This is a genomic window from Dysgonomonas hofstadii, from assembly GCF_014196915.1.
In the GTDB taxonomy this organism is placed as follows: domain Bacteria; phylum Bacteroidota; class Bacteroidia; order Bacteroidales; family Dysgonomonadaceae; genus Dysgonomonas; species Dysgonomonas hofstadii.
In genome coordinates, this window is the sequence record NZ_JACIEP010000005.1 from 115343 (window position 1) to 346028 (window position 230686).

At 39.4% G+C, this 230686-nt stretch carries 206 protein-coding genes and 5 tRNA genes (2 of these 211 cut by a window edge); 118 read left to right on the forward strand and 93 right to left on the reverse strand.

Translation table 11 applies throughout. The features are described from left to right. The 6 genes from GGR21_RS07955 to ruvA all read right to left on the reverse strand — a co-directional run. Positions 1 to 569, reverse strand: the beginning of a protein-coding gene (locus tag GGR21_RS07955) for an LIC_10190 family membrane protein (protein WP_183306682.1). 1162 nt of this gene lie to the left of the window's left edge; 569 of the gene's 1731 nt are visible here — the first part of the coding sequence; it begins with the start codon at positions 567 to 569; its stop codon lies beyond the left edge, outside the window. Between the two features lie 107 nt (positions 570 to 676). Beyond that, positions 677 to 1471, reverse strand: a complete 795-nt coding sequence (locus tag GGR21_RS07960; protein WP_183306683.1) for a thymidylate synthase — start codon at positions 1469 to 1471, stop codon at positions 677 to 679. Positions 1472 to 1572: 101 nt separating this feature from the next. Then, positions 1573 to 2286: a response regulator transcription factor RprY gene (gene rprY / locus GGR21_RS07965; protein ID WP_183306684.1), complete on the reverse strand. Its 714-nt coding sequence runs from the start codon at positions 2284 to 2286 to the stop codon at positions 1573 to 1575. A 36-nt stretch (positions 2287 to 2322) separates the two neighbouring features. Beyond that, positions 2323 to 3903 (reverse strand): sensor histidine kinase, encoded by a 1581-nt coding sequence (locus tag GGR21_RS07970; protein ID WP_183306685.1) that lies wholly within the window; start codon positions 3901 to 3903, stop codon positions 2323 to 2325. Between the two features lie 160 nt (positions 3904 to 4063). Beyond that, positions 4064 to 11578, reverse strand: a complete 7515-nt coding sequence (gene sov / locus GGR21_RS07975; protein ID WP_246348027.1) for a T9SS outer membrane translocon Sov/SprA — start codon at positions 11576 to 11578, stop codon at positions 4064 to 4066. A gap of 14 nt (positions 11579 to 11592) precedes the next feature. Continuing rightward, complete coding sequence (gene ruvA, locus GGR21_RS07980; RefSeq protein WP_183306686.1) at positions 11593 to 12174, reverse strand: Holliday junction branch migration protein RuvA; 582 nt, start codon at positions 12172 to 12174, stop codon at positions 11593 to 11595. Positions 12175 to 12729: 555 nt separating this feature from the next. On the opposite strand from ruvA, the gene GGR21_RS07985 reads away from it, so the two are divergent. From GGR21_RS07985 to GGR21_RS08005, 5 genes are all read left to right on the forward strand, one after another. Then, positions 12730 to 13461, forward strand: a complete 732-nt coding sequence (locus GGR21_RS07985) for a nitroreductase family protein (RefSeq protein ID WP_246348028.1) — start codon at positions 12730 to 12732, stop codon at positions 13459 to 13461. Positions 13462 to 13920: 459 nt separating this feature from the next. Beyond that, the gene (locus tag GGR21_RS07990; RefSeq protein WP_183306687.1) at positions 13921 to 16011 is read left to right on the forward strand and encodes a M3 family metallopeptidase; all 2091 of its coding nucleotides are present in this window, start codon (positions 13921 to 13923) and stop codon (positions 16009 to 16011) included. A gap of 177 nt (positions 16012 to 16188) precedes the next feature. Then, positions 16189 to 16380: a hypothetical protein gene (locus GGR21_RS07995; protein ID WP_183306688.1), complete on the forward strand. Its 192-nt coding sequence runs from the start codon at positions 16189 to 16191 to the stop codon at positions 16378 to 16380. A 95-nt stretch (positions 16381 to 16475) separates the two neighbouring features. Further along, the gene (locus GGR21_RS08000; protein ID WP_317169867.1) at positions 16476 to 17510 is read left to right on the forward strand and encodes a threonine aldolase family protein; all 1035 of its coding nucleotides are present in this window, start codon (positions 16476 to 16478) and stop codon (positions 17508 to 17510) included. 246 nt (positions 17511 to 17756) lie between these two features. Next, a complete protein-coding gene (locus GGR21_RS08005; protein ID WP_183306689.1) occupies positions 17757 to 18269 on the forward strand; it encodes an RNA polymerase sigma factor in 513 nt (170 codons plus the stop codon). Between the two features lie 435 nt (positions 18270 to 18704). On the opposite strand, the gene GGR21_RS08010 is transcribed toward GGR21_RS08005, so the two are convergent. Beyond that, a complete protein-coding gene (locus tag GGR21_RS08010) occupies positions 18705 to 19844 on the reverse strand; it encodes an adenylyltransferase/cytidyltransferase family protein (protein WP_183306690.1) in 1140 nt (379 codons plus the stop codon). A 362-nt stretch (positions 19845 to 20206) separates the two neighbouring features. Here GGR21_RS08010 and GGR21_RS08015 point away from each other — a divergent pair, with 362 nt between their 5' ends. From GGR21_RS08015 to GGR21_RS08035, 5 genes are all read left to right on the forward strand, one after another. Further along, positions 20207 to 22630, forward strand: a complete 2424-nt coding sequence (locus GGR21_RS08015) for an alpha/beta hydrolase family protein (protein WP_183306691.1) — start codon at positions 20207 to 20209, stop codon at positions 22628 to 22630. Positions 22631 to 22862: 232 nt separating this feature from the next. Next, positions 22863 to 23312, forward strand: a complete 450-nt coding sequence (locus GGR21_RS08020; protein WP_183306692.1) for a MarR family winged helix-turn-helix transcriptional regulator — start codon at positions 22863 to 22865, stop codon at positions 23310 to 23312. Next, on the forward strand, positions 23305 to 24486 hold the full coding sequence (locus tag GGR21_RS08025) for an MFS transporter (protein ID WP_183306693.1): 1182 nt from the start codon (positions 23305 to 23307) through the stop codon (positions 24484 to 24486). The genes GGR21_RS08020 and GGR21_RS08025 overlap by 8 nt, the downstream gene beginning before the upstream one ends. A gap of 715 nt (positions 24487 to 25201) precedes the next feature. Further along, entirely contained in the window at positions 25202 to 25732 is a 531-nt protein-coding gene (locus GGR21_RS08030) for a nitroreductase family protein (RefSeq protein ID WP_246348029.1), read from the forward strand. 31 nt (positions 25733 to 25763) lie between these two features. Then, positions 25764 to 26786 carry an L-dopachrome tautomerase-related protein gene (locus GGR21_RS08035; protein ID WP_183306695.1) on the forward strand — a complete coding sequence of 341 codons (1023 nt, stop codon included), beginning with the start codon at positions 25764 to 25766 and terminating at the stop codon, positions 26784 to 26786. Positions 26787 to 26862: 76 nt separating this feature from the next. On the opposite strand, the gene GGR21_RS08040 is transcribed toward GGR21_RS08035, so the two are convergent. Beyond that, positions 26863 to 27162: a hypothetical protein gene (locus tag GGR21_RS08040; RefSeq protein ID WP_183306696.1), complete on the reverse strand. Its 300-nt coding sequence runs from the start codon at positions 27160 to 27162 to the stop codon at positions 26863 to 26865. A 219-nt stretch (positions 27163 to 27381) separates the two neighbouring features. On the opposite strand from GGR21_RS08040, the gene GGR21_RS08045 reads away from it, so the two are divergent. Then, positions 27382 to 27690, forward strand: coding sequence for a DUF3861 domain-containing protein (locus tag GGR21_RS08045; RefSeq protein WP_183306697.1), 309 nt, complete (start codon positions 27382 to 27384; stop codon positions 27688 to 27690). A gap of 4 nt (positions 27691 to 27694) precedes the next feature. Here the strand turns inward: GGR21_RS08045 and GGR21_RS08050 are convergent, their stop codons facing one another. Continuing rightward, positions 27695 to 28423 (reverse strand): LytR/AlgR family response regulator transcription factor, encoded by a 729-nt coding sequence (locus GGR21_RS08050; protein ID WP_183306698.1) that lies wholly within the window; start codon positions 28421 to 28423, stop codon positions 27695 to 27697. Between the two features lie 19 nt (positions 28424 to 28442). Then, complete coding sequence (locus GGR21_RS08055; RefSeq protein ID WP_221232965.1) at positions 28443 to 29477, reverse strand: sensor histidine kinase; 1035 nt, start codon at positions 29475 to 29477, stop codon at positions 28443 to 28445. A 278-nt stretch (positions 29478 to 29755) separates the two neighbouring features. Between GGR21_RS08055 and GGR21_RS08060 the strand changes: the two genes are divergently transcribed. From GGR21_RS08060 to GGR21_RS08080, 5 genes are all read left to right on the forward strand, one after another. After that, the gene (locus tag GGR21_RS08060; protein WP_183306700.1) at positions 29756 to 30211 is read left to right on the forward strand and encodes a MarR family winged helix-turn-helix transcriptional regulator; all 456 of its coding nucleotides are present in this window, start codon (positions 29756 to 29758) and stop codon (positions 30209 to 30211) included. A gap of 7 nt (positions 30212 to 30218) precedes the next feature. Further along, entirely contained in the window at positions 30219 to 31343 is a 1125-nt protein-coding gene (locus tag GGR21_RS08065) for an efflux RND transporter periplasmic adaptor subunit (protein ID WP_183306701.1), read from the forward strand. 104 nt (positions 31344 to 31447) lie between these two features. Further along, a complete protein-coding gene (locus tag GGR21_RS08070) occupies positions 31448 to 34600 on the forward strand; it encodes an efflux RND transporter permease subunit (RefSeq protein WP_183306702.1) in 3153 nt (1050 codons plus the stop codon). Between the two features lie 115 nt (positions 34601 to 34715). Then, entirely contained in the window at positions 34716 to 36110 is a 1395-nt protein-coding gene (locus GGR21_RS08075; protein WP_183306703.1) for an efflux transporter outer membrane subunit, read from the forward strand. A 286-nt stretch (positions 36111 to 36396) separates the two neighbouring features. Then, positions 36397 to 37569, forward strand: a complete 1173-nt coding sequence (locus GGR21_RS08080; protein ID WP_183306704.1) for a reverse transcriptase family protein — start codon at positions 36397 to 36399, stop codon at positions 37567 to 37569. A 441-nt stretch (positions 37570 to 38010) separates the two neighbouring features. Here the strand turns inward: GGR21_RS08080 and GGR21_RS08085 are convergent. Beyond that, positions 38011 to 38084, reverse strand: a tRNA-Arg gene (locus GGR21_RS08085). Positions 38085 to 38336: 252 nt separating this feature from the next. On the opposite strand from GGR21_RS08085, the gene GGR21_RS08090 reads away from it, so the two are divergent. Next, positions 38337 to 38996: a DUF2975 domain-containing protein gene (locus GGR21_RS08090; RefSeq protein ID WP_183306705.1), complete on the forward strand. Its 660-nt coding sequence runs from the start codon at positions 38337 to 38339 to the stop codon at positions 38994 to 38996. Between the two features lie 14 nt (positions 38997 to 39010). Continuing rightward, complete coding sequence (locus tag GGR21_RS08095; RefSeq protein WP_183306706.1) at positions 39011 to 39220, forward strand: helix-turn-helix domain-containing protein; 210 nt, start codon at positions 39011 to 39013, stop codon at positions 39218 to 39220. 9 nt (positions 39221 to 39229) lie between these two features. Here the strand turns inward: GGR21_RS08095 and dapA are convergent, their stop codons facing one another. From dapA to gldG, 5 genes are all read right to left on the reverse strand, one after another. Beyond that, a complete protein-coding gene (gene dapA, locus GGR21_RS08100; RefSeq protein ID WP_183306707.1) occupies positions 39230 to 40123 on the reverse strand; it encodes a 4-hydroxy-tetrahydrodipicolinate synthase in 894 nt (297 codons plus the stop codon). A gap of 212 nt (positions 40124 to 40335) precedes the next feature. Then, positions 40336 to 42015, reverse strand: coding sequence for a DUF5722 domain-containing protein (locus GGR21_RS08105; protein WP_183306708.1), 1680 nt, complete (start codon positions 42013 to 42015; stop codon positions 40336 to 40338). 278 nt (positions 42016 to 42293) lie between these two features. After that, the gene (locus GGR21_RS08110) at positions 42294 to 42554 is read right to left on the reverse strand and encodes a hypothetical protein (RefSeq protein WP_183306709.1); all 261 of its coding nucleotides are present in this window, start codon (positions 42552 to 42554) and stop codon (positions 42294 to 42296) included. Positions 42555 to 42636: 82 nt separating this feature from the next. Then, a complete protein-coding gene (locus tag GGR21_RS08115; RefSeq protein WP_183306710.1) occupies positions 42637 to 43554 on the reverse strand; it encodes an alpha/beta hydrolase in 918 nt (305 codons plus the stop codon). Between the two features lie 63 nt (positions 43555 to 43617). Then, positions 43618 to 46008 (reverse strand): gliding motility-associated ABC transporter substrate-binding protein GldG, encoded by a 2391-nt coding sequence (gene gldG / locus GGR21_RS08120; RefSeq protein WP_183306711.1) that lies wholly within the window; start codon positions 46006 to 46008, stop codon positions 43618 to 43620. A 63-nt stretch (positions 46009 to 46071) separates the two neighbouring features. Here gldG and GGR21_RS08125 point away from each other — a divergent pair, with 63 nt between their 5' ends. From GGR21_RS08125 to GGR21_RS08135, 3 genes are read left to right on the forward strand one after another with little or no spacing between them, the layout of a single operon-like run. Then, positions 46072 to 46887 carry a hypothetical protein gene (locus GGR21_RS08125; protein ID WP_221232966.1) on the forward strand — a complete coding sequence of 272 codons (816 nt, stop codon included), beginning with the start codon at positions 46072 to 46074 and terminating at the stop codon, positions 46885 to 46887. A gap of 56 nt (positions 46888 to 46943) precedes the next feature. Beyond that, a complete protein-coding gene (mscL, locus tag GGR21_RS08130) occupies positions 46944 to 47354 on the forward strand; it encodes a large-conductance mechanosensitive channel protein MscL (protein WP_183306713.1) in 411 nt (136 codons plus the stop codon). A gap of 36 nt (positions 47355 to 47390) precedes the next feature. After that, complete coding sequence (locus tag GGR21_RS08135; protein WP_183306714.1) at positions 47391 to 48239, forward strand: M48 family metallopeptidase; 849 nt, start codon at positions 47391 to 47393, stop codon at positions 48237 to 48239. Positions 48240 to 48378: 139 nt separating this feature from the next. Here the strand turns inward: GGR21_RS08135 and GGR21_RS08140 are convergent, their stop codons facing one another. Next, entirely contained in the window at positions 48379 to 49014 is a 636-nt protein-coding gene (locus tag GGR21_RS08140; protein WP_183306715.1) for a hypothetical protein, read from the reverse strand. A gap of 7 nt (positions 49015 to 49021) precedes the next feature. After that, positions 49022 to 50407, reverse strand: a complete 1386-nt coding sequence (locus tag GGR21_RS08145; protein ID WP_183306716.1) for a BACON domain-containing protein — start codon at positions 50405 to 50407, stop codon at positions 49022 to 49024. A gap of 100 nt (positions 50408 to 50507) precedes the next feature. On the opposite strand from GGR21_RS08145, the gene GGR21_RS08150 reads away from it, so the two are divergent. Then, on the forward strand, positions 50508 to 50723 hold the full coding sequence (locus GGR21_RS08150; protein WP_183306717.1) for a helix-turn-helix domain-containing protein: 216 nt from the start codon (positions 50508 to 50510) through the stop codon (positions 50721 to 50723). Positions 50724 to 50787: 64 nt separating this feature from the next. Here GGR21_RS08150 and GGR21_RS08155 read toward each other — a convergent pair whose 3' ends face one another. Beyond that, the gene (locus GGR21_RS08155) at positions 50788 to 51363 is read right to left on the reverse strand and encodes a superoxide dismutase (RefSeq protein WP_183306891.1); all 576 of its coding nucleotides are present in this window, start codon (positions 51361 to 51363) and stop codon (positions 50788 to 50790) included. 344 nt (positions 51364 to 51707) lie between these two features. Here GGR21_RS08155 and GGR21_RS08160 point away from each other — a divergent pair, with 344 nt between their 5' ends. Further along, positions 51708 to 52586, forward strand: a complete 879-nt coding sequence (locus tag GGR21_RS08160; RefSeq protein WP_246348030.1) for a LuxR C-terminal-related transcriptional regulator — start codon at positions 51708 to 51710, stop codon at positions 52584 to 52586. Continuing rightward, a complete protein-coding gene (locus GGR21_RS08170) occupies positions 52586 to 53080 on the forward strand; it encodes a hypothetical protein (RefSeq protein ID WP_183306718.1) in 495 nt (164 codons plus the stop codon). Before GGR21_RS08160 ends, GGR21_RS08170 begins: the two co-directional genes overlap by 1 nt. 51 nt (positions 53081 to 53131) lie before the next feature. On the opposite strand, the gene ahpF is transcribed toward GGR21_RS08170, so the two are convergent. The 5 genes from ahpF to GGR21_RS08195 form a co-directional block, all read right to left on the reverse strand. Beyond that, entirely contained in the window at positions 53132 to 54688 is a 1557-nt protein-coding gene (gene ahpF, locus GGR21_RS08175) for an alkyl hydroperoxide reductase subunit F (RefSeq protein WP_183306719.1), read from the reverse strand. Between the two features lie 76 nt (positions 54689 to 54764). Then, positions 54765 to 55331, reverse strand: coding sequence for an alkyl hydroperoxide reductase subunit C (gene ahpC / locus GGR21_RS08180; protein ID WP_183306720.1), 567 nt, complete (start codon positions 55329 to 55331; stop codon positions 54765 to 54767). Positions 55332 to 55533: 202 nt separating this feature from the next. Next, entirely contained in the window at positions 55534 to 56361 is an 828-nt protein-coding gene (locus GGR21_RS08185) for a metallophosphoesterase (protein WP_246348031.1), read from the reverse strand. Next, positions 56351 to 56998 (reverse strand): inorganic pyrophosphatase, encoded by a 648-nt coding sequence (locus GGR21_RS08190; protein WP_246348032.1) that lies wholly within the window; start codon positions 56996 to 56998, stop codon positions 56351 to 56353. The genes GGR21_RS08185 and GGR21_RS08190 overlap by 11 nt, the downstream gene beginning before the upstream one ends. A 414-nt stretch (positions 56999 to 57412) precedes the next feature. Beyond that, positions 57413 to 57982, reverse strand: a complete 570-nt coding sequence (locus tag GGR21_RS08195; RefSeq protein WP_183306721.1) for a bacteriophage terminase small subunit — start codon at positions 57980 to 57982, stop codon at positions 57413 to 57415. Between the two features lie 219 nt (positions 57983 to 58201). Here GGR21_RS08195 and GGR21_RS08200 point away from each other — a divergent pair, with 219 nt between their 5' ends. The 6 genes from GGR21_RS08200 (at position 58202) to GGR21_RS08225 (ending at position 64653) form a co-directional block, all read left to right on the forward strand. Further along, a complete protein-coding gene (locus tag GGR21_RS08200) occupies positions 58202 to 58663 on the forward strand; it encodes a deoxycytidylate deaminase (RefSeq protein WP_183306722.1) in 462 nt (153 codons plus the stop codon). Beyond that, a complete protein-coding gene (locus GGR21_RS08205) occupies positions 58653 to 60491 on the forward strand; it encodes a S41 family peptidase (protein WP_183306723.1) in 1839 nt (612 codons plus the stop codon). Before GGR21_RS08200 ends, GGR21_RS08205 begins: the two co-directional genes overlap by 11 nt. Before the next feature lie 3 nt (positions 60492 to 60494). Then, positions 60495 to 61052 (forward strand): 5-formyltetrahydrofolate cyclo-ligase, encoded by a 558-nt coding sequence (locus GGR21_RS08210; RefSeq protein WP_183306724.1) that lies wholly within the window; start codon positions 60495 to 60497, stop codon positions 61050 to 61052. Positions 61053 to 61124: 72 nt separating this feature from the next. After that, positions 61125 to 62267: a hypothetical protein gene (locus GGR21_RS08215; protein ID WP_183306725.1), complete on the forward strand. Its 1143-nt coding sequence runs from the start codon at positions 61125 to 61127 to the stop codon at positions 62265 to 62267. Positions 62268 to 62442: 175 nt separating this feature from the next. Then, entirely contained in the window at positions 62443 to 63228 is a 786-nt protein-coding gene (locus tag GGR21_RS08220; RefSeq protein ID WP_183306726.1) for a cysteine hydrolase family protein, read from the forward strand. A 24-nt stretch (positions 63229 to 63252) separates the two neighbouring features. Continuing rightward, positions 63253 to 64653, forward strand: coding sequence for a sulfatase family protein (locus GGR21_RS08225; RefSeq protein ID WP_183306727.1), 1401 nt, complete (start codon positions 63253 to 63255; stop codon positions 64651 to 64653). A 2-nt stretch (positions 64654 to 64655) separates the two neighbouring features. On the opposite strand, the gene GGR21_RS08230 is transcribed toward GGR21_RS08225, so the two are convergent. From GGR21_RS08230 to GGR21_RS08240, 3 genes are all read right to left on the reverse strand, one after another. After that, positions 64656 to 65294, reverse strand: coding sequence for an EcsC family protein (locus GGR21_RS08230; RefSeq protein ID WP_183306728.1), 639 nt, complete (start codon positions 65292 to 65294; stop codon positions 64656 to 64658). A 140-nt stretch (positions 65295 to 65434) separates the two neighbouring features. Beyond that, complete coding sequence (locus tag GGR21_RS08235; RefSeq protein ID WP_183306729.1) at positions 65435 to 65935, reverse strand: peroxiredoxin family protein; 501 nt, start codon at positions 65933 to 65935, stop codon at positions 65435 to 65437. Positions 65936 to 66164: 229 nt separating this feature from the next. Then, entirely contained in the window at positions 66165 to 67196 is a 1032-nt protein-coding gene (locus GGR21_RS08240; RefSeq protein ID WP_183306730.1) for a hypothetical protein, read from the reverse strand. Positions 67197 to 67333: 137 nt separating this feature from the next. Here GGR21_RS08240 and GGR21_RS08245 point away from each other — a divergent pair, with 137 nt between their 5' ends. The 4 genes from GGR21_RS08245 to cydB all read left to right on the forward strand — a co-directional run bounded on the left by GGR21_RS08245 (position 67334) and on the right by cydB (position 71307). Then, positions 67334 to 67762 (forward strand): YbaN family protein, encoded by a 429-nt coding sequence (locus tag GGR21_RS08245; protein WP_183306731.1) that lies wholly within the window; start codon positions 67334 to 67336, stop codon positions 67760 to 67762. Positions 67763 to 67898: 136 nt separating this feature from the next. Next, positions 67899 to 68216 carry a DUF3467 domain-containing protein gene (locus tag GGR21_RS08250; protein ID WP_183306732.1) on the forward strand — a complete coding sequence of 106 codons (318 nt, stop codon included), beginning with the start codon at positions 67899 to 67901 and terminating at the stop codon, positions 68214 to 68216. Positions 68217 to 68520: 304 nt separating this feature from the next. Next, entirely contained in the window at positions 68521 to 70080 is a 1560-nt protein-coding gene (locus GGR21_RS08255; protein WP_183306733.1) for a cytochrome ubiquinol oxidase subunit I, read from the forward strand. Between the two features lie 81 nt (positions 70081 to 70161). Continuing rightward, positions 70162 to 71307: a cytochrome d ubiquinol oxidase subunit II gene (gene cydB, locus GGR21_RS08260; RefSeq protein WP_183306734.1), complete on the forward strand. Its 1146-nt coding sequence runs from the start codon at positions 70162 to 70164 to the stop codon at positions 71305 to 71307. Positions 71308 to 71440: 133 nt separating this feature from the next. Here the strand turns inward: cydB and GGR21_RS08265 are convergent, their stop codons facing one another. Beyond that, positions 71441 to 71608: a DUF362 domain-containing protein gene (locus tag GGR21_RS08265; protein ID WP_006799560.1), complete on the reverse strand. Its 168-nt coding sequence runs from the start codon at positions 71606 to 71608 to the stop codon at positions 71441 to 71443. A 282-nt stretch (positions 71609 to 71890) separates the two neighbouring features. On the opposite strand from GGR21_RS08265, the gene porT reads away from it, so the two are divergent. From porT to GGR21_RS08285, 4 genes are all read left to right on the forward strand, one after another. Continuing rightward, positions 71891 to 72601 (forward strand): type IX secretion/gliding motility protein PorT/SprT, encoded by a 711-nt coding sequence (gene porT, locus GGR21_RS08270; RefSeq protein ID WP_221232967.1) that lies wholly within the window; start codon positions 71891 to 71893, stop codon positions 72599 to 72601. Between the two features lie 8 nt (positions 72602 to 72609). Further along, positions 72610 to 73035 (forward strand): GNAT family N-acetyltransferase, encoded by a 426-nt coding sequence (locus GGR21_RS08275; protein ID WP_183306735.1) that lies wholly within the window; start codon positions 72610 to 72612, stop codon positions 73033 to 73035. Continuing rightward, positions 73032 to 73328 carry a nitrous oxide-stimulated promoter family protein gene (locus tag GGR21_RS08280; protein ID WP_183306736.1) on the forward strand — a complete coding sequence of 99 codons (297 nt, stop codon included), beginning with the start codon at positions 73032 to 73034 and terminating at the stop codon, positions 73326 to 73328. The genes GGR21_RS08275 and GGR21_RS08280 overlap by 4 nt, the downstream gene beginning before the upstream one ends. Before the next feature lie 170 nt (positions 73329 to 73498). Then, positions 73499 to 75001, forward strand: coding sequence for a glutamine synthetase family protein (locus GGR21_RS08285; RefSeq protein ID WP_183306737.1), 1503 nt, complete (start codon positions 73499 to 73501; stop codon positions 74999 to 75001). 127 nt (positions 75002 to 75128) lie between these two features. On the opposite strand, the gene GGR21_RS08290 is transcribed toward GGR21_RS08285, so the two are convergent. Continuing rightward, positions 75129 to 75425 carry a hypothetical protein gene (locus GGR21_RS08290; RefSeq protein ID WP_183306738.1) on the reverse strand — a complete coding sequence of 99 codons (297 nt, stop codon included), beginning with the start codon at positions 75423 to 75425 and terminating at the stop codon, positions 75129 to 75131. A 176-nt stretch (positions 75426 to 75601) separates the two neighbouring features. Further along, entirely contained in the window at positions 75602 to 76678 is a 1077-nt protein-coding gene (gene aroC / locus GGR21_RS08295) for a chorismate synthase (RefSeq protein WP_183306739.1), read from the reverse strand. A gap of 197 nt (positions 76679 to 76875) precedes the next feature. On the opposite strand from aroC, the gene GGR21_RS08300 reads away from it, so the two are divergent. Together GGR21_RS08300 and GGR21_RS08305 are read left to right on the forward strand one after the other, a co-directional pair. Further along, the gene (locus tag GGR21_RS08300; RefSeq protein WP_183306740.1) at positions 76876 to 78378 is read left to right on the forward strand and encodes a DUF3078 domain-containing protein; all 1503 of its coding nucleotides are present in this window, start codon (positions 76876 to 76878) and stop codon (positions 78376 to 78378) included. 126 nt (positions 78379 to 78504) lie between these two features. Further along, positions 78505 to 78576: transfer RNA gene (locus GGR21_RS08305), tRNA-Met, on the forward strand. Between the two features lie 111 nt (positions 78577 to 78687). Here the strand turns inward: GGR21_RS08305 and GGR21_RS08310 are convergent. The 4 genes from GGR21_RS08310 to GGR21_RS08325 form a co-directional block, all read right to left on the reverse strand. Then, positions 78688 to 79401: a DUF1796 family putative cysteine peptidase gene (locus tag GGR21_RS08310; protein ID WP_183306741.1), complete on the reverse strand. Its 714-nt coding sequence runs from the start codon at positions 79399 to 79401 to the stop codon at positions 78688 to 78690. A gap of 16 nt (positions 79402 to 79417) precedes the next feature. After that, on the reverse strand, positions 79418 to 79960 hold the full coding sequence (locus tag GGR21_RS08315; RefSeq protein ID WP_183306742.1) for a thymidine kinase: 543 nt from the start codon (positions 79958 to 79960) through the stop codon (positions 79418 to 79420). 130 nt (positions 79961 to 80090) lie between these two features. Further along, the gene (locus GGR21_RS08320) at positions 80091 to 80348 is read right to left on the reverse strand and encodes a membrane lipoprotein lipid attachment site-containing protein (protein WP_183306743.1); all 258 of its coding nucleotides are present in this window, start codon (positions 80346 to 80348) and stop codon (positions 80091 to 80093) included. Between the two features lie 268 nt (positions 80349 to 80616). Next, positions 80617 to 82494 (reverse strand): alpha-amylase family glycosyl hydrolase, encoded by a 1878-nt coding sequence (locus GGR21_RS08325; protein ID WP_183306744.1) that lies wholly within the window; start codon positions 82492 to 82494, stop codon positions 80617 to 80619. A 336-nt stretch (positions 82495 to 82830) separates the two neighbouring features. Here GGR21_RS08325 and GGR21_RS08330 point away from each other — a divergent pair, with 336 nt between their 5' ends. Both GGR21_RS08330 and GGR21_RS08335 read left to right on the forward strand, forming a co-directional pair. Further along, entirely contained in the window at positions 82831 to 84498 is a 1668-nt protein-coding gene (locus GGR21_RS08330; protein WP_183306745.1) for a coiled-coil domain-containing protein, read from the forward strand. A gap of 20 nt (positions 84499 to 84518) precedes the next feature. Further along, positions 84519 to 84989 carry a collagen-like triple helix repeat-containing protein gene (locus GGR21_RS08335; RefSeq protein WP_183306746.1) on the forward strand — a complete coding sequence of 157 codons (471 nt, stop codon included), beginning with the start codon at positions 84519 to 84521 and terminating at the stop codon, positions 84987 to 84989. A 59-nt stretch (positions 84990 to 85048) separates the two neighbouring features. Here the strand turns inward: GGR21_RS08335 and GGR21_RS08340 are convergent, their stop codons facing one another. Beyond that, a complete protein-coding gene (locus GGR21_RS08340; RefSeq protein WP_183306747.1) occupies positions 85049 to 86017 on the reverse strand; it encodes a hypothetical protein in 969 nt (322 codons plus the stop codon). A 308-nt stretch (positions 86018 to 86325) separates the two neighbouring features. On the opposite strand from GGR21_RS08340, the gene GGR21_RS08345 reads away from it, so the two are divergent. Genes GGR21_RS08345 through GGR21_RS08355 form a run of 3 tightly spaced genes read left to right on the forward strand, consistent with a single transcriptional unit; the run spans position 86326 to position 88974 of the window. Further along, positions 86326 to 87594, forward strand: coding sequence for a replication-associated recombination protein A (locus GGR21_RS08345; protein ID WP_183306748.1), 1269 nt, complete (start codon positions 86326 to 86328; stop codon positions 87592 to 87594). Between the two features lie 7 nt (positions 87595 to 87601). Beyond that, complete coding sequence (locus GGR21_RS08350; protein ID WP_183306749.1) at positions 87602 to 88399, forward strand: alpha/beta hydrolase; 798 nt, start codon at positions 87602 to 87604, stop codon at positions 88397 to 88399. Positions 88400 to 88413: 14 nt separating this feature from the next. Next, the gene (locus GGR21_RS08355) at positions 88414 to 88974 is read left to right on the forward strand and encodes a GrpB family protein (protein ID WP_317169868.1); all 561 of its coding nucleotides are present in this window, start codon (positions 88414 to 88416) and stop codon (positions 88972 to 88974) included. Positions 88975 to 89118: 144 nt separating this feature from the next. Here GGR21_RS08355 and GGR21_RS08360 read toward each other — a convergent pair whose 3' ends face one another. The 7 genes from GGR21_RS08360 to nusB all read right to left on the reverse strand — a co-directional run bounded on the left by GGR21_RS08360 (position 89119) and on the right by nusB (position 94399). Then, on the reverse strand, positions 89119 to 89904 hold the full coding sequence (locus GGR21_RS08360) for a metal ABC transporter ATP-binding protein (protein ID WP_183306750.1): 786 nt from the start codon (positions 89902 to 89904) through the stop codon (positions 89119 to 89121). Continuing rightward, on the reverse strand, positions 89897 to 90775 hold the full coding sequence (locus GGR21_RS08365) for a metal ABC transporter solute-binding protein, Zn/Mn family (RefSeq protein ID WP_183306751.1): 879 nt from the start codon (positions 90773 to 90775) through the stop codon (positions 89897 to 89899). Before GGR21_RS08365 ends, GGR21_RS08360 begins: the two co-directional genes overlap by 8 nt. Continuing rightward, the gene (locus GGR21_RS08370) at positions 90772 to 91416 is read right to left on the reverse strand and encodes a carbonic anhydrase (protein WP_183306752.1); all 645 of its coding nucleotides are present in this window, start codon (positions 91414 to 91416) and stop codon (positions 90772 to 90774) included. The genes GGR21_RS08365 and GGR21_RS08370 overlap by 4 nt, the downstream gene beginning before the upstream one ends. Before the next feature lie 6 nt (positions 91417 to 91422). Next, on the reverse strand, positions 91423 to 92004 hold the full coding sequence (gene coaE, locus GGR21_RS08375; RefSeq protein WP_183306753.1) for a dephospho-CoA kinase: 582 nt from the start codon (positions 92002 to 92004) through the stop codon (positions 91423 to 91425). 2 nt (positions 92005 to 92006) lie between these two features. Continuing rightward, a complete protein-coding gene (locus GGR21_RS08380) occupies positions 92007 to 92990 on the reverse strand; it encodes a YbbR-like domain-containing protein (protein ID WP_183306754.1) in 984 nt (327 codons plus the stop codon). A 36-nt stretch (positions 92991 to 93026) separates the two neighbouring features. Beyond that, positions 93027 to 93356, reverse strand: a complete 330-nt coding sequence (gene yajC / locus GGR21_RS08385) for a preprotein translocase subunit YajC (protein WP_183306755.1) — start codon at positions 93354 to 93356, stop codon at positions 93027 to 93029. 116 nt (positions 93357 to 93472) lie between these two features. Continuing rightward, positions 93473 to 94399, reverse strand: coding sequence for a transcription antitermination factor NusB (gene nusB, locus GGR21_RS08390; protein ID WP_183306756.1), 927 nt, complete (start codon positions 94397 to 94399; stop codon positions 93473 to 93475). Positions 94400 to 94726: 327 nt separating this feature from the next. On the opposite strand from nusB, the gene GGR21_RS08395 reads away from it, so the two are divergent. From GGR21_RS08395 to GGR21_RS08430, 8 genes are all read left to right on the forward strand, one after another. Next, positions 94727 to 95260 carry a GNAT family N-acetyltransferase gene (locus tag GGR21_RS08395; RefSeq protein ID WP_183306757.1) on the forward strand — a complete coding sequence of 178 codons (534 nt, stop codon included), beginning with the start codon at positions 94727 to 94729 and terminating at the stop codon, positions 95258 to 95260. A gap of 14 nt (positions 95261 to 95274) precedes the next feature. After that, entirely contained in the window at positions 95275 to 95676 is a 402-nt protein-coding gene (locus tag GGR21_RS08400) for a WG repeat-containing protein (RefSeq protein WP_183306758.1), read from the forward strand. Between the two features lie 83 nt (positions 95677 to 95759). After that, positions 95760 to 97913 carry a S9 family peptidase gene (locus tag GGR21_RS08405; protein WP_183306759.1) on the forward strand — a complete coding sequence of 718 codons (2154 nt, stop codon included), beginning with the start codon at positions 95760 to 95762 and terminating at the stop codon, positions 97911 to 97913. Between the two features lie 25 nt (positions 97914 to 97938). Beyond that, positions 97939 to 98169 (forward strand): hypothetical protein, encoded by a 231-nt coding sequence (locus tag GGR21_RS08410; protein WP_221232968.1) that lies wholly within the window; start codon positions 97939 to 97941, stop codon positions 98167 to 98169. A gap of 130 nt (positions 98170 to 98299) precedes the next feature. Further along, entirely contained in the window at positions 98300 to 99142 is an 843-nt protein-coding gene (lipA, locus tag GGR21_RS08415; protein WP_183306896.1) for a lipoyl synthase, read from the forward strand. A gap of 261 nt (positions 99143 to 99403) precedes the next feature. Then, the gene (locus GGR21_RS08420; RefSeq protein WP_246348034.1) at positions 99404 to 100474 is read left to right on the forward strand and encodes a (R)-mandelonitrile lyase; all 1071 of its coding nucleotides are present in this window, start codon (positions 99404 to 99406) and stop codon (positions 100472 to 100474) included. A 40-nt stretch (positions 100475 to 100514) separates the two neighbouring features. Then, positions 100515 to 101048, forward strand: coding sequence for a flavodoxin family protein (locus GGR21_RS08425; RefSeq protein WP_183306761.1), 534 nt, complete (start codon positions 100515 to 100517; stop codon positions 101046 to 101048). Between the two features lie 51 nt (positions 101049 to 101099). Next, complete coding sequence (locus tag GGR21_RS08430; RefSeq protein WP_183306762.1) at positions 101100 to 101927, forward strand: helix-turn-helix domain-containing protein; 828 nt, start codon at positions 101100 to 101102, stop codon at positions 101925 to 101927. A 41-nt stretch (positions 101928 to 101968) separates the two neighbouring features. Here GGR21_RS08430 and GGR21_RS08435 read toward each other — a convergent pair whose 3' ends face one another. Together GGR21_RS08435 and GGR21_RS08440 are read right to left on the reverse strand one after the other, a co-directional pair. After that, positions 101969 to 102832 (reverse strand): AraC family transcriptional regulator, encoded by an 864-nt coding sequence (locus GGR21_RS08435; RefSeq protein ID WP_183306763.1) that lies wholly within the window; start codon positions 102830 to 102832, stop codon positions 101969 to 101971. Between the two features lie 182 nt (positions 102833 to 103014). Continuing rightward, positions 103015 to 103254 (reverse strand): hypothetical protein, encoded by a 240-nt coding sequence (locus tag GGR21_RS08440; protein WP_183306764.1) that lies wholly within the window; start codon positions 103252 to 103254, stop codon positions 103015 to 103017. A 303-nt stretch (positions 103255 to 103557) separates the two neighbouring features. Between GGR21_RS08440 and fucI the strand changes: the two genes are divergently transcribed. From fucI to GGR21_RS08470, 6 genes are all read left to right on the forward strand, one after another. Further along, positions 103558 to 105282, forward strand: a complete 1725-nt coding sequence (gene fucI / locus GGR21_RS08445; protein WP_449390410.1) for an L-fucose isomerase — start codon at positions 103558 to 103560, stop codon at positions 105280 to 105282. Positions 105283 to 105305: 23 nt separating this feature from the next. Then, positions 105306 to 105701 (forward strand): L-rhamnose mutarotase, encoded by a 396-nt coding sequence (locus GGR21_RS08450; RefSeq protein WP_183306766.1) that lies wholly within the window; start codon positions 105306 to 105308, stop codon positions 105699 to 105701. Positions 105702 to 105724: 23 nt separating this feature from the next. Beyond that, positions 105725 to 106879, forward strand: a complete 1155-nt coding sequence (fucO, locus tag GGR21_RS08455) for a lactaldehyde reductase (protein WP_183306767.1) — start codon at positions 105725 to 105727, stop codon at positions 106877 to 106879. Next, positions 106876 to 107520: a class II aldolase/adducin family protein gene (locus GGR21_RS08460; RefSeq protein ID WP_183306768.1), complete on the forward strand. Its 645-nt coding sequence runs from the start codon at positions 106876 to 106878 to the stop codon at positions 107518 to 107520. Before fucO ends, GGR21_RS08460 begins: the two co-directional genes overlap by 4 nt. Before the next feature lie 526 nt (positions 107521 to 108046). Next, the gene (locus GGR21_RS08465; protein WP_183306769.1) at positions 108047 to 109516 is read left to right on the forward strand and encodes a rhamnulokinase; all 1470 of its coding nucleotides are present in this window, start codon (positions 108047 to 108049) and stop codon (positions 109514 to 109516) included. Positions 109517 to 109548: 32 nt separating this feature from the next. Beyond that, positions 109549 to 110790, forward strand: a complete 1242-nt coding sequence (locus tag GGR21_RS08470; protein WP_183306770.1) for a sugar MFS transporter — start codon at positions 109549 to 109551, stop codon at positions 110788 to 110790. A gap of 61 nt (positions 110791 to 110851) precedes the next feature. On the opposite strand, the gene GGR21_RS08475 is transcribed toward GGR21_RS08470, so the two are convergent. After that, a tRNA-Leu gene (locus tag GGR21_RS08475) sits at positions 110852 to 110933 on the reverse strand. A gap of 8 nt (positions 110934 to 110941) precedes the next feature. Beyond that, positions 110942 to 111014 (reverse strand) — tRNA-Gly (locus GGR21_RS08480). 168 nt (positions 111015 to 111182) lie between these two features. Between GGR21_RS08480 and GGR21_RS08485 the strand changes: the two genes are divergently transcribed. The 13 genes from GGR21_RS08485 to GGR21_RS08545 all read left to right on the forward strand — a co-directional run bounded on the left by GGR21_RS08485 (position 111183) and on the right by GGR21_RS08545 (position 124041). Then, the gene (locus GGR21_RS08485) at positions 111183 to 111344 is read left to right on the forward strand and encodes a hypothetical protein (RefSeq protein ID WP_183306771.1); all 162 of its coding nucleotides are present in this window, start codon (positions 111183 to 111185) and stop codon (positions 111342 to 111344) included. Positions 111345 to 111484: 140 nt separating this feature from the next. Next, on the forward strand, positions 111485 to 112135 hold the full coding sequence (locus GGR21_RS08490) for a hypothetical protein (RefSeq protein WP_183306772.1): 651 nt from the start codon (positions 111485 to 111487) through the stop codon (positions 112133 to 112135). Positions 112136 to 112162: 27 nt separating this feature from the next. Next, on the forward strand, positions 112163 to 112651 hold the full coding sequence (locus GGR21_RS08495) for a DUF456 domain-containing protein (protein ID WP_183306898.1): 489 nt from the start codon (positions 112163 to 112165) through the stop codon (positions 112649 to 112651). 130 nt (positions 112652 to 112781) lie between these two features. After that, positions 112782 to 115508: a DNA gyrase/topoisomerase IV subunit A gene (locus GGR21_RS08500; protein ID WP_183306773.1), complete on the forward strand. Its 2727-nt coding sequence runs from the start codon at positions 112782 to 112784 to the stop codon at positions 115506 to 115508. Next, positions 115480 to 116427 carry a DUF3316 domain-containing protein gene (locus GGR21_RS08505; RefSeq protein WP_183306774.1) on the forward strand — a complete coding sequence of 316 codons (948 nt, stop codon included), beginning with the start codon at positions 115480 to 115482 and terminating at the stop codon, positions 116425 to 116427. The genes GGR21_RS08500 and GGR21_RS08505 overlap by 29 nt, the downstream gene beginning before the upstream one ends. Continuing rightward, positions 116417 to 116785, forward strand: coding sequence for a hypothetical protein (locus tag GGR21_RS08510; RefSeq protein WP_183306775.1), 369 nt, complete (start codon positions 116417 to 116419; stop codon positions 116783 to 116785). Before GGR21_RS08505 ends, GGR21_RS08510 begins: the two co-directional genes overlap by 11 nt. A 79-nt stretch (positions 116786 to 116864) precedes the next feature. Beyond that, positions 116865 to 117620: a CPBP family intramembrane glutamic endopeptidase gene (locus GGR21_RS08515; RefSeq protein ID WP_183306776.1), complete on the forward strand. Its 756-nt coding sequence runs from the start codon at positions 116865 to 116867 to the stop codon at positions 117618 to 117620. Between the two features lie 5 nt (positions 117621 to 117625). Next, on the forward strand, positions 117626 to 118105 hold the full coding sequence (locus tag GGR21_RS08520; protein ID WP_183306777.1) for a pyridoxamine 5'-phosphate oxidase family protein: 480 nt from the start codon (positions 117626 to 117628) through the stop codon (positions 118103 to 118105). Positions 118106 to 118214: 109 nt separating this feature from the next. Then, complete coding sequence (locus GGR21_RS08525; RefSeq protein WP_317169869.1) at positions 118215 to 119597, forward strand: GDSL-type esterase/lipase family protein; 1383 nt, start codon at positions 118215 to 118217, stop codon at positions 119595 to 119597. A gap of 184 nt (positions 119598 to 119781) precedes the next feature. Then, positions 119782 to 121050 carry a LysM peptidoglycan-binding domain-containing protein gene (locus tag GGR21_RS08530; RefSeq protein ID WP_246348036.1) on the forward strand — a complete coding sequence of 423 codons (1269 nt, stop codon included), beginning with the start codon at positions 119782 to 119784 and terminating at the stop codon, positions 121048 to 121050. 44 nt (positions 121051 to 121094) lie between these two features. Continuing rightward, the gene (locus tag GGR21_RS08535) at positions 121095 to 122609 is read left to right on the forward strand and encodes an MBOAT family O-acyltransferase (protein WP_317169872.1); all 1515 of its coding nucleotides are present in this window, start codon (positions 121095 to 121097) and stop codon (positions 122607 to 122609) included. 87 nt (positions 122610 to 122696) lie between these two features. After that, the gene (locus GGR21_RS08540) at positions 122697 to 123563 is read left to right on the forward strand and encodes an AraC family transcriptional regulator (protein ID WP_183306780.1); all 867 of its coding nucleotides are present in this window, start codon (positions 122697 to 122699) and stop codon (positions 123561 to 123563) included. 88 nt (positions 123564 to 123651) lie between these two features. Further along, a complete protein-coding gene (locus GGR21_RS08545) occupies positions 123652 to 124041 on the forward strand; it encodes a YybH family protein (RefSeq protein WP_183306781.1) in 390 nt (129 codons plus the stop codon). Positions 124042 to 124082: 41 nt separating this feature from the next. Here GGR21_RS08545 and GGR21_RS08550 read toward each other — a convergent pair whose 3' ends face one another. Continuing rightward, on the reverse strand, positions 124083 to 124433 hold the full coding sequence (locus tag GGR21_RS08550) for a MerR family transcriptional regulator (protein WP_183306782.1): 351 nt from the start codon (positions 124431 to 124433) through the stop codon (positions 124083 to 124085). 4 nt (positions 124434 to 124437) lie between these two features. Continuing rightward, positions 124438 to 125409, reverse strand: coding sequence for a M23 family metallopeptidase (locus GGR21_RS08555; RefSeq protein ID WP_183306783.1), 972 nt, complete (start codon positions 125407 to 125409; stop codon positions 124438 to 124440). Positions 125410 to 125584: 175 nt separating this feature from the next. Between GGR21_RS08555 and alaS the strand changes: the two genes are divergently transcribed. The 4 genes from alaS (at position 125585) to GGR21_RS08575 (ending at position 131754) form a co-directional block, all read left to right on the forward strand. After that, positions 125585 to 128200 (forward strand): alanine--tRNA ligase, encoded by a 2616-nt coding sequence (alaS, locus tag GGR21_RS08560; RefSeq protein ID WP_183306784.1) that lies wholly within the window; start codon positions 125585 to 125587, stop codon positions 128198 to 128200. A gap of 346 nt (positions 128201 to 128546) precedes the next feature. Beyond that, positions 128547 to 130592: a M48 family metallopeptidase gene (locus GGR21_RS08565; RefSeq protein ID WP_183306785.1), complete on the forward strand. Its 2046-nt coding sequence runs from the start codon at positions 128547 to 128549 to the stop codon at positions 130590 to 130592. A gap of 35 nt (positions 130593 to 130627) precedes the next feature. Continuing rightward, the gene (locus GGR21_RS08570; protein WP_183306786.1) at positions 130628 to 131353 is read left to right on the forward strand and encodes an MBL fold metallo-hydrolase; all 726 of its coding nucleotides are present in this window, start codon (positions 130628 to 130630) and stop codon (positions 131351 to 131353) included. Between the two features lie 23 nt (positions 131354 to 131376). Next, positions 131377 to 131754 (forward strand): VOC family protein, encoded by a 378-nt coding sequence (locus tag GGR21_RS08575; protein ID WP_183306787.1) that lies wholly within the window; start codon positions 131377 to 131379, stop codon positions 131752 to 131754. Between the two features lie 16 nt (positions 131755 to 131770). Here GGR21_RS08575 and aroB read toward each other — a convergent pair whose 3' ends face one another. The 7 genes from aroB to GGR21_RS08610 form a co-directional block, all read right to left on the reverse strand. Next, positions 131771 to 132826, reverse strand: coding sequence for a 3-dehydroquinate synthase (aroB, locus tag GGR21_RS08580; RefSeq protein ID WP_183306788.1), 1056 nt, complete (start codon positions 132824 to 132826; stop codon positions 131771 to 131773). A gap of 212 nt (positions 132827 to 133038) precedes the next feature. Beyond that, positions 133039 to 134010: a methionyl-tRNA formyltransferase gene (fmt, locus tag GGR21_RS08585; RefSeq protein WP_183306789.1), complete on the reverse strand. Its 972-nt coding sequence runs from the start codon at positions 134008 to 134010 to the stop codon at positions 133039 to 133041. A gap of 117 nt (positions 134011 to 134127) precedes the next feature. Continuing rightward, the gene (locus tag GGR21_RS08590) at positions 134128 to 134358 is read right to left on the reverse strand and encodes a hypothetical protein (RefSeq protein ID WP_183306790.1); all 231 of its coding nucleotides are present in this window, start codon (positions 134356 to 134358) and stop codon (positions 134128 to 134130) included. 106 nt (positions 134359 to 134464) lie between these two features. Then, positions 134465 to 136261, reverse strand: coding sequence for a chloride channel protein (locus GGR21_RS08595; protein ID WP_183306791.1), 1797 nt, complete (start codon positions 136259 to 136261; stop codon positions 134465 to 134467). Between the two features lie 106 nt (positions 136262 to 136367). Continuing rightward, complete coding sequence (locus tag GGR21_RS08600; protein WP_183306792.1) at positions 136368 to 137465, reverse strand: LptF/LptG family permease; 1098 nt, start codon at positions 137463 to 137465, stop codon at positions 136368 to 136370. Positions 137466 to 137668: 203 nt separating this feature from the next. Then, complete coding sequence (tgt, locus tag GGR21_RS08605; RefSeq protein WP_183306793.1) at positions 137669 to 138799, reverse strand: tRNA guanosine(34) transglycosylase Tgt; 1131 nt, start codon at positions 138797 to 138799, stop codon at positions 137669 to 137671. Positions 138800 to 138884: 85 nt separating this feature from the next. Continuing rightward, positions 138885 to 140249: a hemolysin family protein gene (locus tag GGR21_RS08610; protein WP_183306794.1), complete on the reverse strand. Its 1365-nt coding sequence runs from the start codon at positions 140247 to 140249 to the stop codon at positions 138885 to 138887. Positions 140250 to 140528: 279 nt separating this feature from the next. Between GGR21_RS08610 and GGR21_RS08615 the strand changes: the two genes are divergently transcribed. Beyond that, complete coding sequence (locus GGR21_RS08615; protein WP_183306795.1) at positions 140529 to 141131, forward strand: porin family protein; 603 nt, start codon at positions 140529 to 140531, stop codon at positions 141129 to 141131. A gap of 54 nt (positions 141132 to 141185) precedes the next feature. On the opposite strand, the gene GGR21_RS08620 is transcribed toward GGR21_RS08615, so the two are convergent. From GGR21_RS08620 to GGR21_RS08635, 4 genes are all read right to left on the reverse strand, one after another. Then, positions 141186 to 143090, reverse strand: coding sequence for a RecQ family ATP-dependent DNA helicase (locus GGR21_RS08620; protein ID WP_183306796.1), 1905 nt, complete (start codon positions 143088 to 143090; stop codon positions 141186 to 141188). Between the two features lie 73 nt (positions 143091 to 143163). Further along, positions 143164 to 143961, reverse strand: a complete 798-nt coding sequence (locus GGR21_RS08625) for an MBL fold metallo-hydrolase (protein WP_183306797.1) — start codon at positions 143959 to 143961, stop codon at positions 143164 to 143166. Positions 143962 to 144084: 123 nt separating this feature from the next. Beyond that, positions 144085 to 145812 carry a single-stranded-DNA-specific exonuclease RecJ gene (gene recJ, locus GGR21_RS08630; protein ID WP_183306900.1) on the reverse strand — a complete coding sequence of 576 codons (1728 nt, stop codon included), beginning with the start codon at positions 145810 to 145812 and terminating at the stop codon, positions 144085 to 144087. Between the two features lie 541 nt (positions 145813 to 146353). After that, on the reverse strand, positions 146354 to 146629 hold the full coding sequence (locus GGR21_RS08635) for a hypothetical protein (protein WP_183306798.1): 276 nt from the start codon (positions 146627 to 146629) through the stop codon (positions 146354 to 146356). Positions 146630 to 147260: 631 nt separating this feature from the next. Here GGR21_RS08635 and GGR21_RS08640 point away from each other — a divergent pair. After that, complete coding sequence (locus GGR21_RS08640) at positions 147261 to 148331, forward strand: mechanosensitive ion channel family protein (protein WP_183306799.1); 1071 nt, start codon at positions 147261 to 147263, stop codon at positions 148329 to 148331. Between the two features lie 61 nt (positions 148332 to 148392). Here GGR21_RS08640 and GGR21_RS08645 read toward each other — a convergent pair whose 3' ends face one another. Together GGR21_RS08645 and GGR21_RS08650 are read right to left on the reverse strand one after the other, a co-directional pair. Beyond that, positions 148393 to 149709, reverse strand: a complete 1317-nt coding sequence (locus GGR21_RS08645; RefSeq protein WP_183306800.1) for a mechanosensitive ion channel family protein — start codon at positions 149707 to 149709, stop codon at positions 148393 to 148395. A gap of 18 nt (positions 149710 to 149727) precedes the next feature. Continuing rightward, positions 149728 to 150081: a hypothetical protein gene (locus GGR21_RS08650; protein WP_183306801.1), complete on the reverse strand. Its 354-nt coding sequence runs from the start codon at positions 150079 to 150081 to the stop codon at positions 149728 to 149730. A 226-nt stretch (positions 150082 to 150307) separates the two neighbouring features. Here GGR21_RS08650 and GGR21_RS08655 point away from each other — a divergent pair, with 226 nt between their 5' ends. Beyond that, positions 150308 to 151531, forward strand: coding sequence for a CinA family nicotinamide mononucleotide deamidase-related protein (locus tag GGR21_RS08655; protein WP_183306802.1), 1224 nt, complete (start codon positions 150308 to 150310; stop codon positions 151529 to 151531). An 82-nt stretch (positions 151532 to 151613) separates the two neighbouring features. On the opposite strand, the gene GGR21_RS08660 is transcribed toward GGR21_RS08655, so the two are convergent. Both GGR21_RS08660 and GGR21_RS08665 read right to left on the reverse strand, forming a co-directional pair. Beyond that, positions 151614 to 153944 (reverse strand): TonB-dependent receptor, encoded by a 2331-nt coding sequence (locus tag GGR21_RS08660; protein WP_246348038.1) that lies wholly within the window; start codon positions 153942 to 153944, stop codon positions 151614 to 151616. 150 nt (positions 153945 to 154094) lie between these two features. Next, positions 154095 to 154775 (reverse strand): response regulator transcription factor, encoded by a 681-nt coding sequence (locus tag GGR21_RS08665; protein WP_183306803.1) that lies wholly within the window; start codon positions 154773 to 154775, stop codon positions 154095 to 154097. A gap of 430 nt (positions 154776 to 155205) precedes the next feature. Here GGR21_RS08665 and rnpA point away from each other — a divergent pair, with 430 nt between their 5' ends. Further along, a complete protein-coding gene (rnpA, locus tag GGR21_RS08670) occupies positions 155206 to 155628 on the forward strand; it encodes a ribonuclease P protein component (RefSeq protein WP_183306804.1) in 423 nt (140 codons plus the stop codon). Beyond that, positions 155625 to 155846 carry a membrane protein insertion efficiency factor YidD gene (yidD, locus tag GGR21_RS08675; RefSeq protein WP_183306805.1) on the forward strand — a complete coding sequence of 74 codons (222 nt, stop codon included), beginning with the start codon at positions 155625 to 155627 and terminating at the stop codon, positions 155844 to 155846. The genes rnpA and yidD overlap by 4 nt, the downstream gene beginning before the upstream one ends. Positions 155847 to 155849: 3 nt before the next feature. On the opposite strand, the gene GGR21_RS08680 is transcribed toward yidD, so the two are convergent. The 5 genes from GGR21_RS08680 to GGR21_RS08700 are packed head-to-tail and all read right to left on the reverse strand — an operon-like array spanning position 155850 to position 160939. Continuing rightward, positions 155850 to 156665 (reverse strand): glycosyltransferase family 2 protein, encoded by an 816-nt coding sequence (locus tag GGR21_RS08680; RefSeq protein ID WP_183306806.1) that lies wholly within the window; start codon positions 156663 to 156665, stop codon positions 155850 to 155852. Continuing rightward, positions 156662 to 157645, reverse strand: coding sequence for a glycosyltransferase family 2 protein (locus GGR21_RS08685; RefSeq protein ID WP_183306807.1), 984 nt, complete (start codon positions 157643 to 157645; stop codon positions 156662 to 156664). The genes GGR21_RS08680 and GGR21_RS08685 overlap by 4 nt, the downstream gene beginning before the upstream one ends. A 3-nt stretch (positions 157646 to 157648) precedes the next feature. After that, complete coding sequence (locus GGR21_RS08690; RefSeq protein ID WP_183306808.1) at positions 157649 to 158941, reverse strand: glycosyltransferase; 1293 nt, start codon at positions 158939 to 158941, stop codon at positions 157649 to 157651. Position 158942: 1 nt separating this feature from the next. Continuing rightward, a complete protein-coding gene (locus GGR21_RS08695) occupies positions 158943 to 159740 on the reverse strand; it encodes a DUF5672 family protein (RefSeq protein WP_183306809.1) in 798 nt (265 codons plus the stop codon). A gap of 8 nt (positions 159741 to 159748) precedes the next feature. Next, positions 159749 to 160939 carry a glycosyltransferase family 4 protein gene (locus GGR21_RS08700; protein ID WP_183306810.1) on the reverse strand — a complete coding sequence of 397 codons (1191 nt, stop codon included), beginning with the start codon at positions 160937 to 160939 and terminating at the stop codon, positions 159749 to 159751. Positions 160940 to 161061: 122 nt separating this feature from the next. On the opposite strand from GGR21_RS08700, the gene GGR21_RS08705 reads away from it, so the two are divergent. Both GGR21_RS08705 and GGR21_RS08710 read left to right on the forward strand, forming a co-directional pair. After that, a complete protein-coding gene (locus GGR21_RS08705; RefSeq protein WP_183306811.1) occupies positions 161062 to 161910 on the forward strand; it encodes a hypothetical protein in 849 nt (282 codons plus the stop codon). Next, positions 161880 to 162650 carry a hypothetical protein gene (locus tag GGR21_RS08710; RefSeq protein ID WP_317169870.1) on the forward strand — a complete coding sequence of 257 codons (771 nt, stop codon included), beginning with the start codon at positions 161880 to 161882 and terminating at the stop codon, positions 162648 to 162650. The genes GGR21_RS08705 and GGR21_RS08710 overlap by 31 nt, the downstream gene beginning before the upstream one ends. Positions 162651 to 162656: 6 nt before the next feature. On the opposite strand, the gene GGR21_RS08715 is transcribed toward GGR21_RS08710, so the two are convergent. The 5 genes from GGR21_RS08715 to ileS form a co-directional block, all read right to left on the reverse strand. Next, on the reverse strand, positions 162657 to 162953 hold the full coding sequence (locus GGR21_RS08715) for a hypothetical protein (protein ID WP_183306812.1): 297 nt from the start codon (positions 162951 to 162953) through the stop codon (positions 162657 to 162659). Then, positions 162953 to 163810, reverse strand: coding sequence for a DUF4296 domain-containing protein (locus GGR21_RS08720; protein ID WP_183306813.1), 858 nt, complete (start codon positions 163808 to 163810; stop codon positions 162953 to 162955). Before GGR21_RS08720 ends, GGR21_RS08715 begins: the two co-directional genes overlap by 1 nt. A gap of 3 nt (positions 163811 to 163813) precedes the next feature. Next, positions 163814 to 164461 carry a lipoprotein signal peptidase gene (locus GGR21_RS08725; RefSeq protein ID WP_183306814.1) on the reverse strand — a complete coding sequence of 216 codons (648 nt, stop codon included), beginning with the start codon at positions 164459 to 164461 and terminating at the stop codon, positions 163814 to 163816. 97 nt (positions 164462 to 164558) lie between these two features. Beyond that, entirely contained in the window at positions 164559 to 164939 is a 381-nt protein-coding gene (locus GGR21_RS08730) for a TraR/DksA family transcriptional regulator (protein ID WP_183306815.1), read from the reverse strand. Between the two features lie 56 nt (positions 164940 to 164995). After that, positions 164996 to 168406 carry an isoleucine--tRNA ligase gene (gene ileS, locus GGR21_RS08735; RefSeq protein WP_183306816.1) on the reverse strand — a complete coding sequence of 1137 codons (3411 nt, stop codon included), beginning with the start codon at positions 168404 to 168406 and terminating at the stop codon, positions 164996 to 164998. 229 nt (positions 168407 to 168635) lie between these two features. Here ileS and GGR21_RS08740 point away from each other — a divergent pair, with 229 nt between their 5' ends. The 4 genes from GGR21_RS08740 to GGR21_RS08755 all read left to right on the forward strand — a co-directional run bounded on the left by GGR21_RS08740 (position 168636) and on the right by GGR21_RS08755 (position 171836). Then, positions 168636 to 169712, forward strand: a complete 1077-nt coding sequence (locus tag GGR21_RS08740) for a hypothetical protein (RefSeq protein WP_183306817.1) — start codon at positions 168636 to 168638, stop codon at positions 169710 to 169712. A gap of 101 nt (positions 169713 to 169813) precedes the next feature. Further along, a complete protein-coding gene (locus GGR21_RS08745) occupies positions 169814 to 170176 on the forward strand; it encodes a DUF488 domain-containing protein (protein WP_183306818.1) in 363 nt (120 codons plus the stop codon). Positions 170177 to 170257: 81 nt separating this feature from the next. Next, a complete protein-coding gene (gene proC / locus GGR21_RS08750; protein ID WP_183306819.1) occupies positions 170258 to 171040 on the forward strand; it encodes a pyrroline-5-carboxylate reductase in 783 nt (260 codons plus the stop codon). A gap of 355 nt (positions 171041 to 171395) precedes the next feature. Beyond that, positions 171396 to 171836: a DUF3836 domain-containing protein gene (locus GGR21_RS08755; protein ID WP_183306820.1), complete on the forward strand. Its 441-nt coding sequence runs from the start codon at positions 171396 to 171398 to the stop codon at positions 171834 to 171836. A 232-nt stretch (positions 171837 to 172068) separates the two neighbouring features. On the opposite strand, the gene GGR21_RS08760 is transcribed toward GGR21_RS08755, so the two are convergent. Further along, positions 172069 to 172245 (reverse strand): histone H1, encoded by a 177-nt coding sequence (locus GGR21_RS08760; protein ID WP_183306821.1) that lies wholly within the window; start codon positions 172243 to 172245, stop codon positions 172069 to 172071. Positions 172246 to 172473: 228 nt separating this feature from the next. Here GGR21_RS08760 and nadA point away from each other — a divergent pair, with 228 nt between their 5' ends. The 5 genes from nadA to nadC all read left to right on the forward strand — a co-directional run bounded on the left by nadA (position 172474) and on the right by nadC (position 177389). Beyond that, a complete protein-coding gene (gene nadA / locus GGR21_RS08765) occupies positions 172474 to 173478 on the forward strand; it encodes a quinolinate synthase NadA (protein ID WP_183306822.1) in 1005 nt (334 codons plus the stop codon). Positions 173479 to 173581: 103 nt separating this feature from the next. Next, positions 173582 to 174112 (forward strand): REP-associated tyrosine transposase, encoded by a 531-nt coding sequence (locus GGR21_RS08770; protein ID WP_183306823.1) that lies wholly within the window; start codon positions 173582 to 173584, stop codon positions 174110 to 174112. Positions 174113 to 174187: 75 nt separating this feature from the next. Then, positions 174188 to 174811 (forward strand): hypothetical protein, encoded by a 624-nt coding sequence (locus tag GGR21_RS08775; RefSeq protein ID WP_183306824.1) that lies wholly within the window; start codon positions 174188 to 174190, stop codon positions 174809 to 174811. A 141-nt stretch (positions 174812 to 174952) separates the two neighbouring features. Next, the gene (nadB, locus tag GGR21_RS08780) at positions 174953 to 176536 is read left to right on the forward strand and encodes an L-aspartate oxidase (protein ID WP_183306825.1); all 1584 of its coding nucleotides are present in this window, start codon (positions 174953 to 174955) and stop codon (positions 176534 to 176536) included. After that, on the forward strand, positions 176523 to 177389 hold the full coding sequence (nadC, locus tag GGR21_RS08785; RefSeq protein ID WP_183306826.1) for a carboxylating nicotinate-nucleotide diphosphorylase: 867 nt from the start codon (positions 176523 to 176525) through the stop codon (positions 177387 to 177389). The genes nadB and nadC overlap by 14 nt, the downstream gene beginning before the upstream one ends. Positions 177390 to 177394: 5 nt before the next feature. Here nadC and GGR21_RS08790 read toward each other — a convergent pair whose 3' ends face one another. The 4 genes from GGR21_RS08790 to GGR21_RS08805 form a co-directional block, all read right to left on the reverse strand. Continuing rightward, complete coding sequence (locus GGR21_RS08790; protein ID WP_183306827.1) at positions 177395 to 178039, reverse strand: HAD family hydrolase; 645 nt, start codon at positions 178037 to 178039, stop codon at positions 177395 to 177397. Between the two features lie 6 nt (positions 178040 to 178045). Beyond that, complete coding sequence (locus GGR21_RS08795; RefSeq protein ID WP_183306828.1) at positions 178046 to 178819, reverse strand: porin family protein; 774 nt, start codon at positions 178817 to 178819, stop codon at positions 178046 to 178048. A 20-nt stretch (positions 178820 to 178839) separates the two neighbouring features. Further along, the gene (locus tag GGR21_RS08800) at positions 178840 to 179982 is read right to left on the reverse strand and encodes a PCMD domain-containing protein (protein WP_183306829.1); all 1143 of its coding nucleotides are present in this window, start codon (positions 179980 to 179982) and stop codon (positions 178840 to 178842) included. 229 nt (positions 179983 to 180211) lie between these two features. Continuing rightward, positions 180212 to 180565 (reverse strand): DUF3836 domain-containing protein, encoded by a 354-nt coding sequence (locus tag GGR21_RS08805; protein ID WP_317169874.1) that lies wholly within the window; start codon positions 180563 to 180565, stop codon positions 180212 to 180214. Between the two features lie 390 nt (positions 180566 to 180955). Here GGR21_RS08805 and GGR21_RS08810 point away from each other — a divergent pair, with 390 nt between their 5' ends. Then, positions 180956 to 182602, forward strand: coding sequence for a diphosphate--fructose-6-phosphate 1-phosphotransferase (locus GGR21_RS08810; protein WP_183306831.1), 1647 nt, complete (start codon positions 180956 to 180958; stop codon positions 182600 to 182602). Positions 182603 to 182675: 73 nt separating this feature from the next. Here the strand turns inward: GGR21_RS08810 and mdh are convergent, their stop codons facing one another. Continuing rightward, positions 182676 to 183617, reverse strand: a complete 942-nt coding sequence (gene mdh, locus GGR21_RS08815) for a malate dehydrogenase (RefSeq protein WP_183306832.1) — start codon at positions 183615 to 183617, stop codon at positions 182676 to 182678. Between the two features lie 341 nt (positions 183618 to 183958). On the opposite strand from mdh, the gene GGR21_RS08820 reads away from it, so the two are divergent. From GGR21_RS08820 to GGR21_RS08835, 4 genes are all read left to right on the forward strand, one after another. Then, positions 183959 to 184849 carry an AAA family ATPase gene (locus tag GGR21_RS08820; RefSeq protein ID WP_183306833.1) on the forward strand — a complete coding sequence of 297 codons (891 nt, stop codon included), beginning with the start codon at positions 183959 to 183961 and terminating at the stop codon, positions 184847 to 184849. After that, positions 184849 to 185343 carry a GNAT family N-acetyltransferase gene (locus GGR21_RS08825; RefSeq protein WP_183306834.1) on the forward strand — a complete coding sequence of 165 codons (495 nt, stop codon included), beginning with the start codon at positions 184849 to 184851 and terminating at the stop codon, positions 185341 to 185343. Before GGR21_RS08820 ends, GGR21_RS08825 begins: the two co-directional genes overlap by 1 nt. A gap of 224 nt (positions 185344 to 185567) precedes the next feature. Further along, positions 185568 to 185864: a hypothetical protein gene (locus GGR21_RS08830; RefSeq protein WP_183306835.1), complete on the forward strand. Its 297-nt coding sequence runs from the start codon at positions 185568 to 185570 to the stop codon at positions 185862 to 185864. Between the two features lie 285 nt (positions 185865 to 186149). After that, positions 186150 to 188516 carry a sodium-translocating pyrophosphatase gene (locus GGR21_RS08835; protein WP_183306836.1) on the forward strand — a complete coding sequence of 789 codons (2367 nt, stop codon included), beginning with the start codon at positions 186150 to 186152 and terminating at the stop codon, positions 188514 to 188516. Between the two features lie 84 nt (positions 188517 to 188600). On the opposite strand, the gene GGR21_RS08840 is transcribed toward GGR21_RS08835, so the two are convergent. Together GGR21_RS08840 and GGR21_RS08845 are read right to left on the reverse strand one after the other, a co-directional pair. Next, on the reverse strand, positions 188601 to 189596 hold the full coding sequence (locus GGR21_RS08840; protein WP_183306837.1) for a class II fructose-bisphosphate aldolase: 996 nt from the start codon (positions 189594 to 189596) through the stop codon (positions 188601 to 188603). A gap of 110 nt (positions 189597 to 189706) precedes the next feature. Continuing rightward, positions 189707 to 190612, reverse strand: coding sequence for a sugar phosphate nucleotidyltransferase (locus tag GGR21_RS08845; protein WP_183306838.1), 906 nt, complete (start codon positions 190610 to 190612; stop codon positions 189707 to 189709). A gap of 222 nt (positions 190613 to 190834) precedes the next feature. On the opposite strand from GGR21_RS08845, the gene GGR21_RS08850 reads away from it, so the two are divergent. The 3 genes from GGR21_RS08850 to GGR21_RS08860 all read left to right on the forward strand — a co-directional run bounded on the left by GGR21_RS08850 (position 190835) and on the right by GGR21_RS08860 (position 194526). After that, entirely contained in the window at positions 190835 to 191971 is a 1137-nt protein-coding gene (locus GGR21_RS08850; protein WP_183306839.1) for an acyltransferase, read from the forward strand. Positions 191972 to 192343: 372 nt separating this feature from the next. Next, a complete protein-coding gene (locus GGR21_RS08855) occupies positions 192344 to 193006 on the forward strand; it encodes a B3/B4 domain-containing protein (protein ID WP_183306840.1) in 663 nt (220 codons plus the stop codon). 17 nt (positions 193007 to 193023) lie between these two features. Then, entirely contained in the window at positions 193024 to 194526 is a 1503-nt protein-coding gene (locus tag GGR21_RS08860) for an NAD(P)H-hydrate dehydratase (protein WP_183306841.1), read from the forward strand. A 54-nt stretch (positions 194527 to 194580) separates the two neighbouring features. Here GGR21_RS08860 and GGR21_RS08865 read toward each other — a convergent pair whose 3' ends face one another. The 6 genes from GGR21_RS08865 to GGR21_RS08890 form a co-directional block, all read right to left on the reverse strand. After that, positions 194581 to 195153 (reverse strand): 30S ribosomal protein S16, encoded by a 573-nt coding sequence (locus GGR21_RS08865; protein WP_183306842.1) that lies wholly within the window; start codon positions 195151 to 195153, stop codon positions 194581 to 194583. A gap of 180 nt (positions 195154 to 195333) precedes the next feature. Then, positions 195334 to 195585, reverse strand: a complete 252-nt coding sequence (rpsT, locus tag GGR21_RS08870) for a 30S ribosomal protein S20 (protein WP_183306843.1) — start codon at positions 195583 to 195585, stop codon at positions 195334 to 195336. 38 nt (positions 195586 to 195623) lie between these two features. Beyond that, positions 195624 to 195695 (reverse strand) — tRNA-Glu (locus GGR21_RS08875). 167 nt (positions 195696 to 195862) lie between these two features. Further along, positions 195863 to 197065 (reverse strand): glycosyltransferase family 87 protein, encoded by a 1203-nt coding sequence (locus GGR21_RS08880; RefSeq protein WP_183306844.1) that lies wholly within the window; start codon positions 197063 to 197065, stop codon positions 195863 to 195865. A 14-nt stretch (positions 197066 to 197079) separates the two neighbouring features. After that, complete coding sequence (locus GGR21_RS08885) at positions 197080 to 197871, reverse strand: polysaccharide deacetylase family protein (protein ID WP_183306845.1); 792 nt, start codon at positions 197869 to 197871, stop codon at positions 197080 to 197082. Then, a complete protein-coding gene (locus tag GGR21_RS08890) occupies positions 197868 to 198803 on the reverse strand; it encodes a glycosyltransferase family 2 protein (RefSeq protein WP_183306846.1) in 936 nt (311 codons plus the stop codon). The genes GGR21_RS08885 and GGR21_RS08890 overlap by 4 nt, the downstream gene beginning before the upstream one ends. 239 nt (positions 198804 to 199042) lie before the next feature. On the opposite strand from GGR21_RS08890, the gene GGR21_RS08895 reads away from it, so the two are divergent. After that, a complete protein-coding gene (locus GGR21_RS08895) occupies positions 199043 to 200731 on the forward strand; it encodes a M23 family metallopeptidase (RefSeq protein ID WP_183306847.1) in 1689 nt (562 codons plus the stop codon). 76 nt (positions 200732 to 200807) lie between these two features. Here GGR21_RS08895 and GGR21_RS08900 read toward each other — a convergent pair whose 3' ends face one another. Continuing rightward, positions 200808 to 202898, reverse strand: a complete 2091-nt coding sequence (locus GGR21_RS08900; RefSeq protein WP_246348039.1) for a S9 family peptidase — start codon at positions 202896 to 202898, stop codon at positions 200808 to 200810. Between the two features lie 567 nt (positions 202899 to 203465). On the opposite strand from GGR21_RS08900, the gene GGR21_RS08905 reads away from it, so the two are divergent. The 7 genes from GGR21_RS08905 to GGR21_RS08935 all read left to right on the forward strand — a co-directional run bounded on the left by GGR21_RS08905 (position 203466) and on the right by GGR21_RS08935 (position 211191). After that, positions 203466 to 203768 (forward strand): hypothetical protein, encoded by a 303-nt coding sequence (locus GGR21_RS08905; protein ID WP_183306848.1) that lies wholly within the window; start codon positions 203466 to 203468, stop codon positions 203766 to 203768. Between the two features lie 12 nt (positions 203769 to 203780). Further along, the gene (gene cobC / locus GGR21_RS08910; RefSeq protein ID WP_183306849.1) at positions 203781 to 204296 is read left to right on the forward strand and encodes an alpha-ribazole phosphatase; all 516 of its coding nucleotides are present in this window, start codon (positions 203781 to 203783) and stop codon (positions 204294 to 204296) included. A 40-nt stretch (positions 204297 to 204336) separates the two neighbouring features. After that, the gene (locus GGR21_RS08915) at positions 204337 to 205107 is read left to right on the forward strand and encodes an Ig-like domain-containing protein (RefSeq protein WP_183306850.1); all 771 of its coding nucleotides are present in this window, start codon (positions 204337 to 204339) and stop codon (positions 205105 to 205107) included. A 143-nt stretch (positions 205108 to 205250) separates the two neighbouring features. Continuing rightward, positions 205251 to 206150 (forward strand): SPFH domain-containing protein, encoded by a 900-nt coding sequence (locus GGR21_RS08920; RefSeq protein WP_183306851.1) that lies wholly within the window; start codon positions 205251 to 205253, stop codon positions 206148 to 206150. Between the two features lie 42 nt (positions 206151 to 206192). Next, on the forward strand, positions 206193 to 206384 hold the full coding sequence (locus GGR21_RS08925) for an Arc family DNA-binding protein (RefSeq protein WP_183306852.1): 192 nt from the start codon (positions 206193 to 206195) through the stop codon (positions 206382 to 206384). 171 nt (positions 206385 to 206555) lie between these two features. Continuing rightward, positions 206556 to 209063 (forward strand): tetratricopeptide repeat protein, encoded by a 2508-nt coding sequence (locus GGR21_RS08930; RefSeq protein WP_183306853.1) that lies wholly within the window; start codon positions 206556 to 206558, stop codon positions 209061 to 209063. A 139-nt stretch (positions 209064 to 209202) separates the two neighbouring features. Beyond that, entirely contained in the window at positions 209203 to 211191 is a 1989-nt protein-coding gene (locus tag GGR21_RS08935) for a DUF4954 family protein (RefSeq protein WP_183306904.1), read from the forward strand. A 56-nt stretch (positions 211192 to 211247) separates the two neighbouring features. Here the strand turns inward: GGR21_RS08935 and GGR21_RS08940 are convergent, their stop codons facing one another. Next, a complete protein-coding gene (locus tag GGR21_RS08940) occupies positions 211248 to 211904 on the reverse strand; it encodes an outer membrane beta-barrel protein (protein ID WP_183306854.1) in 657 nt (218 codons plus the stop codon). Between the two features lie 117 nt (positions 211905 to 212021). Then, a complete protein-coding gene (locus tag GGR21_RS08945) occupies positions 212022 to 212282 on the reverse strand; it encodes a type B 50S ribosomal protein L31 (protein ID WP_183306855.1) in 261 nt (86 codons plus the stop codon). A gap of 245 nt (positions 212283 to 212527) precedes the next feature. On the opposite strand from GGR21_RS08945, the gene GGR21_RS08950 reads away from it, so the two are divergent. The 6 genes from GGR21_RS08950 (at position 212528) to GGR21_RS08975 (ending at position 219824) form a co-directional block, all read left to right on the forward strand. Further along, the gene (locus GGR21_RS08950; protein WP_183306856.1) at positions 212528 to 213592 is read left to right on the forward strand and encodes a glycosyltransferase; all 1065 of its coding nucleotides are present in this window, start codon (positions 212528 to 212530) and stop codon (positions 213590 to 213592) included. A 20-nt stretch (positions 213593 to 213612) separates the two neighbouring features. After that, positions 213613 to 214809 (forward strand): lactonase family protein, encoded by a 1197-nt coding sequence (locus GGR21_RS08955; RefSeq protein ID WP_449390411.1) that lies wholly within the window; start codon positions 213613 to 213615, stop codon positions 214807 to 214809. 90 nt (positions 214810 to 214899) lie between these two features. Continuing rightward, positions 214900 to 215754: a hypothetical protein gene (locus GGR21_RS08960; protein WP_183306858.1), complete on the forward strand. Its 855-nt coding sequence runs from the start codon at positions 214900 to 214902 to the stop codon at positions 215752 to 215754. A 241-nt stretch (positions 215755 to 215995) separates the two neighbouring features. Further along, on the forward strand, positions 215996 to 217993 hold the full coding sequence (gene ligA, locus GGR21_RS08965; protein ID WP_183306859.1) for an NAD-dependent DNA ligase LigA: 1998 nt from the start codon (positions 215996 to 215998) through the stop codon (positions 217991 to 217993). A gap of 101 nt (positions 217994 to 218094) precedes the next feature. Then, positions 218095 to 219240 (forward strand): galactokinase, encoded by a 1146-nt coding sequence (gene galK, locus GGR21_RS08970; RefSeq protein ID WP_183306860.1) that lies wholly within the window; start codon positions 218095 to 218097, stop codon positions 219238 to 219240. A gap of 59 nt (positions 219241 to 219299) precedes the next feature. Further along, on the forward strand, positions 219300 to 219824 hold the full coding sequence (locus tag GGR21_RS08975) for a DUF6913 domain-containing protein (RefSeq protein ID WP_394353481.1): 525 nt from the start codon (positions 219300 to 219302) through the stop codon (positions 219822 to 219824). Positions 219825 to 219896: 72 nt separating this feature from the next. On the opposite strand, the gene GGR21_RS08980 is transcribed toward GGR21_RS08975, so the two are convergent. From GGR21_RS08980 to GGR21_RS08990, 3 genes are all read right to left on the reverse strand, one after another. Further along, positions 219897 to 221450: a peptide MFS transporter gene (locus tag GGR21_RS08980; RefSeq protein WP_183306862.1), complete on the reverse strand. Its 1554-nt coding sequence runs from the start codon at positions 221448 to 221450 to the stop codon at positions 219897 to 219899. 141 nt (positions 221451 to 221591) lie between these two features. Then, complete coding sequence (gene purU / locus GGR21_RS08985; protein WP_183306863.1) at positions 221592 to 222452, reverse strand: formyltetrahydrofolate deformylase; 861 nt, start codon at positions 222450 to 222452, stop codon at positions 221592 to 221594. 149 nt (positions 222453 to 222601) lie between these two features. Further along, a complete protein-coding gene (locus GGR21_RS08990; protein ID WP_183306864.1) occupies positions 222602 to 224461 on the reverse strand; it encodes a DNA topoisomerase IV subunit B in 1860 nt (619 codons plus the stop codon). A gap of 860 nt (positions 224462 to 225321) precedes the next feature. Here GGR21_RS08990 and GGR21_RS08995 point away from each other — a divergent pair. The 4 genes from GGR21_RS08995 to GGR21_RS09010 all read left to right on the forward strand — a co-directional run. Continuing rightward, positions 225322 to 226938 (forward strand): ABC-F family ATP-binding cassette domain-containing protein, encoded by a 1617-nt coding sequence (locus tag GGR21_RS08995; RefSeq protein ID WP_183306865.1) that lies wholly within the window; start codon positions 225322 to 225324, stop codon positions 226936 to 226938. A 76-nt stretch (positions 226939 to 227014) separates the two neighbouring features. After that, complete coding sequence (locus GGR21_RS09000; protein WP_183306866.1) at positions 227015 to 227497, forward strand: hypothetical protein; 483 nt, start codon at positions 227015 to 227017, stop codon at positions 227495 to 227497. Positions 227498 to 227848: 351 nt separating this feature from the next. Beyond that, positions 227849 to 230464, forward strand: a complete 2616-nt coding sequence (locus tag GGR21_RS09005) for a TonB-dependent receptor (RefSeq protein WP_183306867.1) — start codon at positions 227849 to 227851, stop codon at positions 230462 to 230464. Positions 230465 to 230493: 29 nt separating this feature from the next. Then, positions 230494 to 230686 carry the start of a choice-of-anchor J domain-containing protein gene (locus GGR21_RS09010; protein ID WP_183306868.1) on the forward strand. 1727 nt of this gene lie beyond the right edge of the window, so the window shows 193 of its 1920 coding nt (coding positions 1-193); the start codon lies at positions 230494 to 230496; its stop codon lies beyond the right edge, outside the window.

Here is a 230686-nt window from a genome sequence, read left to right on the forward strand (position 1 = left end):
GTTATTGTGGTGACAATCAGCGGCTGTAACGGATAGATGGCTTCGTGCAGGAAAAAGCGAAATGTGAATATGGCACTTATCAGGAAATAATTGGAATTGAATCCAAGTTTACCTTCCAGGTTTGCCAGTCCCGGAACGACGGCATATTCTTCGTTCCATCTTATATTCTGGAGATGGTAGAAAGCAGAGTCGTATACCTCGTGTTGCCATGTGAAAAAGAACGTTGATACCAGAATCGATATAACTAATATCGTAATCTGATAAGGGCTGAGTATTCCCCGGGTTTTCTTTTTCAGACCTGATAAAATATTGTTGGTTTTCCGGTAACTGATTCCCCGATATCCGATGCATACAAATAGTATAATCGCGAGAAAAATATGGTTGGATGGTAGCCAGAGAGACCATATGGATAGAGGTATTACAAGGAAAGATAGTCCCAGTAATAATTTATCGATGAAACCATAATTTTCTTTTGTTTTGCATACTTTATTATATATAACGATCAGCATATCCCCTGATGTATAGAGGATAAAGGATATGATCAGCCATGTAATGAAATATGCAAGCACTTATTAGAATTATGAATTATGAATGAGAAATTATGAATTATGAATTGATGAGAGTTATAAATTATGTTATTTCATTCATAATTCATAATTTCTCATTCATAATTCTTTTACACCGCCACTTCACCTTTAATATGCGGATGAGGATCATAACCGACCAACTCGAAATCTTCAAATTTAAAATCAAAGATACTTTTAACATCAGGATTTATCTTCATTACAGGCAACGGCCTGAAATCACGGGTTAATTGTAATTTGACCTGATCCAGATGGTTTGTGTAGATGTGCGCGTCGCCCAGCGTGTGAACGAATTCCCCGGCTTCAAGTCCTGTCACCTGTGCCATCATTTGCAGGAGCAGTGCGTAGGATGCTATATTGAACGGTACACCCAAAAAAATGTCAGCGCTGCGTTGGTAAAGATGCAGGCTTAGTTTTCCATTGGCTACATAGAACTGAAAAAATGCATGGCAGGGTGGGAGATTCATATTTTTAATGTCACCTACATTCCATGCGCTTACAATAATACGGCGCGAATCAGGATTGGTTTTTATTGTATTTACTACTTCGGTTATCTGGTCGATGTGTCCACCGTCGTAATCAGGCCACGACCGCCATTGGTAACCATAGATATGTCCGAGGTTTCCATTCTCATCGGCCCATTCGTTCCAGATGCGAACCCCATGATCTTGCAGGTATTTCGCATTGGTGTCGCCAGCCAGAAACCAGAGCAGTTCGTATATAATAGATTTTAAATGTAATTTCTTTGTTGTTAGTACAGGAAACCCGTCTGCCAGATTGTAACGGCTCTGATGCCCGAATACGCTTATTGTGCCTGTTCCTGTGCGGTCGCTTTTTTGTACGCCTTCATCGAGGACCCGCTCCAGTAAATCGTGATATTGTTTCATTTTATTTTCCTCAACTTTTATTAGAGTGCAAAGTTACTAAAAAAACAAAAGCTATACCTTTATAATTAGATATAGCTTTTATAATTTATTGAAACGAATGTTTACTCAGCACCTTCTTCTTCGTTCACAGGGGCTATCAGCTTATAACCTTTACCGTGTATGTTGATTATCTCAATACTAGGATCAGGTTTCAACAGTTTACGAAGTTTAGTAATGTACACGTCCATACTACGGGCATTGAAATAGTTATCGTCTACCCATATTTGTTTAAGGGCATGATTCCTTTCCAGAATGTCGTTAGCATGAGCGCACAACAATGCGAGAAGTTCAGCTTCTTTAGTTGTCAGTTTAGTGCTGTTGCCGTTAATAGTCAGAATTTGTTTCTGAGTATCAAAGTTCATACTTCCAAACTGGTAAATCTGCTGTTCTTTGCTTCTTTTGCCTTTTACCCGGCGGAAGATGGCTTCGATACGCAGTACAAGCTCTTCCATACTGAATGGCTTGGTTATATAGTCATCAGCGCCGGCTTTGAAACCTTCCAGAATATCGTCTTTCATATTCTTGGCTGTCAAGAATATGATCGGGATCTCTGTGTTTATAGCCCTGATTTCTTTAACCAAAGTGATACCATCCTTCTTGGGCATCATCACATCGAGTATGCACAGATCATATTTTTCTTTTACAAACCCCTTGTATCCGGCTTCCCCGTCGGTGTATAAGTCTGTGTCATAACCTTTTGCCTGAAGATACTCTCTCAGTAGCATGCCGAGATTCTCGTCATCTTCACATAAAAATAATTTCAATCTTTCTTCCATAACTTACTTATTTAACTTATTTACAATCTCCAATTTTTAATCACTATTTTTCATAACGGGCAGGCAAATTATAAATTTGGTGCCTTTGCCAAGTTCACTCTCGGCCTTTATTGTTCCTTTATGATCCTCTACTATTTTTCTTACATATGCCAGTCCCAGTCCGAAGCCTTTCACATCGTGCCTGTTACCGGTAGATACGCGGTAGAAACGTTCAAATATTTTCTTTACATATTCCTTCCTGATACCTATTCCATTATCTTCGATGGAAATGTAGATTTTATTACTATTGTTCCACGTCCGTATCATTAATTCCAACGGGACGTCTTCACGCCTGTATTTTACCGAATTGTCCAGCAGGTTGAATAACACATTCGTAAAGTGCATTTTGTCTGCATTTATTGTGGACTCGGTAGCTTCCAGATCGATGTCGAGGTTTCCTCCAAATTTTTCGACTTTTAACTGGAAGGTGTTAGCAACATGTACAACGATATCGTTTGCGTCGAGTTCTTTCATTTTGAGCGTCGCCTTTTGCTTTTCGAAAAGGGACATCTGCAAGACTTTCTCTACCTGCAGGCTCAAACGCTCGGTTTCGTCGTTTATAACCCCCGATATATGCTTAAATACCTCGGGCGATTTGGTTATCGAACCGTCTTTCAACATTTGCGCTGCCAACGAAATTGTCGACACCGGGGTTTTCAGCTCGTGAGTCATGTTGTTCATGAAATCACTCTTCATTTCCGATAAACGCTTTTGCCGGAATGTGATGAATATTGTTATAATAAATGTGACCAGCAGGATGAAGGAAAATCCGATTGCCGGATACAGGAAGTATATTTCCCGGAATATATATTTCGATTTATCGGGAAAGAATACCTTCAGGTAAACAACTTTATCAGGCCGGTCGTTTGGGAAAATAGGCCTTGAATAATAATCCTTTCTTCCTTCCATTGTAAAGAGAGGCTGCTGATATATTGGTTTATTGTTCCTGTCTACTACTTCATACTGGAATGGCAACTCTATGCCATTTACTTTTATTTCGTTTTTTATACTGGTCTCCAGTTCTTTAAAGTTCACACGTTCTTCGATAGGCACATTACTGGCCGTACTCATTAGCTGGGTTATGACCTCATCCACTATGTTGGTTTCATATATGAGCCTTTTTTTCTCCTCGTCCTGCATATCGAAAATCGTTTTCGATATGGCATTGGTTCGGTCTTTTGCCGGTGACTGGAATACCTGGCTCTTTGGTGGGGTCTGTATTGTACTCGAAATATTATATTCAATATTTACTTCAGAACCATCATCAGCTTTCATTTTTCCCCTTAGCTGGTGTGTAACCGTTTCTTCCTGATATTGCTGATTCTGAAGAGCTAATGCCCTGTTGTAAGCGGCTGCCTGCTTTTTCTGGTATTCCAGCGACTCTTCACTGAGATACTTTTTTACCTGGTCTTTTTGTATATCTGTCGAAACCTTCTCGAGGCTCCTGTTTATGGCTTCATCAAATTGTTCGTTTCGCCAGCCTATTGTTTCTTTCAGATACTCTATTTGTATGTATATGAGGCCGGAAAAAGCGACTGCCATTATTGCGGCTAATATCCAAATTGTCGATTTTCTCATTTTTTTGTGGCCTGTTCTTTAATTAAAAAGCTATATATATTTATATATATTAAATTACACATCTAATTTACTATTTAACAATTAAGCAAAGATATTGTTTAACATTTGAAAAAATAAACTTAACAGTATTTTTTTTTTTATGCAAGCAAATATACGTATTTTATTGTATAAGAGTAAATTTTAAGCTTATTCCAAAATTACTGTTAGTTGTTGCATACGCCGACGATGTAATGAGTGGCTTGTTCAGTATACGGTCGTAAAACGCCCGTAAAGTGAGTGCCCGGCTCATCGTATAATCGGCTGATACTTTTAATGTAACAATAGTCGTGCCACTTGTTGCCTGAGTGAAATTTTCCTGTATTTTTCGCAGCAGGGCAGCAGTTGTTTTATATGATATATCAGCTTTTATATTCAGATCATTATTGATTTGCGATGTCCCGCTCCTGTGAATTCCCAGTATCCTGTTAAACTCATTGATGCGGTACCCCAGTCCGACTACGAATTCTTTCTGCGTAGATTCTATTATCTGGTAAGATGACATATTAAGGGTTAACGTGCGTGCGTTGTTATAACGCGCGTTGATATTCATATTGTTATTTAATGTACCGTCGATCCCAAACAACGGATTAAATACTTCGGATATTCCCACCGATGAAATATCGTAAGGTGAGGACGGAACTGGATTTCCGTTTAGTACATCACGTATAAAACCGAGGTCGTCGCCTGTGTCCATCCATCCCGAATACGAACTGTAATTGCTTACCTGATAGTAACATGAATAGGCATGACTCAACCGCAGTGATTTTACCCTGTCTTTCAGGAACGATATTTTGGAGAGCCCGTCATAAGAAATCGTCCAGTTTGGCAGTAGGGCTAATAGCGAAGGAAATGCCGAAAGGGTAATTTTCCCTGCATCACGGCCTGTATACGCCGAGATGAATGCCGGAATGAGCACATCTGCCGAATTTATATCCACTTCTCCCAAGGCCGGGGTATACTGTTCTCCCTGAAATAATCCTCCGGCTACTTCTGCCATAAATCCACCGGAAGGATATGTTCTGCCTGCGTATTTAGCTTCCAGCCTGTTTTTTATAATGCGTCTGTTCTCCAGGAATGTTTCGAAAGCCTTCGAGTAATAATTATTATCGGCATTACTGCTCCTGAGGGCTGTCGATAGGGCTACTGTGGTCATGGAGAAACTACCTCCCAGATTGCGGGGCGAACCATCGTACATATATTGAACCTCTGTCCGCTTATTTCTTTCATAGTTGGCGTTTAGTTCTATCTTTAAGTCTTTGATTGGTTCCAGTTGCGCCCTGAACTCGAATTTTTCCATATTGTTATATATGGCTGGATTTATGTTGAGGCTATCATTCATAACAAGCCAGTTCCTTTCAAGAGACTTGTCTATAAAATCCTGTCCACCATCGAAGCCGAAAGCAAATCCTAATCCCGGAACCAGCCCGTAATCAGAGTTCTTTTGACCGAAAATGTCACCGATACCCGGACGGAATCCAGATATGTAAGTTTCGTTTCTTTTCGAATAATTAAAGTTAATGGTACGTACAGACATTAGTGCCCTTGCCGAATAATCGGCGATGTCTTTCAGTACTTTCGATCCTTCTCCGTCTTGCTTGTACTTGCCCACAATATTTATTTCTATATTGGCAGAATCCTTGTTGGTGATAAGAATCGTATTATCGTCTTTTTTCTTAAATTTTATAGGATATATTTTTCCGTCTTTGCGGGCGTTTACCTCTATGTCTTTTGTTTTCAGGTTGTGAGAGACTGTTATCGCAGAGTCTTTCGTCAGGGATACATTGTGTGAGAACCGACGCCTTTCAGGTTCCCGTTTTTGCCTTTCTCTTTCCCGTTGAGCTGGCGATTGAGGTCTTCTTCTGCCGTCGAAGCGTTCGTTCACTTGTTTCAGATATTCTATTTTATTATAGAAATTTGTCAGGTTCAGCCTGTTGGTGAAATCGAGCGTCATATTGTTACTGATGGTATTGCCTATTTCCACATCGTCGATTTTCGCTCCCCGGTCCCATTGATAACCGCTTTGATAGCTGGCATTAGAGTCTATCCAGTCCAGTACGGGTATACTGCGGAAAGGCAGTTGGTAGGTCAACCTGGTAACTTGCCTGTAAGACAGCGGATCGCCCAGGCTTTTGAGGCTGCGTATAACAGCATCTTTCCATATCTCGTAATCGTCAGGATTTTGTTTCTTATTTACTTGCAGGTATGGTTCTTCTATCTCGGCTCTTGTACCCGACTGGAAAGCAAACTTCAGGTTACGGGTAAAATCCCAGTTGATATTGAAATCCCTGTCCCACAGGAATGACTGGCTCCACGACAGGAATTGGTATTGATCGTTTGTCCCGCCCAGGGTATAGCTTTCTATGTCGCGTGTGGTGGTTTCGGTGTAGTAACGTGTAATATTCGAATCGAATGATATAGAACTAGGTAAATAATTGAAGCCTAGCGATTTCAGGAATTTGTTTGCTCCGCTACTATTTTTTATGTTTTTGAAAGGTTCCCATGTCTTACTCAACGGTACGTAAATATAACTGAGCGTTGCCTTATAATTTTTAGTCAGATCGTATACTGTGGTCGGATTTTTTGTTTCCGTCTGACTATATGAATAACCGAAACTGAAATTTGCCGGGTCGTAAGGCATAGGTGTTTTGCTCTGTATGTCTACTTTGACGTTATTGAAGCTAATGCTTTTTGTCGTGGTTTTATCTTGCGCCAGACTCTTTATCGAATCTTTTTGGGCCTTGGTATCCACAAGGCTCAGTGCTTCTTTCAGGGTTACGTCCTGGTCGAACGGGTCATATTCAGGAGTGGATGTCTGGTTGGAATAAGAGTAATATACAGGCAATTTCACTTTTGCCTGTTCGGGCAGAAAACGGCCCAGTTCCACGCTGGCTGCTATACTATAGCTGGTATAGTCGTCCATACGCCTTTCCATGAGACTTTGATCCAAAGCCCCGAATCCTACGGTCTCTTTTCGTCCCGATACGGAGATGGTACCTACATCCGACAATGCAATGTTGAGATTGCCTTGTGCAGCCCATCCGCCGTCTTCGTCAAAGTCGGTAAGGCGCAGTTCGTTTATCCATATTTCACCTGATTTGGTGGTGCGGGAGTTGTTTCTGACACCGACCATTATCACATTGATATCCGACAGCGAAGGATTACCTATTACGCTGACTTTGTTTTCCGGCTTTTCAGGATCGTATTCGTGATACAGGGTGGTATATGAAACGGACGATCCGGCTTTCCTTTTTTCCTTGTTGCGGTTAAGCTTTATATCTTTCAGTAATTCCAACGGAAAGTCGAACATATTGCCCGTAGGCCATACAGCATACCGGTCGTTTGTGTTATTGGTACTGTACGAACCTTCTGGTGTGATGCTCAGGGGAATTTCGTATTCATAATAGTTGTTTTTATAATCAGACCCCAGACGGAGGAAAACCGTCAGCTCTCCTTTCGAAACTTTTTCCTTGTCGATTACTTCCTCGGCATGAGTGAACAGTTGCAGGCGCTTGTATCTTCTCAGGTCGTAATATGTGTTTTTATAAATAGCACGGGCGTCGCCTGCATCCAGATCTAGAATCCGCAGAGAAAGAGCCTGTTCGTTTTCCCTTATGATTTGTGCCTGGTCGGGATCCTGTTGGCGGCTGATGCCTGGAGGAACGACATAATTCACAGGTTTTTTCTCCGAGTTTTCTTCTATGTTTACCGTTGCTATATCTATTGTTCCACTGCCCGATGGTTCATCGTTCTTGTTCAGTGTTTGTTCGTATGCACGCCAGTCGCCACGAACCAGCTGAAGCGTCCCGAAACGCAGGAAAGTGGTTTGCGCGAAGTTGTGTAAGTACATTCTCATGAAACGGATGCTCTTAAAATCCTGTATGTTTCCTACTCTTTTTTCATATTGACGCACAGGTACTTTGAACTGGTACCAGGTGATTTCCGAATCCTGCTCTTTGCCATTTCGAAGATTTACTTTTACTTTCCGGCTGTCGGCGATATAATTCTGCCCGACATTCATTTTATTCGGATCAAGCTCTATCTTGTATTGAAAGTAAGATTCGGTTTCGTTCAGGGTATTGTCCTGATCTATATCTTCTACATCGGGAACACTTTTTGCCGCTGTAGAATAGCTTTCGCCCGAGTCGCTGGTGTCAGGAGAGTTCCCTTCTGTGTTGTTGTAATATTTGTAACGGTCGAGAATGCTTACTTTATCGCGGTCGTAATCAGCTCCACGGTAGAAGTGATAGGTGTCTCCGGCCGGATCGTTGAGCGGAGAGAACGGATCGTTACGAAGAGCCTCTCTGGCAGAAGCATTCAATTTATTTTCGAATTGGGTTACATAATCACTGTAGGTGTTGTATTGGAATTCTTCTTCTGTGCTGAGTCCATTGAGTCCGACATCTTGTTTGCGGCGGCCCTCGGTTCCATTATTGTTATCGAATGCATAGACGGTTGATTGTCTTTTAGGTACTTTGCCCCATACTGTCCACTCTACGGCGTCGGGGTCATCATCTGTCGGCAAACCGTTTTCATAGAATTTTTTCCCATCTTTGAGAACATCTTCTGAAATTTCTCCCAGATTAATGTATAGGTCGCCCCCTTCGTTTTGTGTTATATTGTTATATACAAACGGGTCCATCAGCCAGAATTCAATGTATTCTACATTCGATGTTTCAAAGTCCCTTACGTCCATTTTGCGGGTGATACCTCCCCATTTTTCTTTTGGAGTAATAAATTTGCCATCAGAGCCTATGTCCGAGGCAACTACATTGTAAGGGCCTCTTTCTCCAGGGTAGAAAGACAGGTTCAGTGCCGAAATCGTGGCGGCTTCATTATATGCCAGGTCTTTGTTCGGATATATTTCATTAATATAAATCTCACGCACAAAGTGATTTGATAGTTGATCCAGATCATCTTTTATATGTTGAGGAGTCAGCGACGAACCTTTGCGGTTAAATAATCCGTCTATCGAAAACCATGACAGCAGCGCCCTGTTCTTCCCATAGTTTATGTCGTTGCTTAATTTCGATTCTTCAAACATACTTGGGGTTGACGATAATGTCCAGGCATACGGACTTTTTATGTCGATACGTGACTGGGATGATTCAAAATCGTCAAGATACGAATATCCACCGGCTTCTTTATTTTGGTAATGCCCGGCGATCAGATGCGCAAATTCGGCATTGAAGTTTATTTGCGACGGTTGTGTTGCGTTTACAAACGGCAGTTTATCAATCAGGTTGGTAAGCCACATCGATTCGGTTCGGAATGAGGTGTTTAGTCCCCACAGGGTATTTTTTACCGATTCGTTTCCGATTTCGGTTTTGGTGGTCAGCGGCTTTTCGTAATAGTGCATGATGGTACCGCCGATATTGAAATTTTTGGAAATATCGTAGCTCAGGTTAAGCCCTAGTAATGTTTTTCTTTGCATACTCAGTGACATGCCTTCGCTCGTTACCTGTATGGGGGTATTCGAATCTATCAGGTTCTGGTTGATGATGGTTACTTTACCTGCAATATAATCGACAATGTAGTCTACACCCTCTGTCAGCGGAGCTCCTGCTGCTGTGAGTACTACAGATCCTTGTGGGATATTTGTTGATCCAAGATCTATTTCCGCATTGTTTGTACCCGATCCCCTGTACGATCCAAATAGCTTGAACTTGTTTTTCTCTGCTATCTGGCGTGCAACAGTAAGTGTAGAGTCGTATAATTCGTCATAAACATATTTATCTGCTATTGCATCGTATCCTATCTTCTTTCGCAAGTGGTCACCGAATGGCTCTACCACAGGAAAGAAGATACGTCCGGTCTGGGAGTTGACGGTGAATCCTTCCACGAAGTCGAAAATACCATCGCCCGAGATCGTGTCGCCCCGGTTTACTTCATTGTTACGGGAATCCAGCCGGTCGAGGCTCATCACCTGCAACAGACGTTGGTTTTTTATCTTACCTTCGGGGATATAGTTGATATATGTACCCAGTGTATCTGATTGATAGGAGATATTCAGCCGGAAGCGGTCTTGCTGTATGGCGTTGTCGCTGATGCGGTAAACGTTTTTCATCATCAGATCCCATGAGTAAGAGGATGGAGTAAGAGAAACAGGCTTTAATAATTTTACGATAAGTGTTCCCAGATTACTGCTGTCTGAAGTATTGTTCTTGTCAATATTATCAGTTGATAGTTCTCCAACTCTGTAAGTATTGCCTTTCATCGTGTATTCGAATGCCACTGCAAGCACTTCGTCCGCCTGTAGTGCCGAACTTAGTGAGATATATCCTAATTGTGCATTGTAAGAGTATTCGGAAGAACTAAGCAGACGTGCGCTCTCTACTTTCTCATAATCTAAGCCAGTTTCCAGGTTTTGCTCACCTTGCAGATAAGATGTGATTTGCGTTATATCTCTTACCTTTGATTCGTCTTTATAGGTGCTATATAAGTTGTTGACTTTATTAGAAGGAATGTTTTCACTTCCTACCTTTGACCAGCGTATAGTATTTTTTATAGAATCATGCTCTGCCAGATCTGCAAAAGCTACAATGTTGCGCGATTGAGTATAATCGCCCCGCTTGTTGGTTATCCACACTTCCATTTTGGTAATGGTTACGGCCGACTGGACATAGGGAATCTTGCTCATCGCATAATCATAGTTGTCCCTGAAGTAATGCCCTAAGAAAAAGTGCCTGTTTTCGTCGTATTCGTCAGCCCTTATTTCATATTCAAGGTTTTGTACTCCGCCCTGAGAATTTGTCGTTTGCGACTGTGATTCCTGTTGTGAGACTACAGCGTTTACCCGTAGTTTTCCAAATTGTAGTTCTGTGTTTATTCCGAATAGGGCAGTACCTCCATTGATCAGGGAATTAGTGGTGCTCATGCTGACGTTACCTGCCTCTATTTTCTTTACTATTTCGTCTTCCTGACCTTCGTAGCCCAGTTTTAGCTTTTTTGAATCGAAGTCGTAGAGGGCTTTTGTGTCATAGTTCATCCCGAAATTGATCTTATCGCCTACGGATGCGGTTACGTTTAATTGTATATCCTGGTCGAAATCGAAAGCCGTGCGCTTACGGTTGCGTTCCGACAGGGTAGGGTTGTCCGAGCTATTGTATTTTACACCCATCTTGGCCTCAACATATCCCTGCGTTCTCACCTTTACACCTCCGGCGCCAAAAAGACGTTCGGCCGGGCCAATATTCAGTTGTATATCTTTCAATGAAAACTCGTCCTTATCTGCTTCCTCACCCGGAGTATAGGTATTGCGCCCTCTGAAATAGCTCGACATAGATTCTTTCAGTCTATAATCCATATATTCTTCAGGGGTCAGAGAGAAAGGGGTGGATATTTCTTCATCTCCTATTTTGGTGCGGAAGATGTAAAGACCGGTCTTCGGGTCGTATTCTATTGTCGTTTTCAGGTTCGAAGGATCTTTCAGATCCACTGGTGGTTTACCCTTCAGGTCTTTGTATGTGGTGATCTGTGTTTTTTTTACGGGATAACGGGGTGCTGTGTCATTGGCTTGGTGAGATATGTTTTCGGCTTCGGGAAAAGAAAAATCCGGCTTTCCGGATATGCCGGAAAACAAACTTACCGAACTAATGAACAGAGTTGTTATGAATAAATATTTACTATATTTTTTCAATTCCGTAAAAAAAATTAGAGCATTTTGAGTGCTGTCTTTATTATTTCTTCGACTACACTATCCGGCTTATCCTTTAATATTTTCGCTACCACTTTTTGCGATGCCTGTTGCGGGAATCCCAGCATTACAAGCGCTGCAATGGCTTCTTCACCCGAAGGATGAGAAACAGGAAATATGTCAGCTTGATCTATGCCTGTTGTTTTAATCTTGTCTTTCAGGTCGACGATCACACGCTGTGCTGTTTTCAATCCTATACCTTTCACTGTTTTCAGCATGTCGGCATTGCCCGATGCTATTACATTAGCCAGTTCCTGTGTGTTCATCGATGATAACATCACGCGCGCGGTTCCTGCTCCGATGCCCGAAACGCTGATAAGTAGAAGAAACATTTCACGCTCTTGTTTGTCTGTAAAGCCGAACAAAACGTGAGCATCCTCCCTAATGGATTCGTATACAAAGAGTTTAGCTTCTTTCTTTCCTGAAAGTCTGGTGTATGTATTTAGTGAAATATTGATGAAATAGCCTATATTATATGTTTCCAGAGTAACTGATGTTGGTGTAAGTTCAGCTATTTCACCTTTTATATAATCTATCATATTTGTAGTTCTTATTTATTCCAGAATTAATAACGCAAAAATACATTAAAAAGTATATTAATGTGTAAATTATTGTTGTTATAAATCGGTTGTTTATTTTTTACTACGCACAATCAAAGATTGCTTGTCATTCTTTTGACTCGCCTACGCTTCGTCGATCGTTGATTGGCCAAATCCCCAAAAGAATGCAAAAAGTCTTTGGTGGCTCGCCCTCCGTGTTACCCGCTACAGGCTCACGGACTAAATTAAAAGATTGTCCTATCGGATGCTTTTAATTTCACGTCCCTTTCACTTGACGGGTGCCCAGCACTCCGGCCTAATGCCACCGGGCGAAGCCACTAGTGCGTCAGCTTCCCGTGCATAGGTTTACAAGCCGGGCGCCTGACGGCTGAAGGCGGTGTGAAACCAAATACTGTTTGAGCCGTAGGCGAGTTTATCTGGTTTAGCCGGCAAAGCCAATGTCAGGTCGGCGGTAAACGAAGTAGCCTTTTGGTTCGTTTTGGGCAATGCCAAAATGAACAAAATAAACGACTTTTTTTATATTCCGATAAACTGATGAATCCCTTTTATTTGTCAGGCAAAGATAAAACATTCGGATTAGATTTTATACCTTTGTTTCTTTCATCTACATTAAATTATAATAGTAATATGCAATTAAAGGAAGTTAAAAGCAGGGAAAATCTATTGTTCATGGAACGGACTTCGATAAGAAAGTACGATCCGGCAGTGAAAATAAGTAAGGAAGAGATGGCAAATATATTGCAGGATGCCATGACGGCCCCATCATCTTTCAATCTGCAACCCTGGCGTTTTTTTGTGATAGACAGCAAAGAGGGCAAAGAAATGATAAAACCCTACATGATGTTCAACCAGATTCAGTGGGAGACATCGTCGGCCATCATAGCCATATATGGCGATATGGATAACTATACTTCTGCCGATAAGGTATTGTCGGCCAATGTGGAACACGGACTGATGACACAGGAATATAAAGATAAGATGCTGGAAATGATGACAGGCTACGGAGCCAGTTATACCGAAGACAGGTTGAAGAACTCGGTTTTTCTCGATTGCGGCTTTGTTATCATGCAACTGATGTTGTCGGCTAAAAATTATGGTTATGATACTAATCCTATAGGAGGATTCCAACGGAAAGAACTAACCGAAGCTTTAGGGCTGGATGCTAGCCGGTATATGCCTGTTCTTCTGTTATCTATAGGTAAAGCAGCAGAGGGTGGTAAGCCATCTGTCCGTTTTTCTGTGGACGAAGTTGCGCAGTGGAGATAAAAATGATGTGGATGAACAAATGGTTTTAATTGGAGTTCTATAATTGTATTATTGAGTGACAATTAAAATCAGGGAAGTTTATCTATAGTAATAGAGTAGTTAGTAGAAGCTCCCTCTGGCGCGGGGGAGAGAAACAGAGAGTATAAATAAAAATTGAACTTAGCGCCTTTGCAGGAAAATCTGTCAGGAGTGTCAGGTTTTTATACTTTGTCATACTGGAGCGAAGCGAAGCATCCAAAATATAGATCCTTCGTTTCTCAGGATGCCAAAATGGAAGATAAATAATTTGTCAGGAGGGTCAGGTTTTGGTCGAAAATGCTGCAAAAGTGTAACATTTTAGTAAAAAAGCTAATAGCTAACAGGTAAAAAGTGTCAGGTTTTGGTTATCGATTAGGACGCTATAAAGTGTAAATGTCAGATAAAGAGAAATTTAAAATTGTAACTTAATAATCATGGTGTATGAAGAAAATAATTATTTCAATTTTACTATTAATAATAGCAATGACAACAGTAGAAGCGCAAAATCCGTTTTTTAAGGCGTATAAGACTCCATACGAGACGCCACCGTTCGATAAGATTAAGAATGAGCATTACGAGCCTGCCATAGATAAAGGCATCGAAGAACATAAGAAAGAGATTAACAGTATTGTAGTTGTACGGTCTGTGCCGACGTTCGAAAATACAATCCTGCGACTGGAAGAATCCGGCAAACTTTTAAGCAAAGTAACGTCTGTATTCTTTAACTTGTTGAGTGCCGAGAGCGATGATGAAATGCTGGAGATAGCACAACGTATACAACCTAAATTGTCGGTACACTCTAACGAGATAACTTTAAATGAAGGCTTGTTTCAAAAGGTAAAAGCCGTTTATGACAAGCGTTTCGAATCGAATCTGACACCGGAACAGATCCGGCTGGTGGAGAAAACATATCAGGGATTTGAGGACAGCGGTGCAACTCTTACGGGTGCAGACCGGGATAAGTACAAAGAATTATCTACAAAATTGAGCCAACTCACATTGACTTTCGGACAGAATGCGCTGAAAGAGAATAATAAATATGAAATGTTGCTGACCAACGAGACCGATCTTGCAGGATTGCCACAAATGGTGAAAGATGCCGCAGCAGCAAAAGCAAAATCAAAAGACAAAGAGGGCTGGTTGTTCGACCTTTCGGCACCGAGCTATATCGCTTTTATGAAATACTCTTCGCGCCGCGACCTTCGCGAGAAGATTTACAGGGCTTATACCACCCAGTGCGTTTCGGGAGGGGAATTTGATAACCAAAATAATGTGAAGGAAATAGCTAAGACCCGTATGGAGATAGCAAATCTACTTGGTTATGAAGATTATGCGTCTTATGTGCTTCGCAACAAAATGGCTAAAGATAAAAAACATGTATATGGATTGCTCGATGACCTGTTCAACGCTTACGCTACTGCTGCCCGTCAGGATGTGAAAATGGTAGAGGGCTTTGCTGTAGGTATGGAAAGAAAGGGCATAGATCTGATGCCTTGGGACTGGTCTTATTATTCAGAAAAACTGAAAGATGCGAAGTATAGCGTGAGCGATGAGCTTGTACGCCCTTACTTTGAGCTGGAAAACGTAAAGAAAGGTGTTTTCGGGCTGGCAACAGATCTTTATGGAATCACATTTAAGAAAAATACAAATATCCCTGTCTATCATTCCGAAGTAGAAGCTTTTGATGTATTGGACGAGAAGGGAAATTTCCTGGCCGTTCTATATACAGACTTCCATCCTCGTGAAGGAAAGAGACAAGGTGCATGGATGTCTGAGTTTAAAGGCCAATATGTAGAAAAAGGAAAAGACTCTCGTCCGCATGTGATCATTGTGATGAATTTTACCCGTCCAACAGGAAATGAACCGGCATTGCTAACCTTTGATGAGGTAGAAACATTTTTGCACGAGTTTGGTCATGCATTGCATGGCATGCTGACCAAATGTACATACGAGTCACTGTCGGGTACCAATGTGTTGCACGACTTTGTTGAGCTTCCGTCACAGATAATGGAAAACTGGCTGACAGAAAAGGAATATCTCGATAAGTTTGCCGTGCACTATAAAACAGGAGAGAAGATTCCGGCCGGATTGGTACAGAAGCTGGTTGATGCAGCTAATTTCAATGCGGGGTATTTGTGCTACAGGCAGTTGTCGTTCGGATATCTTGATATGGGATGGCATACGCTGACAAAAGCTTATGAGGGGGATGTTATTTCATTCGAGCGCAATGCTATGGCAAAGACAGCCATGTTGCCACTTGTAGACGGTGCTGCTATGTCCACTTCATTCAGTCATATATTCTCGGGAGGATATGCTGCAGGCTATTATGGTTACAAATGGGCTGAGGTGCTCGATGCAGATGCTTTTGCTTTGTTTAAGGAAACCGGCATCTTTAATAAAGAAACAGCCGGATCTTTCCGTGAAAATATACTGGAAAAAGGTAATACCGAAGAGCCTATGAGCCTGTATGTGAAATTCAGAGGACAAGAGCCGTCTGTAGATGCATTATTGAAACGGAATGGTATAAAATGAGTAATGTAATTTGTTGATTGTGAAGAGGTACGTCCTGTGTGAGGTGCCTCTTCCTATTTTATGTGCAGAAAAATTTTATACCCTCTTGTTTTTAAGTTAAAATATTGTTGTTTTATTAGCATAAACTTTATCTTTGTTGCAGGGAAATCTAAGTTGTATTTTTTTGTATGTAGACCTATGAAAAACTTGATTACATACCTGTTTAGTAAAAAAAAGAAAACATATTCACTGATAGCAGGAGAGAATAAATGCAGTGCGTTAAGAGTGTGTGCTTTGGCTCATGGTGCAAAGGCTGTTAATAGTCAGGACTATGCAGTTATTCAGGCATTGGTAGCAAAAGGTATTGTTACCGGAGTCAGATTCGCATAACACTAATAAAAATTATATCACTTTCGTTTAATAAATATTCTGCTATTTTGTCTGTTTTATCATAGAAGCTATTACTTTTGCTGAAAAGTAATGGAATGGCTATGTTATATGATTTTTCGAACGATTACAGTGAAGGATGCCATCCTTCTATTCTAAAGGTATTGGCAGAAACAAACCTTATCCAACAGCACGGATATGGTGATGACGAATATTCCGGAAATGTTACTGCTGTGGTACGTAAATTAACCGGTAATGGAAGTTTGGACGTATATATGGTTGGTGGTGGGACTTTGGCTAATCTGGTTGTACTGTCCTCTCTTTTGAAACCATTCGAATCGGTCATTGCTGCGACAACAGGACATATATTTGCAAATGAAACCGGGGCAATAGAGGCTACGGGGCATAAGGTGGAAGCAGCCTGCACGACAGATGGCAAATTAAGACCGGAGGATATAAAACCTTTTTTAAATAAGGCAAGAGGGCATCATGTTGTCCGTTCCCGTGTCGTTTATATTTCTAATTCTACCGAATTGGGTACAGTGTATACAAAGCAGGAGTTGACATCTTTGTCTGAATTTTGCAAAGATAATAATCTGTTGCTTTATATGGATGGAGCCAGGTTGCCAATGGCTTTGACGGCAATATCTAACGATCTTACGATGGAAGATATTGCTTCCTTGACAGATGTGTTTTATATAGGAGGTACAAAATGTGGAGCATTGCTGGGTGAAGCTATTGTTATTGCCAACCCGCAATTGAGAGATGATTTTAAGTACCATCTGAAACAACGGGGAGCTCTGGCAGCCAAAAGCCGGACAATTGGAGTCCAGTTTGATCAGTTATTGCGCGATAATCTGATATTTGATTTGGCTGATCATGCAAATAAGATGGCGTTGAAATTAGCAGATGCTTTTAAGTCTTTAGATTATAGTTTGCTGGTTGAATCAGATACGAATCAGCTATTTCCTGTATTGCCAAATTCTCTGATAAGGGAATTGCAAAAGGAATATGGCTTTATCGTTTGGAATGTGATCGATGCTGATAACTCAGTCGTTCGCCTGATAACATCATGGGCGACTCCCGAAAAAGAAGTAGAACGATTCATAAATTATTTAAAAAAGACACATTAAGAAATGTGTAAAACAAACACGTGGGCAGATGTTAAATTAACAAATAGATATTATCTATGGCTTATTTTCCGAAACGTGCCTTTTTTATAAAACTCTGTTTGTTAGGTTTTTTGTGTTTTTGTGCAAACGATTGCGGAAAACGGTTCTATAATATATAGTTGTTCTTGCAAGTTTTATTGACAAATGTTAATATCTTTGTATTGTTAAACGATGGCAACGAGAGTTGTTATAAAAAAGACTAGAATTATGAACAAAGCTGCTAAGCAAACACTAGAAGACAATTTGGTTCAATTACAGGGGAATATGTTGAACTTTGCACTAAAACTTACGTCAGATATGGAAGATGCTCAGGATTTGACGCAGGAGACAACGTTGAAAGCATTAAATAATATTGATAAATATTATAATAATGTGAATTTTAAGGGCTGGGTATTTACAATTATGCACAATTTATTCGTTAATAATTACAGACGAGCCATACGCAATCAGACTATAGTTGATCAGACGGAGAATCTTTATCATTTAAATTTACCACAGGATTCAGGGCTTGATACACCTGAAGGCTCCTTCGCTTATTCTGAAATAACAAAAGTTTTGAATGGTTTTTCGGAAGAATATAAGGTGCCATTTTCATTACATGTATCTGGCTATAAATATGAAGAGATAGCTGAAAAATTATCATTGCCATTAGGTACTGTAAAGAGCCGTATATTCTTTGCCCGGAAAAGATTACAGGAAATACTGAAGGATTACAGGTAAATATATAAAGTCTTCAAATAAATTCATTTACACACTACTATCTTTTATTTGCACATACATAAATTCATTCACAACAACTGCAAATTTATTTAGGGAGGATGTGCAAAAACAAAATCCGCATACAAAATAAATAATAGATTATTAAATAGGGAGAAGTAAATAGTTCTTATACAGAATTTGCTTTCCCCTATTTATATTTATCTAAACTGATGATTCTTTTTTTTACTTAAAATTGTGATTGTTAAGGAAAAATGCAGAATATAATCAATCGTTTGTATGGCGTGTATACAAAAAAGAAGTCCGCAACATCACATCGCAGACTTCCATAACCTTAACACAAACTTTACAAAACTACACATTATTATAACGAAATAGTTTAGAAAATGTTCTGAAAACAAAAGTTAAATAATGATATTTGTTGTGAAACTGTTTGTGTCATATGTCGCTTCTGCGGATACGTATCTGTATCGCATTTTCCAAAGGAGTTTCGCTTATAAAAGTCAGATATCCGCCGCCCCCGGCTCCGCTGAGTTTCCAGCCCAGGGCTTTATCCTTATATTTATTCAATACTTCAAATATTTCCTTGTTGACCATGTGCGGGTACATTGCTATTTGCGCTTCAAAACTTTTGCGAATAGCTTTTCCTAAATTAGATATGTCTTTTTTTAATAGTGCGTTCCAGCATTCTGCGGCAGCAAGGCTAAGATTTTTTGCATTTTCTTTATTTATATTTGTATACGAAAGCACATCGTAATCATCATGGCGGGGATAGAGAGGGATAAGCCATAAACGGTTTTCCAGCCAATTCAGCAATTCATTATCATGTATACTTTCTATTTTCGAAGGCCAGAAATTTCCATCATAATGAAGATAGTTAAGGCCGGGTAAAACTATTCCTAATGAATCCTGTGACCCACTTATATATTTCGTTCCTGGAGGATTCTCGAAACAGAAAAGAGTCATGGCTAGTTTTTCTTTGTCTCCGCTGGGTATGTCGACCTGCCATAGCTCGATCGCTTTTTTTCGGGAACTGGTAGACATGCCGCTCCTGTCATTAAATTCATAATCGGGTTCTATTGATATAGTCAACACGGGTCCCGGGTATAAACTGCTGACATTAGGCTGATCGAGCCAGCCCCCAGCCAGGTCTATGCGGTATGGAATTCTACATTCTTCCCTTAAAGATGTTGTAGAACGCGAAGGTAAACTGGCATGAGGAACTCGTTTACTGACAATATATTCAATACCAAGTTCTTTACATAACTCTTCTTTGAGGGTACTATGCCCGTCACTGTTTACGAAGAAAATATCGGGTTTTAAATTTTTTATCTCTTCTAAAAAATCAATAAGGCCATTCCCCTTGTTAATCCATGCATCTTTTACAAATCTGAGAGACGATATCATATAGAGCCGTTCCTGTTCATTGTTAAACGTTTTTCGGGCTTTTAACTTGCTTATAGTATCATCCGATCCTATGCCAACATATAAGTCACCATGCCGGGAAGCTTCCTCAAAAAAAGCTACATGGCCACTGTGAAGCATATCATAGCATCCGCTTACAAAAACTTTTTTCATTGTATTATCTCATATCTTTTATTGCAGTAAAAATAAGCAACTTTTATCATTTATCCGATATAAGTATGATACTTTTCATATTTAATTAAAATCTGACAATTGAAAATCGCCGAAGCGTAGGCGAGGTAAACTCGTTACTGTTTCGAAAAACCTGACAAACCTGACAGATTCTTACTATTTTTTCAAAGAACTCTTTTTATTAGTGTATTGTCTCGCCCACACTTCAGCGATTGTTGTTTAATCTATTAATTAATCTATTCACAGATTATGTCCTATAGATAAATTTTCCAAATATTCATCATATAAAAAAAATATGTACTTTTGGTCAAATATTGCTAACAGGATATAAAACATTCTTAATTATGAAAAAACTAACGTTATTGATTTTAATTTTAGGCGTTCTGTCTTCTCATCTTACGGCACAGGAAGATCTGGTATATCAAAAACCTCCAAAAGAAATTCTTGAACTGGCTGATTTTGAAAGGGCTCCATCTTTGTCGATGGATAGTAAGCGTACAAAAATGTTATTCTCATATAGAAATACATATAAAACACTGGCACAACTGGCAGAAAAAGAAATGAGGCTGGCAGGATTGAGAATTAATCCTAAAACGAATATATCTAGTACTGTAACATACTCTAATAATTTAAAATATAAGCTTTTCGATGAAATTGAAGCAAAGCAGGTACAGGGGCTTCCTGAAAATGCACAGATAAGCAATCTAAGCTGGTCTCCGGACGAAACAAAGGTTGCTTTTACCAATACTACCGGTACCGGAGTAGAATTATGGTATTTCGATTTTGAGACAGGTATGGCAACCCGCTTGACAGAGGCAAATCTGAATGCCAATATGGGTAATCCTTATACATGGTTTCGTGATGGAAGTGCTTTCCTGGTGAGAATATTACCAGAGGATAAGCCGGCATTGATAGATGCAGCTCAGGCAATACCTACAGGGCCCACTGTATCAGTTAGTGAACAGGGACAAAAAGCTCAGAACCGCACATATCAGGATTTGTTGCAAAATGCAACTGATGAAGCTAATTTTGAAACTCTGATAACATCCGAATTATATAAAGTAGATTTGTCAGGAAATAAATTATTATGGAAGAGTAAGGATTTGTATGCGGGCGAGTCTTTCTCTCCGGACGGATCATATGTGCTCATTAGGACTATTCATCGTCCATATTCCTACATTGTACCATATTACCGTTTCCCGGTCGAAACATCAGTGTATGACATTAACGGAACCCTTGTCAGTAAATTTGATGATAAGCCATTAGAAGAAGTTCTCCCTAAAGGCTTTATGGCTACCAGTCCTGGTAAGCGCAATATTTCATGGAGATTTGACAGACCGGCTACACTTTATTGGGTAGAGGCATTAGATAAAGGAGATCCAGATGTGAAAGTTGATTTCAGGGATGAAATTTTTGAAGTATCGGCTCCATTCACAGGGCAGCCGCTAAGCCTGGCTAAAATTATAAACCGTTTTAACGGTGTAGCGTGGGGTAGTGAAACCACTGCTATTTTGTATGATAACTGGTGGAACACCCGCAATACAAAAGTATATCTGTTCGATCCGTCAAACCCTCAGCAGAGCCCCGTTATTTTATCCGACCGTAATTATCAGGATGTATACAGTGATCCGGGGTCTTTTGATATGAAAAGAAACGAATACGGGCGCTATATACTTAATATTGATGGAGATAAGGCCTATCTGATAGGAGAGGGTTTTACAGAAAAAGGACAGTTCCCGTTTGTTGATGAAGTGGATTTGAAGACTAAAGTAACCAAACGTCTGTATCAGTCCGGTTATACAGATAAAAAACTGGAGATAATATCTATTATGGATGTAAAACGGGGTGAATATCTGGTCAGTATACAATCTCCTACCGAATATCCTAACTATTATGTATTGAATACTAAGAAAAGAATAGCCCCGATGCCGGTTACTCATTTCGATAACCCATTCAAGAGTATTGTCAATATACACAAAGAGGTAGTTAAATATAAACGTCCCGATGGGGTGGAACTTACCGGAACTCTTTATCTGCCAGCCGGCTATGACATGCAGAAGAAAGAAAAACTGCCCATGATCATGTGGGCTTATCCTACCGAGTATAAAGATAAGGCCAGTGCCGGTCAGAATACAACGAATCCGAATGAATTTATATATCCGTATTATGGTTCACCGATCTATTGGGTGACACGGGGCTATGCTATATTGGACGATGCTGCATTTCCTATAGTAGGAGAAGGTGATGCCGAACCTAACGATACATTTATAGAACAGCTGGTGGCAAATGGCAAAGCTGCAATAGATGCCATTGATTCCATGGGGTATATCGATAAAAACAGAGTTGCAGTTGGCGGACACTCATATGGTGCATTTATGACTGCTAATCTGCTGACTCATTCTGACTTATTTGCAGCGGGTATTGCCCGTAGTGGTGCATACAACAGAACGTTAACCCCGTTCGGGTTTCAGGCCGAAGAGCGGAACTATTGGGAAGCCCCTGATGTTTACAACGCAATGTCTCCGTTTATGCATGCCGATAAAATGAAACATCCTCTATTGCTGATACATGGTGGGGATGATAACAATTCAGGAACTTTCACAATGCAGAGCGAGCGTTATTTCAATGCATTGAAAGGTTTCGGCGCTCCGGCCCGCCTTGTTATCCTGCCGAAGGAAAGTCACGGTTACGCTGCTAAAGAGTCTGTCCTGCATGTTTTGTGGGAACAGGATCAATGGCTGGAAAAATATGTGAAGAATAAGAAATAATCCGAAGAATATTGATTAAGAAAGGTCTGGAAATAAATTCATTTCCAGACCTTTTCTTTTATAAAAAAGCCCATTTCTTTGATGTTGTACTTGTATCCGGATTGAAAGTCTTGCTTTGCGAAGCATATTGAAATATATAGAAACGATACTTATATTCTAATTCTTAAAAATATGAAATAATTTGGATTTAGTTTACATGTAAACTAAATTTGCGTTGCTTTTAATTATAGATATGAAAGAGAAAATAAAAGAACCTGACGAACAATCGGGATATTTACTCACACAGGTAACCTTTTTGAAACAACGCATTGTTAATGCCGCATTAAAGGAACTGAATATAACATATATACAGTTTATCATTCTTGCGGGAACATTTGAACTGGGAACTGAAGGCGGGATGGTAACACAGCAGGATATCTCGACAAAGCGCAGGCTGGATAAGGCTATGGTTTCGAATGTGGTAAAAACTTTAATTGAAAAAGGACTAATGCTAAAGAATACCCATCCTGTAGATAAAAGAGCTTACACCTTGTCGTTGACAACAGCAGGAATAGAAAAGGCCAAAAAAGGAAAAGAAATCGCTTTAAAGATTGATGAATCCTTTTTCTCGGAAATAGATAAGGAAAAATTCCGTGAATCCCTGATGATATTATTAAAAAACGACAGTAATTCGCATGAATAATAATAAGCGCCCCCAACTGTGGACAAAGGATTTTATCCTTGTCTTTATTTCCAATCTACTTCTCTTTTTCTCTTTCTATATGCTTATTCCGGTATTGCCGCTCTACCTGATGGAAAATCTGGGAACAAGCGGATCGGTGGCAGGTATAGTGCTGGCGTTATATACAATATCGGCTTTGTGCATACGCCCGTTTTCAGGCTTTATGGTAGATATGTTTAGCCGCAAACCGCTATATCTGATCTGTTACGGGCTATTCTGCGTTATTTTTGCCGGATATGTAGTAGGCACGACCTTAGTATTATTTATCATTCTGCGCATTCTTCACGGATTGGCCTTTGGCATGAGTACGGTTAGCGGAAGCACTGTGGCTGTCGATATCATGACTTCCGAGCGGCGTGGAGAAGGTATCGGCTATTTCGGAATGGCTGCGAATATCGCGATGGCTGTGGGGCCTGTGGCCGGACTTGCCATATATAAATATTATTCCTTTGATGCCTTGTTCCTTACTGCATTATTTTCCAGCTTTATCGGGCTGATCACTATAATTCTGATAAAACCTATAAAGAAAGAACATGTAGTGCCAAAACAAACATTGTCTCTCGACCGGTTTATCCTTCTGAAAGCACTGCCGTGTGTCGCCTTGCTTTTCATTGCCGGATTGGGCTATGGCTCTGTTTTGAATTATGTGGGTTTATATACCGAAATGGTCGATTTTCAGAGTAGTGCAGGCTGGTTCTTTGTGATTATTGCTATCGGGATAATCTTAGCCCGTGTCTTGTCGGCCAAAGCGCTCAACAATGGGAAAATAGTATTATTAGTTAATACAGGAAGTGTTTTTCTGCTCGTTTCATTCGGGCTGTTCGCTATATGCACAAATGCTATTATGCTATACCTGATCGCTTTTTTATTGGGGATCGGCTTCGGATATATAAATCCGGCGTTCCAGACCATGTTGATCAATCTGGCAGACCATAACCAGCGGGGAACAGCCAACGCGACTTATTTCACTTTTTGGGATCTGGGAATCGGGATCGGAACAGCTATTGGCGGAACAATTATTGAAAAACTCAATTTCGGATGGATGTATGCTATTTGTGCGGGAGCTCTTATATTGGGTATTTTATACTTTTACGCAATCTCTGCTCCGTATTTTCAGAAGAATAAACTTCGTTGAATCTGCATTTTTATAGGATATGTTTATCTATAGAATGAGGAGTTAAAGGAGTTAAGTAACAAGTAGAAGCCCCTTTTGGCTCCCCGTGGGCAGGGCTGTTAAGTTCTGAAATTTATACCCTCTTTGTCATGTTGAACGGAGTGAATTGCAAATCGCCGAAGCGAAGGCGAGGCAAACATCTCTTGTAAGATAAGAGATCCTTCGTTTCGCTCAGGATGACAGCAGAAAATAACAGAACAAAGCAGAGAACTTAACAGCCCTACCCGTGGGGGGAGAAACAGAGAGAGATAAATAAAAATTGAACTTTGCGCCTTTGCGCGAAAATCTGTCAGGAGTGTCAGGTTTTTATACTTTGTCATGCTGGAGCGAAGCGAAGCATCCAAAATATAGATCCTTTGTTCCTCAGGACGGTAAAATGAAAGATAAATAATCTGTCAGGAGTGTCAGGTTTTGGTCGAAAATGCTGCAAAAGTGTAACATTTGCCTCGCCTTCGCTTCGGCGATCGTTGATTGTAACTTTTTTGCTAATAGTAAACGCGTCAGGTTCTAGTTAAAATATTAATCGCTATACTTGGAGTAGGGTAGTAATAACTTTTAATAATTGGCAAAGAATTAATAATAATAATATATGAACAGAAATTATTTTTTTAATGTTTTAATTATTATCATATCAGCTATGGTAATAACATCATGCAATTCGGATCAAGGTAAATCTATGGATTCAAAAACAGCGATCGACATCATTCACAAACGGACAAGCATCCGTAGTTTTCACGACAGGAAAGTGTCGAAAGAACAACTGGAAACAATCGTCAGGGCTGGTATGGCTGCACCTACAGCCATGAATAAGCAACCCTGGATGTTTATTGTAATTGAAGATAAAGAAGTGCTTCAGGCTTTGGGAAAAGATATTCCCACATCAAAAATGGTACAACAGGCTCCCGCCGCTATTATCGTTTGCGGTGATATGAAAAAAGCAGGAGAAGGCTGGTTACAGCAATACTGGATTCAGGATTGCTCGGTTGCTTCACAAAATATTCTGCTGGCGATAACTGACCTGGGGCTGGGCGGTGTCTGGACGAGTGTATATCCGGCAGAGAACAGGATGAAAATAGTATCGGAAATCCTGCATCTACCCGAACATCTTATTCCACTGAATATAATTCCGGTCGGTTATCCTGCCGAAAATAAAAGCCCGATGGATAAGTGGAAACCTGAAAATGTGCATTGGGGTGTATTCGAATGAAATAATTATTATTAATCTCAAAATATTTTATATGAAACTTAAAACAGCATTAATTATACTGATCCTTTTAGGAATATTCAATGCCTGTTCCGATAAACCGTCTTTGATAAAGGTCGCAGAATCGGATTATCAATGGACAGGAATTGCTGTGTCTGAAGAAGGGCGTATTTTTGTAAATTATCCGACATGGAAGGTTCCTTCTCCTTTTAAAGTTGCGGAAGTGATAGACGGGAAAGAAGTTGCCTATCCGTCAATGGAAGCAAATGAATTGTTTGTTTGCGTACAAAGTGTTGTCATCGATAAGCTGAACCGCCTATGGATACTCGATCCTGCGAATCCACAATTTAAAGGCGTGGTTGATGGCGGGCCTAAACTTTACCAGATAGATCTCCGTACCAATGAGATTGTCAGGACGTTCAGTTTTTCTGACAGTGCGTATACTGCTACCAGTTATCTGAATGATGTGAGGGTAGACACAAAAGATGATATAGCCTATATGACAGACTCAAAAGATGGGGCGATAGTCGTACTCGACTTGAAGTCAGGAAATTCGTGGCGGGCATTAGATAATAATTGTCCGGCTGTAATGGCCAATCTGGATGGTATTAACTTTAAATCGACCGGGAAGTCCAATGGTATAACAAACAGCGACGGTATCGAATTATCGGAAGATGGGAAAATGCTCTATTTTGCGGCGTTGACGGGTGATATTCTCTATCAGATACCCACATCGGTACTGAGAGATACAACTCTAGTCTGCGAGGATCGTTGCAAAGAAGTATCAATACTAAATGAGAAGAATGTACCAACAGACGGGATGATTTTGTATAATGGCAAACTTTATATGGCCGACCTGCCAAATGAAAGTGTGTGGTCGTTCGATCTGGCGACAAAACAAGGGCAAAATCTGGATTTCGGCCAGACGATCCGCTGGGCAGACAGTTTTGCCATAGATGCAGATGGTTATGTTTATTTTACTACATCCCAGATCAATTATCCGGAACAGGAGAGGGTCAAATATGAGATTTATAAATTCAGGCCTTTAGTCCCATAATCGAAATATCAGTTAAGTAATAAGGGCAATCAATAGTTGAAATTATTATGATTGTAAAAAATAATCGTTCTATTTTCTACTGCGCACAATCGAAGATTGCTTGCCATCCTTTTTTCCTAAGCAAAAAAAGGATGCAAAAATGCTTTGGTGGCTCATCCTGCGTGCGACCCGTTACAGGCTCAGGAGCTAAATGGAAAGATTGTCCTGCGGACGCTTCCCATTTCACGCCCCTCTCGCCTGACGGGTGCCCCGCACTACGGCTTAATGCCACCGGGCGAAGCCACCTCAAGGCAGGGCAATTCCCTATCGTGCGCCAGCTTTCCGTGCATAGGTTCCTACGACGGGCACCTGTCCGGTGAAGACGGCGTGAAACCAAATATTGTCTGAGCCGAAGGCGAGTTTATTTGGTTTAGCCGGCAAGCCGATGACAGGTCGGCGGGGAACCAGGTACTAGCCTTTTGTTTCGTTTTGGGCAATGCCAATCAACGATCGACGAAGCGAAGGCGAGTCAAAATGAAAAACAACCCCGAAGGGCGCGTTAGTAAAATTGAACGATTAAATCTAACTACTGATTCGTATTAATAATTAAATAGTAATGGAAAAGAAAGCATATCTGTATAAACTTACATTAGAAGCACTGAAAAATCCGGAAGGGGAGGCGTTGAATAAAGAGCCTCTGGAATTTGAATTCCGTAACCATGACGACCTGTTCAAAATCTTTGAAGTGATCAAGGGTAAAGATTTATTTGGTAGTCCGGCCGAAAGTATTGAATTCGCCTTAGGCTTAAAGCTTTTCAGTGAAGTGATGATACACAATCGCAACCATCCTTTGTTTGAAGAACTGGCTCCGGCATTCGGACAGTTTATGAAAAGGTTGAAAGGCAGATTGATTCAGGAAGATTGACTGTCTATTCAAATAATTTCATAAGATTATCTTTGTAACTACTGCCGACTGGTAGCTTCTTACCGGCAATATGAACAATGTTTTTATCAATTAATTCAATATGTTTGATTGATATAATATAAGATTTATGTATTCGCACAAATAAACCGGACGGTAGTTTTTCTTCCAGGTCCTTTAATGAAAAAAGAGTGGTGATATTTTGCTTTGTGGTATGGAAGGTAACGTATTCCCGTTGCCCTTCCACATAAAGCAAGTCAGCATAATTTATTTTGTATAACTTATATCCGCTTTTTACTACCATGCTGTCCTCTTCCTGATTATGGGGTAGTCGATACTCTGCAGTAAATAACGGATTATGGAAACTGTTGTTTTCCCTTTTTTCTATTACCCTGTTTATCGCTTGTAGAAATCGGGGAAATGCGATCGGCTTCAACAGGTAATCGGCCACATCCAGTTCGTAGCTTTCCACAGCATACTCCGAATATGCTGTCGTAAATATTACCACCGGTGGATTTTTCAGGCTACGGACAAATTCCAGGCCTGTGATCTCCGGCATCTGGATATCAGATAATAAAATATCGATCTTTTCTTTTCTTAGAATCTCCATAGCTTCGAAAACGTTTGCTCCGGTTCCTGCCAATTCAAGAAACGGTAGTTTTGAAACATACTCCGATAACAATTTCCGGGCATGATATTCATCATCTATAATTATGACTCTCAAAGTTTCGTTCATAGCCTGAATTTTATGAAGATTACAAATTTATAGATAATTCTACCCTGAACGAGTCGGAATTATCGAATATATTCAATGAATACTCATTTTCGAAATAAAGCTCGAGCCGTCTTTTCACGTTTTCAATACCTATACCACCTCCGTTCGACGCAGCTTTATTTTTGATCAATGGCTGGCTGTTTTCAGCGACGAAATATATTTGCTTCTCTTTCACTTCCAATAAGATATGAATGAAACTGTTTTCATCAACTTCAAGAGGTGTGTGTTTGAAGCAGTTCTCTACCAGTGGTTGGAAAATCATTGGAGGTACACTTATATTTGTCTCGTTTTCATTTATATAAGTAAAATTAATATTCTTGTCATTTTCAAATCTTAATTTTTGAAAATCGATAAAGTTTCTGATATAATCAATATCCTTTGACAGAGGAGTCAGTTCGGTTTCACAATCTTCCATCACATAACGCATCATTTGTGCCAGTTTCAGTACATATCCCGAAGTGTATTCGTCTTTGAAATATGTCATTGAATATATATTATTCAAAGCATTAAATATAAAATGTGAATTGATTTGAGATTTCAGAACTCTGGCTTCCAGCATTTTCTTCTCAGATAACAATTCTTCTTTTTGTCTGGCATCTTCGGCGGTCTTTCTTGTAAAGAAAATTATATTGGATATAGAATATGTTAATATAAAAATTGTGGCGTATCGTGATATCGAAAAAATAAACCTGAACTCATGTTCAACCTCTATGTTAAGGTTTTTAAACATATATATTTCGAACCGGGCGCAAATATTTGCAAACAGGACAACAAACGCAATAGAAAAAAGGAAAAACAATATCTTCTTCTCCTTTATCAGTAATTTAGGTATCAATATATTATATGTTAGATAATATATCATAATCATACAAATAAAGCTTAAGGAGCCCACTTTTATCGACCATTCAAAACTGATCCAGAGATTCTGAATAAATCCCAATATATAAATCCCTGTCCAGATAAGTATTGATTGAAGTTTTGTTGAAGAACGTATATGATTTAGTATTTTGATCATAAGTATAAGATTAGAAAACCTGATTAAATATAATAATAATCATTATATAAAAACAAATATATTCAACCAAATCCCTGAGAATATCTACCAACCGGCTGAGATCTTCAACGAAAGTATGTTTTGGGCGAAATATCTACTACATAAGATGATTGTTGAAAATTTGTAGCTGTTTCATACAGATAACTTTCCTGTTCGTTGAATAATTTTTGAGATGATAAGATACTTGGCGATTTTTGCCTCAGAAAATAAGAGTACTTATAATCTCAATTGATAATATAATGGAAAAAATCAGAGAAAACAGCATGAAGGGTGTCAATGTAGATTCGTTGATGCGACATGTTTTTAAGCTGTGGATGAGAAGTAAAAAACAAATATTGGATGAATTCAGGCTAACCGGTTCACAGTATGAAATATTATCGGCTATATATCATCTGAATACGTATAAAAAAGAGATAATTCAGATTGATCTGTCGGAGGAGACCGGAATAGACCCAATGACAGTTTCTACCATTCTGCGCAATCTGGAAAAGAATAATATGATTACCCGTGTCCGAGGAACAGTGAATACCCGTGTGATATATATCGAATTGACAGACAAGGGAAAATCCCTTTACAGTATGGCATCGTCCAAAATGCTATTATGCTGTAATAATCTCTACCGCAATATTGATGAAAGAAATTTCACGGCTCAATTACTTGTGTTGTCCAAAGAACTGAATAAACTTAATAATTAAAATAACAATGAAAACAAAGATGATTTTAAGCGGGGCTATCGCTCTGTTAGGGCTTGCCTCATGTGGAAACAGTGGTCAAACGAACCAAGAGGCACCAAGTCAGGAATATCCTGTGATGGTTTTGAACAAACAGGATGCAAATATGCAGTCTGTATATCCGGCAACAATCAAGGGGCAGGAAGATATTGAGATAAAGCCGCGTATCGATGGTTATATCGAAGCGATATATGTAGATGAAGGTTCGGTTGTCAGGGCAGGACAGATATTGTTTAAGATTAATTCTCCTTCATCGGAACAAGCGTTAACTTCAGCTAAAGCATCTGTAAGTAGCGAAAAAGCTCAGGTTAATACAGCAAAAGTAAATGTAGACCGTTACCGGCCTCTGGCAGAAAAAGGCATTGTTAGTGAAGTGCAATTACAGACCTATGAAAATGCCTATGAAACGGCTTTAGCATCGCTTGAACAAGCAGAAGCCACTCTGAAGAATGCACAGGCGACTATGAGTTGGACGACTGTTACCAGTCCTGTTGACGGGGTTGTCGGAGAAATACCTTATCGTAAGGGCAGCTTGGTTAACAATAGCAATACACTGACCACCATTGCCAATACAGGTAATGTGTATGCTTATTTTTCGTTGAACGAACGAAAGTTAATGAGTTTCCTGGATGGAGTGGAAGGTTCAACCCAGTCAGAGAAAATAAGGAATATGGAACCGGTTTCCCTGATTCTTGCCGATGGATCGGAGTATGAGGATAAAGGACGTATAGAAACAATCACCGGAACTGTAGATGTAACAACAGGATCTGCCAATTTCCGCGCAGAATTTTCTAATAAACAGGGTCGGCTGAGAAGTGGAACCAGCGGGAAAATAATTATTCCTAAAACGCTGGAAAATGTCTTTGTAATACCACAGAAAGCTACATTCAGTCAACAGGATAAAGTATTGGTCTATAAGCTTGAGGGCGACACTGTGAAACAGCAGCTTATTTCGGTGCAGACTATGCCTAACGGTCAGGATTATGCAGTAACCAGCGGCCTGTCGGACGGAGATAAAATAGTGTCGGATGGAGTAGCTACACTTAGGAATGGAATGAGGATCGCTACAAAACAAGAATATTTAAGTCAAAATTGAAAGTTGAAAATTGAAAGTTGAAAGTGTGTGTCCATAATTGAAAATTAACCAAGCATTTCGTTTTCAACTTTCCATTTTCCATTTTTCACTAAAAAATAAAAAACATGCTTAAAACATTTATAGAACGCCCGGTATTATCCACCGTTATATCAATAATAATAGTGGTATTGGGGATAATAGGACTAAATATGTTGCCGATAGAGCAATATCCCGACATTGCCCCTCCTACAGTACGGGTAGAAGCCTCTTATAGCGGGGCAAATGCCGATGTGATCATGAACAGCGTAGTGATTCCCCTGGAAGAGGCTATCAATGGTGTGGAAGGGATGACCTATATGACATCATCCGCAGCAACAGGATCTGCGACCATAACTGTTTATTTCGAACAGGGATCGGATCCCGATATGGCAACGGTAAACGTTCAGAATCTGGTAAATCAGGCATCGTCATTGCTGCCCGCCGAAGTAACACAGGCCGGGGTAACAGTTAGGAAGCAACAGACAAGTACCATCCTAATGATGTCGCTTTCATCTGATAATCCGGAATATGATGCTGCCTTCATTCAAAATTATGCGGACATTAATATTATTCCGCAGATAAAACGTGTTAATGGCGTGGGTAACGCTTCTGCATACGGATCGAAAGAATATTCTATGCGTATCTGGATGAAACCGGATGTAATGGCTTCGTATAAAATATCGACAAACGAAGTTATTGCCGCATTGCAGGATCAGAATATCGAAGCTGCTCCGGGCCAGTTGGGAGAAAACAGCAATCAGGCATTTCAGTATACATTGAAATATACCGGACGGCTATCTTCAACAGAAGAATTTGAAAATATAATTGTCCGCTCTAATGACGGGAAAATTGTTCGCCTGAGTGATGTGGCGGATGTAGAACTGGGTGGTTTGCAGTACAATATGTATATGACGACCGATGGAAATCCTGCCGTAATGATGGGTATTAACCAGACAGCAGGATCGAATGCACAGGAAGTGCTTACGAACGTAAAAGCAGAATTGGATAAGGCGGTAAAAGATTTTCCTCCCGGATTGAAACTAACTTATTTGATGGATATTAGTGATTTCCTGAACGCGTCTATCAATAAAGTTATCATGACATTGCTCGAAGCATTTTTGCTGGTTTTCCTTGTTGTGTTCATTTTCCTTCAGGATTTCAGTTCTACATTGATCCCTGCCATAGCGGTACCTGTTGCCATTGTCGGCACATTCTTCTTCCTGTGGGTAATGGGCTTCTCTATCAATCTGCTTACATTATTTGCCCTTGTTTTAGCCATCGGGATTGTCGTCGATGATGCAATAGTCGTCGTCGAGGCCGTACATGCCGAACTCGAACATGGAATAAAAGATCCTAAGCAGGCCTCTATTAAAGCCATGGGAGAAATCGCACCTGCCATTATATCCATTACATTGGTTATGGCATCGGTATTTATCCCGGTTAGTTTTATCGGTGGCACAAGTGGTATTTTCTATAAGCAGTTTGGTTTGACATTGGCTATTGCCATCTTTATTTCGGCTATCAATGCTTTGACTCTAAGCCCGGCTTTGTGTGCCCTCTTTTTGAAACCACATGATGAGGAGCATGGTAAAAAAAGTTTTCTGAAACGCTTTTACTATTATTTCAATATCGGGTTTAGCGCAACAACAACGAAATACAGGAAGTCTCTGGTCTTTTTAGGAAAAAGGGGGCACAGATGGATTACCGTAGGGATTATTCTGGTGAGCACATGTGTGCTGTTTGGACTGATGAAGGTAATACCTACCGGATTTGTTCCACAGGAAGACAGTGGTGGTGTTATGGGAAGTATCACTTTACCTCCCGGATCGTCACTGGAAAGATCAGATTCTGTAGTACATGCCGTTATGGAAATGGCTTTTGAAATACCGGAAGTAAAACACGCCGGAAGCCTTAGCGGGATGAGTTTTATGAGTGGTACCGGTAGTTCCTACGGATCGGTAATGATAAAAATGGATCATTGGGATAATAGGGATATAACCGCGAACGAAATTGCTGCGATATTGACCGAGAAAACAAGTTCTATCAAGAATGCTACATTCTTATTTTTCGGTACACCTACTATTCAGGGATTTGGTTTAAGTAGTGGTGTAGCTGTAAACCTGCAGGACCGTACGGGTGGTGATATTTATGATTTCTATAATGTAACGAATGACTTTATTGCGAAAATGAGCGCAAGAGAAGAAGTAATGACAGCCATGACAACATTTAACCCGAACTTTCCCCAAAAGCAACTGGAGGTTAATATGGCTAAGATCAAGGATGCAGGCATCACACTAAGTGATGTGATGGGTACTTTGCAGGCATACATCGGTAGCCAGTATATTTCAAACTTCAACCTGTATGGGAAACAATACCGGGTAATGATACAGGCTGCCCCCGAATATCGGTCTAAATTAGACGATCTGGATGGACTATATGTAAAAACGGCAAGCGGTGAAATGGCACCGGTTACAAGCTTTCTGACGATAACCGATGTTACTGGCCCTGAAACACGGACACGGTTCAACTTGTATTCTTCAATGGAATTGACAATTATTCCTAATTATGCAGGCGGATATAGTTCAGGGGATGTAATAAAAGCGATTGAAGAAATAACTCTCCCGACCGGATACAGCTATGAATTTTCAGATATGACACGTGAAGAAGCCGAAAGTAGCAGCCAGACTGTACTTATATTTGGATTGTGTCTGATATTTGTTTACCTGCTATTGGCAGCTTTATACGAAAGTTACATTTTACCATTAGCTGTGATCTTCTCTCTTCCTGTAGGATTGGCCGGAGTATTTATCTTCCTTTCGGCATTCGGATTGAGCCAGGGTATAACAAATAATATCTATGTACAGATATCGCTGATTATGCTTATCGGGCTATTGGCTAAGAATGCCATTCTGATAGTAGAATATGCTATTCAGCGCCGCCAACAGGGTATGAGTATCGTAGATGCAGCCGTTAACGGTGCAGTAGCCCGTTTCCGTCCGATATTAATGACATCATTCGCTTTTATATTCGGACTTTTACCTCTGGCTGTTTCCACAGGGGCAGGTGCTATCGGTAACCGCTCGATAGGTATCAGCGCCATTGGAGGTATGCTAATAGGTACGCTTATCGGAGTATTGGTGATTCCGTCTCTCTATATCATATTCCAGTCTATACAAGACAAATTCAGCAAGTCGGGTATGATAAATTCGAACGATGAGTTTATAAACAAACAACAATAAAGCCCCTTCAATCCCCCGTAGGGGGACTTTGGCAAAGCCACGAATAGAATTATTAAACAAATACCCTCTCTGTAGTCCCCCTTCGGGGGGATTAGGGGGGCTAATATAAATAGATATGAAAAATAAAATTGTTTTATTGGGATTTATCGCCCTGATAGGCTTCTCCTCCTGCCAGGTAACAAACAAATATAAAACACCTGAACTCAACACCGATAATTTGTATGGGGAGATAACCTCCGATGATACCACCTCTATAGCGAATATTCCATGGAAAGAATATTTTACTGACCCTTATCTTGTAGCTTTAATAGATGAAGGTATAGATAAGAATCTCGATCTACAGATAGCCTATACACGTATTCAGCAGGCCGAAGCTAATCTAAGTATGGCCAAAGCCGCTTATTTTCCCGATGTATCATTAGTCGGACAGGTAAATCATTCACGAAGCAGTGACGGAGGCAGAGGTAAAGATGTGCTGGGGTATCATTCCACAAATTACTCCCTCGGGGTTTCTGCCAGTTGGGAATTGGATATTTGGGGAAAGCTGAACAGACAGTCTAAGGCAAAATATGCTCAGTTTCTGAACAGCCATGCATATAAGAATTTAATACAGACATCTTTAGTTGCGAATATTGCCACATCATATTACTCGCTACTGGCGTTGGACGAAAAGCTGGCAGTAACTATAGAAACAGTGAAACTGTTAGAGGAAAATGTGGAAACAATGCAGGCATTAAAGGAATCGGGATTACAGAATGGCGCAGCAGTTGAGCAAAGTAAGTCATTGCTGTATAGCACACGTGCAAGTATTCCCGACCTGGAAAGCCAGATCAGGCAAATGGAAAACTCAATTTGTACTATGTTGGGCAGGAAACCGGGAACAATAGCCCGTTCTACTATTTTTGAACAGCAATATACTGAAAAGCTTGAATACGGTGTGCCTGTACAAATGTTAGCCAAGCGTCCGGATGTACAACAGGCTGAACTGTCTTTCCGTTCGGCATTTGAACTGACAAACGCCGCTCAGGCAAGTTTCTATCCATCTATAACACTTAGTTCGGGATCGATAGGATATGGAACAACGAATACATTGTCTAATTTCTTTAAGCCGGAGAATATTTTTGCCAGTATTATCGGAGGATTGACTCAACCGATCTTTGCGAAGAAGCAATTGACCGGAAACCTGAAGATAGCAAAAGCCCAGCAACAGGAGGCTTTATTGACTTTCGAACAGACAGTTTTAGCTGCAGGGCAGGAAATAGCTGATATTTTGTTCTCTTTCGAATCTTCTCTGAAAAAGAATGAAACACGGGATAAACAAATAGAGTCGTGCAAAAACTCTGTTTACTTTACTCAGGAATTGCTAAAGGCTGGTGATGCAAATTATACCGAGGTGCTTACAGCTGAACAAAATCTGCTGTCGGCATTACTCACTCAGGTGAATGATAAACTGGAACAGTTGCAATGTACTGTGGATCTATATAAAGCCTTAGGCGGAGGTACGGAATAGTATATCCGTTTATGGAAAGGTATTGGGGGATATTTATGATATCCTCCTTTATTTTTTATACTATTGTATGATAGCACTTGTACTGATAAAAGAAAAACAGTTATATTTGCATTCAGGAGGATGAGCTAAAGATTTAGCAAGAAAGAGGTGTAGTCGCCTCGATAGTTCATGCCTTTTCTGAGATTTAGGATTGTTCTGTATTACTGCCTAAATCTTTCAGATTTACAGGCGGTACTACAGAACAATCCTAAAAGTAAACACTTGTCCTCCTTTTAATTTTCAGACGATGAATATAGCCTTAGTCATACTTATCATATTCCTAGTATTATGGATATTCTACAAATTACTCAATTATAGCGGGGGTGACGAATACAGTCGCGACACCCGAAACTATAATCGAAATCCGGATAATTATGATAAAGGCGAAGAGGTTAAAACCACCCCCAAAAAGAGTATATTCTCTGTCTTTTCCCGGGAGAAGAAAGTAAAACAGGCGAAAAGGCAAAGCTTTTTTGAACGTATATTTTCAGCACCTTTACCTTTCGATGATGCAGCTATAACATGGTGTGCCAATTTTCTGGCAGTTGAAAAAAATGAATTGATCGATATACTGAAAAATACTTCAATTCAGTATTCTCATTTCAAACTGGGGAAACGGAGTGGAGGTTGTCGCACAATATCGGCACCAAACAATGTATTGCTGAATATTCAAAAAACGATTTACAAACGCATTTTACTCTCTGTAAGTATTCATTCCGCCGCTACCGGATTTCGGCAGAACGTATCAGTGATTCACAATGCTAAAGTACATCTGGGGAAAACACAGATAATAAAGGTTGATTTAGCTGATTTTTTCGGATCGATAAAGAAGCCCAGAATAATAACTGCTTTTGAGAAGATTGGTTATCCGTCTAATATATCAAAAGTACTGGCCGAATTATGCTCTCTTGACGGAAAACTACCTCAGGGGGCAGCTACAAGTCCTACTCTCAGCAATATTATTGCCTACGATATGGATGTAAAACTCATTGCTTTGGCACGGAAGCACAATCTGACATACAGCCGTTATGCGGATGACCTGACTTTTTCGGGAGAAGATATTGCTTTTGAACTTTTTCTTTCGGAGATAGATGGTATTGTAAGAGAAGAAAAATTTGTGATACAACGAAAAAAGACCCGTTTCTTAACAGAAAATAAAAAAAAGATCATTACTGGTGTTTCTGTCAGTTCCGGAGAAAAACTGACTATTCCAAAATCAAAAAAACGGGAGATTCGAAAAAATGTGCATTACATTCTAACCAAAGGACTAGCCGGACATCAGAAATTTATAGGCTCGACAGATCCCTCTTATCTGAAACGCATTGTCGGTTACCTCAACTTCTGGCTGATGGTAGAACCCGACAGTGAGTATGTGAAAAAATCACTTATCGCATTGAGTAAATTACAAGGCAAATCCTGATCCATATGAGTAAACCAACATAAAATATGTAATAAACAATTGCCTTAATCTTCTTCACTTAAATAGTGATTCAGGACACAATACACAAGGAAAGACAGGTAAGCTACAACAATTGTACCTGGTAAAATCAAATTCATTATATGTATATTCATGACATATATTTTTAGAATTATTCCTAAATGTATTTGTAAAATATTTTATTTCAGTTAAGACAATATTAATCTTTTGATAAGATTAAAACATTATTGGAAGGATTGATATAATAGAAGTAAGAATAACTTGTTTGTTAATTTAATAGTTGTAGATTATCTATGATTGTCAGATTAGATCGGGATTATTTCACATAATCATAACTACAGATGATTCTAAACCGCCTATAAAGCCATATTATCCCCAAAAAGAAAAGCACCTACTTGTTAATGTAAGTGCTTTATTTTCTTGTGACTCCGACAGGATTCAAACCTGTAACCTTCTGATCCGTAGTCAGATGCTCTATTCAGTTGAGCTACGGAGCCGTTTTCTTGAATGCGAGGACAAAGGTAAAATAGTTTTATATATAATCCAAATTTATCTATCTTATTTTTTGCTATAAAATCATTATTAATGCCTGTTTTGGCTATCTGTCTGTGTGTTTGATATTTATATATTTTTGTGGTTACAAAGCAATGCTTATTTATTGTTTTTCGATAAATAATTTGTTTTTATCGGAAAATATTTATTCTTTTGTATTGTTGTTTGATTTGCCATTAATTTAAACTTTATATATTATGAACACGCGAATTAAATTTTATTGTATTCTTATTGCTATCTGTTATGTCGGTTTCTTTGTAAACATGTTCTGTAACGATTTTGATGATATGAAGGAGAGCTTCATCGATGGAGCCAATTCAGCCAGAGAAAAGAGTAGTACCACCCCTCTTTCCGTATGGCTCGAACCTGTTGCAAAAGAAAATACAGCAATTACTTTATACAACAAAACAGGCAATGAAACTATAAATACACAATTTGAAGAAGCCCGTATTAAAGTAAATGTTCCGACAAAGGATGTTCCCGTATACCTTTTCATTGCTGAAATATTTTTTATGGCTATAGCTATTTTTCTTTTCATTGCTATTGTTGCTTTTCCTATTATGTTTTTTAATGTGGTGTATAATATCACAAAGAACAAAATAATTACAGATAATGTTATTTTCAAAATCCGTATTATGGGTTGGACTATGATAGCACTTTCCCTGTTTGATGCATTAATGAGGTATATCAATATTGCAACAGCAAAACAAGTTCTCAATATTGAAAACTATAAAATAGCAGGACCCGATCTCGAAAACAATATCATTTACCTTTCTCTTGGATTGGTCACACTATTATTAACCGAAATACTCAAAGTTTCGCTAAACTTAAAAGAAGAACAGTATCTCACCATTTAATATATAGATAAAGTATGGCAATTATCGTGAATCTGGATGTAATGATGGCTAAGCGGAAGATCTCGCTGAACGAACTTTCCGAAAAAGTGGATATAACCCCGGCCAATTTGTCTATATTAAAAACGGGTAAAGCTAAAGCAATACGTTTCGGTACGCTGGATGCGATCTGCAAAGTGCTGGAATGTCAGCCCGGAGATATACTCGAATTCAGAGAAGATGGATGATTAGGAATATCAGCACTTAATGTTCAGGTCGATAAGTACATTTCGTATCTGTTCGTAGGTAGTGATGCGTGTAGGAACAAGCGGCAGACGCAGCTTGTTTTCTATGTATCCCATCATATTGAGCATACATTTTACTCCGGCAGGATTACCGTCTACAAATAAGAGGTTGAACAGTTCATTGAAACTGTGATGTATAGTCAGCGCACTGGCATAATCACCCTCTAAGGCAAGGCGTGTCATGCGGCTGAACTCTTTAGGAAAGGCATTACCAATAACAGATATAACACCGATAGCGCCTAATGTAATAAGCGGGAATGTCACACCATCGTCCCCCGAAATAACATCAAAGTTTTCAGGTTTACGTTTGATGATCTCGTCCATCTGTGTCATATTACCGGAGGCTTCTTTTACAGCAACTATATTCGGAAAATCGCAGGCGATACGCAACGTGGTTTCTGCTGTCATATTTACTCCTGTGCGTCCGGGAACATTATATGCAACCACAGGTAGAGACGATGCTTCGGCAATAGCTTTATAATGCTGGTATATACCTTCCTGCGAAGGCTTATTATAATAAGGTACGACAGAAAGGATGCCGTCGATACCTGAATAATCATTTTTCTTTAGTTTATCAACAATCGAGCGGGTATTATTTCCCCCTTCTCCAAGGATAATAGGAATTTGTCCGTTTACCCTGCTGACGATCAGTTCCACGATCTGCTTTTTCTCATCTTCGGTCAGGGTAGGGGTTTCGGCAGTGGTTCCCAGTACAACCAGGTAATCGGTGCCGTTCTGTAATTGGTAATCAACGAGCTTGAGCAGCGCATCGTAATCGACACTCTCATCCTCTTTAAACGGAGTTATCAGTGCAACTCCCATCCCTCTCAGATTAATTCTAGGCATACAATCGTTTAAAACTTACTATTTTCCCGTTTAGGGGACTATTATATTTCAGATTGCACAAAATTAAGAATTAATTCGGGAAGATTTTCACAATGGAGAAAATTTATATTTACACCGTACAACTTTCTTCCTTATCTGAAGAGAAGAGCTTTGGCCGGAGAATTATCTGCCTTCCGGCTAAAGCTCTTCTTTTTTATTATCTTATCACTATTTCAGAAATTTTCAATAACATTCCAGTCAGAAATCCCTATCACAGGAAGGAATTGCTGAAAATAACTGTCCTCTTCTTCCGTGCCTGCTTTTTGGAACACAAACCATGAAGGCTTGGTTTCTGCATTATCGGTTTGTGGAAATTTACGTAATCCCAGACGGGCACCTCCTTCATCTGGGTGGTCGAACCAATTATGCCATTGTATACCGTCGATACCAGGAAGGCCATTGATCTTTTTCCAGGCGTAAGCTACTCCGGCAGCTTGCGTCAATAGATCCTGATCAGAATAAGTAGGTGAATTAACCCCGGCTTCGGACAACCATACAGAACGCTTGATCGTTCCCTTGTATTTGTTTTCCTTGGCGAGTGCCCATTTGCTCAGTACTTCCAGATTTTTGAAGGTAACAAATTTAGTATCCATGGAGTACGTCGCGTTCGGGTCGTCCCATGTGCGCGGATTATATACATCTTCAGGATAACTGTGGCAGGCCATAGCCCACTGAAAATCTCCCTCGGCACGACTATAGTCGTTGATCAGGTCGACTATCTCTCTGGTAGTGTGCCATCCCGGGTTAGAAGCTGCTGTCCATGAATGTGAGAAGGACGCAAATACTTCTGCATTATTGTCGTACTGCCGTACAATATTGTAACACAGTCTCATAGACTTCATGTAAGCATCGGTTACCAGTGTGACAGGTCTCACTCCCATATTGGTCCAGTCTATCGATCCGTCTATCTCGTTGTGCATGATCCAGTGAGAAATACGTCCGTACCGGTTGTCGGGCGTACAATACCTTTTGGCCAGAAAATCGAGTGCTGCCGCGTAACAATTGACAGCCTCGGGATTACTCATGTCGGGCATAGTAAAGGCGCCTTTTTCGTAATCGGGATGCTGCAACAATGCGCCTACGGCGGGATCTGCCGCCTGAGCGGCAGGCTCTATCAGCAAAATGGCTGCGATGGAAAGGTTACGGTCTTTGGTGGTTTCCTTCAGCATGGTATCATAAGTTCCTTCTACGAAGGCCATGTCGATGTAATAGGTTTTCCCGCCATAAGTATATTCGCTATATCCGTCTTTGGGTGTAAGATGTAGGAAACGGGTAATGGTGAGATTCAGCGTTCCGCTACTGGTGCCCAGCAAGGTGAGGTCGGAGATGAACTGGTTGACGAAAATTCCGCCAATCCCTTTTTTTGTAGTTAACGGAACCGGTTGTAACTGATGGAGAACCGGTATGTCGTCTGCATAACGGGCATGCGAAACAAGTTTACCGGTCGTGCCTTCGGTCTTAAAAACAGCCCATTTCGATAACAGGCGGTCATACGTAATGCCGCCTCTTTCTACCATGCGGTCGAGTTTAACCGTGAAGGGCGTGCCTTCGAGCTTTGTTTTGTACGGTGCCTCTTTTATCTGCGTAACATCTTCATAGGGAGGTATCTCTACTAAGTAGAAGTCGCCTTCTCCTGTCGATTTGCCTTTTATTTCCACAGTCTGATCCGTCACCGAAACCCGTTCGATGGCAGAAGGAAATGATTGTTGCAGATAGGATTTTAAAGATATTTCATCTTGAATATCTTCTTCACTGTATGGTGGCTGATATGGTTCGTTATCTTCGTCGTCACTACATGAAAAGAATAATGTCAGGCTGCAAAAAAATAAAAAATAAATAGATAATGATTTCATACGGGCATTTTTTAGTTATTAAAGATCTATAAAGAAAACGGAATTTCTTTTTACAAAAGTATAGTATTGCAATTGTATTATCTTTCCGGATTGCAAATTATTTCAGAATATTTGATAATGTTTCTTAATAATTCCAGATTCTCATATCTTGTTCATTTTGACAAGCAATTTCCGATTGCGTGTAGTTAAAGAAAATTGAAAGATTAAACCTGCTACCAATAAAAAAGAAGCCTTTGATGAGAAAGGCTTCTGTGCATTTTATTAAATCGGTTTATCTGTTACCTGGAAGCAGCGGCACCGACAACCATTGCGGCGATGGCTCCCCAGAAAATGACAACAAGTATAATACCTATTACCATCCATACTAATTGAGCTTTTGCCCAGTTGGCCTTACTTTCCGGCGTATTGCTACCGAAAGCCCATACGAACAGCATTATTAAATTTACAAGCGGAATGATCATTATAAGCATAGTTATAAGCCATTCTCCCATACTAACCACAGATTTATTGCCTTGGGCATACTGTTCTTGATTTTCCATAATAATGATTTTTTATAATTAAAAATAGCACAGCGAGCGACTCGCTGATAGATTAATTAATTTATTTTTTTAGATACTAATCCTAATTCATACCAATAATACCTATCTCATTAAGCCATTTCTCGAGCAATATCGTCCAACTGTTGGTGCTGCCAGGATTGTTTCGTGCAGCAATACTATGACCTCCCTGCGGATAGATATGCAATGACGCTTTTATTATATTGTGTTGTTTGAGAGCCGAATAATAAAGAATGCTGTTCAACGACGACACTGTTCTATCATCAGAGGCATGAACCATGAAGGCAGGAGGCGTTTTGTCCGTTACTCTTTTATTGCAGGAAAAAGCATCTTTTAGTTCCTGTGATGCATCCTTTCCCAGTAAATTGTCCCGGCTGCCTTTATGCACGTATTCGTTCATTGATATGACGGGGGATACCAATATTGTAAAATCTGGAATATATGGAACAGTATCCATACTATCGCCTGTTGCGGACCAATCTTCGGTAAAAGTGGACAGACAAGCGGCGAGGTGTCCTCCTGCCGAACTGCCCATCACCCCGACTTTGTTCGTGTCTATATTCCATTTTTTAGCATTGTAACGGATAAACTTTATAGCCCTTTGGGCATCTTGTAGCGGAGCCTTATGTGATTCGATCACATCGGGCGACAGGGGAAGGCGATGATTTAGGACAAAGGCTGTCACCCCAAAGGTATTGAACCATTTTGCCAGCTGGAAGCCACTTACCTGATAAGCCAGTCTCGCATATCCTCCTCCCGGAATAATCAGGACTGCCGTATTCTTATTTTCGGCAATAGAAGGTTCAAATACATAAATGCCGGGGGTTACTACCTGATAAACTCTCTCATTAGCAATACTGTCTTTCAATATAATTCCTTTGCTATTTGGTGTTTTTTTATCCCAAACCGGCAAAAATTCTTGTGCGAATGAGAATACACACACAAGGTTTATTAAGCATATAGTAGATACCTTCTTCGACATATTCTAAATCTTTGCATACAAATATAAAAATAAAAATATCTTAGAATAATAATTCTATTACTTTTACTCATATTTTCTTTTCCTGTACAGAACGGTTCCTCCCATAACTATCAGCATGAATATGACGGGGAATGCGATATTCAGAACGGTGTATTTGTCCCTGCTTTCGTACGCTGCTTTTTTATTGAGGATATACATCTGTTGCTGCTTGGTGCGCAAGGTCATAATGCCATCGTCGTCAGCCAGCCAGTTTATGGCGTTGACAATAAAATCACGGTTTCCAAACTGTGTTTGCGAAACCCGGTCGAATCCCATCGGTACTATTTGAGAATCGCTGCCCTGTCCTTGTATTCCGTTCGATATGATGTCAGACGACGAAACAACGATCATCTTGGTTTCCTTACTTTCAGCCAATCGTTCTTTTCTGGTATTGCTTATACTGTCGGGTACAGGACGGTTTATGAATGCCGAACCGAACTTGCCCTCAAGGCTTACGGCTACAGGAACAAAAGGCTGATTGAAATAGCCGGACTGGTTTTGTATCCGCTCCACGTCGAAGTCTATCGGCTCGGGTACTTTTACCAGGTGTGCGTTGGCCGAACTGGTCAGCAATACTTGCTTTTGTATTTCTCCCGAACTGTTTACAACATCGATCGAACTGGCGAATCCGGCTTTTATATCCCTTATGTTTTTTGTCACCGGATGACCGGGCGATGGTATCAGCAATGGCTGAAAATAGCTTGGTACAACTGCCGGTGCCTGTTTTTTATCGTCCGATACCAGGTGCGTGGAAACACACTGCTTGTCCTGTAACAGGTCAGGATTGATGCGTACTCCGTAATTGAACAGTATATCATCCAGATTCACATCGTTTTTCATACTCGGTGAATAACCTATGCCAGCCAGTTGCTGATGCGAATAATATGCACCGTCTACAAGCCACAGTATTTTTCCACCCTGCATGATATACTGGTCGATAATATATTTTTCTGTTTCGCTATATTTTTTCAGAGGCCCCGCGATGATAATGACATCAAAATTATCCAGGACTCCCGGCTCATTACCTATCTGGCCGCGATTTACGGAATAGTATTTAGAAAGAAGCTCTTCGGCGTCATAGACGTAAGTCCGTGGCAGTTCGTCATGTCCCTCGATAAAAGCTATGTTTTTCGGTTCCTTCTGTTGTAATAACCTGATAGCATCGATGAATTCAAATTCGAGGCTTTCAACCGAAGCGTTCAGGTTTTCTTCGGCGGTGTTTCCCATTACATTTTTCAGCAGATTCACGGTTAATGTGTCTTTCTCGTTCGAAATCCGGGCGTAAGGGTAGATAACTTTGCGGCTGTTTTTCCCCTCTTTATCGGTTTCGTTGAGTATGATGCCATCCATTCCGTTTCTGTACATCGTTTCGTATATCCGCTCCTGTGATTCTCCCGAAATATAGGGCGAGATATACCTGATATTTATATTATTATCCGAATAGCGGTTAAAATCGGCAAACAGGTTATCTGTTTCATTTTTAAGATGCTGGAATCCGTAATTAAGATCGCCGGTAAGATACATCTCGACATTCAACGGCTGACCCTTTACCTGTTTCAGCAACTCCACCGAATAGCCGCTTAATGTGTAACGATTATCCGCAGTAAAGTCCAGTCTGTAGTTGGGAATAAAGGTAGTAGTAATATTTATTGACAGAAGTAGTACAGACAGGTATATAAGTGCTTTTTTCTTATTCCTGACAAGTAATATAATTGTAAGAAAGCTGAAAATAGCGAGATAATTGATAATAACGATAATATCGCTCAGTTGTATGACTCCCCGCTGCATCAGCTTGTAGTGGTATGATAATCCGAGCGAAGATAATAGGGCATTTGTTTTTCCCGAGAGAAACAAGCCAGCCAGCATGTCGAAGCCATACAGGCAAAACAGGCAAAGCGAAATGGAGATAATAAATGCTACGACCTGATTTTTTGTCAGGGCCGAACCAAATAATCCGATAGAGATAAACACTGATACAAGTAGCAATAAGGATATATAAGATGCCACAATGCTATTTATATCTATATTGCCGACCGGATTAGCTAGTTGATGCAAAGAATATATGTAGATAAGTGTGGGTAGTAAAGTGACCGAGACAAAAACAAAAGTAGCTGTGAATTTACTGAAATATACAGAGGTAGCTTTTACAGGCCTTGCCAATAATATATCTAATGTCTTGTTGCGTTTCTCTTCCGAGAACAGGCGCATAGTTACCGCCGGTATCAGTATGGCAAAGAGGATAGACGATAAGCTGAAAAAGCGTTCCATGCTTGCATAGCCGCCATCTATAAGATTATAATTGCCGGAAAAGAACCAGAGCATTCCTCCGGCAGCCAGTAAATAAACCACGGAGAAAAAAGCTCCTGCGGGTGAACAAAAAATGATTTTAAGTTCTCTGGATATCAAAGCTTTCATATATCTTTGTGTGTGGGTTAGCCTTTGTTTTATGTTTACACAAACGTTTATGATTTCGATACAATGACCAAACGCCGGATAAAGATAATTATTTTATTTATTCTGATGACTACAATTCTTGTCGGCGGCTGGTTTATGTACAAACGGCTGGAATATAATAGGGAGTCTTATACTACAAATATCTATGAACATATTCCATCAACTGCTATCGAGGTATTCAATATCAACAGGAACTATAACTTAAAAGATGTTTTTGTTTACGATTCTGCATATGCCAGTTTGGTAAACATATTGCCCGAAGGATTTTCTTATCCGGTAGTTTTATGTAAAGACGCTGCAGATAACAGGATGCTATTGCTGAAAATAAGAAAAGAAGATGAATCGGTAATAGAAGGATATATAAAAGATAGTGTGGCTCTGTCTTATAGCCCGCAACACCGCATCTATAAAGGCAGTGAGATCGTATTATATGCACTTCCCGGCGACCGGTTTCTCGTTAGTACATTCCGCAAAGGGGTTTTCGCTGCCAGCAACAGCTACAGGGCAATACATGATTTTATTGAAACTGATTCCATAAATTCATTTTTCTGTCATATCCCGGAAAAAGATATGATGGAGAGAACAATAGCAGGCGCTTCTGTGAGTATGTTCACCAAAGTAGGGGATCAGCTTCTGGCTTTCGATTATAAGGCCGGGAACGATACAATCAGTCTGAATGGCTATGTAGTCAGCACAGGAAAAACAGAAAGAGACTCAGTGGATAATAGTCTGCTGCCTCACAAGATGAATATTCCGTATAATATATGTGTCGACAATTATGAAGTATCAGCAGAAAATAATACTTTGGCTATCCGGGTTGTTTTAAACAAAATACATTAATTTGCGTTTAAATTAATAGAAATAATATATTAACAAATTAGAAAAGATAAACTAAAATGGCAATTTTAAAAGAATTGAAGGCCTTTATGATGCGTGGTAACGTTGTCGATATGGCAGTCGGTGTTATCGTCGGTGGAGCTTTCGGAAAAATAGTATCATCACTGGTAAGCGATATTATTATGCCACCTATTGGCATTTTATTGGGAGGTATGAATTTTACAGAGTTAAAGTTTACGTTGAAAGATGCAGTCGGAGATGCTGCTGCCGTAACTATTAACTATGGAACATTTATCCAGACAATACTCGATTTTGTGATCATAGCAACTGCAATATTCTTTGCTATCAAAGGCATTAATGCATTGCAGAATAAGAAAGAAGAAGAACCTGCTACACCTCCTGCTCCCGGCAAGGAAGAAGTGCTGCTTACCGAAATACGTGATTTGTTGAAAGAACAAAATAAGAAATAAAGTAAATAACACTTTTACAAACAAAACTAGACAAGAATGAAAAAAGAACATCTGTTATTATCTGTCGTAGCGTCTGCGATTTTATTTGCAGGCTGTAGTAGTGTGCCTCTCACAGGACGAAAACAACTGTCTCTGGTTTCTAATCAGGAAGTGTTGACCCTGAGCTTACAACAATACGACGAGTTTATAAAATCTGCACCTGTTTCTACAGACAAGGCTAATACAGCATTGGTGCAAAAAGTGGGGAGAAATATTGCTAATGCAGTAGAAACCTATTTGAAAAATAACGGATATGCCGATGAATTGGCATCTTATTCGTGGGAATTCAACCTGGTAAAGAGTGCCGATGTAAATGCTTTCTGTATGCCGGGTGGAAAGATTGTGGTATATGAAGGTATTCTGCCATATACCCAAAATGAAACTGGACTTGCCGTAGTACTGGGGCATGAAGTAGCGCATGCTGTTGCCAAACACGCGAATGAACGTATGAGCAACCAGATGGCGGCACAGTATGGTACGGCAGCAGTTGGTGCGGCTCTTGGCGGCACTTCTGCAGGGGTACAACAGGCTGCCGCTGTAGCCATGGGACTTGGAGCCCAGTATGGTGTTTTATTGCCATATTCGCGTAAACAGGAGCTCGAAGCAGATCAGCTTGGACTGATATTTATGGCAATGGCCGGATATGATCCGAGCCAGGCCGCCGCATTTTGGCAACGTATGTCGCAGCAGGGTAGTAGTACACCCGAATTTATGAGTACCCACCCTTCGGATAATACCCGTATCCAGCAGATACAAAAAGACCTGCCCGAGGCCTTGAAATATTATAAAGGCGCCGGAGTGTCTACTTCCGGTTCGGCAAAGACGTCGGAGCAGTGGAAATTCTGATCTTAATTGATTCATATTGAACTGCTGATTCGCACAATATAAGAGTCTGTTCAAATTTTAGCGAAAATTTTTCTTACAGGCTCTAAGTTTCTGTCTGTTAAATAAATGTGTATTTGATATGTGTTTAAAAATAAAATAGTTAGAATCTGAAACCTAAATAAAACCGGGCGCCTGATGTTTTCAGTTTTTGCTTATAAGAAGTAGGTTCTTCATATTCATCCTCCTCATAGTCGAACTTATATTTTGCACTACCCCAACGGTTTTCTATACCAAGAGATATCAATTTATAAGATACCGATAGTCCTGAAACGAAAAAAGAGCCATATGTTCCGGAAAAATTCTCGGAATAATCGTCATATATGGCTGCATAAGAAGGGGCATAGCGAAAGTATCCACTTATATTTAGTCCATTGAGAGGGGTTACGGTGATTGACGGACCAACATGCATACCTGCTTCACCCTGATAGATTTTCACTTTATCATCTTCATAATCATCAAAATAGGTGTCGAAATATTGTGAAAAATTCAGGTCGAAAATAGTCCAGTCAATTCCAAAGCGAACCATATTCCATAATGGTTCTTTATGTAGATAAAAAGTATGTCCAATTGTTATGGCTGCACCATAATTGTTTTTTAACGAACTTTTATCTGATGTGTTTTTTAGTTTTGAAGACACATAGTTGAAATTCAAATATGTTCCTCTTGGCTTGGATGCCTGAGCTTGTATCGCAAGACAACAAAACAGTATAATAGCTAATAAATAAATCTTTCTCATCGGATAATTATTTTTTTACGACAAAAATGGAGTTGGCTTCTGAATAATCCGAATTACCTAGTTTTACTATTTTACCGTTTTTCCAATAGACTGCATTCAGCGACTCTGTTTTACTATTCCATACTGATCCTGCAACATACACATCATTGTCTACAACATATATAGAAGATGCCTCCTCCTCTGGGTCGGAATCGGAATAGTCTGTTAAAATAATAGCTTCCCTGTTTTTCCAGTATTTGGCGATATAAACATCTCCTCCTCCAGCAGATCGTTGAGCTCCAGCCATGTATACATCGTTGCCTGATACGAATAAAGACGTTCTATGAGTAGGACTATCACTTTCTTCTACTATTACTTCTTTTCCATTTTTCCAATATCTGACAAAACATGTTTGTTTGTCTTCATTATAGCCACCATCGCTAGCGACATAAACATCATTACCCGAAACAAAGATAGATGTCGCTACAGGGCAATAGCGGCTTTCGTCTAAAACGATCTGTTGTCCGTTTTTCCAGTAACAAGCTTGTTGATTATAAATGTCATACTCTCCACTTATACTATAACTTCCTCCTGCTACATATACATCATTACCTGAAACAAAAACAGAATTAGCGTCGTATCCTTTTCCATCCAATTGCATTTCCTTTCCATTTTTCCAATAACGGGCATTATAGCCCGCTCCAGATATTGTTCCTGCTACATATACATCATTTCCTGATACAAAAATAGAATTAACCGAATAAGCTGATAAAGATGTGCGTTGTCCATTTTTCCAGTAGCAGCTTACGGCACTGGATCCGTCCACACCCCATTCTCTTCCTGCCACATATACATCACTGCCAGATACAAAGATGGAATTAGCTTCAGACGATAGATTACTCAACACAACTTTATTTCCGTTTTTCCAATATACAGCCCGGTCACCATCTTCCCCCGCCACATAAATATCCACGTCATCATTCTCTTCTGGTATTTCACCTGTTGCGGTTTTGCCGGTCTGTGTTACTTTTATTTCAATTTTATCATTACCACAAACAATCGTAATGGTGGAAGAACGGTCGGCTCCCGTATAATTGGGACTTAGAGAGATAGAGATAGTATATGTTCCTGCCTTATTTCCGTTATCCGGACTTATGCTTACCCAATCAGCCTGGGTATTACCTGTCGATTTTTGTGTCGTTTCCACTATCGATGATGTCCAGGCTCCACTTGTAGTGAAGGTTACTCCACTCTTGCCTTCGGTGCCATCGGCGTAAACAGTTTGAACAAGCTGTTCCTTTTCCGGAACTTCGATGGCTTTCTCTTCGTTGTCATCACTGCTACATGCGGTAAAACCAAAAAAGTATACCAGAATTATCAGTACTGAATAATGTTTCAAATAATAGTTTTTCATACAATGGATATTTAGTTAATATTCAGATGTTATCATATATGATAACCATGTGCAAAGGTAATAATCTTTCCTTAGTTATCAAATATGATAATCGAAGGTTATGAAAAAAGAAGAATTGCTTATTGCTATAGGGCAGAATATCAAGAGGATAAGAGAGGAGAAAAATATTACGCAAGCAGAACTTGCTGCACGTTGTAATTATGAAAAGTCGAATATGAGCAGGATAGAGTCGGGGAGAACCAATCTCACCATCGGTACTTTGCTGAATATCGCGGAATCTTTAGATACTACTATTATTAATCTTATAAAGGTCTGAATGCGAAAAAGGCGATCTTTATTATAAAGATCGCCTTCTGTTTATATATTTTAATTTAATCAGATCAGTAGCGTGCTTCTACTGTGCTCCAGTCGATTATTTTCCAAAGCTCAGCCAAGTGGTCTGCACGGCGATTTTGGTAATCAAGATAGTAAGCATGTTCCCATACATCGAATCCTAATAGCGGAGTAAGACCTTTTGTGATCGGGTTTCCTGCGTTTGCTTCTTTAGTGATTTCCAGTTTACCCTCTTTATCTTTGGCTAGCCATACCCAGCCCGAACCGAATACTGCTGTTCCGGCAGCATTAAATTCTTTCTTGAATTCTTCGAAAGAACCCCATTTTGCATTAATAGCTTCCGCTAGTTTTCCTTTAGGCTCTCCGCCACCGTTAGGACTGAAAGTAAGGAAATATATATTGTGGTTTAACGTTTGTCCTGCATTGTTGAAAATAGCGCCATCGCTTTCTTTTACAATAGTTTCCAGATCAGCGTTTTCAAACTTGGTTCCCTGGATCAGGTTGTTCAGGTTATTGATGTAAGTCTGAAGGTGTTTGCCCCAGTGTAATTCTATTGTCTGTTTCCCGATAACCGGCTCTAATGCGTCTGTTGCATACGGCAACTTTGGTAATTCAAATTTCATAGCTTTTGTTTTTTGATTGTTATTATTGTCATTATCATTATTTTGTGCGTTTACATTACCTGTGATAAGTAAAGCAAACGTTATACATGCAAAAAATATTCTTTTCATAATAAAGAGTGTTTCTTATGTTGTTACAAATTTAACAATCATATTCCGATATTTGTTTAACACTTAGCCAATAATTACCATAAATTGTTTTTAACTCTATATTGTCAAAATCTATAACTGTGATTTGAATTATAGATTAAACTTATGATTTCGTGTGGCAGATAATTTGATTTTAAGAATACTATTCCAAATTAATATGTAATTTTGTTGTCGAAATTTTTTGAAGTCTGAGATCAATGCTTTTTTTAGAAACATCATCTATATTATCGGAAGTCGTTGAAGAAAATCACCAATTGATTCCTGTTATCAACCGCTTTGGGGTTAAACTTGGCCTGGGAGACAGGACTATAGGTGATATATGCCATACGGCTAATATCAATCCTGAATTCTTTCTGGCGATACTGAATACATTTCTCAATGAAGAATATTTCCCGGAAAAGAAACTTCAGAAATTCGACATAGAGATGGTTATCGGATATATCAAGCAAACCGACGCTTATCTGATACATGGGCAGTTGCACAATCTGGAGAAACACCTGAATGCTTTCCTGTCGATGAGTGACCAGAATAATGCACAATTGAAACTGATATGCAGGCTTTTTAATGAATTCAAACACGAACTGGTTGCCCAGATCGAGCAGGGTATGGTAAAGGGAGATACTCCGCTGGCGCTGCTCACCGATCTGAAGAGTATTATAATCAAGCATATTTCGGGGAACTTCAATGAAAACATGTGCTATGCTGTTATTTTTACGATAGATAGCTTTCAAAAAGATCTGGAAAAACACAACCGCATCAGGGAGAAGATATTGAAACCGATGATGGATGAACTGTCCGAATCGGGTATTGAAGACCTGCAAGGGCTGATAGCTGCCAATCATAACCAGAAATCGCACAGGGCACAGGCTCTCTCTCAGCGCGAGATGGATGTGTTGAGACTGGTGGCGCTCGGGTTTCTGAACAAGGAAATTGCCGACAAGCTGAACATCAGTCTGAATACCGTGCTTTCGCACCGCAAGAATATTACGGCCAAACTGGGTATAAAAACCGTATCGGGGCTTATATTTTATTGCATAACACACGGCTATATTTCGGCCGACGAAATAGAACTATAATGGAAAAAACTAACAGGTACGTCTCGTTCGAATTACTACTCGCATTGTTGTTTATTATTGCTTTTTTCCTGCCATGGCTCGACATGGGGCTGGTGAAGGTAGTAGGCTGGGATATTCCCGACATACAGAAAAAAATGACCAAAGTGACCAATTTTTTCAAATTCTTCTCTAAAAATAAAGAATCTGTTTATACTACTTATATAATATACCTGATACCCTTATTCAGCTTTATCGTGATGAGCCTGTGGCTTCTGGCAAAACCAAGGATAGCCCGCATCCTGTTGATGGTTACCGGTTTTTTTGCACTTATCGTATCGTTTAATCTGTTCTATAAATTGCCTAAGATCGGTTCGGGTGTTTACCTGCTATGCGGCGCATCCGTGGTAACGATTGTATATCTCATTATTATATTCAGGCGCAATAAGAAACGGAAAGCACAACTCATCGATACTCCTCCCGAGGTGGTGGAAGAGGATCTGGAAGAACAATTATAAACAAAAGCAACCCCATAAGGATTGCTTATTATTTAATTTTTTAGAGTTAACTTACGAAAGTACTCCACGGATACGGTCTTCAAAAGCTGATAAGGCAGCTTTCGCACCTTCTCCCATAGCAATTATTATTTGCTTGTAAGGTACATTCGTTACATCTCCGGCCGCATATACTCCCGGTATATTGGTACGGCAATGAGCATCTACCTCTATTTCACCGAAACGGTTTACAGCCACTACATCCTTAAATACCCCGCTATTGGCAGCCAGTCCGATCTGAACAAATATGCCATCAAGGTCATACTTCTTCGCTTCCTCTGTTTTGCGGTCTATAATATGAATGCCTGTAACCTTTTCCCCATTACCAGCGACTTCTGTAGTCTTCGCGCTAAGGATAATTTCTACATTTGGCAGGCTTTTGGCTTTTTCCTGTAACACCTTGTCGGCTTTCAGCTCGTCCATAAATTCAAACACAGTCACTTTCGAGCAGATCCCGGCCAAATCTATAGCAGCTTCTATTCCTGAATTTCCTCCGCCGACTACGGCCACATGTTTGCCTTTATAAAAAGGCCCGTCGCAATGTGGACAAAACGCCACCCCTTTACCGATATAATCTGTTTCGCCCGAAACATTCAGTTTACGCCAACTCGCTCCAGTAGCTATAATCAAAGCCGGAGCAATAAAGACTTCACCTCCTGTTACATATACTGTTTTCTGCAAACCTTCGGTCTCCACCCGTTCTACCTTGCGGTGTTCCAGTACATCAATCGGATAATCCTGTACATGAAGTTTTATGTTATTGGACAGTACTTCGCCTGTAGTTTTGGGTACGGAAATCAGGTTTTCAATCCCTACGGTTTCTTTTACCTGCCCGCCGATACGTTCAGCAAGCAAAGCCACACTCAATCCTTTACGTGCAGAGTATATAGCAGCGGCAGCTCCGGCAGGCCCGCCGCCAACGACTATCACATCATAATTCCTGATCTTTTCGGTATCTGATTCCTGCTCCTGAATACCATATTGATTTTCCAGTTTCGCAAGTAATTCGCCCAAATCGCCTCTGCCCACATGCAATAACTGACCATCGGCAAAAACAGCAGGTACACCTTGCAGTTTCAAAGCATCCACTTCTTCCTGGTTGATAGCCCCGTCTACCATCTCGTGTGAAATACCGGGATTAAGTATTGCCATTACATTCAAGGCTTGCACAATATCGGGACAATTTGTACAGGTCAGTGATACATAGGTTGTGAGGTGAATCGGAGTTTTCAGGGCATTTATCCTGCTTACTATAAATTCATCGGGGATATTTTTCCCTTTGCCGTCACTATTGAGAATGGCCAGAAGCAAAGATGTGAATTCGTGCCCGTTCGGCACTCCCCGGAATTTTACACCTGTGTTTTCCCCGTTTTTCAGAATAGAGAATTCCAGGGCATTACCAGTATTTATTTTAGTTGATATCTTATCCGAACATGAAGCTACATCATCCAGCAAACCAGTCAGTTCGTTGTAAGATTCATGCTGACCAGATACCGATATATCGAATATATAATCATTTTGGAGATCTGCGAAAAGTGTACGCAACTGATCTTTCAAAGAAGAGTCCAGCATAGTTGTTTTATCCTTAGTTTTTAAGTAAAAAATAAGACCAACAGTAAATTGTTGGCCTTACCCGAATTATAATGAATCAGATCTTACCAACAAGATCAATACTTGGTTTCAAAGTTTCTTCGCCTTTCTTCCATTTTGCAGGACAAACCTCACCATCGTGAGTAGCAACAAATTGAGCTGCTTCTACTTTGCGAAGCAATTCATCAGCATTACGTCCGATGCCGTTATCGTGAATTTCTGCTATTTTGATCTGCCCTTCCGGATTTACAAGGAAAGTACCTCTGTAAGCCATACCTTCTTCTTCGATCATCACACCGAACGAACGGCTCAGTACGCCTGTAGGGTCGGCCAGCATAGGATATTTAATTTTACGGATACTATCTGATGCATCGTGCCATGCTTTATGCACAAAGTGCGAATCGGTGCTCACAGAATATACTTCTACACCCATCGCCTGAAGCTGGTCATATTTTTCAGCTACATCGACAAGTTCGGTAGGACAAACAAATGTAAAGTCGGCAGGGTAGAAAAAGAAGATAGCCCACTTTCCTTTTACATCCTCACTGGATACGGTTTTGAAAGCGCCATTGTGATAAGCTTGTACTTTGAACTCAGGTAATTTCGAATTGATAATTGGTTCCATAGAAAAAACGTTTTGATTAAATAAATAATATTTATAACTATGGTGCAAATATATATAGTTTTTATTTATCAGCAATGTAAAATTGATAGATTATAACTATATTCAGTTAGAGAAAAATAATCTGAAAAGCGAAGTTCTTTAATATCAACGGGATATGTTAACAGCCAGATAAATTAGCATTATTTATTCAATATAATTTCCACTATCTCGGGCGAAGCAAAAAAACGGAACGGAACCCCCCCATCCCTATACCGGAAGTCACATAAAGTTTCACACCGTCTTTTTCCTTCGATCCATAGCGGTATTTCTGTCCCGTCTGAGGAAATTCGGGATGACCTGTACTTGGCATGACCGGAGCCCAAAGGCCAAAAAATGTAATCTGTCCACCGTGAGTATGTCCGGATAACATCAGATCAACCTTATCGGTTTCCAGTTCTTCTATATAATCAGGATTATGTGAAAGAAGGATACAAAAATCCGATGATTTTACATCGTCTATTGTATTATTTAATAACTGATCGTCTTCCCAGTAATCTCCTACTCCGCCAATCTTAATGCTGTCGTTGCCTTCCTTTATCCAGTACGACCGGTTATCACAGACATTAAACCCGCAATCGGTCAGTCCCTGTTGTATAAATCCGGCGTTTTCCCAATGGTCATGATTACCCAGTACAGTAAAAACGCCATGTTTGCTTTTCAGTTTGCTTATTTCCCTGAAAAACGGATTATAATAAGTTGTGTCTTTGCGCGTATGGTCTCCTCCTATAATAACTATATCGGCATTTCGTTCGTTAATCCGTTCTACAAGCCGGGCAACATCTTTTTCGGTAAATGTCTTGCAACAATGAATATCCGAAATAAATACAATTTTCTTTCCTACAAAGGATTCCGGTATATCGGGATCGGAGAAGACCATCTCCCTCAATACAATATTTCGGGCTTCGTAGTATCCGTAAACAAGGCAAATACAAGGAAGCAGTATCGCCGATAGTATAAAAATTACAAAATATTTCTTTTTCTTACCTGACATTCCTGAATGTGTTGTCGTAATCTTCTATCGAACGGCGGATAATCTCATGAGCTGTTTTTACATCATAAATATCGGTAAGTATGCATCGTGGCGATTTATCTCCGGGCAGGTCTTTATATGTGGTAAAATAATGTTTCAGCCTGTCAATTACCTGAATAGGAATATCTGTTATATCTTTAAAAGCGCCATAAATGGCATCACCCTCTAATACAGCGATCAGTTTATCATCAGCCTTATTATGGTCTAAAAGCCGGAAACCTCCTATCGGTCTCGCTTTTACTATTATATCACCATGTGTAATGTCTTTTTCCGTCAACACACAGATATCCACAGGGTCATTATCTCCTTCCACATCGGTACGGTTAAGAGCAATATTTGTAATTTCTGCTACCCGGCCGGCACTGTAAGTCTGCGGAATAAAGCCATAAAGAGCAGGTATTATATTCGAATATTTCTGCGGACGGTCAATGCTCAGATAACCGGTTGCCTTGTCCACTTCGTATTTCACGGTATCGGTAGGCACAATCTCTATAAAACAGGTTACAACTTCCGGTGCTTTATCACCATACGGTATTCCATGCCAGGGATGAGCCTTGAAAGGATGCTCTTTAATCATGTTCACACATTCACTTTTCATGTTCCAATTTCTTAGAGTCTGTTTAAATTTTATAGCAAATCTTTTTTATAGCAATTTTCAGATGGATTTTTTATATTTTACCCGCTGGTTTAGCGGGCTAGACCGGGAGAAAAATATAAAAAAGACGCTAAAAAGAGCATAAAAAAGTTGCAAAGAATTCGAAGAATCGACGGAGTCAATTATTTGTATGAGCCTATAATAAAATTTTCGCTAAAATTTAAACAGGCTCTTAGTTTCGGGGCACAAATTTACGCATTAAATCTTTATTACAGAACATCCCCGATAAATTATTGATTATGCCGGTTCTTCAATTCAGTCAGCTGTAATCAGCTAACAACCTTGTAACCCGTAACTGTTTTTCAAAACCTGACAAACCTGACAGATTCAGTAAATAGTAATCAGTTAACAACGACTTCATTCTTCATTTATTCTCATTCTTTCATCATTCTCAATTCTCTCCCTCTCCTCTTCGGTCGCCATCCTGATGACCTGGCTATCCTCCCCGTTCAGGTGCTTATCCAGTTTAATAAACAAGTCGGCCTCATGCTGGTTATTTACATAAATAATTTGCTGCCGTAGTTTCGGCTTTTCTGCCGCTTCTTTCTCCTTGCGTTTTTCTTCCTGTTCCAGCACATACTTGATTGCCGCTAAGTTCGGCGGATATTGTTTCTTCTTTACCACCCGTGATTTTTCTATCTGTACATGCGGATTGCTTTTGGCGGGTTCATATACCACTTTTTCTTCTTCCAGTGTATAACCTTCCAGTTTCTTGCGAAGCGAAGCACGGGCGATGGACACCAGCATCTCGTCCCGCTGGCGCATGGCTTCATCCACCGCTTTCTTAAACTCGGGTTTGGTGTCGAGCCACTGGTAGTAGGTTTCGCGGGAGATACGCGCCACCATGCATAGTTCTTTTACTGTGTAAATGTCGGATTCGATCAATGAGATGATTTCCGATACTAGTTCTTCTGTGTACTTAGCCATAGTTTTTGTTTTTAGAGGCCCCTCCAACCTCCCCACAGGGGAGGCTATTCCCCCTACGGGGGTTAGGTGGCCGTTTTCCAGTATAGATAATTCAGCACAGATTTGATAACAACCCAATAAAATATTACTTTCATATCATCGTCCTACAAAAAAGGGGCTAAAGAATAGATTTCGTTAACTTTTCACTATCTTTGCGTTGCGAAAAAAGGAACTAAAATAATGGAGAAAGATAAACAACACCTGCTTGACGAACGTTATATGCGTATGGCTTCTATTTGGGCCGAAAACTCATATTGCCAACGCCGTAAAGTGGGTGCACTGATTGTCAAGGATAAGATGATTATTTCGGACGGGTATAACGGGACACCATCCGGTTTCGAAAATATTTGCGAGGACGAGAATGGCGAGACTAAACCCTATGTACTGCATGCCGAAGCCAATGCGATAACAAAAGTAGCCCGTTCACACAACAGTAGTATGGGTGCCACTATGTATGTGACTACCTCTCCATGTATAGAATGTGCAAAACTGATTATTCAGGCAGGTATCAAACGTGTGGTTTATAGCCAAAAGTACAGACGTACAGATGGCGCCGCATTGCTCGAACGTGCCGGAATAGAAGTCATATATATAGATATAGAAACAATAACAGACGAATCGGACAGAATAAATGGAAAATGAAAGAGACTATTACAACCGGACAGACGGGCCAATCGAAAACCCATCATACAAGGCTGTAAACCAATCGATAAATAAAAAACCAGAGAAGAAAGGAAGCAAAGCCATATATGTGTGGCTACCGCTCTGCATTGCATTAAGCATTGGCGCAGGTATACTTATAGGTAATATGTTCTCGGTATTTACTCCTGTGCGCGGCTTTCTTGGCGGCAGTGGAGGAAATAAGAAGCTGGAAACAATATTCGAATATATCAACAAAGCCTATGTGGATACAGTGAATGTAAACGCATTGGTGGAAAGTGCCATCCCTACTATCATTTCAGGGCTTGATCCGCATTCATCGTATATCTCTGCCGAAAATATGGCTTTGACGGGAAATGAGCTTGACGGCCATTTCAGTGGCGTGGGTGTTGAATTCATGTTGCAGGAAGACACCGTGGCCATTGTGAATGTGATACCAGGCGGGCCATCCGAAGCAGTGGGTATCATACCGGGCGACAGGATCGTATATGTTAATGACAGCCTGTTCGCAGGAAACGGATTGACAGAAGATAAAGTATTCCGTAAACTACGCGGACCTAAAAATTCGAAAGTGAAGCTGGGAATAAAGAGAGGCACAAGCAAAGACACCATCTCGTTTGAAGTTACCCGTGCCGATGTACCAGTAAAGACTGTGCCTGTGGCATACATGATGGATGACAAGATCGGCTATATCAAAATAACCAGGTTCGGAGCCGAAACTCACAATGAATTTATCACAGCCATCGCCAGACTGAAAAGTCAGGGATGCGAATCTTTTATCCTCGACCTGCAACAAAACACAGGAGGCTATATGGGAGCCGCCATCATGATGAGTAATGAGTTCCTTAAAAACGGCGATCTGATCGTTTATACCGAGGGGCGTGCCTATCCTCGCGAAAATGTATTCGCAGACGGCTCGGGAACATGCAAAGAGAACCAACTTGTAGTCCTCATCGATGAAGGTAGCGCTTCAGCCAGCGAGATATTTGCAGGGGCTATGCAGGATAACGACCGTGGACTGATCGTAGGACGCCGCTCCTTCGGCAAAGGACTGGTACAAAGCCCGTTCAAGTTTAAAGACGGGTCAGAAATGCGACTTACTATCGCCCGCTACCATACTCCGTCGGGAAGATGCATACAGAAAGCATACACACAAGGTGACCGCTCCGATTACGATATGGATTTGATAAACCGCTATAAACGGGGGGAATTCGGCAACCGGGACAGCATCAAACTTGATAACCTGCCATTATTTCACACCACCGCAGGACGTCCGGTATATGGTGACGATGGAATATTGTCTGATGTTTTTGTAGCACAGGACACCGCCGGAGTTAATTCTTATTACCTACGTGTTGCCAACAGTGGTATGATGCGTGAATATGCATTTAATTACACAGAAAACAACAGGGAACGCCTGAAAGATTTCGGTTCGTGGGAAGAAGCCGCCAAGTATCTGTCGGGACAACCGCTGGTAGATAACCTGGTAGAATATGCATACCGCAAGGGGATTCGCCGCCAGCCATATCTGATAGAAGAAGCACGTAAGTTGCTGCAAACTCAGCTGACTGCCTTTGTTATCCGCAATATATATGGAGACGATGGTTTCTATCCAATCTTCCAGAAAGACGATATGATAATAAAAGAAGCTATAAGGTTGATAAAAGCCAATAAAGCGACTCCGGAAGCTATCGGTAAAGAACAATATCTGGATAAAGGGAAATTGAAGAGTCTGAGTGAGAATTCGGCAGGCAACTTAAAATTCCCATTCTTCATTGACGACGAACAGTTCCGCAACCGAATTGTATAGCAGATGAATAAAGTACAACAGGAAAAGGATAAATTACGGAAAAAGATTTTGACCCTGAAGAAAGGATACACACAGGACGAATTATATTACAAATCGCTGGAAGTACTTTCCATTGTAGAAATTACAGGTATATTTCAGGAAGCTGAAAAAATCTTTATTTATAATAACCTCAAAGATGAAGTCCACACGTTGGACTTTATTCGTAAATGGGAACAGGAAAAAGAATTCTACCTGCCTGTTGTAGATGGAGATGACCTGCGTTTTCGCCGGTATAGTCCATCAACCGGATTTCAGCAATCATCATATGGTATAATGGAACCCATTGGTGAGGATTTCACTGATTATAATAAAGTCGACCTGGTGATCGTTCCCGGTATGGCTTTCGACCGCCGTATGAACCGTATGGGACGGGGACGGGGATTCTACGACCGCCTGTTGCCCAAACTGAAAGCTCCACGCATGGGCGTATGCTTCGATTTCCAGTTATTCGATCAGATTCCTATAGGGGAAAAGGATATTAAAATGGATTATATTGTGTCGGAAAACGATTTCATGTGGTAATCCTTATAAAAAATTATATATTTGCAGGTCTGAAAAACCTATGTAGCTACTTTTAGAGAAAATAAATAAACTATGTCAGTAACCATAAAAGCAATCGACAATAACGACAAAAAGCTGAAAAAAGCTTTTGTGAAATTTCCGATAAACGATCTTTACAAAGATTCTCCTTATTATGTTCCTTCGCTGGTTTTAGACGAACTGGACACATTGGATCTGAAAAAGAATCCTGCATTCGATTTCTGTGAGATGCAGCTTTTTCTGGCATACAGGGATAATAAGATTGTAGGACGTATAGCCGCTATTATCAACAATAATGCAAATAAGACATGGGACAAGAAGGAAGCCCGTTTTAGTTTTGTCGATTTTATCGATGATAACGAAGTGGTTGACGCATTATTTGCTGCTGCCCAAAAATGGGCTTTGGACAAAGGGATGGATGCCATTATCGGCCCAATGGGTTTTACCGATCTCGACCCTGAAGGCCTTTTAATCAAAGGTTTCGATAAGGTATCTACTATGGCGACAAAGTATAGTTATCCATACTATGAAAAGCAAATAGAACGCATAGGCTATGTAAAAGATGCCGACTGGAATGAATACCGTATTCCCGTACCCGATTCTGTACCTGAAAGGCATCAGCGCATCGCTAACATGGTGGCTAAAAGATATGGACTGAAAGTATTGAAATTTAAAAGCCTGAAACAAATAACTCCGTATATCGACAGGCTTTTCAACCTGATGAATGAAGCATACAAACCTCTTTATGGGTTTGCTCCGCTAACTCAAAAGCAGATAGACCATTATGTGAAAATGTATGTCCCCCTGTTGCGTTGGGACATTGTGTCTATCATCATAAAAGAAGAAACTGATGAGGTAGTCGGTTTTGGTATAGGAATGCCAAGTCTATCAAGAGGTTTGATCAAATCAAGAGGTAAATTATTCCCTTTTGGCTGGTATCATCTTATCAAAGACCTTAAAAGCAAAAAGAACCCTGTTATCGATTTGTTGCTGATAGGTGTTGATCCCGAATATCAGGGAAAAGGTGTAAATGCGATTGTTTTCAACGATTTCATCCCGTCGGCATACAAGTGTGGCTTTCAATGGGCCGAATCGAATCCCGAGCTTGAGATGAATAACAAGGTTGCGTCATTGTGGGACGGGTTTAGTGCCGAGAATCACAAAATGCGCAGGGCATATATAAAGCATCTGAAATAAAAGGGTAGTCAAAGGAATCACCACTCGTTTCGCTTATTAGTAGTTAAGTATATATGTTATTAACTACTTTATCTACTGATTGGTATAATAATATTGGGATGCACCTCGTATAAGCTCAAGCAAGTTTGGCTTACCTCTCAGCTTTTCTTATATTTGTTATACTAAATACAATTTTATGAAAAAGACTGCTATACTGGGTATCGACCTTCAGAATGATTTTACATCACCTTCGGGTTCATTGTTTGTTAAACATGCCGATTCGGATGTGATCCGTATAGCCGATTTCATCCTTACCAATCAGGGGAAAATAGATTATATTGCCCTTACTCTCGATTCACATCAACCGATACATATTGCCCATCAGATTTATTGGAAAGATAAAGATGAGCGTAATCCCCCTTTATTTTCTGTGTTAAGTGCCGATGATGTGGAAGCCGGCAAATGGATTCCGCAATATAATAAAGACAGGGCTTTAATCTATCTCGAGCGACTGGAAGCAAAAGGTGATGTATGCACCATCTGGCCGATGCATTGCATTCTGGGTACTACGGGATGGGCTATAGACCCGATACTTACTGATTGCCTGTCGAAGTGGGCTGTGAGAAACGACAGGTATTATGAACTTTTCTATAAAGGATTTTCACAGTCTACCGAACATTACAGTATATTCAGGGCTGCAGTGGAGTGGGAGGATGAGCCTGAAACGTATCTGAACACAAAATTGCTGAATAAACTGAACGGATACGACGAAGTATACCTGATTGGCGAAGCAGCCGACTATTGTGTCGCCAATTCGTTGAATGATATCTTGGATGAGTGTGGCGAACTTGCGAAAAAGATTGTCGTGCTTACTGACTGTATGTCGTGGATCGATCCTGATAATGAGAGGGCGAAGGCTATATTTGAAAGAGCAAGGCAAAGAGGCGTGAAATTTAAGGAATCGACCGGATTGAGATTGTAAGATTACCAGTTAAATATAAATACTATGAAGAATAAGCTCGTATTGTTAGCTATATCAGGCTATTCACTTTCAGTCTACGCTCAGCAGCAAGTTAATTTTGTACTGATAAATCTTGATGATTGCGGATATGGCGACTTTTCATATAAGGGGGCAATGGGTTATACCACTCCTAATATTGATAAAATGGCCGCTGAGGGGATGCAATTTTCCCATTTTCTGGCGGCGCAGCCTGTTAGTGGGGCTTCTCGTGCAGCTTTACTTACAGGATGCTATCCCAACCGTATTGGATTTAGCGGGGCGCCGGGGCCGAGCGCTAAAACCGGAATAAATGCCGATGAAGAAACAATAGCGGAAGTACTGAAGAAGAAAAACTATGCAACGGCTGCTTATGGTAAATGGCATTTAGGACATTTAGAGCCGTTCCTCCCTTTGCAAAATGGATTCGACGAGTATTACGGTATTCCGTATTCAAACGATATGTGGCCAAATCATCCGCAGCAGAAATTCCCGGATCTGCCCACTATTGAAGGGAATAAAGTGATAGGCTATAACACAGACCAATCGCAGTTCACAACCGATTTTACCAATAGGGCTGTTAACTTTATCACGAAGAATAAGAATAATCCGTTCTTTGTTTACCTGGCACATCCGATGCCACATGTTCCTTTAGCTGTTTCCGGGAAATTCAAAGGAAAGAGCGAGCAGGGTATGTATGGCGATGTGCTGATGGAGATAGACTGGAGTGTGGGGCAAATACTGAAAACTCTGAAAGAACTCAATCTGGAAGAAAACACACTGATTATACTGACTTCCGATAATGGCCCATGGATTAATTATGGTAATCATGCCGGATCAACAGGAGGATTGCGGGAAGGTAAAGGCACTACATTCGATGGAGGCAACCGCGTGCCATGTATTATCTACTGGAAAGGCAAGGTTGAAGCAGGGACAGTCTGTAATACAATGGCTATCAATATGGATATATTACCCACATTCGCCGATATAAGCGGAGCGGATTTACCAAAAAATAAGATCGATGGGGTAAGCATTCTGCCGTTACTAAAAGGAGAAAAGTTTAAGCCTCATGAATTCTTTTATTACTATTATCGAAAAAATGATCTGGAAGCTGTGACAGACGGCACATTCAAACTGATACTTCCTCATAAACACAGGACTTATACCTTATATCCTTCCGGAAATGACGGGCAACCGGGTAAAGTGGAGGAATTCTTTGAATTGAAGGATTATGAATTATATGATTTGCGCCGTGATCCGGGCGAACGCTATAATGTGATCGGGCAATATCCTGTAATAGCCGATATGCTGATGAAAGCGGCAAATGTAGCCCGAGAAGATTTAGGTGATAATATTACAAAAACAGAAGGGGCAAATTGCAGGCCGATAGGCACAATTAAAGCAGACTAGAATTAATCCAATTTATAAATGGGATCTTTACCGGATTGTTTTTCGATAAAGATTTTTTTTGCCACTTTACCTACGATTCTGGTTGTAATGGCATCGTAACTGCCCCCTACAACTCCACCAAGTACGGGTACTGCCTTACTGATTGAGGTTGCTGTTTTCTCTCCGGCTTTCGATGTCAGTTTGATACTGATCTGTTCTATTGCTTTGGTTAGCGCTCTTTCTCCGGCTTTTATACTGATGTCTTTCAACAATTCTTTTGCTCCGTTTCCGGCCATTGATATGTAAACAAGCGATTTCACACGATCGTCGTTTATGTCATGTCCACCCATATAGGCTATAGCCGTGATCATACGGATCTGGACATAAATAACACTTGCTATGTTTGCAGGAACGGTTAATGGCATAACTGCTATTCCTCCTAGTCCGGTAACGAATCCGCTGGTAGCAGCTTTAGCCACCTGCCATTTGATCAGTGAATCTACTTGTTGTTCCAATGTCCCATGTTGATTCAGGTAACTATTGCCCAGATCGTAAGCAGAGTCTACCCCGCTAAAGCCTACAACAGCTTTTGAGTATGCCCAGTCGAGAGTCTTTGCTATTAATCCTTTGCTTATTTGTGTATTTTGTTTTTTGCCTGCCATCTTTAGTTTGTTGTTATTGTAAGTTTACAGAATAAAGAGAACAACAATTATACCAGTTTGCTCCACAAACTGCTAAAAAAGAATAAAGCGTCTCATTTACTGGAAATGAAGCGCTTTAATAATAAGTGAAAATTCTTTTTCTAGTTCAATATCTGATCCAAATCGCTTGCTGTAAGGTTCATCGCAATAATTACCCCGTTTTCATCTATCAGGTAATTTTTAAATCCTTTTTCTAAGCGAAACTGATTGAATAGGTCTGAAGATGTTTCGTTCTTAACTAAGAATTGATACGAAGGATCAATTTTGTCCATTTTCAGAGTTCTTTCAAAGACCGATTCAACTTTGTCAAAAGATACTGATATCATTTGCACCGGATAATTTTTCGATTCGATCACATGGGAAAGAAGAACATTGTCCTTGTGCGAATAAGCGTCATAAGCCGCCCAAAAATTCACCAATATTTTTTGACCTTTCAGATCAGATAAATTAATTTTTGTTCCTGATTCGTTTTCTAAATTTTTAATATCAGGAAACAGGTTTCCCGGATAAATACCTTCCGAAAGACTAGAAGTGCCTGATGTGTTGGATGATAAACTGATAATAGCTATCCCCGCTATCAGGAAATACTTCAAATACTTCATAAAATAATCATTAGGTTACCACTAAAGCCTTGCTCCAATGCCTCACAGAAATAGAACGCGGCCTCCCAATTTTTGGGAACAAAATCCGAACCCCTTACGCTTAAGGCCATTCTGATTTTGCATTTTTCGGGTTCAAAGATACTGCTTTTTTGTTAAATGCAGATGTTATTATCCCTTTTTTTAATTATATTAGTATTTAATGGGTTGATGTTTAGGTGTTTGTTTTATTTTATTGAATTATGAAATCTCCATTTATATGATCAAGTTTGGCAGTAGCAAGTTCTGTGCCGTTACCTGTTGTGGTAGTATTGAAAAACAAGCCTCCGACTAATCCCCCGATCATGCCAAAGCCAACAGCCAGCCCAATTTGTATTCCGTTTATATTGACATTATTATTGTTTGGTATATAAGTCCTGACGAAATAATTACCATTCTCGAAAATGATAGGGAAATAACTATTTGCATGCATAAGGAATGGATTACTATCAACCACTACTATATAATAATCTTTTGGTTTTATCTTTTTCCATTTGCCGGATTTTTCGGGATGGGGTATCTTTATCTCTTGTATTATACCGTGATCCCTTTTTATCTGTAGTTGTGTATGTGACGGTGTTTGATAAGCAAACGATTTGAAATCAGGGTATAATCCGTCCGCTACTACATCTGTGTTATATATCGGAATACTGTTTTTCTCAAGTTCATCTATGTTGGCCAGATCATCTAAGGTAAACGGCATGGAATAATCTTCGGCACGGAATGCGAGATTTTTCCGGAGTTGGGAGACGATAATTTTCGATGTTGTTTCCAGCAATTTTCCGGTAACATCCATAGCCTTTACCATGACGATCGTGTCGATTGTATTTATAAAATGAAAGGCACTGTCTTTTTCTTCATAAAGCGACATCCGGATATTGCAGAAACCTTTTTCGGATGTAGATCCCGTTTCTTCCCTGAATCTTAAATTTCTTAACTGTACTAAAATAGTCCCCGATTGGGCAGTACTATCTATTATGCTCAAAAATGTATAATAGAATTGTTCCGATAATGGTTTTTCAACAGCAACAGGAGTATATTTGTTAAATATTGAGGTTAATACAAAACCCATATCATCAGGATTGGGGCGCGAATCGAGAAATGCAAAATTATTATAGCTACTATAGCTTATCCTTTTTTCCGATCTGGACAAATTGAAATTCTTTTGAGCATTGATAATTATAGCCAAAGAGAAAAATGCAATTAGAAGTAATGTCTTTTTCATAATCTTTAAGGTTTGATCATATAAAAATAGGATATTTTTCAGATATAGATATATTTGATCTATGATTTCAAAGATAATATCATTCTTTTTTTATTCCTTTGCTTAACCCGAAAACGGGAAAATACAAATAATACACGATGATTAGATATATATACATTGGGTTGGGATTGATTTCCTTAGGTCTGGGACTGTTGGGGATTGTTACCCCGGGACTTCCTACCACACCATTCATCCTGCTTACCGGCGTTTTATTTGCCAAAGGATCGCCTCGTTTACATAAGAAGCTTCTCGAAAATAAATTAACGGGGCCTTATATAAATAGGGTTAACAAAGGTTTTAGTATCAAAGGGCTTCTTGTGTCTATCGGTATTATGTGGGTAATGATTAGTATTACAGCTTTTGTCGTATTCGATTATGGCACAATGCGATTTGTTATGCTCGGCTTGGGTGTAATAGGTACAATAGCCCAGATAATTGTGCTCAGAAAGAAGAGGAAGGCTGTTGTAATACCCTTGGTTCAGGATGAATCAGAGATGGACGAACGGAGAAAAACAAAGGTGTCCTGAGTACAGGGTAAATCTATATATTTGTGTTATAAAATATGTATGACTTACTTTGATTTTAGGTGATATTTGACTTTCTTTGTGTTAAAGGATATTTAATAGAAAAGAAACAAATAGAATTATTAAAAAAGATCGGAACATGGAAAATAACAACGGACAAGACAACCAGATACAAATAGAACTTCCTGAAGATATAGCACAGGGTACTTATTCAAACCTTGCCATAATAGCTCACTCTTCATCCGAATTTGTCATTGATTTTGTCCGCATCCTACCGGGATTGCCGAAAGCAAAAGTTCAATCACGTATTATATTGACGCCCGAACATGCCAAAAGGCTATTATATGCATTGAATGAAAATATCAATAGATTTGAGTCTCAGAACGGTCCTATATCTGCTGATAATTCAGCAGGTTTCCTGCCACCGATAAATAACGGGCCAATAGGAGAAGCTTAGTTTGGCTCTCATATTCTATGGTGTTAAGTTCTCGAGAATAAGACTGAAAAAAGAGAATATGTGAAAGGATGTAAATATTCTCGAAAAAGACTGAACATTATAAACGGTGATATTGTTTATAAAGTCAGAGCCAGTACATGTTTGGTCTTGAATGTATGAAATATTGATTCTGTTAAAAACACACAATGAAAAAGTTATGGAAGAACATATACCTGAATTTGTGGGCAAAGAACTGGTTAACAGATCCCTTGTTAACAAATAGATAAGAATTCCTCATATATTTACTAATATAAAACTATTGTTTATGGAACTATTAAGTACATCGTTAATAGACTGGTCGAGAGCCCAGTTTGCTATGACAGCAATGTATCACTGGTTGTTCGTTCCCCTTACTCTCGGACTTGGGGTTATTATGGCAATCATGGAGACAATGTATGTGCGTACAGGTAACGAACAGTGGAAAAAAACTGCTAAATTCTGGATGAATCTTTTCGGTGTCAATTTCGCTATAGGGATTGCTACCGGGCTTATTCTCGAATTTCAGTTTGGTACAAACTGGTCGAATTACAGCTTTGTTGTAGGTGATATTTTTGGTGCGCCCTTAGCAATTGAGGGTATCGTTGCTTTCTTCCTGGAAGCTACATTTATTTCCATCATGTTTTTCGGATGGAAGCGTGTAAGCAAGGGTTTCCACCTTGCCGCCACATGGCTGACTATTACAGGAGCCACCTTGTCTGCACTATGGATACTCGTAGCCAATGCATGGATGCAATTTCCTGTAGGCATGGAGTTCAATCCTGATACGGCACGTAACGAGATGGTCGATTTCTTTGCCATAGTTTTTTCACCTGTGGCAATTAATAAATTTTTCCATACTGTGATCTCAAGCTGGATTTTGGGGGCGGTATTTGTTGCCGGAGTGGCAGCATGGTATTTGCTAAAGAAACGCAACACCGAATTTGCCATGCAAAGTATGAAAATTGCGGCGGCTTTTGGGTTGTTGGCGTCACTACTCACCCTTTACACAGGACACGGATCTGCTGTTCAGGTAGCAGAAAAGCAACCGATGAAACTGGCCGTAATGGAAGGCCTTTATGAAGGCGGAACAAATGAAGGACTTATTATCTTTGGCGTTCCTAATCCTTCGAAAGAGTCATATGACGATGGAAAAGAGGCTTTCATGTTCCCGCCTATAAAATTCCCCGGAGGGTTATCTTTGATCGCGTTTTTTGATACAGATGCTTATGTGCCTGGCATTAAGGATATTATAGAAGGTGGCTATACGCAGCCAGATGGAACCAAAGCTCTGTCGTTTGCTGAAAAACAGGCCAAAGGAAAAATGGCAATAGATGCGCTTGGTTTCTATAAAAAAGCGTCAGCAGAAGGCGACGAGGCTGCTATGGCTCAGCACAGGGAAACTCTGAAAGAAAATTATGCATATTACGGGTACGGATATCTGAAAGATGCCGGACAGTCGGTACCTGATCTTGCCAAGACTGTATATTGGGCATTCCATATCATGGTATATCTTGGAGGTTACTTTATCTTGTTATTTGTAGTTCTTGCATTTCTTGTATATCGGAAGAAAGATATTGCAAACAAGAAATGGCTCTTGTGGGCTTGTATATTCACTATTCCATTGGTCTATATTGCCAGCCAGGCCGGATGGATGGTAGCGGAAATAGGCCGTCAACCATGGACTATTCAGGATGTGTTGCCATTGCAGGCAGCTGTATCGGCAATATCGGTACAATCTGTTATGACGACATTCCTCGTTTTCTTAGCGCTGTTTACAGCTCTGCTTATTGCTGAGGTTCGTATTATGCTAAACCAGATAAGGAAAGGTCCGGAGGATACTCACTAATAGCGATTTCAAGATTTAATAATTTGACTAACGTCGATTTTCAATTCAAGATTTTAAGATAAATCTAAAAAAGATATAACTATGGATTATTCATTTTTACAACATTATTGGTGGTTCCTTATTTGCCTGATCGGAGGACTATTTGCTTTCCTTCTGTTTGTTCAGGGTGGGCAGTCGATGCTGTTTTCTCTTGCTAAAAGTGAAAAGGAACGCATGATACTTGTGAATGCATTAGGCCGTAAGTGGGAATATACATTTACTACATTGGTAACATTCGGAGGCGCATTGTTCGCTTCATTCCCTTTGTTCTATTCAACTAGTTTTGGTGGAGCATACTGGGTTTGGATGGCAATTTTGCTCTGTTTCGTCATACAGGCCGTATCTTACGAATATCAATCGAAGCCGGGTAATACATACGGTAAAAATACATACCGTTGGTTCCTGTTTATCAACGGACTATTGGGAACATTCCTGGTAGGTGCGGCTCTGGCTACATTCTTCACAGGATCTGATTTTATAGTAAACAAAGCTAACCTGGCAGATATAGGAAACCCTACCATCAGTCGCTGGGGCAGCGAATGGCACGGGCTTGAAGCGTTGGCTAATCCCCGTTGCTGGCTGCTCGGATTGACAGTGTTTTTCCTTGCCCGTGTACAGGCATGCCTTTTCTTTATCAACCGTCTGGCTGATGAGACGCTGGTAAGCCGTTCGCGGAAATTCTTATTGTACAACTCTATACCGTTCGTAGTGTGTTTTCTTGGTTTTGTTATCTGGTCGTTTATTGCTGATGGATATGCAGTGAACCCTGATACAAAGGAAGTGTTTATGGCACCTCATAAGTATTTGAACAACATGATAGAAATGCCGGTTGTAGGTATTGTATTTTTAGCAGGAGTTGTCCTTGTCCTGTTCGGTATAGGTAAAACGCTGATGAGTAAAGAATTTAGTAAGGGTATATGGATCACAGGGATTGGTACAGTGCTTACAGTGTGTATGCTGCTGTTGATAACCGGATTCAATAATACAGCATATTACCCGTCGGCAACCGATTTACAGAGTTCGTTGACTATACAGAATTCTTCGTCCAGTGAATTTACATTGACTGTAATGAGTGTGGTTTCGCTGCTTGTGCCATTTGTATTGGCATATATCTTCTATGCATGGAACTCTCTTGAAAAGAAACGTTTCAAAGCAGAGGATTTGAAAGATGACGGGCATGTTTATTAATATTTAAGTTTATAAATAGAAAGAGGAAGATTTTATAAAATCTTCCTCTTTCTATTTATAAACATTGAATCTCTTAACAAAAAAGGGAACCGATTTATTATCAGTCCCCTCTGTATTTTATGCCTCTGCTATCTTATGCAGGGTGGATTGCTTCAGTTGGACAAGCGTCAGCGCAAGTTCCACAGTCGGTGCAAGTATCAGGATCGATTTTATAGATATCGCCTTCTGAAATTGCGTTTACCGGGCACTCGTCAATACAAGTTCCGCAAGCAATACAATCTTCATTAATTACGTAAGCCATGATTTCTGTTTTTTAATATTATTACTAACTTTGATGTACAAATATAACTAGTTTTTTTATTTGCTACAAACCTAAACTATTAGATAATGTGAATAATCGGATTGTTTTTATCTATAAAGATTTTATTGAATAATTTAATTTATTATCTGTTAGTTTGTTAAGTGGAGTTTGCAATTTGGGGGTAAACGGTTGTGCTGATGCTTATTTTGATTCTTTCTAATTAATTATTCTTATAATAAAGACCGGAATATCACGTTTTTAAAGAACATAAATATTAAAAAATTGAAAACAATCAAATTATATATCTTATTCTTGCTGACAGTTATTTTCTCAACAAATATATATGCTCAATACCGCAAGCCTATAAATCAGCCTTTTGCCGATCAGAAGTTGTATCATCTGGGCTTCTCATTGGGTATAAACGGTCAGGATATGATACTTTCTCATACAGGCTTTGTAGGTGATAACGGGGAGTCGTGGTTTGCTGAAATACCGTCCTATTCTGTTGGATTCAGTGTAGGTATAATAGGGGACAGGTACCTGAACGAATATCTGAATCTGCGATTATCTCCAAGCCTGCATTTAGGGGAAAGGCGGTTCGTATTCAGAGAGCAAACCTCGGGCGAAGAATATGAAACCTCTTTACGGGCTAACTACCTGACTATACCTCTACATCTGAAATTTAGTGTGCCCCGCATTAAGAATTACCGTCCGTATGTGTTAGCCGGGGCATATACAGCTATAGATTTAGGAACGAAGAACGATGATGCCCTCTATTTTAAGAAAATGGATTATGGCCTTGAATTTGGTGTCGGTTGTAATTTCTATTTTCCTCTGTTTAAACTTTGTCCGGAACTCCGATTTTCTTTTGGGCTGAAAGATCTGATCAATAAAGACAGATCAGAAATCGATGATAAAACCATGGTTAAATATACAGACGCTATATCTTCAGGAAGATCGAGAATGATCTCCCTTATTTTTAATTTTGAATAATGCCCCTTATGAATCTCAGATATCGGGAAAATTGTAATAATATTTCTTGGGAGAGGGTAGCTGCTTTGTTGCAAGAGGTTGACATGTCTTTCACCACTCCCGAAATACACCGGGTTTCGTTTGAAGTAAGCTATGCGGTTATCTTTGTTTTCGATGAAAATAAAATGATCGGTATGGGACGTATTCTGTCAGATGGAGTACGCCAGTCTGCTATGTATGATATAGCGGTCGATCCATATTATCAGGGATTTGGGATCGGACAGGAGATCGTAAAAAGATTACTGGAGAAAACGCCCGGTTGTAATTGCATATTATATGCCTCTCCCGGAAAAGAAGGTTTTTACAGGAAATTAGGATTCAAAAAAATGAAGACTGGAATGGTATTATTCTCTAATCCTGAGAGGATGGCGGATGATGGATTTGTTGAAGAATGAACGAAACAGAGAAAAAGACCGTCGCCAAAATGATCAGTATCTATTGTGCTGCTAAACACGGTATTTCTGAGGGTTTATGTGACGATTGTGCCGAACTGAACGAGTATGCCCGGAAACGTTTGGAAAAATGTACATTTGGTGATAATAAACCAACTTGTGAAAAATGCCCCGTTCATTGTTATAGACCGGATATGAGAATGAAAATAAGGAATGTTATGCAGTTTTCCGGCCCCAGGATGTTATTTCACAATCCGGTATTGGCAATAAGGCATTTGTTAAAGAACTTAAGGTAAAGTATCTTTCTGTTTTGTATATCAAAATGACACCAATTGTAAAAATATCTTATTTTTATCAATTATCTGTATTTTAAATATAGATTCCCTTAACACTTTATTGTGATAATTTGCTATATTAGGGCGTTGAAAACAAAATCTATCTAAGACTAAATAACACTAATAAATTTATGGAGAACAAATCTAAATTGGAACTCGATCCGCTGATTGAGTTTATCGGAAAACCATCCTCCCAGTTTACAAAAGCGGATATAATCAGGTATATCGAAGAAAATCAGGTGGAAATGCTCAATTTTATGTATCCTGCTGCCGATGGACGGCTTAAAACTTTAAATTTTGTAATCAACGACAGGGATTACCTCAATAATATTCTTTCGTATGGAGAAAGAGTGGACGGATCCAGTTTGTTTCCCTTTATAGAGGCCGGTAGCAGCGATTTGTACGTGGTGCCTCGTTTTCGTACTGCCTTTATTGATCCGTTTTCCGAGTTGCCCACTATCTGTTTTCTCTGTTCATATTTTAACAAAGATGGTGACCGGCTCGAAAATTCACCGGAATATACATTACACAAAGCTTCCAAAGCCTTTACCGAAGTCACAGGGATGACATTTGAGGCTATGGGTGAACTGGAATATTATATCATATCGGATAGTGACGATGCTTTTATGGCTACCGATCAGAAGGGATACCATGAATCTGCTCCGTTTGCAAAATATAACGAATTCAGGATGATGTGTATGGAATACATTGCCCGGACAGGAGGACAGGTGAAATACGGACATTCCGAGGTTGGAAATTTTACACAGGATGGGAAAATATATGAGCAGAATGAAATTGAATTCTTACCTACCAATGTAGAGGACGCTGCAGATCAGTTGGTGCTTGCCAAGTGGATAATCCGTAATCTTGCATATGAATATGGGCTGGATATAACCTTTGCGCCTAAGATTACCGTTGGTAAGGCCGGATCGGGTATGCATATCCATATGCAGATAATGAAGGATGGGAAAAATCAAATGCTTTACAATGGAGTTCTGTCTGATGCGGCACGTAAGGCAATCGGAGGAATGATGGTTCTGGCTCCTTCCATTACAGCTTTTGGAAATACGAATCCTACGTCTTATCTCAGGCTGGTGCCAAATCAGGAAGCTCCTACAAGTGTTTGTTGGGGCGATCGTAACAGGTCTGTTCTGGTGCGTGTCCCATTAGGCTGGACTACCAAAAAGGATATGTCTTCGCAGGTAAATCCATTAGAAGTACCGTCTGATATAGAAAAATTGCAAAAGCAGACTGTTGAAATGCGCTCACCTGACGGATCGGCCGATGTCTATGAACTTTTAGCAGGATTGGCTGTCGCCTGCCGTTACGGGTTTGAAATGCCTGATGCACTGGAAGTCGCAGAGGAAACGTATGTGAATGTAAATATTCACAGAGCAGAATATAAGGATATGACGGCCAATCTGGTTCACCTTCCTGATAGTTGCGCGGCTTCTGCTAAAAAATTAAACGAGCAGCGTGCTATATTCGAAAAATATAATGTATTTAGCCCCGGTCTCATTGATGGCATTATCAAGAGCCTTGAATCATATAAAGATGCATCGTTAAGGGATGAACTGGTAGATAATCCAGAAAAGATTCAGGAACTGGTGAATACTTATTTCTATTGCGGATAAAAATAGATTACAAGAAGAGTATCTGTAAATACAAAGATGAAGATATCCTATATTTACAGATATTTTATTTATGACAATCAGTAGTTGAAATTATGATTGTAAAAAATAAATGTTCAATTATTTTCTACTACGCGCAATCGAAGATTGCTTGTGTTCCTTTTGGCCAAATCCCCAAAAGGAACCAAAAACGCTTTAGTGGCTCATCCTTCGTGCGACCCGTTACAGGCTCACGGGCTAAATGGAAAGATTGTCCTGCGGACGCTTTCCATTTCACGCCCCTCTCGCCTGACGGGTGCCCCGCACTACGGCTTAATGCCACCAGGCGAAGCCACCTCAAGGCAGGGTAATTCTCTATCGTGCGCCAGCTTTCCGTGCATAGGTTCCTACGACGGGCACCTGTCCGGTGAAGACGGCGTGAAACCAAATACTGTCTGAGCCGCAGGCGAGTTTATTTGGTTTAGCCGGCAAGCCGATGACAGGTCGGCGGGGAACAAAGCACTAGCCTTTTGTTTCGTTTTGGGCAATGCCAAAATGAAAAACAAACCCGAAGGGTGCGTTAGTAAAATTGAACGATTAAATCTAACTACTGATTCGCGTTATTTACAGAAAAGCTTTATTTATTTTGCTTAGCAGGTAGTAATCGAGGATGGTCATTGCCGCCATAGCTTCGACAATAGGCACAGCACGTGGTAATACACAGGCGTCGTGACGTCCCCGGGCCTTCAGGTCTGTATCTTCTCCGGCTTTATCCACTGTTTTCTGTTGCATTAGTATAGTTGCCACAGGTTTAAAAGCCACCCGGAAGTATATATCTTGTCCATTTGATATTCCGCCTTGTATTCCACCCGAATGATTGGTGCGGGTGCTGATTTGGCCCTTGTCGTTAAAAAATTCGTCGTTTACTTCCGAACCTCGATGACTTACATCAAAACCGTCTCCATATTCGAATCCTTTCACTGCGTTGATACTTAGCATGGCGCTACCCAGTGCCGCATGAAGCTTTCCGAATACAGGTTCGCCCAATCCTGCAGGAGTCCCTTTTATAACACAGGTAATAACTCCGCCGATGGTATCACCTTTCGATTTGACTTCCTCTATGAGGCTGATCATTTCTTCGGCTTTTTCCCGATCGGGACAACGTACAGGAGTAGACTCTATCAGGGAAAGATCATATTCGGTATATGGCTTTTCCTGTTTGATGCAGGCTACCTGTGATGTAAATGCTGTGATTTCTATGTTGAGTTGCTTTAGAGCCAGTTTAGCGATCGCTCCTGCCACACACCGGGCTATAGTTTCCCGTGCTGAAGATCGTCCTCCGCCTCTATGGTCACGTACGCCATATTTCTGGTTATAGGTATAATCGGCATGAGACGGGCGGTAGAGATCTTTCAGATTATCGTAATCGGAAGAATGTTGGTTTGCGTTGCGGATAATAAATCCGATCGGCGTACCTGTGGTTTTGCCATCGTATACTCCCGAAAGGAATTCCACTTCGTCGTTCTCCTTGCGAGGGGTTGTTATTTTAGATTGTCCCGGACGGCGGCGGTTCAGCTCGTTTTGGATAAACTCCATATCCATGGTTATACCCGAAGGGCATCCGTCGATAACTCCGCCAATGGCTGCGCCATGAGATTCTCCGTATGATGTGAGTCTGAAAATATTCCCGAATGTATTCATCTTATTCTATAATATATTTTACAAATTTACGGCAAAATATTCAAATGATATGCAAATCGATAAAATTAGCATTTATATTATACGAAAAGAGAATGTTATAAGCCTTATTAATATAAATTAAAGTAAAATTTAAGATTAAATTGCTAAATTTGCGGATTGTTTAAGATAGTCAAAAAATCTTGTTTAAAATAAGTGGAATGAGAATATTCAAAATCTGTTTCAGTCTTATTGTATTTTTACTTGTATATGTTTGTGTCGATGCCCAGAATCAGGCCGAACGGGACAGTTTGCTTAATAAGATAACCAATATAGATGCAAAGTTGAGGACCTTCTCTGAGAGAGATACTACCCGGGGATTTTCGGCTCCCTTAAAAATAGATACGGTTTATGCTAACCAGTTGCAGGATATAAACATGCAACCATTCAGGGACGAAAAGGGCTTATTGCTAGTTGAATCCGACTGGACTCCTTTTCCTAATTATATAACATTCAGAGATACTGTTATTTTTGAGCCGGCATATCTCCCCGTAATATTTGAAGGGAAAATATTGTCGGATGATATTGATTTCAGGACAAAAGAAACCTCCCCGAATGAAGAATTTCACCTTATTTCACCTGACAGTACCTTTGCACCTAAGCTAAAACGTATAGCAGAGATTGAAGATATGAGGAGGTTCTATTATATGAATAATCCTCAGAAGATACGCCTGAACGCTTTGGCTTTTCAGGATGCTCCTGTAATAGAATCACAGGAAATAGAGCGACGTAGCCCGTTTAAGGATTTAATTACAGCCGAAAAGCCGGTAGAATTTATCAGGCCGGATGTAGAAAAGACGGAGATCAAACTTCTGAATTGGTTAACGACCGGAGAACATCGTTTGCAACTTACATATAATACTTATTCTGATAATTGGGGTGGGGATAATAACTTCGATTTATTTAGCCATCAAAAATTTAATATTAATTATAAGAAAAATAAGATTAAGTTTGATAACCTTATAGAATGGAGGCTTCAGCTTAAGCAATTAACATCCGTGGAGGATAAGGATAAGGAGGAAAATAAAAATAAAGGTAAGCTGAATATTATTGATGATTATTTGAGAACATATAGTACCTTTAGTATTGAAGCTTTTTATAAAAAATGGTTTTATTCCACTAATCTGGAAATGAAAACTCCGGTATTTCCTAAAAGAGCCACCGATGCACAACGGACTCCTCAAAGAGGATTTCTTGCACCTTTCGAACTTAACTTAGGGGTCGGTATGCGCTATGAAACAGAGACTACTTCAAAAAAAGATAAATATCGTAAGTTCAAGGTATCTACAGACTTATCTGTCTTGTCAATGAATTATAAGTATTCGAGATATGATAAAGAAAAGATATCTCCAACAAACTTTGGTATAGAAGAAGGTAATTCTCAAACAGATTTGGGTTCTACATTTAATGTGAATTTAGCTTACTCACATAATAGATATACAAAAATTTCGTCGCGTATGAAATATTTTACAAATTATGAAAGAGTATATGTTGAGTGGGAAAATTCATTTGATTTTGCTATCAATAATTATTTTGCTACTACATTATATTTTTATCTCAAATATGATGATAGTCTTCCAGAAGAAAAACGAAACAATGATAAAACATGGAAATATTTCAATTTTAATCAGATGCTTCGTTTTGGTTTGACCTACACCTGGTAAAAAAACTTATCCGGCTAACAACTTCTATATTTACAACTTAGATGCCGGATGTAAATAAAAATGTTTATTAATGCGGTTTTTATTTGGAGCATTACAATAAATTACATACTTTTGCACTCACAATATCGCGGAATGGAGCAGTGGTAGCTCGCCAGGCTCATAACCTGGAGGTCGTTGGTTCGAGTCCAGCTTCCGCAACTAAAGGAAAAGCAATCGAGAAATCGGTTGCTTTTTTATTTTAATATCAATTGATTAATGAGTTAGGGTCAACGAAAAAAAGGATATCTTTTCAGTTTAATTAAATATATACTATAATTCTTTCACCTTTGCGATCATCTCTTCTATTAAATCATTATCACATTTGGCCCATAATATCTCCGGATCGTCTCCTGCCCAAATGTTTAGTGTATTGAACATGAAAATGTGTATATTTTGCTCAATTTTATATTCCAATTTTCTTTCTGTCGTTCTTCCTATCTTTTTTTGGCAAAATAACACGACCTGTGCCTTGTTCTTCCCTTTTGAATACAATTGTCCGAGCTCTGATAAATCTTCTAACAATTTATTCATATTCGTTGATTCATTGTACCTGTGGTGATAGAATATTATAATTTCTTTGCTCCCTTTACATCTTTTCAGACGATCTATTCTTTCTTTAAATTTTATTCTTAAATACTCATTTCCAATGACATCATGATGGGTGAATTCAAAGCCATTGGTATGTAAGCTATAATATGAATTAGTGATTTTATCATATTTTTTCAAACGAGGTACCTGTTGTTTATCGTTTAACTCTTCGTATTTGATAAACTCAGTGTTGAGAAAATCTTTATAATTATCTTTTTCTATCTGAATAATATATTCAATATTGGATCGCCCGTGCGAATAAACCGTAGTAAAAGACTTGATATTATATCGGTCTAAAATATTGTCTGTTAAACAATTTTCTCCAAAAGAGAGATATAATTTTTTAGAGAAAATATATCTATACTTTTTTTTTAATTGATATAATATATCGATCACTTTCTTCAGCTTTTTTTCATTTCTTAAAATAACATTCTCTGCATACAGGCAAATATCCGCTGTCTCCAATTAGTACCACATCTTTTTTCTCTCCCAGATATAGATTCATTGTCGCTTTTCTTGCACACCTTGAGCAGCAGGATTTAATCTCTTCTATAACATCAGCTATTTCGAATAGTCTTTTAGAGCCGGCAAATAGATTTCCGTTACTATCAGTCCTCAATCCATAGCAAATTATTACTAAATCTTTTTGCATGCACAGTTTATTAAGCTGATCTATATCATTCTCTGATAAGAATTGGCATTCGTCAATCATGATTACTGATTGCTGGCCAAGATAGCTGAACAGGTCTGACAGGTCTGAGTTCTCAGGGATAGTTATACATTTCTTCGGAGGTATTCCGGCTCTGGTAGTAATATACTCTCCATCCCGGGTGTCTATACTCGATTTGGTGTAAATAACAGTTTTTCCTCTTTCCTCAAGGTTATACCCTGTCATTAATAAATGCGCAGACTTACTGGAGCCCATGGCTCCGTATCTAAAAATAATTTTGCTCATATTTAGCTATAGTTGTTATTTCTTATCCGCGCAAAAGTACAATTTTTATTTATAAGAAAAATAGAATAAAAGAAAAGCATCTGATTTTTTCAGATGCTTCTCAATATTTTAATTATTTATATAATACGTTTTATTCTTTTTCTTTATACCATTTGTATAGATGTCCGTCTACAAACTCGAAGAACCAGTGGTATTTATATTTGTCCACATATTCCAGTGTCTGGTTTGCATCGTCCTTATACTCTACCACATTGTATTTATCACCCATCAGTGTGACAATCTGATTAGTGGTCATACCCAGTTCTACTTGTTTCAATTGAGTATTGTAAGCTGTTCCACAAGCTGTTAATGCAACAGCCATAAATAGTGCAAGAATTAATTTTTTCATACTTATAATTGTTTTATTAGTTAGTAAACAATCAGGTGATTTATAAAGTTCGTTCATATGCTTTTTTCGGGATAAGAAAACATACTTTTTCTGGTTTTGTATTGTTCATATTTTTAATAAAACGGAATTTACAGGCAAGTATTGTTCCATTCCTAATGCTTTTTTAATAAAAATACTCCGGAGGATTCCGGAGTATTTACGTTCATTTTACTATGAGTAAAACAGTCTAGTGTGTTATTTGAAATGTAAAAACCATGAGTATGAAATATTATTCACTGAGATAAAGCCTGTATTCCCCGGGTTGCAATTCTACTTTTTGTTTTTCAGATGTTGTGGTAATCTGCGCATTGGTAAATAGTTCTGTCCACGAGCCAGCTTTTTCAAAATTTACATCTGCAGATACAGGTACAAGGTCGAAATTTGCAATTACACAAGCATAATTATTTCCCGACTTCAGTAATATCTGCTTATATTGTCCTGCCAGGTCGGCAGTATAGGTATTCGTTGAGAACAGGCTGTTAGAATTACGGAGTTTGTTCATTTTTGCATAGACATCATACATTGCTTTGCGTTCAGTAACATTATAATAATCCCAGCGTATGGGCTTCTTACCCAATCGATCATCATTTAGCTCAAAGTCATATCCTACTTCTCCAAATTGCCAGATCATTTTCGGGCCCGGGAGCGAGAGTAATATCACTGCCGCTGCTTCTGTGCGCTGAAGTCCTGTAGCCAGATTTTTTACATCATAATCGCCGATAGCATCTCCATACGAGTTGTTTTTGAACATGATGCGTTCTTCGTCGTGGCTTTCCATATAGGCAACCAGATTAGGCTTAGACCATCCCCGTTCGAGGTAGGAAGCCCAGTTTACATCGCCTTTCATTTTATTGTAGTCACCAATCTCGGCACCCCAACCCATAGTAGCTTCGTTGAAATTATAGTTTATATTTCCCCACAGCTTGATACCATAGTCTGATAGAATAACTTCTTCCGAATTGTCGGTCAGATGTTCAAATATCACAATGGCGTCAGATTTGCGTTTCCATATTTCATCCGTCATTCGTTTCAATATGGCTATGCGGCTGTCATCCTTATCCCATCCGTTACCGGTCTTATTGGTAAATCCTTTGGTGAAGTCGAAGCGGAAACCGTCTATTTTATATTCTTTCATCCAGAATGCACATACACTATCTACAAATGCCTGGGTGTATTTGCTTTCGTGATTGAAATCCGATCCCCACGAATAGTCCGTGTTAGGAGATGTTGTATTGTACCACGGATTGTCGCTTGTCGGATTGTAATTTCCATCGTCGTACATCCTCACCAACGGACTTTGCCCGTAACTGTGGTTCAATACCATATCCATTATCACGGCAATGCCTCTTTGGTGGCAGGCGTCTATAAATGCTTTATAATCGTTTGGTGTACCATATGCTTTGTCTGTGGCGAAATAGAATGACGGGTTATAGCCCCAGCTGTCGTTGCCTTCAAATTCGTTGAATGGCATCAGTTCGATAGCGTTTATACCGAGATTTTGTATATAGTCGAGTTTGCTTTGAACTCCTTTAATGCTTCTCTCTTCTGTAAAATCACGGATAAGGATTTCATAAATCACCATATTATCGGGATTAGACAAGCTGAAATTCGTTACTTTCCAGTCATAAGTGGCTGGTGCCGTATTCACTACCATAGCTATCTGATCGGTTTTACCTGTAGGGTAGGCGATTAGGTTCGGGTAAATACTGCTTGATATATCTTCGTCGTTCCACGGGTCAGATATTTTACTGGTGTATGGATCTGCAACTTTTATTTTATTGTCTATCAGGTATTGGCAGATGTATTCTTTCCCTTTTTCCAGGTTTCCGATTTTGATATAAAAACGATCGTCTTTTTTTACCATTTTGTATTCATCTGATACCTGCCAGTTGTTGAAATCTCCAATGAGGTAAACCGATTGTTTTCCGGGTGCAAAAAGTACAAAACCCAGGGAGTCTTCACTGATAACGGTTATCCCGTCTCTCATTCCTATTTCTGAAGGTGTTTCCGGTTCAGGATCCGGCTTCGGTGTAATCGTATCATTATCATCGCTACATGCGATAAATAATAATGATAATAAAAATATGAATATAACTCTAATTTTCATGGCTTAAAATATAAATGGCTGATATTGATTAATTCAAGATCAAAACTAATTCTTCCTGTGAAAACTTTATTCCTGTTATGCTTAAAATCGACCTAAAATTGTATGCAAACGTTTGTGTATTTATCTGGAGTGATCTTGAAAATAATTTTATCAAAAATTTAATAAATAATTAAACCAATTGATTTGTCTATAGTCTAAAAGGTATAAATATGATAGAATTATCTAGGCTATAGCAAGATTTTAGAATAAGGGACCTGAAAAAACTCTTCGTAGAAAATATATGTCTATGTGTTAAATACACATAAATTGATTCATTAACAACTAATACTTATTACCATGAAACGTTTATTGCTTTTTATCGGTGCTGCCAGTATATTCATATTTCAACCCAGTTGTTATAAAAAATCGAGTAATGATACTATAAATCATAAGGATCAGGAAACTGTTATTAATGAGAATGAGTTTATTCCCGATTCTATAATGAGTTACGATAGTATTCAGGTAAATAATTATCCTGTATCAGGTAATTATATCGATGATCCGGTAAATAATAATTTCCGATCGGATACGATTTATGATGGAGATGAAATCTACAAAAATAATTATCAGCCTGGTTTTTATGTTCTTGCACCTGCGCCCGGTCCGGTGCATGCCGAAAATATAATACCAGATTATCAATATCAGAATAATTATTTGCCGGATGATCAGTATTATTATGAAGACAGGTACAATGATTATAATGATAGTTATTATTACGAAGAATATTATCCGTCATGGCAAACAGACTATTATTTCAATTATTACCAGGACAATTACTATTACGATGATTATTACTATTATACTCCATCTTATCCGGTGTATGTAAAACCGGGTAAACCCCATAGGCCAAATAAGCCGCATCGTCCCGAAAAGCCAAAACCGGAAAGACCCGATCCGAAACCTCAACCGCCAATATCAATAAGGCCATCTGACCGCCCTAGGCCAGAAACTCCTGTCCGTCCTGAATTCAGTGATGAGATCAGAGGATCATCTAGGCCGACAGTCAGACCGGGAACATCAAATGAGATACGTCCGTCCGCCAGACCAGCTAATAGTGCGACAATACGGGAATCGGATGCTATAAGACAAGAGACAGAGCGCAGGCAACGTGAAGAACAACAAGCCAGAGAGCGCCAGGAAGCGGAAAGCCGTAGCCAGAGAGAGGTGCAGGAAAATAGAGAAAGGGAGCGGCGCGAAACCGAGAGTCGCCGCCAGCGTGAAGCACAAGAGCGTCAGGAGGCAGACCACCGTAGGCAGCAAGAGGAACAACAAACTAAAGTACGTCAGGAAGCAGAGGCTCGCCGCCAGCGTGAAGACCAACAAGCGCGCGAACGTCAGGAATCGGAACGTAAACAACGCGAAACTCAGGAACAACAGGCTAGAGAACGACGTGAAAACGAAGCACGCCAACAGAAAGAAGCACAGGAAAAACAAGACAGGGAACGACAAGAAACGCAGCGGAAGCAACGGGAAGAGCAGCAGGCTCGTGAACGTCAGGAATCGGAAAGCCGTCGCCAAAAAGAGGCACAGGAGGTTAGAGACCGTCAGGAACGTGAGCGACAAGATTCGGAGCGTAAACAACGTGAAGCGCAACAAGCACGCGAAAGCCAGGAAAGAGAACAACGTGAGGCCGAGAGTCGCCGGCAGCGTGAGGCTCAGGAACGACAGGAATCAGAACGCCGCCAACGTGAAGAGCAACAGGCAAGAGAGCGCCAGGAGGCAGAAAATCGTCGTCAACGAGAAGCTCAGGAAGCAAAAGAACGCCAGGAAGCGGAATCCCGCAGGCAGAAAGAAGCACAAGAAGCCAGAGATCGTCAGGAACGTGAACGCCGGGAATCGGAGGCCCGTCGTCAACGGGAGGAACAGCAAGCCCGGGAAAGACAGGAGTCGGAACGTCGTCAGCGAGAAGCACAGGGAAAAAGCCGTAGTGAATCTACTCGCAGTAGTCAGGGAAGAAGCCGTTAACAAATTAAATATATGCAGTTATGAAAAAAATGATGTTAATATTATTCGTAGCCATAGCAGCTATGGCTTGTGAAGGGCCAATGGGACCCGAAGGGCCGCTAGGACCTACAGGACAAAAAGGGGAACCGGGATATGGAAACAGTTGGTATACAACTTCATTTACCATAAATTCCGATGAATGGGAACTCATCGGTACACCGGGTGGGCTGAACTCTTATTTTTTTGTGGACAAGTCCTTAACGGAGCTGACGAATACTATATATAAAGAAGGTACAGTTGTCGCTTATATGGAAACATCGAAAGGAGTGAAAAATGGATTACCGTATGTTTTACATAAAGGCGATGAGGATGAATTGGGTGAATTCCTTTGGACGCAGACCTACGATTTCGATTTCTATCCCGGAGGTGTGGGCTTTTATGTAACTTACTCAGATTTCAGTACAAAGATCCGTCCCGATACCGAAACATTCCATATTGTTTTGATGTGGTAAGGTGCAGAAGAACAAAAAAGTGCAGCAACAAACTGCACTTTTTTTATGTATATTTTTATTTACAATAGGGTATCAATTAATTCATGCTGTACTTTGAAAAACTGGATTCGTTGTATTTCCCCACTTTCGGAAATAAGAGTAGATACTCTTTTCAGGGAATGTATCCTGTCTTTCATTCTCAATAAAGAATTTGTATCGAGCGATACTACATAATTCATGGTGAATGCACCTATCATACTCAAATGTATATTTTCTGTTTCCAGATATGAATATGCTGTATCGGTGTTAATATTCGATATATATATTTGTACCTTATTACCATTATCGAATCTGCCTTTGGATGCAAATTCCTCCATCCTGTTCAGAAAATTATGCAATTCTGCTTTCAGATCTTCTATATCTTTATCATTCATCAGGCGGATACTTTTGAAGTAAGAAATTTCTTTCAGGATAGATCGAATAATTGTGCTATCCCAGATATAAACTGTATTTTTTATATTCTGTGTTTCTTTTATTATCGATTGAGACAAATTATGAAGTCTTTCGGGATACTCTATTTTATTAAAAGGCTTTATATTGTTTAGGTCCTGATTAATATACATCCACTTGAAAGAGTTGTATTTGCCAAGCAGATAATAGTAGTTGGCCGGAAATGAAGGAAACAGGTTTGACGTATATACCTGTTCTGAGTCTGATTTTAGACTCGCTGCTTTTAGCAAATCCCGGAATTCTTCCATTGCCAGATAATCTTTCTCCCTTGGTTCATAGAATCGCTGATCTATCAGTTCATATATAGGATTATTCGTACAAGTCGTTGTTATAAGCGAATCCAGCGATATACCAAGCTGTTTCACTATTAGTGCGGCTTCATAGAGGGTGAATGGAACTTCTCCCCGCAGACGGCGATAAACTGCTTCTTTACCAATAAACAATATCTCAGTTAAAACATTTGCAATATTTTTATCCTCAGGTAATGTGTTTCTAATTGCTTTTTGCAAGTTATTATTAAGTGTTTCGGTATTGACCATGGTTATAAAGCAAATAAAACTTCAGACAAGAATCTCCCGTCCAAAGAAAATGTTATTGTTTCGCCAAGTTATATTAACAGATTGTTCCAAGCACTAGTTACTATTGAGGCAAATGTAAAATATTTTTTTCTATAAATGTCAAATCATTCAATATATTTATCTTGATGAATAGATATTTTAATTCATTTTATTATTTGTGTCAATACCTTTATTATAAGAATATTGCAGGATTCTCTATATTGATATGCAAATAGTCTTTTTATCTCACGGAAACTTTTTGTATTTTTGATAAGATAACATCATACATTATGAGCCAACCATTAGCAGAACGATTGCGTCCACGTACTCTGGACGAATATATAGGTCAAAAGCATCTTGTCGGTGAGGGTGCTATTTTACGTAAAATGATAGACTCGGGCAGAGTACCCTCCTTTCTTTTATGGGGGCCACCCGGTGTGGGGAAGACTACATTGGCGCAGATTATAGCGAATACACTGGACACTCCGTTTTATACATTGAGTGCGATAAACTCGGGGGTGAAAGATGTGCGTGAAGTGATAGATAAAGCTAAGAACAGCCAGTTCTTCAATACAAAAAGCCCGATATTGTTTATCGATGAGATTCATAGGTTTTCAAAATCTCAGCAGGATTCATTACTCGGGGCTGTGGAAACTGGTATTATCACGCTGATAGGAGCTACCACCGAGAATCCTTCATTTGAGGTGATCCGTCCTTTATTATCACGTTGCCAGGTATATGTGTTACAGCCTTTGGGCAAAGAAGATCTGATAGAACTGGCAAACCGTGCTATTGCACAGGATGTGATATTGAAGGAGCGTAATATCGAACTAAAAGAAACCAATGCTCTTTTACGTTTCTCGGGTGGCGATGCACGTAAGTTGTTAAATATTCTCGATCTGGTGATCAATGCCGATATAAGTGATAAAGTCGTGATAACAGATCAGCTTGTGACTGAACGTCTGCAGGAAAACCCTGCGGCTTACGATAAAGGCGGTGAGATGCATTATGATATAATCTCAGCTTTTATCAAATCTATTCGAGGAAGTGATCCTGATGCCGCCATTTACTGGCTGGCACGCATGGTGGCCGGAGGTGAAGACCCTAAGTTTATCGCACGGCGACTGGTTATTTCGGCAGCAGAAGATATCGGGCTCGCCAATCCCAATGCTTTACTCTTGGCCAATGCCTGTTTCGATACATTGCATAAGATAGGTTGGCCGGAAGGACGTATCGTATTGGCTGAAGCTACAGTTTATCTGGCAACATCCCCAAAGAGTAATTCTGCTTATATGGCTATTGATGAAGCTATAGCTATGGTTAATGAAACAGGTAATCTGCCTGTACCTCTACATTTGCGTAATGCTCCTACTAAACTGATGAAGGAACTGGACTATGGGAAGGAATATAAATATGCCCATAGCTTCGAAAACAACTTTGTGGAGCAGGAGTATGTGCCCAAAGAAATAAAAGGCCGTCAGTTCTGGAAGCCTCAGCAGAACGCAGCAGAGGGTAAGATTGTGGACTGGTTGAAGAAATTGTGGAAAAACAGATATTGATACGATTATGAAAAAAATATTATTTCGTATCGCTATAATCCTGGTTTTCTTACATGTCCTTTTCTATGGATTATTCTATCTTTTTCAGGAAAAAGTCATCTTTTTACCGACCGGATTAGATAAGGATTATGCCTTTTCATTCGATCAGCCTTTTGAAGAAATAAATGTCGGGACGGAAGATGGGAAGATACTGAACGGATTGTTATTCAAAGCTGACACTACAAAAGGTGTTATCTTTTATTTGCATGGCAATGCCGGTACTTTAGCTGACTGGGGACGGATAGCACCCGTATATACCGACCTTGGTTATGACATCTTTTTTATCGACTATCGCGGGTTCGGAAAAAGTGACGGAAAAATAGAAAGCCAGCAGCAACTATTTGATGATGTACAAATTGCCTATAACAAAATAAAAGAATTGTATGATGAGGATAAAATTACAATCATGGGATTCTCTATCGGTACGGGGCCTGCCGCTTATCTGGCTTCGGTGAACAATCCGTCGCGGTTGATATTGCAGGCTCCATATTACGACCTGACGGATGTGATACAACGCTTTTGCCCTGTCATGCCCGGTTTTCTGGTCAGGTATAAACTGGAAACATATAGATATCTTGATGGATGCAGCGTGCCGGTTACCATTTTTCATGGAGATAAAGACAGGACGATAAATTACGAAAACTCGGTGAAATTGAGTAAACTGTTGAAAGAAAATGATAACTTTATAACACTCTCCGGAGAGAGCCATAACGGAATAACAAATAACGGAATTTACAAACAGAAACTAGCCGGAATACTTGAATAACATATATCGATATTGTGGATAAGCTATTGAAAAATATGACCAATGAAGAACTCTGGCAATTATTCCCCATAATTATCAGTGAACATAAGGACTATTGGAAGAATTATTTTACCGGGGAACGGTCATTATTGAAGAAACTTTTAGGAAAAGATGTACTGAAAATACATCATATAGGCAGTACTTCCATTCCCGGTCTGCCTGCTAAACCGACAATAGATATACTGATGGAGGTAAGGGACGAAGCCGATACTGATGATCTGATCCGTCGCATGGAAAGTGCCGGATATATTTATAGTTACCAGCCTAAGAACCCCGCACCGTATATGATGTTTATGAAAGGATATACGCCACAGGGATTTGCCGAACGGGTGTTCCATGTACATGTCAGATACTCGGGTAACTGGGATGAGATATATTTCAGGGATTATCTTCTGTCGCATCCGAATACCGCAAAAGAATATGCAGAATTAAAATTCAGACTGAAAGAACAATACGAATACGATCGGGATGCGTATACTGTAGCCAAAACAGAATTTATAACACAGATAACCAATCTGGCAAAGAGGAATAGATAATTTAAACTATTGAGGTTATGGATGAAGACTATGGTGAAAATAAAACAAAAGTATATCTTATTGCATTAATAGGATGTGGAATAATTCTTTTTGCGCTGTTTTATCTTTTTATGAGATAATAGGCTTTTGGAAAGATCTTTATTTCTAATCATCCTTACAACAATCGCACCCTTCGTGTTTTTCCAATACACGATGGGGGAAATCGCCATGCCCTACGATTTCGATGGGGCAGGAAGAATATGATTTTTCGAGCCAGTCGGAAGTGATGTTTGTGCCCGAATGGTAATGCAGCCCTTCATTTACGCAGGCTATATTCTTTACCAGTGAGATAACCGTTCCCACATCGTGCGAGACGAGGATGATAGCTGTGTTTTTATTTATCTCTTCCAGTATTTTATAAAAATTACTTTCGAAACGCTTGTCTACATATGAGTTCGGTTCGTCCAGAACAAGCAGCGATGGTTCATCTATAATAGCTCGCCCCAGCAATGTGCGTTGCAGTTGTCCACCCGAAAGGGCACCAATAGGTCTGTCGATAAGCTTTTCCAGCCCCATCTGATGAGCTACAGTTATTACTTTCTCTTTTTGAGTTTTGCTGTATGGTGAAAAAAAACTGCGCTCGATTGTTAACCCCGACAAGATAACATCATGCACGGATATGGGAAATTTTTTGTCTATCTGGTTTATCTGCGGCAGGTAACCGATGTTTATTCTGTCGGTTTTAACGTTGTTGTAATAAAAGGAAATCGCTCCGGAAGTTGGTTTTACCAGCCCCAGAATAGTTTTCAGCAAGGTTGTTTTTCCTCCGCCATTCGGACCTATAATACCCAAAAAATCATTCTGAAAAACGCTGAGATTGACATTTTTCAGAACATAGGGGTTATCGTCATAACCGACCGACAGATCTTTTATTTCCAGTATTTTATTCATATTTCTGCGCCAGTGCTTTGGCTACTTTTATCATTTCTTCGTCCCAATAATACGACAGAAGGTTTAAAGGTACGGTTTTTCCCTGAATTGCTTCGGCGATTGTTTCTGCATTTTTGATGTCGAACTCCCGTTGTATGAATACGACTTTCACATTTTCCGTTTTTGCCGTATCTATAAGGGCTTTCAATTGTGAAGGTGAAGGGTTTTTGCCTTCATGTTCGATGGAATGCTGTGTCAATCCATATTCTTTGGCGAAGTAACTTAATGCCGGATGATATATAATAAAAGCCTTGCTCGGAGCTTTATCCAGATAAGACCGGATAATACTGTCTGTTTTATTTATATCGACGACCAGTTTATTGTAATTGGCAGTGTAATCAGCTTCGTTTTCTGCATCAAGCTCTAAAATAGCCCTGTACATATTTTCAGCCATTTTTTTTGCAGAAGTAACAGAACTCCAGATATGTGGATCACCACCTGCATGTCCATGATTGTGTCCGTCGTGAGACTCCTGATCGCATGGCTCGCCAACAAGCTCTATGCCTTCCGAACAATTTATGACCTTAATTTTATCATTGGTTTTTGTTACTTTCTCTATCAGTGTGTTTTCAATTCCCAGATAACCTATTTTGAAATAGGCGACGCTCTTATCGAGGTTCATCAGTTGCGAAGGTGTGAAATCAGCGCTTTCGGGATTGGCTCCACCGGGCACAATGCATTCCACTTTGTAGTGATGACCGACAATTGCTTCCAGAAAATATTTTTGAGGTTCTATCGTTACGGTCAACGTCTTAGGCTTTTCTTTGGGTGGAGTGCAACCAATGGATAAGAATATAAGGGAGAGTACAACTATTATAAATCTATAATTCATTTTCCTTTAGTTAAATCGTAAATTTTTCTGATACGGTTCAGCTCTTTTTCAAAATCAATGTTCAGGTCTCTTAAAATACCTTCCTCCAGATCATATACCCATCCGGCTACACGGGGATAGCCTTTTTCGAGATATGATTTTTGTACTTCGGCGGTTTTGATCACATTCAGGCATTGTTCATATACGTTTATCTCTGCCAGCCTATCATTTCTCATGTGAGGATCTTCTATCGCATCCAGTTCTTTCTCGTGCAGGCGATATACATCACGCACATTACGAAGCCATGGATTCAGTATGCCCAGATCTTTAGGCTGCATGGCTGCTTTTATGCCTCCGCAATTGTAATGTCCGCATACGATGATGAATTTCACATTCAGGTGTACAACAGCGTAATTAATTACCGAGAGTATATTCAGGTCATTGTTTACTACCAGATTGGCTATATTGCGGTGTACGAATACTTCGCCGGGTTGTAGTCCCATGATCTCATTGGCATGCACACGGCTGTCGGAACAACCTATATATAAGTATTCGGGATTTTGTTCTTTAGCCAGATGTGAGAAGAAATCGGGATTTTCAGCCTTTTTTTCTTCTACCCATTTTTTATTTGCTCTGAAAATCTCTTTATATGAATTTTCCATTTGTTATTATTTCCTGAGTTGTTGTATAATGTTAGTGACTTGTTCAATGAGCGAATATGTACCATCATTAACAATTATAAAGTCTGAAAGTTCGGCCTTTTCTTCGTCAGGCATCTGATTTTGTATACGCTCCTGTACTTTTTCCCGGGAGGTGTTATCACGTGCCATTGTCCGTTCTATTCTTATTTCGAGAGGAGTGTATACCATCACAACTTTATTCATCAGTTTATTAAATCCCGATTCAAAAAGGATAGCAGCTTCATGAGCGACGATATCTTTTTCTTTGTGATGTTTTAACCATTCGTTAAAATCCTCTGCAACAACGGGGTGAATAATTGCATTTACGGTTTCAAGCTTTTGCTTGTCATTGAAAATATGTGAAGCGAGTAAAGCTTTATTTAATACGCCACCTTCATATAATTCTTCTCCGAAAAGTCCGGTCAGTTTTTTACGTATAACCGGTGATGTAGCAACAAGCCGCTTACTTTCGTTGTCGGCAATATAAACAGGTACACCACAAAGTTCGAACAGTTGTGAAACGGTTGATTTACCGCTTCCTATACCGCCGGTTATGCCTAATATGATCATCGCTATTTTTGTTCCAATACGAATTCTACTTCCGATGGGATCGGTATCTTGGTCTGGATATAGTTAGGGCTTTCTGTTATACGAACAGGGATCGAGGCATCTTTCAAATCTTTCAGGTCATTGTAGTCGATCAGCACCTCAAAGTTTTCGGAAGTGATACTGTTGTATCTTTTCTTCCCTACGAGAATAGGAATCTTTATTGTCGAAGGAAAGAATTTTATAACCAGATTCTCCGGTAGGTTAACGCAAGTAACAGGTACTTCTATATCCTTTTCTATAAAATCATCGACAGGTATGGATAATTCCACAGCGCTAGGGACATATTTTATGCCTTTTATGGATCTCATTGCCACCAGTATTTTCTTATCCTTGTTGATATTATGCAAGGTGTCGCCAACAGTGTGTGCATAATACATGGTGTCCAACGCGGCTTTACTGCCATATACCAATACTGTGTCGGGTTTTAATGTAAGCTCCCCATCGAGCAACAGGCCTGGAGCAAGGCTTACATATCCGTCATAGATCACAGGTAGCCTTTTCTGATGCAATATAGCGTAAGCATACGAAAGACGGGTAGGAGAGTAGCTGATAAGCTCGGACGTGACGAATAATTTGCCACGTATCAGTTGTTCGAAATTTCTTCCCTGAATCACTTTTTCCTGTGTACCTCTGACTATATCCCTGACGTCTACTATCAGGGAATCCTTTCTCTTTGTAAAATAATATCTGAATAGTGCAGCTCCATCGTCCTTGATACGTACGTACACATCATTCGGAAGTTCGTTTTCGAAGACAATACTGTCTGGTATATTTACGTATTTTACAGGTATAGTAAGAGTTGACTCAAATTTCTGGCGATAGATCTGCATCATCCAGAATATTGAGGCCAGTAATACGAAAAATAAAAAAGTCAGAATCTTTTTCCATGATATCCTTTTGAAAAACGATCTGACTTTTTGTAATATTTTATCACTAGTATCGCTCATGTTGTCAGCTATACCTGTTTATATTCATTAGCAAAATTATTTAGCCTGAGCGTCTTCAGGAGAAATGTATACAGAACTTTTTTCGATTTTAATTCTTGTATTTTCAGCTATTTCAACAATAAAGTATGTTTCGCCAACTTCTTTTACACGTCCGTGGATTCCTCCGGCAGTAACAACCTTATCGCCTACTTTGATAGCATTACGCTGTTCCTGTAGTTGTTTTTGTTTTTTCTGTTGCGGACGGATCATAAAGAAATACATGATAGCAAATAGTGCAACCATCATAACAATCATACCGCCACTGCTTCCTAAAAAACTGCTTCCTGCCCCATCCGCTGCTTGTAATAATACGCTTAATAAAGTCATAATATTCTTTGATGTTTAATTTATATTATTCTGATTTTCCTTATTCTAAAAAATGATTTACAAATATAAGTGAATATTTTCAATTAGAATGAAGTCTGTAAAGGGATAAAGTATTATTATTTCTTAATAATCTTTTTTTCTTCTTTCAGTTCTTTGACTATCGCATCCAGAATTCCATTGATAAATGAAGCGCTTTTGGCTGTACTATACGATTTGGCAATGTCAATGTATTCGTTCAGGCTGACGCTGATAGGTATCGATGGAAATGTAACTATTTCAGCTATTGCTATCTGCATAATCACCATGTCCATTAGCGCAATACGTTCTGTCTCCCAGTTCTTTGTATATTTATCAATCTTTTCCTTATATTCTTTTCCGTTCCATAATGACTCGCGAAGCAGTTTTACAGCAAATTCCCTGTCGGTTTCATCCTTGAACATCGGTAGGAGTTCCTGTTCCGGCCCTTTCGATTCTTCGAAACGTTTAATGGTTTTCAGCACAAATGATTCGATAATTTCTATATCATCGTTCCAGTAAAGGCTTTCATCTTCCAGAATGGTATACAGGTCTTCATTATTACAGATGATATGCTTAAATACTTTTCGCCAGAATTCCCTGTCATTGTCGTAAAGTCCTGAATCGTTGTCTGTGTATTCTTTATAAGCTTCAGATTTCAATATGTCTTCCAGTAAGTTGCGAATGAAGGCGTCGTGTTCGTACCATGAAAACGGACGTTCCCTGAGGTATTTTTCCAGTTCCCTGTTTTCACGCAATTGCTGAATAAATTTATTTTCCAGCAGTTTTGTGTTGGGACGTTTATCTTCTTCGGTTGGCAATAATTTTGATCTGCGGGCATCTACTTTCTGCTCGTAAGCATTAGTCAGCTCAATCATGAGAGACAGCAGGTAGAAATACAAATCGTATGATTTCTGCAGGCTGAAAAGAAGTTCGTTTTCGGCTTTTCGCAAGTCGGTAGTTTCATTATGACTACAAGAAAACAGTATCTGAACGACTCTGATACGTATAAGAACGCGGTTTATCATTTCCTTTGTAAAAATGTTTCAGGCTGCAAAATTAAACATTTTTTTGTAATATGACGGATTTTATATTAGTATTATCAAATTGGTGAAAAATTATCTATGTGTAGAAAGTAAAAAGTAGTTAGTAGAAGTGATCTTTGGAAGTAAGAAAAATGTCAAACCTGTCAGGTTTTGGTTAAAAAGCTATATGCTTATTCTATCTCAGCTACCGAAAAATAAATATCTTTGTCATAAAAGTTTTGCAAAATAGTGATTAAATGCGGAAAAGGATGAATCTGTTGATTATGGAAACTAAATAAGCAAAAGAACAAAATTCAGAAATCATTAGCGATGACAATAAATAAAAGCGAAATCAGAATAGAACCTCTTCAAGACAGAGATGTATCCTTATTTCAGAAATGGCTGGACAAAGAATATATCTACAAAAGGTTGTGCCCTGACGGAGAAGAACAGCGAAAGGCTTGGTTAGATGAGGTAAATAATAAAAATGGCAAGTACGATTTTCTGACGCATTTCATTATCTGTTATAACGACCGGAAAATAGGGTATTGTCTTTATGCTGACTGTTTTTACCTGAAAGATTTGGAAGAAGAAGGACACGATTTTGAAAATTTATACAGAGATGTTTCAGCGGAAAATCACACTTATGAGATTGGTTATCTGATTGGCGAAGAGGCGTATTTGAATAAAGGCATCAGCAAAATAGTTATTCAGCAATTAGAAGAGAAAATCATCGCTTTAGGCGGGCGGGAAATATCGGCAGATCCTTCGGAAGAAAATATTTTCTCGATCAAGGCTTTGTTAAGCAACGGTTTTAAGAAGAGAGGAGATTGTGATTACAGGAAAATACTAACCAAAATATAAGTAAATTACAATATATGGCTAAACAGGAAACAAAATTAGTTCCACAAGAATATCAGGGTAAATGGGGATTTGTAGATAAGGCAACAGACGAAGTTGCTATTCCTTATAAATACGATTATGCACATCTTTTTTCGGTAGGATTGGCCTTGGTTCGAATGAATGGCTGGTGGGGCTACATAGATAAAACAGGCAAGGAGGTTATCCCCTGCATATACAGCCCTGCATGGTCGTTTACAAAAACAGGTCTGGCGGCAGTCTGCATAGATGGTAAATGTGGTTTTATCGACCAAACAGGAAAAGAAGTTATCCCACTTATATACGATGATGCCCGTTATTTCAATAAAGACGGCAAAGCAAAAGTAAAACTAGGCGAAGAAGCCTTTTTTATAGATATGCAGGGAACCCGTGTAGAATAAATAACGCGAGTACTTGGCTTGTGGAATTATGTCCTATTCTCAAAAAAACACTACCTTTGAAATAAAATAAAAATAAATAGATCATGAAGAGCATTTTTGGATTGCTGATTGCGGTTTCTTTATTCACTACAGCTACTGCGCAGCGTTTAGATTTAAGAGATATCACTTCGGGTAAGTATTATGCAAAAGGTGTATCGCCCGTTACATCTTCGGCCGATGGCGAGCATTATTATCAGGCTGATAAGGAAAACAGAATGATCATAAAATATTCATATAAGACAGGGCAGCCGGTCGATACTATATTTAATGTGGCCCGGGCCCGCGAATGTACGTTCGATTCGTTCCAGGGGTTCCTGATCAGTCCCGATGAAAAACGTCTGGTTGTTTACCGCGATGCCGAATCTATTTATCGCCATTCGTTCAAGGCAACATATTATTACTATGATGTGCGCCGGAATCTGGTACGTAAATTATCGGAAAACACATCGAAACAATCTATTCCTGTATTTTCCCGTGACGGACGTATGATGGCATATATGATTGACAATAATATCTGGCTGGCAAAATTCGACTATGATACCGAATCACAGGTAACAAAAGACGGGGCGTTTGGCAAAATAATCAACGGAGGTACCGACTGGGTATATGAAGAGGAATTCGGAACGACAACATTGATGGATTTCTCTGCTGACGGACGTTTACTGGCCTTTGTTCGCTTCGACGAAACCGATGTGCCGCAGTTCTCGATGCAGATGTATGAAAATAAGCTTTATCCTGAGTCTTTTACATTTAAGTATCCTAAGGCCGGCGAGCAGAACTCGAAAGTGACCTGCAATGTATTCGATATAGATGCCAAGACTATCCGCAAGATGAATATTCCCGCTGATACGGAATACATTCCTCGTATAGAATTCTTGCCGGAAGGTGATGAACTGGCAATTTTTACCCTGAACAGGGAGCAGAATAAATTTGATCTGTATTTGACTAATGCCCGTTCGGCTGTGGCGCGGACAGCACTTCATGAAGAGAATTCAAGGTACATCAGTTCCGACCTGATTGAATCGACCATGTTCTTTGGAAACCAGTTTGTTTACCTGAGTGAGAAAAGCGGTTATTCCCATATTTATCTGTATGATAACACCGGGGTGCAGCAAAAGCAGTTGACATCAGGTGAATATGATGTAACCGGTTTACTGGCTGTTGACCCGCAGACAAAAACGGTCTTTTATCAGGCGGCAGAAGTCAGCCCGCTTCAACGGGAGATATATAAAGTGGATATGGTAAAAGGTATCAAAACAAAGCTATCAGCCAAACAAGGAACAAACAGCGCTAATTTTAGTAAAAACGGCAAATATTATATCAATAGTTTCACAAATGTGACCACTCCAAGAATATCTACTGTGCACGATGCCACAGGTAAGGAATTGCGTGTGCTGGAAGATAACACGGCATTAAAGAATACTTTGGCGGGATTGAAATTGCCTGTAAAAGAATTTATCACTGTAAAATCGGCTGATGGCAGGGATTTGAATGCATACCTGATCAAGCCTGCCGACTTCAACGCTTCTAAAAAATATCCGGTGGTGATGGTGCAGTATAGCGGGCCTAACTCTCAGCAGGTGAAAGATAGTTACGGCATGGACTGGACTGATTACATTACCACACAAGGATTTATCGTGGCCTGTGTGGATGGCCGGGGAACGGGTGCCCGTGGCGAAGAATTCCGCAAATGCACTTATATGAATCTGGGGATATATGAGTCGGACGATCAGGTAGCAGCGGCACGCCATTTAGCTTCACTTCCATATATAGATGGCAGCAAGATCGCTATCTGGGGCTGGAGTTACGGCGGCTACAATGTGCTGATGAGTATGAGCCGGGGTGACGGCACCTTCAAAGCCGGGGTGGCTATTGCTCCTGTTACCGACTGGAAATTTTATGATACAGTATACGCCGAACGATTTATGCGTACCCCTCAGCAAAATATGGCAGGATATAATGCAGGATCTCCTATAAAACTGGCTAATAAACTGGAGGGAAATCTTTTGTTAATACATGGCTCTGCCGATGATAATGTTCATTTCCAGAATACAATGGACTATGCGGCAGCTTTGGTAAGGGCAAATAAGCAATTCGATATGTTTGTGTTTACGGATAAGGATCATTCTATCCGTGGTGCGGCAAACAGAGCTTATTTGTATGAAAAAGTGATCAAATTTTTAAAAACCAATATGTAAAACTTAATATTGAGGAGGATTGCTTATGTTTAAAAAGAATATGTTGATAGGTTATATTGCTTCTATGGGTTTCCTGTTCTTACTGTTTGTTGTTTTTACAGCCCAAAATGGATTGTCATGGTGGACTAGCCCGGAGAACGAATTGCTGATATTTTTTCCGCTATGGGCAATAGGGGCATTTTTTATAGGATATTCGGTTTCGAAATATTATACCTTGAAGAAGCGTTGTCAGACTGATGAAGAAGAAGACAGTTAATCTTTTTTGTTCATCTATCAGTGATAAATATTATCATACAGGATTTTAACCATAACGGTTTTTCATAAAGGTATCTATGGGCTATCTTTGTGTATATTTTTCAAAGTTTAAATCGTAATCACATACATAAATCATGGAACACGTTAGAAAACCCGAGTGGTTAAAGATCAAACTGGGAGGAGACCACTTCTCCGAAACTCTCAATATAGTAGAATCTCACGGGCTGCATACCATTTGCTCAAGCGGCCGTTGTCCTAATATGGGTGAATGCTGGGGCAGAGGTACGGCTACATTTATGATAGGTGGAGATATTTGTACCCGTTCATGTAAATTCTGCAATACCAAAACAGGACGTCCTCTGCCATTGAACAGGAATGAATCGTCAAATGTAGCCAAGTCCATACAATTGATGGGATTGAAACACGCAGTGATTACCTCCGTCGACAGGGACGATCTTCCCGATCAGGGTGCACAGCACTGGGTAGACACTATAAACAAGGTGAAAGAAGTAAATCCGAATACCACTATCGAAGTGCTTATTCCCGATTTTCAGGGAAAGATGCATCTGGTAGATATGGTTTGCGATGCTGCACCGAATGTTATTTCTCACAATATGGAAACAGTTCGCAGTCTTACACCTAAAGTTCGTAGTGCCGCGAAATACGATGTGAGTCTGTCGGTATTGGGACGTATTGCGGAGAACGGATTAAGAGCTAAATCGGGTATCATGGTCGGTTTGGGAGAAACCACCGATGAGATACTGCAGCTGATGGACGACTTATTGTCTGTGAATTGCTCTGTGCTGACCATCGGGCAGTATTTGCAGCCGACACGCAAACATTTGCCCGTAGCGGCATACATTCATCCCGATGAATTCAGGCGGCTGAAAGAGATCGCTATGGGAAAAGGGTTCTCTTATGTTGAAAGTGGCCCGTTGGTACGTTCTTCTTATCATGCCGAAAATTGCCTGTAGGATAAAAGAACTCCTGCAGAATTGATATAAAAAGACAGCATACGATAATGAATCGTACGCTGTCTTTTTTCATATTTATATTCTTATATCTTCCCTTTTATACGAATAAACCTGACTGTATAATTTTTAGAGGTGAACTTTTCGGCAAAACAACTTGAGCTTTTTAGCAAACTGTTTTTGCCTTTTATGGCTTTTCTTTGTATTACATTAAAAGTAAAAAGCTGAACAATGACAAAAGGTAATCTTAATAGCTTTAATATTATGAGAAGAACAATCATTATACTGATTGCGGCGTTAGCCGCTTTCAGTTTTAGTATCAACTTAGAAGCACAGGAAATGAAATCACTGGATAATAAACAACAAAAGATTGTTACTATAGCCGCCAATACGGCAATCGGTAACCTCGATATTCTGAAAATAGAGTTAAATGCAGGACTGGATGCAGGACTTACCATAAATCAGATAAAAGAGATTTTGGTACAAATGTATGCGTATTGCGGTTTTCCCCGCAGCCTGCAAGGGATCAACACCTTTATGGCTGTGATGGACGAACGCACAGCAAAAGGAATTGAGGATAATACAGGTGCTGACGTTTCAGCGATAACCTCCACTGGAGATAAATATGCACGTGGGAAAGAAAACCTGCAAAAGCTGACAGGTGTTGAAGAACTCACTCTGACTGGAGCTAATGCTTTTGCTCCGGCGATTGACACCTTTCTGAAAGAACATCTCTTTGCCGATATATTCGAACGGGATATACTTACTTTTCAGCAGCGGGAGATAGCCACTATTTCTGCACTTTCGGCGATGGAAGGAGTCGATCCGATGCGGCGTTCTCATCTTAATCTGGGCAGAAATACCGGACTAACAGATCAGCAACTTGAAGAAATTGGATCGATCGCAGGAAAGATAGGTTCCGGTTACCGGAATGCTATATTTTCTATCGGTCAACGTGCGTCTTCAGACTGGTTTACAGGGGAGGTTTATGTTCAGGGTTTAGTAAATCCGGATCAGATGGAAAACCTTTACACAGTAGGCCAAGTTACTTTTATGCCGGGTGGACGAACGCACTGGCATACTCATCCGATAGGGCAAACTCTTCTGGTACTTGAGGGAAGCGGCTGGTATCAGGAACGGGGCAAACCAGCTCAGAAATTAACTAAAGGTAGTGTTGTTCCTATACCGAAAGATGTGGAACACTGGCATGGTGCGGCAGCCGATGCAAAACTTGTTCATGTTGCTATTTCGAATATGAAAGAGGGTAGTGGAGTAACATGGATGACACCTGTTAATAATGAAGAATATAATATTGTCAATAATACAGGTCGATAATTGAGTATATATATTATGCTCGGCTTAACTATTAAATAATATGAAAAAGAAAGTGTTGATCATATCTGCCAGTCCCCGGCGGGGAGGCAATTCCGACTATCTGTGCAATGAGTTCATGCGCGGGGCACAGGAAACAGGACATGATGTGGAAAGAATATTCTTCCACGACAAGAAGATCAATTATTGTCTTGGCTGTGGTTCCTGTTACAAAACAAATAAATGTGTTCAGAAAGACGATATGGCAGAGGTTTTGGATAAAATGGTAGAAGCGGATGTTTTGGTATTCGGGACGCCTGTATATTTTTATACAATAGATGCGCAGCTTAAAACCCTGATCGACCGCACTGTTCCGCGTTACACCGAGCTGAAGGGAAAAGCTTACCTTATTGCTGCCCTAGCCGATGAAGAAAGAGGTTCTATCTCGGGTACACTCGCCGCATTCAGGGGATTTATGGATTGCCTTGAGAATGTTGCTGAAGCAGGAACCATCATTGGTTACGGAGCCTGGAATAAAGGGGATATTGTTGGAAATCCGGCAGTCGGAGAAGCTTATAAGGCAGGGAAAAAATGTTAAATCCAGTATGTCTTTTTCGCAAAATGTTATCTTTGTAAAAATGTCTTTATCATGAATAACAAAAAAGGTTACATAGTCTCCAGATATTCCGATATCCTGTTCAGCTATTATTTTAGTGACGATTGCATGTGTTCGAGTATGGTTCGCGACCATTTTCTGGTATATCTGTATTCCGGGGAATATATACTGGATGAGGGAAAGAGAAGGACTGTGATAAAGCCGGGTGAATGTGTTTTCTTGAAACGGGACAACCGGGTGAATATGATAAAGCAGCCTAAAAACGGAGAGCCTTTTATGGCGATATTCCTCACCTTTAAGCGTAACTTCTTGCGTGGAGTATATCAAAAATTTGAAAGAAAGGAGCTGCCTCTGAAAGCAGAGAAACAAAAACATAGCGTAATAAAATTACCTCAGACTCCGGATATAAAAGGATTGTTCCAGTCACTGGTGCCTTATTTCGATTCCACTGTCGAGCCGTCAGATGATATAATGAAGCTGAAATTATTAGAAGGGGTGTATTCCCTTTTGCGCATCGATGATAAATTCTATGCTACGCTTTTTGACTTTACCGAGCCATGGAAGATTGATATACTTGAGTTTTTGAATGAAAACTATATGTACGATTTTTCTCTGGAAGATATTGCTTCATTCACCGGTCGCAGCCTTTCCACATTTAAGCGGGATTTTAAGAAAATAAGTAAACTGTCGCCTGAGAAATGGTTGATACAGAGACGGCTTGAAGCTGCCCGCGAGAAGCTTCAGGAAGATGGAAGAACGGTTACAGATGTTTACGTCGAGGTTGGTTTCAAGAACCTTTCACACTTTTCGTCAGCCTTTAAAAAACAATACGGAGTGGCTCCAAGCAGTTATGCTCAATAGTTATGCTCAATAGTATTACATGGCAATTTCCATTGCCTTGATCAAATAGAAAAATCCGATTTGTTATTTCTATACTGGCTTGGAGTAAGATTTGTGTATTGTTTAAATAATCTGTTGAAGTAGGATATATTATCGATAGATAATTCCATGGCAATATCGGCGACGGGCATATTCGTAGTGAGTAGCAGTAGTTGCGCCTTTTCCATTTTTTTCAGATTTATATATTTTATAGGAGTACAGTTCATCTCCTTTCTGAATATGCGTATAAGATGATCCTCTGTGATACATGCAACATTTGCCAACTGGGAAAGCATTATATCCCTATCCATGTTCTTGTGGATATATTGGAGGCATTTATTTATCCTTTTATCTTCATATCTCGGCTTGAGCTTGGCACATTCTAAAAATTTAGACATAAGCTGGTATAAAATACCCTGGGTCTCTAAAACAGAATGGGCCGGCATACGGCTGTTCTCAGCTATATATTGAGAAAATGTGGGGGTGTTGTCATATACTTTAGGGTCTATATGTTGCAAATGTCTGTTTGGGTTTATATGCAATAACCTTTCAATCAATAGCGAACTTAATGTATTCCCCTTTATCTCAACAGGAAAATCCAGTTTGTCGAATATCGATTCTTTATTATATGTCTTTTCATAGAAATGGATATAATAAAGAGAAAAGAAACTATCCGATTCATCGTCATGCAGGGCAAAAGGCGGGGTAAGGTAGAGATTCTCGGGGGTAAGAATATATTCATTCCCATTGATGTATGTTCTGGCTTCACCTCCGGTGACGTAATATATGCGGGCAAAAGGACTGTTTATGTTTTTCCAGTTCCAATTGGCATTCAGTTCAGAATAGCCCACATTTAGCAATACCAGGTTTAGATTATCTATTATCATCGATCTCTTTTATATTTTAATGCAAATCAGCAGTTAGATTTAATCGTTCTATTATTACTAACGCACCCTCCGGGTTTGTTTTTCATTTTGGCATTGCCCAAAACGAAACAAAAGGCTAGTGCTTTGTTCCCCGCCGACCTGTCAACGGTTTGCCGGCTAAACCAAATAAACTCGCCTGCGGCTCAGACAGTATTTGGTTTCACGCCGTCTTCACCGGACAGGTGCCCGTCGTAGGAACCTATGCACGGGAAGCTGACGCACGATAAAGAATTACCCTGCCTTGTCGTGGCTTTGCCCGGTGGCATTAAGCCGTAGTGCGGGGCACCCGTCAGGCGAGAGGGGCGTGAAATGGGAAGCGTCCGCAGGACAATCTTTCCATTTAGCCCGTGAGCCTGTAACGGGTCGCATGGAGGGTGAGCCACCAAAGCATTTTTGCATCCTTTTTTTGCTTAGGAAAAAAGGATGGCAAGCAATCTTCGATTGTGCGCAGTAGAAAATAGAACGATTATTTATTACATATATAATATTGTAAATATACGATAATATCGATTTTGTACAAATTATTCATCGAAATAATGAAAGTTGTTTTCATCTTAAAATTTTACTTTTGATGGAGCCTGAGTTAAATCAATACTTAACCTTCAAATATATAAATTATCATGAAAACAAACAGATTTAAAGGTCAATGGCCTAAAATTGGTATCCGTCCGACTATAGATGGCCGAATGGGTGGTGTTCGCGAATCACTCGAAGTACAGACAATGAATATGGCAAAGGGTGTTGTCGATTTATTGACATCCACACTTAAATATCCCGATGGTACGCCGGTAGAGTGTATTATCGCCGATTCCACTATCGGACGTGTAGCTGAAAGCGCAGCTTGCGCCGAAAAGTTCCGTAGAGAAGGAGTAGGGGTTACTATCACAGTTACTCCGTGCTGGTGTTATGGCAGCGAAACCATGGATATGGAACAACATACAGTGAAGGCCGTATGGGGATTTAATGGAACAGAACGTCCCGGAGCAGTATATCTTGCTGCTGTACTGGCTGCACATGCGCAAAAAGGATTACCTGCATTCGGTATCTATGGACACGATGTACAGGATATTGGCACAACTGAAATCCCTTGCGACGTTAAGGAAAAACTCTTGCGATTCGCTAAAGCCGGTTTGGCTGTTGCCACAATGAGAGGTAAATCATACCTGTCTATAGGTGCGGTATGTATGGGTATCGCGGGTTCTATTGTAAATACCGATTTTTTTGAAGATTATCTGGGTATGCGTTGCGAAGGTGTCGATGAAGTTGAGATCATCCGCCGCATGACTGAAGGCATATATGATAAAGAAGAATTTGAAAAGGCTCTGGCTTGGGCAAAAGCAAATTGTAAACAAGGTGTAGATACCATCAACCGTTCCGATTTGGTGAAAGACCAGGCAGGATGTGATAAAGACTGGGAATTTATCGTGAAAATGACTCTGATTGTCCGCGATCTTATGATCGGTAATCCGAAGCTGAAAGAAATGGGTTTCGGAGAAGAATCTCTTGGACATAACGCTATTGCGGCAGGATTTCAGGGACAGCGCCAATGGACTGATTTCTATCCGAATGGAGACTTTACTGAGGCTATCTTAAATTCCTCTTTCGACTGGACGGGTATACGCGCTCCGTACGTATTAGCTACAGAAAATGATGCGTTAAATGGCTCGGCTATGTTGTTTGGATACTTGTTGACAAACACAGCCCAGATATTTGCCGATGTGCGTACCTATTGGAGTGCCGATGCAGTAGAACGTGTTACAGGCAAGAAGCTGGAAGGATTAGCTTCAGGTGGTATGATCCATTTAATAAACTCTGGTGCCGCCACATTAGATGGTAGCGGATATCAGAACGATAAAGACGGTAAGCCTGTGATGAAACCTTTCTGGGATATTGCCGAAGCAGAGGCTAAAGCATGCCTGGATGCTACTACATGGATGCCTGCCAACCGTGAGTATTTCCGCGGGGGAGGTTTTTCGTCCAAATTCCTGACAAGGGGAGGTATGCCATGTACGATGGTGCGTCTGAATCTGGTGAAAGGATTAGGTCCCGTATTACAGATAGCAGAAGGCTGGACTGTAGACCTCGATCCTGATATGCACCGGATTCTGGATGAAAGAACAGACAAAGGATGGCCTACTACATGGTTTGTGCCTCGCCTGACAGACGATCCTAACTTTAAAGATGTTTATTCGGTAATGAACAACTGGGGCGCTAATCATGGTTCAATCAGTTGCGGGCATATCGGAGCCGACCTGATCACGCTGGCATCAATGCTTCGTATTCCGGTTTGTATGCATAATGTAAGTGTAGACGACATCTATCGTCCATCGGCTTGGAATGCATTTGGCATGGATAAAGAAGGTGCCGATTACAGAGCATGCCAGACCTATGGGCCGCTATATAAAAAATAGTATCTTTAATCCAAAAAACAGATATGAATAGAAATCTGAAAGAAGGATATATTACACCGGCAGGAGCGACAAAACGCTTCTGCCAGGTTATTACGCTCAACACTGAAACATTAGAAGATTATAAGTTTTGGCACGGGAGTAAGAATATATGGAAAGAAATACCTCAGGGAATCCGTAAAGCAGGTATTCTCGATATGGAAATCTATATGATAAGCAACCAGGCCTTTATGATTATAGAAACTCCGCTCGATTTTGACTGGGACGAGGCCTTCGGCAGATTGGCTACTTACGAGCGTCAGGCTGAATGGGAAGAATTTGTATCTAAATTTCAGGTGGCGGGAAGTGGAAAACGGTCGGAAGAAAAATGGCAACTCATTGAGCGTATATTCTCTCTTTCAGAAGCTTTAGAAGAGAAGTAAAAAAACAGAAATTAACCAATACCATGATAAACAGATTTATACTGAACGAGGTCTCTTATTTCGGACCCGGTTCGAGAAGTGTACTTCCTGATGAAATAAAAAGGATGGGACTGAAAAGAGCCTTTGTGGTGACAGATAAAGACCTTGTAAAATTCGGGGTAGTAGAGAAAGTACTCACTATATTAAAAGAGGCCAATATCCCGTTTGAGGTGTTTAGTGAAATAAAACAAAATCCCACTGTAACAAATGTAAAAGAAGGTGTGGCAGCATATGCCATCTCTGGGGCTGATTTTATATTGGCGATAGGAGGGGGCTCCTCTATCGATACGGCAAAAGCGATAGGTATTATCACCAATAACCCTGACTTTGGCGATGTGGTTTCTCTTGAAGGTGTTGCGCCAACGAAAAGGAAATCCGTGCCTGTCATCGCATTGCCTACGACAGCGGGTACTGCTGCCGAAGTAACAATAAACTATGTGATTACCGACGAGGTGAACCAGAAGAAAATGGTTTGTGTCGATCCGAATGATATTCCGGCTGTCGCCATTGTAGACGCTGAACTGATGTACACGCTGTCCAAAAGCCTTACTGCGGCAACAGGCCTGGATGCTCTGACTCATGCTATTGAAGGACTTATCACAAAAGGCGCATGGGAAATGAGTGACATGTTTGAGATCAAGGCGATAGAAATGATCAACCGCTATCTGGAAACTGCTGTTTTCGAACCGAATAACGCAGAAGCCCGCAACGGTATGGCTGTAGCGCAATATATCGCAGGTATGGCTTTTTCTAATGTAGGCTTGGGACTGGTTCACGGGATGGCACATCCGCTTGGGGCTATTTTCGACATTCCTCACGGAGTGGCAAATGCTATGCTTTTACCAACGGTGATGGAATTTAACGCATCAGCTGCTATCGAAAAATACGAAATAATTGCCAAAGCGATGGATGTTTATTGCGCCGGTAAATCAAAAGAAGAAAATGCACAGGCAGCTATAACAGCAGTGAAAGAACTGGCTGTAAGAGTAGGAATACCTGAACATCTGAGCGAATTCGGTATTCAGGAAAAAGACCTTGATAAATTAGCCGGATCTGCCGTTAATGACGTTTGTACACCGGGTAATCCGAAAGAAGTTTCCAAAGAAATTATTATAGAACTATATAAGAAAATATTATGATAACTAAAGATCATATTGCTCAGTTTATAGAACAGGCACATCGTGTGGGTAAAGAACGCCTGCAGCTTTGCAGTAGCGGCAACCTCTCGTGGAGGGTGGAAGAAAATCTGGCTCTGGTATCAGGAACCGGATCGTGGCTACCCCGTCTTGCCGAGCAGAATGTTGCTGTTTGTGATATCTCTACAGGTATGCGTGTAGACGGGCCTAAGCCGTCTATGGAAAGTACGTTTCACCTGGGAGTACTGCGCGAGCGAAAAGATATGAATGTGGTTTTACACTTCCAGTCGCAATATGCAACTGCTATTTCCTGCATGAAAAATAAACCAAAAGATTTCAATGTAGTGGCAGAGGTTCCGTGCTATTGTGGACGTGAAATACCCGTTATCCCGTATTACAGGCCCGGTTCTCCGGAACTGGCAAACGCTGTTACAGAAGCATTACGTGAGCACGATTGCGTGCTTATGAGCAAGCACGGGCAAGCTGTTTGTGGAAAAGACTTTGACGATGCTTTTCAGAAAGCGGTGTTCTTTGAGTTGGCATGCAGTATTATTGTAAATGCAGGAGAAGGAAATTATCTTACTCTTACAGAAGAAGAGATATATGATCTTGACGTGTATATTTTGGGTAAAGCCGCAAAATAAAGGTTATTTCCGGTTATTTTTATATAAAAGGTTTATCTATATATTCTAATGAGCAAATATAGCTGATATGCCGATGTGCCAATGAGAATACGATCTTTGATATAAATAGAAAAACTTGTCAGGTTTGACTCGCCTTCGCTTCGTAGATTTTCAATTGTCAGTTTTTAGTTAATTGCCTCCTGCTTTAACTGAAGGATAAAGGAATAAAAAGAAAAAGACTTTAGTCAAAAGCTATGTTTGGCTGAAGCCTCTGACAGATATAGACAGTATTCCTCAGCTTGAAAGTGGAGGCAATTAATTTGAAAAACCAGTCAGTTTTGTCAGGTTTTTGTTAAAAAGTCATTGCTTTCGTCTTTCGGGATTTGTAATTCGAAAGGACGAAAAGGACGAAAAAATACTGACAAAAGTGTAACATTTGCCTCGCCTTCGCTTCGGCGATCGTTGATTGTAACTTTTTTGTTTACTGATCACTGAAAAAAGTCGTCAGGTTTTTGTAAAAAAATAGATTCTAACAAGTTTATATACTATGTCATATTTAGCCTTAGATCTTGGAGCTGGAAGCGGACGTGCTATTGTAGGTTCGATCCGGGATGGTAAGATATATTTGGATGAAGTCCACCGGTTCTCTAATTCTCCAGTAAAGTTGGGAGATACTTTATACTGGGATTTTCTTGCGTTGTTTGAAAATATAAAGCAAGGGATAAGACTGGCTGTAAAAAAGGGCTATATCCTGAACGGAATAGCTGTAGATACATGGGGTGTTGATTTCGGATTGATCGATAAGAACGGGAATCTCTTATCCAATCCTGTGTGTTACCGGGATAAGAGAACCTCCGGCTTGTCAGATAAATCTTCGGAATATATATCAAAAGAGCAACTATATTCAATAACGGGCATTCAACAAATGGATATAAACACGGTATTCCAGTTGCTGAGTATGGTTGAGGCGGATAGTCCGTTTTTGTCTGTTGCGGATAAACTTTTGTTCACTCCCGATCTTGTCAATTATTTCCTCACCGGAAAGGTCGCAAATGAATATACTATCGCATCCACATCACAGATGCTTGATGCTGAAACAAAAGAGTGGGACAGGTCACTTTTCCACAAATTGTCTCTGCCTGTCGATATTATGCCTGAGATCATTTTTCCGTGTACACAGCTCGGGAAACTGACAAAAGATATTTCGGAAGAAACGGGTGCTATAGATGCAAATGTTATTGCTGTTGGCTCGCATGATACAGCCAGTGCAATTGCCGCCATCCCCGAAGCCGGTGCCGACTGGGCTTTTCTCAGTTCCGGTACATGGTCTTTACTGGGAGTGCTGAATGACGAACCAGTGTTGACACGGGATGCTATGCTGAATGATTTTACGAATGAAGGGGGCGTTGATAATAAAATCCTGTTTATGCGGAATATTACAGGCTTGTGGCTTTTGCAGCGTCTGATAGCAGAATGGGAAAAGGAAGAACTAAATACATCGTATGAATACATCCTGTCTGAGGCAACTAAAGTAGTGCCTTTTCGCAGTATTGTCAACAGTGATGATCCGGTATTCTCTCATCCTGTCTCTATGAGTGAGGCCATACGTGGCTATTGCTCACGGACAGGACAGTACATCCCAGAAACGCAGGGCGAATTGGTAAGGTGTGTACTGGAATCGCTAGCCATAAAGTACAGCCATGTATTGGAAAAATTGAGAACCTGTTCACAGAAAGATATTTCCAGGCTTCATGTTGTAGGAGGTGGCAGTCAGAATGAATTATTAAACCAGTTTATAGCCGATGCTTTGGATATATCTGTCACCATAGGGTTAACAGAAGCTACAGCTGTAGGTAATATTATACAACAGGCTATTGTCAATAAACAAATTTCGGGATGGGATGAGGCTCATCAGATAATAAAGTGTAGTTTTACATTCAAAACATATTACCCCCAGGATACTGAAAAATGGAGATTAACAATTATAAATACCAAACATCTTTTTGACCATACATAAAAACCATATTGAAAAACAGATAATATAATATTATGGAAAACAAAATGAAACCATCCTCTATGTTCAGCGGGAAACAAGGACAGAATTACCTGTTCCCGTTTATTCTGGTTACAAGCCTTTTCTTTCTTTGGGGATTTGCCCATGCCTTACTGGATGTGCTCAATGCACATTTTCAGGAAATATTACAAATATCGAAAGCCCGTTCGGCTTTAGTGCAGTTCGCCCTGTATGGCGGTTATTTTGTGATGGGTATACCGGCCGGACTGATAATTAAGAAATATGGATATAAGAAAGGAATTGTATTCGGCCTGCTTGTATTTGCTGTTGGGGCATTCCTTTTTTACCCTGCGACTTTGATAAAAACATTTTATCCTTTTCTGGTTGCGTTATTTGTAATAGCCTGTGGATTAACCTGCCTGGAGACTGCGGCCAATCCTTATACAACAGTATTAGGACCTACCGAATCCGGAGCCAGGCGGATAAATCTGGCTCAGTCATTTAATGGACTTGGTTGGATTTTGGGGCCGTTGGTTGGCGGGTTACTTATATTTTCAGGAGAAGGAGATCCTTTTGCTGCTTTGGCAAAACCTTATGTCGGTATTGGCATTGTTGTATTGTTAATCGCTGTGTTATTTGTCCGTACTCCTTTACCTCAGATTTCTGCCGGAGACACGGAATCTTCAGACCATGCGGTTACATCGGATAAAAAAGGCAGCTATAAAGATTTATTGAAGCATCCTCTATTTATATTTGCCGTTGTCGCACAATTTTTCTACGTAGCCGGGCAAACCGGTATCGGAAGCTTTTTTATAAACTATGTAATTGAAGTGCGGCCGGATATCAGCCATCTGGAAGCGTCGCAAATACTTGCATTTGGAGGGATGGGTATGTTTATGGTCGGCCGGATATCAGGGAGTTATATAATGAAATTCTTTAATCCTAAGAAGTTGCTGGCGATATATGCCTTTATGAATATTATATTAATGATTGTAGTTGTGGCAGGTTTAGGAATGACGTCTGTTGTTTGCCTTTTCGCATCCTATTTCTTTATGTCCATCATGTACCCTACTATTTTTGCAGTTGGCATCAGTGGGTTGAAAGAAAATACGGAAAAAGGCTCTTCACTTATTGTGATGGCCGTGGCAGGGGGAGCGGTTATCCCGATGTTGATGGGAAGAATCGCCGATGTATGGTCCATGGCAATAGGTTTTGTCATTCCGTTGGTTTGTTTTATTGTTATTCTGATATTCGGATTAAGTAAATTGAAGAATTAAATATATAGGGGAATCTAAAATGAAATAGGGTTGAAAATCAATAGATTAACAACCCTATTTGTGCGCATGAAGGGACTCGAACCCCCACGGTCGTAGACCACTGCCACCTGAAGACAGCGCGGCTACCATTACGCCACATGCGCATCTTTCGAGCGAAAAACGGGGCTCGAACCCGCGACCCCGACCTTGGGAAGGTCGTGCTCTACCAACTGAGCTACTTTCGCAATTGGTGATACAAAATTAATATATTTTTTCGCAAGAATAAGTTTTTGGTATTAAAAAATAAGAGAAATATATCTTTTTCTATATATAAATTTTATTTATGGGTTATAAGACAACAAGAAGTGCATTGTGTATGTTCTTAGTGTGTAACGTCTTAAATATATAACATCATGAAAAATAAAAAGATTTTAACCCCGGTAGGAGAATTCAGAGGGTACGAGGATGCACGCAAAGGCCAGAAAGAAAAGTCTCTTATTCCTATTAGTGAGAAAGAAGTAAAGGCTGCCCTGAACAGGATAAATCCTGATGAGCATACGATGGATAGAGGATAGGCGATGGAGGTGTTGACCTAATATCTATCGCTTTTCAGCCATCTGTTTTGATGAAAAAAGACATTTGTTTTCATATCATATCAAAAAGTTTTATATATCTTTACAAAAGTAGTGTTGTCTAACTTTTTGTGTTTTTTATTATGAAAAAGCTTTTTTTTGCGTTAATTGCAGCGACCCTGTTGTCTATGTCAATGAAGGGACAAGAGGATTTATCCACTGGATTTGTGTTTGATGAATATCGGAAAGGAACGGTTTTTTATAAAACAGGTGAAAAATCGACAGGTAACCTGAATTATAATACCAATCGGGAAAAATTTTATTTTATATCTCCTGATTCAGTAGTGTTAGAATTAGCCAATCCATCGGAAATTGTTGTAGTGACTATTGGAGACAGGGCTTTTGTACATGTGAAAAGCGGGATATTTTATGAAAGAATTAATACAGGGTCTGATTTTCTGTACGTTCGTTGGAAATCAGCGGCTATAACTGAAGGAAAATCAGGCGCATATGGAATGAAATCGCCAACATCAGCAATTGACGCAGTAGACCGGTTATCTTCGGTATCAGGAATACACGATTTAAAAATAGATGAAAATCGTAAGTATATACCAATGAATATCTATTTTGTTAAAATAGGTGGAAAATATAAGCAGTTTAATTCATTTGAAAACTTAGCTAAGTTATTTAAGGGAAATGATGCTAAGATCAGGGAATATGTAAAAACCGAAAACCTTAATTTTAAGAAGTTGGAAGATGTTAAGAAAGCCGTGGCTTATTGCTTTCCTGTATAATTTTCTTTCTAAGTAATTCAGGTGTTTATAGATATAATATTAGTCCTGTTGGGCGCCATCTTTATAATCATTGGAATAGTCGGATGTATAGTTCCTGTACTTCCGGGTATTCCTTTGAGTTATATAGGTATACTTCTTTTGCATTTTACATCGAAAGTGCAATTCTCTACAGAGTTCCTTGTTGTCTGGTGCATTGTGGTAGTTGTAGTGCAAATCCTCGATTATTATATTCCGGTATGGGGTACACAAAAATTCGGAGGAGGAACTAAAGGTGCATGGGGAAGTGCTATAGGGATTGTCGCTGGTTTGTTTATTTTTCCTCCCTGGGGTATTATCCTTTTCCCTTTTGTGGGAGCCGTGATAGGTGAACTGATCGATGAAAAGGAACCTAAAGTTGCGATAAAAGCGGGATTCGGAGCTTTTCTTGGATTTGTGGCTGGTATAATAATGAAATTAGCCGTTGCTGTAATGCTGGCATTTTATTTCTTCAAAGAAGTAATCGGGATTTTCTTATAGTCTAAGAGGCTATTCTATTTATTCAATACCTCTATTTTCATTTGATGAAAGCCTTAGATATTTTGATTTCAGATCAAAAAAAACTATCTTTGGTCGAGTTTTTTATAGCTATTAAAATCAGATTTTACATATGTTCCCCGAAGATATTATCGATGAACCAGAGAATTTAGAGAATGACGAGCCAGTAATAGACGAAGAGTCTGAAGATAGTGGTTTCCGTTCCGATTATAAAGTCCCGGTAAAAGACGCAGCTGATAACCAACTACATTTGTCCGGTATGTTTCAGAATTGGTTTCTGGACTATGCCTCTTATGTTATTCTCGAACGTGCTGTTCCGCATATTGGTGATGGTTTAAAGCCTGTACAACGGCGTATTATGCATTCGATGAAGCGGATGGATGACGGACGTTACAATAAGGTTGCTAATATCATTGGACATACCATGCAGTTCCATCCACACGGTGATGCTTCAATTGGCGATGCTTTGGTGCAATTGGGACAAAAAGATTTACTTGTTGATACGCAGGGTAACTGGGGGAATGTTTTCACGGGAGACGGTGCGGCCGCTCCCCGTTATATAGAAGCCCGTTTATCTAAGTTTGCTTTAGAAGTACTTTTCAATCCCAAAACTACCGAATGGAAACCATCGTATGACGGACGAAACAAGGAGCCTGTCACATTACCTGTTAAATTCCCTTTGCTGCTTGCGCAGGGAGCAGAAGGTATTGCCGTTGGTTTGTCTTCCAAAATATTGCCGCATAACTTTAATGACCTTTGTGATGCCGCTGTTGCTCATTTGCAAGGAGAAGACTTCACTTTCTATCCCGATTTTCAGACCGGAGGATATATCGATGTAAGTAAATATAACGATGGAGAGCGTGGAGGTTCGGTAAAGGTAAGGGCTAAAATTTCGAAGCTTGATAATAAGACACTTGTAATAAGTGACATCCCTTATGGACGTACGTCTTCTTCTGTTGTAGAATCTATACTGAAAGCTAATGATAAAGGTAAGATCAAAATACGCAAGGTAGATGATATTACAGCCCTGAATGTAGAAATACATGTGCATCTGGCAGCGGGAGTATCTTCCGATAAGACAATCGATGCACTTTATGCTTTCACCGATTGTGAGATAAGTATTTCGCCTAACTGCTGTATTATCGAGGATAATAAACCTCACTTCCTCACTGTAAGTGATATACTTCGTTTTACAACGGATAATACATTGAATCTTCTTCGCCGGGAACTGGAAATACAGAGGAGCGAACTGGAAGAATCTCTTCATTTTTCCTCGCTGGAAAAAATATTTATCGAAGAACGTATCTATAAAGATAAGGAGTTTGAGAATGCTGTTGATATGGATGCCGCTGTGGAGCATATCGACAAGCGTCTGGCTAAGTTTGCAAAACTGTTTATCCGTGAAGTTACCCGTGATGATATCCTTAAGTTGATGGAAATCAAAATGGGGCGCATCCTTAAATTTAATTCCGATAAGGCCGACGAGTTAATAGCAAGATATAAAGAGCAGATAGAGGAAATTAACCATAATATAGAAAACATTGTAGACTACACTATTTCGTGGTATGTGATGCTGAAAGATAAATATGGTAAAAATTATCCCCGCAAAACAGAGATACGCAGCTTCGATACTATTGAAGCGACTAAAGTAGTAGAAGCCAACGAAAAACTATATATCAACCGTGAAGAAGGATTTATCGGTACGGCGTTGAAAAAAGACGAATTCGTTTGCAATTGTTCAGATATTGATGATATTATAATCTTCTTCAAAGATGGTAAATATAAGATTGTAAAGGTGAGTGACAAGATGTTTGTCGGTAAGAATATCCTTTACCTCTATGTTTTCCGACGTAATGATAAACGTACAATATATAACGTTATATATAGAGATGGAAAAGGAGGATCGGCCTATATCAAGCGCTTTGCCGTGACTGGCATTACCCGAGATAAGGAATATGATGTTACGCAAGGGAAAGACGGGTCCCGTATCCTTTATTTTAGCGCCAATCCGAACGGAGAGGCAGAGACAATCCGTGTGATACTGAAACCCAAACCCCGCCAGAAGATACTTGTCTTTGAAAAGGATTTCAGCGATATCGTCATCAAAGGCCGTCAATCGATGGGTAATATCCTTACAAAAGCTGAAGTTCATAAGATATCTCTTAAACATAAAGGAGGATCTACGCTAGGTGGGCGTAAGGTTTGGTTCGATGAAGACGTGCTTCGCCTCAATTATGACGGACGAGGTAAATATCTTGGTGAATTTCAGAGTGATGATCAGATATTAGTAGTTTTCGGTACAGGAGAATTTTATACATCATCTTTTGAAGTGACCAATCACTATGATGCCGGTATAATCCGTATTGAGAAATTTAATACTCACAAGAACTGGACGGCTGTCTTGTACGATGCCGACCAGCAATATATGTATCTGAAACGCTTCAATTTTGAAGCCTCGGCTAAAAAGCAAAACTTCTTGGGAGAGAATCCCGAATCGAAACTAAAGATACTTACCGATACGGTTTATCCCCGTATTCAGGTGACTTTTGGCGGACGGGATAGTTTCCGTGAGGCTTTGGAGATTGATGCCGAAGAATTTATAGCAGTAAAAGGATTTAAAGCTAAGGGTAAGCGTTTATCTACGTTTGAAATAGCTGATATTACCGAACTCGAACCGCTTCGTTTCCCTGAACCGGAAGAAGAGGAAAAGCAATTCGAAGTGCAGATAGATGATGAAGACGATGATGTGGATAATCGTCCCATCTCAGATATTATTGATGAAATAACAGGACAACAATCACTGTTTAAAGATGGAGATAAGGAGGATAGCGAAGAGTAGTAAATATCTATTCTTGTTTATAGGATTATTCGTATTGAACGGTATTCTTGCTCAGAATATTTCTGAAAAAGAATATTCTCTCGATTCAGTGTTGATTCAAGGGGATGTTGTACTTCAAAAAAGGACGATTATTATCGATGACTCTTCATTAGCAATTCCTATTCCTGAGCCACCTTTAACAACCAACAATACTTTTTCTGCGGCTGCCGGTTTTGCCAATATGTACGATACATATTTATCGCCTTTAGAATATAAAGGTGTTAATATAAGGCTGATGTACGAGCAATTGCGCCGCACTACATGGTTCAACTATCGATTTTACAAGCAACAGGTTTTCGAAATAGATTTTGCAAAAGGAGATAATCCGGCCAAGAATGCTTCTGAATATTGGGGTCTGGTCTCATATCGTTTGGGAGGACATTATCGTTTATATAATACCGATGTGTTCCGGCTTGGTGTCGGTGGATTCTGGGATATAAATGCCGGAGTACTATATAATGAACGTAACGGAAATAATCCGGCTACAGCACGTGGTTATACTAATCTCAACCTGTCGGTACAAGCCTCTTATAAACTGAAATGGTTTGCCGTTCGCTGGCAACTCGATACTCCGTTTATGGGAATGTTATTCTCCCCGAAGTACGGGCAATCGTATTATGAAATATCATTAGGTAATACGGTCGATATTGTGAACTTCGCTTCATTTCACAATCAACGGGCTTTACGGAGTTACCTGACAGTGGATATCCCCGTCAATAAATACACGATAAGAGTAGGTTATCTGGGCTCGTGGTATCAGACTAAGGTGCATAATATCCAGACTCATCATTATACCAATGGTTTTGTAATAGGATTCCCTATGGAGGGAGTAAAGAAACCTAGAGAGAAAGCCAACAATAATTACTGGGATGGATATTAATAGAATAAACAAAGAAGAAGTTCTTAATATTCTAAATATCCATAAAGTGCCGGATGTTGATGCGGATTCAATATATAATGTGAAACGATATTTTACAAAACTGCATAAGCAGGAATTAATCAATCAAATACATTCTGTTTGTGAGAAAAGGTTATATTTCTTATTAGAACTTTTTGGATCAGACGATATTGAATACATTGATGAAGATAATGATCAATTGTTGAGAGCCAATTTATTAACGCTATATTCTTTTGAGGTAAATAGTTCTAAATATTATCTTATGTATTCGGTTATTTGGGATACTGAAGATCATGGATTGAAAAAAGAAAGTATTGAATTGCTACATAAAGTAAGATAAAAGGATAATTTGTGTTTAGAAAAATTTACAGTTAGAATAAGGTATTGGAAAATTATAATCGTATCAGAAAATTATTGGGATGGATATTAAAAAAGAAGCATTAAGGCCGGTTTTCAGATTCCTGACTTATAACTGGAAGTTAGGTTTATTTCTTATTCTTCTGGTCGGTATTCCTCGTTTTATATTGGTTCTTGATGCCAATGCGTCGTCAGGCGGATATGGTACAGTTTCCATCATATTTCTCATCATGTGGGTGGTTCCTTTTATATTTTTATCAAAAGAAGGGAGAAGATATATAGGGATAAAGAAGCCGACTAATTACCTATGGCTTATGGCTTCTTTCTTTATCGGCTTTGTGTTTTGTGTATTGATGTTTGTCTGTGCTAAGTTTTTATATGCAGATACGATTAATAATAGTTTTGTATATATATCGAGATCATACACTATACCCGGCGATGCACTGGTTGTGAATAAATTCATGTTCTTTGCCATGTTTTCCCTTGTTGGTATGACTTATAGCCCTATCGGAGAAGAACTTTTTTACCGGGGTGTAGTACATGGAAGTTTTGTAGACCAGTTCGGGGAGACAAAAGCATCTATATTTGATAGTCTGGCATTTGCCCTCACGCATTTAGCTCATTTCGGAATAGTTTATAATATGGGAGGTTGGGAGTTTTTGCCAGTTCCTGCTATTATGTGGGTTGTTGGGATGTTCATCCTCAGCCAGTTGCTTTTCTTATGTAAACAGAAAACAGACTCCATACTTGGCGCTATAATTGGGCATGCGGGATATAATGTAGGGATGATGTATGTTATATTTTATCATATATTTTAATAGATATGTTTAGAGAAGTTCGTCGCCAAAACAGAATATTGGAAGATCAGAACCGTATAGCGGAACTGCTGAAAGATTCAGAGTATGGTTTCCTTTCAGTTGGTATAGAAGAAAATGGTTATGCGTATGGCCTGCCTTTAAGCTATGCCTATGATGAGGAAAATAATAGCCTTTATTTCCATTGTGCCCCGGAAGGACAGAAGCTGGATTTGATGAAAGAGAATAATAAAGTATCTTTTTGCGTGGTAGGCGTAACGAAACCTATCGCCAATCAATTCACAACGCTATATGAGAGCGTAATTGTATATGGTAAGGCTGACTTGAATATATCGGATGAAGAAAAGCGGAAAGCACTAAGGTTGTTAGTAAAGAAATATTCGGCTGGATATGAAGATCTGGGAGAAACTTATATGGCGAAATCGTGGGCTCGTACTTATACTTTTAAGATTGAAATTGAGCATATTACAGCAAAAGCAAAATATTGATAAAATATCACTTTGTACATACGATTTTCGTATAAAGTGACTAGCTTTGCACAACTTTTGATAGGAAACTATATTTAATTACACTAATAATTATATTAAATTGTTGATTGTGAGTACATCGGATAAGTCGTACTTTGGTAAAGCAATTCTGTTTGTTGTTTTATCCATCGCTGTTTTTTTAGTTTTCAAACTTTTGCTGCCAGCCCGTTTATTTCCGGAGCAGGTTGCTGTCAACGATAATATTGTAATGGATAGCATGGCGCTTATTGCCCAAAGCGATACAGCGGCATCGATAATTGTACCGGCTAAGGCTGATAGCTTGCAGACCAAAGAAGCAGATGCAGAAGAAATTGATGAAAGTTTTGATCCGTCCGTTAGTGTAGAGGGATATCAGAATTTGAAGCAGTTTTATTCGAAACTGTTTGAATTGGAACAATCGAAATCAGGTAATGTGAGGGTTGCATATTTTGGAGATTCTATGAATGATGGAGACCTGATTGTACAGGATGTCCGGAGCGAGTTCCAGGAGAATTATGGAGGGGAAGGTGTTGGCTTTGTTGCCGTTTCATCGCTCTCGGCAGGAGCAAGAGGTTCTGTCTCACATCAGTATTCTAAGAACTGGTTTACACAGACTTTTGTGAAAGTAAAGAAACCTCAAAAGCCTTTTGGTATAGATGGGCAGGTCTTTTTCGCCAAAGATCCGTCACAGTCGTACTGGGTAAGGTATAAAGCGCAGACACAACCGCATTCGACTATGCTGAACAGGCCGACATTATTCTATGGAAGTGCACGCAATCATAATGGATATATAACTATAAAGGCAGATAAGGATTCTGTTTACTCTAAAAGCCTCGAACCATCCAGCCTTTTGAATACACTAAAGCTGACCGAAGGCGATGTAAAGTCTCTTCAGGTGAATTTTCATAAAGCAGACTCTATACCTATCTATGGTTTTAACTTTGGTAGTGAAAACGGAGTACATGTCGATAATTTCTCTATCCGTGGTAATTCGGGACTTCCTTTGTCAGTTCTGAATCCATCGTTAATGAATGCTTTTGACAGGATACTGGGATATGATCTTATTATATTGCATTACGGAGCAAATGTACTTGGTTACGGCTCGCTAAATTATGGCTGGTATGAGCGCAATATGACCACAGTGGTAAACAATCTGCGGGAATGCTTCCCTAATGCCGATATATTAATTATCTCAACAGCTGACAAATCAACAAAAATTGAAGGAGTGATGCAGACCGATCCGGCTGTCATCCCTTTGGCCAACGCTCAGAAGAACTATGCCCGTAAGACCGGTTCTGGTTTTATAAACCTTTATCAGGTAATGGGGGGCAAAGGCTCTATGATAACATGGGTAGATAACAGGCTTGCCGGAAAAGATTATACCCATTTCAATGCTTCTGGTTCTAAAAAGATAGCGAAGCTTATTTATAAAGAGATAGATAAAGGATACACTAAATATAAAGAAACCAAATAAAAAGGAAGGCTGACAGCTAATGACGTTTCAAAAGAAGATTTTACCATTATACTTGTTTTTAATTGTACTCTTATTCCCGTTTCCCGGTTTACTGGCTAAAAATATAAAAGACAGCAGAGAGGATGGGAACAATATTTTTGCAAATCAGATATTATTATCATCTGTTTTTCAGAAACTATATAATTTGGAAACCAGTAAAAAAGGCAAGATCAATATTGTGCATATCGGAGACTCGCACATACAGGCTGACTTTTTTACCAATGCCATCCGGCAAGCCTTGCAGGCGAAGTTTGGTAATGGTGGCTGGGGATTTACTTTTCCATATAGTCTTGTGAAGACGAACGGACCACGTTATGTGAAATATGCATGTAATGCCACATGGCAGAGCCAGTTGAATGTTTCGCCAATAGCCGATGTAGGAGTTGGGCTGAGTGGTATAGCCCTATACACCTCGGCAGAAGATTTTGTATTGCAATTATATACCGATGACGGAAGTGGCTTCAGTACCGTGAAAATAATCTATCCAACCGAAGAACCTCAATATCAGATGTCGGTGACAGCCGAACCATTGACAGTAACAGCTACCGGAAGTGTAAGTTCTTCTACGGGATTCAGATATCATCGTATAAGAAGTGGCGAAAGTCTTTCATCTATCGGACGGAAATACGGTGTTACCGTGGCGCAGATAAAGAGGGCAAACGGTTTGAGGTCGGATATGATCCACCCGAATAAAAATCTGAAAATACCAGTAAAGGGTGGGAGAACAAAGGTTCAGCCTAAAGTTGTAAAGGCTAATATAGTAAAAGATAGCATAGATTATGTCAATCTGATTTCGAGGCCTTATTTTTCTTCATATACCAGCGATACGTTGCTGAGTAGGATAACCATACTTCCTGCGCAGAAACAGGCAATGTATAATTTGAATGGTTTTGTTATAGAAAACGATAAACCCGGAGTTATCTATCACTCCATCGGGGTGAACGGGGCAAAGATAACGGACTATAATAAATACCCGCTGTTTTATAAGCAGTTGCCAATTCTTAATCCCGATCTTATCATACTATCTTTTGGGACAAATGAGTCTTTCGGAAAGATCTCGGACTCGGATTATGTGATGCAGTTAAATGAATTTGTCCGTAACATAAAGATTCTCAACCCGAATACAGTGGTACTGGTGATGACGCCCCCGCCGTCGATGTTTCGTCGTCGCAGGGTGAATACTTATATATCCGATTATAGCATTGCCCTAATGGGATTGAAAGATATGCCGGTCTGGGACTTGTATACACGAATGGGCGGTGCCACTGGAATAGGGCCTAAAGGAGCGTATGCAACTAAGATAGCCCGCGATAAAGTGCATTATACCAGTAGCGGATATCAGGCACAGGGTGAATTGTTCGCCTCCGATTTTATTGACGCATATAATAACTTTAAGAAACACATAATAAATTGAAAACACTGTTTGATGATCTCGGCAGTTTTTATCTGCCAGACTATATAGGTAAACTGATCGACGATATTGCACCGTATTTTGTGTTCAATCCCGACCATCGTTTGTTATTTAACAGCGCCTTTTTCTTAGGCTTTTTCCTTGTGGTATATGCTATTTATGTATTGAGCCGCAATCATGATCATTTTCGTAAGGTATATCTTATTGCATTTTCCCTTTATTTTTATTATTTGGCCGGAGGAGATACGATGGATATCAACGTATTCGGGCTATTCAGTTTCACGCTCAATTACTTTGTACTGCTTGTCGTTTGCGCTGTCGTCACGCATTGGCTGGCAGTAAAAATGTATAACTCTGAAAAACGTTCTACACAAAAGACCTTACTGACAATTATTATAGTGGGTAACTTGTTGATGCTTGCCTACTTTAAGTATACCAATTTCTTTATACAGAACCTGAATGCTCTGATGCAAGGCGATTTTTCCCTGCATAATATTATTCTGCCGATCGGTATCTCTTTCTTCGTATTCGAGGCTATCAGTTACGGAGTAGATCTCTATCGCAAGGAGATGAAGCCTGCCGATTCGTTGCTCGATTTTTGTTTCTACATTACATTCTTCCCCAAGTTGGTGGCTGGGCCTATTATCAGGGCAAAAGATTTCCTGCCGCAGATGAAGAATAAACTGCACCTGACAAAAGAAGAAGCGAGCACTGCCATATTCCTTATACTGATCGGATTGATAAAGAAAGCTGTTATATCAGATTATATCTCTACCAACTTTGTCGATCGTGTATTCGATGCGCCGATGCTTTACACTTCATTCGAAAACCTGATGGCTGTGTATGGATATACTTTACAGATTTACTGTGACTTTTCGGGATATTCCGATATGGCTATCGGTCTTTCTTTGCTGATGGGCTTTAAGATTCCGCCTAACTTTCTCACTCCGTACAAATCACAGTCTGTAACTGAATTCTGGCGTCGTTGGCATATATCTTTGTCTTCATGGTTGCGCGATTACCTGTATATCTCTATGGGTGGTAATCGTAAGGGAAAGATCAGGACTTATTTCAATCTATTTATGACTATGCTCATCGGAGGACTATGGCACGGGGCTTCATGGAAGTTTGTTGTGTGGGGTGGACTTCATGGTCTGATGCTGACTATCGAGCGATTCTTCAAGCAATATATAAAAGTCCCCGATAACCGCCTTACCCGTATAATCTGTATATTACTCACATTTCACTTTGTGGCATTCTGTTGGATATTTTTCCGTGCCGATAGTTTCGAGACTGCCGGGAATGTGATATCCAATATCGGGCAGTTGACATTCGCACCTCACGACTGGCTTGTCGTATTGGAAGGATATAAGAATGTATTTATACTTGTGGCTATAGGATATATAATGCACTTCCTGCCGGAAAATCTGGTGAATAATATTAAAGCCGGGTTTAATGCGATACCGTTGTTCGGGAAAGCTACTTTGGCGGGATTGATATTCTGGTTGATATTCGCAACGGCATCAAGCGGGCCTCAGCCGTTTATTTATTTCCAATTTTGATATTTATGTAGATCAGTAGTGTGTAGGATGCAAAACTACTGGTTGGAAAAATAACAGGAAACGGTTTTTCTATAAAGCAAAAAGCCTATGCGTCATATAAAGAAGTATACTTTTCATAAATCCAAATACGGAGAAGAACTATTAATTGATGTTGTAGAACTACAATCTATAAAGAAATATTTGATAGAGGAGTCGATTCATTCTTTAAGCTATTATGATATAACATTAATAACGGAGGGTGAGGGGAAATTTGTGATAAATGATAAGACGTATTTTGTAAAGCCGGGCAGTGTCATATTTTCGAGTCCCAACCAGATAAGACAATGGGATGTGAAAAGCACCATAAATGGCTATGCCTTGATTTTTGAGAAAGATTTCTTACTGTCCTTTTTTAACGATCCTGAATTTCTTAATCATATCTCTTATTACCGGGATTCTCATAACAATGTGCTGACTTTGACAAAAGAGATAGCTTATGTCAGAGGGGTGATGGAAGAGATACAGGATGAGATCAGCTTGTATAAGGACAAGGACAAACATATTTTAAGAGCATTATTATATCAGGTATTGAAATATCTGGATAGGGCATACATCCAACACTATGCAGGTGCGGCAGAAATAAAAAGTCCGAAAAACAGGTATGTTCTTTCTTTTATGGTGTTAGCCAATACTCACTTCCGGCAACATCATTCTATAGTGTTCTATTCCGATAGGTTATGTATAACGCCTAATTACCTGAATCAACTGATCAAAGCAGAAACAGGCATGAATCCAAAACAGATGATTCAGGATAAAATTATACAGGAAGCAAAAAAAATGCTCATGTATACAGATCTGTCTATTTCAGAAATAGCTTCCAACCTCAGTTTCGAAAGTACTTCATATTTTATTCGTCTTTTTCGTAAAAAGGTAGGTGATACGCCTTTGCATTATCGGACAAGCAATAAACCGTAAAAAGTGCTATTTTCTCCTCCATTTATATCCTATAATATGACTCTCTGATTTTTATATTTGTAATGATTCTAATATAAAAATACAACAAATGGGAAATAAAACTATTACAGACATGATTATTGCGCTCGAAACGGCTGCATTAGAAAGATGGAATAATGGAGATCCTTCAGGGTACCTGGCTATTTATGACGAAGAATTCACTTATTTCGATCCTTTTCAGGAAAAAAGATTGGATGGCTTCGGGCAGATAAAGGAACTTTATGAAAGACTGAGAGGAGGGGCAAAAGTAGACCGGTATGAAATGATAAATCCTGTAGTTCAGCACGCTGGAGAAATGGCTGTTCTGACTTATAATTTGTTATCGTATAGTGGTGATGATGTATATAAATGGAATTGTACAGAAGTTTACAAATGGATAGCAGAAGAGCAATGGAAAATAATCCATAATCACTGGTCGCTGATCAAACCATTAGGATAATAATAGAAAAGGGGCTGGAGAAGATGGTAGATAGGATTTGATCAGGTCTCAGGAAGATCGAATTCTTTCTCCATATCTTCCAGCTCTTTCTTAATCTGTTCCAGCTTATTTATCACCTGAACAGTGCGTTCGGTCTCATCCTTCTTCTGTTTCAGGGTTTGGCGTGCGCCTTCGAGAGTCATGCCTTTTTCCTTTACCAGATGGAAGACAACCGCAATATTCATTATATCTTCTTTAGTATATTGACGTATTCCGGTATCGGTTTTACGGGGACTTATAATGCTAAATTCTGTTTCCCAGTAACGGAGTAATGATTTATTCACATCAAAATGGTCTGCTACCTCATCTAATGAGTAGTACAGGCGATTGTTATTTTCAAAGTCAATACTCATACGCTTAATCCATTACTTGTCCGTGGTTAGCAGCTATTTGCAGCATCTTATCATACTCAGCAGGGGACAGATCCATAAAATAGTATTTGGCTGGATTATCCGGCCGTCCCTTTACATGCACTTCATAATGCAAATGAGGTCCGGTAGATTTACCGGTATTTCCCACTTCCGCTATTTTTTCACCACGGGTAACCTGCTGCCCTACACGTACATTGTATTCGTTCAGATGTGCATATAGGGTTTCATAACCAAAGCCGTGATCGATCATAACGCACTTTCCATAACCCTGTTTCCAGTCGGCCAGAGTAACTACACCGTTTCCGGTTGCGTATACAGGTGTACCAATATTTGCCGAAAAGTCCATGCCCGCATGAAAACGAGCTGTGCCATAGATCGGGTCTACCCTGACTCCATAACCCGATGCCATTTGTTTAAGGAATTTGTCGGAAACCGGTTGTATGGCCGGGATATGTTTTAACCTGTCTTTTTGTGTTTTAGCCAATTCCAGCACTTCATCGAAGGAGTTGGACTGGATATAAATCTGCTTGGCTATATAATCCATCTTTTTAGTCGTCTGTATGATAAGATCCGGATTCGATAAATTTGCGAGATGCTCGTATCTGCCGGGTGCGCCCACTCCCGAATTTCGTATTGCCGGAGATATCGGGTCGGAATGGAATATAGCTCTGTAGAGATTATCATCGCGTTGCTGTATATTTCTCAATACATCCGTAACCTCATCCATCCTGTTTGACAAGACTTCGTATTGAGCCCGTAGCAGTTTATTCTCCTTTTTCTGAGCTTCACCCCAAGGTGTGCCAATAAAGTATGAAAATGCAATAATAGCAGCTATTCCAACAACAATACCTGAGATCAAATGACGGAAAACAGTGAATATTTTATCCTTTGTGCTGGGATAAATCCTGTCGTATGTTAGTGTTTGTGGATTGTAACGATAATATATTTTTCGTTTCATTTCTTACTTCCCGTCATTTTTATATTCACGAGTTCGACAAAAGTAAAGTTTTTGAGCTATTTTTGCAAATTGAAATTATTAATATAAATATGCTAATGTGAAAATGTGCCAATATGCCAAGTATAATTATTAAAGAATTGGCGCATCGGCATATTAATAAATTGACTCATTAACTATGATGACTTCTAAAGAAATCCGTGATTCATTTAAATCTTTCTTTGCTTCCAAGGGACATGAAATAGTACCGTCGGCTCCGATGGTAATAAAGGACGATCCTACGCTAATGTTTACCAATGCGGGTATGAACCAGTTTAAAGACATTATTCTGGGAAATGCGCCGATTAAATATCCGCGGGTGGCCGATTCTCAGAAATGTCTTCGTGTAAGCGGAAAACACAACGATCTCGAGGAAGTGGGGCATGATACGTACCATCATACCATGTTTGAAATGCTAGGTAACTGGTCGTTTGGTGATTATTTCAAGAAAGAAGCGATAGAGTGGGCTTGGGAGTACCTGACCGAAGTTATCAAACTGGATAAAGAACGACTTTATGTAACTGTATTCGAAGGTAGCCCCGAAGAAGGTTTGCAACGGGATGATGAAGCTGCCGGATATTGGGAGAAATATCTTCCAAAAGACAGGATTATCAATGGTAACAAGAAAGATAACTTTTGGGAAATGGGAGATACAGGCCCATGCGGCCCATGTTCTGAAATACATATAGATATCCGTTCCGATGAAGAACGGGCTAAAGTTAATGGAGCATCATTAGTAAATATAGATCCTGATGTAATTGAGATCTGGAACCTGGTATTTATGCAGTACAACCGTAAAGCGGACAAATCGCTGGAACCATTACCTGCAAAAGTAATCGATACAGGTATGGGATTCGAACGCCTCTGTATGGCTGTACAGGATAAGAAGTCGAATTACGATACAGATGTTTTCCAGACAATCATAAAAGCTATCGGTGAGATTACAGGCAGTGTTTACGGGCAGGATACAAAGAAAGATATCGCTATGCGTGTGATAGCCGACCATATCCGTACTATTGCATTCTCTATCACTGACGGGCAACTACCGTCGAATGCCAAAGCCGGATATGTGATCCGCCGTATTCTTCGCCGTGCCGTGCGTTACGGATATACTTTCCTCAACCAACATCAGTCGTTTATGTATAAGCTTATCCCGGCATTGATAGAAACAATGGGTGAGGCTTATCCTGAATTGTTACAACAAAAAACACTGATAGAGAAAGTAGTGAAAGAGGAAGAAGAATCCTTCCTGCGTACACTCGAAACAGGTATTAAATTGCTGGATAAGCAAATAGAAGAAACAAAGGCTAAAAACTCAACTGTATTGAATGGTACCGATGCTTTTACCTTATATGATACTTACGGTTTCCCGCTCGACCTTACAGAACTTATTCTCCGTGAGAATAATATGTCTGTGGATGAAGATGGTTTTAAGGCTGAAATGCAGGTGCAGAAAGACCGTGCCCGTAATGCTGCTTCTATGGAAACAGGTGACTGGGTAGTGCTTAAAGAAGGTGATGTAGAATTTTTTGGTTACGATGTGACTGAATGTGAGACGGAAATACTTCGTTATCGTAAGGTGAAGCAAAAGAATAAAGAATTCTATCAGATTGTGCTTAACCGTACCCCTTTCTATGCCGAAATGGGAGGTCAGGTAGGAGATAGCGGCTGGTTGATAACTGATGATGAACAGATTGATATAATAGATACCAAGCGTGAAAATAACCTCTCTGTGCATCTGGCAAATAAGATGCCGAAAGATCCGTCTGCTATTTTTATAGCCCGCATCGATGAAAAGAACCGTACAGCGACAGAGTGTAATCATACGGCTACTCACTTGTTGCATGAAGGTTTACGTCATATTCTAGGGAATCATGTGGAGCAAAAAGGCTCATATGTATCACCTACGGTGTTACGTTTTGACTTCTCTCATTTCCAGAAGCTGACTGATGAAGAGATACGTAAAGTAGAACGTTATGTAACGGCTAAAATACGGGATAATATCACCCGTGTGGAAATGCGTCATGTTCCTATATCCGAAGCTAAGGAAATGGGAGCAATGGCTCTTTTCGGAGAGAAGTATGGAGATGATGTGCGTGTTATCCGTTTTGGCGATTCTGTTGAACTTTGCGGAGGAACACATATATCCTCTACTGGCCGCATAGGTTCGTTCCGTATCATCAGTGAAAGTTCTATTGCTGCCGGGATTCGCCGTATCGAAGCGATTACGGCTGAAACGTGCGAGGACTATTTCTATACTCAACAAGATATCTTGCTGGAGATCAAATCTATGTTTAATAATGCACCTAATCTGGCTCAGACGCTACATAAATTCTTTGAAGAGAATGCTGAATTGAAGAAGCAAATGGAAGAGTTTATGAAAGAAAAGACTGTGCAACTCAAAGATGCATTGATTAAGAAAAAACAGGTAATAAACGGTATTGATGTGTTCGTTATGAACGGCTCAATTCCTGCCGATATAGCAAAAGATATTGCTTTTCAGCTGAAAGGTCAATTCCCTCAAAACTCTGCTTTTGTTGGCGTTACTGATTCGGGAAATAAACCGATGCTTACTGTAATGTTAAGTGATGATCTGGTAAAAGACCACGGGTTGAATGCTTCGCAGATTGTGCGTGATGCCGCTAAGCACATTCAAGGTGGAGGTGGGGGACAACCTCATTTTGCTACTGCCGGTGGTAAGAATGTCGAAGGCCTTTCTTCGGCCCTTCAGGAGATATTGGAAAAAATCAGATAAGGAAGAATACAGAAACAAGAGTGGCCGGTAAAAAACTTACCGGCTGCTTTGTTTTGTAAGGTCAATTATCTATATTCGCATAAATAATGCAAACCAGTAATTGAAACTGCATTTTTTTAGTTGAACTTTATCTATATAGAAAAACTAAAGATTTAATAAATTATACTTTGCCACTTAGCTTTTTTATGCGAAAATCTGTCAGGAGTGTCAGGTTTTAACAAAATAAGTTTTACGCAAAGACGCAAAGAATAAAATTGTTAACTGATAACTGAACGGAGTGTCAGGTTTGTCAACTTTTGACAATATCAACCATTAATTCGCATTAATATTATAACTCAACCTTACAATGGAAATACTACTATCCCCAAATTTCAAGAAGATGACATTTAATGCAATCTTCGCCATAATTACTTTTATTCTGGTTTATTTATTACTACTGCTACTCGGAATTGCCTTAACAGTTGCATGTATTTATGGAGGCATCATGCTGATTATTACTATACCTAAGTTTATAACAATAATTCTGGGTATAGGACTGGCCAGTCTGGGGATAATGGTATTTATCTTTCTTGTCAAGTTTCTTTTCAAAACACATTCTGTGGATCGTAGCCATCTGGTGGAAATATCGGAGAAAGATTATCCCCAACTCTTCAGTATGATAGAAGATATTGCTTGTGAGGCCGAAACTAAATTTCCGAAGAAAGTATATTTGTCAGGTGAAGTGAATGCTGCTGTATTTTACGATTCCAATTTCTGGAGTATGTTTTTCCCTATTCGCAAGAATCTTCTGATAGGAATGGGGCTTGTGAATACTGTGACCGAACAGGAGTTGAAAGCTGTATTAGCTCACGAGTTTGGGCACTTCTCGCAGCGTAGTATGAGTGTCGGTAGTTATGTTTATAATGTAAATCAAGTGATTTTTAACATGCTCTACGACAATGAGTCATTCGACAAAATGATACAGGCATGGGCTGGTTTGACTGGCTATTTTTCCATATTTGTACTTATAGCAGTGAAGATTATAAACGGTATCCAATGGATTCTGCAAAAGATGTACGGATTTGTAAACGTCAGGCATATGGCGCTTTCCCGTGAAATGGAATTTCATGCCGACCAGGTGGCTGCAAACATTGCGGGTAGCAAACCTTTGGAAGATTCTTTGTTGAGACTGGATCTTTCGCAGCAAGCTTACAACTGGGTACTCAATTTTTATAACAAGAAGGTTCAGGATAATATAATCAGTAAGAATATATATAAGGAACAACTGTTTAGCTTAGAATTGCTGGCAAAGGAAAACGAATACCCATTGAAGAACAATCTGCCGGTAATTTCGATCTCTGACATGAACCGTTATAACAAGTCTAAGATAAATATCGAAGATCAGTGGGCATCGCATCCTACAACCGGAGAACGGGTGGCTGCATTGCAAAAGTTGAATATCGTGAAGCAAAGTAATAGAGACAATCCGGCAATCGATCTGTTTCCTAATGCAGATAAGATTGAAGAAGAGTTGACTAAACAGGTCTTCTATTATATGGCTTTCAAATCTGAGACTATTGTTATGGACTTTGCCGGATTTCAAAAGGAATTCTCAGGCAATATAGAGAAGAATAGATTCCCGGATGAATATAACGATTATTATGACAATAAGAATCCTGTACTGTTCGATGTGGAGAATATAACCACAGCTGATCAGACAGGAAATATAGAATCCCTGTTTGACCGTGATAAAGTGGATCTCGTATATAAATCTCTTGCATTGGAAAATGATAAGAATATATTGAATGCCATAGCCAATAAGTCAATTGCTGTAAAAACCTTTGATTATGACGGGCAAAAATACAAGAGAAAAGATGCTGTAAACCTGATATTTGAAATAGATAAGGAGTTAAGGAAAACAGCGAAGGAGATCGAAGATAATGACATTGATATCTATAGGTATTTCTATTCACTGGCGATGAAAAGGGGAGTGGAAAATGAATTGAAAAGCTTATATATTACTCTATTTGATGAGGATAAGAATTATGAATATCGGATAGGTATTTATAATAAGTTCGCAGAGCTTGCCAATGCACTCCAAATGGCAAGAGATGATAGTCAGGTTGAAGGCATATTCCGGGAAATATCGCATCTTGAAGTGGATTTAAGGAAAGAGCTAAGGCTATTTATTGAGAATCCCGTATTCGCAGAAGAAATAACAAAGGCAATGAAAGATAATTTCGACAAATACCTGTCCCGTGACTGGTCTTATTCGAAGAACAATATATCTGATCAGGAATATCTGGAAACCCTGTTTACCTCTATTAATGATTATTATACTCTTGCATTGAGAAGCTTTTTTATTGCCAAGTTGAATCTGTTGAATTATCAGGCCGGTCTATTGAACTCATAAGGCCTTTTGCTTGTTACTATAGATAAAACATAAATATGAAGCTTACATACATTTTCCATAGCGGGTTTGCTATTGAAGGAGATGGATTTACCATCATTATCGATTATTTCAAAGATACTATAGATAATCCGGAAGAAGGCCTCGTACATAAAGAATTACTGAAAAGGGCAGGTAAACTATACGTACTAAGCACCCACTCCCATTACGATCACTTTAATAAGGAGATACTGAAATGGCAGAAACTACGACCCGATATTATCTATATCTTCTCCAAAGAGATATATGACAACCAAAGGGCTAGTGATGACGCCGCAATATACCTGAATAAGCTGGAGACATACCGCGATGGAACCCTTTCTGTTCAGGCATTCGGTTCTACTGACTTAGGTGGTTCTTTTCTGATAAGGACAGAAAACAAGACTATATTCCATGCCGGAGATCTGAATAACTGGCACTGGAATGAAGAGTCTACACCGAAAGAAATAAGGGAAGCAGAAGCTTTCTATATAAGCGAGCTGAACCTGCTTGCCGGAAATGTGAAGCATCTCGACCTGGCGATGTTCCCTATCGATATCCGTCTGGGAAAAGACTATATGAAAGGGGCAGAGCAGTTTATTAAGACGATAAAAACCGGTATCTTTGCACCTATGCATTTCAGTGAGAACGGGTATGAAACCGCTGCCGCTTTCGCTCCCGTAGCCGAAGCAAACGGTACAAAGTGTATCTGCTGGAGTCATAGAGGCGAAAGTATTGAATTCTAATAATATAACTAAATCAAAGAACGATGGAAGTAAAAGGAAGATTCGATCATTTTAATATTAATGTCACCAATCTGGAAAAGAGTATTGAATTCTATAACAAGGCTTTAGGGCTAAAAGTGGTGAGGCGTAAAGAATCCTCAAACGGTTCATTTATCCTTGTATACCTTGGTGATGGGGTTACTCCTTTCTCTCTGGAATTAACATGGCTCAAAGATCATCCGCAAGCATACGAACTGGGTGAGAACGAAAGCCACTTGTGTATCCGTGTAGAGGGAGACTATGACCAGATTAGGGAATACCACCGTGAGATGGGTTGTATTGCCTATGAGAACCACGATATGGGACTATATTTTATCAACGATCCCGACGATTACTGGATCGAGATACTGAAGGTAAAATAATGTGCCGATTTGATAATTAGAGTCCCACACTCTCCCTCAGGAAATCAATCGAATCGAAGATTTCTTCTTTATCTGTGGTACGGTTGATTTCTATTTTTCCCACATCTGATAAAAGAGTGAAGTTTATAACGTTAGATTCATTCTTTTTATCATGCTTCATATACTCATACAGGTCTTCATAATGATCGCATCCGAATGGAAAGCCTTCATAATTATCCTTGATAAAATATACGGTCTTATATAGTTTCTCTTTTGGAAAATGACATTGCTTATATGAGAGATATAGTTCACAAACGATACCCCATGCCACAGCATACCCGTGTTGTACCGGCTTTCCTATTTCATACGAAAGGCTTTCGAAAGCATGGCCTATGGTGTGCCCCAGATTAAGAGCTTTGCGTGTTCCCTTTTCAAAAGGATCGATCTCCACAATACGCTCTTTCACGGCGACTGAGTCTACTACCAGTTGTTTCAACTTTTCGTAATCTATCTCTTCCGTATCGAACGATAAGGTAGCCAGCCATTCCTTATCACTGTCTATGAGTCCATGCTTCACCATCTCGGCATAACCCGACAGAAAGTTCTGATGATCGAGGCTGCGAAAGAATACAGAATCGATCACCACTGTTTCGGCAGGGGCGAACGCACCTATTTCGTTTTTCAAACCATTGAAATTGATTCCTGTTTTTCCTCCTACGGCGGCATCCACAGCTCCTAGCAAAGTGGTAGGTATATTAATGCATTTTATGCCACGCTTAAAGCTTGCTGCAGCAAATCCGCCGATATCGGTAAGCATGCCTCCGCCTAGATTAATAAGCAGTGAATGACGGGTAGCTCCGTTTTCCGACAGGTATTTCCAGATAACAGACAATTGCTCTATATTCTTGTTGTTATCTCCCGCCTTAATGATTATTTTTCCCGCCTTGGATATCTGTTCATTGCCTTGGATCAACGGGTAGCATAGCTTCTCGGTATTTTCATCCGTGAGGATAAACAGCCTGTCGTAGTCTATTCTGCTTAGTATATCAGATAAATCTTTATTCAGATCGGTTGATTTTATTACTTTTTGCACGTCGGTAATTATATATTTATTGTTCTTCTTCTAACTAAAAAGTTACAAAAGTTACACTTTTGCAGTATTTTTTCATTTTATTATCTTTAATAAAACCTGACAATTGAAAATCGACGAAGCGAAGGCGAGTCAAACCTTACACTTTTTTCAACTTTTTCTATTTCAGTATTTTTTGTTCTCATTCCTCTTTTTTAATGTATAGATAAAGAACTTTAATTAAAATACATATTTTCTTCAAATTTATATCCCCTCAATACTTCATCAATTTTCATTGGGCGTTTACCAGCGAACTGTATATCTGTTATACTGATACATCCATCTGAACAAACTACATGCAGATAAGTTTTATTATCAGTAAGAATTGTTCCGGCTGCATTTGATTGTAGGCTGTTTATAATTTGCGAAGCATATATTTTTACGTTCTGGGGCTCTTTTCCTTCCGTATATAGTTCAGTCCATGCGGCAGGGTAGGGCGACATTCCCCGTATCAGGTTATGTATATCTTTTGCAGGTTTGTTCCAGTCGATGCGACAGGTTTCCTTAAATATCTTGGGTGCGGCTTTCAAATCATTTTCATCAGTAAAGAATTGTGACTGGTCTACAGCATCTACTTTGTTTTCGAGCAGCATATCTACTGTCTTGCACACAAGCTTCGATCCTACGAGCATTAATTTGTCGTGAATGACTCCTGCGTTATCTTCGTCTTCTATTTTTACTTTTTCCTGCATGATTATTTTTCCCGTGTCTATCTCGTGTGTGAGGAAGAAAGTAGTAACGCCGGTTTCTTTTTCCCCGTTTATCACAGCCCAGTTGATAGGTGCTGCGCCACGATACAGAGGGAGCAATGACGCATGCAGGTTGAACGTACCCAGTCGTGGCATATCCCATACTATTTCGGGCAGCATACGGAAAGCGACAACGATCTGCAGATCGGCATTCCATGCTTTCAGCTCCGACAAGAATGATTCGTCTTTCAGTTTCTCAGGTTGCAGTAATGGGATATTCTGTTCCAACGCATATTTTTTTACAGCCGAGTATTGTATTTTATGTCCTCTTCCGCTTGGTTTGTCGGGCATCGTGATTGCACCGACTACGTTATATCCGTTTTCTACAAGCGCTTTCAGGCTTTCAACCGCAAATTCAGGTGTTCCCATGAAAACGATACGCAGATCTTTTTTGTTCATCAGTTTTTCAAGATTATTTGATCTACAAAAGTAGCTAAAATAAGCGTTGTATAAAAGGTAATGAGGATGTAAAAGTATACTCTTACACCCTCATTTTATGTTGTTGTCTATCCTGGTTTAATTCCGTTCGTTTTCTTTCTTCTTTTTTGCCTCATAAGCATCCCTTTTGAAGAAGAATACATATATCAACCAAAGAAATATAAAAGTAAGGCTGGCAATAACGATAGATATGCCTGTTTTCCATATATGCTGCCATTCTATGGGGGTTACTCCCCATAAAGCCAGAATGGTGAGGGCTGCTCCTGCAAAAATAACAAGTCCTAATAATAAACCGATAAAGTATTTCATAAGGTTCTGGTTTTTATAATATTGTACTCTACAAATATATAAAAAAGATCAGACTGGCTATACTTTGTATAAGTTAAAGTGTTTTAAGTAAAACGCATATGATGCTTTATTCTTCAATGAAGTTCTCTGCCAGTACGCCCCGGTATACATCCAGAATGTTCGATTTAGAGATAAATCCCAGATATACGTCATTCTCATCAATAACCGGAAGATTCCAGGCCTTGGTTTCATCGAAACTTTTCATAACAGCTTCCATTGGCATACCTACGACTATCACGGCAGGAGGCGAGGTCATGAAGCGCGATACTTTAAAACGGTTATACAGTTCGGGACGGAACATGATATTACGTATATTATCTATCAGTACGATACCAAGGAAACGGTTCTTATCGTCCAATACAGGAAAAACGTTACGTGAAGATCGAGAGATGACCTTCACCATATCGCCTAATGTCATATCGGGATGAATAGCCTGAAAATTCGTTTCTATCAGTTTCTCTATTTCCATCAAAGTCAGTACGGCTTTGTCTTTCTGGTGAGTAATCAGCTCTCCTCTTTTGGCCAATCGCATAGAGTAGATACTGTGCGGTTCAAAGAACTTGATCACTACATAGGAAGATATGGAAACGATCATCAGAGGAAGCAGCAATTCATATCCGCCTGTCAGTTCGGCAATTAAAAATGTTCCGGTCAGCGGAGCATGCATTACCCCGGCCATTACTCCGGCCATGCCCATCAGGGCAAAGTTTTCTTCCGGCAGTAAGGGTACATACTCGCTCAGGGTGGAGTTATTCAGTGTAAAAGCGAAAACAAATCCTGCAATACAACCGAGGAACAAGGATGGAGCAAATATTCCCCCTGTACCGCCTGCTCCGTTTGTGGCACTTGATGCAAATACTTTCATTAAGAGTACTCCTCCCAGAAATATAATGATTGTCCATCTGTAATCCTTAAATTGGAAGAAAGCACTGTTGTTCAGTAGCTCGTTATAATCTTTATGCCCGTTGATAAGCAGGTTTATTGTGTCGTAACCTTCACCATAGAGGGGTGGTAATAAGAATATGAGTATACTGAGAATGCTGGCTCCGATACCAAATTTTTGCCAGTAGGTCAGTTTTCGAAACTGTGTTTCGAACCAGTCCATCGCACGGGTAAAATATAATGATACTAGTCCGCAGAAAATCCCCAGTAATATAACGTATGGAATGCGTTCGAACAAGAATGCATCGGTATGTGCATAGTTGAACATGGCTTTGGTTCCCATAGTAAGATAGGAGAGGGTAGCGGCAGTAACAGATGTCACCAACAATGGTAATACTGTAAAAGTAGTCAGGTCGAGCATCAGTACTTCAACCACAAAAACAAGCCCTGCAATAGGAGCTTTGAATATACCCGCAATGGCTCCGGCAGCACCGCAACCGATGAGGAGCATCAGGTATTTTTGTTCTACTTTAAAAAAGCGTCCTAAGTTAGATCCTATAGCCGAACCTGTCAAAACGATCGGAGCCTCAGCTCCTACCGATCCCCCGAAACCGATGGTGACAGAACTGGCAACAATGGATGTGTACATGTTGTGGATCTTAATAAAGCTTTTGCGCTGCGATATAGCGTACAATATCTTTGTTACCCCATGGCTTATATCATCCCTTACCACATATTTTACATATAGCCCGGCTATCAGTATCCCTAATACAGGAAATACCAGATACATATAGTTCGCTCCTTCTGTCAGGAAATTAGATGTAAGTATATGTTGGATAATATGTATAAGACTTTTTAGTATGAATGCGGCTAAGGCTGTGAATATCCCGATGAGGAAACTCACAAACAAGACCATCTGCTTTTCTTTGATGTTCTGTGTTTTCCAGACAAGGAAATTATTGTACAATTTTTTCAGTGACATTTACGTATAATTTGAACCAGCAAAAATATAAAAAAGAAAGCATTTAAATTACAAAAACATGAACTACTTGGTAAAATAGTTAAGGCTCAATTCTTACTTCTTCATATTAATTAGGAGCTTTCGAGTACAGGTAGGCGGCAATAGCAATAAATACTATATTTGGTATCCACACGGCAAGCATAGGTGTCATAGTACCCGATACGGCAAACGAAGAACTCACCGTTTGGAATAATATGTAAGAAACACTTAGCCCTAATCCTATACCTATGTTCAGTCCCATTCCTCCCTTTACTTTGCGGGCGGACAATGAGGCTCCTATGATAGTAAGGATGAAAGCTGAAAAGACTGAAGCAAAGCGCTTATGAAATTCTATTTCGAATTGGGTAATGCTCACTTCACCCACACTGGCCAGTCCTCTTTCTTTTTGCCGTTGTATATAACTATATAGCTTGGGAGTAGTCATTTGCTCAAAGTCGTTGACCGACACTAGTATATCACTTGGAGTAACGGTTATCACAGTATCCAGTGATGAACCCGAAGAAATAACTTCCTTCATGCCCTGAAATTCACGTATAGAATAATTGGTGGCTGTCCAGCTATAAGCACTGTCATATCTTAGCCTTTTTGCTAAAAATCTGGATTTCAATTCTTTGCCATCGAACTTGTCTAGTGCGAAATTAATACCCTCCCGGCTTCTATTATCAAAACTTTCCATATATAGGATCACACCCTTATCTATTTGCATTTGGATATGCCTGACATAGTCTACGCTTTTGTCTTTTATATATTTATTCTGGAAATCGATACGTGTCTTATTCGCCGGCGGTATAATAAAGCTACTCAGTATAAATGAAAATATCGCTATCACCGAGGCAGAGATCATGTAAGGCTTCATCAGGCGTTTGAAGCTCATACCGTTGGATAACATAGCTATAATTTCCGAGTTATCAGCCAGTTTGGATGTAAAGAAGATTACAGCTATAAAAACAAATAATGCGCTGAACAGGTTTGTGTAATACGGTACAAAGTTCATGTAATAGTCGAAAACAATAGCTTTCAGCGGAGCATTGTTATTCAGGAATTTATCTAGCTTTTCATTAATGTCGAATACCACGGCGATAGAAATTATCAGGACGATGGAGAATATGTATGTCCCCAAAAACTTCCTGATAATATATTTGTCAAGTATTGACAATAATTTCATCCTGTTTTTCTTTTTAATAAAAACTTACAAACCTGACAGATTATTCAGTTATCAGTCACCAGTTAACAAAAAACACTTGTGACTATTTCTCATAACCTGACAAAGATTACAGTTTTTCAATAGTTTCCAAAGATAGTATAATTGGCACGCCGGCATATTTCCGAATTAGCTAATTATTCTTTATATAGATAAACTTTTTTTAATTATATCCGCTTTGAAATATCTTCAATAACCGAACGTTTCCAATCCGTAAAGTCTCCTTCTATAATATGCCTGCGGGCTTCGCCCACCAGCCACAGATAAAAAGCAAGGTTGTGGATCGATGCTATCTGCAATGCCAATATTTCATTCGTAATAAACAGATGGCGAAGATATGCTTTTGAATACAAACTATCAACAAAAGACGTCCCGTTTTCGTCTAAAGATGAAAAATCGTTTGCCCATTTCTTGTTTCGCATATTCATTATGCCGTTTCGGGTAAACAGTTGTCCGTTGCGTCCGTTGCGAGTAGGCATTATGCAGTCAAACATATCCACTCCACGCTCAATAGCTTCAAGTATATTGGCCGGAGTACCTACTCCCATCAGGTAACGGGGTTTATCCTTCGGTAATATCTCATTTACTACCTCGATCATTTCATACATCTTTTCGGTAGGTTCGCCTACGGCAAGCCCTCCGATGGCGTTTCCATCTGCTCCTTTCGATACCACGTTTTCAGCTGCCCTGATGCGCAGGTTGGGATAAACACAACCTTGTACGATGGGGAACAATGTCTGTTTGTAGCCATACTCGCATTCGGTATCGCTAAACCGTTTGATACATCTGTCGAGCCAGCGTTCGGTCAGATCAAGCGATTTCTTCGCGTAATTATAATCGGCATCACCCGGCGTGCATTCGTCGAAGGCCATAATAATATCTGCCCCGATCACCCGTTGAATATCCATTACCGATTCGGGTGTGAAAAAATGTTTCGAACCGTCGATATGCGAGCGGAATATAGCCCCTTCTTCGGTCAGTTTCCGGTTTTCTGCGAGGGAAAATACCTGAAATCCACCACTATCGGTAAGTATAGGTTTCTTCCAACTATTAAACTTATGTAATCCTCCGGCCTGTTTTAGTATTTCAAGCCCGGGCCGGAGATATAGGTGATAAGTATTTCCTAGTATTATTTGCGCATGGATATCATTGTCCAGTTCGGGCATATGCACCGCTTTCACTGCCCCTTGTGTACCCACCGGCATGAATATCGGAGTTTCTATTTGCCCGTGGTCTGTTGTAATAAGTCCCGCACGGGCACGGGACTTACTGTCTGTATATTGAAGTTTAAAGTCCATTAATTCTATTAGCCTTTAGCTTTCAGCTTTTTATTCTCAAATTTTAGTTTACACTGTATTCCGCTGACCGTTGGTTCAAATTAACTTATATCTGGGTAGTACGCGCCTGGTCAGCATCTTCATCATCTTCCCTTTTTATCAGATCTTTCATCTGGACAACTACTATCGATGTTTTATTTTTATTTACAACGGTGAACAGATAGCCTTCAGCTTCCAGTTTATCATGAACATTTGGTATCCGTCCGAATTTGTCTATGAGGTAACCTGCAAGGCTGTCGTATTGCTTATCTTTATCTATAGGGTGAGGTAGTTCATCATTGATGTCAGAAATCGCCGAGGTGGCTATCACCGAATACGTATTTTCTCCGGTCTGCTCTACAAAAGGTATTTCGTTATCGTATTCATCCTGAATTTCACCGACAAGTTCTTCGAGGATGTCTTCCATTGTGATAACACCTTCTACTCCTCCATATTCGTTCAGTACAACTGCTATTTGCTGGTGCTTCACCTGAAATTCTTTTAATAACTGACCGATGCGTTTTGTTTCGGGTGTAAAGAAAACAGGGCGTACAATGGAACGGATATCCACAGTACCGCTGATACGCATCTTTTTCAGTATGTCTTTTAAATGGACAACCCCTATGACATTATCGATGCTGTCTTCGTAGCAGGGAATACGGGAATAGCCCTCTTCGATAACAAATTCAAGGGTTTTCTCGTCATAGTCATTTGCATCGATGGCTACTACTTGTGTGCGTGGAACCATTACCTGCCGGGCAGTGCGTTCCGAAAAGTCGAATGCATTCTGTATAATATCAAATTCAGTCTCATCCACCTTCCCGCTTTCCTTGGCCTGATCGACCAGATAGCGCAGTTCATCGCTCGTATATACTTCCTGTTCGGATACCACATGCAGCCCTGCAGATTTGATTACAAAATTAGCCACGCCGTTCAATACAAAAATAAACGGACGGCAAATCCAATAGAAAGCATGTAATGGATAGGCTATCGCCAGTGTCGTTTGCTCCGAACGCTGAATCGCCAGCGATTTTGGAGCTAATTCACCTAATACTATATGTAATGTGGTAATCAAAAGGAATGCAATTGCTATGCTTATTGCTTTAATTGTGATAGTTAATCCTAATATCGTGAACGACTCAAAGCTCACACCAATAAGGTCAAAGAATCCAATAATCAGTTTCGACACCACAGGCTCACCGATCCACCCCAATGCAAGGCTGGAAATTGTAATACCAAACTGAGTTGCAGCCAGGTAGGCGTCCAGGTGAGTGACAATATGTTTAGAGAGAGTAGCCACACGGCTCCCGGCCTGAGCCTTTAATTCGAGTTGAGAAGATCTTACTTTTACAATAGCGAATTCCGCCGCAACAAAAAAACCATTAAAAAATACGAATAAAAAAGTAACTAATACTGATAAGACAATGTCCATATTTTGTTATGAATGATAATATTGCAAAGATAATATATTTGTGAATTCAACTAGCAAAAAAGAGTTTATTTGTTTTTACATGTCAACAAAACCTTATATAACGCCCCACAAATAAATTCGGTCAGAAACGGGATAAAATATCTTAAAGTATACAAAACTCCGGCTTTCGTCTACAAATACGCACTGTTAGTCTACAAATCCAAAACAGCTTTACATATGCCTCTATATTTGTATCAGAAACAAAAAATAATATTAATCAATAACTAAAACAACAAAATTATGAAAAAGATTACTGTTACAACTATCATGGCAATTTGCGGAGCATTTATTTTAAGTATCAATGCACAAACAACTACTTCTTTTGGTATAAAGCTAAATGGCAATCTAACCAACGTGAAACTTACAAATCTTCAGAGTAATGATTCTTTTAAGGCCGGGGCCTCAATAGGCGGTTTCTCAAGAATAGAATTTAGTAAACACTTTGCTTTACAACCTGAATTATTGGTAAATTATGCAGAGAAGAAAGCGTGGAGCGACAATGAGAAAGTTAAATTCAAATATGCTTCTGTGGAAATCCCGATATACGCCTTGGGGCAGTTTCAAGCAGGAACGGGTAAAATATTCTTAGGTATCGGGCCACACATCGGTTATGGATTCAGTGCCGATTCGAGAAAAGAAGGATTGGACGACTGGGATGAAGGTGCAAACAAAGTGGAATTGAGCCATTGGTATATGGGTGGTGGAGTAATTGCCGGATATGAATTTAAAAACGGACTAATGATAAATGCAGGTTATCAACTGGGCTATGATCTTCGCTCCAAAAATAAAACATCGAGCATGGATACGCAGACTATAAGTTTAGGTGTAGGATATAGGTTCTGATCAAGTGCATATTCTCGTGAATTAGTTAAGGCTTCTGGTGGTATATCAGAAGCTTTAATTTTTATTACTAAGCTCAATTTTATCTGCTTTAAGAAAAATTTCTCTCCTATCAGCCATGAACCGGATAACTTCGATTATATCTTTTTGAGCATAATTACTTAAAGATTCCACAATAAAAGCAATGGTTTTCTCTTCGGATAGCAGTTCTTTTATAGCAACTGCTATTTCGTTGTATCTGTTGCCAGACAAGTCCTTATCTTTCGCCGAAAGGCAAATGTCGCATTGTCCGCAATCTTTCGTGTCTTTTTCTCCGAAATAGGATAACAGGATTCGGCTGCGGCAGATTTCCGCTTGTTCCGCATAGTGATTCATTGCTTGTATGCGTTTTTCGAAGCGGTCTTTCCGGTCTTCGTTCACAATGCGTGGAATAGTCAGGTATTTCGATTCTATGCGGGGCTGAATGTAAGCGATCAGAGGTGTTTTCTTATGTGGAATATAGTCGAGGACATTCCGTTTTGTCAATGTCTTGAACATTTCGTAGACATGTTCCCGCGTAGTTTCCATCCGTAAGGCGATCTCAGACTCATCAATAGTCGCATAATTAGTAAATAATCCGGTATAAAGCCGTAAGGTGGTATTTATCAGCAATTCGTATTGCTTGTCGAAATCGTAGTGATAGAGCTCGTCACGATAAACTGTAAACATCAGGCGCGATCGGTTGTCAATCTCTTCGGTATATTCAATATATCCTGCCAGATCGAGGATTTTCAGCGCGTTGTGAGCCGGTAATAAGGGTAATTTATATGCTGTGCAAAACTGCTTGATACTGAAATCATATACCATTCCTATTCCAAAACCCTCGGCTACCTGAAAAAAATATGCCAGCGAATCATAGACATGGGAGATAAATTCGCGGGCGGGAAATTCGTCCCGTACACGCTTTTTAAGCTTGGCGCTGTCATTTTTTTCGTACAGGATAACAGCATAAGCTTTTTCTCCATCACGTCCGGCCCTGCCTGCTTCCTGAAAATATTCCTCAATGGAATTAGGCAGGTCGGTATGTACTACCAAACGGACATCGGGTTTGTCGATACCCATACCAAAAGCATTGGTACAGACGATTATACGGGTTTCATTATTTTTCCATTTGTTTTGCTTGCGGGTTTTGTCGGTACTGCTCATGCCTGCATGGTAGAAATCAGATGAAAATCCGTTTTGTACGAGGATATCTGAAATTTCTTTTGTCTTTTGACGGCTGCGTACATAGATAAGTGTGGAGCCTTTTGTCTTTTGTAGCAGTTTTACCAGCTCTTCCTGTTTTCCCTCCACATTGCGGACTATATATGCCAGATTCTTCCTCTCGAAAGTCTTTTGAAATACATTTTTCTTTTCAAAATGCAACTGGCTTTGAATATCGTTTATTACATCGGGCGTTGCCGTAGCCGTAAGTGCCAAAACAGGCACATTCGGTACATGCTGCCGTATTTCTGCTATTCTCAGATAAGACGGACGGAAATCGTAGCCCCATTGCGAAATACAATGCGCTTCATCTACCACCAGCAAGCAAACATTCATGTCCTTGAGTTTACTGAGAAAGAGCTGTGTAGCAAGTCGCTCGGGCGAAACATAGAGGAATTTAAAATCACCGAATATGGCGTTTTCGAGTGTGGTGATAATCTCCTGCCGGGTCATTCCCGAATATACGGCAAGTGCTTTTATATTCCTGTCGCGCAGGTTATCTACCTGGTCCTTCATCAGGGCTATAAGCGGAGTGACTACGATACACAACCCTTCCATAGCCATAGTTGGCACTTGGAAAGTCAGAGACTTACCCCCGCCTGTGGGCATAAGACCGAGCGTATCTTTTCCTGCACTCACCGAATGGATAATATCTTCCTGCAAGGGGCGAAAGTTGTCATAGCCCCAGTACTGTTTGAGTATTTTGTGATAGATATCCATTTGTCAATTAGCATATTAGCAAATGTGAAAATTGAGATAATTATATTTCCGAATTTGCTAATTATCAAATTTGCTAATTATTTTTCATCGGACGCACTTCAATCTTCGTATTCACGCTTTCCAATGCTTTCCCTATTTTTCCCTGATCAAACTCTGACATGTGATAAGGATAAACCACTTTTGGTTCCACCTTCTTCACAGCATCAATAAACATTTCATCGGTCATTGTATAAGGCAGGTTTTTAGGCATAAAGGCAATATCTATCTGTCCTTTCAAAGATTCCATTTCCGGTATATTTTCCGTGTCGGCGGCTACATATACTCTTTTGTCTCCGAATGTTATTATGTAAGCATTGCCACGTCCTTTTGGGTGATAGGCTTCGCCGTCGGGCTTCTTATTTACAATATTGTATGCCGGAAAAGCATCAATATGCAACGCTCCCCAATGAGAATGGCCGCCGTTGTTCATCACTTCTCCGTATCCAAGTATCTCATTACATACTTTTGATACAATGTAGTGAGTGTCAGCTTTCTTTATTGCATTGATTGCTGCTGTGTCGAGGTGATCGCCATGTTCGTGTGTAAGAAGTATCAAATCGGCTTTTGGTAGTTTCGAATAATCTGCTACCTGCGAATATGGGTCTACATGAATAATTTTTCCTCCATACTCGAACATCAAAGAGCCATGCCCTACAAGTGTAACCTTTAGCGTGCCTGCGTTTGTTTCGTATATATCGGCTTTTATATATTCCTGTTGCATACTCAAACTATCTGTCACTTTTTTGTTCTCTTCCGTCTGCTTAGCTTTTCCGCCACATGCCAGAAATGAAAACATAACTATTGTACTAAATAATAACAGTGATTTTTTCATAATGTTTTTATTTATATGAATTAGTATTCAAAGGAGTCATCATTTGTTTCACTCATTAGCAGTCAAAGTAGTTAAGTAGAATTATGAAGTTTTATGCTTAACTTCTTGACTGCTGGTCAACGTTTAACAAAGTTGGCCTGTATCTATATCTTTTACATATAGTTGTATGTTGGTCTTTCCATTATGGGTATTTTCTTCCAGTGTATAGCAGATGTCGAAAGGTTCACCACTCTTTACCCGTTCGTAACTGTCGCTCTGTCGAAAGGCGATACCGTTGACCGGAATAGATGTCGTTTTATCTATCATTTCCAGTTTCAGGTGCACATTATCTTTTCCTACCAGTTTGCTCGTTCCATAGTCCATCACCCCACATGTAACGAATATCGGGTTCAGATTCTCGGGGCCAAAAGGGGCGAAGCCCGCAAGGTCTTCGATAAATTTATTGTTGATCTCTTTAAAAGTCAATTCTGCATCCACATTTATCTGTGGGCGCATCATTTCGGGTGCCATCATTTCAAAAGAGAGTTCCTCGAACCGGCGTTTAAATTCCAACAGATTTTCTTCTTTAAGCGATAATCCGGCCGCATAGGTATGTCCTCCAAAATTTTCCAGGATATCTTTACTGGATTCTATGGCTTTGTATACATCGAATCCCATTACCGAGCGTGCCGAACCTGTGATAAGGCCGTGCGATTTAGTAAGCACAACAGCCGGACGAAGGTATTTTTCGGTCAGGCGTGAAGCCACAATGCCGATAACACCTTTGTGCCAGTTCTCATTATAGACGACAATACTTTTTAATTTTTTCATGTCGACAGTCTCATCTATAAACTGGATGGCCTCTTCGGTTATACGTTTATCCAGTTCGCGGCGGTCATCGTTGTAATGGTCTATATTTGTACTCTTTTCACGGGCATCTTCTATTGTGCCTGCCAGTAACAGATCTACAGCTTCTTTCCCTTTCATCATCCTTCCGGACGCATTGATACGGGGGCCTATTTTGAAGATGATATCGTTTACTGTTATATTTTTATATGTAAGCCCGCAAATTTCGATAATCCCTTTTAGTCCCAGACTGGGATTTGAATTTATCTGTTTCAGACCATAGTAAGTCATCACTCTGTTTTCGCCTGTAATGGGAACGATATCGGATGCCACGCTAACGGCCACAAGATCGAGTAGATCAGATAATTCGGAAAAGTCTATCCTGTTGCTGATAGCCAAGGCCTGTACCAGTTTGAACCCTACACCGCAACCGGAAAGATGTTCGTAAGGGTAGGTCGAATCAACGCGTTTTGCATCTATAACAGCTACAGCATCGGGCAGTACTTCATCGGGCATATGATGATCGCCGATAATAAAGTCGATACCTTTTTCTTTGGCATAAGCCACTTTCTCTATGGCTTTGATTCCACAGTCGAGGGCAATGATCAGTTTAACACCTGTTTCTTCGGCATAATCGATCCCTTGTTCCGATATGCCATATCCTTCGTCGTAACGGTCGGGGATGTAATAATCGAGGTTTGTTGTAAATTTCCGGAGAAATTTATATACCAGTGCAACGGCTGTAGTGCCGTCCACATCATAATCACCGTATACAAGTATACGCTGTTTTTGTCCCAACGCCTTTTCTATTCTCTTGACTGCTTTACCCATATCGGGCAACAGGAAAGGGTCATGAAGATCTTTCAAGTTAGGGTGAAAAAACCTGGAAGCTTCGTCTTCAGTTGTTATTCCTCTCTGAATCAAGAGCTGGCAAAGAACAGGACTAATGCCTAATTTCTTAGCGAGCTCATCTCTCTGCTCTTTTTGCCGGGTTGTTAGGTCTTCGTAATTCCATTTGTAAATCATTATATATATTGTTTTTCTTTCTTCTGCCTCGGGTGGGGGCGAACGTTTATTCATGAAGTAACAGCATGTACAAATAAACCAAATGTTACCCCCCGGTAATCTTTTCCGTTCACGAAAAAGTACTTTTCTACGAATTTGTAAAGATAATATTTATAAGTGAAACGATTGTAACGGAGTTTGTTTTTTATTATTAACAATATTTTAATAATCTATAAAACAGAAATATATATAACTTATTTCTATTTTCTGAGCCTGAGGTCTTGTTTGAGAATTGGGATGATATGTATTTTATTTCGGAAACTTTATCAATGTAGAAAAAGAGTAATAAATTAACGTGAGTTCGATATAGAATGTTTAAATATCAGTCTGTTATAAATTTCTCTTGTGAACTTCGTGTAAAACTTTGTGTTCTTAGTGGTTAAACCGTATTCTTTACCACAAAGTACACTGTGAATTAATAAAATATGGCAATCAGTAGTTGAATTATTATGATTGTAAAAAATAATCGTTCTATTTTCTACTGCGCACAATCGAAGATTGCTTACCATCCTTTTTTCCTAAGCAAAAAAAGGATGCAAAAATGCTTTGGTGGCTCATCCTGCGTGCGACCCGTTACAGGCTCACGGGCTAAATGGAAAGATTGTCCTGCGGACGCTTTCCATTTCACGCCCCTCTCACCTGACGGGTGCCCCTCTCTACGGACGAATGCCACCGGGCATCCGCCGGACAAGGCAGGGTAACCCCTGTCGTCGCATTGCGATTCGGGCATCATGTCCGCAGCAGGGGTACCCACCCTGCGAAAGCGGCGTGAAACCAAATTCTGTCTGAGCCGCAGGCGAGTTTATTTGGTTTAGCCGCTGAGCAGATGGTGGGTCTGTGAGGACTGCAGCCTTGATTTTTTGTAACTTTTGTATCAAGACAAAAGTTGAGAAAACAAGCCGGCAGGCGCGTTAGTGAAATTGAACTATTAAATATAACTACTGATTGGCATAAATTATAAGTTATGAATATAAGGCTCAAAAGAACATTGATTATACTTAGCATCTTTGCGAGAAAACGTGTCAGGCGTGTCAGGTTTTGCTCAAAAGGCTAATGGCTATAAGCTAACAGCTAAAGGCTAAAAAACGATCTTTGAGATAATGATATATTGATAGAATAATAAGAAAAATGGTGTCAATATGAAAGAAATGAGTGTTGTGAAAATTGAAAAATATGTAAAGTTTGTAAAGTTTTAACATTCGGAACTTGCAATTTGCTATTTTCGATTTGTTATAGAAGTAGAGCCAATAGCCAATGGCGAATGTTGCGCGTTGTTGATATTTTTTTAACTACTGATTGGCATTTATTTATTGATTTTTCAGGAGAGACTCTTTTCATTTGTTATTTTTGTGAACAAAACGTTCTGATTGAAAGCTATAAAATTTAAACAGACTCTAAATCGTACATATATGTTTGATAACGAAATGCTGGGAAATACATTGGAAAACTGGGGAATTTCCGTCCTCATTATTATTGGGACAATGCTGATAGCTAAGCTTGTTTCCCTGTTCAATAAAAAAGTAGTAAAGAGAATTACTGAAAAAACAGTCAATCGCCTCGACGATATTATCTACAAGGCTATAGAATCACCTGTCTTATTTGCCATTATGCTGGCCGGAATATGGATCGCTTTTTATCGGCTGGATTTTTCCGAAAGTTTTAATAAAGGTATCAGTACTTCGTACAGGATACTCGTCGTACTGAATGTCACATGGTTCTTTACCCGTCTGATAAACAGCCTTATTGAAGTATACTGGGCAAATAATTCGGACGATTCGGTACGTACACGCAAACATACTTCGCGGATGATGCCGGTGGTTAAGCGTAGCATTCTTGTTATTGTGTGGTGTATCGGTATCGTTATGGCGTTGAGTAATGTAGGTGTAAATATAACAGCCCTGCTGGGAACTTTGGGTATTGGTGGTATTGCTTTTGCCCTGGCGGCGCAGGATACTATAAAGAACATATTCGGAGCCTTTACTATTTTCACAGACAAGCCGTTCAGTATTGGTGATACCGTAAGAATAGATCAGTTGGAAGGAACTATTGTAGATGTGGGTATACGCAGTACCAAGATAAGAAATTACGATAAAAGACTGATAACCCTTCCTAACTATAAAGTTGCCGATGCGTCTATTATAAACATTACAGCCGAACCGATGAGACGTGTAGTTTTGAAACTGGGGCTGACTTATGTTACGACTCCTGAAAAAATGGAGGAGGCGATGAATATTTTACGTGCTATACCTGATAAGGTTGAATATATAACATCGAAAGACCTGACGGCGAATTTCACTGATTTTCTGGATTCGGCGCTTGTTATCACTTTTATTTATTTTATCCAGAAAAGAGGTGATATTGCCAAAGTAACGTCCAATGTAAATATGGAAATACTAAAAGCTTTTAATGCTGCCGGAATAGAATTTGCGTTCCCTACCCAGACTCTGTATATAAGTAAGGATACGACTGAGGAAATATAAACAAGCAGGACTACTCAATTGTGAATAGCCCTGCTTGTTTAACGGATCAGGATGTGTCTGCTTATGCCTTGTTTTCCAGCTTTGGAGTTACATCGCGCATAAATACGTCGTATGTATCGCTACCCGAGGATTCTTCGTAAATTTTCAGTCCGAAGTAAGGAATCACACTAATGAAGTGATTCACTATCTCTGAAAGGATCACTTCATATTCTGCCCAGACAATTGTATTGGTAAATGTATACAGTTCGATAGGCAGGCCTTGCGAAGTAGGTGCTAACTGGCGAACCAGCAGTGTCAGGGTTTTATCTATTTTGGGATGATTGCGCAGGTAATATATTCCATATTGAAGGAACAGGTCGTTGTTGGTTATCTGGTGAACGTTCAACGGAATATCGGGATTTGTTGTTTTATTCAACTCCGCATATTCTTTTTCTTTATTCACTATATAATCTTTCAGCCCGTCTACCTGTTTAAATTTTTCAAGTTCGTCCTTTGTAAGGAAGCGGATAGTATCATGCTTGATATTCAAAGACCGTTTAAATCTTCGTCCACCCGATTCTTTCATTCCTCGCCAGTTCTGGAACGAATCGGATATCAGCGAATAAGTGGGTACAGTAGTTATTGTTTTGTCAAAGTTGCGGATTTTCACTGTGGTCAGGTTTATTTCCATCACGTCACCGTCGGCTCCGTACTTTGGCATCGTGATCCAGTCACCTATCTGCACCATATTGTTAGCTGATACTTGTATGCTTCCCACAAAGCCTTTTATCGTATCCTGAAAGACCAGCATCATGATAGCCGAGGCTGCACCCATAGCCGCAAAGAATGCAGTCGCCGACTTACCTGTAAGGATGGAATAGATGACTACCGCCCCGAATATGAAGAAGATAATATAAATGACCTGTATATAGCTTTTCATCGGTTTGTTGTGGAAGGCCGGTTTTTCTTCCAGTACGTTGGCAAAAGACTTTATCAAAGACATTATAGTCCATATTACCATAAAGACCATATAGATGTCGGTTAGTTTTATCAACGGGGATATCAATCCCTGAAAGTCGTGCAGTACCACTGGTATAGAGCCCCTGACGAAAGAGTAGGGAACTACCAGCGCCAGATACTTAGGCAGTTTATTGGTAACGGCATATTTAAAAAACGAGAGGTTAGTGCCCTTATATATCTTCTCAAGAATAAATGTAAGTACCTTTTTTGTTACTTTCTGAAGCACAACTACCGTCACTACTACCAATGCAATCAATATCAGTAGTTTGGTATATTCTATCCAGTGTTCGGGAACTCCCATGTTTGTAAGTAGTTCCTGCATCCATCGTGAAACTGTCGCTGTTATCGGATCGATCTCTACCTTTACTTGTTCTTCCATTTTATATACGTTTTTTGATTATTCTGTTATTGTTTTATCCATTCTCAGAAAGGTTTTACTTTTGCTGAAATAGCAATTCAGCGTGTCGTCTAAGTTAAATATCCTGTAACTGTTGTCGTATGCCCATGTGCCTTTAACATATACTTTACACAGATAGTATTCATCAGGTTGTTTCCTGTCCGGTTCCGGGATTTCTTCGTACGATATAGCTTTCAGATAATTGATGGTTGTCTTGGTGCCGTTGTCTATATCCTTGTATTTTAAGTGGCTTTGAACGGCTTCACCCATTTTCTCCAGATCGTAGTTGTATGAGTTACATCCGTATAGGATGCAACCTGCGGCAAGTGCAAACAAAATAACATACTGTTTCATATTGTATTATTTAGATTTTAGATTCCTAGTGATTCTATTTATGGAACAAACAGACCTGAAATAGGTTTAACAATTTAACTAAAGTTTCACCAATTTTACCGTTCCTATCGAAGATCAAATTTAAAAAATCTAATCCGTGTCTACAAATCGAATTCACTTCTTATTTTTTCCATAAACAAATTTATACCTTTGCTGTTCCATTTAATAATACAAAACAAACTAAATAATGAAAACAGCAATAGTGACAATCGGCGATGAAATACTTATCGGGCAGATTGTTGATACTAATTCTGCCTGGATGGCTCACAAGCTTACATTAGCAGGATTTGAAGTAACTGAAACTCAATCGATAGGAGACAATGCAAAACAGATAAAAGATACGATAGACTGTTTGTCGGGTAGGGTAGATGTCATTCTGATGACAGGTGGATTGGGCCCGACAAAAGACGATATAACAAAGAAAACCCTTTGCGAATATTTCGGGACTGAACTTGCTTTCGATGATTCCGTTCTTGAGAATATAAAGAATGTGATATCCAGCTTTACTTCATTAAACGAGCTTACCCGTAATCAGGCATATGTGCCCAAAGATTGTGTGGTTATACAAAACAAGGTAGGCACGGCTCCTATCACCTGGTTTGATTATAACGGAAAAGTGCTGGTGTCTATGCCCGGTGTGCCCTACGAGATGAGATATGTGATGGAAAACGAGATATTACCACGGTTACAGGCAAAATTCGATCCGGAAGCGTACCTGAAACGTGTATTCATTGTGCGGGGTTATACCGAATCGGCATTAGCTATGCATCTGGAAGATTTTGAAAATAATTTGCCTGAAGGTTTCGGGTTGGCTTATCTCCCTTCTCCGGGACTGGTCAAGCTTCGTTTGTTTGTAAGAGGAGAACACCGCTTGGACGAACTGGATGAACATGTAAAGAAGTTGCAGGGCTTATTGGGGGAAGCTATTCTCGCCGAGAAAGATCTCCCTGCAGAAAAATTATTAGGACAACGTTTATTCGAAAAAGGATTGACTCTCGGTACGGCTGAAAGTTGTACAGGCGGGAATATAGCTCATATGATAACATCTATTCCCGGATCGTCCAATTATTTTAAAGGTTCGGTAGTATCGTATGCTAATGAGGAAAAAATAAATATCCTGCATGTCGCAAAAGAATCCCTTGATAAATTTGGTGCGGTGAGTGAAGCTGTAGCAATAGAAATGGCTCAGGGGGCACAACGTATTTTGAATGTGGATTGCTCCATAGCAACTACAGGAATAGCAGGCCCCGCCGGTGGGACAGAAGAAAAACCTGTGGGCACAGTCTGGATATGTACAAGATATAAAGATAAATGTGTGGCACAAAAATACCAATTGGGCAGATACAGGGAATCCAATATTATAAGGGCGTCTAATTTAGGCATGGTACAGTTGTTGGATATGCTGGGTTGACTATAATAACCCTTCCCCGGCATCACGTCGGAGAAGGGGCACAATCCATAAGATTTAATCATGTGTGTTGATTAAATAAAAACTATTTAGAACCTTTCATTATTCCCGCATCGGAATCATCGTTATTCAACCGTTTATTGCCAGCTTTATATTGACGTCCGAAATTCAGGTTTAGTGTGAAATTAACCATTAATACCTGTCTCAGATTGTTTGTATATACATCGGATATATTAGGCACAAGCTTCGACTGATTGCGGCTGCCTTGTGTATAATTATCTGTAAACGGATTGAACATAACCAATGATAAGCTCCACTTTTGCGCATTGTATCCGGCAGAGATTACGTGTATCTCTTCGCCCAGGTTAAGTGTTTCGCCCCAGTACCAGTTCCAGCGTGGATGCCATTCGGCATTGAACATCCAGTTCTTATAGTTTGCATTCAGCGAAGCTCTTACACGCCAGTTATTATATGTATGTGTATAGTCGTTTCCTTCGCTTATATAACGGTTAAGACCGGGTGCGACAGTCAAAGTTATATGGTCTTTCAATGGTTTGAACTTTAAAGCAAGTTCAGCATTGATACGATGGAAAGCTTTATGATTCACATTTGTGCGGATAAATTTATTTATATTACTATCAAAAGTGATTTGCTCCATTACCGGTTTGTGGTCATAAGAGTACCTTGCATAGAATTCTGCACCAAACATACCCTTATTAAATCCTGCATTTATTGTATTCGACAGGAACCATACTGTATTAAGGTCCGGATTTCCCCGGCGTACCTGCAATGCATCTATATCCTGTTGAACGTTGTTCAGATCGGATAATGACGGGGAATAGCCTGACATATAACCATTGTAACGGATGTAAGCATTGTCGTTGATATTGTATGAGGCTTTCAGTGTCGGTCTGAATATGTATTTTTCATTACTGTTGCCCCCCTGGCTGTTATATGAGCGCATGGCACCCAGACCGAATGTATAGTTAAACTTATTTTTTCGCAACTGATATTCCACGAAGGCGTATGTTTCTGCGAAATTGAGTCCTATGTCTGTGGCCACATCCCCTTCGTATTTATTCTTTGTATAACTTTGAGTATGTTTCAGCCCGGCAGATAATTTTCCGCTTTTGAATGATTTTTCGTAAATACCTTCGGCGATTAACGAGTATTTGTCCCCAAGAACCGATGAATAGATGGATAGGTCGTTTTCTTCATTAATTTCCTGATACAGGCGGGTTGAGCGGGAATCTATATATGTTCCAACGATGTTGAATATCAGCAACTGGTCGTTTTTCAGATTACGCTGGTAATACAAATCCAGCGATGGGGTTTTCCCTCTCCATGTAGAATGGTCTGAGATTTGTAAAGGATCGTCGCTATCGGAAGCGTGAATCATACTGGTCCTGTCGCTGAATTCTTTTGGTGTATCTTCATAATTGTACCGGAGTACTGCGTTGAACATATATTTATCTGTTTCTTGCAAACTGTAATTTAAGGCCAGATTGAGCCGGTCGTTTTCGAACCTTGTAGGTTGCCCATCTTCCACCCGTTCGAGGGTTTTATCCGGCATATTGAATGTTTCTTTATTTTCCCGGGTCCATTTTATTCCCCTGCGAGACCAGTAGGCGTTTATCCCGAATTCCGATTTTTTGTGATTTACCTTAGCCGAAACGAAATTTTCACCCCAGTCCATCCTGTCAAAGAAAACGTTTCCAAGATTAGCCGACAGGCTTCCTCCCGATTCTTTCCTGTGTGTGATATAATCTATTACAGCAAGGGCGTTCCCATAACGCATACCCGGTTCATCGTGGTATTCTATGCGAATTATGTCCTGCGGTTGTAAGGCAACTACTTCCTGCATGGTTACTTCCACACCATTAATACGGAGCTGTACAGCTTCTCCACTGGGTACGGTTATTGTATTATTTATAGGGTTTACTACTACACGCGATAGTTGTAGGTTACGCAAGAGTGTTACTCCGCTGTTCGATGCTTTTATTTGTGCATCGGAAGGTATAATGACTTTTCGGTCTGGCTTTTGTATAACAGAATTGGCTGTTACTGTTACATCCTGTAAAGCTATATCCGAAGGACTAAGCCCTATATTTCCCAGTTCGGCATCTTTGGCTGTACAATCTACAGGCATATATTTTTTCCCATAGCCGACAAATGTCGCCGATAATATGTAATTACCATTAGGAATGCAGTTAAAGGCAAAAAGCCCTTTTGTATCGGATGAGGCTCCTGCTACAAAGGTGGAGTCCTGATTCAGTAACGCTATATTTGCGAATTCTACAATTTCCTTGGTGTCTGTATCTATTATTTTGCCAGATACTTTAACCTGGGCGACAGATATCGGTGCGAATATCAGAGCAAAAGCAAGTATAATGAGAGAAGTTATTTTCAGGTTCATAATATCAATTATTTAATCATTCACAATCATATTTAATCATATGACGAACCTTTGTCTAAAAAAGTTACAACTTTCAGTAAAATTCTTTATATAAAAAGAATTTTGCTAGTTGTTCTCTCTGAATGTCAGGAGGGTATGAAAAGACGAGAATTATTCTCCCGAATAAATCGTATAGCCAAAGCCTTTAATTGTTTCAATCAGCTTAGTCTGCCCTTTTACTTCTATTTTAGTCCGCAGATAGGAAATATATACATCTACTACATTCGTGTTGGTATCATAATGAATGCCCCATACTTTATCCAGGATAAAAGCTCTGCTCAGAACTTTGTTACGGTTCTCCATCAAAAGTTTCAGCAATTTGAATTCTTGCATTGTCAACCTGATTTCTTCGCCATCACGCATTACTTTATGTTCTTCGGGGTAGAGCCTGATATTGCCACACTCCAATAGATCAGATCTTTCATTATTTTTCTGGGATTTGCGGGCCATTACCTTGAGGCGTGCTACAAACTCTCTGAAATAGAATGGAATAGATAAACAATCGTCGGCACCATCATCAAGAGCTTTTATCCTTCTCTCCGGATCATCACTCTCTGTTATAGTCAAAATAGGAGATGCAGCTTCTTTGTATTGAATGTATTGAATGGCGGCAAGACTTCCTATTTCGGGAAATGCCATATTCAAAACGATGACGTCCCAAACTTTTGTAGTCAGTAGGAGTTTAACATCAGATGGCGTCTTGGCTAAAACAGCCGGCAACCCATTTTCCTTTAATCCTTCGATTATATATTCGCTTATATGACTGTTACTTTCTATTAATAGTATTTCCATGCCGACTTAAAGTTCGAGTGCATAAAATTAGTGTTTTTTTTGTGACACTACCTAATGAAATAAGTAAGAAAAATATTTCAATCTTTATCTTTTGTATAGTAAATAGAGTTTAATTCAATAAGGTTATATATGGTTTATTCCCTGTGATTTAATAGCCTCCTGCTTTAGCTGGAGGATAATGGTCTAATCGGATAATGGCTTTAGCCAAAATGTTTTGACTAAAGTCGTTTTCTATCTGTATCATTATCCACGACTTTTAAGTCGTGGCAACTAAAACGCCTAAAAACATGCATCTTACTCTTTTATTGAATATAAACTCTAATATATATTACTGCTTTCTACAATGAAAAAAGCTATTTGTCTAAAAATAAATAAATGAAATAGTAGAACCGGATATATTGATATATCTTTGCTGGTAGTTATGCCGGTAATGAAAACAGAAAATATAAACAGGAGCTTTTGCAAAGAGGAACGGTTGTGTAGTACCAAATCTATCGACAGGCTTTTTGCATCAGGAGTTTCTTTTGTGGCATACCCTTTGCGGGTGGTCTTTTATCTGGAAAACGAGCCTGATGAGGGAAAAAGATTTGCTAAAATACTGGTTAGCGTTTCCAAAAAGAAGTTTAAACGTGCTGTAAAACGCAACAGGGTGAAGCGATTGATAAAGGAGGCATACCGACTGAATAAATCTAAATATTCAGAGGTGCTTCGACAAAATGAAAGGCGGATGGATATTGCTTTTTTATATTTGAAGGGCGAATTGCCGGATTATGCAGAAATTGAAAAAGCGATACAAAAAGCTGCTTTTGTTTTAAATGAAAAATTGAAAGATAAGGAGGATGACGGAAAATGAAAAAAGTGCTGTCGTGGATTCTCTTATTACCTGTCTACTTCTATAAGTATAGCATCTCACCTATGCTTCCGCCATCATGCAGATATACGCCTACGTGCTCGGAATATGCCATACAGGCCATAAAAAAACATGGCCCGTTTAAAGGGCTGTGGCTGGCGACAAAACGGATACTGCGTTGTCATCCATGGGGTGGTCATGGTTATGATCCTGTTCCCTGAAGATTAGTCCTTATTCAAATATTTATCCAGCCCGTCTTCCGTAAAGGTTTTTTTAGTCGCTATCGTATTTTCGAATATGCTGATGTTTATATTTTCCCGTTCACGACTACTGAATGGATGGTAAAGATGATATTGCACACCTCCGCATTTAAGGAACTGACGCCTGATACCCGAAAATATAAGACGGGCGGCAATTTCACTGTCTTCGCGGCCCCATCCGGTCATGCCTTCGTTATAACCGTTTACAGCTATCAGGTCTTTTTTCCAGAAAGCCATGTTGCAACCTTTCACATAATAAGGCCTGTTCTTTTTATACCTGAACCTGTAATGTTTTGAGAGCAGACAGCAACGGAAACCATTCAGCTTGTTTTTCAAACCTTTGGTGTATAACGGTATGTGTATTTGTTTCTTAGAAAATATATTTTTGCTGAGTTCTTCTCTCATATTGATCCTGCTGCCCGACACAAAGCATCCTTTTTTCATCAGGCGAATATGATCACGGATAAAGTGCCGTTCTAGGATAACATCCCCGTCGATCTGTATAATATAATTGCCTTTTGCCTTTACAATCGCTTTATTTCTTATTTGAGCCAGCTTAAATCCAGTGTCTTCGTGCCAGATATGTACAACAGGGCACGAAATTTTTGGTCTCATACTGTTTATAAGATCGGTTGTAGGTTGTTTTGATCCGTCATCTGCTATAATCACCTCATCAGGCATAACCGTTTGTCTGGACACGCTTAGGAGTACGAGTTCCAGGGCTTCGGGCCAGTTGTATGTTGAGATCAGAAGCGATATTTTAGGCCTGTCAGGATTCATATATATTTGTTTTTCCTCAAATTTAGTGATGAAAAATTAAAAAACTTATCTAATTCGTAAATAAATATATTCCAATATGAGGCTTTCAGGTAATTACAAACATCATCCAAAACCTTTTCTCTAATATTTTCATTTTTAAATAATTTGAAATTTTTGATCCGTTTTGTGAACTTACCTACAGCAATATCATTCTGTAACTTCGAAAAACTCAGCATATCCATTACATCTTTAAAAACGTATTTCCCTTCAATAAATTTTATCCCCTCCGAATCTGCTCTTGGTGTAACCTTATCTGAATGCTGTCTGAAATAGTTTAATTTGTCACAATAACGTATTACTGTACCTTGTATACAAATTTTATTCCAAAAATACCAGTCACCGCAAAATGTATATTTAGTAAATTCATTTCCAATATTCTTATACGCCGATTTCCTGAATACTGCCATTCCGGCATTGTAAATACTATTGTCGAATAGCATGCGTGCTTTGAGAAATTGCTTTCCGTCAAACACGTTCACCGCATATCGTTCTTGTTTGTTCCTGTCCCAGTCGATAGGCAGAATATTCCCGTTTTCATCTATTAGATGCGAACAACAGTATGAAATGTTGCATGACAAATTATTTTTCAGTAAAAAAATCATTTTCTCAAGAAAAATAAGATCTGAATAGTCATCACTTTCTGCAATCCAGATATATTCTCCCCGTGCTAATGATAAACCTTTCTGCCATTGCAAAAAAGGAGATCCCGAATTTTTTTCATTATAAATAACATGGGAAACCTTTTCCGATGTGCGGTACTTTTCTATAATGTCCCTGCTATTGTCTGTGGAACAGTCATCGAGGATTATCAGCTCAAAATCCTGGAAAGTCTGGTTTAAAATAGAATCCAACCTCTGAGCCAAAAAATGGTTATGGTTATAATTGGGAACAATAACGCTGACCAAAGGTGTTGACATCCGAACTGTATCTATATCTGTCATTTGTTATTCGTGTGTCAATATTTGATTATATATGTCAAATCTGATCTTAGCCAGAGCTTCAGGATCAGGCCTGTTATTCAGTTTTTGCTGTGCCCCGGCAATTAATTGCAGACAAAGATTATTGTCTTTGGTAGCCGAAAGGACAGCCTTTATGAAATCGTCACTATCATCTGCTATCAGGCAGTCTTTTCCATTGACCAGATTCAGCCCTTCTCCGCCAATCGAGGATGTTACAATAGGAACTCCGGCACTTAAAGCATCGAGGATTTTTATTCTGACACCACTACCTATACGTAGTGGTACTATCATTATAGTATTATTCAGTTCGGTTGATAAATCTTCTACAAATCCTCGGAATACGACATTTGCGAACTTTGACTGGTAATTCTTAACAAGGCTTGAACGCCATTGGCCGATCACATGAAACTCCAGACCGGGATTCTCCTTTCGGATTTTATTCCAGCAATTATTTAAAAACCAGTCTACTCCGTCGTGATTAGGAAAATGATCGCTTCCACCAAGAAAGACTAATTTATTATTGAACCTGAAATCCTTGTCGTAATTTCCATCTTTGATTTCCATAATAGCAGGCGATGTCGCTATAAACACATCATTCTTTAGCTGGCCTCGCAGTTTTTCGTTATCTGTGTCGGTCACTGTAACGACAGCATTGTATGCGTTCAGACAGCCGATCTCATAATTTCTTGAATAGTTGAGTAGATAACTGTCAGTAGGCCTCCTTTCTGCCAAAAGGCTGAACTCGCGCTCTGCTCTCACATATCTTAATTCGTGATGAATAAATACCTTTTTTATAGTTGAGGGTAGAATATTCACTATGTTTAATAGTTCAAAGAAATCAACCTGGATCAGGTCGAATTTATTGGATTTTATCGTTTCATATACAAAATTCACATAATCTTCGTCATCCGGTAAGTAAAAGGCCGGGGTTTTAGATGTCAGTATAAAATGCTTTCTTACCAGGTCGTTTTCCTGCAAGGAGCTTTTCCTGTTAATTTTTCTTTCTAATGAAGACTTTAATTTTGTCATCCATTTATAAGAAAAACTTTTTCCGTCTGATTTTCTCCTTTCAACTTCATCTTTATTATAGGGATAGAAAGTTATATCAGTCCATATCTTTTGTAATTCTTCCAGGTTACTTTTATCCCGGTCGCTTACAGGGATTAGCATAGATATATCCACATATCGGCGAAGCCTGTCTATCAAACCGAAAACACCTTGGTTTCCGCCCGAGTTTACAGGATAAGGAAGGTATGGTGTAAGTATCAGTAATTTCATCCTATTTCAATTTATCTGCATGATGAAAAGGTATAAACTGTTTCCAGAATTCAGGATCGGTATTCTTATATGCGTGACATCCGAACGGCAATGTCCTGCTAAGTATCTCGTATGACTCCTGAGGGATACTCTCTATCGAGAAAGCCAAAGCTACCTTCCATTCAGGGATCATAAATCCGTCCTTTATCCGTTGAGCTTCTAATGACCAGAATATGTCTTCATGGAAAAAATGACTTTCGTTCTCCAGATAGAGATTCAGCAGTTTTTTATTCACCTTTTCCAGGACATTGATAAAAGACTCTACCTTCCGTAACGATAAACCGCCATTTCCGGCATTGTTATTATATCGCCAATGTAATAGCTTTTCGTATCCGAAAAAAAGTCGTCCCCAATTAAAAACGAATTTATACAGGTTATATTTTGGTAGTTTTCGAGGCACGTACCAGGGTGCACCTATATAATCATAGTCTTTGCTACACCAATATTCCAGTTCGGGCTTAAATATATATGCATCTGTCTGATGAATAAGGATATATTGGTAATCTACGAAACGCTTGTAAAAAGATTGATCAAGCATCAGCCTGTTGTAACCTTGAAGGCCAGCAAAATACCGGTCATCGAAACGTTCAACCCTTACAGAATCAAACTCGCGGTAACTATCATCCATAATAAAAGACTGTGGAGCAATAAAACAGCAGTCGAAGCCCTGTGTCATAACTACAGCCTGTCTGACAGACATTTGTTCATCCTGATCCAAAGGCTTATAAACAGGGAAAATTACAAGACAGGTTTTCTTCATAATCAGAACTATTTCACATCAAAAATTTCATCCAGTTGTTTGTAACGAACTTCGGGATTGAAGTATATATCAAAGAGATGGTACCCTTGTTTGCTTTGTTCATTATACAGTTGCTCGTCCGTCAGTAACCGGATTATATTATCGGCGAACTCTGGGGGTGTATTGCCTAACAGGCATCCGTTATTCAGTTTATTGGGTAGCCCATCCAATCCCCGTTGGGTGCAAACCACAGGTAGTCCGAAAGAGAAGGCTTCTAATACTTTCAGCTTGATGCCTGTGCCTTCGAGCATCGGGCAGATTGATATACGCGATTTTGCATACACATCGCCAAGATCTGCGGCAAAAGGTATTTTCTCCACATTGGGGTATTCTTCTTCTATGACAACATTTATTTTCCCTACGATGCATATCTTGAGATGCCCGGGCAGCAAAGGGTACACTTCCGACAAAAACCATTTGACTGACATACGGTTCCATTGGTTGTCACTGGCAACATATACTATATCGTATTCTTTATTTTTCGTGTCATACTCTCCCTTATTCATTACAAAAAGAGGCATATTAGGTACCAGACGTACCTTCGCATTCTTTACGAACTGGGAGAAAACATACATTTCATCGGTCGATACTGCCCACACTTCATCAAAGCACGACAGGCTTTCCATTTCTGTCTGAAAATAGTCTCCTACTTTTTTCCCTCTTTTCTTGTCTTTAGCTACATGTACCGTCAGAAAATCGTGGGTATCGACCATCACTTTTGCATTCTTCAGATGCTTGCTGTATCTTATCAGGTTGGTCCACAATATGTAATTGATTATAATGTAATCGTATTCATTCTCTGCCAATACTTTTTCAAAAGATTTACGCAGATAAAAGGTGCAGAATGGACGGAATATGGATGATGCACCATAATAACGGCGCAAGATAAATTCAGGTATTTTATATGTAAAGAAGCGTTTTATAGGATTTGTTTTCGGGGGCTTCAGATCGGCCCATAAAACCCGGTCGGCAAATCCGGCATCTGTTATGCGGTCAGGCATATCATCTGTCCAGGTCTCATTTACCCAATTTTTTATCCCGAAGTAATCAACATAAAATCCACGATTTTTGAAATACCTTAGAAGAGAAATTACCCTTGTTACATTCCCTGCGTTGTTCTTTAGTTCCAGTTTGGGCATAAAATACAAAATACGCTTCATAGCCTCTTTTTAAAATAAGACTACAAAGATATACATTTAAATGAAATATACTTCCCCGCAAAAAAGGATAAAGCAGGAGATTTACATATCTTTGTAAATCATAAGAAAAGAAAATCGCGGAGATGAGAAATTCAGAAATCAAAGTAGGCTACTTAGTATCTTATGACTACGAGTACATGAAAAACTCGTTACCTACTGTTTACGAGTATGCTGATATTATAGCTGTCGCCATAGACAAAGACCGGATGACATGGAAAGGAACAAATTATGAAATAGCCGATTCTTTTTTCGAATGGCTGAAAGAATATGACAAAGACAACAAGATAAGAATATATGAAGACTCCTTTTTTGACCCCGACCTGACCGTCATGGAAAATGACACGAGGGAACGAAACATGCTTGGCCGGTTCATGGGCGAGGGAGGATGGCATATACAGGTTGATTCTGATGAATATTTCTTAGATTTCAAGAAATTTACCGATTATCTGAAAAGTCTGGATATGATTGTCGCAACTTCTGTCTTTGCCCGGTGGGTCACAATATTTAAGCTGGACACGGAGAATGCGTTTATTATAGATAATGGGGAAAAGTTTCCCGTAGCAACGAATTTCGTATCGTACGACAATGCAAGGCTTTCGTTTAATGCGAAAAAAGAAATAAATTCGGAATTCAAGGTCATTCATCAAAGCTGGGGACGATCAGAAGATGAACTTCGTCAGAAACTTAGTAATTGGGGTCATAGTAATGATTTTGATATAGAGTCTTACTTCCGGTTGTGGAAAGCAATAGATAAACATACATATAAGTATATCACTAATTTTCACCCGCTGAACGGTTTCGATTGGCAAAAATTGGAATGTATCGAAGCCAAAGATATTCCCACTCTGATAGAAAAAGTGAGGATAATACAGGAAGAAAAAGCCGGGAGAAAGAAAAACAAGTGGAAATCATTATTCAGAAGAAAAAAATGACTATCACTTTCGAAACTAAATGTTGGGAAAAGGACTGGAGATATATCCTTTGCAGGGGTTATCTGGAAACAATGATTGAAAATTGTAGTTACAAATTCGATAAGAAGATATTATATATTAATAATGTTGATGATATATCCAAGGTTGAAAAGATAGCTCAAAAAAAAATAGAAAAAGGTATTATCGACAGATATATTATTGTTGATGAACATGCAGAGAGAGCTTTGAATTTTTTCAATATAGATAAGAACAATTTCAGGGGCGGATATTATTATTCTATAGCAGAGTTGGTCAGCATTTTTTTGTGTGAAACCGATTATCTTTTACATTTTTCGAGTGATGCTTGTATCGTAAAAGACAGTTATGAATGGGTGAAGAAAACAATGTCCCTGATGGATGAACATAAAGAATATTTTGTAGGAAATCCTACATGGGGCAAGGATTTTGAAGGTGCAAAAACTGAATCGTTTGCCGAAACCGATGAGAATTTTATAGGATTCGGCTTTTCTGACCAATGCTACTTAATCCGTACCGAAGATTTTAAGAAACCTATATACAATGAAACTAATCCCGTGTCGGAAAGATATCCTAAGTATGGAGGTGAGCTTTTCGAGAAACGGGTAGACGCATTTATGCGAAATCATAATTTGCATAGAATCACATCGAAGCATACGTCTTATATCCATAAAAATTATCCGAAAGAATCAAGATTTCAAAAAATACTTGATATTTTCAGATAAGTGCTTTTAAAGCATTATTTTTCCGATATCTTCGTGGTAAACCTGATAGGTGGTTTGTGAAGAAGGATTGGATGTGTTTATAGTTGAAGAAAAATTGTTGTTCTCAACTTTAAAAAAGCTACCGGTTGGTTCTACTCCGTCCGGAAGGAATACTAATAGACCTGAATAAAATTGGGTTTTTTCTATCTCCTTTTCATAAGGAAAAATATTAATAATTCTACGATTATCATCTATTTCCACAACCTGATTTTTTAGATAAATATCCGGATATATAAATGAGTAGTGAGAATAGAAGCGTTTCATCAGTCTTTATTCTTTTCGACAGAAACAGCTTCGGCTTCGACCTCAGCTTCCTCAACGGCAGGAGCTGTATTAGCAGGTCTGTTGACTGATGTCGGGTGTGCAGGAAGTTCGTGCAATGACAGAGAATCGGTTTTTGCAGAAACCGCAAGAGAATCGAGATAGCTGATATTATATAATGCAACATTCAATGGCACACCTTTTACTTTGTTCCTGAGCCGGACATATCCTGATATGCTCTTCAGTAAGCTATCAGCCAAATGAGGCTTGTCGAGTACATAGAGCTGGTTTTTTTCAACAGGTATAACTTCATTTATCAAAGTGTCTTTGTACCTGAAAAATACAGCAGCTTCTACCTGTTGCAGATCGCTTAATCCTTGCACATTGAATTTCAGTCTGAACTTAGGTACATCTACATTCTTTATCTTAAAAGAGTCTATATCAAAAGCCATAACAGGCGTAAACTGATTCAGATTGAAGTAGGTTGGTATAAAAGAATTAGGCCTGTTTTTTCCTGTAGCTGTGTTTATTAATGCCGAAAGCTGATTGTTGCGGGCCTTCAGTTTAGATGATACAGAATCGCTGATGGTTTCGTAATATTCTATATTATCGGAATACCACACAAGTGACGAATCCAGTTCGGCTTGTGTTATTTTATGCTTTTTTAAAATCCCCTCTATTAGGGCGTCTCTTTTCAGATCGTTATTGAATTGATTATCCCTGGTGTAAATAGCCTGTGCCAATTGTATGTCTATCAATACATCTACCATTTTAGTTTCGGGCAGTACATGTCTTGGCCTGCGGCTACATGCGCCGAAGACAAGCAGTATGATAAAAGCTAAAATGGCAATCCGTTTCATAAATCAGGCTATCTCTTTTTTCTCCAAAGATAAGGACAATGTCCTGCGATAAAAAATTAGAAGAAGAAAAATACCAACGGTTATCGCCGAATCGGCAATATTAAAAATAGGACTGAAAAATTCAAAGCCTACTCCACCCAATAATGGAAACCAGTCGGGAATTGTTCCTCTGAAAATAGGGAAATAAAGCATATCCACCACATGGCCATGAAGCCAAGATGAATATCCTTCGCCTAGCGAAACAAAAGATGCGACATGTCCGGGATAACTCTCGGAGAATATTTCACCATAAAACACACTGTCGATAATATTCCCAAAGGCACCTGCCAGAATAAGAGCTATACAAGCGATATAACCTTTCGAAAAACCTCTCTTTACCAGTGTATATAAATAGTATGCGATAAATCCGATAGCAACTATACGAAACAAAGAAAGGAATAATTTCCCCCACGAGCGATTACCTTCTCCTCCCAGTTCCAGACCAAATGCCATGCCGGGATTCTCAACAAACTTGATCTTAAACCAACTAAGGATCTCATATGTTTCATATAATGACATATGTGTTTTTACCCATATTTTTGATACCTGATCTATCAGTAAAACCAATATGATAACAACAATGGCGATTATTCCGCTATTCTTTTTGTTCATATATTATATGCTTGATGCCGTAAATGAAAGCGAAGAAAAAACAGAGGTTTAACACACGTCTATCTTTTCTTCCTTTCCTGGTTATTTCTTCCTGTAGTTATTTAACTCCGCTATTCTTGGCCTCGATGCTCAATGTAGCATGAGGTACTGCACGCAGACGTTCTTTAGGTATCAATTTACCTGTTTCGCGGCAAATACCGTATGTCTTGTTTTCGATACGGATAAGAGCCGATTGCAGGTTTTGTATAAACTTCATCTGGCGCTGCGCTAATCGTCCGGCTTCTTCCTTCGATAGGGTAGAAGCACCTTCTTCCAATACTTTGAATGTCGGAGAAGTGTCGGTTACATCGTTTCCGTCGGCATTTGTAATAGCCGCTCTCAATTCGTCGTATTCTTTTTTAGCTTTATTTAGCTTATCGAGAATTATCTCACGAAATTCGTTCAATTCCTCGTCTGTGTATCTTGTTTTTTCTGCCATAACTTCGCTTATTAAAAGTTAAACATCCTGTTTTATTTTTAAAGATAATTATTTTGTCAGACTTTCTCTATACTTATATATAAAATGTAGTCATCCATATCTGCTTCTTGACCATTTTTCACATCTGACAGTTCTATTCTGTCAGCCAGTACTTGTGAAGCAATGTATGTCTTATATTCTGAAATAGTGTCTCTTATCTGCTCCTGATCAGATATTTTTATATTTATACGGTCTGTTATTTCGAATCCGCTTGATTTACGGATATTTTGTATTCTGTTCACTAATTCGCGGGCAATACCTTCTTTTCTCAGCTCGTCAGTCACTGTTACATCTAGGGCAACTGTCAATTTTCCTGCATTGGCAACCAGCCATCCCGGTATATCTTCCGATATGATTTCCACATCAGCCAGTTCGATGGTTGCTTCCTGCCCTTCGATGTTGAATGTATATGAACCGTCTTTTTCGAATGTTGCAATAGCATCCTGCTGCATATTCTGAACTTCGGCGGCAAGTTGTTTCATTATCTTACCATAGCGTGGTCCAAGTTTTTTGAAATCAGGTTTTACTTTTTTTACCAATATTCCGGCGGCATTGTCTACATAGTTCAGTTCTTTTACATTCACTTCGCTAAGTATAAGGTCGCGAACAGCTTCTATATCGTCTTTCTGGTTATCATTCAATATAGGAACCATTATCTGCATCAATGGCTGACGTACTTTTATGCTTTCTTTGCGTCGAAGTGCCAGTACAGCCGAAGATATATCCTGAGCTATCTGCATGCGTTCTTCCAGTTTTTTATCAACTACGGAAGCATTGTAAGCAGGATAATCCGATAAGTGGACTGAGGATATTTTTTCGCAGGCTGTAACAGCCACCAGGTCGCAGAATAATTTATCTGCATAGAATGGTGATATCGGTGCCATTAGTTTGGCAACAGTTTCAAGACATGTATACAGTGTCTGATATGCAGACAGTTTGTCCTGCGTCATTTCTCCACCCCAGAAACGCTTGCGATTGAGACGAACGTACCAGTTGCTTAGATTGTCGTTTACAAAGTCGGATATAGCACGTCCTGCTTTGGTAGGTTCATAACTTGCATAATATTCATCTACATCTTTCACTAATGTATTGAGTAGTGATATGATCCAGCGGTCTATTTCCGGACGGTCGCATACAGGAATGGTTCCCTCTTCAAATTTGAAACCATCAACATTTGCATAAAGTGCAAAGAACGAATAAGTATTGTATAGTGTGCCGAAAAACTTGCGGCGCACTTCCTCCACTCCTTCTATATCGAATTTCAGATTGTCCCAAGGCGATGCATTGGTAATCATATACCAGCGCAGCGGATCAGAGCCATACTTTTCTATTGTTTCGAACGGATCGACTGCGTTGCCAAGACGTTTCGACATTTTTAACCCGTTCTTATCCAGTACCAGTCCATTAGATATCACATTCTTGAATGATATGCTGTCTCTGAACATGGTAGATATGGCATGCAGGGTAAAGAACCAGCCACGTGTCTGGTCTACCCCCTCGGCTATAAAGTCGGCGGGATAAACTTTATTGAAGTCTTCCTCGCTGATATTCGGATAAAATACCTGTGCAAATGGCATTGCACCCGAATCGAACCAGACGTCTATCAGGTCGGTCTCTCGTTTCATCGGTTTACCCGAATCAGAAACAAGTATTATATTGTCTACATACGGACGGTGTAGGTCTACTTTTTCGTAATTCACCTTATCCAGATTCCCTGGTTCGAAATCTTTCCAAGGTATTTCTTCCATAAACCCAGCGTCTACTGCTTTTTGCATTTCTTCGTAAAGCTCTTTTAGCGAGCCTACACATTTCTCTTCCTTACCGTCTTCTGTACGCCATATAGGAAGTGGAGTACCCCAGTAGCGGCTACGGCTCAGATTCCAGTCCTGCAGGTTTTCGAGCCATTTGCCAAAGCGTCCCGATCCTGTTGATTCCGGCTTCCAGTTGATCGTCTTATTCAGTTCTATGAGACGTTCACGGGCAGCAGTTGTACGTATAAACCAGCTATCCAGCGGATAATAAAGCACAGGTTTATCGGTACGCCAGCAATGCGGGTAGTTGTGTACCTGACGTTCTATTTTAAAAGCCAGTCCCTGCTGTTTCAGCATCACACTCAGATCGATATCCAATGTGTTAGCGTCAGCAGGTAAAGAATCATCATACTCGTTTTTTACATAACGGCCAGCATATTCTTTATATAGCTCTACGTTTACCTTTTCTTTTACAAAGGTAGGATCGAGATCTTCCAGGCGGAAATATTTTCCTGTAAGATCGACCATCGGACGGGTGTTGCCATCCTTATCTATCAGTAACATCGCAGGAACACCGTTCGCTTTTCCCACTTTGGCATCGTCCGCTCCAAAAGTAGGCGCTATGTGTACGATACCTGTACCATCATCAGTGGTTACGAAGTCACCTGAAACAACTCTGAATGCGCCTTCTCCGGGATTCATCCACGGTATAAGCTGTTCGTATTGCATGCCTACAAGGTCTTTACCCTGCCATTCTCCTACAACTTTATACGGGATCAGCTTATCACCTTGTTTATAATCCTCAAGAGCTATATCTTTAGCTTTCTCGTTGAACATACTAGGCATAAGCCATTTTGCCAAAACAACAGTTATGGGAGATCCTGTATATGGATTGTATGATTGCACAGCAACATAGGTGATGTCTGGTCCTACAGCCAGTGCTGTATTTGATGGCAACGTCCATGGGGTAGTTGTCCAGGCCAGGAAATAAGTGTCGCCAAAACCTGTCATTTCGGTCTTCGGATCTTTTATCTTGAACTGGGCTACACAGGTCGTATCCTTTACATCACGGTATGCACCCGGTTGATTTAACTCGTGTGTGCTAAGTCCTGTACCTGCTGCCGGAGAATACGGTTGTATGGTATATCCTTTATACAGATATCCTTTCTTATACAGTTCTTTCAGTAAAAACCAAAGTGTCTCTATATAACGGCTGTCGTATGTGATATACGGGTTGTTCATATCTACCCAATATCCCATAATGCGGGTAAGGTTTTCCCACTCGCCTGTATATTTCATAACCTCCTTGCGGCAGGCATTGTTATATTCTTCTACAGTTATTTTCTTACCGATATCTTCTTTTGTGATCCCAAGCTTTTTCTCCACGGCAAGTTCTACCGGAAGTCCATGAGTATCCCATCCGGCTTTACGGTTGACAAGGAATCCTTTCATTGTCTTGTAGCGGCAGAAAATATCTTTTACGGCACGCGCCATTACATGATGAATACCCGGCATGCCGTTTGCCGATGGCGGCCCTTCATAGAAAACAAAAGAAGGAGCATCCGCACGTAAATCAAGACTCTGCTGGAATATATTTTCTTTATCCCATTTTTCTAATATCTCTTTGTTGATATCGGAAAGATTAAACTTATTGTATTCTGAAAACTGCTTGCTCATAGCTCAATCTATAACATGCTTAAAAAAATTGACTGCAAAGATAGTAAAAAAGTTATAACTAAAAGGTTCCCAATTATAAGTAATTTGGAAGATAAGTTAACAGATATTGAATGCCGCGTCTTCTATCTGTGCTTTTTTAACAGTTTAGGTAAAAAAATATTAATTAAGACAAATTTATTCATATCTTTGACGCAGACAAACGTATAGAGTACCTAACACAATTTAATGTATGGATAATTCATTTAGAAACAGAGTCAGCAAATTCTGGAGGACTTTCTCTGAAGAAGAATATCAAATCAGGGAAATGATGGACAACAAAGCTGCAGGTGAGACCTTGCTTAACTTTGTTGACAGTATACTGCAAATCGCTTTCGATAAAGTTTATTTCGAAATGGGAATAAACAGAGAAAACAAATACGAGTTAATACTCACACCTGAAGGAGACAGGGCAAAGCTTATGCAGCTTCACTACTGGCTGCAATATGCTCCTGAACATCTATGGCAAAAGTGGAATTTCTATTCTTCAAAACCAGGAAAGGCAACATCGGGTTGGAAAATGAGTATGTATGGAATAGATCTGTCAAGTGATGATCTCATTATCTATCCCGGGGCTGATAACGAAAAGTCAAAAGTTGATATAGAAATTTATTGTCCAAAACTGATGGAATTGGAAGATCACAAACGCTATTCTATGTTTTTCATTTTCCTCGATCAGTTTATAGGCGAGTTATATACTATGGAGTATGTAGGTTACATTGACTTCGTGGAAAATAAATCAGATAAAAAAGCGATCTCTATCGAAGAATTTCAGTCTACGATAAATGATTATATCGTCGATAACGGATGGCCGAAATTCGATAATCCGTGTGAAATATATAGCGGTTACCGTATGGACCCAAACGAAAAGGAGGACTGGATATTACGTGAAGATATTTTCTCGGGCTATACATCATGCACATCTTTGCTGGATGAATACTATAAAGGAAAGAGTCAACGGTTTGACGAGGCAGTGTCGAACGGAGTGCATTTTGGTTTTCTGTTTTTTGAAAATGTCAATGTGCCACGCGAGAATATTGTAAACTTCAGAGGAGATATTGAAGATAAAATAATGGAACAGACCGTTCCATATGGTATTGCAAATAGTCTGGGAGGTGCAACCGGTTTCCACTTCTCGTATATAGATTTTATTATATACGATTACGAGGCGTTTATAAATATTGCAAAAGAGATACTGACCGGGTATGATTTCGAAGAAAAAGGTTATTCGGACTTTAAGCGGGATATTGAGCCTGTTGTGTTCAACTGATAATATTGAATGCCCCGGATTATTATTCGGGGCATTTTAATTTAAGACAACTAAAATATATACCTGTTTGTTTAATTTATTTGTAAATTAATATCAATGCAATGACACAAATTAAATTGAAACGGGTATATGGCAATTATAGCGAAAATGATGGCTACCGCGTGCTGGTAGATCGTTTGTGGCCTCGTGGAATGAAAAAGGAACATTTGCATTACGATCTTTGGGCAAAAGATATTACCCCTTCACCTGCTATCCGTAAATGGTTTCACGAAGATGTTGAAAACCGTTGGACAGGTTTTGTGGAATTATATCAGAAAGAGCTTGACGAATCGGAAGCAGTGAAGAAGTTCGTGGATCTGATAAAAGATAAAGATATTATTACTCTGCTTTATGCATCGAAAGAACCGGAACATAATCATGCGAAGATATTAAAAGCATATCTGGATAAGGTTTTGAAGAAATAAGCCTTATCGGTTGATGGAAATGAATACAGGGTAATTGAAAACATTTTTATAACTTTGCCAATATCCTAAAAAAATTAATATATGAAAATATCGATTATAGGCGCCGGAAATATGGGAGGAGCCATTGCAATAGGCTTGGTATTGAGTAAAAATATACCTTCTCATAATCTGACAGTAATAGATAACAGAGGCAGAAATGTACCCCGGCTGAAAGCCGCAAGCGAAGATATAAATGTGGTCGTTGACGATTACAGTTCGTTGTCCTCGGCTGACGTTGTTATTATAGCTGTAAAGCCCTGGATAGTAGAGCAGGTATTGAAGACGCATGGGGCATTACTTAATCCGAAGCAATTGATCGTATCTGTTGCGGCTGTGGTCACATTGGCACAGTTGCAGGAGTGGACATCCCCACGGCAACCAGTTTTCAGGGTGGTGCCTAATACTGCGATTGCCGTCAGTCAGAGCATGACATATATCACATCCCAGAGTGCAGATAAAGAGCAGCAAGATAATATATACAGAATATTTTCACTGCTTGGCAAAGCAGAGATAGTAGACGAAAAATTAATTTCTGCAATAACTTCTCTGACTTCATGTGGCATTGCTTTTGCTTTCCGTTATATCAGGGCAGCTATGGAAGGTGGTATCGAAATGGGTATCTATCCCGATCAGGCTAAAGCCGGAATTTTGCAAACTCTGCGTGGTGCTATCGAATTGCTGGAAGCAAACGGTACACATCCCGAACAGGAGATAGATAAAGTGACTACTCCCGGAGGGATCACGATTAAAGGTCTTAATGAAATGGAACATTCGGGTTTTACATCTGCCGTAATCAATGGGCTAAAGGCTAGTAATACGAAATAAGTATAGATAGTTAAAGTTTTTACATATACTTTGATATAAATATACCCTCGTTACAATTTTGTAACGAGGGTATATTGTTTTTTGACATCTAGTACACCTGTTTGTATAGTAAACTCCCCTTGCTTTTGCTCATATATTCTATTCTTATAAAAAAATATTTTAAATAATATGATAAATTATTTATTTAAGTATTTGATAATTAGATATTCTGTTGAAAAGTTGTATTTTTTTTGAAAAAAAGTTATTAAAATGTTTGGTATATAAAAAACTTCAATTACATTTGCAGTGTACTAGTCAACTAATACACCAAATTACTAAAGCAAAAATAAAATATAAACGATAAAAAATTACTATTATGAAAGCAACAATTTTAACATCAGTATTCGTAGCATTATTCTTCTCTGCAAATCTTAATGCTAACAACGTGAAAACTTACAGTAACATCGAATCAGGTGAGTCTGGAACTAAAAAAGAATTTGTTTCAGTAGAAAGTAAAACATTGGAGCCACTGAAAAAAGAATCTTACAACTATGATGTAACGGGACGTTTAACCGAAAAAACAATAAGCAAATGGTCGTATGAAAAAGGATGGGAAAATACAGGGCGATATGAATACCAGTATAATGAAACCGGAAACGTAGCTAATGTGATATATACCGAATGGAACAAACAGGATAACGATTGGGCAAGCAAAGAATACTTCCTGGTTCATGTATATAATGAAAATAATGAATTCTTGTCGATAGAACAACTCGAAATAAGCACCACTAATAGTAATTATATCACTCTTAAGTAATCATACAAACACTACAACGCAAAGATTGATTAACAACGAGTGGATTGTCCTCCCCAAAAGCAACTGTGCTTTGGGGAGGCTTTTTTTATATATAAGATGCAAAGTTAGAATTAGAAAAGGGTTTTTAATTGGAAATGCTATAAAGAAAAAGGATCGGGTTCAACATACATTGAACTCAATCCGTTTCTTAAAAAAGTCAACCCGATTGACCGGGCTGGCTAAATCGCTTTTATTATTTTTTTGTATCCTCGATAGATTTTTTGCGGAAGTCTTTCAAAGCTTTTTCAATATCAAGTGATACTTTTCTAGCACGTTGACCGGCAGCTTTGTTTCCGTTTGCGATTTGAGACTCTGCATCTTTAGCGAATGCTTCAAAGTTTGCTTTTAATGTTTCAACTAAATTTTTCATTGTTTTCAATTTTTATAACGTTAATGGAGATACAAAGATAAATTTCATTTTCAAGAAATAATCTAAATCTTGAAAAATCATGCGATATTTTTTCTTAATTTTTGTTTTATGCGCTGTTTCGTTTATACACAACGGGTAAGTTTACCTCGATTTATGTATAAAAACTCACTTATTATGAGTATTTTTGTCCGTCAATTTTAGAATTTAGATGCTTTTATTTCACGAGATATGACATTATTAGAAAAAGCGATAGATAGACTGCCGGATAAAGGATATCTGAATCTTGAAATACCTAAAGGTATAAATCTTGTAGAAGAGATTAACCGTATGCGTAAGGAAAAAAACGCGATAATTCTGGCGCATTATTATCAGACAGGTGATATCCAGGATATTTCCGATTTTTTGGGAGATAGTTTGCAATTGGCTCGTGCTGCTGAAAAAACAGATGCGGATATGATCGTTTTTTGCGGAGTACATTTCATGGCAGAAACAGCTAAAATCCTTAATCCTACAAAAAAAGTGGTTCTTCCCGATTTATTAGCGGGCTGCTCTCTGGCTGATTCGTGTTCGGGCGAAGGTTTGCGGGAATTGAAGAAGAAACATCCAAATGCAATTGTAGTAAGCTATATTAATTGCGATTCGTCAGTTAAAGCCGAAAGCGATATTATAGTTACTTCATCGAATGCCGAACATATTATAAATTCCCTGCCGAAAGAACAGGAGATAATTTTTGCGCCCGACCGTAACCTGGGACGTTATATCAATCAGGTTACAGGCCGTAATATGATACTTTGGGACGGAGCGTGTATTGTGCACGAGGCGTTTTCACTGGAGCGTATAGCCCAGCAGATGCTCGATCATCCAAAAGCCAAACTGATTGCGCATCCCGAAGCGCAGAAGCCTGTTTTACAGGTGGCTCATTATATCGGTTCCACTGCTAATCTGTTGAACTATGTGGCAAATGATGACAGTCAGGAATTTATTGTAGCTACCGAAGAGGGAATTCTTCACGAGATGCGTAAACGTGCACCGGGCAAGATTCTTATACCTGCATTGACTATTGATGATACCTGTAATTGCAGCGAATGTCATTTTATGAAGCTCAACACTATGGCGAAATTATATTTGTGCATGAAATATGAACTTCCCGAAATATTGATGGATGAGGAAATACGATTGAAAGCATTACGTCCGATAAATAAAATGCTGGAGATGTCGAAAGCGATTAAATGAATTATAAATTATGAATTATGAATTGAGTCCCCAAAAGACAGCTCATAGCTTGCCCGCGCAGACTTCCAGTCTGTGTGTTGCGTAGCAAGAAATAACATTATATATGAGTAGAAGATACAAATTTCACAATCCTGATGGCCTTTACTTTGTCAGTTTTGCTGTTAAAGAATGGATTGATGTTTTTACTCGTAATGAATATAAAAATATTATAGTTAATAGTTTGAGCTTTTGCCAAAAACATAAGGGCTTAGAGTTGTTTGCATGGTGCATAATGACTAATCATGTTCATCTAATTGTTAGGGCAATGGAAGGACATTTGCTACAAAATATATTGAGAGATTTTAAGGGTTTTACTTCCAGAGAGATATTAAAGGCAATAAGGAATAATCCACAAGAAAGCCGCAAAGAGTGGTTGCTAGAAAAATTTAAAGATATAGATGGTAATTGCTTTTGGGCGACAGGTAATCATCCGATAGAACTATGGAACAACGAGGTTATTCATCAAAAACTGGATTATCTGCATAATAATCCGGTTGAAGAAAGTTTCGTTTTTCGGGCAGAAGATTATGTATATAGTAGTGCGGTTGATTATTCAGGAGAGAAAGGGTTGATAAATGTAATTGTTATTGAATAGATTTTGCTGCGCAACACACAGACTGGAAGTCTGCGCGAGCAAGGGATACCTTACATTATGTAAAAATAAATTATTATGGAATATGTTAGTTATGAAAATCTGAAAGCTAAATATATTAACAATTGTGGTATTGTCTCCAAAGTTCCATATAATGAATTATTAGGTACATTTGAATGGCAAAAAAAACGAAATGAAATTATAGAACGAGATAAAGAACAATGTCAGAAATGTGGTATATTTAAACCTATTCTTGATAAAGTATATTTAGAATTTTGGGAACAAATGGAACCGCCCTTTAATGAAATGCCTGTGCCAATTATTTATCAGTATGATGGAAATAGAGAGTATGTGATGAATATAAATGGAACTCGTATACCTTGTTATCTTCCTTCTCTACATGTACATCATAAAAAGTATTACATTGAAAACAAAATGCTTAGATTGCCATGGGAATACAACAGTGATGATCTCATTGCTTATTGCATTGACTGTCATGCTAAATGGCATTTGGAGAACAAAATAGAAATAGAATTTGTAGATTGTAATAGTAAAATATCATTTGAGCGAGAAGTCATACCTTGTAATAAATGTCAAGGAGAAGGATGGCTTCCTCAATATTCACATATAGAAGGTGGAATTTGTTTCCGATGTGGAGGAATTGGCATAGAAATCGAATCAATATCATGGAATAATGAATAAAGATCAATTTTTTGCTCGCGCGGACGTCCCGTCCGTGTGTTGCGAAGCAAAAATAAAGATAGACAATGCACACGGACTGGAAGTCTGCGCGAGCAAAGTTAAACGGCTTTTGTGCAAAAAAAAATGCAAATAACTAAAAAAATGATATACACAGATGTTCTGGTAATAGGTTCGGGTATTTCGGGTCTGTCTTATGCGCTTAAAGTCGCTCAGCAGAAGCCTGAAGCTCAGATAACAATCATCACTAAGTCGGATGATGAAGAATCAAATACCAAATATGCTCAGGGTGGAGTAGCAGTGGTTACAGATTTTACAAAAGACAGTTTCGAAAAACATATCGAAGACACCTTGCGCGCCGGAGATGGAATGTGTAAACGCGAAACGGTAGAAGTTGTCGTAAAAGAAGGTCCTGAGCGTATTCACGAGATAGTAGAGTGGGGGGCTAACTTCGACAAAGACGAAAAACAACATTACGATCTGGGTCGTGAAGGCGGGCATACAGAAAACCGGGTAGTGCATTATAAAGATATTACGGGTGCTGAAATAGAGCGGGCTTTGCTGAAAGCTGTTGAATCTCTCGATAACGTGCAATTATTAAACCATCACTATGTTGTAGACCTCCTGACGGAGCATCAGGTGCCCGGAGCTGAATTTGATAAATATAATCTTAACTGCTACGGAGCCTATGTGCTGGATATGAAAAAGCAGCGTATTATAAAAATGTCTGCGAAAATAACTATGATGGCTACCGGAGGTTGCGGACATGTATATAAGAATACAACCAATCCCACTATTGCGACGGGAGATGGTATCGGATTGGCTCACAGAGCGAAGGCTAAGGTCAGTAATATGCAGTTTATCCAGTTCCATCCTACGGCATTTTATAGTCCTATCACAGGACAGTTACCTCTGATCTCAGAGGCTGTCAGGGGTTTTGGGGCAAAGCTTCGCACAGCGTCCGGCGAACCTTTCATGCATAAATATGATGAAAGGGAAGAACTTGCCTCGCGCGATATTGTAGCCCGTGCGATCGACAGTGAGATGAAGTTGCGGGGAGACGATTATGTCTGTCTTGATTGCCGCCACCTCGACAGACAAAGATTCCTAGAACATTTTCCTAATATTTATCAGCAATGTAAGGATGCCGGATTAGATATGTTCGAAGACCTGATTCCCGTTGTGCCGGCCAGTCATTATCTGTGTGGCGGTATTGACGTGGATCTTTTCGGGCAAAGTACCATCAAGAATATGTTTGCGGTAGGGGAATGTTCCAATACAGGGCTGCATGGTGCAAACAGGCTTGCTTCCAATTCTTTACTCGAAGCATTAGTGTTTGCTCACAGGGCTGCTATGAAAACAGTGGAGCGTCTCGATGAAGATGATTTCAACTACGATCAGTTAAATATGCTTCCCGAATGGAATCAGGAAGGGATGAATGTGAATGAAGAAATGGTGCTGTTGAATTATCTGCGCAAAGAGTTGCAGTCTCTGATGAGCGATCTTGTAGGTATCGTCCGCAGTAACAGGCGCTTGCAATTGGCAAAACAAAAAGAAGAAGAAATATATAAATCGGTAAAAGAAATCTATAACTTTTCTATTCTGTCACCTCAGCTGTCGGAACTCAGAAATCTGGCCAGTATAGCCTATCTTATCATTACACAAAGTATAGAGCAGAAAGAGAATAAAGGCACATTCTATAATAAAAACCTCGATGAAAAGAAATAGACCGTCATATGTGACAGACGAACGTCTGTACCATTTCATAGATGAAGCGATAAAAGAAGATATCGGAGATGGAGATCATTCTACTTTGGCAAGTGTTCCTGTTGGTTTGCAACAAAGAGCAAGATTGCTGATAAAGCATGATTGTATATTGGCCGGAGTAGATCTTGCCCTTGAAATATTCCATTATTATGATAAGGAATTAGAAGTTGAAGTATTGAAGAATGACGGAGACAAGGTAAAAGAAGGAGATATTGCTTTTATTGTTTACGGCTCGGCCCGGTCTATCCTGACTATGGAGCGCCTGGTACTTAACTGTATGCAACGGATGAGTGGTATTGCTACTTATACACACGAAATGGTCGAGCTTTTGTCAGATACAAAAACACGTATCCTTGATACACGTAAAACTTCACCGATTTTCCGTATGTGTGAGAAATGGGCAGTATATATCGGCGGAGGAAAGAATCATCGTTACGGTCTTTTCGATATGATCATGCTGAAAGATAATCATAACGACTATGCAGGAGGTATCACCAATGCCGTAGAGGCAACAGTAAAATATCTGAAAGAAAAGGGAAAAGACCTGAAGATAGAAGTTGAAACCCGCAATCTGAAAGAAGTGAAAGAAGCCCTTGCTACTAAAGCTATAGATGTTATAATGCTGGATAATATGTCATTGAGCGAAATGGCGGCCGCAGTGGAACTGATAAATGGAACGACGGAAACGGAAGCTTCGGGCGGTATAACAAAAGACACTGTGCGTGATGTGGCAATGACCGGAGTTGATTATATTTCATCGGGAGCCATCATATACGATGCTCCCAATATAGATTTAAGCCTGAAAGCCTTTTAATAAGTTCAGGCTTTCTCTATTATTTCAATAACTTTATTTAAATCTGAAAAATCGGGAATGACGCAATCGGCTTTTCCTTCCAGTTGATCTGCCGGTATGGTGGTAGATAGCCCGACCACATACATTCCGGCATCTTTACCTGCTTTTATCCCATGAAAAGAATCTTCGAATACAATGCATTCATTTGGTGAAATATTCAGATCTTTTGCAGCTAGTAAATAACACATCGGATTGGGCTTACCTTCTGTTATCCTTGCGGCTGTAACTTCTACATCAAAGACCTTGTTCAACCCCATTATGGATAAAGCCCTCTCCATTTTAAAGTCCTGAGAACTTGTTACCAAGCCTAGTTTATAGCCTTTGCTCTTTAGGTAATCGATAAATTCCATCACTCCGGTTACAGGAGGAAAGTCCATTTTTAATTCAAATTCGGCAAGCTCTTTTCCTACAATATCCTGTTCTTTTTTTGAAAAATGGCTGAAATATTTTTTCAGTATATCGGGTGAAGTTGTCCCTTTTACCTGTAAGGCGAAATTTTCTATACCCAGGTTATATTTTTCACCTAAAGCATCTATGTATATATCATATTGAGGTTCGGTATCCGCAATGACCCCATCAAAATCGAATAATATAGTTGTTTTTTTAGACATTATCAGTTATTTCAGTTTATAAGAAACCCCGAATGAAGCGTAAAGGTTCTGCATTTTAAATTGTATAGGGCTCTGATCCCGGTAAAATATATCTGTTAACCCACAATTGAAGTCCACAAAAACTCCGATACGGTCATTTACTTTATATTTTCCTCCGATGATAAATCCCGCATCAAAATCCCGCATATTATCGCTGAAATCGAATGTTGCAGGATTGTCTGCTTCTATATCTACCCTTAGTCCGTTTGGAGTCCCTTCGCGCAAATACCCGTCGGATACGTTCCCTGTAAATTTAGTTTTCCCGATGCCGGATGCATAAATGCCTGCTTTTACTTCCCACTTGGGAGTAATGCTGTATATTCCCGATACAGAAAGCGTGAGGTAGTAGAGACTTACATTTGTCATGTTTTTTCCTACGAAATATCCTTCTACAGTCTTTTCTTCTTCTCCGGGTTTCGATACCAGTACCCTTGTGCGCATGTATTTAACCTCATCGGTTACACGCATTCCCTTGCTTCCGACAGATAGCTCGGTTCCGATACCCCATTTTTCTGTAAGATAATAAATAGTTCCTACCCCTACATGAGGATTTATCTTAGGGTTGTAGCTTTCTATTTTCCTTACTTCTTCAGGGATTGGCACAGGCATGGAACCTCCCATATTTAGTCCCAGATTAAAATACCATTCGGTAGTCTTTTTCTTTTCAGGATTGTCGTCTGCTTTTATATAGGTGCTGAAAGCCACGAGTACCAATAGTATAATAGATAATCTAATTTTCATAATACTTTTCTCTGGTTTTATTATTGGGGTGTATCACATATAATTTCTACATCGTCCACAATGAGGGTGCTTCCGATCGATCCTTTATATTCGTTTCCATCTTTGCTGGAAGCAAACATAATAGTCAGTTTGTAATCATAATTATCATAATCAAGTTCTGCTCCATTCTTATATTCAAAAGGAATCGTAAATTTGGTAAATCCTTTATCAACCAGTTTGTCGGTCTGGTTGGCAGTTTCGGGTTTCCAGTCGGCACGGGCTACGATCTTTTCAGAATCCATAATTGTTATACCGTCCAGATACTCATTATAAGATTCACCTTTGGTAACCTTAAATAATACGGCATAAATAGAGAAAGCATCATCAATGGCATCAGTCCGTATTTCCTGTCCGTTTTCCAGATAAACATAAGGGGAGCCTTTTTTATATTTATAATATCCGGTAAATGTTAATGGTTTGCCTTGCTTTTGAGGATGCAGACGTCCCAGATGCAGGCATTTACGTGGCTCGCCAATACCTTCTGCCAGTGAAAAACGTCCATAGAATAGTGATCCGCTGAAAATCGGGATCTGGATGTTTCCTATCTTTACTCCTCCGTACGAAGTTTCCAGTTTAGCCGCATATTGTCCACTGTAAGCTTCGGTGGTAGCCGATGGCCTGGTAGGGAATTCCTTCCCTTTATTGACTATAGCAATACCCGGATTGCCCGAATCCCACATTTTCACATAAAAACCTTCACTGGTCTTTATCTGCATGTCATAGTATCCCATATTGGTCTGTTTCCAGTCTTCAAAATCAAATTTCAGATCAAGGGTGGATAACCTGACAATAGTTACAAGATAGTTTTTAGTGAAATTACCATCTTCGGAAACAACTTTATAAGTAAGAGGCCCCTTCGAAAAATCCTGTTCGGTTCCCGATGCGGGAGAAACCGTAGCTCCGGGCGATAATGTGATTTCTGTTGTTACCTTTTCGAGATTAATATCGTCAGTAGCATATACAAAGACTTCTTCGGTCTGTGGATCAGGATTGTCATCCACATAGCTGTCATCCAATATTTTGAATGATAGAATGTCGGTTTCTCTGTTCAGTGGTTCATCCTTGATGCAGGAGGTAACACCGAGAATGATTGCGGTAATGGCAGATAGATACTTAAATTTCATAATCTGTGTATAACTTTAGTTTTTTTTGCTCTGGTACTTAATTATTTATCCGTTAAGCAAAAAGGCATTTGTTCTTTAAAATGATTGCAAATGTAAGGAATCAATTTATCTAAATAAAATAAAGGGGGATAGGTCTGTGAAATATATTTAATATTTTAACTGTTTTTGACAAAAAAAGCCCCGGCTCTTCAAATTAGAAAAGCCGGGGCAATGTTTTAGTTAAATAAGATTACCTCTTAGCCCAATTGTTAGATTTTTTATCCCATTTAACGACAGTAGGTGTTGTTGGAAGATTGTTGTCATCATATCCATACTCGTACTTTTGTACACCAACCCATCCTTTCAATTCGTTCCATTCGTATGTTGCTTTTTCCAGTATACGTCCTGTTGCATCATATTGATAGATCGTTTTTGACAAAGGAGCGTTAGTTTCTTTGTCGCAGTATAGAATTTCTTTAACACAACCATTTTCTGTTTGTTCTATATTACTCAGTTTAATTGTTTCACGAGTATTTGCATTAATAGCAGTAGACAAACAGAATACTAGTAGAATAGAAAAGAAAAATTTTGCTTTCATAACAATATTTTTTTTAAGTCATTTTTATGCTGCAAATGTAATTCTGTTTTTTGTGATTTTGAAATTTTTAGTATCAAAATGTCATAAAATGTTGGTTAATTATGGTTAATAATTATATAATAGGTGTTTTTGTGTATAATTATAGATATTTTGATTGTCAAAATGGTATTTTATGCATTGTTATAAGTAAACAAAAAGAAAGACTTGGGAGCCAATATGAAGAAAAGAGTTAGCCGGGATAAGAAAAGAAGAAAATAGAATTTGTGAATTACAGAAAAATATATAAAAAAGCTAACTATGTAAGTCTATAACTTTAATATTTCGAAAAAAATAGCGAAATTTGCCTGCCTTTGAAGGAATTAATATTTTAACTATATAAAACAATAAAACAATTAGATGAAAAAGAGCGCGTTACAAATAGCTAGAGCTGAGTACAAGCCTAAAATGCCGAAAGCGTTGCATGGCTATATAAAAGTGGAAGAAGGTGCTGCAACACAATCGGTAGCAGATCAGGAAGAAGTGAAAAAACTTTTTCCGCATACTTATGGTATGCCTACTATCAAATTTGTGGAAACTTCTGAAAAGACAAGTTATCCGGCAATCAATGTAGGGGTTATCTTATCAGGTGGACAGGCTCCCGGAGGTCATAATGTAATCGCAGGAATTTTTGATGGTATTAAAAATATGAATGGTAACAGCCGTCTTTATGGTTTCCTTATGGGGCCGGGCGGATTGGTAGATCACGATTATAAAGAACTTACAGCCGACATTATCGACGAGTACCGCAATACAGGAGGGTTTGATATCATTGGCTCGGGACGTACAAAATTGGAAACTAAAGAACAGTTTGATAAAGGTCTTGAAATATTGAAAAAACTAGAGATCAAAGCTCTGGTTATTATTGGTGGCGACGATTCCAACACAAATGCTTGTGTGCTGGCTGAATATTATAAAGCGATAAACGCAGGGGTACAAGTGATTGGTTGTCCTAAAACAATCGATGGCGACCTGAAAAACGAAATGATAGAAACGTCATTTGGTTTCGATACTGCATGTAAGGTGTATGCCGAAGTTATCGGTAATATTCAGCGTGACTGCAATTCGGCGCGCAAATACTGGCACTTTATCAAGTTGATGGGACGTTCGGCTTCTCATATCGCTCTTGAGTGTGCTTTGCAGGTACAACCTAATATGTGTATCATTTCAGAGGAAGTTGAAGCAAAGAAACTTTCCCTTGACGATATAATAACAGATATAGCAAATGTTGTGGCAAGACGTGCCGCTGATGGAAATAACTTCGGTACAGTACTTATTCCTGAGGGACTTATCGAATTTATTCCGGCAATGAAAGTTCTCATCTCTGAATTGAATGATTTCCTTGCTCATCATCAGGACGAATTCAATGCTGTGCCTAAAGATGACCAGCTAGAATATATTACTAAAAACCTTTCTGCCGAAAACGCGAAAGTATTTGCAAGTCTTCCGGCAGGAGTTGCCCGTCAGTTGACACTCGATCGTGACCCTCACGGAAATGTGCAGGTTTCTCTTATCGAAACAGAAAAATTACTGGCAGAAATGGTAGGAAATAAACTGGCAGAAATGAAGGCTGCAGGTAAGTATAACGGTAAATTCGCATCTCAGGTTCACTTCTTCGGATATGAAGGTCGTTGTGCAGCTCCATCTAATTACGATGCAGATTATTGCTATACATTAGGCTTTACGGCTGCCGGACTTATAGGAACAGGGAAAACAGGCTATATGTCATCTGTTCGTAACACAACTGCTCCGGCTGATCAATGGATTGCAGGCGGTGTGCCGGTAACAATGATGCTGAATATGGAACGCCGTCATGGTGAAATGAAACCTGTTATCCAGAAAGCTCTTGTGAAACTGGATGGCGCTCCGTTCAAATTCCTCGAAGCAAATCGTGAAGCATGGGCAGTGGGGACAGAATTCGTTTATCCTGGTCCTATCCAGTACTTCGGACCAAAAGAAGTATGTGATCAACCAACAGTTACATTGCAGTTGGAACAAGCGAAATAATACTATCTAGATAAATAACTAAAAAAGGATGTTCAAGTGAACATCCTTTTTTCATATCACTTATTTTATCTGATCAGATCAGATTGCCTTCTTTCAATACTGTATTTGTTTTGTGAACAGCAGCAGCCGAAGCTTCGAACTTTTCTTTTTCTTCAGCAGTCAGTTTCAGGTCGATGATCTTTTCCCATCCATTCTTGCCTAAAACAACAGGTACACCAATACAGATATCGTTTTGTCCGTATTCACCTTCTAGTGTTACACAGCAAGGGATTACTTTCTTCTGGTCATGAATAATCGCTTCAGCCACATAAGCTCCTGCTGCTCCCGGTGCATACCATGCAGAAGTACCTAAAAGACCGGTAAGAGTAGCTCCACCAACCATTGTGTCGGCAACTACTTTATCGAGGGTTTCTTTTGATAACAGATCTGATACAGGGATACCTTTATATGTGGCAAGGCGTGTAACAGGGATCATAGTAGTATCGCCATGTCCGCCGATCACCATGCCTTCAACTTCATTCGGATTACATTCTAAAGCCTGACTCAGGTAATATTTGAAACGTGAACTGTCTAAAGCTCCTCCCATACCGATCACACGGTGTTTAGGAAGCCCTGTTACTTTCGAAGCCAGATATGTCATTGTATCCATAGGGTTGGAAATAATAACAAGGATGGCATTGGGCGAATATTTAAGGATGTTTTCTGCAACACTTTTCACAATACCGGCATTCACTCCGATAAGTTCTTCGCGTGTCATACCCGGTTTGCGTGGGATGCCAGATGTGATAACAACAACATCAGAATCGGCGGTAGCGGCATAATCGTTTGTCACTCCTTTGATGCGTGTGTCGAAACCCAGAAGCTGAGCAGTCTGGTTCATATCCATTGCTTTTCCTTCCGATACACCTTCTTTTACATCGAGCATTATCACTTCGTCTGCCACCTCATTAAAGGCAAGGACATTTGCACATGTAGCACCTACATTTCCGGCGCCAACAACTGTTACTTTAGACATAATTTTAATTTATTATATTAGTTAATGTATATATTTAGAGTCTTTTTTATGTGATATATTTCCTGATCGGAAAATCTGTTGTTCCTATAATCAGTCAGGTTAATAAAAAAAAATAGGTCTGTGATCTTAATCCTTTTATTTTCAATTTGTAAACAAAAACCCTGTCACATTGGTTCAATACCTTATAAAAACCTAACAAATGTACGTGCTTATTCTGAGAAATAGAATTAATTAAAGACCAAAAATATTGGGATTTATTAAAAAAAGCGAAAGCATTTACGAGCTTTTATACATTCTGATTAAAAACATTTATATTTGTAGTCGCATTTTAAAATATCATTATGAGTTCGGAGAAAGGAAACAATAATAAGATATTAATAGCCGTAATCGTTTTACTGATTATAGGTATGGGGATTGCGGGCTATTTCATATTCAATCAAAAGACACAAATAGAAGAACTTCAGGAAGAAAGCAGCTTGTCGAAGCAACAGCTTGAGGACGAATACGAGAGTTTGTCGATGCAATATGAAGGGTTCAAGATGAATATAAAGAACGATTCCCTGTTGCAGAAACTGACAAACGAACAGGCAAAAGTACAGCGTCTGTTAGAAGAGCTTAAAACTGTGAAGGCCGAAAATAAAGCTGAAATCTCTCGTTTGAATAAAGAACTGGCTACATTGAGACAGGTGTTAAAATCATATATCGTACAGATAGATTCATTAAACAGGGCCAATGCACAACTCAGACAGGAAAAGCAGGAGATAACTACCAAATATCACGAAACGACGCGTACCCTTAACGAAGTAACACAGCAAAAAGAAAACCTGAATGAAAAGGTGACACTGGCTGCTAAACTCGATGCAACAGGGATTAGCGTACAAGCCACCAATAACAAAGGAAAAGTCCAGAAAAAGATAAGTAAGGTGGAACGGTTGGTCATCAATTTTATGATCACTAAAAATATAACGGCTGAACCTGGAGAACGTACTATTTACGTGCGCATAATGAAGCCGGATAATGACGTGCTAACCAAGAGCCGTACAAATACTTTTGCCTTCGAAAACAGGGATATCAATTATTCGATAAAGAGAATGATAGAATACGGAGGGGAAGAGGTGCCTGTTACTATGTACTGGGATGTGGAAGAATATCTGATGCCCGGCACATACCGGATAGACATATTTGCCGATGGCAGCCGCATAGGGATGAAATCGTTTACAATGGAAGACTGATGAATATAATAGAAGCCAATAAAGATCATATATTTATAATTAAATCATTATCAGACCGTATATGGCCGCATACCTTTGCTGAAATGCTGTCGGAAGACCAGATCGCATACATGATGGATATGATGTATAGCCAAAGTTCATTGGAAAAACAGATGGATAGCGGACATCAATATCTTCTTGCCGAAGAGAACGGAGAATATCTGGGATATGTATCTTACGAGCTGAACTATCAAAACACTAATATAACCAAAGTACACAAAATATACATATTACCTTCGTTACAGGGAAGGGGTATAGGCCGTTTCTTTATCGATGTTGCAATAAAAATAGCCAAAGAGAATAACAATACGGGACTTGCCTTAAATGTAAACCGTGATAATACTAAAGCCATCAGCTTTTATGAACTAATGGGCTTCAGTATCGCAAAAAGGGAGGATAATGAAATCGGTTGCGGTTATCTCATGACCGACTATGTAATGCATAAAATATTCTGATTTCTGTCAAGTAATCAAATCATGCGAATCAGCAGTTAGATTTAAATGTTCAATTTTACTAACGCACCCTTCGGGGTTGTTTTTCATTTTGACTCGCCTTCGCTTCGTCGATCGTTGATTGGCATTGCCCAAAACGAAACAAAAGGCTAGTGCTTTGTTCCCCGCCGACCTGTCAACGGCTTGCCGGCTAAACCAAATAAACTCGCCTTCGGCTCAGACAATATTTGGTTTCACGCCGTCTTCACCGGACAGGTGCCCGTCGTAGGAACCTATGCACGGAAAGCTGGCGCACGATAAAGAATTACCCTGCCTTGTCGTGGCTTTGCCCGGTGGCATTAAGCCGTAGTGCGGGGCATCCGTCAGGTGAGAGGGGCGTGAAATGGGAAGCGTCCGCAGGACAATCTTTCCATTTAGCCCGTGAGCCTGTAACGGGTCGCACGAAGGATGAGCCACCAAAGTGTTTTTGGTTCCTTTTGGGGCTTTGGGCAAAAGGAACACAAGCAATCTTCGATTGCGCGTAGTAGAAAAGAAACGAACGATTAAATCCATCTACTGATTGGCATTAATCATTAATTTCTTATTATATATCTGTCTCAAATATGTTAAAATTTGAGACAGATCATGTTTTTTCTGTCTTTTTAGCTAAAAAAAATGCCCGAATATAATATTTGTTAATAAAAATATTATATTTGCTATGTTAACAAAGGTGGAAGGTACAATAATACTATAAAAACAAAATGGACAGCGTAACTGTTTTTATAATTTTATTGTACTTGTTTTATAACTAATCTAAAAAATCAGTACGCATGAAGAAGTTACTATCTCTCTCATTGTTTTTACTGCCGCTAAGCCTTATGGCCAGTGAAGCAGACTTAAAAGTTCCGGATTTAGGACCAGGTTACAACCTCTTATTATGGGGACTTTTAATTCTGTTGCTTGGAATAGCATTTGGCTTAGTGCAGTATTTTTACATTAAAAAATTACCCGTACATGCTTCGATGCTCAATGTATCGAAGACAATTTACGAAACATGTAAAACCTATCTTTTGCAACAAGGCAGGTTTCTTTTTTATCTGCTAATCATTATCTCGGTGGTCATGCTTATATACTTCGGCTTCCTTTCCGAACCGGAGATTGTAGCAACTGGAGAAGTCAGCAGGGTTGCATTCCTGTTATCTGTCCTCTTCTGGACAGTGCTAGGGATAGCCGGATCGTATGGCGTGGCATGGTATGGAATCCGTATCAATACACTGGCCAATTCCCGGACAGCTTTTGCATCGCTTCGCAAGCGTCCCTGGGATGTCGTGAATATTCCGCTAAAGGCAGGTATGAGTGTAGGGGTAATGCTCATTACAGTAGAGCTGATAATGATGCTCGTTATCCTCCTGTTTGTTCCGGGAGATATGGCAGGTGCTTGTCTGATCGGGTTTGCCATAGGTGAATCTCTGGGTGCGTCTGCTTTGCGTATCGCTGGCGGTATTTTTACCAAGATAGCCGACATTGGAGCCGACCTGATGAAGATTGTCTTTAACATAAAAGAAGATGATCCCCGTAATCCGGGTGTTATTGCAGACTGTACGGGCGACAATGCCGGGGATAGTGTAGGGCCGACAGCCGATGGATTCGAAACATACGGAGTTACAGGCGTTGCACTGATCTCATTTATTGTTTTGGCCGTGTTGAACGTAGAATATCAGGCCATTTTTATTGTATGGATATTCGTTATGCGTCTGATGATGCTGTTTACTTCTATTTTGTCTTATTATATCAATCAGGGGATTGCCACAGCGAAATATAGAAACTTATTAAAGTTCAATTTTGAGAATCCGCTTACAGCGCTTATTTGGATTACATCAATTATTTCTATTATAGCAACTTACATCGCCAGTTATTTCATGTTGAATGGAATGGAAAACGGACTTTGGTGGAAACTGGCATCTATTATAAGTTGTGGAACTCTGGCCGCTGCCGTTATACCTGAATTGACTAAAGCGTTTACCAGTTCCTCGTCACGCCATGTGAAAGAAGTTGTAACAGCTTCGCGCGAAGGAGGAGCATCTCTGAATATTCTATCGGGTATGGTGGCCGGTAATTTCAGCGCATTCTGGAAAGGTCTTACGATTGCGTTACTAATGGCTGTTGCGTATTTTATTTCGCAGCAGGAGCTGGGTAGTATAATGGCATACCCATCTATATTTGCTTTTGGCCTTGTTGCTTTCGGTTTACTCGGTATGGGGCCTGTTACTATTGCTGTTGACAGCTACGGGCCAGTAACAGATAATGCCCAGTCGGTATTCGAGCTGTCACGTATCGAACATTTGCCTGAGATATCTTCTGAAATAGAAAAAGACTTTGGATTTGCCCCTGATTTTGAAAAAGGGAAGGAATCTCTTGAAGAAAATGATTCTGCCGGAAATACATTTAAGGCGACGGCAAAACCTGTATTGATAGCTACCGCTGTTATTGGTGCCACAACAATGATATTTTCCATTATCCTTGTACTTGAAAAAATGGGATTGCTGGATATTAATCTGATAGCCGCACCTGTCCTCCTTGGTTTTATATGTGGTGGTGCTGTTATCTATTGGTTCTCCGGTGCGTCTATGCAGGCTGTTACAACGGGAGCGTACCGTGCCGTGGAATATATCAAAAAGCATATCAACCTGAATAAAGAAGAAGCTGATATAGAGGATTCGAAAGCGGTAGTAAAGATTTGTACCCAATATGCACAGGTGGGTATGTGGAATATTTTCCTCGCGTTGTTATTCATTACGATGGCTTTTGCATTCATCGATCCTAATTTCTTTGTGGCTTATCTTATATCTATAGCGGTATTCGGCTTGTATCAGGCAATATATATGGCAAATGCCGGAGGTGCATGGGACAATGCGAAAAAGATCGTAGAAGTGGAGCTAAAAGAGAGAAATACACCTCTTCACGAGGCGACTGTTGTGGGTGACACAGTAGGTGATCCATATAAAGACACTTCTTCTGTATCATTGAATCCAATAATTAAGTTTTCTACCTTGTTCGGATTACTGGCAGTAGAGATTGCCATATCGGAAAGCATGGCATCTTATAGTAAATGGATAGGGGTAGGATTCCTTATTGTCGCTCTGGTATTTATATACCGTTCGTTCTATGCAATGAGGATTGTAAAAAAGGAAAAATAATATAAACGAATCAATAAGCCAAAAAAAATAAGGAGTTTCATAATACGAAACTCCTCATTTTTTATATAGAATAGCTATATTTTATTAAGCTTTTCCTGCGCTGCCAAGCACTGCTTCGATTTTGTGTTTGTACAGTTTTTTAGCATTTTCACGAGCTGGGCCCAGATATTTACGTGGGTCGAATTCTGCCGGTTTATTTGCGAATACCTCACGGATAGCAGCAGTCATAGCAAGACGGCTGTCAGAGTCGATGTTGATTTTGCAAACTGCAGATTTAGCCGCTCTGCGAAGTTGTTCTTCAGGAATTCCGATTGCATCTTTCAATGCGCCACCATATTTGTTGATAGTAGCTACTTCTTCCTGAGGAACAGAAGATGCTCCGTGAAGAACGATAGGGAATCCGGGAAGTTCTTTTTCGATAGCTTCAAGGATGTCGAAACGGAGCGGCGGTGGAACTAACATACCATTAGCGTCTCTTGTACATTGTTCAGGAGTAAATTTGTTTGCTCCGTGAGAAGTACCGATAGAGATTGCCAGTGAGTCACAACCTGTTCTAGTAGCAAAGTCTACTACTTCTTCAGGTTGAGTATATGTATGGTGCTCTGCAGAAACTTCATCTTCAACACCTGCAAGTACGCCAAGTTCACCTTCTACTGTTACATCGTATTGGTGAGCGTAGTCAACCACTTTTCTTGTAAGGGCAATGTTTTCTTCGTATGGAAGGTGAGAACCGTCGATCATAACAGAAGAGAATCCTGAATCGATACAAGATTTACATGTTTCGAATGTATCGCCGTGGTCTAAGTGAAGCACTATCTGAGGTTTTTCCCATCCAAGGCTTTTTGCGTATTCAACAGCTCCCTGAGCCATGAAACGTAATAAGATTGGATTTGCATATTCGCGTGCACCTTTTGATACCTGTAGGATAACCGGAGATTTAGTTTCAGAAGCAGCAGAAACGATAGCCTGTAATTGTTCCATGTTATTGAAGTTGAAAGCTGGAATTGCATATCCGCCTTCTACCGCTTTTGCAAACATCCCTTTGGTGTTTACTAATCCTAAGTCTTTGTAATTAACCATTGTTTTCTAGTTTATTATAAATTAATTCTGTATTAATATTTTGCGTTACAAAAATAACAAATTTAAGTGAGATTTGGTTTCAAAAATAAGATAAAATAACCTTTTACCCGTCATTTCCATAGCGGGGTAGGGTATGTGCCGTTGTCTACCAGTTTTTGTATTTTTTCGACTACCGAAGGCCTGTCTTCGGCATAAGTTACACCGAACCATTTTGACGGAGTGTCCAGCACTTTCACATCGGAAATTTTATTAACGATCAGGTGGTCAACCATCAGCGGGATGAAGTATTCTGCTTTGTGGTTACCAACATTTGCATCAAGGAATTTTACGAAATATTTCTCCGAGTGTTCGAAATAATCCGGAGTGAATCCCCACATGTTCATAGATACAGGAGCATTTTCAGGTAATTCATACCAGTAATCCTCTGCGTCTTTATATTGTATCTTACCGTCTTTTCTCTCGATATGTGTGCGTTCTACCACGCTTTTCAGAAAATCGTTTTCGTCTGTTTCGCATACACCGCGCGCTACAGCACCACTTTCCGATAATGTGTTGCTTAGACGGTAGCCTACCATGCAGTAATGGTTTTCCTGTCCTTCCATTTTTTCCAATTGGCGGGCTAGTGTTTCATAACTGTCGCGTCCGTAGAAATCGTCGGCATTGATAACGGCAAATGGTTCATTGATCACATCTTTTGCCATCATCACAGCGTGGTTGGTTCCCCATGGTTTTTGTCTGTCGGGATGCAAAGTATATCCTTCGGGCAGGTTGTCCAGTTCCTGATATACAACTTCTACCGGAATATGGTTTTCATATTTGGAAACGATTTTCTCACGAAAATCCTTATCGAACGATTTCCTGATAACAAATACAACTTTTCCGAATCCGGCTTTCAGTGCATCGTAGATCGAATAATCCATGATTGTTTCACCGTTAGGACCCAGGCCATCCATTTGTTTCAGACTTCCATAGCGGCTTCCCATTCCGGCAGCTAATACATACAAGGTTGGTTTCATCTTCTGAATATTTTTTAGGTTAATTTTTGAGACACAAAGATAACTTTTTAAGCTGTAATACTGATAAAATTTTATACATATTGATCTAATCTTAGCCAAAAAGTCATAGTTAAGCCTTATTTGCTATTTTAACATCCTTTGTGAAAATATCGGACGGCTGATCTTCCAGGGCATTGTTTATTTCAGTAATTTCGGACAGCTAATAAAAAACAAATATAGACCATGAAAAATACATCTTCGGAACATATTGTGTGGGTCGATCTTTTACGGGTACTAGCCTGTTTTCTTGTTGTAGTCGCGCACAGTTGCGATCCGTTTGTAGCCCGGTTCGATACTAATCATTCAGAATTTCTCACAGGGGCTTTTATCGGTAGTCTGGTGCGTCCGTGCGTTCCGCTGTTCGTTATGATATCCGGATTGCTGTTGTTGCCTGTAAATATGGAAATGCGCGAATTTTACAGGAAGCGGGCCAGAAGGCTTTTATGGCCTTTTGTATTCTGGTCGCTGATGCTTCCTGTTTTGTATTTTCTCTATGTGAACTCGGGTATTGAAATAGTGAATCCTAATATTGTATTAGAGGATTATACGATAGGAAAGACTTTACAGAAACTATATCTGTTTATTTTCAATTTCAATTATGATACTACTGTCTTATGGTACGCATATATGCTCATAGGTCTTTATTTGTTTATGCCTGTTATCAGCGCATGGCTGGTACAGGCTGGAAAGAAGGATATTCAATGGTTTTTGCGTATCTGGGTAGTCAGTATGTTCTTGCCTTATATTCAGATGTTTGCTCCAGTATTAGGATATGAGGGCAATGGTGGAAATCTGGGCTTGTTGGGTGTATGTGAATGGAACCCGTATGGGATGTTCTATTATTTTTCGGGCTTTTTGGGATATGTCGTATTGGCTTACTACCTGAAAAGGTTTCCTTTGGAGTGGAGTATGTCCAAAGCCTTGCGGATTGCCATGCCGTTGTTCCTGGCCGGTTACGCTATTACTGCCGGAGGTTTTGTCCTTACTCAGGAATATTATCCGGGCAGCTATGCCAATCTCGAGATTATCTGGTATTTTTCGGGCATCAATGTGTTCCTGATGACTTTTGCTATATATATTGTAATGCAGAGGGTGAAGATAAAAGCATCCCCGGTCTTGTCTAAAATAGCCACACTGACGTTTGGGATATACCTTTGTCATTTTATTTTCGTGCAGTTTTCTTATGATGTAATTTATCCGAATATAGCGGTACCTGCTGTTGTAAAACTTCTTCTGGTCGCTATTCTTTCTTTTGGAATTTCCTTGCTTGTTATATGGCTTATGAGTCTGAATAAATATACCCGGAAAGTCATTATGTAATTGCATTATTTGTCGATAGCTTTATCTATAGGATATCACTGTGCTAATAATTCAATATGTCAATGTGCCAATGATAAAGAGTTCTTCAAAAAATAGAAAAACTTGTAATGTTTGTCAGGTTTTGTTTTCTGTCATGCCAGAGCGAAGCGAATATCCAATGAAAGAGATCTTTCGTTCCTCAGGATGACAAACGAGGAAAAGAAGGCGAAAATAAAAAAGAGAAATGAAGAATTAAGAATGAAATGCGTTGTTTACTGATAACTGAATCTGTCAGGTTTTGGTTGAAAATGCTGCAAAAGTGTAACTTTTGTAACTTTTTCACAATAAAATAATTTATTAAATAGTTATATATCAGATAGAAGTAAAATATAAATGTTAAAAATAACTGTATCGGAAGAGATTAAGAATATATGTCCCTGTTTTTCAGGAGTTGCCATATTTGCGAAAGTAAAGAACAGTATATATAATGAAAAATTGTGGGAAGAGATTAATAGCCTTACTAAGGAGTATAGGGAAACGCATGAAATAGAGGATATTAAGAAAAACCCTGTCATCGAAGCAACCCGCATGGCATATAAACGCCTGGGAAAAGATCCTAATCGCTACCGTCCGTCTTCCGAAGCTTTGTGCCGGAGGATACTGCGCGATATTCCCTTATATCAGATAGATACGCTTGTCGATCTTATTAATTTGGTCTCTATCAGGACAGGCTACTCTATAGGTGGCTTTGATGCAGATAAAATTCATGGAGATTCTCTTACCCTTGGTGTGGGAAAGGCAGATGAGCCTTATGAAGCCATTGGTCGCGGTATAATGAATATCGAAGGACTTCCTGTTTACAGGGATGCCATAGGTGGAATAGGTACTCCGACCAGCGACCACGAACGGACAAAGATAAGTTTGGAGACCACCAGTTTTCTGGCTATTATAAACGGATATAGTGGTAAGGCAGGGGTAGAAGAAGCTGCAGTATATATGCAGGATTTATTGAAAGAATTTGCCGGTTCGGATGGAGGAACGATTATTTATTTCTAAAAAATAAAAATGGTACTATGAAAATACTAACAGGAAGTCAGATTAAGGAAGCAGATCAATATACTATCAAGAATGAACCGATAGATTCTATAGCCCTTATGGAGAGAGCTTCGAATGCTATCGCACAGTGGGTGTGTGAAAATATTGACAAAACCATTTCATTGCTGTTCCTCGTAGGAAAAGGCAATAATGGGGGAGATGGCCTGGCCGTTGCCCGTATTTTGTTTCATGCAGGTTATGATTGTTTAGTTTGTATGCTGACTGATAAGGAAGACGAACTTAGTGAGGAATGTCGTTATAATCTGGAAAGATTACCGAAATATGTCAGGTTTGACTCGCCTTCGCTTCGTCGATTTTCAATTGTCAGGTTTTCTGATTTAGAGCCAGATGCTATTATTATAGATGCGTTGCTCGGCTCGGGGGTAAAAGGAGATCTTAGGGAGCCTTTATCTGAAATTATCGATCAGGTTAATGGATTGCCGAATAAAGTCATATCAGTCGATCTGCCATCAGGTATGAAGACGGAATTTGGTAATGCCGGGCAAAGTATTATCAAAGCCGGTGTAACACTCACTTTAGAGTTTCCTAAATTGGCGATGTTGTTGCCGGAAGCCGGAGAATACTGTGGTGACATAAAAATACTGCCGATAGGGTTAAGCAAAGACTTTATTGATAAAGCTATAACTGAATATCATTATATTACAAATGATCTAATAAAAGGGATTGTTCGTAAGCGTGATAAATTCGCACATAAAGGTATATATGGTCATGCCTTGCTTATCTGTGGATCGCGAGGAATGTCAGGAGCAGCGGTCTTGTGTGCCGGAGCTGCTCTTCGGTCAGGATGTGGATTGGTGACAGTTCATTTGCCTCAATTAGAGAGATTCTCTTTACAGGCCATCTATCCATCGGCAATGACAAGTCTTGATAATGACGATTGTTTTTCGGAATTGCCTGAAAATCTGGATAATTACTCGGCAATTGGTATCGGTTGTGGATTGGGCAAAGCTCCAAGAACAATTAAGACGTTTGAACTATTGTTGAAGAGTTCAACAAAACCAATGGTAATAGATGCTGATGCTTTGAATATACTGGCTGACAATTATGAATTGAGACAGTTTGTACCGGAAGGTTCCATACTTACCCCTCATCCGGGAGAACTGAAAAGGCTTGTCGGTGAATGGAAAGATGAACAGGAGAAAATACTATTGGTTCGGGAATTAGCTGCAAACCTTAAATCGGTGATTATTGTAAAAGGTGCTCACACGATGGTTTGCTTGCCCGGTGGTAACTGCTATTTTAATTCAACGGGGAATAGTGGTATGGCAAAGGGAGGTAGCGGCGATGTATTGACGGGTTATGTCACGGGTTTGCTGGCAAGAGGGTATAACAATTGGCAGGCGGCCATACTGGGCGTATATATACACGGACTGGCGGGAGACAGAGCTTCTGTTAGATACGGACTGGAAGCGATGAATAGTAAGGATTTGATAGATGAATTAACTCTTGATATAAAATAATATGAGCCCGGTATAGTACCGGGCTCATATTATAAACCTATCTGAATTTTTATTTTATTCAGCGCTTTTTTCTTCTGCAGGAGTTTCTGCTTCTGCAACCGGAGTTTCAGCTACGTCTTCAGCAGGTGCAGCTTCTTCAACTTCGGCTTCTGCGGCGGCAGCATTTTCTTCGGCTTTTTTCTGAGCTACGGCAGCGGCTTTAGCTTTGTTTGCAGCTTGTTCAGCTTCTAAACGGGCTTTGGCGTCGGCTTTAGCTTTAGTTTCGTTTTTGTTGATGACTGCCTGAGTTCCTTTTTCTTTCTCAGATTGCCATGCTTCAAATTTCTTGTCGGCATCAGCTTCAGTGAAAGCACCTTTGGCAACACCACCTAAAAGGTGTTTCTTAAGTAGAACTCCTTCTTTAGAAAGTATGTTACGTGTAGTGTCGGTAGGTTGAGCACCAACTTGTAACCAGTACAAAGCCCTGTCGAAGTTTAATGTTATTGTAGCAGGGTCGGTATTTGGATTGTATGTACCAACCTTTTCAATAAATCTTCCATCACGTGGAGCTCTGCTATCTGCAATGACGATATGGTAAAAAGGGTAACCTTTGCGTCCTCGTCTTTGTAAACGGATCTTTGTAGCCATTTTCTTTCTTTGTTAATTTTAATTATACATAATTGTTATTAGCGGGTGCGAAGATAAGTATAAGTTCTGGTATAACAAGCGGATAATGATGAAAATTTAGATATTTGTGCAATAAAAAAGACCAAGCATTTAAACCTGGCCTTTTGTCGTTATATAATGTTTATATTAGTATCTTCTCTCTTACAAAGAATTTACATGCGCGGCAAGCTTCGATTTCAAGTTGCCCGCTTTGTTCTTATGAATAACGTTCTTCTTAGCTAGTCTGTCAAGCATAGAACATACAGAAGGATATAGTTTTTGAGCTTCTGCTTTATCTGTTAGTGTACGAAACTTCCTAACAGCATTCCGTGTTGTTCTTGCTACATATCTATTTCTCAAGCGTCTAACTTCCGCTTGTCTGATTCTTTTTTCTGCTGATTTATGATTTGCCATCTTGACTAATCCTTATGTTTTATATTTTATTACTTTTGTAGCCCATAGGGGAGTCGAACCCCTCTTTCAAGAATGAAAATCTTGCGTCCTAACCGATAGACGAATGGGCCATCCTGTGGAGTTTCTCTGTATTTACAGTATCTTTCTCCTGCGATTGCGGATGCAAAGGTAAATCATTTTTGATTATGTGCAAATTTTTGATACTGTTTTTTTTGAAAATCTTTAACCTTTGTCGCTATGGTGTTGAAATTCAATGTTGTTTTCTTGTGAAAGAAATTCATACGCCTTCTCCTTTCTCAATATAAACCGATGAAAACTGGGTTTCCGGCGCTTTCTTCATCTTCAATATTTGGTATATAAGGGTAAGCCATGTGATAAGAAATGGCAAGGATTTCAGAGCGTATTTTCTCACTATTTCTCTTTTCACATATGACGGTGCTAAGTCTGATGCACCTAATAGCGATAAGACGATCATAAATACAAGTAGGAAAATCACATATTTGCTATAAGGTTTTTCCTGTATAATAAACCAGATACCAAACCCCGCAGTGGCTATTATATATGTGCATGATTCCGAACCGGAGCTGAATAATACGATGAACATCAGTGTTGAGGCCAGTAATGCCAACTGATATCTTGTATCATTGTACATATCTGTTCTTAAATATTGTAATGCAAACAGGAGTATGGCAGGGACGATTATTGTAATACTGGAAATGTCATGTCCAAAAATCCTTTGTATCATACCCGAAGCCGATATATTTTGCATAATAGATGTGATATTATCACTGTTTTTACCTGTAAGGGATTCATACCAGTCAGCGTAACTTTGTATTACAAATTCAGGTGATGAAAACAACATGGGTAAGGCAAAGAAAACAGCGCACCAGAATAAGAAGTATCCTATGAACTTTATTTTTTGTTTCGAGAAGAAGAAGAATGCCAATCCTACTATCCCATATAATTTGATGAAGAATCCTAGAGCTATCAGACAGGTCGCCCAAAAATCATTCTCTTTTCTTATAAAGATAAAAGCACCTATAACAAAGGCGGCTATCATAGTATTTGTCTGGCTATTCAAGGCATTGGTATATAATGGCTCCATACAAATCCAAAAGATTATAACTTTTGCCATCCATTGTATAGGTAATTTATATATAGCAATAAATAGTGTTGTCGCAATGGCCAGTTCCCATAATAAACTACCTATGTTATCGGGTAGTAAAGCAAATGGAGCTATAACGAGGCTGAAAATAGGTCCGTAATGGTTCGAATCGTTATGCTGGCCCGGATATTGGGCATACAGATTAACCTGTTCTATGAGGTGGTAATAAGAGTATTTGAATATATAATAATTATTGCCGATTCCTCTGGTTATATGTTTTATCCCCGCAAGTAATGGGATAAGGAACCAGATAGACATAATAAATCGTTTGTCCCTGAATATCGGTTTTTGAAAAAAGGTTAATATAGCATTCATTATTAACAGGTTAATTATTTATTGCTTATTGCCTGCACAAAATCGCATGTGCGTTCAAATTCATATCCTTTATGTTTACACCATATAATGAAATCGTTCATCCTTTTAACCATTCTGTTGTCTGTATTGCGTGTAACATAAAAAGGAAAGTTGTATTTCTTCTTAGGACCTATGTCCATAAATTCCCACGGATGAAAATAAGTATTCAGATATCCGTCTTTCTTCACTGTACGCTTTACAAAGCCACGGTATAACGATGCCGGTAAATTATGAAAAGATATCCAGAACAAAGGGAACCGTAATAATGGACTGACTGACGCAGGCAATTGCAGTACATTTTCCCTGTAAAAATAGGTTCGAGGCTCATTCAGCTTATTATATCTACCCGGCAAATATGTAGGGTTAATAGACGAATTATATATATAGCCGGCTTTGTATACCTCTTCTTCAGGTACGGGCATCATCCGTGCCATGCGATAGCCATATACAGGAATATTTCCTATTTCTTCCAGTATATCTTTTGATAGCTTCAGGTGATGAGGTTCGAAGTGATCATGTACATAACCGTGTGAAGCCAGTTCGTGCCCTTCTTTTACTATTCTGTGTACAATGTGTTTTGCATGTTGCGCAAAGTTGGCCGTAGTATAGAATGTTCCTTTTATATCATGCTGCTTTAGCAGATCTAATATACGTTCGGTTCCCTTTATTGATACTTCCATTTGCAGATCGAAAGGTATGGGATTGCCATATTCACGGGGCATTTCAAACTCTTCTATATCGAAACTTAGTAATATTCTGGATGTCATTCTCTTTCTGTTAAATTTGTGCTGCGTACAATATATGGAGGATAACCTTTAGTCTGAGCAAAGATACGTCCGATATATAGTCCTATAATACCTAAAATAAATAATTGTAATCCCCCGAGAAAAGATATAGTGAGTATCAATGAAACCCATCCGGCTTTGGCATGTCCAATAAAAAAACTGATGGCGGCATAAGGTATAAATAATAAAGATAACAATGCTATTATAAATCCCAGATACAAAGATATCTGTAAAGGTTTTGAACTAAATGAAATAACTCCGAGGGCTGCCATACGGAGCATTTTTTTTATGGTATATTTGGTTGATCCGGATAATCGTTTATCAGGCTGGTAATCTATTGCATATTGTTTAAACCCTATCCAGTTTACCAGCCCTCTGATGAAGAGATCGCCACCTTTTATATTGACTAAAACATCAGCTGCATGCCTGTCCATTAATCTGAAATCGGCTGCACCTTTCTCCATTTTTATATCAGATACTGCATTCAGGAATTTATAGAAGTATTTGGATGATATTCTTTTGAATAATCCTAATGATGGATCACATTCCCTGCGGGTATATACAATATCGTACCCTTCTTCCCACTTTTGTATAAACTCAGGCAGTAAACGGGGTGGATGCTGCATATCTGCATCCATCGAGATGACGCAATCTCCACTCGCATGGTCTATTCCCGCTTTTAATGCGTTTTGATGTCCAAAATTGCGTGAAAACTCGATATAAAAGAGATTTTCATCATTTTGTGATAATTCTTCCAGTAATTCCTGGCTTCCATCTACGCTTCCGTCGTTCACGGCGATTATTTCATACTGATAACCTGTCGGTTTTATATTCTCGTGAATGGCATTTATGACGGTAGGTAAATTCGTGTATTCATTATAGCAACAAATGACTATAGATATTTTACCGGGCATTCTCATAAGAAAGTTTAAGATAATTGATGTTTAGTGTTACTCGAAAAAATATATGTTGTTCTATCAGTCTCCAAAAATATACTATTTAAGTGAAATACTCAACAAATTGTTTTGTAAATATTTACCTATAGATAAATAAAGAATATTTTGATGACAAACTCTTAACGGGGTGGCGCTTTTTGTTATAGTCGCTAATTTCCTCTACTTTTGTGTGTCTTAAACGAACTTAAATACGAATAATGAAAAAGATATATATCCTCATAGTCACATATATTATAGTTATTGGCCTTGTTGCACAAAACCAATACCAGTCGCCACTCGATATACCAATTGTTCTCAGTGCCAATTTCGGGGAATTGCGTCCCAATCATTTTCATTCGGGAATCGACCTGAAAACACAGGCTGTGGTTAATAAACCTGTTTATTCTATTGCCGACGGATATGTGTCCCGTATATCGGTTTCGCCTTCAGGATATGGACTGGCACTTTATATAGATCATCCAGCAACAGGGCATACCAGTGTTTATGGTCACCTGAACAGCTATGCTCCCTCAATCGCAAAATACCTCAAAGAAAAGCAATATGAAAAAGAGTCTTATCGCATAGATATTTCTTTAGATTCAGCTGCATTGCTTGTGAAAAAAGGCGAATTGATCGCGTATAGTGGCAACACGGGATCTTCAGGTGGTCCACACGTACATTTCGAAATAAGGAATAGTGCCGATCAGCTGGCTCTTGATCCATTGGTTTATTATAAAACGCAGATCAAGGATGCTGTACCTCCGCAACTGAAAGGTATTGCTATCTATCCTGTTGCGGGTGAGGGGGTGGTAAATAACAACCGGAATCCTTTCCGTGAAACAATTACTACCCTGAAAGACGGAAATTATTCTCAACCAAAGGATTCCATAAAGGCATGGGGCAGGATAGGGATTGGTGTATATGCAAACGACCGTATGACCGGTACTTCTAATATATATGGAGTAAAGAATGTCCGTTTATTGTTCGATGAAAAGGAGGTATTCTCATCGGACATCACTTCTGTCGATTTTAACAATACCCGAATGATCAACAGTATGATAGATTATAACTATTGGTATAGTAAAAGAGCGTTTTATCAGAAGTCTTTTATAGAACCGGGAAACAAACTGCAGATTTATAAAGCACAGAATGATGGCTATATAAATATAGATCAGGAGAAAGTATATAAACTACGATACGAATTGGAGGATTTATATGGCAACCGTACCAGTTATACTTTTAATGTAATAGGGAAAAAACAGGATATTCCCGATGAAAAGAAACATACTCAAAAGATGAAATGGGATGAAGATAATCATTTCTCGGCAGACTTGTTTTCCATTACTATTCCTAAAGGCAATCTTTATAATGATCTGTCTTTTGCGTTTGAACGTAAACAGGCTCCCGGTCGTATCTCTTCCATGTATAAGGTCAATGATGAATATGTGCCGCTACACGGCTTTTGCAATATAACCATAAAGCTGACCAAAGATTCCCTGCCCGATAAATCTCAATATGGTATTGTGCGTATCAATGCTAAAGGTGATGAATCGTGGATTGGCGGAAAATATAACAATGGTGCTGTGACCGTCGGCATACGCGATCTGGGGCATACTTATGCTGTGAGCTCTGATTGTAAGGCTCCGGTTATTACTCCCGAACAGCCTGCAAGGTGGGTTGCAAATCAAAGAATCGTAATACGGGTAACAGATGATAAGAGTGGAGTTGCTTCATATAAAGGTACTATCGATGGAGAATATGCACTGTTCGAGCATGATGTGAAGAAGCCACTCTACATTTATAAATTCGATCACGAAAGACTAAAGAAAGGCAAGGTGCATAAACTGGTATTTATTGCTACTGACGGTTGTGGTAACGAGAGTAGGTATGAATATGAACTTAAATAATTGAAAGTGGAGAATTGAAAGTTGAAAATTATTTGATATCACTTTCAACTTTCAATTCTCCACTTTCAACGTTCCTCTATTTCAGATAGGTGTCGAACCAGCGTTTAAATTCTCTTTGGAAAAGAATTGCGTTTTGCGGTTGCGCAATCCAATGGTTTTCACCGGGGAATACCAGCATACGGGCCGGGATTCCTCTCAGCTTGGCGGCATTGAATGCCTGCATACCTTGCGAGGCTAATATACGGTAATCCAGTTCACCGTGTGTTATCATAATAGGGGTATCCCATTTGTCAACAAACTTGTGAGGAGAATTGGCAAACGAATTTTGAGCGATTTTATTACCCTTGTCCCAGAATGGACCGCCTAAGTCCCAATTGGCAAACCACATCTCTTCAGTTTCAAGATATTGCGACTCTGTATTGAATATACCGGCATGAGCCAGGAACGCTTTAAATCGTTTATTGTGATTTCCTGCAAGCCAGTATACCGAAAATCCTCCATAGCTGGCACCAGTACAACCTAATTTGGTTTCGTCTACGAATGGTTCTTTGGTCATTGCATCGATTGCAGACAGATAGTCTTTCATGTTCTGGCCACCATAATCGCCACTGATCTGTTCAAGCCATTCCTGACCAAATCCCGGTAGTCCCCTGCGGTTTGGGGCAACAACAATATAACCGTTAGCTGCCATTATCTGCATATTCCAGCGGTACGACCAGAACTGGCTTACTGTATTTTGAGGCCCCCCCTGACAATATAAGAGTGCCGGATATTTTTTGTTGGGATCAAAATCAGGCGGATAAATCACCCATGTCAGCATTTTCTTGCCATCGGTAGTCGCTATCCATCTTTCTTCAACATTGCCCATTTTCAATTGGCTGAGGATCTCTTTATTTTCAAAAGAGAGTTCGGTAGCTTCTCCGTTAGCCGTATTCACCGCATATATCTCATTTGGTTGCGACATTGAGTGGCGAAGGGCGATCAGTTTATCGCCGGCAATGCCAAACGATTCATAGTCATACTGGCCTTTTGTTATCTGCGCAATCTCTTTGGTATGGATATAAGCCCTGAATAAATGTGTTTTAGCTTCTACGCAAGAAATAAAGTAGATGCTTTCATTATCTTCATTCCAAGCCAGATAGTCGGTGTTATAGTCGAAATTCTCTGTTACATATATTTTTTCTTTCGAAGAAAGGTTCATGACGAACATTCTGTCTTTGTCAGATTCATATCCGTCCCTTTCTCTGCTTTGCCATGCAATATATTTGCCATCGGGAGAAAATACAGGATTCGTGTCATACCCCATCATTCCTTCGGTAAGGTTTACCGTTTCTTTAGTTTCGATATTATATAGATATATATCCGAGTTGGTCGACAAGGCATATTCCATTCCGGTTTTCTTACGACAGGTGTATGCGATGGATTTACTGTCGGGGCTCCATGCCAGTTGTTCAGTTCCTCCGAAAGGCATCATTGGGCACTCATATGGTTCACCTTCCAGTATGTCAACACCTGCTGTCATCTTTGAGCCGTCATAATCCGCAACAAATGTATGGGGTATTTCTTCTACCCACTGATCCCAGTGCTTATACATTAAATCGTCTTCAATACGTCCGGTAGCTTTCGGCAGGTCAGGATATTTATCGGCGGCGCGTTCCCCGTATTTTATATTTTTGATATACATTATTTTCTTTTCATCCGGTGAGTATGTAAAACCATCGATTCCACCGTCTATATCGCTTACCTGTACACGTCCGGTTCCATCAGGATTCATTTCCCATATTTGCGACGAGCCGCTTTCGCTACTCAGAAAAGCAATTTTAGAACCGCCTTTTATCCATTTGGCATTATTCTCACTTTTGGGAGTATTGGTGATCTGCTTTTTATCGGAACCGTCAATATTCATAACAAAAAGCTCACGATTAGATTTGTTCTGTTCTATACTTATATAAGTTGTACCGTACAGAACTTTTGATTTATCAGGCGAAACCTGTACATCAGATACACGGCCGAAACTATATAGTATTTCGGGTGTCATAATGCCATCATCAGCTTTTATCGTCACTTTTCCTATGATAGGTGCCTGGTCTGTGTCTGTTTTCTTATCCGGAGATCCACATCCAACTACAGTTGCACCAATAAGTAATGCCATAATTGATTTGTTCATATTAATTAATTTAGTGATATGTTTATCGTATATCAGTTTTTAAGTATTCAAAGGTATTTCTTTTTTAATATACATCAAAAAGCTATACGATAAACTTGTAGAAAAAACAGATAAAGTGTGTTGTTTGTAAATATTTGATTACCAGTGTATTGCTGTTTAAAAAGTTACAAAAGTTACACTTTTGTAATATTATAATTCTTTAATGTTTAGACGAAAACCTGACAAACCTGACAAAATTTTTTACTAATAGGAGGGTGTGTCAAAAGTCTTCTATTGTGTATTTTGTCATCCTGAACGGAGGTGAAGGATCTCCTGTATATCTTTGTGGAGATATTTCGCTATCGCTCAACATGACAAAAGAAAGTAAGACCTTACTTTTTTGATACATCCTTGTTTTTAATAAAAATCTGACAGATTTTTTTACACTCTTTTTCAAAGATCTCCTTATCAATTTCTAATTAATATATTATAGATAAATAACTTTTCACATTATGCAGTTTTAGCTAACGAAATGATATTATTTTTTACCTTTGCTTATATCGCTTATTGCTAAAATTAGAAAAGGAGATGGATGAAAACAGGAAAAAAGCTTACAGATATCTGCTCTACCGGGCCATCGTTTGGGGAAAGGCTAATAGAAGTACAAGGGTTTCATTAAATCCTATTGAAATAAAAAAAGACGCTGATCGGCTTAAAATGTTGGGCGCACTAAACTATTGGTTACACAATCTGGCATATTATAATTATATGGACGATTGGGAAGGATTTAAAGAAGAATTGTTCTGGAAAGACTATGAGGAATTTTGGCTTAAGCAGTTTCCTGAACATAATTATTTTAAAGATATATTTGAGAAAGAATTACATTTATAGGATAGAAAACCGATGAAAATTCACATTGTTCGCCATACTGCAGTCGATGTTGAAGGCCTTTGTTACGGTCAAACCGATGTCCCCCTAAAAGGTAGCTTCGAACAGGAAGCGGAAATAGTAAAACAAAAACTAAAAAATGTTCCTTACGATGCTGTTTTGTCCAGCCCCCTGAGTAGAGCAAAGAGGTTGGCTGAATATTGTGGATATACAGATATTCAATTGTTCGACCGCCTCAAAGAAATGCATATGGGCGATTGGGAAATGAAAGAGTGGAGTGAGATGGATGTCTCGGAATGGGAAAAGGATTGGGTGGATACTCCTACACCTAACGGGGAATCTTTTATGCAATTGTATTATCGTGTATCCTCCTTGTTAGATGAACTCAAGACAAAGGATTATTCCTCTGTAATCATTTTCGCACACGGCGGTGTCATCAATTGTTTTCGTATATATTTCGGAAAATCCGAGTTGACCGGTGCTTTTGAGAATATGCCTGAATACGGTGAAGTCATGGAATTTGAATTATAATTTTTACATTTGTGTAGTATTATAATAAAAGTCCATGATTATGAGAAAGATCAATTATCTATTACTTATTCTTTTTGCTTTATCGTTTGCCGCATGTGATGACGATGATGAAGTGTCTTCCTTAACACTCTCCAGTACCGAATTAACTATGTATTCCCAAGGTACTACCAGTATTCTGGTTCAGGGCAACGGAGGATACACTGCTTCTTCATCCGATGAAGAAATAGCAACAGTAAGTATTGATGGAGATGCTGTTCTGATTAAAGGTAAAAAAGTAGGAAAAGCAACGATAACCGTAAAAGACAAGAAAGATAAAACCGCTGAAATAGAAGTTACTTTGTATGAAGAAAATTATACATATAAAATTCTGGGTTCTGATATTTTTCTGGTAAGGGGCGAGGTCGCAGATAATATTCTTAACGAAATAAAAGGTGATATCCAACAGTTTTATCCTGCAGAAAACGGAAATCTATACCGTTTTGTACGTAATAACAGAATGGAAGGTATATTAACTATACATCCTTCCGGATCGGAACAAGTTCTTTATAAGGGTTCATTCATGGCCGGTAAGGCGTCTTATGATATAATGAGGATGGATATAAAAGAAAATGTCTATTATTATTTTGCCTATGAAGATGAAACAAAAGAAAAATCTGCGGCTATAGGGGGTGGCTCTTCTTTGCCTTTTACCTTTTATGATAAACTGATACTGGTTTATAACTGTACCGACTATTATAAGGAAAAATATCCATCTGCGGGTATTGAATATATGGCTTTCGGGCAGTATCTGGAATCCGTTGATATCGATTAAAAGGATTATACGATTTAATAGATAAAAAGTGGGGAATTTATTTCTCACTTTTTTTGTTTAAAAAAATTGAATAATAATTTGGCGATTCTGAAAATTATAATTACTATTGTGATATCATTTTAATATCATAATAAATAGATAATATGGAAACACAGGAGAAGAAATTTGAAGGGACAAAGATTTCCGGATTTTTAGCATTGTTTTTAGGAGTAGCGCTTATTGCTTTGTTTGTGTGGATAATAATGTTTGAGCAAACCTGGTCTGTGGCATTAGGTATAATAGGAATAATACTTACCATACCGGCTGTATTTTACGGCCTGGTAATGATAGAGCCGAATGAAACAAGGGTAATGATATTCTTTGGTAAATATAAAGGGACACTTACTGATAATGGTTTCTTTTGGGTGAATCCATTTTATGCTACCCGCAGAATTCCCATTCGTGCCCGTAACCTTGATATAGAACCGGTAAAAGTGAATGACAAAGTAGGAAATCCCATTATGATAGGAGCGGTATTGGTTTGGCGGGTAAAGGATACCTATAAAGCTTCATTCGATATAGATTCTGCCGGACGAAGTGTGATGACCGCAGCATCAAATTTTGTAAAAATACAGAGTGATGCGGCTCTTCGTCAGGTGGCAGGAATGTATGCTTACGACAATAACAATCATGAGGCAGACGCTATAACTCTTCGCTCTGATGGGGACGAGGTGAGTCAAAAGCTGGAAGATGAATTGAATAGCCGTCTTGCCATTGCCGGGATAGAAGTGATAGAAGCCCGTATAAACTATTTGGCTTATGCAGCTGAAATAGCCAGTGTGATGCTTCGTCGCCAACAGGCTGACGCTATTATTGCCGCCCGTGAAAAAATTGTCGAAGGTGCGGTAAGTATGGTACAACTGGCATTAGACAAACTGCAAAAGGATGGAATAGTGGAACTGGATGAAGAGCGTAAGGCAGCGATGGTAAGCAATCTGCTGGTTGTATTATGCGCCGACGAAGCAGCACAGCCTATCGTAAATGCAGGCACATTGCATCATTGAAAAAATATAGAAGGAAATAAATCAAATTTGTTACAACTGCTTGTGGCTAAGAAAGAAAAAGAATCTAATGTAAAAAGTTTCGTTTTGCGTGTCGATCAGGAAATGATGGATGCCATCGAGAAATGGGCTGCCGATGAATTCCGCAGTACCAACGGGCAGATACAATATATTCTGGATCAGGCATTGCGCAAGGCGGGAAGGATTAAAAAAGGAAAAGACGAAAAAAAGGAATAAAAGATTAAAAAACGGATAACATTATCCGTTTTTTCTTGTTTATATAAGGGTAAAAGGAGTCTGTAAGGTAAAAAGATTTGGTATATATGGCTTATTTTATCTCATATTGTATTATCTTTGTGCCGTAGATATGTACAGAAACTTTGCAATTACAACTACGAATTTAGAAAAATGAAAAAACTGGTTATTAAATTATTTTCACGGGTATCTATCTTATCCTTGTTGCCTCTATCCATCGTTATGGTAACAATAATGTTTTCATGTAAAACATCAAATTCATCTGTTAAAGAAATACAAATACTTCGAGGCAAACAAGTCGACTTTGAATACGAGCAACAAAAGAAAATCAGCGTAAAAGTTCCTAAAGATAAAGGAGAGGCCATGACTAAGGATCTTTTCCTGCAGTCGAAGCGTCCAAATATAGAATTACCTCGTATTGAGGGAGCAGAAGGAGGAATAGCCGTAGTCTCGGAACAGGTTACATTTACTAATCCCGAAGTGATAACAAGATCGACACCTGAGGGAAATAAAGTGACAAATCTGAACGAGGTTCAACACCTGAATGAAGTTGTGGTTACAGCAAAATCCCGCTTTACTCCGGAACAAAACGGGCGTGTGAATGTAGACTTTATAATAAAGGTTCCAAAAGAACTATTGTCTACTAACTGGCGTGTTACTTTGTCTCCAAAACTATTACATAACGACTCAGTTGTTCCTTTGAAAAATGTTGTTGTAAAAGGACAGAATTTTTATGATCAACAAAAGCAGTCGTATGCCGATTATGATGAATACATGAAATCCATCATAAGAGAATCTGATTATGACAGTGTGTTTGTCGATTACAAAGGCGTAAGAGAAGATATCAGTTTCCAACAGGAATTTTACTACGATCAATACCATAAGGAATGGCGCCGTCAGAAAAATTATGAGACATGGAAATCGGCAAAAGATGATGTTGAAGCTTTGTCGGAAGCTAAACAGGTCGGATATGACCGGAAAGTATATTACGAAAATGCACGCAAAGCCCGCCAAAGGGCGATGAAAGAATTGGCCAAAGGAAAAGATACCACAGGCCTTTTCGCTAAATATATGAAGAATTTCGTAAAACCAGAGGATATAGAAAAAGGTAGAATAAAAGTTGAGCAACGTGAAGACTATCGTCTCGACCTGTTCAAAGAGTATTCACGTAAGGCAAAAGAAATGACCCTTAAAGACTGGGTGAACGGAAAAGATACGGCAGGAGCATATATGCGCTATATAAGGAGCTTCGATAAGAACCTGAAAAATATGATGTTGGATGGTGAAGATATGAAAAATATTCCGCAGGAATTCCGTGATATATATAGATCAGGCCGTAGTATGGATCAGATCACAAATCAAAGCATATCCGATAAAGACTCTATAGAAATAGCAAAACATCGTTATCTGTTCGAAGATATCGCTTTGAATGATATGAAGCGTGAGCGACAAGATGCTAAAAAGAATGAAATGATCATATTCCCATACGAACAGAATACGCGTTTGGATACGGTTATTCAGACCGATAGAGACTTTGTTTTCTATTATAAGCAGGATTACCCTGTGTCTCCGGGTATGAAGAGGTTGCGTCTCGTAATGAACAGCCAGGTTGATGCTGTGGACAGAAGCCGGTATATACAGCCACAATCCGATACACTTTCATACTTTATATCATCTCTGTCTCAGTTGGTAGACTCTTCGTTGATTGTGAAAACAACGACTATTCATCGTGATGTATATAATACGATGGTGATATATCCTAAATTCCAGCTGGGAAGAACTAATTTTAATGTCAACTATAAGGACAATAAGGAGCAAACAAGCAAGCTGATAGATTCTTATAAGACATTTACGGGAGAAGGAAATCTATTGATGGACAGTATTGTGCTGAGGGTTTCAACATCGCTTGACGGAGAATATGAAAAGAATATAGAGTTATCAATGAAACGGGCAGATGCCTTAAAAGCTTTCTTTGTTAAGGCACTTGGCGGCACTCCGGAAGTAGAGAATATATTCAAAACCCGCTATAGCGGTGAAGATTGGAATACATTGGCACGCCTGATCGTTAGACGTACCGATATGCCAAATAAATCGCAGATTCTGGATATGCTTACACAAGCTGTAAATCCAGATCAGTGTGAGAAAGATATAAAGAAAGATTATCCTGCTGATTATAAAATTATAGTAGATTCCATCTATCCGATGTTGAATAAAGCGGAAGTAATAATCAACATGACACGTCCTGGTATGACTGAAGAAATTACAGTTAACAGGGAAGATCGTCCGGAATATGCTCAGGCTTTGAAATATCTTCAGGATAGGGAATACTGGAAGGCTTTGGATATATTGGGTAATTATCCTGACTACAATACAGCACTATGTCTTGTATGTATGGGATACAACGCTAAAGCGCTTGAATTACTCGAAAGCCTGAAACAAACGGGAAATACAGAATATTTACTTGCAATATTGTCAATTCGTTCAGGTAACGATGATGAAGCTATCAATCATTTGATAAAAGCTTGTGAATTGGACCCTTCCAAGGCATACCGTGCTCCGCTCGATCCTGAAGTTGCAACGCTTGTTAATAAGTATAATCTGCAAAACCGGTTGATATCCGCATCGTCTGCATCTGATATAGTTACTGGTGAAGAAGAATAGTGCAGATATGTACATTAATTAATACAGAAAAAGCCCTGATGGAAAAATCGGGGCTTTTTTGTGAATAAGTAAATCTCTGTTAATTAATTTTCTTACTTTTGTTATCATTTTCCCTCTATTTATATTAAAATGGTATATCATAATGAATTATAGAAACCTTACTTCAGAAGATATAGATGTGTTGAAAGCTCAGGGATGTACTTCCGATAATTGGGCAGATATAGTAGTGGACGACGATTTCAGACCGGATTATATAAAGTATGTTCATTTTTCCGGCCAGGTAAAGTTAGGCGTATTCGAGAAATGTTTTTCTCTTCCGGGCGGATTGAAGAAACATTCCGGTATGCATCATGCTTGTATTCATAACTGTGAAATAGGAAATAATGTGTTGATAGAGAACGTGCAGAATTACATAGCTAATTATAAGATAGGTAATGATGTGCGTATACAGAATATACATTATTTATATGTTGATGGAGAATCTACCTTCGGTAATGGTATAGAAGTTTCGGTTCTGAATGAAACGGGTGGGAGAGAAGTAATGATCTACGATAAACTTAGTGCTCATTTTGCTTATATTTTATCGTTCTATCGCCATCGCCCCGAACTAATCCGTAAGTTACAGGATATTGTAAAAACATATACTCAGGGACAAGCTTCATCTATCGGGACAATTGGTGATAGTGTTGTCATAGTAAATGCCGGCGCTATTAAGAACGTAAAGATTGGAGATTATGCAGTAATAGAAGGAGCACGTCATCTGGAAAACGGGAGCATCAATAGTAATCAGCACGATCCGGTACATATAGGATATAGTGTAATGGCCAATGATTTCATTATCTGCTCGGGCTCACATGTCGAAGATGGTACAATGCTTACCCGTTGCTTTGTTGGGCAGGCATGTCAATTGGGACATACTTATTCGGCAAGCGATTCTTTATTCTTTAGTAATTGCCAGGGAGAAAATGGAGAAGCCTGTGCCTTATTTGCCGGACCTTATACTGTTACGCACCATAAATCTACGCTGTTGATAGCTGGTATGTTCTCATTTATGAATGCCGGATCTGGTTCTAACCAGAGTAACCATATGTATAAACTCGGGCCTATTCATCAGGGAATTGTCGAACGGGGAGGAAAAACGACCAGTGATTCCTATATTCTGTGGCCTTCGCGTATAGGTGCTTTTTCTCTGATTATGGGACGGCATTACCATAACACAGACACATCAAATATGCCGTTTTCATATCTGATAGAAGATAAGAATGAAACAGTATTGGTGCCTGGTGTCAATTTGCGCAGTGTAGGCACTATACGTGATGCTCAAAAATTCCCTAAGCGGGATAAACGGAAAGATGTAGTTAAACTCGATCAGATCAATTTTAATCTTTTGAGCCCTTATACCGTTCAGAAGATGTTCAAGGCTATCTGTATCCTTAGAGATATGCTTGATACCTGTGGCGAGGCCAGTGATTTTTATTCATATAAAGGATGCCGTATAAAAAATTCTTCATTGAAGAATGGAATCAATCTTTATAATATGGCAATCAATAAATTCTTGGGAAATTCTATAATTTCCCGTTTGGCAGATTGCCCTTGTGCCACCAATGAAGAAATCAGGAGTTATCTGAAACCTGATACATCTGTAGGATTGTCTATATGGAGCGACATAGGAGGTTTGCTTGCTCCCCGTTCCGAAATAGATCAATTGATAAATGATATAGAATCGGGAAAAATATCCGATGTAGAGCAGATAAATAATGTATTTGTCCAGTTACATAAAGATTACTATTCACTTGAATGGACATGGGCATGGGATAAGATTAAGGAATACTATGGTCTGGCATTAGAGACTATAACAGCAACTGATATAATTGATATTGTACATCGCTGGAGAGATGCTGTTATAGATCTGGATAAAATGATATATGCCGATGCGAAGAAGGAATTTTCTTTGTCGGCACAAACTAGTTTTGGAGTCGATGGAGACCGTTATCAGAAACAGGTGGATTTTGAACAGGTGCGTGGTATATTCGAAGAAAATACATTTGTTCAGACGGTACTAAAACATATTGATACAAAGACAAAATTAGGTAATGATATGATAGAGAAACTAAAGAAAGCATTGTGAAATAAGAAAGGGATTGAATATTATTCAATCCCTTTTTCGTATATATTGTAATCTGCTTAGAATCTGTATCCCAGACTGAACCGGAAAATAGAGTTGTGTACCGAATTGTTTTTCTCTCCGTTAAGCAATCCATATTGATAGCTGAATCCTGCGTATATCTTTTCCATTTCAACACCCAGCCCGGCATTTATACCAAAGTCAAGACGGTTAAAAGCGAATGTTTTGTCAGTACCGCCTTCAATAACCGTTTCAGCTTTGTAGCCATTGTTGAAAGAATGATCGAAAGCAGAGCCCTTAACTTCTGTTTTTCCGGCTACCACATTAGTCAGCCTTGCGTATTTGTCTCCGGCAAATCCATATTTGAAATATGGTCCGAAGTCTATCACCAGTTTTGTTTTATATAAATATGAGATCTGAGGACGGAACGAAACATTTACCGGAACCTCAACCGAGAACTTATTTACTTTACCATTTACAATGAAATCTTTTTCTTTGAATCCGAAGCTATGAAGTGAGCCTAAGAGTCCCGGCTGAATGTAAAATTTTTCTGATAACTGAAAGTCATAGGTAAGCCCTGCGTGAAATCCCCAGCGATAAGTTGCAGCGTCATGTCCTGAAAGAGTTCCATAATCAGCTCCGGCTTTTATCCCGACCTGGGAGTATGCAGAGATGCTTAATGATGCTATTAAAATTAAGAAGCTAATTTTTTTCATTTCGTAGGTAGTTTTTAAAGTTTTACTTGAAATTTGCTGCAAGATATAAAAATAAATCCGCTCTGAGAATTCAGAGCGGATTTATTTTATATGTGCAAGCAGGATTTTTACCTCCTCTTATTTTTTAGGTTGGTTACGTTTTGCGTAACGGCTCATAAACTTATCTACACGCCCTGCTGTATCCACAAGTTTTTGTTTTCCTGTGTAGAACGGATGAGAAGAACTTGTGATCTCAAGCTTAACTAATGGATAAGTAACACCATCTATTTCAATAGTTTCTTTTGCATTGATAGTTGAACGGGAGATAAATACTTCATCATTCGACATATCTTTGAAAGCAACCGGACGGTAATTTTCTGGATGAATATCTTTCTTCATTTTTATAGTGTTTTTTAGTTATTTCTTAATTTTCAGCCGACAAAGATAGTGCTTTTATCCTATTAAAACAAAATATTCCATTGAATTTTATCCTTAAAAATGATGCTGATGCTTATAATACTTATTTCCTTTCCGGCCTGTCCGATTGGTTTAACTTTCAGTTATGTATATTTCCCGGGACTGGATATAATTTCTATCTTTGATGTGCGTTAAAAGAAATTAAAGGTAAAAGAATATTTTAAACAATGAATATACTGGTTACATCCCGCGAATTGGATATGGTAGGCTATCATATGCTGGAACAATTGTCTTATCGCCAGTCGATGACGATTTATATTGCCGTATCGACAAAAGAAGAGCATAATAGTGTCAGAGGAAATTGCATTCCATTGACTATTCCTGTTTTGAAATCAAAACTTGTATGGGACGCTATCAAGGCGATAAGGAAAATTATAAAGGAAAAGAAGATCGATATTGTTTTTTCTCCCAGTAGTTCGGGCTTATCCAACAGTTTGTTCGCATCTATCGGCACTAAAGCAAAAAATGTCGCTTATCGCGGTACACAGGCCAAGGTAAGAAAAGGCGATCCCACTTACTATCTTGGTATACTCAATCCCAGGGTAAAATATGTGATCTGTGAAACGGAAGATATCAAGGAATATCTTTCTCAGTTTTTCCGGCCCGACCGGTTGTCGGTACATCTAAAGCCCTTTGATGTAGAGTGGGTGGAAGATGCCTGCCAACATCCTAAGCAGGCAGACGGAGTTCCCGAAGGAGCTTTTTCCCTGATTTATATTGCTGCTACGAAAGGGCGTCCTTTCAAGGGATTAACAACTCTTATTCAGGCGGTGAACCTGGTTGAAGACTCAAGGCTTCATTTTGTCTTTGTCGGCGATTATGAGGATTCCGATTATAAACTGGCAATGAACGGCCCGGCTAAAGACCGCATTCATTTCCTCGGACGCCGAGGCGATGCTATCTCTTTTATCCCAAAACAGGATTTGTTTGTCCTGCCCTCTACCCGCGATGCATCTCCACGTGTGATACGTGAGGCTATGGCATGTGGATTACCTTGTATAGTAACAGATATTCTTGGTGCCAGGGATCTGATCCTAAATGGTGAGACCGGGGTTTTGGTACCACCATCAGATCCAGAAAAGATGGCCGAAGCGATTATTGGATTTATGAATGACAAGGAAAAATGTTTACAATTCGGCAAAGCAGGGCGTCAGCGTATTATTAACGATTTCTCGATGGAGAAATATGTAGATTATTTCGAACAAACCTTCACTGATATCGTTAATAAATAGTTATTAATCTAAATCAACATATTATGTATAGATATTTATCTGTTTTTTCTCTGATCGTTGTTCTATTGTCGTGTAATATGAAGAATAAAAATACAAATGGTGTAACTATCTCTGATTCCGATACATTAAATGTAAATATGGAATCGGTTTCAGATAATAATAGCCTTTATCTCCTTGTAGGTACATATACACGGGGCGAAAGCAAAGGTATATATGTTTACCAGTTCGATACCGTATCAGGATATTCTGAATATAAAACTATGACAGAAATAACCAACCCATCTTATCTGGCTGTCAGCAAAGACGAACGATTTGTTTATGCCATCTCCGAAGAAGGGGAGAATAAAGGTTCAGCCAGTGCATTCTCCTTCGACAAGAAGGATGGTTCTTTGAAACATTTGAATACTGAACTTACAGGAGGCGACGCTCCCTGTTATGTTTCGGTTGATGATGCCAGTGAAAATGTAATAGTTGCAAATTATTCGGGTGGAAGTATCACCCATTTTCCCGTAAAGGAAGATGGTCGCCTCGATAAAGCTTCTCAGGTAGTTAGCTTTGCAGGTAGAGGGACTGATTCCGATCGTCAGAAAAAGCCGCACCTTCATTGTATCATATATTCGCCCGATGGCAAGTATATCTTTGCTGACGATTTGGGCACAGATAAGGTTTATAAATTTGAGCCGAATAAAGAGACCACAGGCAATTATTTCAGAGCCGGAACACCCGCGTTCGTAAAAGTTGCTGATGGGTCGGGACCACGTCATCTGACATTCCATCCTAACGGCAAATATGCTTATCTGATAAACGAATTGTCAGGGGCGGTGACAGGTTTTTCTTATGACAGCCAAAACGGTAATTTATCTGAAATACAGTCAATACAGGCAGACACCCTCAATGCGAAAGGCAGCGGTGATATCCATATTACACCTGATGGTAAATTCCTGTACGCCTCTAACCGTCTGAAAGGTGATGGGCTTGCTATATTTTCGATTAATCAGGCGGATGGAAAATTGACAAAGGTAGGTTATCAGGAAACGGGCATTCATCCCCGTAATTTTGTGATTACACCTAACGGAAAATATTTACTGGTAGCCAGCCGCGATAGCGATATCATCCAGATATTCGAGATAGACAGAACTACCGGATTATTGGAAGATACAGCCAAAAGTATAGAACTGGATATGCCGGTCTGCCTTAAGTTTGCTTCTTTCAAATAAAAAATATTTTCATATAATGAAAAAGCCTGTTATTTTTCAAAATAGAAGAATGACAGGTTTTTTATAACACAAACTTGCAATACCTTAATTATGAAAAGAATCGCAATATTACTTATTCTTATCCCGATAGTCTTGATTTCGGTAGCACAGGGAAACGATAAGTACACCGGAGTTTATTCGCAAAAGAAAAGAGGTGGCGATATGCTCAGTTTTTTATTCCTTTATCTGACTCCGGAAAATACTTATGCTTTTGCTTTTTTCGGAGGTATGGAGATGGGTAAATGGAAAGCTGTGGATGAATACATAATTTTGGAGCCGGATAATGCTATGGATGAATATTTTTATGTATATGCCAGACACAATCCCGGACTTAAAGATACTTCTGTTCAATTCGATGGATTTACCAATATAAAAGGACTATATGCCTTCGACGATGAAGTAATGATGCATCCTGTATTCAATGACAATCCCAACTGCTTTAATTATCCCTATACAGCGCATCTGAAGAAAGGAAATCATAAGGCTATCCATCTGACATCTTTTGCCGGAGTCTGGAGATCTCCCGGTTCCGATACTATTACTGCACCTGTATACACATACCCCCTGGATGAAATGTATAATGACTTTAAGATTGTGCTAAACGAACGTAAGGCTATGGACGTAAAACCTATGCTTGGTGTTTTTGGAGAAGATGGAATGCTTAGGCTGGATAAGTCAGAATTTGTAAAGAACAGTTCCTGGGAAGAAGCTAAAGAAGAAGATAAGAATGCTATAGCAATACTTACAGCCTCACTTGGCAAAGCCCCCCAAAGCCGTGAGTTTGGAGAGGATGTTGCCGGAGAATGGACAAAAACTGAATACCCTGCCATTCCATATTCGAAAAAGGAAATGCGAACAGTTATTTTTGATAAGAACTATTTGTTTGAAGCTCGCTGCGAAGAGTAGCTGTTAGTGTTGTTTTTTTGTACTTCTGCTCTTATGGAAAGCTTAGGGGCTTTTCGTAGTTTTACCTGTTGGTATTAGGTTCTTGGGTGACGGATACTGTTATAATCTAATAATTAATCAATTAGTCAGAAAAAAACAAATAAAAGACAAAGTGTGTAAAACGAATTCTGAAAAATATCTAATTTTACACATACTAAACCTATTTCTTCCTATATTTGTATATAAGCTTTTAACATAAGAAATGAACCAGATAAAACAGAGAATAGATGCTCTCAGGGAAGAGCTGAACAAACATAATTACGACTATTATATACTATATACACCGACTATCTCTGACTACGAGTTCGATATGAAACTCAAAGAGCTATCAGATCTGGAAGCAAGCCATCCGGAATTTTTCGATCCTAATTCGCCAACCCAACGTGTGGGCAGCGATATAAATAAATCTTTTAGGCAGGTATTACATAAATACCCAATGCTATCATTGGGCAATACTTACACTAAAGAAGAGGTTGTTGATTTCTACAACCGGGTACAGAAAGGATTGAATGATGAATTCGAAATAGTCTGCGAGCTGAAATACGATGGCACATCCATTTCCCTCACATACATAAACGGCGAACTTGCACAAGCCATTACCCGTGGCGATGGTGTACAGGGGGACGATGTAACAGCCAATGTACGTACCATTCGCAGCATTCCACTGAAGTTGAGAGGAAACGATTACCCACCCGAATTTGAAATACGTGGGGAAATTCTTATGCCCTGGTCAGTATTCGAGGCTTTGAACAAGGAACGGGAAGAACAGGAGGAAGCCCTTTTCGCCAATCCGCGCAATGCCGGGTCGGGTACACTGAAACAACAAGACCCTAAAATTGTAGCTTCACGCAAGCTCGATTCCTATCTGTATTATATGCTAGGAGAGCATTTGCCTACCGACGGGCATTACGAAAATCTGATGAAAGCCAAAGAGTGGGGTTTTAAGATTTCGGATGCAACAAAGAAATGTAAGACACTGGACGAGATATTCGATTTTATTGCCCATTGGGATGTCGAACGTAAAAATCTGCCCGTGGCTACCGATGGCATCGTTCTGAAAGTGAATTCGTTAACACAGCAGCGTAATTTAGGATACACCTCTAAATTTCCACGTTGGGCGATAGCCTATAAGTTTCAGGCAGAGAAAGCGATCACCACCCTCGAATCTGTTTCCTATCAGGTGGGACGTACAGGTGCTGTGACTCCCGTCGCCAACCTGAAACCTGTGAAACTATCGGGGACGACGGTAAAACGGGCATCACTTTATAACGAAGATTATATCAACCAGCTCGATCTGCATATTAACGATCAGGTATATGTGGAAAAAGGGGGCGAAATCATCCCGAAGATAACTGGTGTGGAAACATCGAAACGTGGCATGTTCGATGAGAAAGTCGTATTCACCCAAACCTGTCCCGAGTGCGGCACACCATTGATCAAAGAAGAAGGTGAAGCTATATACTATTGTCCGAACGAAACCGGATGTCCGCCGCAGATAAAAGGCCGTATCGAGCATTTTTGTACCCGGAAGGCAATGAATATAGGAAGTGGCCCCGAGACGGTCGAATTGTTATACAATGCCGGCATGATAAAGACCGTGGCAGACTTATATTCACTTCGCTGGCAGGATGTATCCCGCCTGGAACGCTGGGCCGAGAAAAGTGCGAAGAACTTGGAAGATAGTATTCAGGCTTCTGTTGCTGTACCTTATCCTCGTGTTTTATATGCTTTGGGTATTCGCTACGTAGGTGAAACTGTGGCAAAAAAACTGGCAACGGCATTTACCAGTATCGATAAACTGAAAGAAGCGTCTCAGGAAGAGCTCACACAAGTGGATGAAATCGGCGGACGCATAGCTCAAAGCATAGTAAAATATTTCGGCGATGCTAAAAATACAGAGGTTATTGACAGGCTGAAAGATGTCGGCATACAATTTGAACTAAGTGAAGATATACTCGCGCAACGGACTGATAAATTGCAGGGATTGACTATCGTCATCAGCGGCACTTTCGAAAAGCACTCGCGTGATGAATATAAAACCATGATAGAGCAGAACGGAGGCAAAAACAGCGGTTCTATATCAGCCAAAACAAGTTATGTGCTTGCCGGAGATAATATGGGGCCTGCAAAACTGGAGAAAGCCGAGAAACTAGGAGTAAGAATCATAAATGAGGATGATTTCCTGAAAATGATAGAGTAATAAACGAAAAGTGAAAAGTGAAAAATTAATTCATAACTCATAATTTATAATTCATAACTGATATAACAACCTTTTTATTAACCTAAACAATTGAAAGAACCATGGATTTGAACAAAATCAAAGAAAAATTTAAAGCTCTTTACGGGACAGAAGGTGTAATGTATACTTCACCCGGACGTATTAACCTAATTGGAGAACACACAGATTACAATGGTGGATTCGTTCTGCCAGGGGCAATCGACAAAGGTATGTATTGCGAGATCAAACCGAACGGAACAGATAAAGTCAGAGCTTTTGCTCTCGACCTAGAAGAATCCGCTGAATTTGGCTTGGGAGAGAATGATCTTCCGGCAAAACAATGGGCGAAATACATCTATGGAGTTTGTCGCGAAATGATCAAGAAAGGAAAGGCTGTACCGGGATTCGATACTGTATTTTCCGGCGATGTGCCTTTAGGAGCTGGTATGTCTTCTTCTGCAGCGCTTGAAAGCTGCTTCGGATTCGCTATCAACGATCAGTTTAAGCTGGGATTGGATCGTTTCGAATTAGCTCTTATCGGACAAGCTACAGAGCACAACTATGTAGGTGTAATGTGCGGTATTATGGACCAGTTCGCGTCCTGCTTCGGAAAAGAGGGTTCATTGATCCGTCTCGATTGCCGTTCATTGGAATATGAATATATACCATTCCATCCGGAAGGATACCGTCTGGTACTGATCAATACGTGTGTTTCGCATAACTTGGCTGAAGGAGCGTATAACAAACGCCGCCAGTCATGCGAGAGAGTAGCTGCTACCATCAGAAAATATCATCCTGAAGTAGAACTGCTTCGTGACGCTAACCTCGATATGCTTCGTGAAGTAGCAAATGAAGTAAGCGCAGAAGACTATATCCGCGCTGAGTTTGTTATCGAAGAGATCAAACGGATGGATGAGGCTTGCGATGCATTGAAAGCGGATGACTACGAAACAGTTGGTAAAAAAATGTATGAAACTCATATCGGCCTTAGCCGCAAGTACGAAGTTAGCTGCGAAGAACTTGATTATCTTAACGATATTGCCCGTGAATGTGGCGTTGCCGGATCACGTGTAATGGGAGGCGGTTTCGGTGGTTGTACTATCAACCTTGTGAAGAGTGAACTATACGACGGTTTCATTAAACGAGCGACCGAAAGCTACGAACAGAAATTCAAGATCAAACCTAAAGTATACGATGTTGTGATCAAGGACGGGGCAAGAAAATTGTAATTGTCACTGAACATTTAACAGCCGGGTAGAGTTTATATAATATATAAAGATCAAAGAATATGCTCATTAATTTATTTGGTTTTAAAATTAAAAGAGGTATAGACTCTACCTTGAAACAGAATAACCGGCGCTGTATTTTTCATAATTTGGAAAATATGAACCGGGTTCTGCTCCTTTTCTCGTATGATGATTGGGATGAAATATATCCTATAAGCCGGGAACTGGAAAGCAAAGGAAAAACTGTTCTCCTATGGACTGTTGAACCGAAAAAAAAATCGGAGAATAACACTGTATTTCCACAGAATGTCAGGGTGGTTTCGACAAGGGAATCTTCGAAAATAAACGGATTATCAACATCGGTGGTAGAAGAATTCGAAAAACTGTCGTACGATACGCTTATCGATCTGACATCATCGGCCAGTTCTATTTTATTGTATCTTCTTGCAGGTAATAAATCGGAGTTTTGCATCGGTATAAAAGAATCTGATTATAAAATGTATGATTTTGCTGTATTGAGACAGGATAATATGACCGTGTCGGATGCATATGAGCAAATAAAATATTATCTTAATAATATTAATTAGTAGAAAGATTATCACAATAAAAAAACCTCGCTTAATAATTTAAGCGAGGTTTTTTTATTATATCCTTATCAATTATTTAGTTATTCTTTCCAGCCATTTCAGCATGAATAACATGGTGAACATCGAGATACAACAAGCGGCAACAAATACTACCCATGTAGCCCAAATTGGAATGTGTTCATACAATATAGCACCAATAAATAGTAACTGGTTACCTAATGCGGTTGCTCCTAACCAACATCCCTGCATAATACCCTGATATTGCGGAGGTGCTACCTTCGATACGAAAGATATACCAAGAGGGCTGATGAATAATTCAGCAATAGTCAATATCAGGTAAGTACCAATAAGCAAGAACGGTGTTACACGAGCCGAATAAGCCAATCCACCTATTGCCTTTACATCAGCATTCAGCGGTAACCCTACCGAACCGATTGTCATCACAATATATGCCAATGCAGCGATACCCATACCTATAGCAATCTTTTTAGGAGCAGATGGCTCTTTTCCTTTTGCCCTTAGCCATCCAAATACAGCCAGCACAATAGGAGTGAGCAACACAACAAATAAAGGATTGAACGACTGGAATAATTCTGCACCTTCAAGTGTAACTAATCCGAATATATTAAGCTTCATCGCACTGAGGTCAGTATAATCATTGGCAAAATATGTCAGCGTCAAACCATTCTGATGGAAAGAGAACCAGAAGAAAATAACAACAGCAAACACAGCAAACAAAGCATAAAGACGTTGTTTAACTTCTGCCGGATCCATTACTTTTTCTTCAATATCCGATCCTACAGAATCAACTTTAGCAGCAGCTTTTTTCAGAGCCGGATCAGGGAAGCGTTTCTTGTTTATTGAATAAACTATAAACGAAATCAGCATTGCTACAATTGCAACCCCAAATGCATAGTGGAAACCTGTGTTGAATACACCCAGATAATCATTTGCAAATGAAGCTAAATCAACTGTTCCTCCATTGAGGCTTACTTCTTTAGCTAGTTGTTCGTATCTGATTGCGGCATCACCCGAAAGGGTTCCCCCGATATATTGATGACAAAGTGCCGGTAGATCGGAATTATAGATGAATCCGTTGGTCTTCAGCCACCAGTTACGGACACCCACGGCAATAAGCGGTGCAAAAATAGCACCTATATTAATGAACATGTAAAACAAAGAAAATCCGGAATCACGCATTTTTCCGTACTGCTCATTATCATACATCTGACCTACCAGTGCCTGTAAATTTCCTTTAAATAAACCATTCCCAAAAGCAATGACAAACAGACCGAAACAAGTAAGAGTAAGATACAACCCTAAATTAGGCACGGGAGTAGGAGTTGGTATCGCTATAAGCAGATAACCTACTGCCATCAGAACAATTCCCACCTGGATCGTACTCTTATACTTCTTTGTTTTATCGGCAATAAGCCCTCCTACCAAAGCTAACGCATAAATAGAAAAGTAGAATACCGAATATATTATACCGGCATTCGATTTATCCAAGCCAAACTTAGACATCAAGAAAAGAGACAGGATAGCCATCATAATATAGAAGCCAAAGCGTTCTCCCATATTAGATAATGAGGCGGCTAACAAACCTTTAGGATGATTTTTAAACATAAAGTTACATTTAAGATTAATATTTTTATTTGTTTTCTTTCATACACCCTGTTTTTCAACTATACAAAAGTAAGAAAACACACCAGAAAATAACTATTCAACAATATATTTTAGAACATAAAATCAAAAAATATCATCCTTTTATGAAAATAAGATAGTTTTATTCTTATAAACCAGTACCCGGCGGTTGAGATGATACTCTATGGCATGCGATAAAACGATCTTTTCCAGATCCTGTCCTTTCCGTACAAGGTTCTCTATACTGTCACGATGAGTGATGCGGGTAATATCCTGCTCTATAATGGGGCCCGCATCCAGTTCGGTAGTTACATAGTGACTGGTGGCGCCAATTATCTTTACTCCCCGTTCGTATGCTGCATGGTATGGTTTTGCTCCGACGAATGCAGGGAGGAATGAGTGGTGTATATTAATTACCTTATTTGGATAAGATTCTATAAACTTATCAGTAAGTATTTGCATATATCGTGCAAGAACGATAAAATCTATCTCCTTTTCTTTCAGTAGCGCCAATTGCTTTGCTTCTGTTTCGTCCTTATTTTCCTTGTTTATTTTGAGTACATGATATTCGATGCCGAATTTGTCGGCTACCCATCGCATATCTTCGTGGTTGCTGACAATAAGAGGTATCTCCACATTCCATTCTCCGGCTGTGAAACGGGCCAGTATATCGAACAGGCAATGTGACATCCTGGAAACAAAAACGGCCATACGCGGGGTATAGTCGTTAAAGTAAAGACGGAACGTCATATCGTACTTGTTGGCATACATTGTCTGAAAATAGTCACTGATCTTCTCTCGGGGAATAATGAAATTTGTCAGGTCCCATTCGATACGCATAAAAAACGTATCCTGATCTTTGTCAACATGTTGTTCGAGGTTGATGATATTACCTCCATTCACATTTATGAAGTCAGTAACGGCAGCAACCAGTCCCGGCCTATCGGGCGACGATATAAGAATAATGGCGTGTGCGTTGTTCATTTTAAGTTTATCAATTTGCTATTTTATTGCAAAAATAGCAAATTCCCTGATTTTTTTAGTATAAAAAACGAATTGTCGGAATATATTCTCTTGTATTAGTCGTTTGTTTATATATTTGCTTGAATGGTAGCTTTTTGAAAAAGCGACTGTCAGATTTCATCTTCTTCCACAACCAGATTGTCTATAATAAATTCTTGTCTGTCTGGTGTATTCTTACCCATATAGAAGTTAAGCATATTGCTGACAGAATCTTCTTTTTTCATCGAAACCCTGTCAAGCCGGATGTCTTTACCGATGAAATTACGGAACTCATCAGGTGAAATTTCACCCAAGCCTTTGAATCGTGTAATTTCCGGATTCGGCTTCAATTTTTCTATTGCGGCAAGCCGTTCTTCCTCGGTGTAGCAATAGAACGTCTCCCTTTTATTACGCACACGGAAAAGTGGTGTCTGCAAAATGTAGACATGATTCTTTTTGATCAGATCGGGGAAGAATTGCAGGAAAAAAGTCAACAATAACAAGCGGATGTGCATACCATCGGTATCAGCATCGGTGGCGATTATTATTTTGTTGTAACGTAGTCCGTCCAATCCGTCTTCTATATTCAGAGCTGCCTGTAAAAGATTGAATTCTTCGTTCTCATAAACGATCTTTTTAGTCAGGCCAAAGCTGTTCAATGGCTTTCCTCGAAGACTGAATACCGCTTGCAGATTTGGATTCCGGCTTTTTGTTATAGATCCGCTGGCCGAGTCACCCTCTGTGATGAATATGCTGGTTTCATCCAGATTATCGCCTTTACTGTCATTGTAATGAATGCGGCAATCGCGAAGTTTTTTATTATGAAGGTTTGCCTTTTTAGCTCTTTCGCGAGCCAGCTTGGTAACTCCGGCAATGGCTTTACGCTCTTTTTCCGAATCCAGTATTTTCTTTAACAGGATATCGGAGGTTTCAGCATTTTTATGCAGATAGTTATCAAGCTCTTTTTTCAGGAAATCTCCGATAAACTTCTGCACCGACGGGCCACCGGGCCCCATATCTTTTGATCCTAGTTTTGTTTTTGTCTGCGATTCGAATACGGGTTCTTCAACCTTAACACTGATAGCTGCAACTATTCCGCTGCGGATATCAGCATAGTCGAAGTTTTTCGTATAATATTCTTTTATGACGCGAGAGAGGGATTCACGGAAAGCCGACTGGTGCGTTCCCCCTTGTGTAGTGTGTTGCCCGTTCACAAATGAATAGTATTCCTCTCCATACTGGTCGGTATGTGTGATAACCACTTCTATATCCGCATCTTTAAGATGAATGATAGGATAGAGCGGTTCGGAGGTCATATTCTCATTCAAGAGATCTACAAGTCCGTTTTTAGAGAAGAACCTTTTGCCATTATAGATGATAGAAAGCCCTGTGTTGAGAAATACATAATTTTTCAGGAGGCTTTCTACATATTCGTCCCTGAAATTATAACTGGTGAATATGGTATTGTCGGGGATAAACTCGATAAGCGTTCCATTATCTTCGGTAGTAGACTGAGGACTGTCCTCTTTTGTTACAATGGCCTTGCTGTATTCGACAGCAACAGTTTGTCCGTCGCGAAAGCTTTGGATATGAAAGAATGAAGATAATGCATTCACGGCCTTGATCCCTACGCCATTCAGTCCCACAGATTTTTTAAATGCCTTGGAATCATATTTGGCTCCGGTATTCATTTTAGAGGAAACATCTTTCACTTTACCCAAAGGAACACCACGTCCATGGTCGCGAACTCTGACTACTCCTTCTTCGATGGAAACATCGATTACTTTACCGAATCCCATCATATATTCATCGATAGAGTTGTCCAGTACTTCTTTGAGCAGCACATAGATACCATCGTCGGCCGATGTGCCGTCACCCAGTTTGCCTATATACATCCCCGGACGGCGACGGATGTGCTCCTGCCAATCGAGGGTCTTTATATCGTCATCAGAATAATTTACATCTGGTAGTTTGATATCCTCTTCTTCCATTCTAATAATCTCTCTTTTTAAAGCCTGTTTAAATTTTTGCGATGTAAAAATATAAAAAAAATCCCGTAAGCAAAAGTAGGAATAGTTAACTGTTGTGGCGGAAGAGGATATTTTCGCTAAAGTTTAAACAGGCTCTTAAGCTAATCAGTAGTTCAATTTTGTTAAAACCTGACAAACCTGACACTTTATTTAGCCTTTAGCTGTTAGCTCATAGCCGATAGCCTTTTTAATCAAAACCTGACACTTCTTTAGCCATTAGCCATTAGTTCTTTAGAAAAAAAGTTACAATCAACGATCGCCGAAGCGAAGGCGAGGCAAATGTTACACTTTTGCAGTAAACGAGCCACCCCAAAAGGGCAGAGCTGTTAAGTTCTGATTCTTTAGTCTCTTTGTCATGTTGAACGATAGTGAAACATCTATTTTATTATACGAGATCCTTCGTTCCTCAGGATGACAAATCGAGGAGAAAAAAGGGATAAAAACATAGAACTTAACAACCCGACCCCAAAAGGGAGGAGAACTAAAGAGTGTTTTTTTCTTTTTTTTGTAGCTTTGCTACCCCCTCTCCCGTTGGAGAGGGCGGGCTGAGGTGTAAAACCTGACAAACAGCGTTCGGCAGAGCAAAGCGGAGCCAATTAAAAATCGACGAAGCGAAGGCAAGTCAAAAGGAACATAAGCAATTTTCGATTGCGCGTAGCACAAAAAAACGAACGATTCTTTTTTACAATCATAATAATTTTAACTACTGATTGGCATAACTCATAACTATATAGCTAATATTTAACCTCGATATATAGATAATCTTTTTCATTTCTGATTTTTCCTTACCTTTGCACCTTCAAAAATAAAAAAAGTATTTAATGCTAATTGTAGACGCTTTAAAGGTAGAATTGGGTGACAGGGTACTGTTCGATAATATCAGTTACATAATAAACGAAAAAGATAAAATTGCTCTTGTCGGTAAAAATGGTGCCGGAAAAAGTACCATGCTTAAAATTCTGGCAGGAGTAAATACGCATTATAAAGGTACGGTAACAAGTCCCGATGGTTCAACGGTAGGTTACTTACCCCAGGTAATGAAAATTGTTGACGGAAGGACGGTCAGGGAAGAGGCTTCTTTGGCATTTGCTCATATATTCGAACTTGAAGCAAAAATAGAGGAAATGAACCGGCAATTGGAAACACGTACCGACTACGAATCAGACGATTATGCCAAACTGATCGACGATTTCACTCAGGCACATGAGCGATTGGCAACAGTAGAGGGCATTAGTTTCGAGGGAGAAGTCGAAAAAACGCTTTTAGGCCTTGGTTTCAAACGTTCCGACCTGGAGCGGCAGACCAACGAATTCAGCGGAGGTTGGCGTATGCGTATCGAATTAGCGAAACTCCTCCTCCTCAATCCGGATGTGATGTTGCTCGATGAACCTACCAACCATTTAGATATTGAATCTATAGGCTGGCTCGAAGATTTTATCAATACACAGGCTAAGGCTGTGGTATTGATCTCGCACGACAGGGCTTTTATCGATGCTGTCACTACCCGCACCATCGAACTGACGATGGGACGCATTTATGATTATAAGGTTAATTATACTAAATATGTGGAATTGCGTCAGGAACGTCGTCAGCAGCAGATACATGCATGGGAAGCTCAGCAAAAGCAAATAGCCGAAATAGAAGAGTTTATCGAGCGTTTCCGTGCTCAGGCAGCTAAGGCGGTATTAGTACAGAGCCGTATCCGCCAGTTAGAAAAAATGGAACGTGTGGAAATAGACGAAGAAGATAAGTCACAGGTACGTATCCGTTTTCAGCCTGCTACCCGTTCGGGTAACTATCCGCTGACAGTGGACATGGTTACTAAAAAATATGATGATTACCTAGTCTTCGAGAATGCGAATCTGATGATCGAGCGAGGTGAAAAAATTGCTCTTGCCGGAAAGAATGGGGAAGGAAAATCCACTTTCGTTAAATGTGTAATGGGTGAAACTCCCTTCGAAGGCAATATTATGTTAGGGCATAATGTAGAGGTTGGTTATTTTGCGCAAAATCAGGCGGATCTGCTCGATGAGGATCTCACTGTTTTTGAAACAATAGACCGTGTGGCAGAAGGAGATATCCGTACACAGATAAGGAATATACTGGGTGCATTTATGTTCAATCGCGACGATTCAGAGAAAAAAGTGAAAGTGCTTTCAGGAGGTGAGCGTACACGTTTGGCTATGATTAAGTTATTACTTGAACCTGTTAATCTGCTTATTCTCGATGAACCTACCAATCATCTGGATCTGAAAACAAAAGAGGTATTGAAGAATGCTCTTTTAGATTATGACGGAACAGTAATTCTTGTTTCGCACGACCGTGATTTTCTGGATGGTCTTGTAACTAAAGTCTTTGAATTCTCGGATAAGAAGGTCAGAGAACACATTGGAGGGATAAAAGATTTTCTGGCAAAGAAACGGGCGTTATCTTCATAAGAGATTGTTTGAGTGATATTTTTATTTATATTTGTGATGTAATAAAGTATAATAAAAACTACAAAATTTACTTAACATGAAAAAAGTATTATTTTCTCTATTTGCGGTAATGATGGTTTTTGCGTCGTGTGGTGGCCCCGATCCGGTAAAATTTAATGATGCTCTTTCTAAAGCAAACACTGAAATTACCAATGTAAGCACAGAATATCAGGATGCGATTGCAAAGTTAATCGAAGATACCAATTTCTCAGCTATTACGGCTCAAACAGATAGCGCATTGGCTAAAATCAATAAAGAGATTGATATAGTAAAAGCGTTGGAGGCTCCAAAAGGAGGAGACGCATTTAAAGAAGCTGCTATTAAAACATATGAAGGTCTTAGGAGTGTTGTTGAAACAGGTAAGAAGTTTTCTTCATTAACAGCAGAATCTACTGATGTGGATTTGGAGAATATCACCAATGAATACGATGCAAAAATAGATGAATATTCAAAATTATTCGATGCATTGGTAAATGCTCAGGCAGAATATGCCAAAGAAGCAGGATACGATGTAAGATAAACAGATAATATAATATAAAAGCCTGGCTGAACATTATATTTAGCCAGGCTTCTTATTTTATATTGAGTATATTATTGTTTTAAATAAATTCTTGAAAACTTTTTGAACGTAGCAAAAAAATAACTTTTTTGTTATATTATTTTAAATTATTATAACCTATATTTGTACTGAGGTAAAATAATATGAAAAAGACTTGTTAAATAGCATTTTGTAAATGGTAATCACTTCATATTCATATGTATACAGGAGTTATGTAATAAAACGTCAATCTTCAGACGAATAAACATAGTATATCAGTATATCAATGTATATCAGTATATCAATCAACTTTAATTTCTTAATTATTAAAACATGAGAAAAAAATTATCTTTTCTGTTGGTAGGTATTTTATTTTGTTCCATTACAGCTTTTGCCCAAACCGTGGTAAAAGGCGTGGTGCTGGATAAAGATACCAAAGAGCCTTTAATTGGGGTAACTGTATTTTCAGAGGATGAAAAGAAAGGGACAGCGACCGATCTCGACGGGAGCTTTACATTAAGTTTATCATCATCTAAAGGCAAATTGAAATTCACATATGTAGGATACAAAGCCCAGGAGCTCGATGTAAGAGCAAATATGGGTAATGTCGAAATGGAATCTGATGCTTTCGGACTAAATGATGTTATTATTACATCTACTATAGGGGTAGACCGTAAAACACCGGTAGCCATGTCTTCTATCGATGCAGAGATTATCATGCTGAAGACAGGTACAAAAGAATTCCCGGAATTACTTAAATCCACGCCAAGTGTATACGCAACAAAAACAGGAGGGGGATATGGAGACTCTCAGGTAAGGGTACGTGGTTTTGATTCGCCAAACGTAGCTGTGATGATAAATGGGGTGCCGATGAATGATATGGAGTGGGGTGGACTTTACTGGTCTAATTGGGCCGGATTAGGTGATGTGACACGTGTGATGCAGGTACAGCGTGGGCTAGGAGCATCAAAAATATCATCACCATCAGTTGGAGGTTCTATCAATATTATTACCAAATCTACAGATGCAGAAAAAGGTGGTTCTGTGTATTACGGAATGGGTAACGATGGTTACAATAAAGTTTCGTTCAATGTATCCACAGGTCTGATGGATAATGGTTGGGCCGTAACTTTGTTAGGCGCAAAAACATGGAGCGACGGTTACATTCAGGGTACAGACTTTGAGGCCTATTCTTATTTCCTGAATATATCCAAGCAATTGGGAACAAATCAGGTATTGTCATTAACCGCATTTGGTGCACCTCAGTGGCATAATCAACGGAAGGACCAATTATTAATATCAGAATGGGCCAAACTGCCTAAGAATGATAGATATCAATACAACGCCGGCTATGGATACGATTCGTCTGGACAGTTTAAGACATTTAATTACAATGAATATCACAAACCGCAAATATCATTGAACCATATTTGGGATATTAATTTGAAATCAAGTTTATCAACAGCCCTTTACTTGTCTCTTGGTTCGGGAGGTGGATATTCGGGAGTAGGAAATAACAGAACAGCTGCATACGGATCAACTAACGGGTTGGTTAATCAGGACTATAGAGCAGGTGATGGAAAAGTTGCCGGATTCGGGACTTATGATTTTGCTAAATTAATGGCTGAAAATGCTGAAAACCCGAATGGATCGCAGCTGGCTATCCAGAATGCTATAAACAACCATGTTTGGGTGGGCTTACTTTCTACATACAGTAATAAGATTACCGATGAAATAGAGCTACAGGGTGGTGTAGACTTCCGTTATTATAAAGGAATCCATAAAACAGAGATAGTAGATTTGCTCGGAGGTAAATTTTTGGTAGACCCGCAAAGGGTTATTGATGGTAAATACAAAGATAATGCAGACTGGGTAAATGAGAAACTGACAGTCGGTGATATCGTATATCGTAACTATGATGGATTTGTAATGCAGGAAGGAGTATTCGGACAAGCTGAATATTCAAAAGATAAATTGAGTGCTTTTGTATCAGGATCTTTCAATGTTTCGAATTACTGGCGTGTAGAAAAATTTGCAGCTGATAATGAAAAATCAGATACAAAAAATAAAGCAGGTTTTGGTATTAAAGGAGGTGCGAATTATAACTTCAATATAAATCATAATGCTTTTGCCAATATCGGTTATTTCTCTCGTACACCATTTTATTCTGCCGGTATCTTTACAAGCAATCAGAAAAGTAATGCGATGAACCCTAACGGTAGAAACGAAAAAGTATTCTCAGTGGAAGCCGGATATGGATTTGTCAATAGTTTTATGAATGCCAAAGTTAATATCTATCGCACAGAGTGGAATGATAAGACAATGGTAAGGTCTTTAGATTCAAGCAGGCCCGAAGAAGGTACTCTTAATTTATCAGGAGTAAATGCTTTACATCAGGGTATTGAGTTTGAAGTGAATGTGCGTCCGACAAGAAATCTGAATCTGAAAGCTATGGCGGCGTTTAATAACTGGAAATGGAATAGTAATGCTTCAGGATATGCTGTCAAACAAGATGGTAGTGTCGTTGAACAAAATGGTGCTCCCGTAGAAGCGCAGGTAAATCTGAAGGGTATCCATGTGGGTAACTCTCCTCAAACGTTTGTCGCTGTTGGTGCCGATTATCAGATATTTAAAGATATGCGAATAGGTCTCGACTTTAATCACTATGCGAGAATTTTTGCCGACTTTACAGTAACTATAAACCGTTGGGGTGCAAATGATTTTGCTCAACCATGGCAGATACCTAATTACCAAACATTTGATTTGTTCTATAATTACAAATTTAATATTATGGGACTAAAAACAACATTGACAGCGAACATCGATAACCTGTTCGATGCGGTTTATATTGCTGATGCAAAGGATGGCGGTGATGGAAAAGCAGAATCTGCTCAGGTGTACTATGGCTTTGGACGCACATGGAGTGTAGGATTAAAAGTACATTTCTAAACCTAAAAAAACAAAATAAGAACAACAATATGAAAAAAATAATATTTATACTGTTTACTGTTTTTATTGCTTTCTCTTGTAAAGATTTCAATGAGGACAATTTTGATTGGTATGAAGATGCTGAAAGACCTACAAATCTGGCGAACTACCAATATACAATGACAGATGCTGATTATACGATAATTGTAAATGCTCTGAAAGCAACTGGTACAGACGAAAATA

What these genes read in the sequence shown, in the direction of transcription:
- GGR21_RS07960 (WP_183306683.1), bottom strand. Translation starts at nt 1,471, where the DNA reads ATGAAACAATATCACGATTTACTGGAGCGGGTCCTCGATGAAGGCGTA.
- rprY (WP_183306684.1), bottom strand. Translation starts at nt 2,286, where the DNA reads ATGGAAGAAAGATTGAAATTATTTTTATGTGAAGATGACGAGAATCTC.
- GGR21_RS07970 (WP_183306685.1), bottom strand. Translation starts at nt 3,903, where the DNA reads ATGAGAAAATCGACAATTTGGATATTAGCCGCAATAATGGCAGTCGCT.
- ruvA (WP_183306686.1), bottom strand. Translation starts at nt 12,174, where the DNA reads ATGATAGATTATATAAAAGGTGAAATAGCTGAACTTACACCAACATCA.
- GGR21_RS07985 (WP_246348028.1), top strand. Translation starts at nt 12,730, where the DNA reads ATGAATCCCTTTTATTTGTCAGGCAAAGATAAAACATTCGGATTAGAT.
- GGR21_RS07990 (WP_183306687.1), top strand. Translation starts at nt 13,921, where the DNA reads ATGAAGAAAATAATTATTTCAATTTTACTATTAATAATAGCAATGACA.
- GGR21_RS07995 (WP_183306688.1), top strand. Translation starts at nt 16,189, where the DNA reads ATGAAAAACTTGATTACATACCTGTTTAGTAAAAAAAAGAAAACATAT.
- GGR21_RS08000 (WP_317169867.1), top strand. Translation starts at nt 16,476, where the DNA reads ATGGCTATGTTATATGATTTTTCGAACGATTACAGTGAAGGATGCCAT.
- GGR21_RS08005 (WP_183306689.1), top strand. Translation starts at nt 17,757, where the DNA reads ATGAACAAAGCTGCTAAGCAAACACTAGAAGACAATTTGGTTCAATTA.
- GGR21_RS08010 (WP_183306690.1), bottom strand. Translation starts at nt 19,844, where the DNA reads ATGAAAAAAGTTTTTGTAAGCGGATGCTATGATATGCTTCACAGTGGC.
- GGR21_RS08015 (WP_183306691.1), top strand. Translation starts at nt 20,207, where the DNA reads ATGAAAAAACTAACGTTATTGATTTTAATTTTAGGCGTTCTGTCTTCT.
- GGR21_RS08020 (WP_183306692.1), top strand. Translation starts at nt 22,863, where the DNA reads ATGAAAGAGAAAATAAAAGAACCTGACGAACAATCGGGATATTTACTC.
- GGR21_RS08025 (WP_183306693.1), top strand. Translation starts at nt 23,305, where the DNA reads ATGAATAATAATAAGCGCCCCCAACTGTGGACAAAGGATTTTATCCTT.
- GGR21_RS08030 (WP_246348029.1), top strand. Translation starts at nt 25,202, where the DNA reads ATGGATTCAAAAACAGCGATCGACATCATTCACAAACGGACAAGCATC.
- GGR21_RS08035 (WP_183306695.1), top strand. Translation starts at nt 25,764, where the DNA reads ATGAAACTTAAAACAGCATTAATTATACTGATCCTTTTAGGAATATTC.
- GGR21_RS08045 (WP_183306697.1), top strand. Translation starts at nt 27,382, where the DNA reads ATGGAAAAGAAAGCATATCTGTATAAACTTACATTAGAAGCACTGAAA.
- GGR21_RS08050 (WP_183306698.1), bottom strand. Translation starts at nt 28,423, where the DNA reads ATGAACGAAACTTTGAGAGTCATAATTATAGATGATGAATATCATGCC.
- GGR21_RS08055 (WP_221232965.1), bottom strand. Translation starts at nt 29,477, where the DNA reads ATGATCAAAATACTAAATCATATACGTTCTTCAACAAAACTTCAATCA.
- GGR21_RS08060 (WP_183306700.1), top strand. Translation starts at nt 29,756, where the DNA reads ATGGAAAAAATCAGAGAAAACAGCATGAAGGGTGTCAATGTAGATTCG.
- GGR21_RS08065 (WP_183306701.1), top strand. Translation starts at nt 30,219, where the DNA reads ATGAAAACAAAGATGATTTTAAGCGGGGCTATCGCTCTGTTAGGGCTT.
- GGR21_RS08070 (WP_183306702.1), top strand. Translation starts at nt 31,448, where the DNA reads ATGCTTAAAACATTTATAGAACGCCCGGTATTATCCACCGTTATATCA.
- GGR21_RS08075 (WP_183306703.1), top strand. Translation starts at nt 34,716, where the DNA reads ATGAAAAATAAAATTGTTTTATTGGGATTTATCGCCCTGATAGGCTTC.
- GGR21_RS08080 (WP_183306704.1), top strand. Translation starts at nt 36,397, where the DNA reads ATGAATATAGCCTTAGTCATACTTATCATATTCCTAGTATTATGGATA.
- GGR21_RS08090 (WP_183306705.1), top strand. Translation starts at nt 38,337, where the DNA reads ATGAACACGCGAATTAAATTTTATTGTATTCTTATTGCTATCTGTTAT.
- GGR21_RS08095 (WP_183306706.1), top strand. Translation starts at nt 39,011, where the DNA reads ATGGCAATTATCGTGAATCTGGATGTAATGATGGCTAAGCGGAAGATC.
- dapA (WP_183306707.1), bottom strand. Translation starts at nt 40,123, where the DNA reads ATGCCTAGAATTAATCTGAGAGGGATGGGAGTTGCACTGATAACTCCG.
- GGR21_RS08105 (WP_183306708.1), bottom strand. Translation starts at nt 42,015, where the DNA reads ATGAAATCATTATCTATTTATTTTTTATTTTTTTGCAGCCTGACATTA.
- GGR21_RS08110 (WP_183306709.1), bottom strand. Translation starts at nt 42,554, where the DNA reads ATGGAAAATCAAGAACAGTATGCCCAAGGCAATAAATCTGTGGTTAGT.
- GGR21_RS08115 (WP_183306710.1), bottom strand. Translation starts at nt 43,554, where the DNA reads ATGTCGAAGAAGGTATCTACTATATGCTTAATAAACCTTGTGTGTGTA.
- gldG (WP_183306711.1), bottom strand. Translation starts at nt 46,008, where the DNA reads ATGAAAGCTTTGATATCCAGAGAACTTAAAATCATTTTTTGTTCACCC.
- GGR21_RS08125 (WP_221232966.1), top strand. Translation starts at nt 46,072, where the DNA reads ATGACCAAACGCCGGATAAAGATAATTATTTTATTTATTCTGATGACT.
- mscL (WP_183306713.1), top strand. Translation starts at nt 46,944, where the DNA reads ATGGCAATTTTAAAAGAATTGAAGGCCTTTATGATGCGTGGTAACGTT.
- GGR21_RS08135 (WP_183306714.1), top strand. Translation starts at nt 47,391, where the DNA reads ATGAAAAAAGAACATCTGTTATTATCTGTCGTAGCGTCTGCGATTTTA.
- GGR21_RS08140 (WP_183306715.1), bottom strand. Translation starts at nt 49,014, where the DNA reads ATGAGAAAGATTTATTTATTAGCTATTATACTGTTTTGTTGTCTTGCG.
- GGR21_RS08145 (WP_183306716.1), bottom strand. Translation starts at nt 50,407, where the DNA reads ATGAAAAACTATTATTTGAAACATTATTCAGTACTGATAATTCTGGTA.
- GGR21_RS08150 (WP_183306717.1), top strand. Translation starts at nt 50,508, where the DNA reads ATGAAAAAAGAAGAATTGCTTATTGCTATAGGGCAGAATATCAAGAGG.
- GGR21_RS08155 (WP_183306891.1), bottom strand. Translation starts at nt 51,363, where the DNA reads ATGAAATTTGAATTACCAAAGTTGCCGTATGCAACAGACGCATTAGAG.
- GGR21_RS08160 (WP_246348030.1), top strand. Translation starts at nt 51,708, where the DNA reads ATGCTTTTTTTAGAAACATCATCTATATTATCGGAAGTCGTTGAAGAA.
- GGR21_RS08170 (WP_183306718.1), top strand. Translation starts at nt 52,586, where the DNA reads ATGGAAAAAACTAACAGGTACGTCTCGTTCGAATTACTACTCGCATTG.
- ahpF (WP_183306719.1), bottom strand. Translation starts at nt 54,688, where the DNA reads ATGCTGGACTCTTCTTTGAAAGATCAGTTGCGTACACTTTTCGCAGAT.
- ahpC (WP_183306720.1), bottom strand. Translation starts at nt 55,331, where the DNA reads ATGGAACCAATTATCAATTCGAAATTACCTGAGTTCAAAGTACAAGCT.
- GGR21_RS08185 (WP_246348031.1), bottom strand. Translation starts at nt 56,361, where the DNA reads ATGTCAGGTAAGAAAAAGAAATATTTTGTAATTTTTATACTATCGGCG.
- GGR21_RS08190 (WP_246348032.1), bottom strand. Translation starts at nt 56,998, where the DNA reads ATGAAAAGTGAATGTGTGAACATGATTAAAGAGCATCCTTTCAAGGCT.
- GGR21_RS08195 (WP_183306721.1), bottom strand. Translation starts at nt 57,982, where the DNA reads ATGGCTAAGTACACAGAAGAACTAGTATCGGAAATCATCTCATTGATC.
- GGR21_RS08200 (WP_183306722.1), top strand. Translation starts at nt 58,202, where the DNA reads ATGGAGAAAGATAAACAACACCTGCTTGACGAACGTTATATGCGTATG.
- GGR21_RS08205 (WP_183306723.1), top strand. Translation starts at nt 58,653, where the DNA reads ATGGAAAATGAAAGAGACTATTACAACCGGACAGACGGGCCAATCGAA.
- GGR21_RS08210 (WP_183306724.1), top strand. Translation starts at nt 60,495, where the DNA reads ATGAATAAAGTACAACAGGAAAAGGATAAATTACGGAAAAAGATTTTG.
- GGR21_RS08215 (WP_183306725.1), top strand. Translation starts at nt 61,125, where the DNA reads ATGTCAGTAACCATAAAAGCAATCGACAATAACGACAAAAAGCTGAAA.
- GGR21_RS08220 (WP_183306726.1), top strand. Translation starts at nt 62,443, where the DNA reads ATGAAAAAGACTGCTATACTGGGTATCGACCTTCAGAATGATTTTACA.
- GGR21_RS08225 (WP_183306727.1), top strand. Translation starts at nt 63,253, where the DNA reads ATGAAGAATAAGCTCGTATTGTTAGCTATATCAGGCTATTCACTTTCA.
- GGR21_RS08230 (WP_183306728.1), bottom strand. Translation starts at nt 65,294, where the DNA reads ATGGCAGGCAAAAAACAAAATACACAAATAAGCAAAGGATTAATAGCA.
- GGR21_RS08235 (WP_183306729.1), bottom strand. Translation starts at nt 65,935, where the DNA reads ATGAAGTATTTGAAGTATTTCCTGATAGCGGGGATAGCTATTATCAGT.
- GGR21_RS08240 (WP_183306730.1), bottom strand. Translation starts at nt 67,196, where the DNA reads ATGAAAAAGACATTACTTCTAATTGCATTTTTCTCTTTGGCTATAATT.
- GGR21_RS08245 (WP_183306731.1), top strand. Translation starts at nt 67,334, where the DNA reads ATGATTAGATATATATACATTGGGTTGGGATTGATTTCCTTAGGTCTG.
- GGR21_RS08250 (WP_183306732.1), top strand. Translation starts at nt 67,899, where the DNA reads ATGGAAAATAACAACGGACAAGACAACCAGATACAAATAGAACTTCCT.
- GGR21_RS08255 (WP_183306733.1), top strand. Translation starts at nt 68,521, where the DNA reads ATGGAACTATTAAGTACATCGTTAATAGACTGGTCGAGAGCCCAGTTT.
- cydB (WP_183306734.1), top strand. Translation starts at nt 70,162, where the DNA reads ATGGATTATTCATTTTTACAACATTATTGGTGGTTCCTTATTTGCCTG.
- GGR21_RS08265 (WP_006799560.1), bottom strand. Translation starts at nt 71,608, where the DNA reads ATGGCTTACGTAATTAATGAAGATTGTATTGCTTGCGGAACTTGTATT.
- GGR21_RS08275 (WP_183306735.1), top strand. Translation starts at nt 72,610, where the DNA reads ATGAATCTCAGATATCGGGAAAATTGTAATAATATTTCTTGGGAGAGG.
- GGR21_RS08280 (WP_183306736.1), top strand. Translation starts at nt 73,032, where the DNA reads ATGAACGAAACAGAGAAAAAGACCGTCGCCAAAATGATCAGTATCTAT.
- GGR21_RS08285 (WP_183306737.1), top strand. Translation starts at nt 73,499, where the DNA reads ATGGAGAACAAATCTAAATTGGAACTCGATCCGCTGATTGAGTTTATC.
- aroC (WP_183306739.1), bottom strand. Translation starts at nt 76,678, where the DNA reads ATGAATACATTCGGGAATATTTTCAGACTCACATCATACGGAGAATCT.
- GGR21_RS08300 (WP_183306740.1), top strand. Translation starts at nt 76,876, where the DNA reads ATGAGAATATTCAAAATCTGTTTCAGTCTTATTGTATTTTTACTTGTA.
- GGR21_RS08315 (WP_183306742.1), bottom strand. Translation starts at nt 79,960, where the DNA reads ATGAGCAAAATTATTTTTAGATACGGAGCCATGGGCTCCAGTAAGTCT.
- GGR21_RS08320 (WP_183306743.1), bottom strand. Translation starts at nt 80,348, where the DNA reads ATGAAAAAATTAATTCTTGCACTATTTATGGCTGTTGCATTAACAGCT.
- GGR21_RS08325 (WP_183306744.1), bottom strand. Translation starts at nt 82,494, where the DNA reads ATGAAAATTAGAGTTATATTCATATTTTTATTATCATTATTATTTATC.
- GGR21_RS08330 (WP_183306745.1), top strand. Translation starts at nt 82,831, where the DNA reads ATGAAACGTTTATTGCTTTTTATCGGTGCTGCCAGTATATTCATATTT.
- GGR21_RS08335 (WP_183306746.1), top strand. Translation starts at nt 84,519, where the DNA reads ATGAAAAAAATGATGTTAATATTATTCGTAGCCATAGCAGCTATGGCT.
- GGR21_RS08340 (WP_183306747.1), bottom strand. Translation starts at nt 86,017, where the DNA reads ATGGTCAATACCGAAACACTTAATAATAACTTGCAAAAAGCAATTAGA.
- GGR21_RS08345 (WP_183306748.1), top strand. Translation starts at nt 86,326, where the DNA reads ATGAGCCAACCATTAGCAGAACGATTGCGTCCACGTACTCTGGACGAA.
- GGR21_RS08350 (WP_183306749.1), top strand. Translation starts at nt 87,602, where the DNA reads ATGAAAAAAATATTATTTCGTATCGCTATAATCCTGGTTTTCTTACAT.
- GGR21_RS08360 (WP_183306750.1), bottom strand. Translation starts at nt 89,904, where the DNA reads ATGAATAAAATACTGGAAATAAAAGATCTGTCGGTCGGTTATGACGAT.
- GGR21_RS08365 (WP_183306751.1), bottom strand. Translation starts at nt 90,775, where the DNA reads ATGAATTATAGATTTATAATAGTTGTACTCTCCCTTATATTCTTATCC.
- GGR21_RS08370 (WP_183306752.1), bottom strand. Translation starts at nt 91,416, where the DNA reads ATGGAAAATTCATATAAAGAGATTTTCAGAGCAAATAAAAAATGGGTA.
- coaE (WP_183306753.1), bottom strand. Translation starts at nt 92,004, where the DNA reads ATGATCATATTAGGCATAACCGGCGGTATAGGAAGCGGTAAATCAACC.
- GGR21_RS08380 (WP_183306754.1), bottom strand. Translation starts at nt 92,990, where the DNA reads ATGAGCGATACTAGTGATAAAATATTACAAAAAGTCAGATCGTTTTTC.
- yajC (WP_183306755.1), bottom strand. Translation starts at nt 93,356, where the DNA reads ATGACTTTATTAAGCGTATTATTACAAGCAGCGGATGGGGCAGGAAGC.
- nusB (WP_183306756.1), bottom strand. Translation starts at nt 94,399, where the DNA reads ATGATAAACCGCGTTCTTATACGTATCAGAGTCGTTCAGATACTGTTT.
- GGR21_RS08395 (WP_183306757.1), top strand. Translation starts at nt 94,727, where the DNA reads ATGACAATAAATAAAAGCGAAATCAGAATAGAACCTCTTCAAGACAGA.
- GGR21_RS08400 (WP_183306758.1), top strand. Translation starts at nt 95,275, where the DNA reads ATGGCTAAACAGGAAACAAAATTAGTTCCACAAGAATATCAGGGTAAA.
- GGR21_RS08405 (WP_183306759.1), top strand. Translation starts at nt 95,760, where the DNA reads ATGAAGAGCATTTTTGGATTGCTGATTGCGGTTTCTTTATTCACTACA.
- GGR21_RS08410 (WP_221232968.1), top strand. Translation starts at nt 97,939, where the DNA reads ATGTTTAAAAAGAATATGTTGATAGGTTATATTGCTTCTATGGGTTTC.
- GGR21_RS08420 (WP_246348034.1), top strand. Translation starts at nt 99,404, where the DNA reads ATGAGAAGAACAATCATTATACTGATTGCGGCGTTAGCCGCTTTCAGT.
- GGR21_RS08425 (WP_183306761.1), top strand. Translation starts at nt 100,515, where the DNA reads ATGAAAAAGAAAGTGTTGATCATATCTGCCAGTCCCCGGCGGGGAGGC.
- GGR21_RS08430 (WP_183306762.1), top strand. Translation starts at nt 101,100, where the DNA reads ATGAATAACAAAAAAGGTTACATAGTCTCCAGATATTCCGATATCCTG.
- GGR21_RS08435 (WP_183306763.1), bottom strand. Translation starts at nt 102,832, where the DNA reads ATGATAATAGATAATCTAAACCTGGTATTGCTAAATGTGGGCTATTCT.
- fucI (WP_449390410.1), top strand. Translation starts at nt 103,558, where the DNA reads ATGGGTGGTGTTCGCGAATCACTCGAAGTACAGACAATGAATATGGCA.
- GGR21_RS08450 (WP_183306766.1), top strand. Translation starts at nt 105,306, where the DNA reads ATGAATAGAAATCTGAAAGAAGGATATATTACACCGGCAGGAGCGACA.
- fucO (WP_183306767.1), top strand. Translation starts at nt 105,725, where the DNA reads ATGATAAACAGATTTATACTGAACGAGGTCTCTTATTTCGGACCCGGT.
- GGR21_RS08460 (WP_183306768.1), top strand. Translation starts at nt 106,876, where the DNA reads ATGATAACTAAAGATCATATTGCTCAGTTTATAGAACAGGCACATCGT.
- GGR21_RS08465 (WP_183306769.1), top strand. Translation starts at nt 108,047, where the DNA reads ATGTCATATTTAGCCTTAGATCTTGGAGCTGGAAGCGGACGTGCTATT.
- GGR21_RS08470 (WP_183306770.1), top strand. Translation starts at nt 109,549, where the DNA reads ATGGAAAACAAAATGAAACCATCCTCTATGTTCAGCGGGAAACAAGGA.
- GGR21_RS08485 (WP_183306771.1), top strand. Translation starts at nt 111,183, where the DNA reads ATGAAAAATAAAAAGATTTTAACCCCGGTAGGAGAATTCAGAGGGTAC.
- GGR21_RS08490 (WP_183306772.1), top strand. Translation starts at nt 111,485, where the DNA reads ATGAAAAAGCTTTTTTTTGCGTTAATTGCAGCGACCCTGTTGTCTATG.
- GGR21_RS08500 (WP_183306773.1), top strand. Translation starts at nt 112,782, where the DNA reads ATGTTCCCCGAAGATATTATCGATGAACCAGAGAATTTAGAGAATGAC.
- GGR21_RS08505 (WP_183306774.1), top strand. Translation starts at nt 115,480, where the DNA reads ATGGAGATAAGGAGGATAGCGAAGAGTAGTAAATATCTATTCTTGTTT.
- GGR21_RS08510 (WP_183306775.1), top strand. Translation starts at nt 116,417, where the DNA reads ATGGATATTAATAGAATAAACAAAGAAGAAGTTCTTAATATTCTAAAT.
- GGR21_RS08515 (WP_183306776.1), top strand. Translation starts at nt 116,865, where the DNA reads ATGGATATTAAAAAAGAAGCATTAAGGCCGGTTTTCAGATTCCTGACT.
- GGR21_RS08520 (WP_183306777.1), top strand. Translation starts at nt 117,626, where the DNA reads ATGTTTAGAGAAGTTCGTCGCCAAAACAGAATATTGGAAGATCAGAAC.
- GGR21_RS08540 (WP_183306780.1), top strand. Translation starts at nt 122,697, where the DNA reads ATGCGTCATATAAAGAAGTATACTTTTCATAAATCCAAATACGGAGAA.
- GGR21_RS08545 (WP_183306781.1), top strand. Translation starts at nt 123,652, where the DNA reads ATGGGAAATAAAACTATTACAGACATGATTATTGCGCTCGAAACGGCT.
- GGR21_RS08550 (WP_183306782.1), bottom strand. Translation starts at nt 124,433, where the DNA reads ATGAGTATTGACTTTGAAAATAACAATCGCCTGTACTACTCATTAGAT.
- GGR21_RS08555 (WP_183306783.1), bottom strand. Translation starts at nt 125,409, where the DNA reads ATGAAACGAAAAATATATTATCGTTACAATCCACAAACACTAACATAC.
- alaS (WP_183306784.1), top strand. Translation starts at nt 125,585, where the DNA reads ATGATGACTTCTAAAGAAATCCGTGATTCATTTAAATCTTTCTTTGCT.
- GGR21_RS08565 (WP_183306785.1), top strand. Translation starts at nt 128,547, where the DNA reads ATGGAAATACTACTATCCCCAAATTTCAAGAAGATGACATTTAATGCA.
- GGR21_RS08570 (WP_183306786.1), top strand. Translation starts at nt 130,628, where the DNA reads ATGAAGCTTACATACATTTTCCATAGCGGGTTTGCTATTGAAGGAGAT.
- GGR21_RS08575 (WP_183306787.1), top strand. Translation starts at nt 131,377, where the DNA reads ATGGAAGTAAAAGGAAGATTCGATCATTTTAATATTAATGTCACCAAT.
- fmt (WP_183306789.1), bottom strand. Translation starts at nt 134,010, where the DNA reads ATGAACAAAAAAGATCTGCGTATCGTTTTCATGGGAACACCTGAATTT.
- GGR21_RS08590 (WP_183306790.1), bottom strand. Translation starts at nt 134,358, where the DNA reads ATGAAATACTTTATCGGTTTATTATTAGGACTTGTTATTTTTGCAGGA.
- GGR21_RS08595 (WP_183306791.1), bottom strand. Translation starts at nt 136,261, where the DNA reads ATGTCACTGAAAAAATTGTACAATAATTTCCTTGTCTGGAAAACACAG.
- GGR21_RS08600 (WP_183306792.1), bottom strand. Translation starts at nt 137,465, where the DNA reads ATGAAATTATTGTCAATACTTGACAAATATATTATCAGGAAGTTTTTG.
- tgt (WP_183306793.1), bottom strand. Translation starts at nt 138,799, where the DNA reads ATGGACTTTAAACTTCAATATACAGACAGTAAGTCCCGTGCCCGTGCG.
- GGR21_RS08610 (WP_183306794.1), bottom strand. Translation starts at nt 140,249, where the DNA reads ATGGACATTGTCTTATCAGTATTAGTTACTTTTTTATTCGTATTTTTT.
- GGR21_RS08615 (WP_183306795.1), top strand. Translation starts at nt 140,529, where the DNA reads ATGAAAAAGATTACTGTTACAACTATCATGGCAATTTGCGGAGCATTT.
- GGR21_RS08620 (WP_183306796.1), bottom strand. Translation starts at nt 143,090, where the DNA reads ATGGATATCTATCACAAAATACTCAAACAGTACTGGGGCTATGACAAC.
- GGR21_RS08625 (WP_183306797.1), bottom strand. Translation starts at nt 143,961, where the DNA reads ATGAAAAAATCACTGTTATTATTTAGTACAATAGTTATGTTTTCATTT.
- recJ (WP_183306900.1), bottom strand. Translation starts at nt 145,812, where the DNA reads ATGATTTACAAATGGAATTACGAAGACCTAACAACCCGGCAAAAAGAG.
- GGR21_RS08640 (WP_183306799.1), top strand. Translation starts at nt 147,261, where the DNA reads ATGTTTGATAACGAAATGCTGGGAAATACATTGGAAAACTGGGGAATT.
- GGR21_RS08645 (WP_183306800.1), bottom strand. Translation starts at nt 149,709, where the DNA reads ATGGAAGAACAAGTAAAGGTAGAGATCGATCCGATAACAGCGACAGTT.
- GGR21_RS08650 (WP_183306801.1), bottom strand. Translation starts at nt 150,081, where the DNA reads ATGAAACAGTATGTTATTTTGTTTGCACTTGCCGCAGGTTGCATCCTA.
- GGR21_RS08655 (WP_183306802.1), top strand. Translation starts at nt 150,308, where the DNA reads ATGAAAACAGCAATAGTGACAATCGGCGATGAAATACTTATCGGGCAG.
- GGR21_RS08660 (WP_246348038.1), bottom strand. Translation starts at nt 153,944, where the DNA reads ATGAACCTGAAAATAACTTCTCTCATTATACTTGCTTTTGCTCTGATA.
- GGR21_RS08665 (WP_183306803.1), bottom strand. Translation starts at nt 154,775, where the DNA reads ATGGAAATACTATTAATAGAAAGTAACAGTCATATAAGCGAATATATA.
- rnpA (WP_183306804.1), top strand. Translation starts at nt 155,206, where the DNA reads ATGAAAACAGAAAATATAAACAGGAGCTTTTGCAAAGAGGAACGGTTG.
- yidD (WP_183306805.1), top strand. Translation starts at nt 155,625, where the DNA reads ATGAAAAAAGTGCTGTCGTGGATTCTCTTATTACCTGTCTACTTCTAT.
- GGR21_RS08680 (WP_183306806.1), bottom strand. Translation starts at nt 156,665, where the DNA reads ATGAATCCTGACAGGCCTAAAATATCGCTTCTGATCTCAACATACAAC.
- GGR21_RS08685 (WP_183306807.1), bottom strand. Translation starts at nt 157,645, where the DNA reads ATGACAGATATAGATACAGTTCGGATGTCAACACCTTTGGTCAGCGTT.
- GGR21_RS08690 (WP_183306808.1), bottom strand. Translation starts at nt 158,941, where the DNA reads ATGAAATTACTGATACTTACACCATACCTTCCTTATCCTGTAAACTCG.
- GGR21_RS08695 (WP_183306809.1), bottom strand. Translation starts at nt 159,740, where the DNA reads ATGAAGAAAACCTGTCTTGTAATTTTCCCTGTTTATAAGCCTTTGGAT.
- GGR21_RS08700 (WP_183306810.1), bottom strand. Translation starts at nt 160,939, where the DNA reads ATGAAGCGTATTTTGTATTTTATGCCCAAACTGGAACTAAAGAACAAC.
- GGR21_RS08705 (WP_183306811.1), top strand. Translation starts at nt 161,062, where the DNA reads ATGAGAAATTCAGAAATCAAAGTAGGCTACTTAGTATCTTATGACTAC.
- GGR21_RS08715 (WP_183306812.1), bottom strand. Translation starts at nt 162,953, where the DNA reads ATGAAACGCTTCTATTCTCACTACTCATTTATATATCCGGATATTTAT.
- GGR21_RS08720 (WP_183306813.1), bottom strand. Translation starts at nt 163,810, where the DNA reads ATGAAACGGATTGCCATTTTAGCTTTTATCATACTGCTTGTCTTCGGC.
- GGR21_RS08725 (WP_183306814.1), bottom strand. Translation starts at nt 164,461, where the DNA reads ATGAACAAAAAGAATAGCGGAATAATCGCCATTGTTGTTATCATATTG.
- GGR21_RS08730 (WP_183306815.1), bottom strand. Translation starts at nt 164,939, where the DNA reads ATGGCAGAAAAAACAAGATACACAGACGAGGAATTGAACGAATTTCGT.
- ileS (WP_183306816.1), bottom strand. Translation starts at nt 168,406, where the DNA reads ATGAGCAAGCAGTTTTCAGAATACAATAAGTTTAATCTTTCCGATATC.
- GGR21_RS08740 (WP_183306817.1), top strand. Translation starts at nt 168,636, where the DNA reads ATGGATAATTCATTTAGAAACAGAGTCAGCAAATTCTGGAGGACTTTC.
- GGR21_RS08745 (WP_183306818.1), top strand. Translation starts at nt 169,814, where the DNA reads ATGACACAAATTAAATTGAAACGGGTATATGGCAATTATAGCGAAAAT.
- proC (WP_183306819.1), top strand. Translation starts at nt 170,258, where the DNA reads ATGAAAATATCGATTATAGGCGCCGGAAATATGGGAGGAGCCATTGCA.
- GGR21_RS08755 (WP_183306820.1), top strand. Translation starts at nt 171,396, where the DNA reads ATGAAAGCAACAATTTTAACATCAGTATTCGTAGCATTATTCTTCTCT.
- GGR21_RS08760 (WP_183306821.1), bottom strand. Translation starts at nt 172,245, where the DNA reads ATGAAAAATTTAGTTGAAACATTAAAAGCAAACTTTGAAGCATTCGCT.
- nadA (WP_183306822.1), top strand. Translation starts at nt 172,474, where the DNA reads ATGACATTATTAGAAAAAGCGATAGATAGACTGCCGGATAAAGGATAT.
- GGR21_RS08770 (WP_183306823.1), top strand. Translation starts at nt 173,582, where the DNA reads ATGAGTAGAAGATACAAATTTCACAATCCTGATGGCCTTTACTTTGTC.
- GGR21_RS08775 (WP_183306824.1), top strand. Translation starts at nt 174,188, where the DNA reads ATGGAATATGTTAGTTATGAAAATCTGAAAGCTAAATATATTAACAAT.
- nadB (WP_183306825.1), top strand. Translation starts at nt 174,953, where the DNA reads ATGATATACACAGATGTTCTGGTAATAGGTTCGGGTATTTCGGGTCTG.
- nadC (WP_183306826.1), top strand. Translation starts at nt 176,523, where the DNA reads ATGAAAAGAAATAGACCGTCATATGTGACAGACGAACGTCTGTACCAT.
- GGR21_RS08790 (WP_183306827.1), bottom strand. Translation starts at nt 178,039, where the DNA reads ATGTCTAAAAAAACAACTATATTATTCGATTTTGATGGGGTCATTGCG.
- GGR21_RS08795 (WP_183306828.1), bottom strand. Translation starts at nt 178,819, where the DNA reads ATGAAAATTAGATTATCTATTATACTATTGGTACTCGTGGCTTTCAGC.
- GGR21_RS08800 (WP_183306829.1), bottom strand. Translation starts at nt 179,982, where the DNA reads ATGAAATTTAAGTATCTATCTGCCATTACCGCAATCATTCTCGGTGTT.
- GGR21_RS08810 (WP_183306831.1), top strand. Translation starts at nt 180,956, where the DNA reads ATGAAAAAGAGCGCGTTACAAATAGCTAGAGCTGAGTACAAGCCTAAA.
- mdh (WP_183306832.1), bottom strand. Translation starts at nt 183,617, where the DNA reads ATGTCTAAAGTAACAGTTGTTGGCGCCGGAAATGTAGGTGCTACATGT.
- GGR21_RS08820 (WP_183306833.1), top strand. Translation starts at nt 183,959, where the DNA reads ATGAGTTCGGAGAAAGGAAACAATAATAAGATATTAATAGCCGTAATC.
- GGR21_RS08825 (WP_183306834.1), top strand. Translation starts at nt 184,849, where the DNA reads ATGAATATAATAGAAGCCAATAAAGATCATATATTTATAATTAAATCA.
- GGR21_RS08835 (WP_183306836.1), top strand. Translation starts at nt 186,150, where the DNA reads ATGAAGAAGTTACTATCTCTCTCATTGTTTTTACTGCCGCTAAGCCTT.
- GGR21_RS08840 (WP_183306837.1), bottom strand. Translation starts at nt 189,596, where the DNA reads ATGGTTAATTACAAAGACTTAGGATTAGTAAACACCAAAGGGATGTTT.
- GGR21_RS08845 (WP_183306838.1), bottom strand. Translation starts at nt 190,612, where the DNA reads ATGAAACCAACCTTGTATGTATTAGCTGCCGGAATGGGAAGCCGCTAT.
- GGR21_RS08850 (WP_183306839.1), top strand. Translation starts at nt 190,835, where the DNA reads ATGAAAAATACATCTTCGGAACATATTGTGTGGGTCGATCTTTTACGG.
- GGR21_RS08855 (WP_183306840.1), top strand. Translation starts at nt 192,344, where the DNA reads ATGTTAAAAATAACTGTATCGGAAGAGATTAAGAATATATGTCCCTGT.
- GGR21_RS08860 (WP_183306841.1), top strand. Translation starts at nt 193,024, where the DNA reads ATGAAAATACTAACAGGAAGTCAGATTAAGGAAGCAGATCAATATACT.
- GGR21_RS08865 (WP_183306842.1), bottom strand. Translation starts at nt 195,153, where the DNA reads ATGGCTACAAAGATCCGTTTACAAAGACGAGGACGCAAAGGTTACCCT.
- rpsT (WP_183306843.1), bottom strand. Translation starts at nt 195,585, where the DNA reads ATGGCAAATCATAAATCAGCAGAAAAAAGAATCAGACAAGCGGAAGTT.
- GGR21_RS08880 (WP_183306844.1), bottom strand. Translation starts at nt 197,065, where the DNA reads ATGAATGCTATATTAACCTTTTTTCAAAAACCGATATTCAGGGACAAA.
- GGR21_RS08885 (WP_183306845.1), bottom strand. Translation starts at nt 197,871, where the DNA reads ATGACATCCAGAATATTACTAAGTTTCGATATAGAAGAGTTTGAAATG.
- GGR21_RS08890 (WP_183306846.1), bottom strand. Translation starts at nt 198,803, where the DNA reads ATGCCCGGTAAAATATCTATAGTCATTTGTTGCTATAATGAATACACG.
- GGR21_RS08895 (WP_183306847.1), top strand. Translation starts at nt 199,043, where the DNA reads ATGAAAAAGATATATATCCTCATAGTCACATATATTATAGTTATTGGC.
- GGR21_RS08900 (WP_246348039.1), bottom strand. Translation starts at nt 202,898, where the DNA reads ATGAACAAATCAATTATGGCATTACTTATTGGTGCAACTGTAGTTGGA.
- GGR21_RS08905 (WP_183306848.1), top strand. Translation starts at nt 203,466, where the DNA reads ATGGATGAAAACAGGAAAAAAGCTTACAGATATCTGCTCTACCGGGCC.
- cobC (WP_183306849.1), top strand. Translation starts at nt 203,781, where the DNA reads ATGAAAATTCACATTGTTCGCCATACTGCAGTCGATGTTGAAGGCCTT.
- GGR21_RS08915 (WP_183306850.1), top strand. Translation starts at nt 204,337, where the DNA reads ATGAGAAAGATCAATTATCTATTACTTATTCTTTTTGCTTTATCGTTT.
- GGR21_RS08920 (WP_183306851.1), top strand. Translation starts at nt 205,251, where the DNA reads ATGGAAACACAGGAGAAGAAATTTGAAGGGACAAAGATTTCCGGATTT.
- GGR21_RS08930 (WP_183306853.1), top strand. Translation starts at nt 206,556, where the DNA reads ATGAAAAAACTGGTTATTAAATTATTTTCACGGGTATCTATCTTATCC.
- GGR21_RS08940 (WP_183306854.1), bottom strand. Translation starts at nt 211,904, where the DNA reads ATGAAAAAAATTAGCTTCTTAATTTTAATAGCATCATTAAGCATCTCT.
- GGR21_RS08945 (WP_183306855.1), bottom strand. Translation starts at nt 212,282, where the DNA reads ATGAAGAAAGATATTCATCCAGAAAATTACCGTCCGGTTGCTTTCAAA.
- GGR21_RS08950 (WP_183306856.1), top strand. Translation starts at nt 212,528, where the DNA reads ATGAATATACTGGTTACATCCCGCGAATTGGATATGGTAGGCTATCAT.
- GGR21_RS08960 (WP_183306858.1), top strand. Translation starts at nt 214,900, where the DNA reads ATGAAAAGAATCGCAATATTACTTATTCTTATCCCGATAGTCTTGATT.
- ligA (WP_183306859.1), top strand. Translation starts at nt 215,996, where the DNA reads ATGAACCAGATAAAACAGAGAATAGATGCTCTCAGGGAAGAGCTGAAC.
- galK (WP_183306860.1), top strand. Translation starts at nt 218,095, where the DNA reads ATGGATTTGAACAAAATCAAAGAAAAATTTAAAGCTCTTTACGGGACA.
- GGR21_RS08975 (WP_394353481.1), top strand. Translation starts at nt 219,300, where the DNA reads ATGCTCATTAATTTATTTGGTTTTAAAATTAAAAGAGGTATAGACTCT.
- GGR21_RS08980 (WP_183306862.1), bottom strand. Translation starts at nt 221,450, where the DNA reads ATGTTTAAAAATCATCCTAAAGGTTTGTTAGCCGCCTCATTATCTAAT.
- purU (WP_183306863.1), bottom strand. Translation starts at nt 222,452, where the DNA reads ATGAACAACGCACACGCCATTATTCTTATATCGTCGCCCGATAGGCCG.
- GGR21_RS08990 (WP_183306864.1), bottom strand. Translation starts at nt 224,461, where the DNA reads ATGGAAGAAGAGGATATCAAACTACCAGATGTAAATTATTCTGATGAC.
- GGR21_RS08995 (WP_183306865.1), top strand. Translation starts at nt 225,322, where the DNA reads ATGCTAATTGTAGACGCTTTAAAGGTAGAATTGGGTGACAGGGTACTG.
- GGR21_RS09000 (WP_183306866.1), top strand. Translation starts at nt 227,015, where the DNA reads ATGAAAAAAGTATTATTTTCTCTATTTGCGGTAATGATGGTTTTTGCG.
- GGR21_RS09005 (WP_183306867.1), top strand. Translation starts at nt 227,849, where the DNA reads ATGAGAAAAAAATTATCTTTTCTGTTGGTAGGTATTTTATTTTGTTCC.